Here is a 227706-nt window from a genome sequence, read left to right on the forward strand (position 1 = left end):
CGATCCGCACGCCCGCGGGCAGCACGTAGTCGACCATCCGGGGGAACTTGTCCACGCCGTACACGGTCACCGGGCCGCGGGCCCGGAGGCGCAGCCGCACCTCCTCGAAGCCCTCCGCGCGGCACGGGCCGTGGTTGGTCCACACGACGTTGGCCAGCAGCCCGAAGATCCCGTCGAGGTTGAGCCCGCGCGGCCGGACCAGACGGTGGGACAGCAGGTGCAGGCGCAGGTACGCGTCGTGCGCGTCGGCCGGCGGAGCCGCCAGGTCGGCGACGCCGGTGCGCACGGCCACGACCTCGACGCCGCGGGCGGGGTCGGGGCCGACGAGCTCCGCCATGCCCTCGCCCAGGTCCTCGTGGGAGATCGGCTCGGTGCCCACGGCCGGGGGCTCGCCCAGCGCCGGGAAGGGGAACCAGGTGTCCAGCACGGTGCCGTCCGCGGCGATCGTGGCCAGGCCGATGCCGTACGCACCAGAGGTGGAGTCGATAGCTGTCATGGGCACCTACGCTACCGGCTCAGGATCCGGGATCTCCGGGGCGGACCAGACCCGACTCGTAGGCGTGCCGTACGGCCTGGGCGCGGTCGCGCAGGCCGAGCTTGGCGAGCAGCCGGTTGATGTGCGTGCTCACCGTCGCCTCGGCGATCGACAGCGCGGCCGCGATCTCGCCGTTCGACAGCCCCCGCGCGACCAGGCGGAGCACCTGCTCCTCGCGGGCCGTCAGCCCCGACTCGCCGGACGGCGTAGTGGCGGGCCGCGCGCGCCGGTAGGCGTCGACGACCCGCTCCGTCACGGCCGGGTCGAGCAGGACCTCTCCGCGCGCCGCGCTGCGGATCGCCGCGAACAGGTGTTCGGGTGGCGAGACCTTGAGCAGGAAGCCGCTCACCCCCGAGCGCAGGGCGTGGTCGAGGTTCTCGTCGGTGTCGTACGTCGTCAGCAGGATCACCCGTGGCGGCCGCGGGGAGGCGAGGATCCGCCGGGCCGCCTCCAGGCCGTCGAGGCGCGGCATCGCGATGTCGAGCAGCACGACGTCGGGCCGCAGGCTCCGGGCCAGCTCGACGGCGTGCTCGCCGTCGGACGCCTCGTCCAGCACGGTGAGGTCCGGCTGCGTCCCGATGACCAGTCGCAGCCCGGCCCGGACCATCGCCTGGTCGTCGGCGATCAGGATCCCGATCGCACCCGTGCCGTCCGGAGCGTCGTTCACGGCGTCGTTCACAGCGGCAGCACCGCCCGGACGCCGAAGCCGCCCGAGGGGAGTGGCGCCGCGGTGAGCGTGCCGCGGAACAGCGCGGCCCGCTCCCGCATGCCGATGAGCCCGTGCCCGCTCCCTCGCGTGCCCGGCCGGGGGCGCCCTTCGCGGGGGCCGTGGTCCACGACGTCGAGGCGCAGCTCCCGAGGGGTGTAGGCGACGGTCACCTCCGCCCGGGTGGCACCGGCGTGCTTGAGCGTGTTGGTCAGCGCCTCCTGCACGATGCGGTAGGCCGACAGGTCGAGCCCGGCGGACAGCGGCACCGGATCGCCCCGCACCTCCAGGGTCACGTCGAGCCCGGCGGCCCTGACCTGGTCCAGCAGGTCCCGCAGCCCGTCGAGGCCGGCCCGCGGCCCCGGGACCTCGGCCGGCGATCCGCGCAGCAGGCCGAGCATCCGGCGCAGCTCGTCCACGGCGCCCCGGCCGGTCTCCTCGACGGAGGTGAGCACCTGCCGCTCGCGTTCCTGGTCCTCGCGCAGCATGAGCCGTACGCCGCCGGTCTGCATGGTCATCACGCTGACGCTGTGGGCGACGATGTCGTGCAGCTCGCGCGCTATCCGGGCGCGCTCCTCCGCCACCGCCTCGCGGGCCAGCAGTTCGCCGCGCTCGGCGGCCTGCTCGGCGAGCGCGCGGTGCCGGCGTACGGCGAGGCCCGCGCCCGCCGCGATCGCGCACATCACCAGCGCGACGGCGACGTCCCCCGGGCCGGACGGCGGTGACGACGCGGCCAGCATGGCGGCCACGAACGCACCGGTCGCGCCGAGGCCGCACACGGCCTTGACGCCGCGCGGCCGGACCTCCGACAGGAGCGTGAACAACAGCACGAGCTGGGTGTAGAACTGCCAGGCCGCCGCCATCCGGGGCGTCAGGACGAGCAACGCGACGTTGGCGGCGGAGTAGACGGCGAGGATCGCGAAGGGGGCGCGACGCCGGAACAGCACGCCGGCGGCGGCGACGAGCCCGGCGGCTGTCCAGAGGAACAGATGGCCGCGTGAGGGGGCTGCCGTGCGCCCGCTGACCTCCTCGGCGACCGCGAACAGGCCCACGGCCACCGCGACGAGCCAGTCGACGGGGGCGGGGAGACGGCGGTGGAGCATGACGCAGACAGTAGTGGTCACTCGGTCAGGTATTCACGCCCATTGCATGACAAAAGGGGCACGCCTCCCGGCAGTGTTGGCGGGGCAATGATTCCGGGGATGCCTCCGCGATCAGCCGTCGAACTCGCCGTTCTTCACGCCCGCGATGAAGGCTCTCCATTCGCTCGGGGTGAAGGCCAGGACCGGGCCCGAGCGGTCCTTGCTGTCCCGTACGGCCACCAGCCCCGGCAGGTTTGTCGCCACCTCGACGCAGTTGTTCCCGCTGCCGCTGAAGCTGCTTTTACGCCAGATCGCCATGGACAGGTCATTCATGAGACAGATTGTCCTTGGCGTCGGAGATCAGCTTCAAGCTCTCTTCCGTCGGCAAGGCTGCATCGCAAATCTGCTCGAAGGCCGACCTGTAGCGGTCCACGTGATCGGTGCTCTCGACATAGACATCACCGGCTGTGCCCTCGACGTAGGCGACGTCTGGATCTTCCTCCTCGGCGAAGGAGAGTACGGTGAACGCGCCCTCCAGGCCCGCGTGCTCCCCGGCGGAGTAGGGCAGGATCCGGATCGTCACATTAGGCCGGCGTGCCGCGTTCAAGAGCGCCTCCAACTGGTCACACATCACGCGGTTGCCGCCGATCGGGCGCCGGATGACGCCCTCGTCCATGACCGCATAGAGTTCCGGGGCGTCGGAGCGGCTCAGAAGCGTGCGACGTGCCATGCGCGCCATGACTCGCCTGTGAACGTTGTCGGGGTCGGGCTTCCCGGGCCTTCCCGCAGTGATCACGCTACGCGCGTAGTCCTCGATCTGGAGCAAGCCGGGTACGAGCTGCACTTCCCACTGGCGGATGAGGGCCGCCTCATCTTCGAGACCGACGTACGAGCCGGTGAACACATCGGCATAGGCCGTCCACCATCCCCGCTGCCGGGCGTCCTTCGCGAGTTGGATCAGCCCGGCGCGTGCTTCGGAGCTGACTCCATAAAGGTCGCAGGTGTCGGCCACATCAGCGGGAGTCGCTCGCGTGCGACCCGTCTCGATGCGGCTGACTTTGCTGCGACTCCAGCCAAGCCGGACGGCTGCGGCCTCGGGACTCAAGCCGCTGTTCTCGCGCAGCCTCCGGAGCTCGCGAGCGAGGCGCCTGAGGCGCACCGTAGGGCTGGCAGGTGACATGAGGTCAGTGTGTCGAAGAAGGGCGTCTTCATGTGGCAGATTGCATGGATCAAAACGAATCTGCACAGTGCATTGACAGGCTGCAATTCGACAATCACCATGACCCATATGCAGAGCGAAGTCGACTCATCACGGAAAGCATCTCCGGGTAGCGGCTGATCTGCGTCATTCAGTAGCGGACCCGTCCGTCGCGGGCACGACCGGACGGGTCCTTGATCAGGAAGCGAGGTTCCTGACCCATGACCCAAGATAGGGCCACTGCGCCCGGTACGGAGTTCGCCGGGTGGCGGATCATGAGGAGCGATGTCGGGCGCTTCTGGGCGAGCCGTGAGCGGCCGTTCCCGTCGGAGGCCGAGCAGGCGGGCGCCTGCCGTACCGTCGACGGAGACGACCTGCGCGAACTGTGTAAGGCCATCGCCGAACAGGAGAGCCTGGCTGAGGTGGCGGTGCCACGGTGATCGAAAACCACATCAAGACGTCCGCCGGAGTCGGCCTCGGCGATCGAAAGGGACAAGGCAGCGGGTCCACGTGGGGCATGCCTTTCAGGCTGGGCCGCATGCTGGTCGAGCGTCCGCGTCGGTCGTGTCCACCCTGGTGCATGGAGGCGCACATCGATGAGCCTCCCGGTGAGCGCATCCACAGCGCCTGGCTGCAGTCCATCGAGCTGAACGCGATTCCCCTGGCCGGGCAGCCGCAGCGGTTGTGGATCGATCTCAGCCTCGGTCCGGGTGACGCCGAGCCCCGTGTTCATCTGCAGATCGAGGACCGCTCCTTCGTGGAGTTGACGATCGATGAGGCGCGGAGCGTCGGAACGCATCTGATCGGTCTGGCCGCTCTCGGCGTGATGGAGATCCCGCCGACGTCACCCGCGTGACACTCGTACGCGACGAGCGTCACCGATGAACTGCCCTGCCGCTCGTTGCCGGCTGCGACCGGCAGGGCCTGGGCGGTCTTCCGTAGGCACCTTCCCCGTCGAGGGAGACCGCCCCCGCCGAACGGCCGGCCTGCCGTACAGCCCTCGTTACGGCAGGCGGCCATGGTGCCCGGCCCAGAGGCCTGACGGCGCTCCTCGGAGCCGTGGCCCTTCCCCTGCGGCAGGACCTCCGCTGGTATCTCAGGCGGCGTTCTCTTCGGGTATGGCCGTCGCCTGGACGGATGCGAGGACCCCGACGAGGGCGTCGACATCGGGGTCGGGGAAGAGGTCCTCGGGGCCGCCAGGGGCCAGCGACGTGAAGGGTGACTCGTAGAGCACGTCAACCTCCATGAAGCCGTTCTTCGCCAGGAAGTCGATCACCAGGGAGACGAAGTGGAGCTGGTTCGCGGTGAGGTTCTTGCCCAACTGGAACTGGTCGAACGCCTTCGCCGCGGCCTCTCGGTCGAGCCCGGTGAGAGACCGGAGGAAGAGGCCGAGCCCGCCGTGCTCGGATTTTGCCCGCTCGATGTCGTCCGCCGTGCCGAATCCGTTCCTGAGGAAGATCAGCTCAAGCTGGTCGAGGTCAGCGGAGGTGATCTGCCGGTTGCGGTGAAGCTTCTGAATCACAAGCTCGTTCTCGTGGCTGCGCAGGTACGTCCGGACCTTGGCTTCGAACTTGGACTTGTCCGTGCCCAGGGACACCCCGTTGATCTGCGTCACGCTCAGGTCGCCAAGCTCGTCTTCGAAGTCGGTGTAGACGATGCCGCGCTTCACCTTGGGAATGAGCTTGACCAGCCCGCGCAGCCGCTTGCGCATGTTCTCCAGCATCGGCAGCGTGACGTCCTCCCACCACTGATCGGTGGTGAGGTCTTCGAGGAACTCCTGCTGCTGCTTGACGTTGGGGATCGTCAGCGTGGTCGGGTCGAGCAGCGCTGAGGCGATCTCCTGCACCTGGTCACGGAGTTTGGAGTAGTCCGCGTCCGCTTGTATCAGGGCGAGTTGCAGTCGCAGCGCGAGCAGGTCGAAGCGCTTGGCTTCATGGCTGTTGTCGTCGTCGCGGAACTCCGTGGGGAGGCCGGCCAGGGTCGAGATGATCTCAGCATGCTTGTCCAGCGTGATGCGCTGCCAGTTCGCAGGTTCGCGGTACGTCTCGACCTCGCGCAGGTGACGGCGCACCTCGACGTTGGCCGTGTTCATGTTGGCCACTTCGGCCTGAAGCCGACTGGCGAGGGACCAGCGCAGATCGACCTCGCTCTTCGTCCCGTCGGGCGTGCCGTCCGGAGACGGAGGCAGGTCGGGGTGCTGCTGGTCGAGCTTGAGCAGCAGGTCCAGCCGCTGCTTGAAAAGCCGCTCGCTGAGCGAGGGCTGCACCCTGCCCTCGGCGGTCGGGAAGTTCTGGTTGAAGAACTCCACGTTCTGGAACAAGTCGAAGACAAGGAAGCCGTTCTTGTCCTGGTTGGGACCGAACAGGTCGGGACAGAGCCGCGTGCCCCGCCCGATCATCTGCCAGAACTTCGTCTTGGACTGCACGAGCTTGGCGAACACCAGATTGACGACCTCGGGCACGTCGATGCCGGTGTCGAGCATGTCAACCGAGATCGCGATGTGCGGAGCCTTGTCCCGGTCGGAAAACTTGTCGATCAATTCTTGGGCGAGCCGCTTCTGATAGGTGATGACCTGCGCGAAGGTGCCCTTGTACTCGGGGAAGAGTTCGTTGAAGCGCTGGACGATGAACTCGGCGTGGTTGTTGTTCCGGGCGAAGACGATGGTCTTGCCTAATCGCTCCCCACCCTCGACCTTCGCGCCGTACGTCATCAGCGTGATGAGTGTCTTGTCGATCGTGTCCGCGTTGAACAGGAACTTGTTGATCTCGTCGGCGCTGATCTCGTCGGGAACGTCGTCGTTCTCCGACCAGTCGAGCGCGTCCCACTTCTCCTTGTCCTCGTCGGAGAGGTCGTCGTACTTGATGCCGCCGCGCTGGAACTTCAGCGGCACGTCCACGGCGGTCGGGGCGACCAGATATCCCTCCGCCACCGCCTCGTCCAAGCCGTAGACGTCGGTGGGCACACCGTCTTCCAGGTGGAAGAGCCGGTAGGTGTTTCGGTCGATCTCGTCCTTCGGGGTGGCGGTCAGCCCGACGAGCAAGGAGTCGAAATAGTCGAAGATCGCGCCGTACTTCTGGTAGACGGACCGGTGCGCCTCATCGATGATGACCAGGTCGAAGTAGCCGGGGCCGAACCTCCGCACACCATCGGTGGTCTCGTTGATGAGGTTCATCATCGTCGGGTAGGTCGAGACGTAGACCCGGCCCTCGTCGTTCTTCTCGTTCAGCAGGTTCACCGTGGGCACGCCCGGCAGGTGCTCCTTGAACGCGTTGGTGGCCTGGGTGACTAGGGCCTTCCGGTCGGCCAGGAACAGCACCCGCTTGACCCAGTTGGCGCGAATCAACTGGTCGACCAGGGCGATGACCGTGCGAGTCTTGCCGGAACCGGTCGCCATCACGAGCAGGGCGTGCCGCAGGCTGTCCTTGTCGAACGTCTCGTCGATGCGGCGGATGGCCCGGCTCTGATAATGGCGGCCGGCGATCTCCTCGTTGATCGGCTCGGTCGTCAGCGGGCGGCGGCTGCTGCGACGATGAATGAGGGTGCGCAGCTCGTCCTTGGTGTAGAAGCCCTGGACCTTTCGGGGCGGATAGTCCAGGTCGTCCCAGATGAAGGTGTCATAGCCGTTGGTGTAGAAGATTACCGGCCGCTGCCCGTACATCTGCTCAAGGCAGTCGGCGTACACCTTGGCCTGGTTCTGGCCGATCGCCGCATCGTGGCTGGTGCGCTTGGCCTCAACCAGGCCGAGAGGCTTGCCGTTGTCGTCCCACAACACGTAATCGACCTTGCCGGTCCCGGTCTGCGTGTCGGGCATGCCGGTGACCGAGAACTCCCGGTCCTCCTTCTTGTCGAGCGGCCAGCCCGCCTCCTTCAGCAGCAGATCGATGAGGAGTTTCCGGGTTTCGGCTTCGTTGTAGTCGTGCGTATCCTGAACGGTCGCGTTGGCCGCCTTGGCCTGCTTGATTTCGGCCCGGAGTTGCGTCAGCTCGGCGTCCAGGTCCTGGTTCTTCCGAAGCTGTTTGGCCAGCTCGGCCTGCTGCTTGGCGAACTCCTCGGCCATCTTCCGGAGTTCGTCCTGCTTCTTCTGCCTGACCTCGGCAGGCATGGGCTTGGGAATCAGCGTCTGATCGAAGGCCAGGCCGGCGGCGGGCAGAGCATTCTGGTTCCGGGCATACCGCCGGGCGAGCCAGTACATGACGTGAAACAGCTCGGCCACGGTCCTGACCGCGTCCTCGGGCGGAACCGGCCCGTGCCGATGCACGGCTGTGTTCCCCTGGCGCCGGATGAGGTCCATCTTGGTGCGGATCACCGGGCCGACCAGTTTCACCATGGTCGGCTCAGTGATCAGCGCCGCGAGGTCATCCCGGTACGGCAGCCGCAGTGTGTCGTCGGCCGTGTAGAGCCAGGTGACCGCCAGTTCGAGCGTGCGCCGGGCGTAGAAGCACGACACCCGTGGATCGGCGATCGCGAGCCGCTCCGCACGACTCGCTTCTTCGTATAAATCAGCCCATTCCGGACGAAGGAACGTGAAGTTGCCCAACGGACGCCCTCCGGGAGAAGTATTCAGTTATCCCGATCGTCCCACAAGTCCCCTCGAAATGCCCGCTGTTGCAACGACGCGAACAGATTGTCGAGTTCCCGGAGTCCGGCATAGTGGGCTTCCTTGAGTCGCTCGATCGAGGAAATTCGTACGGAAAACTGCTGCTGGATTTCGAAAGGAGGAAGCTCGATCGGCAAATCCATCAGGCGCCCCTTGGGGATGTTTGGCATCGATCCAGCACTTCCGCTGGCCAGCTCTTGAACTCTCCGGCGCTTTGACGGGTTAACCAGAAGGCGGTGAAGGTATCGCTTTGTGACTGGCGCGTCAGCTTCAACGTCAAGGCGGAATATAAGATCTGGCATGAGGAGCCTAGGGCGGGTGCTCTCGACCAAGACGCAGGCGGCCACGAGTTCGTGCGTGTTCTTTCGGGAAAACAGGATATCTCCAGCCCGAACTTCATATTCTGGATTAGGGGATACTGAGCTGGGAAGAGCCTTGTTTTCGGCCGCCTTGTACTCGCAGCTAGTGATAGAGCTGAGCTTCAAGATGCCCCATTCATCGTCTTGTGCCGGTCTATCGAGGCACTTCGGACTCTTGCCACTCTCAATCTTGTTTAGTAGGTGACCCAAAGGGACTGTCGGCCATTTGAGTTCGACCGCTTGAGGATCGCCGAACATGTCGAGGAAGATGGACTGGGCAAGGTCGTCGAGGAGGGCGATCGCCTCCTGGCGCTTTACGCGCAACGCATATGCTCGATCCAGGGCCTGTACAATCCGCCGCTGGTTCTCGTAGGAAGGGAGTGGAATCACCATTTCCAGGCAGCGCGCAAGGTTGAGGTTCGAAATATTGGTTGTCTGGCGACCGAAACTTCGAACGGTTGACTGGATTCTGGGTGACGAAAACCAGTGGTATAGATATCTCGGATGGACCTTCGAGGGGTCTGCGCGCAATGCTGAAATAAAGCCGCCGAAAGTTGCTTCCCAGTCGAGTTCGGGAACCCAGCAGCATTTTCCCACCAAATTCCAACTGTTGGCGCTAGAGACTAGTAAATCTCCTGCGCGCAAAAATTGGTTGGGTCGCTTGATAAATCTTGCGTCGACGGCCCATACATCCGAAAGGGTAATATTTTCCTGCACGTTTTTGGTGCGCATGCACCGTATTGCCCCAGGTGTATCGACGGGAACGACGTCTTCAGGCTTGAAGGTGATGCCGCGTATGAATTCGGCGATATCCCCGAGTCTTACTTCTGTCTCGCTCATCCCAGTAGGGCCTTCAGCTCAGACGTGCCCTGCTGGATATCGGATTCAAGGCGCTCCAACTCTTCCAAGATTTCCATTGGGGGGCGATGTTCTGTCTCCTCGTGGACGACTTCCTTGTATCGGTTGAGGCTCAGGTCGTAGCCCTGGGCGACGATGTCGGCTTTGGGGACAAGGAAGCTCTGCTCGGTTCTGGCTCGCTGCTTTTCGCTACCATTCCGAAGTGCCCATCGTGCGAGAACATCTGGGAGGTTGTTCTTGACGTGCTCGGCCTCGTCAAGCTGGGTCGTCGGCGTGGGGCCGAGCTTGTTCTCGCTCAGCAGAGGAGTGCGCTTGTCGTCCAGGCTGAAGCCGTCGGCCGTGACCTCGTAGAACCAGACGTCGTCTGTGCCGCCATTGTTGGTCTTGGTGAAGAATAGGATGGCTGTCGAGACTCCGGCGTACGGCTTGAAGACGCCGCTCGGGAGTTTGACCACCGCGTCGAGCTTATGGTCTTCGACCAGGATGCGGCGGAGATCCTTGTGCGCCTTCGAAGAGCCGAAGAGCACACCCTCGGGAACGATGACGGCGGCACGGCCGCCTGGCTTGAGCAGGCGGAGGAAGAGCGTCAGGAACAGCAGCTCGGTCTTCTTGGTCTTAACGACCTTGAGGAGATCCTTGGCGGTGGTTTCGTAGTCCAGGCTCCCCGCGAAAGGCGGGTTGGCCAGGATCATCGTGTAGCGCTCGGCCTCGCTCGCGGTGCTCTCGGCCAACGAGTCGCGGTAGCGGATGTCTGGCCGCTCGATTTCGTGCTGCAGCATGTTCATGCTGGCAATCCGCAGCATCGTGCTGTCGAAGTCGAAGCCGTGGAACATGCTTTCGTTGAAGTGGCGCCGCTGCGCCAGGTCGAGGAGCGCATCCTTGTGGGTCCGGTTGACGTACTGAGCCGCTGCCACCAGGAAGCCGGCGGTGCCGCAGGCCGGGTCGCAGATCTCGTCCTGCGGGCCGGGGGCCATCATCTCCACGATCAGCTGGATGATGTGGCGCGGGGTGCGGAACTGCCCGTTCTGCCCAGCAGCAGCGATCTTGCTGAGCATGTACTCGTACAGATCGCCCTTGGTGTCCTGCTCGCCCAAGCGAATCTCGTTGAGCATGTCGACGACCTTGGTGAGCAGGTTCGCCGTCGGGATCGTGAACCGGGCGTCCTTCATGTGGTGGGAGTAGGTGGAGTCTTCTCCACCCAGTTCGCGTAGCCAGGGGAAGACCGCGTCCCGCACCACCTGGTGCATGCTCTCCGGGTGCAGTTCGGTGAACTCCGACCACCGAAGGGCGTTGGTCTCTTCGGTGTAGACCGGGTTCTCGATCGGCTTGCCGCTCCGGCTGGCCTTGCGCTCCTTCGCGGTCTGGATGTCCTCCAACCGACGGATGAACATCAGGTAGGTGATCTGCTCGATGACCTCCAGCGGGTTGGAGATTCCACCCGACCAGAAGGCCTCCCAGATCCGATCAATTTTACTCTTCAGCTCGCCCGTTATCACGATGCGTCAGCGTAGTGGAGCGGCCCGACACACCATCGGCTTCCGCCACAGATTGTGACCTACGGCCAAGGGCGGTATCTCCTGACCGGGCGGATGTCGAGGAGGGCGCTCAGGCTCTCGTCAACGTCAGCGAGCCCGCCGCTTGGCCGGGATGTGCACGAGCCTGGGGCTGACACAGGCCGAGGTCGCTGAGCGGATGAATGTGCGCCAGGAACGTGTGTCGGCCATCGAACGCGCGCAACTTATTCGCAGAGCGGCTCCCCGAGCTTGACGGCTTGGCTTGAGCATCATCGGTGATCTGTGTAGCGGTGACTGCCCCCAGCGAGGTTGGCGGGGGATGCGGGGGGGGGGCGCGGAAATCCGCCTGGAGGGGGACCAGGGGTCAAAGAACGCTTTGACGACGGGTCCCGGGCCTGATCCGTACGGTCCACCGCATGCTTACCAACGCGAACTCCTTCCGCCGCGTCGCGGCGGGCGCCAGCCTCGTCCTCGCTCCGCTCTGCCTGCTCCTCGGCATGGCCGCCGACCCGTCGGAGCCGGGGGTCGAGGACCCCCTGGTGTACGCGCACAACCCGGGCGCCGTGGGCGTCAGCGCGACCCTCCTCCACTACGCGTGGATCCTGTGGGTCCCCGGTGTGATCGGCCTCGTCCACCTCGTACGCAGGAAGGGCGTGGTGCTCGCCCACATCGCCGGGGTGATGGCGGTCCTCGGCCTGGTCAACTTCTCGGCGCTCATGATCTCCGACTTCTTCGACATCGTGGCCTACCAGATGCTCCCGGCGGACCAGGCGGAGAAGCTCATGCAGGACGCGGCGCAGCCCGCGGTGATCGCCGCCTGGCAGATGCCCGGCATGATCGGAAGCTTCCTCGGGCTCGTCCTCGTGGCCGTCGCGTACGCCCGGGCGGGCCGGGCGGGATGGTGGTTCCCGGCCGGTGTGCTGGCCGGGATCATCGTCTGGCTGTTCGGCGCGAGCGCCTGGAACCTCGTCCTGGGGCTCGGCGGCCCGGTCATCCTGCTCGTGGTCTTCGGTGTCGTGGGCGTCTCGATGATCCGGATGCGCGACGAGGAGTGGGCCGCGACCTCCGCGTGACCCCTGTTGTCACCCTGTTTCGCGGGGTCTCAGGTTGAAAGAGGCGTTTGCGGGGAAAGTTGACTCGGCACCACCGAGTCGTGTGAGACGGGTCGCGTGAGGCGAGGGGGGCGGATGGCCGACGTGCAGGAGTACGCTCGGAGCTGCTTCCGCGGAGCCGCGTCGAACCGTTTGGGCGTCGAGCTGGAGTTCCTGGTGTTCGACGCGGTGGACCCGGCGAGGCCGGTCCCCGTCGCCAGGATCGCGGACGCGCTCCCGCCGCTCCCGGGCGGCAGCAAGGTGACCTTCGAGCCCGGCGGTCAGCTCGAACTGTCGGCCCCGCCGGACACCCTGCCCGCCGCGATCGCCAAGCTCACCGCCGACGTCGAGGCCGTACGGCTCGCGCTCACCCGGGCCGGGCTGCGGCTGGGCAACCGCGGCCTCGACGTGCTCCGCCCGCCGGCCAGGCAGTTGACCGAGCCGAGGTACGAGGCGATGGACGCCTTCCTGGGCCGTCCGTACGGCCGGACGATGATGTGCTCGACGGCCTCGATCCAGGTCAACCTGGACTTCGGTGACGATCCGCGGAGCCGCTGGGAACGAGCCCACGCGCTCGGCCCGGTGCTCGTGGCCGCCTTCGCCAACTCACCCGCCGGCGGGTGGGTATCCGGGCGCCAGGCTGTGTGGAGCCGCCTCGATCCGACCAGGACCGCTCCCGTCGCACAACGCCTGGACGGGGGAGGCGACCCGGCGGACGACTGGGCGCGCTACCTCCTCGACGCGCGTCTGATGATGGTCCGGGAGGGCGACGACTGCCGGCCCGTCCTCGACGGCTCGGCGTTCCGCGACTTCGCCCGGGTGGCCGGGCGGCCCGCCGGCGAGGCCGACCTCGTCTACCACGCGACCACGCTCTTCCCGCCGGTGCGGCCCCGGGGCTGGCTGGAGGTGCGCTACCTCGACGCGCAGGGTCCCGCCGGATGGCCCGTGTGCGCGGCCGTCGTCCACGCGCTCGTCACCGACGACCAGGCGGCGGCGACCGCCATGGAGGCCGCCCGGCCGCTCGCCGGCAGGTGGACGGACGCCGCCCGCCTCGGGCTCACCGACTCCGCCCTGCGCCGCTGCGCCTCCGTCTGCTTCCGCGCCGCCGCCGAGGCCCTGCCTCGGCTCGGAGCCGGGCCCCGGCTGGTCGGCCGGGTCCGCGCCTTCGCCTCCCGGCACATCGAATCCGGCCGCCCACCGGCCGTCGACCGGATGGAGGAGATGTTCGCATGACCGAACTCGACATCGGCATGCCCGGCCTGAAGGACAGGATCGCGGCCGAACTCGCCGCCGTACGGGAGCGGTCCCTCGTCTACACCGACGCCGACGACGACGTGCTGACGCGCCAGCACTCGCCTCTCATGTCGCCGCTGGTCTGGGACCTCGCCCACGTCGGCAACTACGAGGAGCTGTGGGTGCTGCGGGAGGCGGGCGGCATCGAGCCGCTGCGCCCGGAGATCGACCACCTCTACGACGCGTTCAGGTATCCGCGCGCGGACCGGCCCACGCTGCCGCTGCTCGCCCCGGCCGAGGCCAGGAGGTACATCTCGGGCGTACGCGGCCGGGTGCTCGACGTCCTCGACCGGCTGGACCCGGCCGACCCCGACCCGCTGCGGGCCGGCGGTTTCGTCTTCGGGCTGGTCCTGCAGCACGAGCACCAGCACGACGAGACCATGCTGGCCACGCTGCAGCTGTCCCGGCGGCCGGGACTGGTGCGGGACGGCGAGCTGCCGCCCGGCGCTCCGGCCGCCGATCCCGAGGTCCACATCCCCGCCGGGATCTTCAGCATGGGCACGGACACGGTGGCCTGGGCGTACGACAACGAACGCCCGGCGCACCGGCGGCACCTGCCGGGCTACTGGATCGACCGTCACCCCGTCACCTGCGGGGCGTACCTGCGGTTCGTCGAGGACGGCGGCTACCGCGACCCGCGCTGGTGGCTGCCGCAGGGCTGGGAGTGGGTCGAGCGGAGCGGTGTGGACGCCCCGCTGTTCTGGACGAGGGACGGCGACACCTGGTGGCGGCTCCGCTTCGGCCGGGAGGAGCCGGTGCCGCCGGACGAGCCGGTCCAGCACGTCTCGTGGTACGAGGCCGACGCGTACGCCCGGTGGGCGGGCAAGCGGCTGCCGACCGAGGCCGAGTGGGAGAAGGCGTGCGGTGGCCGCGAGTATCCCTGGGGCGACGCCGGGCCCGGCGACCTCGGCGACCGGGCGAACCTGGGACACCGGGCAGCCCGGCCCGCGCCGGCCGGGGCGTACCCGGCGGGCGCGAGCCCGTACGGCGTCGAGCAACTCGTCGGCGACGTCTGGGAGTGGACGGATTCGTGGTTCCAGCCCTACCCGGGCTTCCGGAGCTTCCCGTACAGGGAGTACAGCGAGGTCTTCTTCGGGGAGACCTACCGGGTGCTGCGCGGCGGGTCGTGGGCCACCCATCCCTCCGCGGTGCGGACGACCTTCCGCAACTGGGACCTCCCGATCCGCAGGCAGATCTTCGCCGGGTTCCGCTGCGCCCGCTCGGAGGACTAGGCGATGTGCCGCCACGCGGCGTGGCTGGGGCCGGCGCGGTCCCTGGCCTCGCTCGTCAGCGACCCGGAGCACGGCCTGCTTCGCCAGTCGTACGCGCCGCGCCTGCAGAGGTACGGCACCGTGAACGCCGACGGGTTCGGGTTCGGGTGGTACGACGCGGCCCTGCCGGAGCCGGTCCGCTACCGCCGGGCGGTGCCGATGTGGGCGGACGCCAACATGCCCGGCCTCGCCGCGGCGGCGCGCTCGTCGTGCCTGCTCGCGGCGGTCCGGTCGGCCACGACCGGCATGCCGGTCGAGGAGACGGCGACGGCGCCGTTCGCCGACGGGCGCTGGCTGCTCAGCCACAACGGCAGGGTCCGGCGCGAGGCGGTCCGGCCCCTGGTGACCGGCGTGGAGGCCGACCCGGAGAGCGCGTGCGACTCGGCGTGGCTCGCCGCGGCGGTGTTCGCCCGCCTCCGCGGCGGCGTGCCGCTCGCCGACGCGCTGCCCCTCGTCGTGCGCGGGGCCGCGGAGGGGGACCGGCACGCGCGGCTCAACCTGCTCGTGACGGGCGGCGCGGAGGTGGCGGCCGTCGCCTGGGGCGACACCCTGTTCACCCACCTGGAGGAGGGAGTGCTCGTGTCCAGCGAGCCGCTGGACGACCGGCCCGGATGGCGGCCGGTGCCCGACCGCAGTCTGCTGCTCGCCTCCCCCGACGGCGTGGCGGTGACACCCATCGACTGAGAGGTGGCCCATGAGCATGATCGATCATCTCGGCGGCGACTACCTGCGCCAGACTCTGGAGGGCGACGTGCGCGCCGGGCTCACCTCCACACCCAAGTGGCTGCCGCCCAAGTGGTTCTACGACGCGGCCGGAGGCGAGCTGTTCGCCCGGATCACCCGGCTGGCCGAGTACTACCCCACCCGGTGCGAGCTGGAGATCCTGCGCCGCCGGGCCGTCGACGTCGCGGCCCTCAGCCGCGCCGACACGCTCGTCGAACTGGGCTCGGGCACCAGCGAGAAGACCGTGCTCCTGCTCGACGCGCTGGCCGCCGCCGGGACGCTCCGGACCTACGTCCCGGTCGACGTGGACGCCGTCACGCTGGAGGCCGCGGCCGAGCGGCTCGCCGTACGCTATCGCGGCCTGGACGTGCGGCCGGTGCGCGCCGACTTCGAGCGGCACCTGGCGCTGCTGCCGAGGACGGGCAGGCGGCTGGTCGCGTTCCTCGGCGGCACGATCGGCAACCTCACGCCCGCCGCCCGGGAGGTGTTCCTCAAGGAACTGCGCGCCACCATGCGGCCGGGGGACACCCTGCTCCTCGGCGCCGACCTGGTGAAGGACCACGCCCGGCTGGTCGCGGCGTACGACGACCCGCGGGGCGTCACGGCCGCCTTCAACCGCAACGTGCTCCGGGTGGTCAACCGCGAGCTGGACGCCGCCTTCGAGCCGGAGGCGTTCGAGCACGTCGCGCTGTACGACGAGGACAACGAGTGGATCGAGATGCGGCTGCGGGCGACCCGGCCGATGGAGGTCCCGATCAGGGCGCTCGGCCTGACGGCCGGCTTCGCCGAGGGGGAGGAGCTGCGCACGGAGATCAGCGCCAAGTTCCGCAGGGAGGGCCTGCTCCGCGAGCTGTCCCGGGCCGGGTTCGCGGTCGCCCGCTGGTACACCGACAGCGGAGGCGACTTCGCGCTGACCCTCGCCGCCGTGCCGATCGTCAACAGTTGAGCCGGCGACCCACGGCGGCCGGGACTGCCGCGGACAGCGGCAGGCGCAGGACGAAGCGGGCGCCGCGCGGGGAGTCCTCGACGCGGAGCGTGCCGTGGTGCGCGTCCGCCGTGACGCGGCAGAGGGCGAGGCCCAGCCCGGTGCCCTTGGGGTCGCGGCGGCGCCCGTCCTTCAGCCGGACGAACGGCTCGAAGACCCGCTCGCGGTCCTCCGGCGCGATGCCGTCACCGTCGTCGAGCACGGTGACGACCGCCTCGTCCCCGGCCCGCTCGACGCTGACCTCCACCTCGCTGTGCGCGTGCCGCTGGGCGTTGACCAGCAGGTTGGTCAGCACGCCGCACAGCTGGACCCGGTTGCCGAGGACGGTCACGTCGTCCCTGATCTCGGCGCGCACCGGCACCCCGTCCGTACGGGCGGCGGCCTCCTCCCGCGCGAGCGTCCCGAGGTCGACCGGCTCGGGCTCGGCCGCCGCGGCCGTGCGGACACGGGCCACCGCGAGCATCTCGTTGATGATCGCCTGGCAGCGCTCGGTGGTGCGCACCGCCGTTCGCAGGGTCTCGTACGGATCGGTGTCGTCGCGGTAGAGCAGGGCCTCCTCCAGCTGCGTCCGCAGCCCGGCGAGGGGGGTCCGCAGCTCGTGGGAGACCATCGAGGCGAAGTGCCGCTGCTGGCGCACCGAGGAGTCGAGGTGTTCGAGCAGGTTGTTGGAGGCCCGGGCCAGCTCGGCGATCTCGTCGCGGCCGCGCGGCTGCGGCACCCGCAGGCTGAGGTCGCACACGGTGATCTCTTCGACCTTCTCGCGGATCTCCCGGACGGGACGCAGAGTGCGCCCCGCCGCGCGCCAGCTCGCCCACGTCCAGCCGGCCGTCATGAGCAACACCCCGATCGCGATGAACAGTTCCAGCCGCCGCGTCGCCAGGAGAGCCGGCTCGGCCCTCCCGGAGTAGACGGCGTGCGGCTCGCCGTTCCAGAAGAGCCGGGTCTGCACCGGCAGCACCCGTACGGCGGTGACCACGACGCACCGCTCCCCGTCCCGGCACTCGATCCGGTACTGCAGGCGGTCCTGGTCGCCGGGCATGGGAGAGGTCAGCGGCGGCCTGCCGGTCGCCCCCCGGCTGGCGGTGATCACCCGGTTCCGCGAGTCGACGAGCTGCACCAGGTTCTCGGGCGCGGCGGGCGGCTCCGGGACGCCGTCGGGGCCCATCGAGGCGATCCACTCGGTGGCCACCCGCTGGGCGTCGATGAACAGGTGCGAGTGGATCCGGTTCCGGACCGCGAGGTCCAGGCCCACTCCGATCACGCTGAGGACCACGAGGGAGAGGACCGCGCTCATCGTGGCGATGCGCGCCTGGATCGAACGCGGGCGTAAAAGGAAAGGAATGCGCCTGCCAGCCATGACCCCTCCCCGAATCCGTGTAATGCAATGCCCGCATAAAAAGATATGAGACGTATCCGAGATCGAAACCCTCAGGACAAAAAGGATCACAAGTCTTACCAGCTCAGGGCCGATGCTTGGCTGTCCCTTTACGCTCGCCTCACGCCCCTTTCCCGGACCGTGGGAACAGCGGTCGCCGAGGTGAAATCGCGCCAGATGTGAAAAGGGTGGCGGCGCCTGCGGCGAGGGCGAGACACGCGGTCACCACCGCCGCGACCGACGGCCAGGGAATCACCAGGGGGGCGGCCGCGCCGGCCTTCTGGGACAGCCCGGCGCGCATCCCGAGCAGCGCGGGCACGGCCACCGCGAACCCCAGCGTGGTGCCGATCCCGGTGACGAGCACCGCCTCGGCCGCGGTCGCCCCGATCACCTGCCGCCGCGTCGCTCCGGACAGGCGCAGGACGGCGAACTCGCGCACGCGCGCCGACGCCGCCATCACCTGCGTATTGACGATCGCCAGGCCGGAGTAGCCGGCCGAGACCCCCACCAGCAGGAGCGTGAACAGCCAGACGAGCCGGTCCTCCTCCGCCTGGTCGGCGGCCGGGTTCCCCATGGCGTACGCCGCGGCGGTCGTCCGCACCATGCCGGTGACGAGCACGGTGAAGCCCACCGTCAGCAGCACCGGGGCCGCCGTGGCGGCGGTGCGCCGTACGGCCGCCAACGCGTTCCGCCCGGCCAGCATGCCCACGGCCGCCCGGGAGATCGGCCACGCGAAGGCGCGGACGAGTGGCGGGAGGGTGACCGGCGCGAGCAGGGTGAGCCCCATGATGAGCGCCATCGCGGCGACCAGGACGGCGTTCACCAGGGAGTCCTCCCGCGCGGAGGCGCTCGCCGCCGCCAGGGCCAGGCCGCCGGCGACCGCCGTGACGCCGGTGATCCACCGCAGGCGCGTCATCGGCGTGCCGCCCGCCGCGTGGTCGCGCAGGGCCTCCAGCGGGCGGACCCGGGCGGCCCGGCCCGACGCGGACCACGCGCCGAGCAGGCCCGCCGCGATCCCGGCCGCGACCGCGCCGGCCACGGGGAGCGGGGTGAGGCGCACGTCGAACGACGCGGGCTCGAACCCCGCCGTGACGAGCACCCGGCCCAGGGCGGGCGCGACGGCGGCGCCCAGCAGGGCCCCGGCCACGGCCGCGACGACGCCCACGGCGAGCGCCTCGCCGTACACGATCAGCCGCACCTGCCGCGGGGTCGCGCCGGCCACCCGCAGCAGGCCGAACTCCCGGCGGCGCTGGACGACCCGGAACGCGAACGTGGAGGCGACCACGAACACCGAAACGAAGCCGCCGAGCAGCGCCATCGCGGTCAGCACCTGCATGCCGATCCAGCGGGTCCGCGCGTCGGCGGCGGGCTCGGCCTCGGCCCGGTCCTCTCCCGCAAGCACCCGCGCCGTGCCGTCCCCGGCGCCGCGTACGGCACGCCCGGCCGCCGCCCGAACGGCGGAGAGATCGGCTCCTGGCTCGGTGCGCAGCCCGATGACGCGGACCCCGTCCCCGGACCGTGTCACCCCGTCCCCGGACCGTGCCGCCTCGTCGTCCGGGACGTACGGCCCGGGGTCACGGTAGGGGACGACCGCCGCGACACCGGGCACGGACGCCAGGGCGCGGACCAGCGCCTCCGTCGTCTCGGGCGACCAGGGCGGGTTCTCGGCGAAGTCGTTCTCCTCCCCGGGCAGGCCGGGGCCGCGCACGAGCAGGGGCACGGCGGCGTACCGGGCGGGCACGCGCGGGCCGGCGGACGTCAGCAGCAGCGCGCTCGCGGTGAGGATCGCGGCGCCGAGGCAGAGCGCGGCGAAGGTGCCCGCCAGGCCGGTCCACCGGCCGCGGAGCAGCGAAAGACTCAGTGGCCGGTTCAGTGGCCGGTCCAGTGGGCGGTTCAGCACGTCTCCTCCAGCAGCGCCACGCGGGCGGCGATCTCGGTGGCGCTCGACCGGTCCAGTTCCCCGGCGAGCCGCCCGTCGGCGAGCAGCACGACCCGGTCGCCGTACGCCGCCGCGGCGGGGTCGTGCGTGACCATGACGACGGTCTGCCCGTGGGCGTCCACGAGCGCGCGCAGGAGTTCCATGACCACCCGGGACGCGGCGCGGTCGAGCGCGCCGGTCGGTTCGTCGGCGAAGAGCACGGCGGGCCGCGTGATCAGCGTGCGGGCGATCGCCACCCGCTGCCGCTCGCCGCCGGAGAGTTCGGCGGGCCGGTGCCCGGCCCGCCGCTCCAGGCCGACCTCGGCGAGCGCCTCGCGCACCTCGTCCCTGCCGGGCCGGCGCCCGGCCAGGCGGAGGGGAAGCGCCACGTTCTCCTCGGCGGTGAGCGAGTCGGCGAGGTTGTACTCCTGGAACACGAAGCCGACCCGTTCCCGGCGCAGCAGGGTGAGCGCCTTCTCGCCGAGCGGGCCGAGGTCGACGCCGCCGATCAGGACGGTCCCGTCCGTCGGCCGGTCGAGCCCGGCGGCGCAGTGCAGCAGCGTCGACTTGCCGGAGCCCGAGGGCCCCATCACGGCCGTGAAGGTCCCCTGGGCGAAGCCGAGGGTCACCCCGTCGAGAGCGTTCACCGCGCCGGGCCCGGTGCCGTACACCATGCGGACCGAGTCGAGCAGGACCGCCTGCGCCGTACCTGTCTGTGCCGTGCCTGTCTGTGTTGTGCCTGTCTGTGTTGTGCCGGATCGCGTCGTGCCTGTTCGTGTCATGGACCCGAGCCAACCGGGGGCGGGCCCGCGAGGCACTGGCGCTGAGGCGAGAACCGGAGGTATCCCCAGCACTACCGACCACGGCGGGCCCGGCGGCTAGCGTCGATGCCGTGGCCGCCTCCTTCCTCGTCCCCGCCGTCGCCCCTCTCACGCCCCGTACCGCGCTGGAGGCGCTCACCGGGCCGCCCCAGCGGTTCCTCGCCTCGGCCTGGCCGTGGCGGTCGCTGGCGTACCTGCTGACCGGGATCGTCCCCGGTTCCGCCTTCGCCGCCGTCCTGACGCCGGTCCGGGCGATGGACGGCCCGGCAGCCGTACCGGTGTCCCTCGTGGTGGCGGCCGTGCTGCTCACGCCCGTGGCCCGGTTCGAGCGGTGGCGGCTGAGGTACGTGGACCGGCAGCCAGTACGCGGGCTGCCGGGCGGGTGGTGGCCGGGATGGCGGGAGGCGGGGCACACCCTCGTGGGGCTGTTCGCGCTCTGGTGGGTCGACCTGCTGGTGGCGGCGGCCGCGATCGGGGGGCCCGCGGTGCTGATCCTCTCCCCGGTCGTGCAGCCGATCGCTCCCGAGGGGGAGGCGACTCTGGCGGAGACCTTCGCCGGCTCGGCCGTCGGACTGCTGCTGGTGCCCGTCGCGGCGTACACGGTCAGCGCCTGGGCGGGCGCCCGGGCCGCGATGGCGCGGGCGATGCTGGTCCCGCAGGAGGCCGAGATGCGGGAGATCGCGCGGTCCCGGGCCCGGCTGGTGGACGCCTTCGAGGCCGAGCGCCGCCGCATCGAGCGCGACTTGCACGACGGCGCGCAGCAGCGGCTGGTCGCGCTTTCGATGAAGCTGGGCCTGGCCGGGCTCGACCTCCCGCCGGGCTCGCCCGCGGCCCTGCGGCTCGACGAGGCGCGCGAGCTGGCCGGGCAGGCGCTGGAGGAACTGCGCGAGCTGATCCGCGGCGTCCATCCGCAGGTGCTCGCCGATCGCGGGCTGCCCGCCGCCGTACGCGACGTCGCCGGGAGGTCGCCCGTGCCCGCGCGGGCGGACATCGCGCTGGACCGGCGGCTCCCCGAGCGGGTGGAGGCGGCGGCCTACTACGTGGCCTGCGAGGCGCTCGCGAACGTGGCCAAGCACAGCGGGGCCGGCTCCTGCACGGTGCGCGGCCGGCTGCGCGGCGCACGGCTCGTGCTGGAGGTCGCCGACGACGGGCGCGGGGGAGCGGACCCGGCGTGCGGCACCGGCCTGACCGGGCTCGCCGACCGGGTGGCGGCCGTCGGGGGCACGCTCACCGTCGACAGCCCGTACGGCGGCCCGACCACGGTGCGGGCGGAGATCCCGTGCGAGAGGTGATCCCGTGCGTGTGGTGATAGCCGAAGACTCGGTGCTGCTCCGGGAGGGCCTCGTGGGCCTGCTGGAACGCTTCGGGCACGAGGTCGTCGCGGCGGTCGGCGACGCCGCCGCGCTGGTCGCCGCCGTCGCCGAGCAGGACCCGGACGTCGTCGTCGCCGACGTGCGCATGCCGCCCGGATTCAGCGACGAGGGGCTGCGGGCGGTGCTGGAACTGCGGGCGGCGCGGCCGTCCCTCGCCGTCCTGGTGCTCAGCCAGTACGTCGAGCAGACCTACGCCGCCGAACTGCTCGACCAGACCCGGTGCCCGGGCGGGGGCGGGGTGGGTTATCTGCTGAAGGACCGCATCGGCGACGTCACGCAGTTCGCCGGGGCGGTGACGACGGTCGCGGGCGGTGGCACGGTCATCGACGCCGAGGTCGTCCGGCAGCTGCTGCGCGGGCGGCGCGACCCGGTGGCCCGGCTCTCACCGCGCGAGCGCGAGGTGCTCGCCCTGGTCGCGGAGGGCAGGTCCAACGCCGCGATCGCCCGCGCACTGTTCGTCACCGAGGCGGCCGTCGCCAAGCACATCGCGAGCATCCTCGCCAAGCTCGACCTGCCTCCGGACGCGGACGACCACCGCCGGGTGCTCGCGGTGCTCGCCTACCTGCGCGCCGGAGTCTGAGCGGGCCTGAGGTCGCGCCGCGCCGGTCGCGTGCGGATGACCGAGCGCCGGTCCCGGCGCCGGTGGGGGCGGGAAGGCGTGCCGGGCGGCTCTGTGCGTGCTCGCCCGGCGAACGCCCCGTCAGCGTCCCGCGCTGGAGATGACCTTCTCGGGAACGACGCGTACGGTGACGCGCTGCTCTCCCGGCTGGCGGTAGGGGTAGGCGTCCACCCCGAGGTACTTCTTCGCCAAGCCGTCGATGACCGCGTCCGCGCCTTCGAGCTCCAGCGTGGCGGTGCCGGAGACACTGACGAAGCGGAAGGCGTTGCCCGGGTCGAGCACGCTGACCGACACCCGGGGGTTGGCGCGCAGATGCCGCTCCTTCGCCCGTCCCACGGCGGTGTTGAAGACGACTTCCTCTCCGTCGATGTCGACCCACACCACAGTGTTGTGCAGCGATCCGTCCGGCCTGACGGTCGTCACCCAGGCGTGGACCGGCTCCTTCAGTAAAGCCACGGCGTTCTCATCGAGCTTGCTCATTCGACTTCTCCTCGGTCGGTCGGCGCTGGCCCAGATCGGCAACACGACAGCGCACGACCACATTCTCTTCCCGAGGACGGGGGACATGATCCTCGCCTCCGGATCAACGTACGGAGACCGGCTCGGGGGCGGGCATGACGGGGCGCCGGACCTCCTCCCGCAGCCGAGGCGCGAGCTCGGTGGTCAGCGGCGCCCTCTCGGTCCGCAGCCGGTTGAGCGCGAGCACGAGCGCGGTGCCCCACAGCAGGTGTCCCGCCAGCAGCGTGGCCTGGCGGCCCGGGCGGTCCTTCGGCAGGGGCGCGTACGCGCCGATGCTCGGAGCGAGGCCCCGGCAGCCGAAGTGCCACACCAGCAGCCCGTACGCCGTGCCGATCGGGACGGGCACCCGCTGACCGGCCGACAGCAGGCCCAGCACGGTGCCGCAGCTCGACCCGAAGGCGTAGTGCGCGATGGTCGAGAGCACGCTCTCGCCCGGTCGGGGACGGCTCCCGCGGCCCGGCAGAGTCATCCGGGCGAACCGCCGCGGCGGCGGCTCCTCCAGCAGACCGGCCCTGTCCGCCGCCATCAGCATCGCGCTGTACACCGCCGTCGCGAGCGCGCCGCCGACGGCGCCGTTCACCAGGTTGCGCATCATGAGGAGCCTTTTCCCACCCCGGCCGGATCACCCGCCCTCGCGGTGCCCCGTTCTCGGTAAACAATCAAGGCGTCGCACGACAGCCGTGGGCGAGTCGCGGAGCTCGTGGTATGCCGGTCGGGTGGCAGGGACGGTCACATGCCGAAGATTCCGCGGAGAAGCCGGCGGATGGAGTTGGAGCGCGGCTCGGCCCGGGTCTCCTGGTCGCTCGGACGGGTGGCGGGCACGGGTCGGGCCTCCTGATCAGGGGCGGCGGTCGCGGAGCGGGGCTTGTTCTCTACGAGCCGGCAGCCCAGCGACAGGTAAGCACGCAACTGGTCGTAGTAGATGCGCCCGGTGACGAACCTGCCGTCTTCCACCGACCACATTCCGCAACCCCTCCAGAAGACGGGGCGGCCGGTGCCGGGGATCACGGTGCCGTCCGGGAGCAGCATTTCCCCCGTCTGGGTTCCCGACGTGACCCATTCGACGGAAACGGTGTCACCGCAGACCGAGATCGTGATGACCCTGGTCGTCAGGTCGGGCACGGTGGAGAAGAACTGGCCGAAATACCACTCGATCTGTTCGTGCCCCTCCACCACGCCGACGGGGGTCACGATAACGGCGTCCGCGTGGAAGCAGTCCAGAAGGCGCCGTTTGTCGTGCGTGCAGAGCGCCTCCGCGAAAGCGTCATGGATCTCCCGAGGATCGGGCATGGCTCCCCCTCGCCCTCACGGAAGCGTACTCCGGTGGTGAGAACGGCCGGTCTCATCGAGGAGTAAGGCCTTGTCCAAGAATGTCAACTCGCGACGATGGAGGTGAGCAGGCGGTCCCAGTCGGCGAGGAAGCGGTCGAGGTTGTAGCGGGCGAGCGCGGCCGAGCGGGCGGCCTTGCCGGCCTGGGCGGCGAGCTCGGGTTCGTTGGCGAACCGGTCGAGGGCCCGCAGCAGCGTGGGGATCTTGGTCGAGACGACCCCCGCCTCCGGCGGCACCGCCTCGACGGCCTCGGTGGTGGCGAGGGCGACGACCGGCATGCCGATCATCATGGCCTCGATCAGCGACAGGCCGAGCGAGGTCCAGCGGTAGGGGTGCAGGTAGACCCGGCGCCTGGCCAGCTCGGCGTGCATGGCGCTCTGCGGTAGGTCCTCGAAGGCCTCCATCGCCCCGTCGAGGCCGAGCTTGGCGGGCAGGTTCCTCACCTGCATGCCGAACACGTCGATCGGGGCACCCGTGGCGAAGGTGGGCAGCAGGTCGGTGCCCGCCACTCGCCAGCGCCTGATCGGCTCGTTGACGACCACCCCCGCGCGGGGCAGTTCACCGCTGTAGAGGTGGCCGGGGTCCACCACGCCGTGCTCGATCACGTGGGTCGGCGCGCGGCCGGAGTCCCAGAAGAGGTCGTTGAAGTGGGTGACGTGGACGAGGGGGATGTCGCCCCGGTCCGCCAGCGGGTGGCGGGTCTTCGGCACGTCTCCCGCGGGGGTGTTGTGCTCGACGTAGACGCCCGGCACGTCGCGGCCCAGCCACTCACGGGCGAGCTCGATCTCGTGCGGCCGCTGGTAGACGATCAGGTCGACGTCCTCGGCGGCCAGCCGGTCGTGGGGCACCTCCCGCACGGTGGCGGGCCAGGGATAGGTCTCCGCCCGGCCCCGCCCGTCCGGGCCGCGGTCGGGCGTGAGCGGCACCAGGTATTCGTGCCCCCCGTGCACGAAGGAGGTGGTCCACGAACCGTGGACGTGCCAGACCATGATCTTCATCGTGTCGCTCCCCGTCCGTCCTTCTGCAGACTCTGGAACACCGTGCCTCCTGTCGCGCCTCCCCGCCGGGCGCGTCACCCCTCTGCCCCGCCCGTACCCGCTTAAGGCTCAGCCGTGAGCGGAATCCTCGGCAGCACCAGATCGACCGCCGCGGCGAGGTCGGGCGCCACCTCGAGGGCCGCGGCCACCTCCTCCGGCAGCGTCACCGGGGTCGGCACGAGGACGCCCCGCGCGCCCGCCGCGCGGGCCGCCTCCACGTCCCGGCCGATGTCGCCGATCACGACGCAGTCGACGGGTGAGACGCCGAGCCGGCGGGCGGCGCTCAGCACGAGGCCGGGCGCGGGCTTGCGGCAGGCGCAGCGGTCGCCGTCGTCGTGCTCGCAGATCTCCCACACGTCGAACGGGCCCAGCAGGGCCTCCACCCGGTCGTTCACGGCCCGCAGGGCCTCCGGCGCGATCAGCCCCTTGGCCACCCCCGACTGGTTGGTGACCACACCGATCGGGACACCGGCCCCGCGGAGCCGGTCCAGCGCCTCCCGCGCCCCCTCCACCGGCGCCACGCGGCCGGGATCGCTGTTGTAGGGAACGTCGTGGACGAGAGTGCCGTCACGGTCGAAGAGCACCGCGGCGGGCTGGTGAGCGGGCTGGGTCACGGGCGGCCTCCTGCGGAATCGCCCGCCGGGCTACCCGGAGGAAATCGGAGCAAACGCGCTGTGACCACGCCCTGACCACGTGCTGACCACCTCCAGGTCAGGGCATTTGGCTACGCAGAGTAGCGATTATTGAGCACATCCCCCACTCACGTCGACTTCTCTACAAAGCAGTGTTTAGCGCCACTTCTCTCGGTAACCAGACCGGCACTGCGCAACGGAGGGAAACCGATGCGGTTCTTGGGGATAAATGCGATATTTCATGATCCAGCCGCCGCGTTGGTGATCGATGGCGAGGTGGTCGCCGCTGCGGAGGAGGAGCGCTTCAGCCGGCGCAAGCACGGCAAGCGGCCGGTGCCGTTCTCCGCCTGGGAACTGCCCGAGCAGGCCGCGGCGTGGTGCCTGGAACAGGCCGGCCTGCGACCCGAGGACCTCGACGGCGTCGCCTACTCCTACGACCCGGAGCTGGTGCTGCCCGGAGGGGAGGGACAGGACGCACGCTGGGAGGAGATGCGCACCACCTACGCGCGCCGGGCCCCCAACTTCCTGGCGACCGCCCTGCCGGGGCTGGACTCCGCCCAGGTGCGCTTCGTTCCCCACCACATCGCGCACGCCGCGTCGGCCGGGCTGGCCGCGCCGTACCGCGAGTCGGCGGTGCTGGTCTGCGACGGCCGGGGCGAGGCCGTGTCGCACCTCGCCGGGCACTACCGGGACGGCGAGCTCACCGTCCTGGCGAGCCAGGCCCTGCCGCACTCCCTCGGACTGATGTACGAGGACCTCACCGCGCACCTCGGCTTCCTGCGGTCGAGCGACGAGTACAAGGTGATGGCCCTCGCCTCCTACGGCGAGCCGCGGTTCCTGCGGGAGATGCGCGAGCTCGTTTACCCCACGGGCGACGGCGGTTTCCGGGTCGAGCCGATCGACTGGAGCGTCTACGCCAAGGCCCTCGGCAAGGGCGAGAAGTGGACCTCCGACCACGCCGACCTCGCGGCCAGCGTGCAGACGCGACTGGAGGAGGTGCTGCTCGACCTCGCCAGGTGGCTGCACGAGCGGACCGGCGCCCGTTATCTGACGATGGCCGGGGGAGTGGCGCTGAACTGCGTGGCCAACACCCGGCTGTTCGCCGAGGGTCCGTTCGAGGACGTCTGGGTGCAGCCCGCGGCGGGCGACTCCGGCACCGCGCTCGGCGGGGCGCTGCACCTCGCGCAGGCCTCCGGCGACCGGGTCGCCCCGATGCCCGGCGCCGACCTCGGCCGCGGCTGGACCGACGAGGAGCTCGGCGCCTGGCTCGACGTGGCCAAGGTGCCGTACGAGCGGCCCGCCGACCTCGCCGCGGCCGTCGCCGCCGAACTGGCCGCCGACCGCGTGGTGGCCTGGTTCCAGGGCCGCGCCGAGTACGGCCCCCGCGCCCTCGGCCGCCGCTCCCTGCTCGCCAACCCCGGCAATCCCCGCAACACCGAGCGGCTCAACGACGTGAAGGGCCGCGAGCAGTTCCGCCCCATCGCCCCGATGGTCCTCGCGGAACGCGCCTCCACGATCTTCGGCAGGGGCCCGATGTCGAGCCCGTACATGCTGTTCGTCCACGACGTGAAGCCCGAGTGGCGCGACCGCGTCCCCGCCGTCGTCCACGTCGACGGCACGGCCCGCATCCAGACGATCGAGCGCGGGCGCGACCCGCTGCTCGCCCGGTTACTCGAGGAGTTCGAGGCCCGCACCGGGGTTCCCGTGGTGGTCAACACGAGCCTCAACACGGCGGGCCGTCCGATGGTGGACGACCCGCGCGACGCGCTGGAGTGCTTCGGCTCGGCGCCCGTGGACGTGCTCGTTCTCGGCCCGTACGTCGTGCGCAGGGGGGCGGTGTTCGCGGGATGACATCGGAGACGACCCGGCAGACGACACAGCAGGCGACACAGCAGGCGACGCAGCAGACCAACCGGCAGAGCGGCCGGAAGCGGAGGAACGCGCCCGCGGACGCCACCCCCCAGGGGCCGGCGGTCACCGTCGTCATCCCGACGATCGGGCGGCCGAGCCTGGCCGCCACGCTCGCCGCCATCGGCCCCCGGGAAGCCGCCGGCCCCCAGGAGGGGGACGGCCCCGAGGTGATCGTGGTGGACGACCGTCCGGGAGAGGACGCCGAGGCCCTGCCGGTCCCCGCCGGCGTACGAGTGCTCAGGTCGGGCGGGCGCGGCCCCGCCGCCGCCCGCAACGTGGGCTGGCGGGCGGCGACGACCCCGTGGGTGGCGTTCCTGGACGACGACGTGGTGCCGGGGTCCGGCTGGGCGCGGGCGCTGGCGGCCGACCTCGCCCGCCTGCCCGCGCACGTGGGCGGCAGCCAGGGACGGCTGGAGGTGCCGCTGCCCGGCTCCGCCGAGGGCCGCCGCCCGACCGACGCCGAGCGCAACACGGCCGGCCTGGCCGGCGCCGACTGGATCACCGCCGACATGGCCTACCGCAGGACCGCCCTGGAGGCGACCGGCGGGTTCGACGAGCGCTTCCCCGGCGCGTACCGGGAGGACGCCGACCTCGCGATACGCGTGGAGCGGGCCGGGTTCTGCCTGGTGAAGGGGGAGCGCCTGACCCGGCATCCGGTGCGCGGCGACGGCTTCTGGTCCAGCGTGCGCTTCCAGCGCGGCAACGCCTCCGACGCGATCATGCGCCAGGCGTACGGCCGCGACTGGCGTCTGTTCATCGGCGGACCGGGCAGGCTCAGGCGGCACGCCCTCACCACCGGCGCGGGCCTGCTCGCGCTCACGCTGGCCGCCGCCGGCGTGCGGACCGGCCGCCGGACGCGTCTCGCCGCGGGCGCCGCCGGGCTCGCCTGGCTCGGCCTCACCGGAGAGTTCGCCTGGGCGCGGATCGCCCCCGGGCCGCGTACGCCCGGGGAGATCTGGCGCATGGCCGTGACCAGCGTGGTGATCCCGCCGGTCGCGTGCGCCCACCGGCTCAGGGGCGAGCTGGCGGTGCGGACGGGGAGGCGTCCGTGATCGGGACCGCACTGGTGGTGCGGCCCGACAACGCGGGAGACGTGCTGCTCGCGGGGCCCGCCGTGCGCGCCGTCGCCGCCGGGGCGCGGGAGGTCGTGATGCTCGCCGGTCCGTACGGCAGGGCGGCGGCCGAACTGCTGCCCGGCGTCGGCCGCGTGCTGGAGTGGCGCGCCCCCTGGATCGACCCCGACCGGATGCCGGTGACCTCCGAGCACGCGGCCCGCCTGGTCGATCAGGTGCGCGCCGTCGGCCCCGACCTGGCCGTGATCTTCACGTCCTTCCACCAGTCGGCGCTGCCGACGGCCCTGCTGCTGCGGCTCGCCGGGGTGCCGCGCATCGCCGCGATCAGCGAGGACTACCCCGGCTCCCTGCTCGACGTGCGTCACGTCGTGGACGAGAGCGTGGACGTCCCCGAGCCGGAGCGGATGCTCGGCCTCGCCCGCGCGGCCGGCTTCGTCCTGCCGCCGGGCGACGACGGGCGGCTCGCCGTACGCGGGCCGCTGCCGGACGTGGAGCGCCTCACCGGCCCGCCGGGTTACGTGGTGGTGCATCCCGGCACGACCGCGCAGGCCAGGGCGTGGCCCGTGGAGCGCTGGGCGGAGGCGGTCGAGGCGCTGCTGGCCGCGGGCGAGCGGGTCGTCGTCACCGGCAGCCCGGGGGAGCGGGCCCTGACCGCGATCGTCTCCGGTCCCGCGGCGGACCTCGGCGGGGCGACCACGTTCGCCGAACTGGCCGCCGTGCTGGCCGGGGCGTCGGTGGTCGTGGCGGCCAACACCGGCCCCGCCCATCTCGCGGCGGCGGTCGGCACGCCGGTGGTCAGCCTGTTCGCGCCGGTCGTGCCCGCCGCCCGCTGGGCGCCGTACGGCGTGCCCTCGGTGCTCCTCGGCGACCAGGACGCCCCCTGCAGGGGGAGCAGGGCGAGGCTCTGCCCCGTCCCCGGCCATCCGTGCCTGTCCGCCGTCAGCGGCGCGCAGGTCGTGGACGCCGTCCGCGGCCTGGCCGCGGCGAAGGAGTCGCTCGGCGGGGTGGTCACGGAGCTCGGCGAGGCGGTCACGGAGGGGGTGCCATGAGGATCGCCCTGGTGTCGGAGCACGCGAGCCCGCTCGCGACCCTCGGCGGCGTGGACGCCGGCGGGCAGAACGTGCACGTGGCGGCGCTGGCCCTGGCCCTGGCGGAGCGGGGCAACGAGGTCGTCGTGCACACGCGGCGCACCTCCCCGGAGCAGCCGGACACCGTGCCCATGGCGCCCGGCGTCGCCGTCGAGCACGTGCCGGCCGGGCCGCCCGAGCCGCTGCCCAAGGACGAGCTGCTGCCGCACATGCCGGAGTTCGGGGCGCACCTCGCCCGCCGGTGGAAGGCCGAGCGGCCCGACGTCGCGCACGCCCACTTCTGGATGAGCGGCCTGGCCACCCTGACGGCGGCCGAGCCGCTCGGCGTCCCGGTCGTGCAGACCTACCACGCGCTCGGCACGGTGAAGCGGCGCTGGCAGGGCGAGGCCGACACCAGCCCGGCGACCCGGATCTCCGCCGAGCGCGACATCGGCCGCCGGGCCGTCGCTGTGGTCGCCACCTGCTCCGACGAGGTGCGGGAACTCGTCGCGCTGGGCGTGCCGCGCGACCGGATCGCGGTCGTGCCGTGCGGCGTCGACCTCGGCCTGTTCCACCCCGGCGGCCCGGCCGCTCCGCGCGGCGACCGGCCCCGGGTGCTGAGCATCGGGCGCATGGTGCCGCGCAAGGGGGTGGACACCGTCGTCCGCGCGCTACGGCACGTGCCCGGCGCCGAACTCGTCATCGCGGGCGGCGACCCGGGCGACGAGGAGGGCACGCGGCTGCGCGCGCTGGCGGACGGCCTCGGCCTCGGCGACCGGGTCCGGCTGATCGGCAGCGTGGGCCGGGCCGAGGTGCCCGCCCTCATGCGCTCCGCCGACGTGCTGGTGACCGTCCCGTGGTACGAGCCGTTCGGCATGGTGCCCCTGGAGGCCCTGGCCTGCGGGGTGCCGGTGATCGCCTCGGCGGTCGGCGGCCACCTCGACACCGTCGCGGGGTGCGGCGTGCTCGTGCCGCCCCGGCGGCCCCGCGCGCTGTCCCGCGCGCTCGGCGACCTGCTCGCCCGGCCCGAGCTGCGGTCGGCGCTGTCGGCCGCGGGGGCCCGGCGGGCGCGCGCCCGCTACGGCTGGCGGAGGATCGCCGAGCAGACCGAGTCCGTGTACCGAAACCTGGCCGGCGGGCGTCTCGGCGCCCTCGCCGCCGCGGGAGGCTGAGCGATGCATCCTCACCTGGCCCGGCTGAGCACCGCACTGACGGCGGTCGACCCGGAGACACCCAAGATCCACGCCTGGGGTTACAAGCTCGCCGCCGTGCTGAGCGGCGGCGGACGGCTGCTCGCGTGCGGCAACGGCGGCTCGGCCGCCGAGGCGCAGCACCTGACCGCCGAGCTGGTCGGGCGCTACCGCGCCGACCGGAGGCCGTACGCCGCGATCCCGTTGCACGGCGACACCTCGTCGCTGACCGCCATCGGCAACGACTTCGGCCTGAAGGAGCTGTACGCGCGGCAGGTGCGGGCGCACGGCCGCCCCGGCGACGTGCTGATCTGCCTGTCCACCAGCGGGACGAGCGCCAACGTGACCGAGGCGGCCGAGGCCGGCCGCGAGTGCGGCCTGACCACCTGGGCGCTGACCGGCCCCGGGCCGAACCCGCTGGCCGACCTGTGCGACGAGGCCCTGACGGTGCCCGCCGACGACACCGCGACCATCCAGGAGGTGCATCTCACGGTGATCCACATGCTGTGTGACGTGATCGAGAAGGCCGTCGCGTGAGCGCACCACTCGTCATCGTCGGAGACTCCCTGCTCGACGTCGACGTCGAGGGCACGGCCGACCGGCTGTGTCCCGACGCGCCCGTCCCCGTGGTCGAGGGGCAGGCGGAGCACCACCGGCCGGGCGGCGCCGGCCTCGCGGCGCTGCTCGCCGCCCGCGACGGCACACCGGTGACCCTGGTCACCGCCGTCGGCGACGACCCCTCCGGCCGCTGCCTGGAGGACCTGCTGTCGCCCACGGTCGAGATCGTACGGCTCCCGCTGCGCGGCACGACCGTGCGCAAGACGCGGGTCCGGGCCCGGGGGCAGACGCTGGTCAGGATCGACACCGGAGACGGCCGGGCCATGGGGCGGCCGGGCCAGGTGGCCTCCGCCTCGGCCTTCGCCCGCGCCGCGGACGCCCTCGCCTCGGCGGGCGCGGTGCTGGTGGCCGACTACGGGCGCGGCGTGGCCGACCTGCTCCGGGAGTTGCTGCGCGGCCTCGACGTGCCGGTCGTCTGGGACCCCCACCCGCGCGGGTCGCTGCCCGTGCCGGGCTGCGCGCTCGTCACGCCCAGCGAGGCGGAGGCCCGGGGCATGTGCGGCGAGCCGTACGTCTCGCCGGAGCGCACGGCCCGCAGGCTCGTGCGCGATCTCGACGCCGAAGCCGTCGCGATCACGCTCGGGGAGCGCGGCGCGATGCTGGCCCGTCGCGGCGGCAGGTTCGGGCCGGTCCCCGCCCCGCACGTCGCCGTCGGCGCGGACGCCTGCGGCGCCGGCGACCGCTTCGCCGCGGCGGCGGCCCTCGCCCTGGCCGACGGCGCGTCCACCGAGGACGCCGTCGCCCGCGCGGTCGGCGAGGCCACCAGGTTCGTGGCGGACGGCGGGGCCGCCGCCCTCCGCCTGCCGCGTCCGGCCGCCGAGGCGCCCGTGCCGTTCCCGTCCGGCGCCTCCGCCTTCGAGGTGGCCGCCGCCGTGCGGGCCTCCGGAGGCCGGCTCATCGCGACCGGCGGATGCTTCGACCTGCTGCACGCCGGCCACGTGAGCCTGCTGCGGCGGGCCAGGGCGCTCGGCGACGCCCTCGTGGTCTGCGTCAACTCCGACGACTCGATCCGGCGGCTCAAGGGCCCGAGCAGGCCGCTGGTGAGCGAGCGCGACCGCGTCGAGGTGCTGCGCGCGCTGGGCTGCGTGGACGCCGTGACGGTCTTCGGCGAGGACACGCCGTCCCAGGTCATCGAGCGGCTGTGCCCCGACGTGTGGGTGAAGGGGGGCGACTACGACGAGCGGTCGATGCCCGAGGCCGAGGCCGTGCGCCGGGCCGGCGGGGAGGTCGTCATCCTGCCGACGGTGCCCGGATATTCCACCACGGGCCTGATCGCCGCCGCCCGGGCCGCATCGTGACCTCCGTCGCGGGTAGCGGTCCTCCAGTCGAAAGGGAAACCCAATGGTGGGAAACGTACTGATCACCGGCGGCGCGTCCGGCCTCGGCCGGGCGACGGCGGCGGCGGTCGCCAAGGCCGGCGGCCGGCCGCTGGTCGTCGATCTCAACGAGCCGGACGGCGGGTTCGACCACGTGCGCGCCGACCTCGCCGACCGGGAGCAGGCCGAGCGGGCCGTACGCGAGCTCGCCGAGCGGGCGGGCGGACTCGACGCCGTGGTCACGGCGGCGGGCGTCGACGCCTGCGGACGGCTGGAGGACGTGGCCGCCGACAGGTGGGAGCGGGTGATCGGGGTCAACCTCCTCGGCACCGCCGCGGTGGTCCGGGCGGCCCTGCCGTTCCTGCGCGAGTCCGGGGGCAGAGTCGTCACCGTCGCCTCCACGCTCGGCGTGCGGGCGCTCAGCGACGCCACGGCCTACTGCGCCTCGAAGTTCGGCGTGGTGGGCTTCACCCGGGCACTGGCGGCCGAACTGGCCGGGCAGGTCGGGGTGACCCTGCTGATCCCCGGCGGCATGCACACGAACTTCTTCGACGACCGGCCCGAGCAGTACAAGCCCGGCCCGGACGCCCGGCTGAACCAGCCGGAGGACGTCGCCTCGGCGATCCTGTTCGCCCTCGGCCAGCCGCGGGGCTGCGAGGTCAGGGAGCTGGTCGTGGCGGCCTCGACGGAGACGTCATGGCCCTAGAGGAACCCGGAAGACCGGTCCTGCTCGCCCTGCGCGGGCTGGGGCTCGGCGACCTGCTGGCCTCGGTGCCCGCGCTGCGGGCGCTGCGGCGGGCGCATCCCGGGCATCACTTCGTGCTCGCCACCCCCGCCTACCTCGGCGGGCTGCTCCCGCTGATCGGCGGCGTCGACGAACTGATCGACGTGTCCGGGCCGGGACCGGTGCCGTACGCGTCGCCGGACGTCGCGGTGAACCTCCACGGCAGCGGCCCGGAGAGCATCCAGGCGCTGCGCCGCACGCGGCCGGGCCGCCTGCTCACCCACACACACCCCGCCGTCCCCGGCTCGGACGGCCCGGAGTGGGACGCGGAGACGCACGAGCGTCAGCGGTGGTGCGCACTGCTGGAGTGGTACGGCATCGCGGCCGACCCCGACGACCTCGCGCTCGGCGACCCGGGGCCGGGGCCGCTGCCCGGCGGCGAGGTGGTCATCCATCCGGGCGCGGCGTTCCGGGCCCGGCAGTGGCCGCCGGACCGCTTCGCCCAGGTGGCCGCCGAGCTCGTCCGGACGGGCCACCGGGTCGTCGTCACGGGCGGGGTGACCGAGATCGCGCTCGCCCGGCACGTCGCGGCCCTCGCCGGGCTGCCGGAGGAGTCGGTGCTGGCCGGCCGTACGAACCTGCCCGAGCTCGCCGCGCTCACGGCGCACGCGGCGCTGGTGGTGTGCGGCGACACCGGCATGTCACACCTGGCCACCGCCGTCGGCACGCCCTCGGTCTTCCTGTACGGCCCGGTCCCGCCCGCGCTGTGGGGGCCGCCGCCGGGCCGCCCGCACATCGCGCTGTGGGCCGGACGCCGGGGAGACCCGCACGGCGACACGCCGTCGGAAGGCCTGCTGGAGATCGGAGTGCCCGAGGTGCTGGACGCGGTCAGAAGGTTACGAGGAGTGGAGGTGCGGTGAAGGGATCCCGTGTCGTGGTCACCGGAGGAGCCGGGTTCCTCGGCTCCTACCTGTGCGAACGCCTGGTCGAGAAGGGCGCGGCGGTCGTGTGCCTGGACAACTTCCTCACCGGCTCCCCGCGCAACGTCGAGCATCTGATCGGCCGCCCGGCGTTCCGGCTGGTGGAGTGCGACCTCACCGGGTTCGTCCACGTGCCCGGCCAGGTGGACCTGGTGCTCCACTTCGCGTCGGCGGCGTCGCCCGCCGACTACCTGCGTCATCCGATCGAGACGCTGAAGGTCGGCAGCATGGGCACGCTGCACGCGCTCGGACTCGCCGCCGAGAAGAGCGCCCGGCTGGTCCTCGCGTCCACCAGCGAGGTGTACGGCGACCCGCTGGAGCACCCGCAGAAGGAGACGTACTGGGGCAACGTCAACCCGGTCGGGCCGCGCAGCGTGTACGACGAGGCCAAACGCTTCGCCGAGGCGCTGACCACGGCCTACCACGACTCGCGGGGCGTCGACACCGCCATCGCGCGGATCTTCAACACCTACGGCCCCCGGATGCGGCCGCACGACGGCCGGGCGATTCCCACCTTCATCCGGCAGGCGCTGCTGGGCGAGCCGATCACCGTGACCGGCGACGGCAGCCAGACGAGGTCGATCTGCTACGTGGACGACACGGTCGACGGCGTGCTCGCGCTCGCCGCGAGCGACTTCGCCGGGCCGGTGAACATCGGCAACCCGGCGGAGATGTCGATGTCGGACCTGGCGGAGACGATCCGGGACCTCGCGGGCTCCTCCTCGCCGGTCCGGTTCATCGACCGGCCGGTGGACGACCCGGCCGTACGCCGCCCCGACACCTCGCTCGCCGAGGAGCGGCTCGGGTGGCGTCCCCGCGTCGACCCCGTCACCGGCCTGCGCCGCACCATCGACTGGTTCGAGAAGGAGCTAAACTCCCCGTACTCCGTCGCCTCCTGATCGCCATCGTCCCGGGCCCCCGCCCCAGGCGGGGGCCTCAGTCCAGGCCCGTTCCCTCCCGCCACGCGTCGTCCGCCGCCCGGTGCCGGTGATCACGGGGGGACATGCCGAAGGCGGCGCGGAAGTTGCGGCTGAAGGTCGCGGCGTCGCTGAAACCCCAGCGGGCGGCGATGGTCTGGATGGGCCGTGCTCGCAGCAGGGGGTCGGCGAGATCGCGGTGGCACCCCTCAAGGCGGCACCGGCGAATCCAGCCCGCCACGCTCATCCCCTGCTCCTGGAAGATCTTGTACAGGTGCCGTACGGAGATCCCGTGCGCCGCAGCGATCATCTCCGCGTTCAGGTCCGGATCACCGAGCCGCTGCCGGATGAAATGGTGGATCAGCGACAGCAGAGCCTGGTGTCGCGACTCGGGCGCCAGCGCGCGGGTGGCCTCGCACCGGTGCGCGCAGGCCGCCGCGACCAGGTCGAGGGTGACGGCGCCCAGCGCCTCCGCGTCCTGGCGGGTGAGGTCGCCGGCGTTCTCCGTCAGCTGCCTCAGGTGCGCGGCCAGGACACCGGTGATCCCGGCCCGCGCGGGAAACGGAGCCGCGACGAGCCGCCCGATCATGTCGGACCGAAGGCCCAGCGAGGATCTCGGGAACTGGACGATCAGAGATTCCGCCGGCCCACGGTCGGCCCCTCGCCATCCCTGCCACGGCTGGGACGAGTCGATGAGAAGAAGGTGATTCACCGCGAAGCGCGCCTCCCGGCCCGCCTGCGTCATCGCACCGTCGCCGGCGAGAACGAGGTGGAGCTGGAAGACCTCCGGATCCGTCTGCCGGATGAGCTTCGCGGGCCGGCTCACCTGCAGCCTGCTGTGGCTCATCGCCGACAACGTGACCGCGCCGAGGTCGAACAGCCGCGCCGACGCGTTGAAGTCGGCGGGGCTGTCCGAGGCCGGCCACGTGCTCACGAGTGTCTGCGACAACGTCTGATGCCAGAAAGGAAAACGGTCCCGAGCGGCCAGGTCCCTGGTGCTCCACTCCAGAACTTGCATCCGCACCCCCCGACGCACACAAATCGGCATCAAGTTTACAGAAATCGTCAAGACGTAATTCCGCAATCTCCGGCATACCGACGTCGCATACCGAATTCCGGGTGCACCACATTCGTTAGCGGTGCAGATCTGAAAACAAGCGCCGAAGGCCGGGGCCGCCGAGGTGGAAGCGCCTGGAGTGCGATCGCGCGACCGCCGTCAGGGCGTACGGACCCGAGGGGTCCGGGCCCGCTTCGGGTTTCGGCGCGCCCGTGGGTTTGGTAAGGCTGTAGGCATGATCTTTCCCGCGAGGGCGCTCAACACCGCCGTACTCACCCTTCTGGTCGTCCCGATCACCACGGTCGCCGCCGCTCCCCAGGCGACGGCCGACGCCGGGGGCAGCTCCCACGCGGCGGCGTCGGCCCGCCGTCTCCTGGCCCAGCTGAAGGTCGCCAGGCCGCTGCCGCTCCGCGGATACAGCCATCGGCGGTTCCAGCCCCGGTGGGCGCACCACAAGGGAGCGTGCGACGCGCGGGAGGTGGTCCTCGCCCGCCAGGGGCGGGGGGTGCGCAGGGACGCGCACTGCCGCCCCGTCAAGGGCGCCTGGTACAGCCCGTACGACGGCAGGGTGCTGAAGAGCGTCAAGCAGGTCGACGTGGACCACCTGGTGCCCCTGGCGTACGCCTGGCGCTCCGGCGCCGCCCGATGGAGCCAGGCGCGTCGCCGGGCTTTCGCCAACGACCTCACCCGGCCCGAGCTGGTCGTGGTGAGCCATTCGGTGAACATGGCCAAGGGAGGCCGGGGCCCGCAGAGCTGGCGTCCGCCGCGCCGGAGCCACTGGTGCCGCTACGCCACGGCGTGGATCGCCGTCAAGCACCACCACCGGCTCTCCGTGACCGGGAAGGAGAGGACGGCCCTGCTCAACATGCTCCGCACCTGCCGGCGCTGACCCCCCGCCCGCCGCTCCCGGACCGCCTTCACGGCCGGGAGACGGCGTCGGCGGCGGTGCGCACGATGGCGGACAGCGTGTCGCCGTGGGCACCGTGCCAGTAGACGCGGCCGCAGGCGAGGCAGCGGGCGAACGCGTCGTAGCTGCGCCGGGTGCCGGGCTCCAGCGCGTCCTCCACCTCTGCCTTGCCGACCGGCGTGAGCGTTCCGTTGCAGGCGGTGCAGCGGGTCCACGGCGCCAGCGGCGGCCGGAACCGGTCGAGCACGTCGAGGAACTGGTCGTCCGGCCGTGCGCCGCGCACGTACGCGCCGTGCCGCAGCGACCGGCGGCGCAGGATGCCGCGGTCCTGCGTGAGCAGCACCCGTTCCTCGGCGCCCGCCTGCTCGATGAGGGCGTCGTCGTCCATGTCGTTGTGGTAGGCGGTGTCCAGGCCGACCAGGCGGAGACGGCGGGCCAGCGTGCCGAGATGGACGTCGAGGAGGAACCGGATGCCCGGGATGACCTGCGGCCTGCATACCGGCCGGACGTCCACGACCTCACCCGGGCGCGGCCGGTACGACGGGCCGGCCGGGCGCTCCGCCGCGGTCAGCCCGCCGACCTCGGTCAGCGGCACCCCGGCCGACTCGATCACGTGCCCGAGCGAGGAGGTCCCGTCGTAGGGCAGGAACACCTCGGGCCGCCGGTTGCGCGGCGCGAGGAAGAGCCACAGATCAGGCGAGAAGCGTACGGACAGGTCCATGCTCCCAGCATGCCCCTCGGCATGCGGGCCGCCGGGCCGCGGACGAAGGCCCCGCTGCCGCCGCCGGGGGGAGGGCGGCAGCGGGGCCGTACAGAGGGTGGGCAGGGGCTCAGGCGGCGACGGTCGTCCGGCCGCGGACCTGGAGGACGGTCAGCAGGCCGACGACGACGGTGACGGCGCCGGTGATCCAGGCGGTCCACGCCGAGGCGGCGTCGCCGTCGAAACCGAACGCCCAGGGCGAGACGAACAGCAGGGCGCCGAACGCCGCGGTCACCCAGGAACTCGCGCCGCCCGCGCCCAGGATGGACCACAGGGCGGAGACGACGAGGAGCGCGCCGAGGACGAGCAGGGGTTGCGTCGCGGCCTGGGCGTCGGCCCAGAAGAACGGCGCGACCACCGCGACCAGTCCGGCGAGGAGGGCGACGACGTCGGACAACGATCTCGTGAGATCCATCCGTGCCTCCGTACGGGAGAGATTGGCTGTGCTCCGACACTCCGTCTGATTGACCGCCCGGTCAACAACCCGTTACGTCAGGATTTCCTAACCCTGAGTGACAACGCACTGAACGCGCGGGTCGCGGACTCCGCGCCGAAACCTCCCCCTGTACGGCGATGGCCGCCCGCCCGGGAAAGTCCCGGCGCCGGCGGCCACCTTCACGAACCGGTCAGCGCCTGCCCCTGACCTTGACGGTCTCCTTGTTGTAGTTGTCGCCGGCGCCGTCCGGCTTGTAGTTCTTCTCGACGTTGCCGGCGATGTCGACGGCGAACCAGTGGACCTCCGTGGTCTGGTTCACCGTGATCCTCTGCGCGCCCTCGCGCATGCCGGCCGCGGCCAGCTTGGGCGAGTTCAGCGTCGGGCGGCCGCCGTCGAGCGTGTAGTAGACGTTCGCCGGCTCGTCGGTCGTGAACGTGAACGTCACCGAGGTGTCGTCCTTCGCGAGCTCCTTGAGCCGGGAGTCCGGCCGGTGGTGGTCCTCCCCGTACTCCCGCGCCACCTCCAGGATGGCGATCTGGCCGCCCGCGAACTCCATCGCCTCCTCGTGGCCCTCCTCGAAGGGCGGCTGGAAGCCGACCGCGCGGTACTGCTTGGTGGCCTGGTCGTAGACGTCCGCGCCGACCTCGAAGTCCCAGCCGATGATGCCGCGGTTGTACCAGTGCTCGTCGGCGCTGTTGCCCGCCGCCGAGTAGAGCACGTCGACCACCGGGCCGGTGCGCCCCGGCCAGATCGCCGTTCCGCGCCAGTCCTGCACGGCCGACAGGATGTGACCGGACGCGTTCCAGAAGAAGCTCTCGGTGCCGAAGTCGGCCCGCGGCAGCGTCTCACGCCCGGCGGTCTTGTAGGCCCCCGGAGGCCACATGAAGTAGCCGCCGTAGGAGTGCGTGTTCATGGCGAACCTGATGTTCGGGAACGTGTCGACGAGCCACACCTGGTTGCGCGTCTCGGGCTCCGAGAGCTCCGACGGCCCGCCGAACGTGTCGCTGGTGCAGGTCGTGGAGGCGCCGTTGAACCCGTCGAACACCGAGCCGACGGTGAAGTTGCGGTTGAGGTCGACACCCCAGGAGTTGCGGCGCCCCGGGTCGCCGTTGGCGACCGGGCAGTGGTCGGTCATGTTGCGCCGCTGCATGTTGAAGTCGTACATCGAGTAGTGGCCGCCGTCGGGGTTGGCCGTCGGCATCACGAAGATGTCGAGGTCGTCGACGAGCCTGCGGGTGGCCGGGTCCTCGTTGTAGTTGCGCAGCAGCCGCTCGGCGGTCTCCACGCAGGTCACGGGGGTCACCCACTCGCGGGCGTGCTCCTGGCAGTAGAGGAAGACCCCGACCTTCGAGCCGTCCCGGTGCCTGCCGATCCGCAGGGCCTTCATCTGGAACGGCCGGCGCGAGACCGTCGCCGGAGCCAGCAGGCCGTCGGTCAGCCGGGTCGCGGGGGCCTCCGCCACCAGGCCGTTCCCGGCGTTGCCCCGGTAGGTGGCGGCGGTGAGCAGCGCGGAGGCGGCGGCGTCGCCGTTGAGGGCGGCCACCACCTGCGCGGCCGTGCTGCCGATCGCCCCGGAGGCGTCGGTGGCGAGGGTGACCGCCACGTTCCCGCCGGTGACCGCGACCGACAGCGGGGTTCCGGTGGTGGCCGGCCTCACCAGCGCGACGCTCACGTCGTTGCCGCCCTCGCTGCCGTACGCCTTGGAACTCACGTAGAAGGTGCTCGCGGCGGCGGCGCCGGTCCCGCTGCCGAACTGCGCCTGGGCCGCCCGCCGGTAGCCGTTCGTCCGGTACGGCAGGTCGACGATCTCCGCGATCTTCGGGAACTGCTCGGCGAGCCCGGTGATGCGGCCGGTGACCTCGGTCGGGTCCATGTAGTGGTCGACGAAGTCCGACACGTAGTGCTTGCTCGGGGGCTTGCGCCTCTCGCCGAGCCACTTGGTCACCGGCACCGTGACCGAGCCGCCCCGGCTGCTGGTCACCGTGACCTTCGTGGGGACCTGCGCCACGGGGACGGGCGCGCTGAACCGGTGGTACATGTACTGCCCGGCGTCGGTGAAGCGGGACATGGTCGTCGTGCCGCCGGAGCCGGGGGCCGTGCCGGGACCGCTGTCCCAGGTGGCGGTCAGCACGGTCTGCGCGTCGGCCGCGCTCGACTTCACCTCGGCCGACAGGAAGCTCTGGCCGTCCAGGCTGGTGAACCACTCGGCGCGCAGCGGGGTGAGCATGTCGGTCTCCGCGGCGTCGGCGGCGGCGGAGGCGAGGGCCTGCCGCCGCTCGGCGAGGTTCGCGGCGTAGTCGCCCTGGTCGGATATCGCGTCGCGGACGTCGAAGCCCTGGTCGCGCAGGCCCTGCGCCTCGCCGGGGCTGAGCACGGCGTGCACCTCGACGCCGCCGTCGACCGGCTTGGTGTACTCGGCCAGGTCGACGCCCAGCGAGACCAGCCTGTCCACCGCCGCCTGGTCGGCGACGACGACCCGCATCAGCGCGACGCCGTTCTGCGCGGTGCCGGACACGCGGTCGGGCGGCACCGGCTGGGGTGAGGGATCGGCGAGCACCGGGAGGGCGTTCAGGGTGAGCGCCAGAGGGAGCGCGAGCACGGCCGCGTAACGCCGCGTTCGGCGGGGGGAGCTCCTCATCGGGTTTTCCTCCATCTGGCGTGCCCCTCCAGGCAGGGGGGTCGGCCGGACCGGGGCACGCAGGTCGAAGGAAGTCTTCGTCGGTGTAGGAACTTCGTCAAGGAGCTCCAACTCTCCGATTTCGGGATTTTTCCGTAATGGGACGCATTAGTGCCGAATTCAGGGTTGTGGTACACGCGCCTCATTGGTAACGGCCGTGCCGATAGCCGGAACTCTATCCGCAACCGCTGGTCTGGGGTTACTTAATGTGCTAGTCATGTTACCTAAAGTAATCGTCAAACTGCTGGAGGTGTCATGCTCGCGGGCGTACTCGCCGCCGTGGCGGCCGTCGGCCTGGTGGCCCTGTCCGTCATCCTCTTCCGCACACTGGGCCGGGGCACCGACGACCGCGATCCGGGTGGCACCTCCGCCGGCCACGCCGGGTCGATGCTCTCCTCGCTCTTCCTGCTCGTGTTCGCCATCGCGATCGTCGTGCCGTGGACCTCGGCCGACGCGGCGCGGCAGAACACCTATCTGGAGACGCAGGCCCTCGTCGAGACCTACTGGGCCGCCGCGCCCCTGCCCGTCCCCGACGCCGGCCAGTTACGCGAAGGGCTGAGGGAGTACGCGCGGTACGTCGTCGACGACGAGTGGCCGCTGATGGCCGCCGGGCGGCTCGGTCCGGAGGGGACGGACCGGCTGGAGTCCCTGCGCGCCTACGTGGCGGGACTGCCGGTGACGACGGACGAGGCCCGCGACGCGAAGAGCGCGGTGCTGGACCGGATGGCGGACCTGTTCGCCGCCCGGCGGCAGCGCGCGGCGGACGCGGGGACGGCGCCGCCGCCGGGAGTCCTCCTGCTGACGGTCGTCACGGGCGTCCTCGTCGTCGTCTTCCCGTTCCTGGCCGGGGCGAGACCCCGGGGCTTCGCGCTCATCCCGGTCACGGCCATGGCGATCCTGCTCGGCGTGGGCGTCTACCTGGCCTGGAACATCGCCCATCCCTTCAGCGGGGGCCTGGCGGTCAAGCCGGACGCCTTCGTGAGCGCCCTGCACGAGTTCCAGCGGATCCCCGAGGGCCGCTGACATGGGCCGGACGGCGGGCCTGCGCATGGCCGTCGCGGCCGTCTCCGCCTGCGCCGCGCTGTCAGCCGCGTTCCCCGGGCAGGCGCGGGCCGAGCGCCACACGCTCGCCGCGGCCGGGGCGGCGGCATTGGGGCGGCCGGAGACCGGGGGGACGGTGCGGGCGGCGGAAATCACGGCGACGGCCGTCGGCCCCGGAATCGCGCCCGGAGTTGTGGGCGGCGTGGCGGGTGCGTCCCGCACGGCTGCCGACCCGCACCGGCCGGGGGCGCGGATCGGCCTCTGCGTCGACGTGGACGTGATCGTCGGCCTGCACGTGGAGGTGGGCGTCGGAGGCCCGGCCCGCTGCATGCCGCCGACACCCGTGCCGCCGCCTCCGCCTGCCCCGCAACCCGCGCCTCCCAGCCCGCAACCACCGCCACCGCCACCGCCACCGCCACCGCCACCGGCGTCGCCGGCGCCGGCGAAGCCCAGGCCGGCCCCGCCGAAGGCGCCGCGCCCCTCCCCGCGTCCGGCCGTGCCCCGGCCGCCGGTCGTCGTGGCGCCGTCACCCCGTCCTCATGCGACTCGTCCCCATGCGACCCCGCGGCCCGTGGCCACGCCGTCGGCGTCCCCCGTCCACCGGGTGCCGGCCAGGCATGCCGCGACGCCCGTACGGCGCCGCGACCCTCTGGGGTCGCTCACGGTCGTCGTGGTCCTGTGCGTGGCGATCGCCGCCGCCGCGGCCGCCGCGTTCCGGGTGCGGTAGCCGTACGCCGTCAGCGCCGGGCCATGCCGGGAGAGGGATCGGCGAGCGCGGCGCCGAACACCCACGACGAGGTCTGGGCGATGAAGTCCCCGGGGAACCCGAGCGTGAACTCGGTGGCCTGTTCCAGCCGCTCGCGGATCTCGGGAGGGAGGGCGAGACCGGCCGAGGCGAGATTGTCCCGGAGCTGGTCGGCGGAACGCGCCCCGACGATCGGGTGGACGGCGGGGGAGCGGCTCATCGTCCACGCGATCGCCACCTGGGACGGGGTCGCCCCGAGTTCGCCGGCGGCATCCCGCACGGCCCGGGCCACGGCGTGGTCGCGGTCCGAAAGGGACTGTGCGGCCAGCCGTCCGGCGGGCGCGGGTCCGTCCGCACCGGTGTACTTGCCGGACAGCACGCCGCCCCCGAGCGGGCTCCACGCCGTGACGCCGAGCCCGAGAGACTCGGCCATGGGCAGCAGCTCCCTCTCGATGTCGCGCTGCAGCAGGCTGTACGGCACCTGCAGGCCGATGAAGGGACTCCACCCGCGCCACTCGGCGAGGGTGTTGGCACGGGCCACGACCCAGGCGGGGGCGTCGGAGATCCCCACGTACAGCACCTTGCCGGCCTGGACGGCGTCGTCCAGGGCGCGCATCGTCTCCTCGATCGGGGTGTCTCGGTCCCACATGTGCACCCAGTAGAGATCGAGGTAGTCCGTACGCAACCGGCGCAGGCTGGTCTCCAGCGAGGCCCTCAGGTTCTTGCGGTGGTTCCCCGCGGCGTTCGGGTCGGCGCGGTCCCGCGAGACGGTGTACTTCGTGCCGAGGACGAACGACTCGCGCCGGCCTTCGAGCAGCTCGCCGAGGATCTCCTCGCTGGCTCCGTCGCGGTAGTTGACGGCGGTGTCGATCGTGTTGCCGCCCGCCTCGGCGTACAGGTCGAGCATCCGGCGGCACTCCTGCGGCGGCGCGCCGACCCCGCCCTGCTCGCCGAAGGTCATCGCGCCGAGGATCAGATCGGACACGCGCAGGCCGCTCGCGCCCAGGGTTCGGTATCTCATGCCGTGGCCGATCCCCGGACGTCCTGGTCCAGTGCCCAGCGGTGCCCGCACGGATCGAGCGGCTGACCGGATAACTGTGTCATAGGCAGGACTATACACGTTGTATGGACAACGTGTCTGCCTCCCATGGCCGCTCACGGCGTGCCGACGCCACTGGCCGTCCGGTCGCTCGGGGTCCCGTGGTCCTGCACCGGCTTCGCGGCCGCTTCGTGCCTCGCCGGCCTGTCGGCCGGGAGAGCGACGGCGGGGACGACCGCGGCGGCGGTGATGCCGATCGCCCACCAGAACGCGCTCTGGAAGGCGCCGGTGGCGCCGTGGCCGAGGAGCGACTGCAGCGCGACGGCCACGATCGCGGTGCCGAACGAGGCGCCCACCTGCTGGACGATGCGGGTGTTCATGGTGGCGTGCGGGATGCCCGCCGGTTGGATGTCCCGGTAGGCGACGGACATCGGCGGGATCAGCACCGCCCCGATCCCCAGACCGCGAACCAGCAGCACGGCTCCCAGCCACCACGGGCTCGTGTCCGGCCCGGCGAGCGCGAACGGGACGGTGGCGACGGCGGCGAGCAGGAAGGCGGCGATCGTCACGGCCCGCGCCCCGAACCGGCCGACCAGCCTGCCGATCACGAAGCGCGAGACGAGCGCCCCGGCACCCTGCGGGATCATCAGCAGTCCGGCGTCCAGCACGCTGTCGCCGCGTAGCTGCTGGTAGTAGAGCGGAAGCAGGAACATTCCGGCGTACATCGCCGCGCCCGCGGCGAACAGGGCCGCGGAGGCGCTGCCGAGCGAGCGCACGCGCAGCAGCCGTACGTCGACGATCGGCTCCCGCTCGCCGGGCCGCGACGCCCAGGCGACGAACGCGGCCAGCAGGACGAGCCCGGCCGGCAGCGGCACCAGCACTCCGGCGTGGGCGATCCCGCCGTTCTCGGACAGTTGCGAGAGGCCGAGCAGGATTCCCGCCAGCGCCGGCGCGAGCAGCACCAGGCCGATCCAGTCCAGGCGCCCGCGCCCGTCCGAGGGGCCGGGGCGGCCGGCGGGCAGGAAGCGCCACGCCAGCAGCAGCCCGGCGGCGATCACCGGCACGTTGACGAGGAACAGCCAGCGCCAGCTCAGCCAGTTGAGGATCACGCCGCCGATCACCGGGCCGAGGATCGGGCCGAGCGCGACCGGCAGGCTGACGGCCGCCATCAGCCGGCTGCTGACCCGCCCGCCCGCGGCTCTCACCGCGAGCGTCTGCATCAGCGGGAAGATCAGCCCGGCGGCGAAGCCCTGCAGCACCCGGAAGCCGATCAGGGCGGCGTCGTTCCACGCCACCGCGCACAGCACCGAGGCGAGCGCGAACAGCACCAGCGCGGCCATCCAGACCCGCCTGCCGCCCCAGCGGCGCTCCGCCCACCCGGTGGCCGGGATCGCGACGGCCATCGCCAGCAGGAAGCCGGTGGTGACCCACTGGATCGTGCCGGTGGTCGAGTGCAGCTTCACGACCAGCGTGTGGATCGCCAGCGTCACCATCGTCGAGTCGAGGATCGCCGCGATCCCGCCCACGACCAGCGCGATCAGCGCGTGCTTCACCTGTGGCGACAGCTTCGCCTCGGTGGTCTCCGTCATCGTCTCGTCCCTGAGATAAGAGTGGAATCCATCTCTTAAGAGACTAGGGCGCGTTGTTAAGAAATGTAAACCTCTCTTATGATGGAGTCGTGACATCTGCCGCCGCGTCCTCTCGTCAGCGCCGGCGCGGGCCCGAGCTCGAGGCCGCGCTGCTGGACGCGGCGTGGGACGAGCTGCTCGAGGCCGGCTTCGCGAAGCTGACCATGGAGTCCGTGGCCTCCCGCGCCGGCACCGGCGTCGCCGTGCTGTACCGCCGCTGGGCCAACAAGAACCAGCTCGTGCTCGCCGCGCTCGAGCACTACCGGAACAGCCATCCGGTCGATCTCCCCGACACCGGCACCCTGCGCGGCGACCTCCTCGCCGCACTCACCGGCATGGGCGAGGCCCGCGCCGCCTTCTCCGCCATCGCCGCGGCCGCGGCCTTCTCGGGGCTGCTGGCCGATACCGGGCTCACCCCCGCTCAGGTACGCGAACGGATCCTGGGCGACCAGCCGCTCTCGCGCGTCCGGGTCATCTACCAGCGCGCCCACGACCGCGGCGAGATCGACCTGGAACGGATCCCTCCCGCGGTGCTCGCCATGCCGTTCGACCTGGTGCGCCACGACCTGCTCATGGACCTCAAGTCCCTGAAGCCCGCACGCGTGACGTCGATCGTCGACGAGATCTTCCTCCCTCTCGTCCACAGCTATCACGACGGGCCGGGGCCGGCGGGAACCGTCTCACCCGCCCCGGCCTGAGCGCCGTGGAGTCCTTGCAGCTCGTCGTATTCTGAGGGGCATGCCTTCGAAGCGCGGCGCGGAGTCGGCCCGCAGATCGGTCGCGGAGCCGGCGTCCACCGGGCTGCGGGAGCGCATCCTGTCCGCGACCCGCGAACTGCTCCGGGAGCGCCGGTTCGACACCCTCAGCGTCGCCGACATCCTCACCGCCGCGGAGGTCTCCCGGGCGAGCTTCTACTTCTACTTCCCGAGCAGGCAGGCGGTGCTCGGCGAACTGGTGCGCGACGCCGTGGCGCAGGGGCAGCAGGCCGCGCGCCCCTGGGTCGATGGGCTGCAGGACCCCGTCGCCGCCATGCGCGCGGGGGTACGGGACGGCGCCCGGCTGTGGCGCGACAACGCCGGCGTCCTCATGGCCATCGTGGAGAACCAGGGCTCGGACGAGGGCCTGCGAGCCCTCTGGCTGGAGCAGATGAACCTGTTCACCGACGCCGCCGCGGCCCGTATCGAGTCCGACCCGCAGGTTCGCGGGCGGCTCGGTGACCTGGACGTGCGCGCCGTCGCCGCGTCGCTCACCTGGATGGGCGAACGGCTCTACTACCTCGCCGCGGCCGGGGTTCCCCCGTTCCACGACGAGGAGGTGCTCGTCGACGTCCTCACCAACGCCTGGACGTCCATCCTCTACGGCCGGCCGGTCACCCCACTGGTGGAGCACCCGGCGGGGTGACCACTCCGCGCCGAGTCCGATCGGTGCGCGCCGGCGCCGCCCGGGAAGGCGGCGCCGGCTCCGTTGCAGACCTGAGGGCCGGCCCTCAGGACCGGCCGCGGGCCCGGGTGACGACCTCCTCGCCCGTGAGCGGGCTGCTGGGGTGGTGGCTCAGGCACAGCGGGGTACGCACCTTGGTGAACGACCCGCCCTCGACCGCCGCGTAGAACTGGCCGGACCGCAGCCGGGACACGTCCGGGACGTCGCCGCCCTTGGCCTTGGCCAGCTCGCGCGCCGCCGTGATCTGCGCCGGCGCGTTGAGCAGGCCGAAGAACTGCGTGGCCGCGTTGCCCGTGATCTGGTTGTGCAGCCCCTTCGGCGCCTGGGTGGCGAACACCAGCCCGAGGCCGTACTTGCGCGCCTGGGCGGCGAGGGCGAGCGTGCTCTGGGTGCAGGCGGTGGCAGCCCCGGACGGCGCGAAGGTCTGCGCCTCGTCCATCACGAACAACCCGCCGAGCGGCCGGTCTCCGGCAGGGTGCCGCTTGATCCAGGAGAACAGCGCCATCTGCAGCTGGTTGACGAAGCTCTGCCGCTGGGCGTCGGAGGTCAGGCCGGTGAGGCTGATCACCGAGACGCGGGCTCGCTTCCCCTCCGCCGGGGTCAGCAGGAGGCCGGGGTCGACCGGAACCCCCTTCCCCGCGAACAGGGGATCGCTGATCATCTCGGCCCGCAGGTGCTGGGCCATCTCGGTCGCGAGCCTGGCCGCGCCCTCGAGGCGGCTCACGCCGTCCGGCAGGTCGTCGAGCAGGGCGACGAGCCCGTTGAGCGCCGTGCCACCCTGCCGTCCGTAATGGACGACGGCCTCGCGCAGCACCGCCCGGCCCAGGTGCGCCCTCGCCGTCCTCCCGTCGACCTTGGCCCGCGGCACCAGCGCGGCGAGGGCGGCGTCCACGGCCTCCCCGAACTCGTCGGGGTCGTCGAGCACGCTGGCGAAGTCCGGCAGCGGCTGGAAGCTCAGCGGGCGTCCCTGCTCCTTGCGGGGGGTCCAGACGACCACATCGGTGTTCGCCAGATAGTCGGCGGCCCTGGCCGCGTCGTCCTCGCCCCACGCGCCGGGCGGCTCGGGCCACGCGTCGCCGAGCCGCGCCAGGTCGTTGTTCGGGTCGAGGACGACCGAAGAGACCCCCTGCAGAGCGCACTCCTCCACCAGCCGCCGGATCAGGACGGTCTTCCCCGACCCCGAACCGGCGAAGATCGCCACATGCTTCCGCAGGGCGTCCAGTGCGATCCGCACCGGCCGGTCGTCCGAGCTCGCCGCTCCGATCGTCAGGTACGGAATCGTCAGTGCATCAATGGGCGACAGTGGCCTGCGAGGGCGAGGAACCACCGGTTCCTCCGCAGGAGTCTGCTCCGCAGTCGGCACCTCGGCCGGTGGTGCCTCGGCAAAGGACGGCGGCGGCCCGAACCGCTGATCGGAAGCAGCCGGGCCGTTGCCCACGTCGCTGAGCAGCACATCATCGGTAGGGGCCGATCCGGGCGCGGCGCCGGAGACCGGGGACGGCACGTCGGACACCGGCTGGCGCGTCGGGCCGGGCACGGTCTCCTGCTGGTGCAGCCGCGCCCGCCGGTCGGGGTTGGCGACAGGCCGGGGCTGGTCCGGCCGCGTGGCCGCCCGCGAGGACCTCGCGCGCCCGGAGCCGTCGACGGCTCCGGCCCCGGACAGGCCCGGCACCGCCGCGTCGCTCAGCGCCTCGGCGAACAGCTTCACCTCGCTGGTCGGTCTGCGGGCGACCAGCCAGGCCTGAAGGTGCGGCGGGTTCTCGGCCAGCAGGGTGCGCAGCGCGGCGAAGATCCCCAGGTCGTCGTCCACGACCTGGAGGATCCGCCCACCCGCCTGCTCGAAGGCGGCCAGCGCCTCCTGGGTGACCGGCCCTTTCGCCCAGCCCTGGTTCCTGAGCACGAACAGCTTCCGCTGGGGGATCCGGTCGTTGAGCCCCGCCGCCGTCGACGCATTGAGCAGGCGGGTCAGCGCCGCGGTGTGATGGGTCGCGGAGATGGCCCGGAAGCACCAATGGGCCTCGTTCTCGGTCGCCTCGTCCAGGGTGCGCCGCAGGCGCGCGTGCAGGGGCGGCTTGGAACTCGGCGACGGGTCCTGGCTGAACACACGTCCCGCCTCACCCTGCTCGGCGATCCAGGCCTGCAGCCCGGCCGACAGCAGCCCGGGCATCACGGCGTCCTCCGTCACCGGGTCCAGCGCCCCCCCCACGTCCGCCCGCTCCCTCAGCTCTGCGAACCGCCTGTCGAGCGCGCCTAGCTCCGGCCGGGGTTTCGGGTCCACAACGATCGGGTCGATCCGCGTGTGCTCGTTGAGGCGTTCCAGCTCTGTGACCCGCCCGTTCGTCAGGCACGACTGAACGTGCTTGTCGATGCGGATGAGCAGCTGACGAGGGGTGTACTCGTGGGCCTGCCCAAACGCCTCCGGCCGCACCGGCCAGGTCGGATAGGGAGGCGTGAACCCCACCGCGCCGTACTGCGCGGCGAACCGCTTCTCCACCAGGGCGCGTCCGGTCTCCGCGTCGGGGATCGTCTTGAGCAAAGGCGTCAACCGGAACCTGTCCTGCACGGTGTCGGTGGCGTACTTCTGGATCTTCACCCAGGTGGGAGGGATAGCGGACAACACGGTCAGGGTGCGGCGCGTCACCTCGCGCAGGGTCATGAGCCCGCCGGCGATCGGCTCGACGGCCCTTCTGTACTCCGCGCTCTCCTCGCCGCCGTGGCCCATGGCGGTCGTGGACTGGGCGATCAGTGTGTCGATCTGATCCACTGCGATGACCGAGGGACCGGTCAGGGCGAGCAGCCGGGACAGGCTCCTGACGACCTCCTGCGGGGACCTGTCCTTCGTCCGGAACCCCCAGCCGCCACGCTCGCCCGGGTCGGCCTCCGGGAGGCAGGCCAGATAGGCCTCACCGATGTCCTGAGCGGTCAGGTCGCGGGACGCGCACAGCGCGAGGGCGCGTGCGATGTCCTGGGCGTCACGGCCGGCGTCCTGGTTGTACACGCGCAGGGCCCGGATGAAGACGTCCAGGTCGTCCCTCGTGAGAGGAGTGTCACCGATCACCGCGTGACGTACCGGTTGCGGCACGTCGGCCAGCAGGCACAGCCTCCAGAGCAGCTCGGTCAGCTGACTCGCCGAGTTCGCCATGGGGCGGGACAGGCTGTCGAGCATTGAGAGGAGCGTGCTCTCCCAGAAGGTCCGCGCGTCCAGGAGTCCGACGAGGAAGAAGTAGCCATCCTCCTCCTGCACCTTCTGCCGGATCCAGCCGAGCAGGTGCGTCTTGCCCGCGCCTCGCTGGCCCTGGACGACGACCCCGATCGGGCTCGCGTCCGGGCTCTCCTCCGCCTCGATGAATCCGTCGAGGATGGTCCGCACGGTCTGCCGGTGCAGGCTCTCGACATGGAACGGCGAGGGCCGCCACACGTCGTCGGCCACCCGGACGTAGTTGAATCGCAGCGCAGAGAGGGCCCGCAGCTCCTCGCTCGTCATCATGCTCCAATCAGGATCAGGTGCTTGGCCTGGTCCCCGATGGTCACCGCGGCCCGCCTGTCGTCGTCGCTCAGCGCCTTCTGGTTCGACTCGGGGATGAGGTGCACGTCGGGCTGGGCGATCATCCGGCGGAGGGCGGCGTCGACCAGTTCTCGCGGGGCCTCGCCCAGCAGCGGGCGCAGCCGGGTCAGGCTCACCCAGGCGTTCGGCCCGTCGGCGAGCTGCGCGTACGCCTTCCGGATCGACGTCTCGACGTCATCGGAGAGGAAGGTGGCCACGCTCGCGTCCGAGGCCCTCGAAACCGTCTTCTCCTGGGTGTTGATCGTCTCCTCGACTCCCATGGGGGGCGTCGTTGCGGGGTCCTGCCGGCCGAAGACGTCGGCGAGGCTGCTCTCGCTGCGGCTGACGTGCCGCTGGACGCCCGCCACAAGCGCCCTGACCGCAGCGGCGGCGAAACCGGTGCCCGGGGCGCCGACGCCGGCCCGGAAGAGCTCCGACGCGTGGTGCCAGCCCTTGTCGGTCAGCACGTGGCTGTAGGAGCGCCCCTGCTTCCGGCTGTCCACGTATCCGCCGGCGTTGAGGGCGGTCCGCTCCTTGCCGGTGATGGTGACGCCGTACTTCTCCTTGAGCTCGGGATTGGAGAGCTCCCGATCCTCGGCCATGAGGACCAGGAGGGCGCAGGTCGCGGAGAAGGACAGGGGTTTGTCAGGCATGGGGGGATCCTTCGAACGTTCCATTGCGGCGGGTGTGGAGGAAATGCTCGATCTCGGCCAGGACGGTGCCGATGTGGCCGAGGACCTGGTCGTTGGTGAAGCGGCGTACGGCGTAGCCCTCCTGCTGGAGGCGCAGATCGCGGCGCAGGTCGGCGGTGCGGCGGTGCGGGCCGAGGTGCTCGGGGCCGTCGATCTCGACGACGCAACGTTCCGCGCGGAACAGCAGGTCGACCCTGATGGGAGTGGTGAGCGGGCCCGACCGGTACGTCTGGTTCCAGGCCCGTCCCGCCGCCCATGCGCAGGAGGTCAGCGCGGTCTCCAGGCTCTTCTCGGCGGCGCTGCCGGGGTGTGGCAGCCCGGCGATGGGCGGATAGGCGAGCACCGGCAGCGGTTGGTCGTCCGCCGGACCATCGGAAAAACCGGGGCCGGCCAGTTCACGGGCGAGGGCCGCCACCTCGTCGGGGATCGGGGCGGTCACGCTCTCGACGCGATCGACCGCCCGCAGGGGCGGCCCGGTGAGCCAGACGCCGAACCGGCCGTGCTGGGCGAGCCATTCGCACCCCGTCACCAGCACCTCCTCCGCGGCGGGGGAGAGCCCGGAGGACGGCCGTACGAGGATCGCCGCCTCCGGACGCCGGTAGCCGTCGCGGAGCACCCGGGCCAGCCCCGCGGCGCGGACCTCGGGCGGGAAGGGCCCGGTCCTGCCCGCCGTACGGTTACCGGCCGCGACCCCGCTCGCGCCGGCCCGGTCACGCAGGGCCCGCTCGGCGAGGTGGGCGAGGAAGGGGGCGAAGTGCCGGGTGGTCGAGGCCGTGCGCAGGGCGAGGGCCCGTACGGCGGGGACGGCCGCGCCACCGGCCCCGGTGATGCCGTCCGCGTCCGGCAGCCAGGCGGGAAACATCGCCACCGCCGCGGTCTCCAGCTCGCCCAGCACGTCGGCGACGAGGTCCGCGGGGGTCCGGGCGGGGCGGGGAGCGTAGGCGACCAGCGCGGGCGCGTCGTCGGGGAGGGGTTCCAGCGCGAGGGCGACCGCCCCGGCGTCCTCGCCGACGTGCACGACCCGGCCGACGGGAAGATCGCTCCACGACCGCGCCATCACGCCGTCCCCACCTGCTTGGTTGAAGATCCGACAATCTTGACCCGGCAGAGGGTATCCGGCGGCGGCAGGGTCGTGCATGAGATCCGAAATTTCCCGATAAAGGCCGAGGCCGGTACGGCGGATCAGGCGGTCTCGGACCTGATCAGGCGGAGGAACGCCTTGATGCCCGACAGGACCTCCTGGTTGTCGGTGAGACGGCTGAGGGAGTCCTCGAACTTCCTGCCCACCGCGTCGAGGCGGCGATCGAGGTCGTCGGCGCGGGCCGTGGCCGCGTGCAACCCGGCGCGCGTCTCAGGGACGAGGGCGTCGAGACGCTCGGCCAGTTCGGTGGCCCGGGCCTCCAGCGCCGTGACGCGCTCGGCCAGCGCGACGGCGTCCTCGCGGGGGTAGCGGACCTCCTCCAGCATCGTGGTCATCCGGCCGCGCAGGTGGGCGAACCAGGCACCCGCCGGCCGGAGGAACGTGGCGAGCAGGTAGAAGACCGCGAAGTAGTAGCCGACCATCTCACCGGAGAAGTACGTGATCAACGCGAGGAGGGCGGCCGACACCAGGTGAGCGGCGACGGCGGCCCGGCGCATGCGGACCGCGATGCGGCGGGCCTCGGCCTCCCGTTCCGGTGGGATCGTCATCCCGCGCTCGCGGCTGACCCGGATCTCGTGGATCAGCGCGTGGGCCTGGAAGTACACGTTCCACGGAAGCGTCAGGAGCACGATCAGCCAGATCAGGCACAGCGCCCCGAATCCGAGGGAGACGACCACCGGCAGCGGGACGTCCACCACGTAGACCAGGACGATCCCGGCGATCGTCGAAATGATCGTCAGAAAGACGATTCCGCTTCTGCTCACGACGGCCCTTTCCTCAGGTGTTCCGGGCACCAGTGTCGCCGCCGGACCGCGGCCCGGGCATGAGCATGATCACCCGGATCGTCTGAGTAGGACCGCTCAGTGAGGAAGGGGTGACCCGCGAGGACGCGGGCCACCCCTGACGGGAAGGAAGGGTCAGAAGACCGGGACCCCGTCGCGGACGAGCTTCCAGTTCGCCTCGGCGAAGGTCGCCGGGTCGATGGTGCCGGTCCCCGCGGCGTACTCGATCAGCGCCTGGCGGATCTCCACCTGGGCGTTGTACACCACAGGGGCCGTGCTGACGTGCGGGAACCCGCCGCCGCCCGACTGGCGGTAGTTGTTGATCGCCACGATGAACTGCTGGTCGGCGGCGACGGGCCTGCCCTGGTAGGACAGGCCGGCGATGCGCTGGCCGACCGGCTTGGCGATGTCGATGTCGTACGTCACGCCGGACAGCTGGTCGTAGTTGTAGTCGGGCGTGCCGCCGGCGTTGGTGAGCGTGGCGAGGTCGATCGGCGCGCCCGGAGCGACCTGGGCGAAGTACTTCGCCGAGTACTCCAGGAAGTCCTTGATCTGGGCGCCCGTCATCTTGATGCCGAGCAGTGTGTTGTCGTAGACGTACAGCCCGGCCATGTCACGCACGCTGACGGGGCCGGCCGGGAACACGGCGCTGCGGCTGAACGGCGCGGCGATGGACAGCACGGGCAGCGAGGCGTCGGCGGTGCCCGCGACGCCCTTGCTCACGAGCTCGGTCTGCACCTTCTGGATGTAGTCGAGGATCGGCGTGTCCTTGTACGGCGACTCGGCCGCGGACAGCTGCTCCTTCGACTGCGCGATCACCTGGTTGACGTAGCCGACGGTCTTGTCGTGCTGCTTCTTCATCAGCGCGACGATCTTCGGGTCCTCGGCCACGCCGTTGGTGTTCAGCGTGGTGGACGACTTGCCGGTGACGGTCCACTTCCCGCGCTCCTTGGCGAGGGTGAAGTCGACGACGCTGAGGCGCTGGCCCCACTTACCGGGCTCGGTGAGCAGCACCTGCCGCCCGGTGGCCTTGTTGGTGACGAACCGCTGCGGCACGTCGTTGTGGGCGTGCCCGAACAGCACGGCGTCGACGCCGGGCACCTCCTCGGCGACCATGGCGGCGGCGTTCTCCACCGGCAGGTCCGAGCCGTACGACGACAGGCCGTTGTCGCCCGCGTGGGCGGTGACCAGGACGACGTCGGCGCCGAGGCCGCGGATGACCGGCACCCACTTCTTGGCGGTCGTGACGAGGTCGAGGAACTTCAGCTTTCCGTCGACGTTCGCCTTGTCCCAGATCGCGACGCCGGGGTTGGTGAGGCCGAGCACCCCGACCTTGATCGGCTTCTCGCCCTTGACGTTCATCGTCTTGATGACGAACGGCCGGTAGGCCGGGAGGCCGGTTCCGGCGGAGACGGCGTTCGCGCCGAGGACCGGCGCCTTCATCTGCTTCACCCACGCGCCGAGCAGCGGCAGGCCGTAGTTGAACTCGTGGTTGCCGAGCGTCACGGCGTCGTACCCGATGGCGTTCATGGCCTTCGCCATGGGGTGGGTCTCGCCGGTCGAGGTGATCGGCTCGATCTTGGCGTAGTAGTAGTCCAGCGGTGTGCCCTGGAGGGTGTCGCCGGAGTCGAAGAGCAGGGTGTGGCCGGCGCCGCGGTCGGCCCTGATCTGCGAGACCATCGTCGAGATCTTGGCCAGGCCCACGTCGTTGTGCGCGCTGTCGTCGTACTCCGCGTTCTTGTAGTAGTCCCAGTTGAGCGCGTTTCCGTGGATGTCGGAACTGGCCATGACGGTGATCTTCACCGTCTTGGCGGGTGCCGCCGAGGCGGCGGCGCCGGGCAGGAGGAGACCAAGGGCCACGGTGGTGGCGCCCGCGGTCAGCCTGATCGCTGAACTCATGGTGGGTGACGATAGTGTCACGCAATTACCAAGTGGTCACGAAGTTCTTAACCGGACATGTCGCTACAAGGTGACACGCTTCTCACCCGGGCCGGGGTAGGACCGATGAGGTGACCGACAAACTCGAGACGTACCGGGCGAAACGCGACCCTGCGCGCACCGGCGAGCCCATGCCCGCCGACGGCCCGTCGCCTCGGGGTGAGGACGACACGTTCGTGATCCAGGAGCACCACGCCCGGTCCCTGCACTGGGACCTGCGCCTGGAGCGGGGCGGTGTGCTGGTCTCGTGGGCGATCCCCAAGGGCCTGCCGCCCGACCCCGCGACCAACCACCTCGCCGTCCACACCGAGGACCACCCCATGGAGTATGCCCGCTTCGAGGGCGAGATCCCCAGGGGCGAGTACGGCGGCGGCACGATGACGATCTGGGACCGCGGCCACTACGCGACCGAGAAGTGGAGCGACCGCGAGGTGAAGGTCGTGCTGAGCGGTTCCCGGGTGGCCGGGCGCTACGTGCTCTTCCGGACCCGCGGCCGCAACTGGGTGATCCACCGGATGGACCCGCCCGGCGGCGGGTGGGAGCCCCCACCGGCCCGGCCGGCGCCCATGACCCCGGCGAGCCGGACCCGCGTCCCCCGCGACCCCGAGCGGTACGCCTGGGAGTTCTGGTGGGGCGGGCGGCGGGCGCTGGCGCACGTGGAGGGCGGCAGGCTCACCCTGCGCGACGCGGACGGCGCCGACGTCACCGCGGAGCACCGCTGGCTGCGCCCGCTGGCCGAGTCGCTCGGCAGCCGGGCCGTGATCCTCGACGGCGAGGTGGCGGCCCTCGGGGCGACCCTCGTCTACGTCTGCTACGACCTGCTCTACGACGACGGGCGGTCGCTGCTGGACGAGCCGTTCGAGCGCCGCCGTACGCGCCTGGAGGCGCTCGCGGTGAACGGGCCGCGCTGGCAGACCGCGCCGTCCTGGCCCGGGGAGGTCCACGCGGTACGGCGGGCGGCGGCCGAGCAGGGCCTGCCGGGCGTGGTGGGCAAACGGCTCGACTCGGCGTACGCGCCGGGGGAGGAGTCCGCGGCCTGGGTGCGCCTGCCGGGTAAGGGGGACGGCGCGGGGTAGTTGCCGGACAGGGGAGGTGCGGCCATGAGCGGTCCCAGTGGAAGCGGGGGAGCGGCCGGGCGGCGGCATCCGGTCACCGGCGAGCACAAGTACGAGCAGGCGATCACCTCGGCGGACGAGCACGAGGAGCGGCCAGGACGGAGCCTGGTCACGACCGACCACGAGGTGATCAGGCGATGGGCGGGGGACCGGGACGCCACTCCCGCCACCGTCCCCGGCACCGAGCACGAGGGCCGTCCGGGGGTTCTCCGCTTCGACTTCCCGGGCTACGGCGGCGAGGACCTGAAGCACATCTCCTGGGACGAGTGGTTCAGGACGTTCGAGGAGCGCCGGCTCGACTTCGTCTACCAGGAACATCGCAAGGACGGCAGCCCGAGCAACTTCTTCCGCCTGGAGAACCCCGGCCGGGAGGACGCCTAGCCGGTCCTCCACGTGGGGGTCAGCCGGAATACGCCAGAAAGGGGCCGCGGGTGTGCGGGCAGATGTGCTCAGGGCCGGGGCGGCGTGCGGGGACGGGTCCGGCTAGGGCAGGTCAGTCCCTGGTTGGCAGGGCGGCGCGGGCGATGACGTCACGTTTGGCCGCTTCGTGTTCGGCGGCCTCGTGTTCGGCGGCGGTGCGCCTGTCGTAGGCGGCGCGGGCCGCGGCGATGGCGTTCTGGTGTTCCTCGGTCCAGTGGACCAGGGCGCGGATGGTGCTGTGCAGGGTCGCGCCCATCTGCGTCAGTTCGTAGTCCACGCGTGGCGGGACGGTCGGGTGCACCGTTCGGCTCACCAGCCCGTCGCGTTCCAGGTGCCGCAGGGTGCGGGTCAGCATCCGCTGGCTGACCCCGTCGATCGCGCGGCGCAGCTCGGTGAAGCGCAGGCTGCGCTTGTCGAGCAGCGCGATCACCAGGAGCGACCACTTGTCGGCGATGCGGTCGAGGATCTGCCGCACCTCGCAGTCGGCGCGCTGGTCCCATTGGAGAACGTCGTCGTCGACGCCGGTATCCGCGCAGTAACCGAGGGACTCGAAAGTGCCGTCTTCCATGGTCACCGATGGTGCCTAACGATGCTGTCGATTACAAGAGGGAACCGGCAGGCACTCGGGGAACCACCCGGGACCGGTTCCCGATCGAGAGGAAGTCGGGAACCGATGTCCGATTCCGTCACCAGATCCGCTGATAGGCCCGCCCGCATGTCGGGGCGCGCGTGGGGCGTGCTGCTGGTGCTGTGCGGCGCGATCTTCCTGGAGGGGATCGACGTGGCGATGCTGAACGTGGCGCTGCCGGCGATCCGCGCCGATCTGGGCCTGTCCACCGGGATGCTCAGCGGGGTCGTCAGCGCCTACGTGCTGGGCTACGGCGGGTTCATGTTGCTGGGCGGACGCGCCGCCGACCTGCTGGGCCACCGCCGGATGTTCGTGTCGTGGCTGGCGGTGTTCCTGGTCTTCTCCGGGCTCGGCGGGTTCGCCACCGAGGGCTGGATGCTGCTGGTCGCAAGGTTCGTCACAGGGGTCGCGGCCGCGTTCATGGCACCCGCCGGGCTGGCGCTGGTCACGTCCAGCTTTCCGGAGGGGCCCGCGCGCACCAAAGCGCTCGGCGTGTACGCGGGGACGGCGGCGGGCGGGTTCTCGCTCGGCGTGGTCGCGGGCGGCGCGCTCGCCTCGGTCGGCTGGCGATGGGTGTTCTTCGCGCCGGTCGGCCTGTCAGCGCTGATCCTGGTGGCGGCCCTGGCCCTCGTCCGCGGCACCGGCGGCGAGCGGCCCTCGGGCGGCTTCGACCTGGCGGGGGCCTTCGCCATCACCGCAGCGATGCTGCTGATGTCCTACGGGGTGGTCCGGCTGGAGCATCCCGGTGACGGCCCCGGCCTGACCGCCGGCGTGTTCGTCGCGGGCCTGACGCTACTGGGGCTGTTCACCGCAGTCGAGCGGCGCTCTTCGTCCCCGCTGGTGCGGCTGGGGATTCTGCACTCGGCGCCGCTGGTGCGCGTCAACGTGGCCGCGCTGTTGTTCCTGGCCGCGTTCGCGGGCTTCCAGTTCCTGGCCACCTTGTACCTCCAGGAACTGCGCGGCTGGAGCACGATGCAGGCCGGTCTGGCCATGCTGGTGATCGGCATCGACACCGTCCTCGCGCCCGTCCTGACGCCGCGCCTGGTGAACCGTTTCGGCAACACCCGCGTGTTGTTCGGCGGCCTCGTCCTCGCGGCGGCCGCGTACGCGCTGTTCCTGCCCGTCAGGATGGACTGGACCTATGCCGCCATGCTTCCGGCGCTGCTCCTGCTCGGTTCGGCCTTCTCCCTGGCGTACGGCCCGCTCACCATGGCCGCCACCGACGGCGTCGCCGAGGACGAGCACGGCTTGGCGGGCGGCCTGCTCTACACCTCCATCCAGTTCGGAACGGCGCTCGGACTGTCGGCCGTCACCGCCGTCAGCGTCGCCGCCGGCACGGGCCTGGACGCCCTGCGCACAGCGCTGATCGTCCCCGTGACGGCGGCCGCACTCGGCGCCATCGTCATCGCCTTCGGCCTCCGCGCCCCCGCCACCCCCAATGGTCCAGCCCAACCGGCACCAGCCGAGGCCGCGACCACCGTCTGAGCAAGGGCCACCAAGAGGAAGGAACGAGCGTCGGCCGTGACATCGTTCGCCGAGATCAACAGCCGGTTCGACGCCTTGTCAGGTGGTCCTCGCGGAGCGGACGAACCCGAGCTCGGCGGCGTAGTCCTCCAGCTTCGCCCGCAGTTGGCGGCGTCCCCGGTGCAGGCGCGACATCACCGTGCCGATGGGGACGTCCATGATCTCCGCGATCTCCTTGTAGGCGAAGCCCTCCACGTCGGCGAGGTAGACGGCCATCCGGAAGTCCTCCTGCAGTTCCTGGAGCGCCTGCTTCACCCTGGAGTCGGGCAGGCTCTCCAGCGCCTCCACCTCGGCGGATTTCAGACCCGTCGAGGTGTGCGAGGCCGCCTCGGCGAGCTGCCAGTCCTCCACGTCCTCCGTCACGGCCCGCTGCGGCTGGCGCTGCTGGCGCCGGTAGGTGTTGATGTAGGTGTTCGTCAGGATGCGGTACAGCCAGGCCCGGAGGTTCGTGCCCTCGCGGAACTGGTGGAAGTTGCTGAACGCCCGCATGTAGACGTCCTGCACGAGGTCCTCGGCGTCGGTGGGGTTGCGGGCGAGCCGTAGGGCCCCGGCGTAGATCTGGCCGATGTACGGCAGCGCGTCCCGCTCGAACCGCAGCCGCCGCCGTTCGACCGCCGTGTCGTCGACGATCGTCATTTCCCCACCTCCTTGAGGGACTGCCTTATAGTTACGACCGCTTTGTCCGATCCGGTCGCACGGGTCGCCTACCCCTGGTCTCCGTTTCAACACGGCTTGCCACCGGCTTTCCGGTTCGGGCCGGCGCGGCCACCCTGACCCACGCCTCGACGCGGTCGGGCAGGGCGGCCGGAGAAGAACCCCTGGCGGCCGGTTCTCAGGCCGCGTCGCGGCGGCCGGCGGACCGGATCGTGCCGCTGGAGGAGGGGCCACCGGAGGTGGGACCGCCCGCGGGCGGTCCCTCGGGAGCGTGCGGGGCGAGGTCGGCGCCGCGCGGGGTCCGGTACGGCTCGCGCGCCCGCAGGTCCACGGTCTGGATGGTCCGGCTGATGTCGCTGGGCGTCACCAGGCCGACGATCCGGCCGTCGTCCAGCACCACCGCCCGGCCGTCGGCGGAGCCGCTCATCCGCTGGAGCAGTTCGGTGAGGAGGTCGTCCGGCCGGGCCGACGGCACGTCCGGCGGCGGGCAGGCGATCTCCCGGAGCGGCGTGACCTCCCTGCGGCCGGGGTCGACGGCCCGGACGCGGCCCAGCGTCACCAGGCCCGCGAACCGGCCGTCGTCGTCGACGAGCGGATAGGTGGACAGGTGATGACGGAGCACGAGCCGGTCGATCAGCCCGGCCACCGTCTCGCCCGGATGGGCCGTGATGGGGTGCCGGGACATGACCTCCGCCACCTTGATCCCGTGCAGCGCGGCGTCGATCTGCGTCTGCTGCTCCTCCGCGCTGGCGGCGTTGACCAGGAAGAGGCCGATGAGGGCCAGCCAGAGCCCCTGGAAGCCGAGCCCGGAGACGAGGTTGAGGAACCCCAGAACGATCAGCGTGTAGCCGAACATCCGGCCCGCCCGGGCGGCGGCGACGGCGGCCCGGAGGCGGTCGCCCCAGCGCGCCCACAGGAAGGCGCGGAGCACCCGGCCGCCGTCCAGCGGCGCGGCGGGGATCAGGTTGAACACCGCCAGCAGCACGTTCACCGCGGCGAGGTAGCCGAACATCCCGCTGACCAGCGCGGGCCCGCCAACGGCGGAGACCCCCCACGTCACGAGGACGAAGAGGCCGCCGAGCACGACGCTGGTGAGCGGGCCGACCCCGGCGATCCTGAGGTCCGCGCCGGGGGAGCGGGGCTCGCCGCGGAGCTGGGCCACACCGCCGAGCAGCCAGAGCGTGATGCCGGTGACCTCCACGTCGTGCCGGCGCGCGACGATGGCGTGGGCGAGCTCGTGCGCGAGCAGCGAGGCCAGGAAGAGCACGGCCGACACCAGCGCGGCCAGCACGTACGCCGCGGTCGGCAGGCCGGGGAAGGCGATCGGGAACCGCCCGAAGGCCAGCCCGACGACCAGGATCACGACGATCACGAGAACGCTGACGTTGAGCCCGACCGGGACCCCGCCGATGCGGCCGAGACTGATCGACGATCGCATCCTGCCTCCCCTCGTCCCTGTGACAGGGCCTACCCACAAAGGCACAGGTCACGCGGTGGCGGAGGGCCTGGAGGCCGCGACGCACGGTCAGCGGGACGCCGCGGGGACCGCTGTGCGTATATCGCGCGAACCGTGTGGGAATCAGAACCCGCTCGTGGTGCTCCGCCGACCTGATCGAAAGCGGCGCTTGACCGGCCTCTGGCTAAGGTTGGTGGCCAGCGTTGCGTACCGACCGTCGAGGGACAGTCGTCATGTCCGACCCATGGGCTGTGAAGCGCCAGCTAACCGTCGCGCTCAACGAACATGATCTGGAGGGCGTGCTCGAGATCTTCAGCCCGGACGCCGTCCTCGTCTCGCCCTTCGGTGTGGCGGAGGGACTCGAGCAGATCAGGTGGATGTACGAGCAGATCTTCAAGAGCTTCCCCGACTTCCACCTCTTCGCGTGGTACGAAGCCGTCACCTGCGAGGCGCCCCTGATAGTGGAGTGGACGGCCACGGGCACGCACCTCGGGCCCATCCTGCTGCCGAACGGGTGCGAACTGCAGGGGACCGGTCGCCCGGTCACCTTCCGCGGCACCTGCGCGTCCTTCGTCGAGGACGGCAAGATCAAGAGCCATCGGGAGTATTTCGACCAGTTGGAGCTGTACGCCCAGCTCGGTCTGTGCCTGACGGTCCCGGGCTGAGCGCCGGCGCGCTCGGCGCGGCGCCGGCCGCGGACCTCGTCAGGTGGGTCCGCGGCCGCCGCCGGTGGATCACCTCAGATAGATGTTCGGCCTGGCGGGGGTCGCCATGCCATCGCCGAGGAAGAAGCCCGGGTGGGGCGGCTGGTTGTAGGCGGTGTTCTGCCAGGCGATCGCCAGCCGGTACGTCGGGTCGTGCATGAGGGTGTGGATCTGCCGGGTGGTCGCGGTGGTCGTGCTGTAGATCCGCAGGGCGGTGTTGTCGCTCGTCGGCCAGACGACCTCCTCGCGCCAGTCGCCGAACAGGTCGGCCGACAGCGACGGGGTCGACTTGGTGCCGTTGTTGGAGTGGACCCCGCTCGCCGTCAGCAGCCGGGTGTCGCCACCGGTGCCGTACTTGTCGATGTGGGTGGCGTCGAGCAGCTCGCGCACCGGGTCGGCGTCCCACCACACGAGGAAGTTCGTCGAGCCGGGCTTGCGGCCGACGTTCTGTCCCCTGGTGTTGTAGACGCCGGAGACGGCGGACGACCACGACTCGGCGCCCGGGCTGCCGGACCAGATGTCGCCGGAGACGCCGCGCCCGTTGTCGCAGCCGCAGGAGCCGTTGGTCCAGATGATCGATCCGGTGCGGGCGTCGGCCATCCACGCCGCGGGCTTGCTGGTGTCCTCGTCGACCTTGAACACCTCCAGCCCGGCCCGCGACGGGTCGAGGTCGCCGACGTGCAGCGCGTCGCCGTGCCCGTTGCCCGTGTTCCACAGCGGCGCGCCGTTGTCGTTGACCGCCATCGCGCCGAAGACGATCTCGTCCCTGCCGTCGCCGTCCACGTCGGCCACCGCCAGGTTGTGGTTGCCCTGGCCGGTGTACTGGCTGCCGCTGGAGTTGGAGTCGAACGTCCACCGCTTGGTCAGGGAGCCGTTGCGGAAGTCCCACGCCGCGATGACCGTACGGGTGTAGTAGCCGCGCGACATGATCAGCGACGGGCGGGCGCCGTCGAGGTAGGCGGTGGCGGCGAGGAAGCGGTCCACCCGGTTGCCGTAGGAGTCGCCCCAGGAGGAGACCGTCCCGCGCGGCGGGTCGTAGTTCACGGTGGACAGGGCGGCGCCGGTCTGGCCGTTGAACATCGTCAGGTACTCCGGCCCGGACAGGACGTAGCCGGAGGAGTTGCGGTAGTCGGCCGAGGAACTGCCGATGACCCTCCCGGTGCCGTCCTTGGTGCCGTCGGCGGTCTTCATCGCCACCTCGGCCCTGCCGTCGCCGTCGTAGTCGTACACCTGGAACTGCGTGTAGTGCGCGCCCGCGCGGATGTTGCGGCCGAGGTCGATCCGCCACAGGCGGGAGCCGTTGAGCCGGTACGCGTCGACGAAGACGTTGCCGGTGTACCCGGACTGGGAGTTGTCCTTGGCGTTGGACGGGTCCCACTTCAGCACGATCTCGTACTGGCCGTCGCCGTCGAGGTCGCCCACGCTCGCGTCGTTGGCGCTGTAGGTGTAGGAGACCCCGTCGGGCGTCGTGCCGCCGGACGGCGGCTGGATGGGCACGTCGAGGTGGTCACCGCCGGTGAAGCGCAGCGACGTTTCCGACGACGCCTGCTCGGCGCCGTTCACCACGGCCCGCACCGTGTACGACGCGTCGGCGGCGGCGCCTGAGTCGAGGTAGTTCGTGGAGTTGGTGATCGGTGAGGAGTTCAGCCTGGTCGATCCCCGGTAGACGTTGAACCCCGTGCCGACGTTCTCGGTGCCGAGCAGCCGCCAGGAGACCAGGTTGCCGCTGCCGGACCGCACACTGATCAGGCCGCGGTTGAGGTTCTCCATCTGCCGCGCCCCGGCCGGGATGGTCGTGGGGCTCGCCGACGGGCTCGGGGACGGGCTGGGCGACGCGCTGGGCGACCGCGTCGGGCTGGCGCTGGGGCTGGGCGAGGTGCTGGGGCTGGGTGACGCGCTGGGACTCGCGCTGGGGCTGCTCGTGACCCCGCCGGTGCAGGTGGTGTCGTTGAGCGAGAAGCTCGCGGGCACGGGGTTGGCGGAGTCGTTCCACGAGCCGTTGAAGCCGAACGACGCCGTCCCGCCGGTGGGGATCGACCCGTTGTAGCCGGCGTCCTTCGCGGTCACCTGCGCGCCGCTCTGGGTGACCGTCGCGTTCCACGCCTGCGTCACCGTCTGTCCCGCGGTGTACGTCCAGGTGAGCGTCCAGCCGTTGACGGCGTCGCCGAGGTTGGTGATCGTCACGGAGGTGCCGAACCCGCCCTGCCACTGGTTCGTCACCTGATAGTCGACCCGGCAGCCCGCCGCCGCCGACGCGGGGAGGGCGGGCAGCGCCCCGGCTCCCGCGAGGGCGGCGGCCGAGGCCACGGCGGCGATCGACGCGAATCTTCGTCGTGTGGTCATCCAAACTCCAGACGAGGGTGCCGGTGGTGCCGGCAGGGCCGCGACGGCGTCCGGGACGCACCGCCGACGCGACGGCGCCATGCCGGGTGCCGCGTCATCACAACGCGAAACGGGCGCAGTGGTCAAACACCCCCGATTCACCCATGTGGACGCAGCCGCCCGCCACGTTCCCGGACGGCCGCCCGAGCAGGTGAGAGCGCTCGCGGCCGGGCCCGCGCCGGTCGTCCCCGCCACGCCGGCCGGTGATGATCACTGAAAATTTCACCTCCGGGGCACGGCCGCGCTGGGAACGTGCACAGACCCGACCGGCCGCCGGCTGCATCCGCGGCCTCCGCCGGGCTCGAATACCGATGCGTAGACGTACGGCACGTCACGGCAAGAGGAGGAGCGGTCCATGCCACAGCCTGCCACGGTGATCGTCGTCGGCGCGGGACTCGCGGGTCTGGCCTGTGCCGTCCATCTGCACAGGGCGGGGGTGGCGGTCCGGGTCCTGGAGGCCTCGGACGGCGTGGGCGGCCGGATCCGCACCGACATCGTGGACGGCTTCCGGCTCGACCGCGGGTTCCAGGTCTTCAACACCGGCTATCCGGAGGCCGCCCGGGTCCTCGACATCCCGGCGCTGCGCCTGCGTCCGTTCACCTCGGGGGTGATCGTCTTCCGGGACGGGCGGCACGAGCGGGTGACGCTGCCGTGGCGGCATCCGCGCCAGGCGCTCAGCGGTCTGTTCGCCCGGGTGGGCACACCGGTGGACAAGGCCGTGCTCGCCGCGGTGACCACCCGCGACCTGCTGCTGCCCGGCTCCCTCGTACGGAGGCGGGGCGGTGCCGAGCGCCGCACCACCGAGGAGGAACTGCGGCACTGGGGCGCGTCCCCGGAGGTCGTCGAGAACCTGTTCCGGCCCTTCCTGTCGAGGGTGGTCCTGGAGCGGGAGCTGGAGACCTCCGGCCGGATCTTCCACCTGCTCTGGCGGTCCTTCGTGCGGGGCGTCATCGGCCTGCCGGCCCTCGGCATGGGGCGGATCCCCGAGCAGCTCGCCGGCCGCCTCCCGCCGGACGCGGTCCGCCTGGAGACCCCCGTCGGCGCGCTGACCCCCACCGGCGTCGCCCTCGGCGGCGGGGGCGAGATGGAGGCGTCCGCCGTCGTGGTCGCGGCCGACCCGGCCACGGCGGGACGGCTCCTGCCCGGCCTGCCGGTGCCCGCGATGCGGTCGGTGACGACCTTCTACCACGCCGCTCCCGCGTCGCCGCTCTGGGAGCCGACGCAGATCGTGGACGCGGAAGGCGTGATCACCGACACGATCGTGGTCACCGACGCCGCCCCCGAGTACTCGTCCGACGGCCGCGCGCTGATCTCCACCTCGGTCCTCGGCGTGCACGGCGACCGGGACGAGCCCCGGGTGCGGGACCGGCTGGCGCGGATCTACGGCGACACCTCGTCGTGGGAGCACGTCGCCACCTACGCGATCGAGGCGGCCCTGCCCGCGATGCCGCCCCCGATGCCGCTGCGCCGCCCGGTGCGGGTGCCGGCCGAGGGTCCGGGGGCGCGGCGAGTCTGCGGCGACCACCGCGACACCGGGTCCATCCAGAGCGCCCTGGTCTCCGGACGGCGGGCCGCCCGGGCGGTGCTGGAGGACCTGCGCACGCGCCCGGTGGCGGCCCGGCAGGGCCGGACCGCCCGCGACCGCGCCGGTCAGGCCTGAGCGCCGGAGCCGGAGCCGTCGCCGGTACCGTCGCCGGAACTGCTACCGGAGCCGCTGCCGGGGTCCTCGCCGGAATCCGCGCGGGCGCCGTTGCCGGGCAGGTCCAGCCAGTGCTGCATGCAGACGATGAGCTCCTCGGCGTCGACGGGCTTGGTGACGTAGTCGCTCGCGCCCGACGACAACGTCTTCTCCCGGTCGCCGTGCATCGCCTTGGCGGTCACCGCGATGATCGGCAGCTTGGCGAAGCGTGGCATGGACCGGATGGCGGCGGTGGCGGCGTAGCCGTCCATCTCCGGCATCATGATGTCCATCAGCACCAGGTCCACGTCGTCGTTGCGCATCAGCACGTCGATGCCCTTGCGGCCGTTCTCCGCGTACAGCACCTGCATGCCGTGCAGTTCGAGGATCGTGGTGAGGGCGAAGACGTTGCGCACGTCGTCGTCCACCACCAGGACCTTGCGGCCGACCAGCGCGCTGTCGACCTTCCCGGTCTCGTGCGCGCCCTCCTCGGCGGGCGGCTGCTGCACGAGCGGCAGCACGTCGCCGGGCTCGTTCGCCGACAGGTGCAGCGTGATCCGCTCACGCAGCTCGTCCAGGCTGGGCAGGCGCTCCAGCGGCTGGTTGCGGGAGCGCACCTGGAGCAGGTCCTCCTGCGGACGCGACAGCTTGCGCGAGTGGTGCGCGAGCACCGGCAGCGTCCGCAGGGAGGCGTCGCGGTCCAGGCCCCTCAGGAAGTCCGCCACGATGTCGTGAGGCATGCCGAGGTCGAGGACGATGCAGTGCACGCTCTCCCGGAGCAGCAGCGACAGCGCCGAGTCCGGGTCGTTCGCGGTCGACACCTGTACGGATCCGTGGGTGTCGCGCAGGTCCGCCGCGACGCTCTGCGCCAGCATCGACAGCAGGCCGCCCGGCCTGGCCTCGACGACCAGTAGACGGCGGCGCGCCCCGCCGTCGCTCCTGCCGTCCCCGTTCTCGCCTGCCTTCTCGCCGTTCCTGCGGTCGGGTCCGGCGCCCAGGACGGCCGCGACGGCGCCGGCCGTCGTCACCGGGGAGACCTGAGTCCGCTCCGGTTCCGGCACGCCGGCCTCCGGCTCGTCCCGGTCCGCCAGGTTCTGGGCGGCGAAGTGGGTCAGCGGGAGATAGAGGGTGAACGTGCTGCCCTCGCCCAGCGCGCTCGTCGCGTGGATCTCGCCGCCGAGCAGGGTGGCGATCTCCCGGCTGATCGACAGGCCGAGGCCGGTGCCGCCGTACTTGCGGCTGGTCGTGCCGTCGGCCTGCTGGAAGGCGTCGAAGATCTGCGAGAGGTTCTCCGGGGCGATGCCGATGCCGGTGTCCACCACGTGGAAGGCGAGGACCTCCTGCCCGGCGGCGCCCGGCAGGTCCGCGCCGGGCGCGCGTTCGATGCGGAGCTCGACCGAGCCCGCCTCGGTGAACTTGACCGCGTTCGACAGCAGGTTGCGCAGCACCTGCCGCAGCCGCTGCTCGTCGGTCATCAGGCGGGCCGGGACGCCGGAGGCGACGGTGACGCCGAAGCGCAGGCCCTTCTGGGTGGTCAGCGGCCGGAAGTTGGCCTCCACGTAGTCGAGGAGCTGACGCAGGCTGACCGGCTCCGGCGTGATGTCCATCTTGCCGGCCTCGATCTTCGACAGATCGAGGATGTCGTTGATGAGCTGCAGCAGGTCGGTGCCGGCCGAGTGGATGACGTTCGCGTACTCCACCTGCTTGGGCGTGAGGTTGCGGGTGGGGTTCTGCGCGAGGAGCTGGGCCAGGATGAGCAGCGAGTTGAGCGGGGTGCGCAGCTCGTGGCTCATGTTGGCGAGGAACTCGCTCTTGTACTTCGAGGCCAGCGCGAGCTGCTGGGCGCGGTCCTCCAGCTCCTGACGGGCCTGCTCGATCTCGGTGTTCTTGGTCTCGATGTCGCGGTTCTGCTGGGCCAGCAGCTCCGCCTTCTCCTCCAGTTCGGCGTTCGAGCGCTGCAGCTCCTCCTGCCGCACCTGCAGCTCGGTGGCGAGCCGCTGCGACTCGGCGAGCAGCGCGTCGGTGCGGGCGTTGGCCACGATCGTGTTGACGTTGACGCCGATCGTCTCGACGAGCTGCTCCAGGAAGTCGCGGTGGGCCGTGGAGAACCGGCCCAGGCTGGCCAGCTCGATCACGCCGAGAACCTGGTCCTCCACCACGATCGGCAGCACGACGAGGCTGGCCGGACCGGCCTGCCCGAGGCTGGACGAGACCGTCAGGTAGGCCGGCGGGACCTCTTCCACCAGGATCGTCCGCCTGGCCTGCGCGGCCTGGCCGACGAGGGACTCCCCGAACGCGTGGCGGCGGGAGATCTCACGGTGGCCGTAGCAGCCGACCACCCCCAGCTCCGCGCCCGCCGGGGTCTCCTCCGCCAGCAGGAACGTGCCGTGCTGCGCGTTGACCAGCGGCGCCAGCTCGTTCATGACCAGCTCGGCCACCGCCGACAGGTCGCGGTGGCCCTGCATGAGCCCGGAGATGCGGGCCAGGTTGGTCTTGAGCCAGTCCTGCTCCTGGTTGGCCCGGGTCGACTCGCGCAGCGACTCCACCATGGAGTTGACGTTGTCCTTGAGGTCGGCGAGCTCGCCCTCCGCGTCCACCGTGATGGACCGGGTGAGGTCGCCGGAGGTCACGGCGCTGGTGACCTCGGCGATCGCGCGCACCTGGCGGGTGAGGTTGCCGGCCAGCTCGTTGACGTTCTCGGTCAGCCGCTTCCAGGTGCCCGACACGCCCTCGACCTCGGCCTGGCCGCCCAGCCGTCCCTCGCTGCCCACCTCGCGGGCGACGCGGGTGACCTCGGCGGCGAAGGACGAGAGCTGGTCGACCATCGTGTTGATGGTCGTCTTGAGCTCCAGGATCTCGCCCCGGGCGTCGACGTCGATCTTCTTGGTCAGGTCGCCCTGGGCGACCGCCGTCGTGACCTGGGCGATGGACCGCACCTGGTTGGTCAGGTTGTCGGCCATCGAGTTCACGTTGTCGGTGAGGTCCTTCCAGGTGCCCGCCACGTTGGGCACCCGGGCCTGGCCGCCGAGCTGGCCTTCGGTGCCGACCTCGCGGGCGACGCGGGTGACCTCGTCGGCGAAGGCGCTGAGGGTGTCGACCATGGTGTTGATGGTCTGGGCGAGCGCGGCGACCTCGCCCTTGGCCTCGACGGTGATCTTCTGGGAGAGGTCGCCCTTGGCGACGGCGGTGGCGACCTGGGCGATGGACCGCACCTGGCTGGTGAGGTTGGACGCCATGACGTTCACCGAGTCGGTGAGGTCCTTCCAGGTGCCCGACACCCCGCGTACGGTCGCCTGGCCGCCCAGGCGGCCTTCGGTGCCGACCTCCCGGGACACCCGGGTGACCTCGTCGGCGAAGGACGAGAGCTGGTCGACCATCGTGTTGATGGTCTCCTTGAGCTCCAGGATCTCGCCCCGGGCGTCCACGCGGATCTTCTGCGACAGGTCGCCGCGGGCGACCGCCGTGGTGACCTGGGCGATGGACCGCACCTGGTCGGTGAGGTTGTCGGCCATGACGTTCACCGACTCGGTCAGCGCCTTCCAGGTGCCGGAGACGCCCTTCACGTCGGCCTGGCCGCCGAGGCGGCCTTCGGTGCCGACCTCGCGGGCGACGCGGGTGACCTCGTCGGCGAAGGCGCTGAGGGTGTCGACCATGGTGTTGATGGTCTGGGCGAGCGCGGCGACCTCGCCCTTGGCCTCGACGGTGATCTTCTGGGAGAGGTCGCCCTTGGCGACGGCGGTGGCGACCTGGGAGATGTTGCGGACCTGGCTGGTGAGGTTGCCGGCCATGAAGTTCACGGAGTCGGTGAGGTCGCGCCAGGTGCCGGAGACGCCCTTCACGTCGGCCTGGCCGCCGAGCTGGCCTTCGGTGCCGACCTCGCGGGCGACGCGGGTGACCTCGTCGGCGAAGGACGAGAGCTGGTCGACCATGGTGTTGACGGTGTTCTTGAGTTCGAGGATCTCGCCGCGGGCGTCGACGGTGATCTTCTGGGAGAGGTCGCCCTTGGCGACGGCGGTGGTGACCTCGGCGATGGAGCGGACCTGGCTGGTGAGGTTGCCGGCCATGAAGTTCACCGAGTCGGTGAGGTCGCGCCAGGTCCCGGCCACGCCGGGGACCTGCGCCTGGCCGCCGAGCTGGCCCTCGGTGCCGACCTCGCGGGCGACGCGGGTGACCTCGTCGGCGAAGGACGAGAGCTGGTCGACCATGGTGTTGACGGTGTTCTTGAGTTCGAGGATCTCGCCGCGGGCGTCGACGGTGATCTTCTGGGAGAGGTCGCCCTTGGCGACGGCGGTGGTGACCTCGGCGATGGAGCGGACCTGGCTGGTGAGGTTGCCCGCCATCGCGTTCACCGAGTCGGTGAGGTCCTTCCAGGTGCCGGAGACCGCCGGCACCTCGGCCTGGCCGCCAAGTTGGCCCTCGGTGCCGACCTCCCGCGCCACCCGGGTCACCTCGGAGGTGAAGAGGGAGAGCTGGTCGACCATGCCGTTGAAGACGGTCGCTATCTCCTGCAGCAGCCCGTCGCCGTCCTCCGGCAGCCGGGTGCCGAAGTCTCCGTCCCGTACGGCGGTCAGGCCCGCCAGGAGTTCCCGCAGATCCAGTTCCGGATCGCCGCCGGCGGCGCGGGATGTTCTCGCGCGCTTGACGGTGCCAGCTCTCTCGACCATGTCCACCCTCGCGATCCCGTCTGACCAGGAAAAGAAAGCATATAAAGCACCGCCGGGCGCGTCGCCCCGCGGCCGCGCGAATGGTACATCTCGCAGGGTGCGAACGCCGTATCCCCCCCCGGGAGACCAGGGAAGACGCGGGACGGCCGGAAGGGGCCCGGAGAGATCTGGCGCGGAGGGGCTCAGCCCGTGGAGTCGCGGCCGGCGTCGAACGCCCTCTCGTAGTGTTCGCGGGCCTGCTCGATCACCGCGTCGTCGATCCACGCCACCGGCTCGACGTGGTCGATGAGCGGCTCGTGGTCGGGGCCCCGCCCCGCCACCCGGCCGGTCAGCACCCACGCGTGCCGCTCCACGTCCTGCTCGGCCAGATGTGTGTACTTGCACATCTGGCGGGCCAGCCAGTCGTGCGTCGATCTCGTCCACCAGTGCTCGGCGTCGAGCACGGTCACCGACAGCCCGGGCAGCTCCAGGCCGCTCTCGTAGTCGACGCTGGGCTTGCCCTCGTCGGCGTCCGGCCCCTTCGAGTACCGCAGGTAGAGGCCGGGCCGGCGTTCGACCAGCTCGGTCAGCTCGTCCAGGCTCTTGATCGTCGGTAGTCCGCTCACCTCGCCCCTCCCGTGGCCGCGTCTCCTTCCCCCCGCATGAACAGGGCAAACCCGTCTCATTCCGCCGGTGCCGAGCGGAACACCGACTGCGGCGGCTTCTTCGCCTGGTAGAGCCACGCGTCGAAGAAGGGGCCGAGCTTCTGCCCGCTCAGCCTCTCCGCGAGGGCGACGAAGTCGGCCGTGGTCACCGTGCCGTACCTGTGCTCCTGCGCCCAGGTCTTCAGCAGGGCGAAGAACACCTTGTCGCCGATCTTCTCCCGGAGGGCGTGCACCGTCATCGCGCCGCGCAGGTAGATCGCGTTCTCGTCGAACATGTGCGCCTGGCCGGGGTCACCGGTCTTCAGGCGCCAGAAGGCGCCGTCCTTCCGGTAGAGCCGGTCGAAGGTGTCCCTGGCGGACGGCCCGTCGTGCTGCTCCTCGTAGAGCCATTCCGTGTACTTCGCGAAGCCCTCGTTGAGCCAGATGTCCCGCCAGCTCCGCACCCCGACGCTGTCGCCGAACCACTGGTGGGCCAGCTCGTGCACGATCTCGGAGTCGTCGGTCGGGCCGCCGCTGTAGACGGGCCGGCCCTGCGTCTCCAGCGCCGTCACGGAGCCGCGGCCGTCCGCGACCCCGCCGGTGGAGGAGAACGGGTAGGGGCCGAAGAGCGACGACTCCCACCTGACCGCCTCCGCCGTGAGATCGTGCAGGCGCTTCGACTTCTCCGCCAGCGCCGGGTCGTACGCCGTCACGTTCGGTATGCCGTCGACGGTTCCCTCACTGACCTCGAAACGGCCGATGGCGAGCATGGCGAGGTAGGGCGCCATCGGCTGCCGCATCTCCCACCGCACGGTCCGGTAGCCGTCGGAGCCGGCCGCCTCGTCCGCGCTCGCGCGCTCGCCGTTGGCCAGGACGGTCAGCTCCTCGGGCGCGGACACCCGGAAGCTGAAGGTGGCCTTGTCCGCCGGGCTGTCGTTGGCCGGGAACCAGCTGCGCGCGCCGTCCGGCTGGGACGCTACGAACGCGCCGTCCTTGGTGTTGATCCACCCCTGCTGGCCGGTGTCGTCCGAGACCGCCGTGAGCTTCCCGGCGTAGGAGACCGCGACCGTGAAGGTGTTCCCGGCCTTCAGCCCGGCGGCCGGAGTGATCACCAGTTCCTGGCCGTCGCGGCGGAAGCCGGCGCGGGCGCCGTCCACCGTCACGCTCTTGACCTCCGGTCCCGAGAAGTCGAGGTCGAACCGGGACAGGTTGTGGGTGGCGGTCGCGGTGATCGTCGCGGTGGCGTCCGCGGTGCGGTCGCCGGGGTCGAACCGGAGCCGCAGATCGTAGTGGCCGACGTCGTAGCCGCCGTTTCCCTGCAGGGGATAGTACGGATCGCCGATCCCCGGCGCGCCGGGAAGGAACGCGCCCGGCTCCGCGGCGGCGGGAGCGGCCGGGGACGCGATCATCATGACACTGGCGGCCAGGGCGGCTAATTTACGCACCATGTCCCCATAATGGGGATTTTCCGGAAAAAGCGGTAATTCATCACATTCTTCACATAAGACGCGAAAGTACCTCAGGTGTCGGCCATCACCTCGTTCACCAGATCGAGGCCGAGGTCCTGCGCCCGCCGCACCGGCAGATCGGCGTCGGCGAACCAGTCGTCGGTCGCCTCCGGGTGCGGGCCGACGACGGCGACCCTGCCCTCGCCGTACGGGGTGACGAGGGCGGCGACGGCGCCGTTGGGATAGGTGGCCAGGACGGTGGCCCGGTTGCCCGGCTCCAGCAGGAAGCAGGGGCCGTCCTGGAAGAAGACGCTGCGCTCCCGGCCGCGCCATCGCACGTCGACGAGGGTGTCCTCCTCGTCGTCCACGGTGGCGCCCGGCGTGGCGATGTACTGGTCGGTGTCGCCCGGCAGCAGGGCGAAACCGGGAGTGGCGCCGGCGAGATAGCCGCCCAGGCAGAAGCCGAGGTACCGGCCGCCTCCGGCGACGTAGTCGCGCAGCGCGCCGCGGTGCCGTTTGAGGTGCCGGTAACCCCGGGACAGGTCTCCGCCGCCCGGCTGGGCGTACACCGCGGCCAGGGACAGCGACTCCGCCGTGAGCGGCACCTTCTCGTGCGGGCCCGTGTAGCGCACGTCGAAGCCCCAGCGGCTCGCCTCAAGCAGCCCGGCGACCGCCTCGGAGCACCCGGGAACCGAGGCCGGGCCCCGGTAGACGAGCGCGAGCGGCTGTCCGGAAGGCCGCAGCGGGGCCGGCTCGGAGCGGAAGGCGCGCCGTACGGCGCCGAGAATGCCGTCGAATCCCATCAGACCCTCACCCGATCCACTGTCGCTCGCCCATCGCGCTCACGTGTCCCCGGCGGCGGCCTGCGCCGGGATGCCGCGCCAGCTCGTCCCGGGGGTGAGCCGCTCGCCCTTCATCAGCAACGACAGGGCGCCGAGCGAGACGTCCTCGCCCACCACCGAGTCGTAGAGCACCACGGAACGGGCGCCGACGCTGGAGCCGGACCGGACCGTGACGGCCGACATCTTCATGACCCGGTCCTCGAACAGGTGGGTCTGCAGCGACACCCCCGGCCCGATCGCGACGTCGTCGCCCACCTCCACCAGGTCGAACTCGGTCAGATAGGTGGTCGCGATCCAGGCGCGCCTGCCGATGCGGGCCCCGAACCACCGCAGCACGGCCGGCAGGAAGGGGGTTCCGGCCAGGAGGGCGACCCCGGCGGGCACCGCGGCGGCCTCCCACAGCCCGGTGACGAACTCGGTGCGCCGGACGAACCTGCTCCACAACGGCTCCACTCTCGGCCGGTACGCGCCGATGAGGCGGCGTTTGAACGCGACGCAGCAACCGATCACGCCCAGCGACGCGGCGCCGGCGACGAGCGGTGCCGCGGCCGCCACCATGGGCAGGGGCAGGAGGCGGGCGAGCGCGTGCACGCCCAGGAGGTGGAGGTAGAGCGCGGCGCCGAACAGCATCGCCGGGAGCGTGGCGCGGAAGAACTCGACGCCCAGGCGGTGCAGCACCAGCAGGCGCGGCGGCCGGAACGTCTGGTCTTCCGGAAACGCGCCGCTGTCCTGCCGTACGGGAAGGTGCATCGCGGGCGAGCCCAGCCACGAGGTGCCCTCCGGCACGCCGTCCGGCGGCGGGACGGTGCTGACGCCCACCAGCGAGCCCGGCCCCATCCGCGTCCCGGCCGGGACGACCGCGGCGTTGCCGACGAACGCGCGCCTGCCGACCTCGGTGGGACGCAGGGCGATCCGGCCACGGGCGAAGCTGGCCGCGCCGACGCCCGCCATGTCGGCGACGAAGCTCTCCTCGCGCAGCGTGAGGAGATCGGGGTCGAGCTGCGCGGCAGTCGACACCTCGGCCCGGCGGCCGACCCGCGCGCCGAGCAGCCGCAGCCACGGCGAGGTGTACAGCGTGCCATACAGCGAGTTGGTCAGCGTCAGGCTGGACTCCAGGAGCTTGTCCACGGCCCACTTGCGCACGCCGAGGCAGGAATGCGCCGGATGGATGCCGGCCGGCGCCTTCGGCAGCACGAGCCGTTTGCCGGCGGCCACCACCGCGCAGACGACGGCCACGAACAGCGGGCCCGCAAGGAGGACGGCGACCGGAGCGGCCGGCGGGCCCCAGGCGGCCACGACCGTCCAGATGACCAGGACGCTCGGCATGATCGTGGCCAGCAGGATCGCCTCGATGCAGACGAGGCCGGCCACGGCGGCGGCCACGTGGCGGGCCTTCCAGCTCCCTGCGCCGGCGGGGGCGCGCAGCATCGCCTCGACGGCCGGCCCCACGGACTCCACGGGATTCGGCGGCGATCCGGCCCAGCGCCCTCCCCGTGGCACCGTCTCGCCGTGCGCCAGGGCCGACTGGTCGCCGAGCGCGGCGTGGCCGGCGACCCGTGCGCCCGGCCCGAGCACGGCGCCGTTCCCGACGAACGCGTGCGGCCCGACCTCCACCGGGGCGACGACCACCCACCCGTCCTCCACCAGCCAGGCGTGCAGCGAGGCGCGGTAGCCGATTGAGGCGCCCTCGCCGATCCGCAGCATCGCCGGGAGGTTGACGTCGGCGGTCGCGACGGCGGTTGCGGGCCCGACCTTCGCGCCGAGCAGCCGCAGGTAGGGGGCCATCATGGGCGAGCCGCTCAGCGTCCGCAGCGGAGACAGGGACAGCAGCAGGTTCGTCGCCCACAGCCGCAGGTAGGTCGCGCCCCACAGCGGGTGACGACCCGGCCGGACGCCGCCCGACAGCGGCCGCACCAGCAGCACGGGCAGCAGCCAGCGCACCCAGAGGTACGCGGCCGCCGCGGCCAGCGCCAGCGCGCCGACCAGGTCGGTCCCCGTTCCGGGGAGGAGCAGCCAGCCCTCCTGCGTCCTGCGGCCGCCGGGGAGCGGGCCGCCGTGGGGCGTGGTCCAGGCGTACAGCGTGACGGAGACCGGCAACGTGACCATGAGGAGCAGCAGGTAGACGACCACGCTCTGCGCCGCCCCGGCGGCCGCGACCGCCCGGCCGCCGTGCCGCAGCGGCCTCGGGCGGGGACGGGAGGCCGGCGCGCGTCCGCCCCCGCGGCCTCCGTTCGCGGAGAGGTGCGCGGCGAGGCGGCGTACGGTCGGGTTCGCGTAGAGGTCGCGCACCGCGAGCCCCGCGCCGATCTCGCTCGTCCGCAGGAGCGACACGATGCGTGCGGCCAGCAGGGAGTGGCCGCCGAGGTCGGTGAAGAAGTCCGCCTCGACCGACAGCGACTCGGGGTCGAGCCCGAACTCCTCCGCCCACGCGGCGCGCAGCCGTGTCTCCAGTGCGCCCTCGGCGGGCGCCACCGGCCCGGAGCCGACCAGACGGCGGCCGCTCGGCCGCGGCAGCCGCCCGCGGTCCACCTTGCCGCTCGGCATGGTGGGCAGGGCGGCCACGACGTCCAGGAACGACGGCACCATGTAGGCCGGCAGGCGGCGGCTCAGGCGATCGCGCAGCCTCCCGGTGAGCGCGTCGTCGTGGCCGTTCGCGGGCACGACGTAGGCGGCCAGTTCCCCGTCCGGTCCGTCCACGCCCGGCGCGGGCATCAGGGCGGCCACGGCCTCGGCGACGCCGGCGTCCTCCAGCAGCACGTTCTCGATCTCGCCCAGGTCCACCCGGTGCCCGCGGATCTTCACCTCGGCGTCGGAGCGGCCGAGGTATTCGAGCTCCCCGGTCGCGGTCACCCGGCCGAGGTCCCCCGTGCGGTACAACCTGCCGCCGGGGGGCGCCAGCGGGTGCTCGACGAAGCGGTCGGCGGTCAGGGCGGGACGGCCGACGTAGCCGCGGGCGACGCCGGGACCGCCGATGCAGATCTCGCCGACCTCGCCGTCCGGCACCGGCTCGCGCCGTTCGTCGAGCAGCACGACGGTGTAGGTGGGCAACGGCCTGCCGATGGTGACCGGCCGTCCCGGCAGCAGTTCGGCGCAGGTCGCGGTGACCGTCGCCTCGGTCGGCCCGTACGTGTTGAGCATCCGTCGCCCCGGCCGGCTCCACCGCTCCACCAGCGGCGCCGGGCAGGGCTCGCCCCCGACGAGGATGGTGCGCAGGGACGGCACGTCACGCGGGATCGTCGCGAGCAGCGTCGGGACGCAGTACAGGATCGTGATTCCGTGCTGGTCCAGGAAGTCCGCCAGTTCCGCGCCGAGCTGCCGGGAGCCGGCCGGTCCCGCGACGAGGGCCGCGCCGGCCGACCAGGTCGGCCAGATCTCCTCGACGGAGAAGTCGAAGGAGATGGACATCCCCTGGTAGACGCGGTCGTCCGGCCGCACGCCGTACAGCTCCGGCACCACTCGGAGGAAGTTGCAGATGCTCGACTGGGCCACCTCGACGCCCTTCGGGCGCCCGCTAGACCCGGAGGTGTACATGACGTACGCGGCCGGGTCGTCGTCCGCCGCGCCGTTGAGCGGTCCGGGGCACGGACGGGTGGCGGGCGCCGACGCGATCAGGTCCGCGGAGGCGTCGAGGGCGAGCACGCGGCGGCCCGGCGCCCTGACCTCCGGAGCCCGCCCGGACGTGGTGAGCACGAGGTCGACGCCGGCGTCGCCGAGGATGTAGCCGGTTCGGTCCGGGGGCGACTGCGGGTCGAGCGGCACGAACGCCGCCCCCGCCTTGCCCACCGCGAGCAGCGCCAGGTAGGTGTCCGGCGACCGCGGCAGCAGGAGCGCCACCCGGGAACCGCGTCCGGCCCCCATGTCGCGCAGGAGGTGCGCGAGCCGGTTCGCCCGCGCGTCGAGCGCGGCGTAGGTCCAGCTCAGCCGCCCGCACTCCAGGGCCGTCGCCGACGGCGTCAGGTCGCAACGGGATTCGAAGACGTGGTGCAGGCGTCCGGGCGACCTCCCGGGCAGGGCCCGCGAGGCGTCGGCCTGCGCTGTTCGAGATAAGTAACCCGGCATGATCACCCTTTGGCCGATCGCGTACGGACGGGTGGGCGTGATCGTCGGTGGCCCCGCGTACGCTCGGGTGCGACCCTTCGCGGGACACGGACGCGCGGGGACGCCCGTCGCGACGCTGTCGACGAACCGCCGCACCGCGGTCGCTCTCCAGGGTGTGCCCCTGCCGCCGCCGCTCCTTGGTAGGAGCTCCGCACAATCACAGCAAAGAAGCGTCATCCGGGTGCGGCGCGCGCGAACCCCGTTGACCCCTTCCGTCCCTCTATCAACGCATCGGTTCCGGTAGCGTGCCGTACGGCAGTGATCTGGAGGAATGGAGGCGCGGTGAGCTGGGCGGACTTCCAGTACGAGATCTACCTCAACGGCATGGCGGGCGTCGTGCCGCGCCTGCCCACGGATCTGAACCGGCTGGAGGAGATGGCCGAGCGGCGCCTGGGTCCCGGGCCGGTGGGTTACGTGGCCGGCAGCGCGGGCGGCGGGCGCACCGAGCGGGCCAACCGCGAGGCGCTGGACCGCTGGCGCATCGTGCCGCGGATGCTGCGCGACGTGCGCGGGCGCGACCTGTCGGTGACCGTGCTCGGCCGGAGACTGCCCGCGCCGCTGGCGCTCGCGCCGATCGGCGTACTGTCGATCATGCACCCGGACGCCGAACCGGCCGCCGCCCGCGCCGCGGCGGCGCTGGGCGTGCCCTTCGTGCTGTCGTCGGCCTCCAGCACGCCGATGGAGGAGGTCGCCGCGGCCATGGGGGACGGCGAGCGGTGGTTCCAGCTCTACTGGGGCCGCGACCGCGAGGTCACCCTCAGCTTCCTCGCCCGGGCCAAGGCGTCGGGGTTCAGCGTGCTCGTCGTCACCCTCGACACGCCGCTGCTGGCCTGGCGCCCGCGCGATCTCGACCAGGCGTACCTGCCGTTCCTGCGCGGCGTCGGCACCGCCAACTACTTCACCGACCCGGCGTTCCAGGCCGGGCTCGCGCGGCCGGTGCACGAGGACCCGGAGGCCGCCGTCCTGCACTTCGTGGGACTGTTCGGCGACCCCGGCAAGACGTGGCCGGACCTCGCCCTGCTGCGCGAGCACTGGGACGGTCCGATCGTGCTGAAGGGCATCCTCCATCCCGACGACGCCCGGCTGGCCGCCGACGCGGGGATGGACGGGGTGGTCGTGTCCAACCACGGCGGGCGCCAGGTCAACGGCTCGATCGGGGCGGCCGACGCGCTGCCGGCCGTCGCCGACGCGGTCGCCGACCGGCTCACGGTGCTCTTCGACGGCGGCGTCCGCGGCGGGGACGACGTCGTCAAGGCCCTCGCGCTCGGCGCCAGGACCGTGCTGCTGGGCCGGCCGTACGCGTACGGGCTGGGCCTGGACGGCCAGGCGGGCGTGGAGCACGTGCTCCGCTGCGTGCTGGCGGAGACCGATCTCACCCTGGCCCTGTCCGGCTGCGCCGGGCCCGCCGCGCTCACCCCGGCCCTGGTCGCCCGGTTCTGACCCGGCGGGCTCAGGTGGCCGAGCCGAGATCCTCGGCCAGGGCCGACTCCTCCAGCCTCTCCCGCCGGGCGGTGGCGGGGCCGGCCGCGGCGAGCTCCGCGGCCTGGGCGCGCTCGGCCTCGCCGAGCTGCCGGTGCGCGGCGGTGAGGATCACCGCGCCGAGGAGCACGGCGGCGGCCCCCAGGTAGAACGGCGCGTGCTGACTGTCGAAGTGCTCGGCGAGCCGGCCCGCGACGAAGGGCGCGAGACCGCCGCCGATGAAGCGGATGAACCCGTAGGAGGCGGAGGCGATCGGCCGCTCCACCGGCGAGACGGTCATGACCGCCTGCGTGGTGACCGTGTTGTTGACGCCGATGAAGACGCCCGCGACGATCACCCCGCAGATCACCACGACCCGGTTCGAGGTGAACAGCGCGATCACCAGGATGTCGAGGCTGAACAGCACGAGGTTGGCGTAGAGCGTGCGGGCGATGCCGAACCGCGCCTGCAGGCGCGGCGCCCCGAAGACGGAGAAGACGGCGACCAGGATCCCCCAGCCGGTGAAGACGAGGCCGAGCTGGTGCTCGTTCAGCTCCATCGGGTACGGCGCGTAGCCCAGGACGGTGAAGAAGCCCCAGTTGTAGCAGAGGGCGGTCAGCCCCAGGATGAGCAGGCCGCGGTGGCGCAGCGCCTTCAGCGGCTCGGCCACGCCGGTCTTCCGCGCGGGGGCGGGGGTGCGTTGCACCAGGGTGACGGTGGCGACCAGGGCGATCGCCATCAGCACCGCGACGCCGTAGAACGGGCCGCGCCAGCTGATGCCGCCCAGGGTCCCGCCGAGCAGCGGGCCGACCGCGATGCCGACGCCGAGCGCGGTCTCGTACAGGATGATCGCCCCGGCGAAGCCGCCGCTGCCGGAGGCGACGATGACCGCGAGGGAGGTGGCGATGAACAGCGCGTTGCCGAGGCCCCAGCCGGCCCGGAAGCCGACGATGCCGCCGATGCTCCCGGACGCGCCGGCGAGCGCGGCGAACACCACGATCAGGGCAAGACCGGCGATGAGCGTGCGCTTGGCGCCGATCCGGCTGGAGACCCATCCGGTGATCAGCATGGCCACCGCGGTCACCACCAGATAGCTGGTGAACAGCAGCGAGACCTGGCTGGGCGTGGCGTGCAGCTTCGAGCTGAGGGCGGGCAGGATCGGGTCCACCAGCCCGATCCCCATGAACGAGATCACGCAGGCGAAGGCGACGGCCCAGACCGCCTTCGGCTGCTTGAAGGGGCTGGCGACGGTGGCATGCGCTACGGGGGCATGAGTTACGGGGGCATGAGCAGAGCTCACCGGACCTCCTGGGAGTAGCGAGGGGGAGCGCCCTGGTCCCTACTCGCCGGCCTCGCTCTGGAGCAGGCGGCGGAGCAGGGGGAGGAACTCGCCGGCGATCCGCGTCAGGTCGCGCAGCTCACCGGGGGAGAGCGTGCCGAGCAGCTCGGTGAGCCGCTCCCGGCGCAGGCGGCGCCGCTCGGCGAGCAGCGCGCGGCCGGCGTCGGTGACGGCGACCCGCACCGCGCGGCCGTCGAGGTCGTCGGCCGCCCGGTGCACCAGCCCTTCGCGCTCCAGGCGCCGCACGAGCTGGGTCATCGACGGCTGGGTGACGGACTGCCGCGAGGCGAGGACGCTCAGCCGCTCGGGGCCGTTGCGGTCCAGGTACGACAGGGTGGCCGCGGCCGTGAGGCTGAGGTCGCCCTGCGCGGACAGCCGCCGTACGGCGAGCACCGCGAGGTCGTCCAGCACGGCGGCGACCGCGGGGAAGTCCTCGCCGGGACCGGCGTTCGGGACGGTGGACACGGGGTTCCTCCAGGGACCGGAAATTACATAGGAAGCTTATACAACTGTCCGGAATGCTCCCTCACGTGGGGTCCGGTGCGGGGTCCGGGACGAAAAGAGCCGCCCGCGTACCGGCCAGGAATCGGTACGCGGGCGGCCCGCCACTGCCGTGGCGCTCAGCGGGCGAGCGGGTACGACGGCCCAGGGACGTCCGGGACGGGCACCCCGCCGCGCACGGCTCCGTACGCGAACAGGCCGATCGGGCCGGGCCCGCCGCCGGCGGCCGCGGTGGAGGTGACGGCCAGGGCGAGCGTGTTGTGACCGTGCTCGCGCAGCAGTCCGGCGGGCAGCACGAACTCCTTCTGCGGCCCGATGTCGCCGCCGTACTGGCCGACGTTCCAGCCGTTGAGGTAGATCAGCGTCCGGGAGGCCGCCGGGACGGCGCCGCCGAAGCGCAGGCCCACGGAGACGTCCTGGCCCTCGGGGAGGTCGAGCCGGAAGCCGGTGCGGTACCACGTGACGCCGGGCGCGAGCGGCCGTCCGGCCGGGGCGGCGATCTCCTTCCAGGCGCGGTCGGGGTAGCCGGGCAGGTGCCAGCCGGAGCGCTCGCCGTACAGGCCGCCGGTGTTGAGCGGCCCGCGCACCGGGTCGGCGAGGTCCTCGCCGCCGCGGGCGCCCTGGATCTTCCAGGCGATCGCCGCCGCCCCCTCCACCGCGGCGGCGACCAGGCCGCGCGGCTGCTTGAACCGGTTGTCGTCGGCCGTCCAGTCGTCGTTGTGGCCCATGTTCTGCACCAGGACCGCCAGCGTGGCGGTGCGCCCGGGCTTCAGCAGGCCCGCGGGGACCGCGAAGCGGCCCGGCCCCGGCTCGGGGTTCGCCGCGTCGACGTCGGCCTGGGTGCCGCCCGCGGCCGAGCCGAGGTAGCGCCCGTCGAGCCAGACGAGGTAGCGCCCGCGCCTCCCGGTGATCGCGTTCAACGCCACGGAGGTCTCCGCGCCCGTCGCGGTGAAGCGGCCGCGATACCAGACGTCGCCGTAGTGGAAGCCGTAGTCGTCGGCGTACAGCACGGGCCCGGCCTTCGGCTTCATCGGGCTCTCGGTCGTGGTCTTGTCGGCCGTCGGCCAGGACGAGTCGTCGAACCCGGGCGCGGCCTCCGGCGCCTCGTCGTGGACGCGCCACCCGGTGAGCGCGGGCAGGCGCGCGGCCTCGCGGGGTCCGGGCACCCGGCCGAGCAGCGATCCGCTCGGCGTCCGGGTGACGCGCACGTCCGTGTCGCCCGGGTCACCGGCCAGGCGCAGCCGGGAGGCCCGCGCGTCGGCGAACACCTCCACTTCGCCCTCCCGGGCGGTGTCGGCGGTGAGCCGTACGGCACCGCCCTCGACGGCGGCGGCCCGGACGAGGGACGTGCCCCGCACCAGCACCGGTGCGGCGTCGGTGTCCGCCCGCCAGAACGTCGCGGCGGTCTCGTCGGTGCCCAGCAGGAGCAGCAGCGGCCGCCGCCCGCCGCCCGAGACCAGCACGCGGGCGAGGCCCTGATGCGTGTAGTCCAGGCGGAGGTCGCCGCCGTCGAACGCCCAGCGGACGTCGCCCTCCAGCACCTTCACCTGCGGCCTGGTGGAGTAACGCAGGATCGTCGCGCCCGGGGAGCCGGCCGTGCCGTACAGCACCGCGACGTCCCGGCCGCCGGCGAAGGCGTGGGTCATGATCTCCGAGCTGGACGCCGCCAGGCGCTGGCCGCCCAGGTCGTACGCGCCGACCAGGACGTGCGCGTCGCGGCCCCTGACCTGCACGGGCAGGGCGTACGTGCCGTCCGGGACGGTCCACGAGAGCGTGGCCGCGTCGGTGGTCGTGGCGGCGCGGTCGGCGTGCCGGACGAGCGCGAACCGGGTGCCGGTGTCCGGGTTCGCCCGGGCGACGATCCCGATGGCCGGGTTGTCGGTCCCGGGAGCCGCCGCGGGGTCCGTCTTCGCCAGCGGGGCGACGGCCTGCAGGAAGTAGCCCTGCCGCTTGAACTCGTCGTACTTCGCCGTCGGCTGCCGGGCCTCGTTCACGGCCGCGCCGTAGTCGTACGACGTGTAGACGTCGTTGGGCTGGGCGAGGAAGCCCCAGTTGGTGCCGCCGAATCCCATGTAGTAGTTGAACAGCGTCGCGCCGCTCACCAGCAGGTTGGACTTGTAGAAGAACTTCATGTACGCCGGGCCGGTCAGGTCCCGGCACCGGTCGTAGCCCGCGTTGTTCAGGTCGATGGCCCCCGCCTGGTACTCGGCGGCGAACACCGGGGCGTCGTCGCGGAGCCTCTCGGTGACCCCCTCGCCCCACGGGCCCCACACCGTCTCGGCGTTGGCGCAGTCGAAGGACTGCGGATAGTCGTCCACGCCGGGGATCTGCACGGCGCCCGGCCCCTCGGCCCAGGTGGAGCTCCAGTCGGCGGCGTCGCAGCAGTCGTTCGTGGTGATCGGCACGTCGATGCCGTCCGCCCGCGCCTGGTCCTGGATGTCCTGCATGTAGGCCGCGTCGGTGTTGGCGGCGTACTCGTTCTCCGCATTGTAGAGGATCACCGACCCGCCGCGGCCCACCTGGTGCCTCGCGATGATCGGGTTGATGTGGTGGAGCCAGTCGCGGTACGCCTGGGTGAACCCGGCGTCGCTGCTGCGGCCCCGGCCGGGCACGTTCTTCAGCCATCCGGGGAACCCGCCGCCGGTGGTCTCCGCGTTGATGTACGGCCCGGGGCGGGCGACGACGTACAGGCCCGCCCGCTCGGCCGTGCGCAGGAAGCGGTCGACGTCGCGCACGCCGGTGAAGTCGTACACGCCCGGCTTGGGGGAGTGGTAGGCCCAGTCGAAGTAGACGGAGACGGCGTTGAACCCGCCGGCCCTGATCTTCTCCAGCACGTCCCGCCACAGGCCGGGGCTCGGCAGCCGGAAGTAGTGGATCTCGGCGGCCTGCACGACGACCCTCCGGCCGTCGATCATGAGCGAGTAGTGGTCGTAGGTGACCCGGGGCGCCGCCGGGGCGGCCGCGGCCGGGCCCTGGAGCGGCACCGGCAGGAGGACGAGCAGTGCCGCGAGCACGGCCAGGACCTTGCGCACCATTACCGGCCTTCCGATCGTCGGGGCGGGGGTGTCTCCTCGTGCGATCTTCCGGGATTAGTTTGACTAGCGCCCCAACAAACGTCAACGGTTACGGAGCGGCGGAAGGGCGCGGGCTCACGTCACGGCAACGCGCGCGGCACGGGGCTGATACACGGCGAGCCGCCGGGCGAAACATCGCTTGTCTAACCTCCGCACATGGCGGACATCTTTGACTCGTACGCACTGGCCGACGCCTGGGACGAGATGTTCGAGCGGCCGGGCGTGCCCCGGCCGGCGTACCAGGCGCTGTTCGCGGCCCTGCAGCCCCTCGGGGCCGAGGAACTCCGCTACCGGGCCGACCAGCTCGCCCGGGTGTTCACCGACCGCGGGGTGACCTTCGACTACGCGGGGGAGGAGCGGCCGTTCCCGCTCGACCTGATCCCCCGGGTGCTCGACGCGGCCGAGTGGGACCTCATCGCCAGGGCCGTACGGCAGCGCGTGCGGACTCTGGAGGCGTTCCTCGACGACGTGTACGGCGAGCGCCGGGCGTTCCACGACGGCGTGGTGCCCTGGCGGCTGCTGCACTCCTCGCCGCACTTCCACCGGGCGGCCGACGGCATCGCGGCGCGCGTCCGCGTGCACGTCGCCGGGATCGACATCGTCAGGGACGAGGACGGCGGCTTCCGGGTGCTGGAGGACAACGTCCGCACGCCCAGCGGGGTCAGCTACGTCCTGGAGAACCGGCTGGCGATGAGCCGCACGCTGCCGGCGCTGTTCGCCGAGCAGCGGGTGCGGCCGGTCGAGGAGTATCCCGCCCGCCTGCTCGCCGCGCTGCGGAGGGCCGCTCCCGAGCACGTGACCGACCCGGCCGTCGTGATCCTCACGCCGGGCGTCCACAACGCGGCCTACTTCGAGCACGCCCTGCTCGCCCGCCTCATGGGCGTCGAGCTGGTCGAGGGCCGCGACCTGGTCTGCGAGGACAACCGGGTCCACATGCGCACCACGAACGGCAGGCGCCCGGTCCACGTGATCTACCGGAGGGTGGACGACGACTACCTCGATCCCCTCCACTTCCGCTGGGACTCCACCCTCGGCTGCCCGGGGCTGCTCAACGCCGCCAGGGCCGGGCACGTGACGATCGCCAACGCCGTCGGCAACGGGGTCGCCGACGACAAGCTCGTCTACACGTACGTGCCGGACCTCATGCGCTACTACCTGGGCGAGGAACCGCTGATCGGCAACGTCGAGTCCTACCGCCTGGAGGACCCGGAGACGCTGGAGTGGGTGCTGTCGCGCATCGGCGACCTGGTGCTCAAGCCGGTGGACGGCGCCGGCGGCAAGGGCATCGTGATCGGCCCCCGGGCGTCGGAGGAGACGTTGCGGGAGCTGTCGGAGACCGTGCGGGCCGACCCGCGGGGCTGGGTGGCGCAGCGGCCGGTCGCGCTGTCGACCGCCCCCAGCCTGATCGGCGACCTGCCGCGTCCCCGGCACATCGACCTGCGGCCGTTCGCGGTCAACGACGGCGACGACGTCTGGCTGCTGCCCGGCGGGCTCACCCGGGTCGCGCTGCCCGAGGGAGAGCTCGTGGTCAACTCCAGCCAGGGCGGCGGCTCCAAGGACACCTGGGTGCTGCCCGCCGAGGGTGGTCCCGGGCCCGGTGCGGTGCCGGGTCCGGCTCCCACCGCGGTGGCCGGGCCGCCGCCGTGGTGGGAGCCGAGCCGCGGCGCCGCCTGGGACGCCGGGCAGCAGTGATCGGCGGCACTATCACCCACAGAAGGGAGAGGGCAGTGGCGAGAGACCTGCTGAGCCGGATCGCCGAGACCCTGTACTGGATCGGGCGCTACGTCGAACGCGCCGACGACATCGCCCGGATCCTCGACGTCTCGCTGCGCCGCGCCCTGGCGGGCGAGGACGACGCGACGGCGGTCTTCGCGATCCTCGGCCACCCGCTGCCCGTCCCGGACGCCGGCCCGCCGACGGCCGCGACGATGGTGCGCCGGCTCGCCTACGACCCGGCCGATCCCGGCTCGATCGCCGGCTGCCTGCGCGCGGCCCGGGAGAACGCCCGGGGCGTCCGCGAGATCATCTCCACCGAGGTGTGGGAGTGCCTGAACGTCACCTGGAACGCCCTGCCGGAGACGCGGGCCGCCGCCGAACGGCTCGGGCCGCACGTGTACCTGCGGTACGTCAGGGAGCGGGCGGCGCTGCTGGCCGGACTGGCCGACGCCACGATGAGCAGGGACGACGGGTGGCGGTTCCTGGTGCTCGGGCGCAGCCTCGAACGCGCCGACATGACCTCGCGCCTGATCGCCGTGCAGACCGGTCTCCTCGCCGATCCGGCGGCCTGGCGGATGCTGCTGGAGGCGTGCGGCGCCGACGAGTCGTTCACCCGCACGCACCGGGGCGACAGCACGAAGGTGCTGGAGTTCCTGCTGCTCGACCGGTTGTTCCCCCGGTCGGTCGTGCACGCCCTCGCCACCGCCGAGCGGTGCCTGGCCGAACTCGCCCCGAACCAGGGCCGCGCGGGCACGGCCGACGCCGCGCGGGCCGCGATCGGCCGGGTCCGGATGACGCTGGAGTACGCCGACACGGCCGCGCTGCCCGCCCGGCTTCCCCGGCTGCTCGACGAGATCCGGGAGGCGGGCGCGGCGGCCATGCTCGCGATCGGCGACCGGTTCTTCCCCGGCGCCGCCCCGGCGGGCTGGGTGAGGGGAGGCTCCTCGTGGGCTGGCGCGTGAAGATCAGTCATGTCACCCGGTTCGACTACGACGGCTCGGCCTCCGCGTCGTACAACGAGGTCAGGATGACCCCGCTGAGCGACCGCGGCCAGACCACGCTGGAGCGGCGGCTGGTCGTGCGTCCCTCGGCGCCCGTCTGGACCTACACCGACCACTGGGGGACGATCGTCGGCGTCTTCGACCTGACCGCGCCGCACCGGTCGCTGACCATCGAGTCGTACGCCCGGGTGGACACCTCCGCCGCGCCGCCGCTCGGCGTGCCGCCGGCCCGGGACGACCTGCGCACGGCCGGCGGGCCCGTGGGCGAACTGCTCCGGCCGACCCCGCAGACCGGGATCTCGCCCGGACTGGCGGCGGACGCCCGGGAGCGTGCGGCGGGGCTGGACGCGCACGAGGCGGCCGAGGCGCTCGCGTGGCACGTCAACGAGCGGATCGCGTACGTGCCGGGCGCGACGGGCGTGCGCACCAGCGCGCAGGAGGTCTGGGAGCACGGCAAGGGCGTCTGCCAGGACATGGCGCATCTCACGGTGGCGCTGCTGCGCGCCGCGGACATCCCGGCGAGGTACGTCTCGGGATATCTGCACCCCCGGCCCGAGGCGGAGATCGGCGAGGCGGTCGCCGGGCAGAGCCACGCGTGGATCGAGTACTGGACGGGAGAGTGGAACGCCCTCGACCCGACCAACCGCACGAGAGGCGGTGAGGCCCACGTCGTCGTCGGCAGGGGCAGGGACTACACGGACGTGCCGCCCATCAAGGGCGTCTACCAGGGCATGGCCTCCGGACGCCAGGAGGTCGTGGTCGAGGTCGTCCGCCTGGCCTGAGCGGACCTGAGTCGCCTGGGTGAACGTGAGCGGGTCCTGAGCGGGCCTGGGCGCGGATGGTTCGCGCGTTTTCTGCCGCTTTTTTCGGTGCTTTTTCGGCGCGGCCCACGCGGCGTGTGACCTGCGTCATCGCCGGGAAGGGCGGTCGCCGTGCGTGCGGGGGCGGACACCGGCCGCGAATGAGACGCCGGTCACCGGGTAGCTGCCGCCCTCGTAGGTCCCCGCCCCCGGCGGTGGAAGGCTCTGAACAGGAGGACTTATGGCCGCTCCGGTCGACTGGGGAAGAGGAGTGGCCGACGCCTGGTCGTCGGTCGTCACCTTCGTCCCCAAGTTCCTCGCATTCGTCGTCGTCCTGGTGGTGGGCTGGCTGGTCGCCAAGGCCCTGCGCAAGGTGGTGGACGCCGTACTCGAACGCGTCGGGTTCGACCGCTGGGTCGAACGCGGCGGCGTGGGACGGGTGCTCGCGCGCAGCAAGTACGACGCGTCCGACCTGCTCGCGAAACTGGTGTACTACGCGATCCTGCTGGTGACGCTGCAGATCGCCTTCTCCGTCTTCGGCCCCAACCCGGTCAGCGCCCTGCTCACCGGCGTCGTGGCCTGGCTGCCCAAGGCCGCCGTGGCGATCGTGATCATCGTGGTCGCCACCGCCATCGCCAGGGCCGTCAAGGACATCGTCAGCGCGGCGCTGGGCTCCCTGTCGTACGGCAGGACGCTCGCCACGATCGCGTCGGTCTTCATCATCGGCCTCGGCGTCATCGCGGCGCTCAACCAGATCGAGGTCGCGACCACCGTCACCACGCCGGTCCTGATCGCCTTCCTGGCGGCCGTCGCCGGAGTCGTCATCGTGGGCGTCGGCGGCGGGCTGGTGCGGCCCATGCAGCAGCGCTGGGAGCACTGGCTGAACCGTGCGGAGGTGGAGACCGAGACCATCCGCGCCCAGGCGGCCGCCTACAGCCAGGGCCGCTCCGACGCGATGGAGACCGTCCACGTGCCGCAGGAGGCCATGCCGCGGGAGACCTACCCGCGCCAGACGGCCGGCGCCTTCGCCCAGCCGGCGCGCACGGCCTACCCGCAGACCGCCGGTTCCCCGCAGGCGCCGGTGTCTCCGCAGCCGATGTCCCCGGAGGGCCCGACCACGGGGTACCCGCAGGAGGGCGCGTACCCGCAGGAGGGCGCGCCGGCCGCTCCGGGCGCGGCGACCACCCCGATCAGCCCGGCGGACCCGCGCGGCCGGTCGGCGCGCAGTGAACCGAATCCCGGTCAGGCGGCTCCGGGTGAGGCGGGTCCCGCCTCGTGGCCCACGCCGCCGGAGGAGCCTCCGCCGGTCCGCTGACCGCCGTCTCCTCCGTCGCGTTTCGCGGGGCGTCCCGTCCAGGGGCGCCCCGCACCCGTGTCAACCGGGCGGGGCGGGCGTCAGGCGGGTTCGGCGGCGGTGTCGAGCAGCAGGCAGACCGCGGTCATGCGCAGGACGGCGAAGTCGAGCGGCTGGTCCGGCCCGGGCGTCCGCCAGCCCTTCTCCTGGGCCCCGTCCCAGAAACCGATCAGATAGGCGAGCAGCGAGGACGGCCCGACCCGCTCGCCGAGGCCCGAGATGGCCTGCCGGACGGCGGCCATGTGCTGGTCCAGCGAGGCGAGGACGCCCGGGTGCTGGTGCCGCAGGTCCAGCACACGCTGCGCGAACTCGGCGCGGATGCGGACAGGCCAGGAGTGCTCGGACACGTGGATCTCCGGGGGTGAGGCACAGGGATGCCCCATCACGATAAGCGGCTCCGGCGGCGAATTCGCCCGAAACCGCTCTTTTCGCCGGGGAACCGTCCCGCCGCGGCGGCCGTCAGATCGCGCGCGTGCTGGAGCCCCGTACGACGAGTGTCGTGGGCAGGATCCGGGCCGGCGGGGCGTCGGCGCCGTTGATCATGGAGACCAGGGCCTCCGCGGCGGCCGCGCCGAAACCGTCCTTGTCCTGGGCGATCGTCGTCAGGCCGGGGGGCACGAGGGCCGCGACCTCTATGTCGTCGAACCCGACCACCGCGATGTCCTCGGGCACCTTCAGTCCGGCCTCGGCGATCGCGCGCAGCGCGCCGACGGCCATCTCGTCGCCCGCGACGAACACCGCGTCGGGCCGTTCGTCCGTCTCCAGCAGCCGCCGCATCGCCGCCTCCCCACCGGTGACGTAGAAGTCGCCCTCGGACACGTGTTCGGGCCGGTACGGCAGGCGCAGCAGGGCCAGCTCCTCCTGGTAGCCCTGCAGGCGCTCCGCGCCCGGCCGGGTGTGCGCGGGCCCGGTGATCGTGGCGATGGCCTGCCGGCCCTGCTCGTGCAGGTGCCGTACGGCCTGGCGGGCGCCGCCCACGTTGTCGGAGGTCACGTACGTGGCCTTGGGGCCCTGCACGGGACGGTCGAGGCTGACACAGGGCACCCCCGACTCGGCGAGGTGCCGCAGCGACGGATCCCAGGTGCCGCTGTCGATCATCACCACGCCGTCCAGGTTGTGCCTGCGGGCGGCCCGCACGTACGCGTCGTCGGTGTGCTCACCGCTGGTGGCGAGCATGAGCAGGTGGTAACCGCGCCCGCTGAGCGCCGTCTTCAGGCCGATCAGGATCTCCTGGAAGAACGGATGGCGCCAGCCGGGCCGGCGGTGGTCGGTGTCCCACAGCAGGCCGACCATGAAGGACTTCTTGGTGGCCAGCGTGCGCGCCGACTCGTTGGGCAGGTAGCCGATCTGGCGGGCCGTCCGCAGGACCTGCTCCCTGGTTTTCGCGTTGACTACCTCGGGATTGTTGAACACTCGGGAGACGGTCGCCGGGGACACGCCGCACAGGCGCGCCAGCTCTCTGATCGTTGCCACGGACCAAACGCTATCGCATCTCGCTGTAACCGGTTTCATGGACCGTTCTCACAAAGTACGTACTTCCTGGGCCGCTCGCAACCCGTAATCGAAATTTCCCACAGTTATGTTTCTGTGACTTGACACATTCCCTTCTTCTTAGGTGTGATGTCGGGCATCGGCCGACGCTGCTTCGTTGCCACGGGCTCGGCCGCTGTCGCCATCTCGCAGCCGCATCCCTTCTCCTGTGAAGGAGTCCAGGTGTCCGCTGCGAAACTCCGCCTGCCCGCGCGTCCGGTCGTCGTCCCGTACGGCGATACCCGCGGCTTACGGAGGAACGGATCCATCGCCCGCACGGCCGGTCTCGGCGCGTGGGCCGATCACTCGTGCGCGGGCGCCGAGTCTGGAGCGATCACAGGATGACGGCGATCGAACACCGCCCCGCCGGGCCGCGGGCCTTCCCGGTCGGCTTCGTCTGGGGTACGGCCACCGCGGCGTACCAGATCGAGGGGGCCGTCGACGTCGACGGCCGGGGGCGCTCGATCTGGGACACCTTCTGCAGGATGCCCGGCGCGGTGGCGCGGGGCGAGTCAGGTGAGATCGCCTGCGACCACTATCACCGCTGGCAAGAGGATGTCGATCTCATGAAGGAGCTGGGGGCGGCCGCCTACCGATTCTCCGTGGCCTGGCCGCGCGTCCTGCCGGACGGGCGCGGGCCGGTGAACCGGCGCGGCCTCGACTTCTACCGACGCCTCGTCGACGCCCTGCGCGAGGGCGGCATCGAGCCGTACGTCACGCTGTACCACTGGGACCTGCCCCAGGCGATCGAGGACCGCGGGGGCTGGCGGGTCCGCGAGACGGCGGAGCGTTTCGCCGACTACGCGGAGGTGATGTACGACGCGCTCGGCGACTCGGTGTCGAACTGGATCACGCTCAACGAGCCGTACTGCTCGTCGATCGTGGGGTACGGCGAGGGCCGGCACGCGCCGGGCGCGACGGAGGGGCACGGCGCACTGGCCGCCGCCCATCACCTGCTGCTCGGTCACGGCCTCGCCGTCGCGCGCCTGCGGGCGCTGGCCCGGCCCGACCAGCGGGTCGGGGTGACGCTCAACATGTCGCCCACGGTGCCGGCGACCAACTCGCCGGAGGACGTCGCGGCCGCGCGGCGGATGGACCTGCTGGTCAACCGGCAGTTCACCGAGCCGCTCTTCGGCGGCTCCTACGCCGCCGACATGGCCGAGACGTTCGGCCGGATCACCGACTTCTCGTTCCGGCGGGACGGCGATCTGGAGACCATCGGGACGCCGGTGGACTTCCTCGGGGTGAACTACTACTACCGGCTGCACGTGGAGGCCGCGCCCTACGAGGAGGCCGACCCGGGCCGCCGTACGGCGTTCGACCTCGGCGTGCGCACCGTCACGCCGGAGGACGCGCGCACCAGCGGGCTGGGCTGGGTGGTGGAGCCCGAGGGGCTGTACGAGACGCTGGTCGGCCTGACCACCCGTTATCCGGACCTGCCGCCGGTCTACATCACCGAGAACGGCTACGGCGACGACGGTGTGCTGGAGGACGCCGGGCGCGTCGACTACCTGCGCGACCATCTGGCCGCGACCCACGACGCGATGACGGCGGGCGCCGACGTGCGGGGCTACTTCGCCTGGTCGCTGATGGACAACTTCGAGTGGGCCCGGGGGTACTCGGCGAGGTTCGGGCTCGTGCACGTGGACTACGAGACCCAGGAGCGCACGCCGAAGTCCAGCTTCCGCTGGATGCGCGAGTTCATCGCCGATCCCGTGATCGACGGCCCCCTGGCCCCCGAGCCGCTGTTCATCGATCCCGTGATGACCGACCCCGTGATCGCCGGGCCCGTCATCGGCGACCCGGGCGTGGTCGGCTACGGCACGGGCGGCTACGGCAGGGCTCACTACGGCTACGGCCCCGACGACTTCGACGTCGCCGATCCCGTCGCCTCCGGTCCGCCCGTCGACGTCCTGGTGGCGGGCACTCCCCGGGGCGACCGTTCGGGGGGCGACCTGGGCTGACCGACGGCCGAGGCCCCGCTCGACAGCGGTCAAGCATGTCGGTCAATTCCCATTTTGGTGCGCCGAATCCCGATTTGTCGGCTACTTTGGTGATCAAAGTACGGCACGGCATCAGGGGCAGCACGATGAACTTGGAGCAGGGGCCGCCGGGGATCGACGTCACGGTCCCCAGCGTCGCCCGGATCTACGACTACCTCCTCGGCGGCAAGGACAACTTCGCCGTCGACCGGGCGGCGGCCGAGAAGCTCATCGAGCTGACTCCGAACGCGCGCGAAGGGGTCCGGAGCAACAGGCGCTTCATCCGCCGTGCCGTGACCCTCATGGCCGAGAAGGGCATCCGCCAGTTCCTCGACATCGGCGCCGGGCTGCCGACGCAGGAGAATGTCCACGAGGTCGCGCTGCGCGCCGCCCCCGGCTCGCGGGTGGTCTACGTCGACAACGACCCGATCGTGCTGACCCACGGCCGGGCCCTGCTCGCCGACAACGCCACGACGATCGTGGTCGACGGCGACCTGCGCGACCCCGAGGGCATCCTCGGCGATCCCCGGATCAACGAGCACCTCGACCTCAGCCGGCCCGTGGGGCTGCTCATGGTCGCGGTGCTGCACTTCATCCCCGACGCCGAAGGCATCGTCGCCACGCTGCGCGACCGCCTCGCCCCCGGCAGCGCGATGGCCCTCAGCCACCTGTCGTACGGCGACCTCGACGAGGAGAAGATCCGCGAGGGGCGCGAGCTGTACAAGAGCACCTCCGCCGCCGGCGTCACCCCCCGGACCCACGCCGAGCTCCTGCGGTTCTTCGACGGGTTCGACCTGGTGGAGCCGGGCCTGGTGGTGACCGAGGACTGGCGTCCCGAGCCCGACGAGCCCAGGCTGCCGAGGATCCCCGGCGTGGACGGCTACGCGGGCGTCGGCCTCCTGCGCTGAACCTCCCGGCGGGACCGGATCAGTCCCCGGCGATCCACAGGTCGGGGCCGAAGACCTCGTAGCGGATGTCGGAGGCGGACACGCCGCGCGCCGTCAGCTGCGCGCGTACGGCCCGCATGAACGGCAGCGGCCCGCACAGGCAGGCGGTGACGCCCGCGGGCAGGTCGACCGCCGACAGGTCGGCCCGGCCGGCCGACGGAGCCGGACCGCTCAGGTCCTGTTCCGGCAGGTCCTCGTACCACCGGTGCAGGGTGGCCCCGGGCAGGGCCGCGACCAGGTCCGCCAGTTCCTCCCGGTGGACGTGGGAACCGGGGGAGCGGTCGGCGTGGACGACCACCACCCGCCGGCCCGACCCGGTGGCGACGAGGTGATCGAGCATCGACAGCACGGGGGTGACCCCGATGCCCGCCGAGGCGAGCAGCAGTGCGCCGTCGCCCTCCGGCAGGGTCAGATCGCCGAAGGGCGCGGAGACGTCGAGCACGTCACCGGCCCGGACGTGCTCGTGCAGCCAGGTCGAGACCTCTCCCTCGGGCGCGCTCTCGCCGCGCACCCGCTTCACCGTGATCCGCCAGTCGCCGCGCTCGGGGGCGTTCGACAGGCTGTACTGCCGGATCTGCCGCGCGCCGTCGGGCAGCGTGACCCGGACGCTCACGTACTGGCCCGGCAGGAACGGCAGCGGGACGCCCGGGCGCAGGAGGAAGGAGGCGGCGTCCGCCGTCTCGTCGCGCCGCTCGGTCACCGTGGCCCGCGTCCAGCCCCGGCCCGCCTCGCGGTAGAGGTCGCGCTCCAGGCCGATCAGCGTCTCGGCCATGAGCCAGTAGACCTCGTCCCACGCCTGGGCGACCTCGGGCGTGACGGCGTCGCCCAGCACCTCACCGATGGCGCCGAACAGGTACTTGTGCACCACGGCGTACTGCTCCTCGGTGACGCCGAGGGAGGCGTGCTTGTTGGCGATCCTGGACAGCATCGTGCCGGGAAGCCCGCCCGGGTGGTCCACCAGCGCGGTCGCGAACGCGGCGATCGAGCCCGCCAGCGCGACGCGCTGCTCGCCGTTGGCCTGGTTGCCCCGGTTGAACAGGTCGCGCAGCAGCTCGGGGTTGTCGGCGAACAACGTGTCGTAGAAGCGGGCGGTGATGCTCTGGATCGCGCCCGCGATCACGGGCAGGGTGGCGCGGACGGTCGCGGCCGACTCCGGGGACAGCATGATTCCTCCAAATTGGTATCTAATATGCGTATTAAAAGCCGTGGATCTGCCGGACTCTTCCCGCGTACGCGGGTCAGGAGAGGCCGAGCAGCACCGGCCCCGACGGCGAGGAGACCAACTGGTCGACCGTGACCGGATCGAGGGAGGCGTAGAAGGCGTGCTGCGCCGCGCGCAGCGCGCCGCGCAGGCGGCAGGCGGCCCGGAGCGGGCAGGGGACCTCCCCTTCGCAGGTGACGACCTCCTCCTCTCCCTCCAGTTCGCGGACCAGCCAGCCGATCGACGCCGTACGGCCGAACCGGGTCAGTTCCAGCCCGCCCCCGCGTCCCCGGCGGGCCTCCACGACGCCGAGGTGCTGCAGGCGGGCGATGGCCTTGGCGGTGTGGTTGTAGGGAATCGCCATCGCCTCGGCCACCTGGCGGGTGGTGAGCGACGTGCCCTCCTCCAGGACCGCCAGGCGCATGGTCACGCGCAGGGCCAGGTCCGTGAACTTCGTCAACCGCACGTCTCGACCCTAGCAAATCGGTATTTCACACTCCAATTTGGGTGGGCCGGACGTTCCGGTCCGGCGGAAATGTCGGTGGCCGGTCCTAGGGTTGGGCGGCGACAGGATCCGTGACGAAAGACGGGAACACCCATGACGACCCTGGCCGAACGCCCGAACACCGCGCTGCTCGTCATCGACGTCCAGAAGGGGGTGGTGGCGGGCGCGCACGACCGCGACGCCGTGATCGCGAACATCGACACCCTGATCGGCAAGGCCCGTGCGCAGGACGTGCCGGTGATCTGGGTGCAGCACTCCGACGGGCGTGAGTTGCAGCGGGAGAGCGAGGCCTGGGAGTACGTGCCGGAGCTGGTGCGGCGTGACGACGAGCCGCTCGTCCACAAGATCTACGGCGACTCGTTCGAGGACACCGATCTGGAGGCGCGGCTCGCCGAGCGCGGGGTGGGCCGGGTCGTCGTCACCGGCGCCCAGACCGACGCGTGCATCCGCTCGACCCTCCACGGGGCCTTCGTCCGGGGCTACGACGTGACGCTGGTCGGCGACGCGCACACCACCGAGGACCTCACCGCCTACGGCGCGCCGGCTCCGGCGCAGGTGATCGCGCACACGAACCTCTACTGGCAGTTCCAGACCGCGCCCGGCCGCGGCGCGGCGACCGTTCCCACGGCTGAGGTCGACTTCGGCACCCCCTGAGCCGCCCGGACATCCCGAGCCGTTCGGACGGGCCGAGCCGGTGGCGCGGTTCCGGGGCCGCTCAGGGGGCATCACCGGGGGAGAGCGGGCCGCTGGAGGGGGAGGCGCGCTCGGCGTCGAACGTGAGCGTGGTGGACGTGACCGCAGCCGCCTGTCCCGAAGACCTCGTCCGGGCCGTCCGGGCGGTGGGGGTCCGTGACGAGCGCCTGCTCCGGGCGGTGCGTTCGACTCCGCGGGCGGGATTCGTCCCGCCCGCGCACGTCGCGCACGCGTACGAGGACGCGCCGATCCCGATCGCGCACGGGCAGGTGACGACCCAGCCGTCCCTGTCGGCGACGATGATCGAGGGACTGGCGCTCACCGGCGTGGAGCACGTGCTGGAGGTCGGCTCCGGCCTCGGATACCAGACCGCGCTGCTCGCCCGCATGGCCGGCGACGTGGTCGGCGTCGACCTGTGGCCCGACCTCGTGCGGGCGGCGCGGCGCAACCTCGCCCGGCAGGGCATCCGCAACGCGGAGGTGCGGGTCGGCGACGGCGGCCAAGGCGTGCGTGAGCACGCTCCCTACGACGCCGTCATCGTCTCGGCGGCGTTTCCCACGGTCCCCGCGCCGCTGGTCGAGCAGTTGCGGCCCGGCGGGCGGCTGGTGCAGCCCATCGGCACCGGCGGCCGGGAGGAGGTCGTGCTCTTCGAGCGCACCGTCATCGGCCTCGAACCCCGTCAGGTCCTCACGCTGGCCAGCTTCGTCCGCCTGCACGGCCGCTTCGGCTACCCCTCCTGACCGGTGCGGTGGCGGGCGGACGGGCGGTCAGGCCTCCGGTTCGCCCTCGTGCACGTGGTAGGTCCTGGTCCACGAGGCTCCGCAGCGGCAGCGGGTCAGCTCCAGCAACCGGCCGTCCTCGGTCACGGCCAGGCCGTCGTCGAGGCGGACGTGAACATGCACGCTCATGGTTGTGCCTTTGCTGTCGACGAGCCCCGGCGACGAACCCGGGACCTCTCGTGCGGTTTATCCCAATATAGGTTGACGTGTTCGTAAACCATCCGCATTTGGGTAGATACGTCCGGATGTGAGGAGGATCTTCGGATGGCGGGCTTGATACGGGACCCGCAGGATAGGGGACACGTCTCTGTCTCTTCTCGCAAGGAGGATCCTTCATGCGGACTCGCCGCATCGGTGATCTCGGGGTCGGCGCGATCGGTCTCGGCGGCATGCCGATGTCGATCGAGGGGCGGCCCGACGAGCAGCGCTCCATCGCGACCATCCACGCGGCGCTGGACGCCGGAGTGACGCTGATCGACACGGCCGACGCCTATCACCTGCACGCGGACGAGGTGGGCCACAACGAATCGCTGATCGCCCGCGCTCTGGCAGGCTACGGCGGCGACACCTCGGACGTGCTGGTCGCGACCAAGGGCGGCCACCTGCGCCCGGGCGACGGCTCCTGGACGAAGGACGGCTCGCCCGAGCACCTGAAGCAGGCGTGCGACGCCTCCCTCAAGCGGCTGGGGGTCGAGGCGATCGGCCTCTATCAGTTCCATCGGCCCGACCCGCGGGTGCCGTACGAGGAGTCGATCGGGGCGCTCCGCGACCTGCTCGACGCGGGCAAGATCCGCTACGCCGGGATCTCGAACGCGAACCCCGACCAGATCCGCCAGGCCGGCGACATCCTCGGCGGTCGCCTCGTGAGCGTGCAGAACCAGTTCTCGCCCGCGTTCCGCTCCAGCGAGGCCGAGCTCGAACTCTGCGCGCAAATGGGCATCGCCTTCCTGCCGTGGAGCCCGCTGGGCGGCATCTCCAAGGCCGGCGAGCTGGGGTCGCGCTTCGCCCCGTTCGCGGAGGTCGCGAAGGCCCACGAGGTGAGCCCGCAGCAGGTGTGCCTGGCCTGGATGCTGGCCAAGGCGCCGGTGGTGATCCCGATCCCCGGCTCGTCGCGGCCGGAGACGATTCTCGACTCGGTCAAGGCGGTGGACCTGGAGCTCACTCCCGAGGAGCTGGGCCGCCTCGACGCCGCCGGCTGAGCGCCGTCTCACTCGCCGGGCCAGTCGTCGGCCCACTGACGGTGCCGGGCCGCCGCCGCGAGCGCGGCGGCCCGCGCCGCCTCCGTCGGCGTGAACGGCAGGTCGCGTCTCGTCACCACCAGGGCGGCGCCGGGATTCACCGGAACCGTCATCACGGTGTTCGGCGTCCTGTCCGGAGCCGGCTCACCGGGCTCCCGCCACCGGACGTCCGCCGTACGCAGCAGTTCCGTCATGGCCGGGAGCAGCTCGCCCGGATCGTCCCGTACGCGCTGACCCAGCAGCAGCGCCTGGATGCCGGGGTCGATGAGGTCCTTCACCTGGGCGGGAACGATGACGGCGTCGGCGCCGCCGGCCCCGTCGACGGCGCGCCACAGGTCCTGCGGAGTGAGCGAGGCCGGGGCCTCGACGACGAACTCGTCCAGGGCGTCGCAGCCTCCCCGCGTCATCGCCGCGCTGCCGGCCGGGGCGATCTGCAGGGAGAGGATGTTGCAGCCCAGCCGGGCGAAGGCCCCGGCGAGCGCGGCGAGGCGGCCGGGGCGCTCGGCGACCCTGGCCCGCACCCGCCACAGGCTGGTCGCGTGATCCGTGCCCGGGCGGACGCGCCCGCGCACGGCCCCCGGGACCGACAGTCTCTTGTGCACGGCCGAGCCGACGATCAACGCCAGCCCGACGCCGACGAGCACCACCGGGCCGGGGTCGCGGTGGCCGAGCAGGGTGGCGAGCACGTGGGCGAGCCCGACGGCGAGGAAGAGCGCGGCCAGTTCCGCGATCTCCCGCCGCCAGGATCGGACGCCGTGATGCCGGTGAAGCGGGCCGGGAGTCGGATGGCCGCCCTCGCCGGCGGCGTTTCTCGGTTCGCTCATGCCCAGAAGTCTGACCCGGCGCTGTTACGCGATCACCGTGCGTGGAATGTCGTCCGCATTAATCCGCTCTCACCGGGCCGCCGCCCGCATCACCGGATCATCACGGTTCCGGTGTGGAGGCGTCCGTCCTGACCCAAAGGCAGAACGGATGCCCCGCGGGGTCGAGGAGGACCCGCACGTCGTCCTGGGGCTGGTGGCCGGCGAGCGTCGCCCCGGCGCCGGTCGCGTGCGCCACGGCCGTCTCCAGGTCGTCCACCTCGATGTCCAGGTGCAGCATCATCCGCTGGTCTCCCGGACCGGCGGGCCAGACCGGCCGGACGTACTCCTTCTCGGTCTGGAACGACAACCCGGCGCCGCCTCCGGGCGGGTGCATCGTCACCCAGCCGGGTTCGTCGGAGTCGATCGTCCAGCCCAGCAGCCGCTGGTAGAAGGCCGCGAGCTCCCGCGCGTCCGGCGCGTCGAGCACCGTCGCGGACAGGGTCATGCGTGGCGTCACGCGTCCTCCCGAATTCGTCCCGAGATCGTCGTCCGGTCGCTGCCCCGCGCGCCTTTCCTCAATCCCGGAGCGATGACCCGAGGGTGATGATCTTCCGTCGGCTCCTCGCCTACAATGCATGAAAGCGGTTCCACAGGCGAGGGGCAGACGCTTGGACGATTCGAGACGGGCACCGGAGGGCGTCGATCCCACCGTCCCGAACATCGCCCGGATGTACGACTACTACCTGGGCGGCAAGGACAACTTCGCCGCCGACCGCGAGGCCGCCGAGAAGATGCTCGCCATCGGGCGGCAGATGGGCAACGACGGACGGGAGGTCGCCAGGGAGAACCGCGGCTTCCTGCAGCGTGCCGTGCGGCACCTGGCCGAGTCGGGGATCACGCAGTTCGTCGACATCGGCGCGGGCCTGCCGACGCAGGAGAACGTCCATCAGGTCGCGCGGCGGCACGCCCCCGGAGCGCGGGTGGTGTACGTGGACATCGACCCGGTGGTCCTCACGCACGCGCGGGCGCTGCTGGCCGACAATCCCGAGACGATCGCGGTGGCCGGGGACGTGCGGGACCCGGACGCCGTGTTCGACGACCCGGAGGTGCGGGCCCACATCGACTTCGCCCGGCCGTTCGCGGTGCTGCTGGTCTCGGTGCTGCACTTCGTCACGGACGACGAGGACGCCGACCGGATCGTCGCCCGGATCCGCGAGCGGATGGTCCCGGGGTGTCACCTGGTGCTGTCGCACATCCTGACGACCGACGAGGTGGCCGAGGAGGTCGTCGCGGAGAGCAAGAAGGTGTACGCGGCCACCTCCTCCGGCGGGCTCGTGGGCAGACCCTTCAAGCGGATCGAGGCGTTCTTCGACGGCCTGGAGATCCTGGAACCCGGCCTCGTGCCCGTGCAGGCGTGGCGGCCCGACGTCCCCTGGGAGGTGCAGGCCGACGACAGGACCGGCATCTTCGGGGCGGTCGGCGGCATGCCCTGACCAGCCGTCCCCGCCCGTCCCCTCTCGTCCCCCCTCGTCCCCGGGCGTCCCCCTCCGTCCCTGGGCGAACGGCCCCGGCGGCGACGGGCTCAGCAGTGGCGGGTCAGCACAGAGCCCGGGTCAGCACAGAGCCCGGGTCAGCACAGAGCCCGGGTCAGCACAGGGCCCGGGTGAGCACGTCGAGAGTGAGTTCGACGATCTTCTCCGGAGGCTCCGCTCCGGGGCCTTCGGCGGGCGGCGTCCCGTGCCCGGCGAGGTCCGGTTTGAGACGGCGGGCCCCCGCGCGGACCACGCCCCAGGCCAGGTCGGCCCGCAGCGCGGGATGGTCCATCCCGGCCTCGCGCAGCGCGTCGGCGAGCGGCGCGGTCAGCTCGCCGTGCAGTTCCTCCACCCTGATCCGGCACTCCTGCGGCAGCCCGATCGCCTGCAGCGCCGGGATCAGCGCGTAGTCGGGGCTGCCGACGAAGTCGAGCGCCGCTCTGCCGTACGCGCGGATCCGGTCGGGCAGCGGGCCGCCGGCGGGCGCGACGGCGGCGCGCAGACGCGCTGACCAGCGGGGAAAGGCGTCCTCCACGAGCTGGGCGAGGATGTCGGCGGTGGAGGCGAAGTAGCGGTAGACGCTGGAGCGGGCCAGGCCGATCCGGGCGCCGACGGCCGCCGGGGAGAGCGCGTGCACGCCCTCGGCGGCCAGGATCTCCCGCGCCGCGTCGAGCAGGGCGGCGTGCTGGTTGGCCCGGTGGTCCGCGACGGTCGCCGCGCTGATCCTCGGCATCTCCCCCTCCAGGGCTGCTACGTCTTCGGGTCGCGCCCTCCAGTATCGGGCCCCGCCGCCGCCACCGGTTCCCCCGGCTCGTCCGGCTCGTCCGGGGAGGCCGGCGTACGGGGGAGGAGAAGCGTGGCGCCGACCCCGGCCAGCAGCGCCAGCGCCGTGATCAGCGCGACCCTGCGGGTCGCCTCGGCGGCGCCCTCGACCGCCGCCGCGTGGATCGCGGGATCGCGGATCGAGGGGATGGCGGCGCCGGCGCTCTCCTCGACGACGCGCGCCACGCCCGCCCGCAGCTGCTCGGGCCGGTCGGCCAGCCCGCGCTCGACGGCCGAGCCGAGCCCGGCCACCAGCACTCCGCCCAGGACGGCGACCCCCAGGGCCGCGCCGAGCTGGCGGATCGTGCTCTGCAGGGCCGAGGCCCCGCCGGAGAGGCGGGCCGGCACGTCGGCGAGGAGCACGCCGGTGAGCTGGGCCGTCGCGAAACCGATGCCCGCGCCGTAGAGCAGCAGCCACGGCACGAGCCGCCAGGGGCCCATGCCGGGGGTGAGGGACAGGCCGATCCCGGCCGCGCCGACGGCCTCCATGCCGAGGCCCGCCCGCACGATCGCGCGCGGCGACCACCGCTTCGACAACGCCGGGACCAGGCCGCCCGCGAGGAAGGTCCCGAGGGCGAGCACCGCGATGACCAGCCCGGCGCGGAACGCGGTGTAGCCGAGCGCGGACTGCAGGAAGAGCGGCAGCACGAGGATCATGCCGAACTCGCCCAGCGCCACGATCACCGCGGCCATCGAGCCGTACCGGAAACTCGGCAGCTCGAACAGCGTCAGGTCGACCAGGACGGGCCGCCCGGCGCGCTCGCGCCGCCGTTCGAGCACGACGAGGGTGGCCAGCGCGACGACGCCGGCGCCGAACGCGAACGGCACGGGCGAGACGCTCTCGAAGCGCAGGCCGAACAGGTCCGCGGTCCGGCGCGGCGCCAGCCAGCCGTACTTCTGGCCCTCGATCAGCGCGAAGACGACACCGGTCGTGCCGGTCACGGCGAGGACCAGGCCCGCGAGGTCGGCGCCCGCCGCGTGCCCGGCCCGCGACTCGGGCACCCGCAGCGAGCCGAGCAGGAGCAGCGCGGCGATCGGCAGATTGATCCAGAACGCGGCGCGCCAGCCGTACTCGGTGACGAGCCAGCCTCCCGCCAGCGGGCCTGCGGCGGCCATGCCGCCGATGATGGAGCCCCAGACGGCGAAGGCGATCACCCGTTGCCGTCCCATGTAGATCTGGTTGATGATCGCGAGGGTCATCGGGACGGCCATCGCGGCCCCCACGCCCTGGACCGCGCGTACGGCGATCAGCATGGGCCCGTTCACCGACAGCGCCGCCAGCATGCTGGCCAGCAGGAAGACCGCGACGCCCAGGGCGAACAGGCGGCGCCTGCCGTGGAGATCGCCCATCCGCCCGAACGGGATGAGCAGCGCCGCGAACATCAGGGAGTAGACGGAGTTGATCCATTCCACGTCGGTCGCGCCGAGGCGCAGGTCGGCGAGGATCGCGGGCACCGCCACGTTCACGATCGTGGCGTCGATGACCACCATCGACACCCCGGTCGCGAGCACGACGAGGGGAAGCCAGCTTTGACGCGAGTTTGGCGACGGCATGTCGCGAATATAGCAACAACCTGTCGCCAACTGACCCGCCGAGCCCGCCGGGCCCGCCGAGCCGGGTGCCGGCGGCCCGCGAACCGTCCGGGCCGGCTATCCGCGGCGGGCGCGGGCGCGGCGCCTGCCCTCGTGCATGGCCTGCACCCGGGCGACCGGGATCGTGTGGCCCTCCTCGACGAGGTCGCGGGGGAGTCGCTGGGGCTCCGGCATCAGGTCGGCCCAGGGATCGGCGTCGCGTAGCAGGCGCGCCGCCGTGCGCACGGTGAAGTCGCCGGGCGTGATCCGGTCCAGGTCGTCCCAGGCGACCGGGAAGGAGACGGGGACGCCGGGCCGCACACGGGGGCTGTAGGCCGCGACGACGGTCGCCCCGCCGGACCGGGTCGAGTCGACGAACACCCGGTCTCCCCGGTCCTCCCGGATGAACGCCGTCGTGGCGAGGGCGGGATCGAGGCGTTCGGCCCGGACGCCGAGCGCGCGGGTGGCGGCGGCCACGTCCTCCGTCGTCTCGCCCTCCAGCGGCACGAACACGTGCAGGCCCTTGGCCCCGCTGGTCTTCACCGCGCCCGACAGCCCGGCGTCGGCGAGCGCCCGGGCGACCAGGCGGGCGGCGCCGACGGCCCGGGGGAACGCCTCGGCCGACGGCGGGTCGATGTCCAGCACGAGGTGGGTGGGCCGGTCCCAGTGACCCGCGTGGACGAGAGCGGGGTGATACTCCACCGCCCGCTGGTTCGCGAGCCACAGCAGGGTCCGCCGGTCGTCGCACAGCGCGTACGACACCCGCCGCTGGGAGGACTCGGCCCACATCGTGACCGTCCGCACCCAGTCCGGGGCGTACGAGGGCACGTTCTTCTGCATGAACGGCGCCTGGCCCTCTCTCACCCGCACGACGGACAGCGGCCGGTCGCGCAGCACCGGGACGATCCGGTCGCGTACGGCGTCCAGGTAGTCGACCAGGTCGCGCTTGGCCGCGCCCGCGCCGTCGAACAACGGCCGGTCGAGGTTGGTCAGCGTGACTCCGTCGCGAACCTCATCGCTGGTCATGCGATCACCATGCCCGCGCCCGGCGCCGGAAATCAACGCGGCCCCGGCGTCTCTCCATGCCGTCTCTGAATATGAGACATAATTGCTCAAATGACGAGACGCCTGGAATAGTGACGGCATGGCACACGAAACGGCCGTCTACACACACGGTCACCATGAGTCCGTCCTGCGTTCCCACCGCTGGCGCACCGCCGCCAACTCCGCGGCGTACCTGCTGGGCGCGCTGAAGCCCCACATGCGCGTCCTGGACGTCGGGTGCGGGCCCGGCACGATCACCGCCGACCTGGCCGGGCACGTGCCGCAGGGCGAGGTGGTCGGCCTCGACAACGCGCCCGGCGTGCTGGAGCAGGCCCGGGAGGAGGCGGCGCGGCGCGGCGTCGCCAACGTGAGCTTCACGACCGGCGACGTGCACGCGCTCGGCGCTCCCGACGCCTCATTCTGCGTCGTGCACGCCCACCAGGTGCTCCAGCACGTCGGCGACCCGGTGGGCGCGCTGCGCGAGATGCGGCGCGTGACGAAGCCGGGCGGCATCGTCGCGGCGCGCGACTCCGACTACGCCGGCATGATCTGGTATCCGCTGGTCCCCGCGCTGGACGACTGGCTGGACCTCTACCGCCGGGTCGCCCGGGCCAACGGCGGCGAGCCCGACGCCGGTCGGCGCCTGCGCTCCTGGGCCGGGGAAGCCGGCTTCACCGAGATCACCTCGTCGTCGTCCACCTGGTGTTTCGCCACCCCCGAGGACCGGGCGTGGTGGAGCGGCCTGTGGGCCGACCGCACCCTCCAGTCCGCCTACGCGAGCCGGGTGATCGAGGGCGGCCACGCCACCCAGGACGACCTGCGGCGGATCTCCGACGGCTGGCGGGAGTGGGGCGCGAGCGCGGACGGCTGGTTCAGCGTCGTGCACGGCGAGATCCTCTGCCGGGTGGGCTGACCACCCCTCCCCGCCGTGGTGGCGCGGCCGGTTACGGGGGAGGATCGGGGTGTGACCTGCGGAAGACGGAGCCCTGCCGCGGAGCGTGCGGGCCACGCCGACGGCACGTGGCACGCCGCGCCGCCGTCGCCGTCACGGCCGCCGGGGGGCTGACATGCGGCCGGCGGCGGGAGACCCGGTCACCCTGTTCCTGTGCGGGGACGTCATGCTCGGGCGCGGCGTCGACCAGATCCTCCCGCATCCCGGCGATCCCGCCCTGCGGGAGCCGCACCTCCGGGACGCCGGGGCGTACGTCGAGCTGGCGGAGGCGGCGAACGGCCCGATCCCGCGCCCGGCCGGATACTCCTGGCCCTGGGGCGACGCGCTGGAGGCGCTGGACGAGGCCGGTCCCGACGTCCGGGTGCTCAACCTGGAGACGAGCGTCACCCGGTCCGGCGACTTCGCGCCGGACAAGGCCGTGCACTACCGGATGAACCCCGCCAACCTTCCCGCGCTGGCCGTGGCCCGCCCGGACGTCTGCGTGCTGGCCAACAACCACGTGCTCGACTTCGGCGTACGCGGGCTCACCGAGACGCTCGGCGCGCTGGCGGCGGCGGGGCTCCGCCAGGCCGGGGCGGGGCGTGACGAGGACGAGGCGCGGCGGCCCGCGGCCGTGCCGCTTCCCGGCGGTGGACGCGTGCTGGTGTTCGCGGCCGCGATGCCGTCCAGCGGCGTCCCGGGCGGGTGGGCGGCCCGGCGGGACCGGCCCGGCGTGGCCTTCCTCCCGGCGCCGTCCCCCGCCGCCGCGGCCGAGATGATCCAGCGCGTACGGCGGGTCAGGCGGCCGGGGGACGTCGTGGTCGTCTCCGTCCACTGGGGGTCGAACTGGGGCTACGAGGTCGGCGACGACCAGAGCGGGTTCGCGCACGCGCTGGTCGACGGGGGCGTCGACCTCGTCCACGGCCACTCCTCGCACCACCCCCGCCCCGCCGAGGTGTACCGGGACCGGCTGATCCTCTACGGCTGCGGCGACTTCATCGACGACTACGAGGGCATCACCGGCTATGAGGAGTACCGCGACGACCTGCGGCTGCTGTACTTCGCGACGGTGGAGGCCGCGTCGGGGCGGCTGCGCGAACTGCGGATGGCGCCGATGCGGGCCGTACGCATGCGGCTGCGTCGCGCCGGTGACGAGGACCGCGAGTGGCTGCGCGGGACGCTCGACCGGATCGGCCGGAGGTTCGGCGCGCGGACCGGGCCGGCGCCCGGCGGGACGCTCGTCCTCGCGCCGGCCGGGTAGGAGGTGATCACGATGCTGGTCTGCGAGATCATGACGGCGCCGGTGGTGACGGTGCGGCGCACGGCGACGATCAGGCAGGCCGTCCGCCTGCTGTACGAGCAGGACATCACGGCCGCGCCGGTGGTCGAACGGCCGGGACGGATGGTCGGCATCGTCAGCGAGATGGATTTGCTGCGCGGCGAGTTCGAGAGCGAACCCCGGGCCTTCCTGCGCCCCGAGGCCCTGCCCACCGGCAGGCCGCCCGCGCTCGTCGAGGAGGTCATGACGCCGCGCGTCGCCACCGTGGGCGACACGGCCGACGTCATGGACCTCCTGGACCTGATGATCACGACCGGGGTGAAGAGCGTCCCGGTGGTGCGCGACGACGACCTCGTCGGCATCGTCAGCCGGCGCGACCTGATGGGACTGCTGGTCCAGGGCGACGAGCGGATCCGCGACGACGTGCTCGCGGCGCTGCGCGACTGCGCCGACACGGCGCACTTCGGCGCGGCGGTGCGCAACGGCGTCGTCGAGTTGTACGGCCCGGGCGACGAGCGGTCGGCCCGCATCGCCGAGATGGTCGTCAGGACCGTCCCCGGCGTCGCCGGCGTCGTCTTCCCCGAGGGCCTGATCAGCTGAGTCCGTCGCCGGGGCCGGGGCGGGGGTCGTCGTCGGGGCTGTTGTCGTCGAGGCGGGCGAGCACGTCGGTGGCCAGCCGTTCGAGCGCGGCGACCTGCTCGGGGGTGAGCCCGTCGAAGAACAGGCGGCGCACGGTCGCCACGTGCCCAGGAGCCGCGGCGGCGATGGCCCGGCGGCCCTCCTCGCTGATCACGACGAACGCGCCCCGGCCGTCCTCCTCGCACTCCTCCCGCCGGACGAGACCGCGCCGCTGCATCCGGGTGAGGTGGTGGGACAGGCGGCTCTGCTCCCACTGGAGGCCGCGCTCCAGCTCGAACGGCCGCAGCCTTTCGTCGGCGTTGTCGGTGAGGTGCACGAGGACCTCGTAGTCCGCCAGGGAGAGGGCGGAACCGGCCTGCAACTCCCGGTTGAGCCGGGCCGTGAGACGCCCCTGCATGCGCAGGTAGGCCCGCCAGGCGCGCTGTTCGTCCGCGTCGAGCCAGCGTGGGCTGTTCATGCCGCCCAGGGTATCCGGAATCAATGACTCGTCATCTATGTTGTGGGGCACCAGTAGATGATGCATCATCTACATGGCGACGAGGAAAGGGTTCCGATGACCACGACCAGGCTGACCCCCCGTGTGGACGTCCGCAGGGCGGCCGAGCGCTTCACCACCCGCATCTCCTGGCTCGATTCCAAGCACTCGTTCTCGTTCGGCGGCCACCACGACCCCGGCAACACCCACCACGGCCTGCTGCTGGTGAACAACGACGACACCGTGCATCCGGGCACCGGCTTCGAGACGCACCCGCACCGGGACATGGAGATCGTCACCTGGGTGCTCCGGGGCTCGCTGGTCCACCAGGACTCCGAGGGGCACTCCGGCGTCATCTACCCGGGGCTCGCCCAGCGCATGAGCGCGGGCACCGGCATCCTCCACTCGGAGAAGAACGACTCCTGGCGGCTGACCGGCGGCGGCGCCCACGACGAGCCCGTCCACTTCGTCCAGATGTGGGTGGTCCCTGACGAGCCCGGCATCACCCCCGGGTACGAGCAGCTGGAGATCGAGGGCGACCTGCTGGCCGGCGGCCTGGTGCCGGTCGCCTCCGGCATGGACAAGCACGACGGCGCCGCGGCCATCCGGATCAAGAACCGGTACGCCGCGCTGCACGCCGCCCGCCTGGAGCCCGGCCAGTCCGTGGAGCTGCCGGAGGCGCCGTTCCTGCACCTTTTCGTGCCCCGGGGCGCCGTCACCCTGGAGGGTGCGGGCATGCTGGAGACCGGCGACGCCGTACGGTTCACCGCCACCGGCGGGCAGAAGGTCACCGCGACCGAGCCCGCCGAGATCCTCGTGTGGGAGATGCACGCGACCATCGCCGCGTGACGATCTGGGAAGGACGGACAACCGATGGAGCAGACAGACCCGAAGGTCGCCGACAATCCGGAGGCGCGCCGCTTCGAGATCACCGTCGACGGCGTCCTCGCCGGCTTCGCCGACTACGGGCTCGACGGGCAGACGATCTCCTTCACCCACACCGAGATCGACTCCTCGTTCGAGGGCCGCGGTCTCGGCTCGGTGCTGGTCCGCGCCGCGCTCGACGCCGCGCGCGACGCCGGGCTGTCGGTCCTGCCGTACTGCCCGTTCGTACGGCGGTACATCGCGCGGCACCCGGAGTACCTCGATCTGGTGCCGGCCGACCGGCGGGCCCGGTTCTCGCTCGACGGCGACGAGGCGGCCGGGTGACCGCCGGGCCGCTGAGCCCAGGGGAGCCCGCGCTCTACGGCTGTACGGTCGCCGCCGAGCCGATGCCGGAGAGCGTGCTCCTGCCCGGCCACGACGTGCCGCTCGGCCGGTACACGACGGTGCGCCGGCTGCTCCCGCAGCGCCCGCGCCGGATGGTCGGCGCGTGGTGCTTCGTCGACCACTTCGGCCCGGACGACGTGCGCGACCGGCCGGGCATGCGGGTGCCGCCGCATCCCCACACGGGACTGCAGACGGTCACCTGGCTCGCCGAGGGGGAGATCCTGCACCGCGACAGTCTCGGCAACGTCCAGGCGATCGTGCCGGGACAGCTCAACCTGATGACCGCGGCCCACGGGATCGCCCACTCCGAGCAGTCGCCGCCGGACCACCCTCCGGGGATGCACGGGTTGCAACTGTGGGTCGCGCTGCCGGAGGACGCCCGGCACGGCGAGGCGAGGTTCGAGCACCACGCCGCGCTGCCCGTGCTGACCGACGGGAACGTCACGGTGACCGTCGTGGTGGGGGAGGTGGGAGCGGCCCGGTCGCCCGCGCTGGCGCACACCCCGCTGCTCGGGGTCGAGGTGCTCTTCGGCGGCGCCGGACGACACCGGCTGCCGGTCGACCCGGCCTTCGAGACGGCGGTGCTGGCCATGTCCGGTACGGCGGAGGTGGCCGGGGTGACGCTGTCGCCGGGGTCGCTGCTCTACCTCGGGCAGGGCCGTGAGGGCGTGCCGCTGGAGACCACCGGGCCCGCGCGGCTGTTCGTGCTGGGCGGGACGCCGTTCGAGGAACCCCTGGTGATGTGGTGGAACTTCGTCGGCCGTTCGCACGAGGAGATCGCCGCGGCCCGCGACGACTGGGCGCGCGGCGCCCGCTTCGGCGTCGTCCCCGGCGGGCAGGAGCGGTTGCCCGCGCCCGAGATGCCCACCGTACGGCTGAAGGCCCGCGACCGGCACGGCCGGCGCCTGGGCTGACCCTGCGCGCCGGCAGGTCTCAGTTCCGCGTCCAGAGCCATCCCTGGCTGTCCTCGTCGTACGAGGGGTTGCCGCCGGCCGCGAACACCCGTTCCTCTCCGGGAACCCTGGCGGAGACGCGGGCGTAGCCGATGCGGATCTCTGCGCGGTGGGCGGGGAAGGCGGCCAGCGGGTCGGCGGGCAGGTCCAAGGCGTTGGTAACACCCGCCCTCCTTTCAACGAACGCTCTTCGAGCGTTGTTGAAAGGCACAGGTTATAGAAGGAGTTTTTGAAGGGTTTTCCGGCCCTTCGCGAGCCCTTCCGATGGGCCTTCAAGAAACGATCGTTGAATGAAGCCGACCTTCGCTTCCACTTCACGATGAGGGGTACTTCCCCCGCCTCGGGGGTACTCGCCTCCGCCCTCCAGCGCCACGATGAGTGGCCGCGGCAGCCGCCTCAAGATTTCTCCGCACGGTACGAGTGGTTGGATGGTCGGCACCGAGCACCCCCTCGCAGTCGGCCAGCGTGGCCTCGTACAGCGGGATGGCCCGGCCCAGGTCCCCCGCCGTCTCGTAGGCGCCGGCAAGGTTGTTGCGGGAGGTCAGGGTGTGGGGGTGGTCGCCGCCGAGCACCCGCTCGCAGTCTGCCAGCGTGCTCTCGTACAGCGGGATGGCCCGGCGTAGATCGCCCGCCGCGTGGTAGGCGTGGGCGAGGTTGTTGCGGGAGGTCAGGGTGTCGGGGTGGTCGGCGTCCAGCACCCGCTCGCGGTCGGCCACCGTGCTCTCGTACAGGGGGATGGCCCGGCGTAGATCGCCCGCCGCGTGGTAGGCGTGGGCGAGGTTGTTGCGGGAGGTCAGGGTGTCGGGGTGGTCGGCGTCCAGCACCCGCTCGCGGTCGGCCAGCGTGGCCTCGTACAGGGGGATGGCCCGGCGTAGATCGCCCGCCGCGTGGTAGGCGTGGGCGAGGTTGTTGCGGGAGGTCAGGGTGTCGGGGTGGTCGCCGCCGAGCACCCGCTCGCGGTCGGCCAGCGTCGCCTCGTACAGGGGGATGGCCCGGCCCAGGTCCCCCGCCGTCTCGTAGGCGTGGGCGAGGTTGATGCGGGATTGCAGCGTGTGGGGGTGGTCGCCGCCCAGCACCCGCTCGCAGTCTGCCAGCGTCGCCTCCAGCAGCGGAATGGCCCGGCGTAGATCACCCGCCGCACAGTAGGCGGTGGCGAGGTTGATGCGGGAGATCAGCGTGTGGGGGTGGTCGCCGCCCAGCACCCGCTCGCAGTCTGCCAGCGTCGCCTCGTACAGGGGGATGGCCCGGCCCAGGTCCCCCGCCGCCTGATAGGCGTGGGCGAGGTCGTTACGGATGGTCAGCGCGCCGGGGTGGTCGCCGCCCAGCACCCGCTCCCGCCCGGCGAGGGTGGCCTCGTACAGGGGGATGGCCCGGCCCAGATTGCCCGCCGCCCGATAGGTGCCGGCGAGGTTGCCGCGGGAGGTCAGCGTGTCGGGGTGGTCGGCGCCCAGCACCCGCTCATGGCCGGCCAAGGCTGCCTCGAACAGCGAAATGGCCCGGCCCAGATTCCCCGCCTCCCGGTAGACGCCGGCGAGGTTGTTGCGGGAGGCCAGGGTGGAGGGGTGATCGGCGCCCAGCACCCGCTCATGGTCGGCCAGCGTCGCCTCGAACAAGGGGATAGCGCGGGTGAGGTCGGCCAGGTCGTACAGGTACCGGCCGCACCAGCCGCGTAGAGCCAGCAGCTCGGTGGGCAGGTCGCCACCGGCGAGGGCCCAGTGATAGACGGTGTTGGTCTGGTCGATCAGCGTTTCGACCTGGGCGCGGGCCGCCCAGCTGCCGGCACCGTAGGGCAGGGTGGCGTTGAAAGCCTGGAGCAGGCCGACGGCCCGGGCGAGGGCGGCAGACAGGTGGCCGTGGTGGGTGGCTCGTTCGCGCAGCACGCGTTGCACCAGGCGGTGCATCAGGACGGTGGCGCCGTCCTCACTGAAGGAGATCAAGCAGTTATCGGCCAGGGCGGCGAGCGTTTCCCGCAGGTGCACCGGGTGGCTACCGGCCTTGCTCCCGGCCGACAGCACCGTCAGGGGGATGCCCGCCGGCGACAGCACCGAGAGCATCGCCAGCAGGTGCGGGGCCGAGGGCAGGGACGCCTCCGCCTGGGTGATCGACAGCATGATGGCCTGGGCGGTGCCGGCCGGGTAGGCGTCGCCGTCGTGGGCGGGCAGATAGTCGCCGATGGGGAAGGCGTGCAGCAGGTCCAGGTAGCTGGGGTAGTCCAGATGCAGGCGGGCGATCACGGAGGCGGCCTGGGCCAGCGCCAGCGGCAGGTGTCCCAGCTCCGTGGCGAGTTCGGCGGCGCCGCCAGGGTCGTCCAGGCCGGTACGCCGGTGCAGGAAAGCCTGCGCCTGGTCGAGGGTGAACACGCCGACCTCGAGTGGCTGATAGGAGCGCAGGAAGGCACGGTTGCGGGTAGTGATGAGCGCGCGGGTGGCGCCGGTGGCCGGGCACCAGCGGCGCACCACGGCGACGTCGGCGGCGTTGTCGAAGACCAGCAGCGCGGGCCGGGTGGTGGCGGCCAGCCAGGATCTGGCCCGGGCCGCGGCCGTGGCGGCGTCGTCGTCGGGCCGACGTTGGCCAAGCCGCTCGGCCAGGGCGGCCAGCCCGGTCACGATCTGGTCGGTGCTCTCGGCGGCGATCCAGGCGACCACCGGCCAGCCCGCCGCCTGGCAGGCCCAGGCGTAGGAGGCGGCCAGCATCGTCTTGCCCACACCCGGGGTGCCCGCCACCGCGCAGATCGCCACCGCCCCGCCGTTGCCGGCGTCCGCGTGCTTCGCGGGGGGCCCATCGTCCAGCAGGACGGCCAGGCGGCGCAGCAGCTGCTCGCGCGGCTGGAACCCAGGCGGGCGTTGCGGGATGTCTCCCTCGACGATCTGACCCGGCGCCCGCTCCGGTGGGGGCGGGTAGTGGTGATGGTGTTCGACGCCGACGGCCTTTTCGATGAGGTTGTGGTGGAACTCGATGTGGTCCCCGGCGGTGCCGCTGGGCGGCTCATCCCCGGTCATCGCTATCCCCGTCCACGAAGGTGGGCGTCGGGGGCGTGGGCCCGGTCACCTGCTTGCCCACGACTGTGCCGCCGAAGGCGTTGCCGTGGAACTCAATGTGGTCGCCGCCATAGCTGTGCCGCTCACCGCCGGACACGGTCCGCTGTACGGGTGATCCCGCCGGTGGCGTCTGCGGGACGCCCGGCACGGCAGGCGCTGCTGCGGCCGGCTGGGAGGCCGCCTGCCTCACGTCAGCGCGCACCTGCAGCAGCAGGGCCACCACCGCCACGACCAGACCGGCGGAGCCGATGAACATGCTCACCACGCTCGCGCGCTGATCCAGCACCTCCAGCACCTGTGGCGGCAGATGCAACGGATCGGCGAAGAACCCGACCAGCCCCACCACCAGCAGACCCGCCAGCACCACGATCGCCGCGATCGCCATCCCCCGCCCCATCCGTGACCGGGGCGCCGGTGCTGAACCATCCCTCGCCTGCGCCATGTCTCCAGACTGCTGCCCAGCCCGAGAAGTGTCGCCCGGAGTGACGAACGTGTTACCTCTCCTCGTTCTTTAATGAATTGGTGGTTTTCGGAACTGCCCGGGTGATCAAGCCGTGCGGGCCGCCCCGAGAAGGGCGGGCCCGCGCGGTGCTGGGCCCCGACCGCCCCGACACCCTCACCTCCCGAGACACCCTCGCCAGCGCCTACCACTCCGCGATCGGCCGGGCGGCTCGGCGCCGCTCCGCGGAGCCGGTTTTCGCGTGATGTGACGGATCACGGGGTGAACCGGGGAGAAGTTCCGACTATCGGAACGCGTGGTTCTACTTTGCGTGCTCATTAAGTAACTTTCCGCAGGGAGACCGGCGCGCCGACGAGGAGGCCGACCATGACGGCGGAGATCGTGGACACGTCCATCACCGGCATCACCGGCCGGGTCCGGCGGCGGGTCGACGAACTGCTGTCCGACTTCCTCGACGCGCGGCGCCCTCCGGTCGGCGACCACGACGTGGCCGAGGGATACCGCCTGCTGCGTGAATTCGTGATCGAGGGTGGCAAGCGGGTCCGGCCTCTGCTGTGTTACTGGGGCTGGCGGGGCGCCGGCGGTGAGGAGCTTCGCGAGGCGGCGGTTGTCGCCACCGGCGCGGCGCTGGAGCTCTACCACGCCGGTCTTCTCATCCACGACGACCTCATGGACGGCAGCGAGCTGCGCCGGGGACGTCCGACGATCCACCGGGGGCTCGCGCGGCCGGGGCGGTTCGGGGCGGCAGAGGCGTTCGGCCAGTCCGCGGCGATCCTCCTGGGCGTGCTCGCCCAGGCCTGGGCCGAGGAACTGCTCGCGGATGCCGCGCCCGCCGACGTGCGGGCCCGCGCGGCCCGCGACCTCTTCAACCGCATGCGCACCGAGGTCGTCACCGGTCAGTACCTCGACCTGCTGGCGCACGCCCGGGGTGACGACGGGGTCGAGCAGGCGCTCACGGTGATCCGGTACAAGACGGCGCGCTACACAGTGGAGCGCCCGCTGCAGATCGGCGCGGCGCTCGCCGGGGCCCCGCAGAGCCTGCTGGAGGCCTACTCCCGCTTCGGCCTGCCGTTGGGGGAGGCGTTCCAGCTGCGCGACGACGTCCTCGGCGTCTTCGGCGATCCCTCGGTCACCGGCAAACCCGTCCTCGACGACCTGCGCGAGGGAAAGCGGACCGTGCTCATGGCGTACGCCTCCGCGCGGGCCCGCGGACCGGAACGGGACCTGCTGCGCACCTGGCACGGCGATCCCGCACTGGACGAGGCGCGGGCGGCGGAGCTGCGGCGGATCATCGTGGACACCGGCGCGCTCGACCGGGTCGAGGAGCTGATCGTCCAGCGGACCGGCCAGGCGCTCGCGGCGCTGCGCGACTGCCCGATCACGCCGGAGGCGGCCGAGGCGCTGGCGGTGCTCACCGAGCGGCTCACGCGTCGCGTCCGGTGAGGCGCGCGAACGGCACGCCCGCGTCATCGGCGGCTTCCCGCGTCCCTCGCCCCAACCGCCCGACCCGCGCCTTTCGCGCCGGGGCCGGTCCGGCGGCGCGGGACCCTCCGGGCGGCGCCCCTCCGATGCCTTCCCCTCCACCGCTCGGCGACGAGCACGACCTGTTAGCGGACAACCGGCCGCCGGCCGATCAGAAGATGGGTGATGTGCTGTGACCGAAACGACCCCGCAGACCAGCGCGCCGAACGACAGCAGGCTCAGCCTGAGCACCAGGGCCGCGCGCAACCTGGCCACGACGACCAAGACCCCGCCGCAGATGCAGGAGATCACCTCCCGGCACCTGCTGCGCGTGCTGCCCTGGATCGAGGCCGTCGGCGGCGTCTACCGGGTCAACCGCCGGCTGACCTACCAGGTGGCCGACGGGCGCGTGACGTTCGTCTCGACCGGAGCGGAGGTGCGGGTCATCTCCGCCGAGCTGTGTGAGCTGCCGGCGCTGCGGGGTTTCGGCGACGCCGACGTGCTGGCGTCGCTGGCCGATCTGTTCACGCAGCGGGAGTACGAGGCGGGGCAGGTCATCGCGGCGGCGGGGACTCCGATGGAGGAGGTCGTGCTGCTGGCCCACGGCAAGGTGGACAAGATCGGTGAGGGGGCGTACGGCAACGAGACGCTGCTCGGGGTGCTGGCCGACGGGGAGTACGTCGGCGAGCAGATGCTGGTGCACCCCGAGGCGCGGTGGGAGTGGACGGTGCGGACGGTGACGCCGTGCACCGTACTCGCCCTGACCAGGGACGCCTTCGAGCGTCTGCTGGCGTTGTCGGAGAGCCTGCGCGAGCACGTGTCGGCGTACCGGGAGGACCCGGACGGCCCGGTGAACCGGTACGGGGAGGCGGAGATCGCGCTGGCGGCGGGGCATGTGGGTGAGGCGACGCTGCCGGGGACGTTCGTGGATTACGAGCTGGGGCCGCGGGAGTATGAGCTGAGTGTGGCGCAGACGATTCTGCGGGTGCATTCGCGGGTGGCGGATCTGTACAACGAGCCGATGAACCAGACCGAGCAGCAGTTGCGGTTGACGGTCGAGGCGTTGCGGGAGCGGCAGGAGCACGAGCTGGTCAACAACCGTGATTTCGGGTTGTTGCACAACGCCGATCTCAAGCAGCGCATCCACACCCGGTCGGGCCCGCCCACCCCCGACGACCTCGACGAACTGCTGACCACGGTCTGGAAGAACCCGACCGTCATGTTCGCCCACCCCAAGGCGATCGCGGCCTTCGCCCGGCAGTGCAACAGCCGGGGCATCTATCCGCAGACCGTCGAGTTCAACGGCCAGAAGGCGCCCGCCTGGCGCGGGGTCCCGCTGCTGCCGTGCAACAAGATCCCCGTCAACGACCAGGGCGTCAGCTCGATCATGGTCATGCGCCTGGGGGAGAAGGACCAGGGCGTCGTCGGCCTGCGCCGCACCGGCCTGGTGGACGAGTACGAGCCGGGTCTGTCCGTGCGCTTCATGGGCATCGACGACAAGGCGATCATCTCCTACCTCGTGACGACCTACTACTCGGCGGCCGTGCTGGTCCCCGACGCCCTCGGCATCCTGGAGAGCGTCGAGGTCCTGTGATGTCGTCCTACCGGCTGCCGGACTTCTATCTCCCGTATCCGCCGAGGCTCAACCCGCACGTCGAGACCGCCCGTGCGCACACCCGCGGCTGGGCGGAGCGGATGGGGATGCTGGACGATCCGGACATCTGGACCGTGGAGTCGCTCGACGCGATGGACTACGGCCTGATGTGCGCCTACACCCATCCCGACTGCTCCGCCCCGGAGCTGGACCTGGTCACGGACTGGTACGTCTGGGTCTTCTACTTCGACGACCACTTCCTGGAGACCTTCAAGCGCAGCAGGGATCTCGACGGCGCCCAGGAGTACCTGGACCGGCTCGACGCGTTCATGGCGGACGACCCGCCCGAGCCGGTCAACCCCGTGGAACGGGGACTGGCCGACCTGTGGCTCCGCACCGTGCCCGCCATGTCGGCGGCGTGGCGGCGGCGGTTCGTCCGGGTCACCCGGGATCTGCTCCAGGAGTCGATGTGGGAGTTGTTCCACATCGAACGGGACGCCGTCTCCAACCCCATCGAGTACATCGAGGAACGCCGGAAGGTCGGCGGCGCCCCGTGGTCGGCGGCGCTGGTCGAGCACGCGGCGGGTGCGGAGCTTCCGGCCCGGCTGGCCGGCAGCCGGCCGATCCGGGTGCTGACGGAGTCGTTCGCCGACTCCGTGCACCTGCGCAACGACCTGTTCTCCTACGAGCGGGAGGTGCGGGAGGAAGGCGAGCTGTCCAACTGCGTGCTGGTCTGCGAGCGTTTCTTCGGCTGTGACACCGCCCGGGCCGTGGAGATCACCAACGACCTGCTCACGTCGCGGCTGCACCAGTTCGAGCACACCGCGCTGACCGAACTGCCGGCGCTCTTCGCCGACGAGGCGGTCTCGCCGCCCGAGCAGGGGCTCGTCCTCCGGTACGCCAAGGGGCTGCAGGACTGGCAGGCGGGAGGCCACGCCTGGCACTCGGCCTCCAGCCGCTACACGAAGAACGGCGGGCAGGCGGGGGCCTTCGGGATGAACGTCTCGCGCGCCCACCTCACGGGCGCGGGCGGCCTGCGCAACCACACCCACAGGCCCTTCGCGGCGGCCGGTGTACGGCTGCCCGAGCCGTACATGCCGTTCCAGGTGCGCGACAACCCGCACCTGGACGCGGCGCGCGCGGCCGACCTGGAGTGGTGCGCGGCGATGGGGTTCTTCGACGGGGTTCCCGGCATCCCCGCGACCGCCGTGTGGGACGAACGGCGGCTCGCCGGATTCGACCTGGCTCTCTGCGCGTCCGGCATCACCCCGGACGCCACCGCCGACGAGCTGGTCCTGGCCACCAACTGGCTGGCCTGGGGGACGTACGGCGACGACTACTATCCACGCGTCTTCGGCGCGGCGCGTGACCTGGTCGGCGCGAAGCTCCTGAACCGGCGGCTCAAGGAGCTCATGCCGCTGGATCTCGTCCCGCGGCTGACCCCGTCGACGGGGCTGGAACGAGGGCTCGCCGACCTGTGGCCGCGCACCGCGGGGCCGCTGCCGACCGGCTCCCGCGAGATCTTCCGCACGTCGGTGGAGGAGATGATCGACAGCTGGGTGTGGGAGCTGGCCAACCAGGCCCAGAACCGGGTGCCCGACCCCGTCGACTACCTGGAGATGCGGCGCAGGACCTTCGGCTCGCACATGACGATGTGCCTCGCCAGGCTCGCCCCCGACCGGGTCATCCCCGTGGAGATTCACCTGACCCGCGAGTTCCTCGGCATGACCGACGCCGCGCAGGACTACGCGTGCCTGCTCAACGACCTGTTCTCCTACCGCAAGGAGATCCAGTACGAGGGCGAACTGCACAACGCGGTCCTGGTGATGTCCACCTTCCTCGACTGCCCGCCGCAGGAGGGCGTGACGGTGGTGGACGGGCTCATGACGAGCCGGATGAGGCAGTTCGAGCACATCACCACCATCGACCTGCCGGCCCTGCTCGACCGGATCGACGCGGGTGAGGCCGTACGGGAGTCGGTCGCGGCGTACGTGACCGATCTGCGGAACTGGATGGCCGCCATCCTGCGCTGGCATCAACGGTGCCGGCGTTATCTCGACGAGGAACTGCGCGCGGGTCCGGTGGCCCGGTGGACCCAGGGCCCGACCGGCCTCGGCACCGCCACCGCCAGGATCGGCTCCCTCGCTCGCGCGTACGGCGCGACCACGTACGGCGCGCCCGCTGGGGACGGCGCCGCGCACCCGCCCGTGCTCCACCTCACGGCGGGTGCCTCATGAGCGCGCCGATCGGGCCCGACGGCGCGTCGCGGCTGGCCCTGGGCACCAGGGCCGCGCGCACCCTCGCGACCACCACCAAGACCCCGCCGCAGATGCGGGAGATCACCCCTCGCCACCTGCTGCGGGTGCTCCCGTGGATCGACGTGCAGGGCGGGGTCTACCGGGTCAACCGGCGGCTGACCTACACCCCGGGAGACGGGCGGGTGACGTTCGTCTCGACCGGGGCCGAGGTCAGGGTGATCCCGGCCGAGCTGTGCGAACTGCCGTCGCTGCACGGGTACGCCGACGCGGAGGTGCTGGCCGCGCTGGCGGACCGGTTCGTGCAGCACGAACTGGACCAGGACGAACCGGTGCCCGCCGGGCAGGTGGTCCTGGTCGCCCACGGCAAGATCGCCTGCGTCGGCGTCGGCGAGTACGGCGGCGAGACGCTGCTCCGGGTCGTGGCCGACGGGGATCACCTCGGTGATCTCACCGGCCCGGCGGCGCCCCCCGCCAGGGCGCTCACCCGCTGCGTCGTGCTCGTGCTCGAACGGCCGGTGGCCGACGAGCTGACCGAGCGCTCGGACAGCCTGCGGGAGCAGCTGAACCGCCCGGCGGCCGGACGTCCGGCCAACCGGTACGGGGAGGCGGAGATCGCGCTGGCGGCGGGGCATGTGGGTGAGGCGACGCTGCCGGGGACGTTCGTGGATTACGAGCTGGGGCCGCGGGAGTATGAGCTGAGTGTGGCGCAGACGATTCTGCGGGTGCATTCGCGGGTGGCGGATCTGTACAACGAGCCGATGAACCAGACCGAGCAGCAGTTGCGGCTGACGGTCGAGGCGTTGCGGGAGCGGCAGGAGCACGAGCTGGTCAACAACCGCGACTTCGGGTTGTTGCACAACGCCGATCTCAAGCAGCGCATCCACACCCGGTCGGGCCCGCCCACCCCCGACGACCTCGACGAACTACTGGCCCGTCGGCGCAGCTCGCACTACTTCCTGGCCCACCCCCGGGCCATCGCCGCCTTCGGCCGCCAGTGCACCGCCCGGAGCCTGTATCCGGACGTCACCGAGTCCGGCGGCGCGAAGGTGATGGCGTGGCGGGGGGTCCCGATACTGCCCTGCGACAAGATCCCCGTCACCGACCGCGGGCTCACCTCGATCCTGGTGATGCGCACCGGAACCGAGAAACAGGGAGTCGTCGGCCTGCGCCGCACCGGCCTGGCGGACGAGTACGAGCCGGGTCTGTCGGTGCGCTTCACCGGCATCGACGACAAGGCGGTCATCTCCTACCTCGTGACCACCTATCACTCCGCGGCCGTGCTGGTGCCCGACGCTCTCGGCGTCCTGGACAGCGTGGAGGTCGGCTGAACGCCGCCGCCCTGGCCGTACGCCGGCCGCCCTCGCCGGAAACCGCCGCACGTGCGCGGCGCTCCGGTTAGGGTGGCCGCTGGCCGATCACAAGGTGCTCTTCGGAATGCTCTTCGGAATGCGATGACGGAGGTCTGCGATCGTGCTGATGGAACGGTCCGGCAGGGCGGAGACGGCGTCGGCCCTGGGCAGCCTGGAGCGCGGGATCGCGATCCTCTTCTGCCTGGCGGTCGGCATGAGGCCGATGAACCTCACCCAGGTGCACCGTTCGACCGGGTTCTCGAAGACGACCACGCACCGCCTGCTCGGGGTCCTGCAGGGACGCGGCCTGGTCACCCGCAGGGGCGGCGACTACACGGTCGACGGGCGCTTCGCCGAACTGCTGTCGCCACGCGGCTGGCCCGTGCAGGGCCGCCGGGTGCCGGACTGCCGCCGGGCGGTCCTGCCCTACCTGCTCCAGCTGTACGAGGCCACCCGCCAGACCGTCAACCTCGCCGTGCCCGACCGCGGCGAGGTCGCGTACGTCGAACGGCTGTATGGGCACAACCGGGTCAGGTCGCCGTCGGACGGCGTCGACCGCGCGCCGCTCCACTGCACGGCCGCGGGCAAGGCGCTGCTCGCCCATGACGCCGGACTGCGGAAGGCCTTCTACGCCGGTCCCGCCCCCCGGCGGATGACGGGCCGTACGGTGACCGGCCCGGCCACGCTGGAACGCGAGCTCGCGGCCGTCCGCGGCGAGGGCGTGAGCTACGCGCGGGAGGAGTACGCCGAAGGGGTCTGCTGCGCCGCCGCGCCCGTCTTCGCGCCGGACGGCCGGGTGTGCATGGTCGTCTCCGTCGCGGCCCCGGCGGGCGCCGCGGCGCTGCCGCGCCTGGGCCCGGCCGTCCGTAGAACCGCCCACCAGATCACCGGAGCCCTGAGCACCGTCCTGGCGCCGGGACCGGAGCGCACCGGACCGGTGTTCGGCAGGGCACCGGCGGACGCCGGGAACGGCAGCAGGGCGCCGGCGTCCACCGGCGGCCCCGGCAGGGCGGCCGTACGGCCCTAGACGGCGAACCGCGCGGACCCGGCCGGTTGGGCTGGCCGATGCGTGGGGAGAGTCTTCGATGGCGGTGTGACCTGCGAAGACAGTCGTGAGGTGCGGCCGCCGGCGTATTCGGGGGCGCGACGGGGAGCGGGTGTCATGCGGGTTGCATCGGGGGCGTGCGTCCTCGCCGGGCGGATCGGTCTCGTCGCCGTGCCGGTGGCCGTGCTGCTGACGGCGTGCGGAGCCCCGGAGCCGCCGACGCGGTCACGGCCCGCGGCCACACCCGCCGCCGTGTCCACCACGGACCCGGCCCCCCTGACCACGCCCGCCCCGCCGCCCGCCTCGCCGGCGGTACGGGCCGCCGCCGATCCGGAGGCGTGCCGGAACGCCGACTGCGAGGTCGAGGTCCGGCAGGGAGACCGGCTGCGGCTCGACGCCGCCACCGGCCTCGACGCGCTCACGGTGGCCGCCCTCGACCAGGGCGTGGTGCGCCTGCGTTTCGAGGGCTCCTCCGGCGGCTACCGCGTCGAGGGCATGAACGTCGGGGTCAGCCAGGACTGCGTCAACGGCCGCTGCCGGACCAGGGGAGCGTTGACGCTGACGATGGACCGGCCCGCCCGCATCGGCGACATCCACCTCCGGCTGACGAGCGTGCGGCCCGACGAGGCGGTCCTGGCGATCTCCCCCTCATAGCGCGCCGTCGGCCCCGGCTGTCGCCGATCCAGGAGAGCGACCGCCTCCTCCGCGCGCCGGTGTTCGTGCTCTCCCCGGTCAGGTCCGGTTCCACGCTCTTCCGGGTGCTGCTGAACAGCCATTCCAGGATCCACGCGCCACACGAACTGCACGTCCGGCGGATCGCCGTGACCCTCACCACCGAGCCCGTACGGCAGGCCATGGAGGCGGCCGGGCACCGTACGAGCGACATCGAGCACATCCTGTGGGACCGTCTGCTGCACCGGGAGCTGGTCAGGAGCGGCAAGGAGATCGTCGTCGACAAGACGCCGAGCAACGTGTTCGCCCACCGCCGCATCACGACGTGCTGGCCGGACGTCCGCTTCGTCTACCTGCTGCGCCACCCCGCCTCGATCGTCCGGTCCTGGCACGAAGCCGATCCGCAGGCGCGGCCCGTCGAGGAGGCCGTACGGCACACGCTGCAGTACATGCGTCACCTGGAGGAGTCCAGGCGCAGGCGCGAGGGGCTCGTCGTCCGGTACGAGAGGCTCGTCGACGACACGGAAGGCGAGTTGCGCCGGGTCTGCGCCTGGCTCGGCGTCGAGTACGAGCCCGAGATGATCCGCTACGGCGACAAGGACCACGGCGAGTTCGTCAAAGGCATCGGGGACTGGCGCGACAAGATCCGCAGCGGGCGGGTGCAGCGCGGCCGCCCGCTGCCCGCTCCCGAAGAGGTGGCCGAGCCGCTGCGGGAGATCGCGGCGGCCTGGCGTTATCTCTGACCTGGGCCTGGGGACATGGCGTGGCTCGTCCCGCATGCCTCCGGAGCGTGAGCGCACCCGATCTGACCGGTGGCGTCAGCAAGGGTGAACGTTTCAGCAAGAGGCGCCCCGCCTGCGGTACGGCTGGGGACGCCGGATGAGGTGGTGAAACGGGTCGTTCGCGGAGGGTCCTTCCGGGGAGTGGCCCGGCCGCGTCCTTGACGCGCCGCTCCCCGTCGTATTGGCTCCGCTGCTGCGCCACCATCGGCCCAGGAGCGGAGAGACCCACGAATGTTAGCGCTAACAATGACACGCTCTGTGCTGGCGAGTGCGCACGTTCGCAGTTCGGGATCAGATCTCTCTGGAGGGCTGACATGAAACCGCCCACTACCGGGACGGAACGGCATCGGACTCGCGCGCGGGGGCCGGCCACGGCCCTCGCGGTCATCGCCGCCGGCGCCGTCGCGCTCGGGCTCGCGATCCCCGCTCACGCGGCCTCGACGTTGAAGGCCGCGGCGGAGGCCAGGGGAAGGTACTTCGGCACCGCGCTGACACGGGGAGACCTCGGTATCAGCGCCGAGGTCAACCTCGCCGCGGCCCAGTTCGACATGGTGACCCCCGGCAACGAGATGAAGTGGGACGCCACCGAGCCGTCCAAGGGCTCGTTCAACTTCGGGTCGGGCGACCAGATCGTCTCCTTCGCCCAGTCGCACGGCATGCGGGTACGCGGGCACAACCTGGTGTGGCACGCCCAGCTGCCCGCCTGGGTCGGCAGCCTGCCGCTCAACCAGGTCCAGGGCGTGATGGAGAACCACATCACCACCGAGGCCACCCACTACAAGGGGAAGGTCTACGCCTGGGACGTCATCAACGAGCCGTACAACGAGGACGGCACCCTGCGCCAGGACGTGTTCTACAGGGCGATGGGCTCCGGCTACATCGCCGCCGCACTGCGGGCCGCGCACGCCGCCGACCCGAACGCCAAGCTGTACATCAACGACTACAACATCGAGGGCATCAACGCGAAGAGCAACGGGCTCTACTCGCTCGCGCAGTCGCTGCTGGCCCAGGGCGTCCCGTTGCACGGCATCGGGCTGGAGAGCCACTTCATCGTCGGCCAGGTGCCGTCGTCCCTGCAGGCGAACATGGAGCGCTTCGCCGCCCTGGGCCTGGACGTCGCGATCACCGAGCTCGACGACCGCATCCAGATGCCGGCGGACAGTTCCGAGCTGCAGCAGCAGGGCACCGACTACGGCAGGGTCGTGAACGCCTGCCTGGCCGTTCCTCGCTGCGTGGGTGTGTCGCAGTGGGGCGTGGACGACGGCCACACCTGGATTCCCGGGACGTTCCCCGGCTACGGCGCTCCCATGATGTGGGACTCCGGCTACCAGCCCAAGCCCGCCTACCAGGCGGCCCTGAGCGCGCTCAACAGCGGCACCTCCTCGCCGTCACAGTCGCCGTCCCAGTCGCCGTCACAGTCACCCACGTCGTCGCCGTCGGTGTCGCCGTCCCGGTCGCCCAGCGCCTCGCCGAGCCCGTCTTCGTCTCCCATCGGGGGTGCGTGCTCGGCGACGATCAAGACGATCAACAGCTGGGGCGGCGGGTTCCAGTCCGAGGTGACGGTGCGGGCGGGCAGTGCGCCGGTGAACGGCTGGACCGTGAAGTGGAGCTGGCCGGGCGGCCAGAGCATCAGCAGCCTGTGGAACGGTCGGCAGAGTGTGTCCGGTTCCTCGGTGACCGTGACCAACGAGTCCTACAACGGCTCGATCGCGGCGGGCGCGTCCACGACGTTCGGCTTCACCGCCAACGGCAGCGCGGCCACCCCCACCGCCACCTGCACCAGCCCCTGACCCTGTCCCGGAGCGAGACGTGTGCCGGGCCGGCACCCCAGGCCCGGCACTTCAGGCCCGGCACTCCGGCCCGGTACGGCGGGAACGACGGCGTACGGCGTGCCGGGTTGTCGGTCCGCGTCCGTACGATGTCCCGCATGACCGGGCATGAATTCACGCTCACCGCCACGGGCCCGTTCGACTTCGACGCGACGCTCCGGTTCGTCGAGGACTGGCCGGCCACCAGCGGGCTGCCCTCCGACGGCAGGACGCTTCGCTTCGCCTACTGCGCCGAGGCCGACTGGCTGCCGATCGGCGTGACGGTGACCGCCGCGCCGGGCGGGGTAGCGGTGCGGACGACCAGGCCCGCGGGGCCGGCGATCCGGGGTGAGGTGGCCCGCATCCTGTCCCTGGACGTCGACGGCTCGGGCTTCGCCGAGATCGGCGAGTCCGACCCGGTGCTCGGGGAGTTGCAGCGCCGCAGCCCCGGCCTGCGGCCGCTGTGCTTCTGGAGCCCGTGGGAGGCCGCCTGCTGGGCGGTGATCGTGCAGCGTTCGTCGATGCTCATCGCGTCCCGGCTCAAACAGCGCATCGCGGAGCGGTACGGCGCCATGGTCGAGCTGGACGGCCGGGCGTACACCGCATTCCCGCCGCCCGTGTCGCTGGTGAACGCCGACGGACTCGGCCTGCCCGAGCAGAAGGAGGAGTGGCTGCGTGGCCTGGCCCGCGCTGCGCTCGACGGCGTGCTGACCACCGAGCACCTGCGCGCGCTCGACCCGCCGGAGGCGCTGGCCGAGCTTCGCGCCCTGCCCGGTGTGGGGCCGTTCTCCGCGGGCCTGATCCTGATCAGGGGCGCGGGGGCGCCCGACGCGTTCCCGGGCGACGAACCGCGCCTGTTCGCGATCCTCCGCGAGGCGTACGGGCTGCCGCAGGACGCCACGGCGAGCGCGTACCGGAAGGTCGCCGACGCCTGGCGGCCCTACCGCTCGTGGGCCTCGTTCCTCTTCCGGTCGACGGCGTACGGAGTCGGGGAGGACCGGCGGGCGGGCTCTGCCGCCGGCCAGACGGGGGAGGACGTCAGAGCCAGCCTTTCTCCTGGGCGGCGCGGATCGCGGTGATCCGGTTGGGCGCGCCGAGCTTCGTGACGGCGCTGGACAGGTAGTTGCGCACGGTCCCCTCGGTCAGGTGCAGCGCCGTGGCGATCTGCCGCACCGACGCGCCCTCGGCCGCCAGCGACAGCGCGCCGCGCTCGCGGTCGGTCAGCGGGCTGTCGCCCGCCATCATCGCCGACGCCGCCATCTCCGGGTCGAGGTAACGCCCTCCGGCGTGCACCTTGCGGATGGCCGTGGCCAGCTCGTCGGCCGAGGCGTCCTTCGGAATGAAGCCGCGCACCCCGGCGGCAAGCGCCCGCCGCAGATGTCCCGGCCGCCCGAAGCTGCTCAAGATGATCATCGCTTGGCCCGGCAGTCCCTCGGCGGCGGTGAGGCCGTCCATCCCGGGCATCTCGATGTCCAGCACCACGACGTCGGGCCGGTGCTCCCGCACGGCGGGTGCCACCTCGTCGCCCCGGCTCACCTGGGCGACGACCTCCAGGTCGGGCTCCAGCCCGAGCAGGGTGGCGATCGCGCCGCGGATGAGGTGCTCGTCGTCGGCGAGCAGGATGCGGATCATCGGGTCGGTCATCGGGCCACCGCCTCGGTGAGGACGTGCGCGCGGTCGGTGGTCGGCACGACGGCCCGCAGGACGAACTCGCCCGAACCGGTCGGCCGGGCGGTCAGGCTGCCGCCGGCGGCGGTCAGCCGCTCGCTCAGCCCGATGAGACCGGTGCCGCCGTCGTCGGTGCTCTGGCCGCCGACCCCGTCGTTGACCATCTCCAGCACCGCCGTCGCGCCGGTCAGCCTCAGCGTGACGCGGGACCGGGTCGCGGCGCTGTGCCGCAGCGTGTTGGTGGCGCCCTCCCTGACCACCCACGCGAGCAGCGTGGCCGCCTCGCCCTGCGGTGTCCGCTCCGGCAGTTCGAGGGTGCACCGGATGTTCGCCGCCTCCAGCACGGCACGCACGCTGCCCAGCTCGGCGGACAGGTCGATGGCGCGGTAGCCCCGCACGGCCTCCCGGATCTCCCGCAGGGTGTCCTTGGCCAGTCCGCGTACCGCAGTCATCTCCTCGGTCGCCTGGTCGGGGGCCACGCGGGCGAGCTTGACCGCGAGCTCGCTCTTGACCGCGATGGCGGAGAGGCTGTGGCCGACCAGATCGTGCAGGTCCCGGGCGAACCGGAGGCGCTCCTCCGTCACGGCGAGCTCGGCCTGCGCCTTCCTGCCCTCGTGGGCCTGGATGACCATGCGGTAGATCCACAGCCAGAGCCGGTTGCTGTAGGGCAGCAGCGCCAGCATCGGCAGATAGAGGAAGAGCTCGGCGCGCTGCTCGCCGAAGCCGGGAAGCAACAGGAAGTCGAGCGCGACGTAGACGCCCGCGGCGCCCGCCGTCAGCGCCACGGCGGCCCGGGCGCTCACGCCGAGCACCGCCACCCCGGTCCACGTCGTGGTCAGCGTGCTCCAGGAGAACGGCAGCATCGCGGAGGCGACCCCGGGAACATCAGCCACGAGGACCGCCCCAAGGACGATCATCACCAGGGCGAGCGCGCCGGAGGCGACGACCTCGCGTACGGCGTACCGGCCGTCGACGGCGGCGCGGACGATGCGGAGGAACAGCCAGCTGAAGATCGGAAGACCCCCGGCCACGAGGACGAGGCGGCTCCAGCCGACCCCGCCCTCGGTTCTGCTCACCACGATCTGGATCACCGGGCCGAGCCATGCGAACACCAACTCGAGGGCCAGGGTCCAGAAGGTGATGTGACGCGCCCGCTTGATCCCGGCGTTCATGGCCCAACCTTACCCATCAGCCCCGGCGTGGATCCCAGCGGAAGAACGCCCGGGCCAGCAGGGCGGCGACCGCGATCCACACGGCGAGGAGGCCCAGGGAGGGCAGGGCGGCGCCCCAGCGCTCCAGGGGGCCGAGCGGCTCGTGACCGGCGCCGATGTAGTCCAGCCCCAGGTAGGCGGTCCGCATGGTCTCCACGATGGGCGTCATCGGCAGGAACTCGATCGCGGTGCGCAGTGCCGGCGGCAGCATCTCCGGTGGCAGCATCACCGGCGAGCCGCCGACCAGGAGCAGCACGACCGGCAGGGTCGCGATCTGCGCCATCTCCCCGGTGGAGGACAGGCCGGAGACGGCCATGGCGAGCAGGGAGAAGAAGGCCGCGCCGAGAAGCGCGGCGAGCAGCAGCAGCAGGATGTCGGCCGGGGCACTGGTACCCATTGCGGCGGACATGAGCACACAGAGGATGATCACCTGGCCGAGATACACGGCGGTCGCGCCGAGGGCGCTGCCGCCGAGGACGGCCGTCCTGGTGGCCGGCCCGCCGAGCAGGCGCTTCAGCACCATCTCCTCACGGCGGGAGGTGTAGAAGCCGGCGAGGTTCATGAACGTCGCGAAGACCAGGATGAAGGCCATCATCCCGGTCATCACGTACTGCGTCCCCGGGATGCCGGCGGTTCCTTCGCCGACGCCGTTGGACGCCAGCGCGCCGGCGATCAGCAGCGGCAGCAGGACGGCGTTCACGAACGCCGTACGGTTGCGGAAGACAAGGGTGAGGTCGACGCGGGCCAGCCGCACCGCCTGCGCCACGTCGTTCATGCGGTCTCCTTCACCACGGAGTGGAAGACGTCCTCAAGTGAGGCGGTCCGGACGGCGAGCCGTTCGAGCGCGACGCCGCGCTCCGCGGCCCAGGCGAACAGCGGCACCAGCGCCTCGTGGGCCCGCGTGGCCTGGTCGCCGCCGGTGATCGTGTACGTGACGACGGGCGTCCCGCCCGCCAGGGCGACGCCGGGGGTGTGGCCGCCGATCAGCGGAAGGGCGTCCATGGGGATCTCCGGCGGCAGCCGGAAGGAGACGCGGTCGCCGTGCCTGCCGACGACCTCCTCCAGCGTCCCCTCGACCCGGATCTCGCCCTCGTGCATGACGGCGAGCCGGCTCGCGAGATGCTCGGCCTCCTCCAGGTAGTGCGTGGTGAGCAGGATGGTCGTGCCGTCCGTCACCAGGTCGCGGATCAGGCCCCAGGTGGTCCGGCGCGCCTCGGGGTCCATACCGGTCGTGGGCTCGTCCAGGAACACCACCTCGGGACGGCCGATGATCGACAGCACCAGGTCGAGCCTGCGCTTCTGGCCGCCGGACAACTGCCGTACCCTGACCCGCGCCTTGTCCGTCAGCCCGGCCAGCTCCAGCGACTCGTCCAGAGGACGGGGGTTCGCGTGCAGGTCACGCCACAGCCCGATGGTCTCGGCCACCGTCAGGTCGGAGAGGAAGCCGTTCTCCTGCAGCATGATCCCGACCCGCGGGCTGAGCGCCCGGCGCCTGCGGTACGGATCGATCCCCAGCACCTCCACGACGCCGGAGGTGGCGGGGCGGTAGCCCTCCAGGACCTCCATCGTCGTGGTCTTCCCGGCGCCGTTGGTGCCGAGCAGGGCGAACAGCTCGCCCCTGCGGACCGTCAGCGAAACGCCCCTGACCGCTTCGAACTCGCCGTACCTCTGCCTGAGCTCGGTCGCCGCGATCGCCACGTCCAGGGCGACCGCCGTTTCCCGCACGTCCGTCGTCATGGCTCAAGGGTGGGTTCTGCGCCGCTTCCCGCTGTAGTCGCCGATGCCACCGGATCGACATGGGCCTCGCGGATCACCGCGATGACAAATGCCAAAAGGACGCCGTCGGCGGTCCCCACCGCGCCGGCGGAGTGTTCTCCACTTGATCGCCCACTACGGTCGCAGCTGTGCGAATTCTCATCGTGGGCGGCAGCGGCCTTCTCGGCGGCGAACTCGTACGGCAGGCCACGACGGCCGGTCAGATCGTGGCCGCCACATACCTGACTCGGCCGGGAGCGGTGCCGGGAGCCGAGTGGCTGCCGCTCGACGTCCGTGACCGTAAGGCCGTATTCGGCTTGATCGGCGCGATCGGCCCCGACGTCGTCGTCAACGCGGCCTTCCGCCAGCCGGACTGGGAGACGACCGCAGTCGATCCCAGGGCGGTGATCGTGCGCACTTCTCTGATAATCGGTGACGGCGGCTCCGCACACGAAGACATGGTGCATGCACTTGCCGCGGGCGACACGGATGGGGTGTTGTTCACCGACGACGTGCGCTGCCCGGTGCATGTGAGTGATCTGGCGGCGGCCCTTCTGGAACTCGCGGGATCCGATCGCGCGGGAACTCACCACGCAGCAGGGGCCGACGCGATGAGTCGATATGAGCTCGGGCGCCTGATAGCGCGGCGGGACGGACTCGATCCGTCTCGGCTCCCATCCGGCCGGCGTGCCGGCACCGACGTGCCCGGGCCGCTCGATGTCCGGTTGGACTGCCGTCTCACTCAGCGGCATCTGACGACCAGGCTGCGCGGCGCGCGGGAGTTCCTGAGACAGCCACGCTCGAACGGGTCGCTGTCGTAGTCGACGAGTCGGGCCGGCACCGCTCGGTCTTCCTGTCACGCCTTGCCGAGTTGTCCTGTCAAAGGAGGTGGACAGCGGCGACGCAGTCGTCGTGGCGCCTTCGACCGCGTGAACGTCGTCGCCCAGACGACCGCCGACGACCACCAGCCCGGCTGGTCCGAAGAATGAGGAGTACCGGCAGGTGAAAGTCGAGATCCCCTGATGCAGGCTCTCCTCCACACGGTGGGGGTGTCGGCCGGCTGCGTACTGGCCCTCGCCCCGGCCCTGCTACCCGCCGCACGTCCCAGCAGGAGGTGGCCGCACATCGTCATGGCGTTCGGCATGGTGGCCGGGCATCTGGGCGGCTGGTTCCTCTCCGCCGGGGTGCTGGCGCTGCTCACCGCCGGCTGGCTCTGCGGCTCCCCATCCCGCCGCACGCAGATTGGTCATCACATCCAGGACTTCGCGGGCATGTCCATCCTCTTGGTGCTGACGGCGTTCGGTGCGCCCGCTCTTGCCGGCGCTTCGTACGGACACTCGCATGGAGGCGGTTCGCCGGCTGCGGTGGCCCTGGTTGTCGGTCTGACCTGGACCTGCGCTCGGCTCACCCGCGTTCTGCACGTGAGGAGGGCGGACCGAAGGGTGCTCACCCAGGACGCGTGCTCGGCCGGCATGGCGGCCGGCATGACCTTCATGGCCGCGTTGGCTCTCTGATGCCGTCGCGTCCAGGTGTCCGGCGCGCGAAGATCCGGCGGATGTCCGGCCCATATGCCGGGCGAACTGGTTTCTGGCAGGCGCACCGGTCAGGGCGTTGTCACGCATCGGGGTGCTGTCCGGTCTGAGCTGGTACACGGCCGGATCGAGCCGGCCACCGTCCAGCAAGGAAGCCTGATGAGCACCGATCACGCTCACGCTCACCACCTCGAGAACCCCGACAAGAGCGGGCCGCCGCCGAAGCTCGACGTGGTCGCCACCGTGCCGGGAGCGCCGCCCGCGCCGGAGGGGGCCGAGGCGATGACGATCCTGGTCACGTTGCCGCCGAACAGCCCCGGTGCGCCACCTCACCGGCACTCCGGGCCCGCGTACGGGTACGTGGTCAAGGGGGCCATCAACTTCGAGCTTGAAGGAGAGCCCGTACGGGTCGTCCGTGCCGGTGAGGCGTTCTGGGAGCCCGGTGGGGACGTGATCCACTACCAGGACGGCAACCATCTGGCAGACGAGGAGTCGGCGTTCGTGGTGACGATGTTCTGCGCACCCGGGCAGCCGATGCTGACCGTGGTCAGCCCGGAAGAGCTGGAGGCGCGGCGAGACCGTCGCGCGCCGCAGTCATGACCAAGGTTTCGCTGACCGCGCTCGTCCGCAACCTGCTCGAACTCGCCCGTGAGGCGCACAGCGGTCGCAGCGCCGCCACCGTCCACGGTGGGCACGATCGTTCGTTGCGGCAGACCGTCATGGCCTTGCGGCAGGGCGAGCACATGCACGAACACGAGCATCCCGGTGAGGTCACGATGCACGTGCTGCACGGGCGAGTCCGGCTTGTCGCCGGGCCCGACTCGTGGGACGGGCTGCCTGGCGACCTGCTGGTCATGCCCGAACGCCGCCACCGCGTGGAGGCCGTGCAGGACTGCGCCTTCCTGTTCACCACCGCACGCTGAAGGTGTGGAAGGCGGGAGCCGCATCCGGCTCTCGCCTTCCTGATGTCCGTCGGGGCTGCTCGTGATGGCTAACGTTCGTCGGCGGGGTAGTCGGCCGAGCGGCTCACGTCGGCCCATTTCTCGGTCTCCGCGGCGCGGATCTCGGCGGCTTTCCGGGCGGAGGCGAGGGCGTCGCTGCCGAGGAGGAGCCGTCGGGGTGGGTCGTCGTCGCGGACGACATCGATGATGATCTTGGCGGCGCGCGCCGGGTCGCCGGGCTGGGTGCCGTCGGTGTCGCGCCGGTAGCGGTGGATGGCGCCCACGGTCTGCTCGTACTCGGGCCCGACGGGGTGGATCTCCATGGAGGAGCCTTGCCAGTCGGTGCGGAACGCACCCGGCTCGATGATGACGACCTTGATGCCGAAGGGCGCGACCTCGCTGGCGAGGACTTCGGAGAAGCCTTCCACGGCGAATTTCGCGGTCTGGTAGGCGCCCATTCCGGGGGTGCCGCCGACGCGTCCTCCGATGGAGGAGAACTGTACGAAGACTCCCGATCGCTGGGTGCGCAGGACGGGCAGGGCGGCCCGTGTGACGTTCACGACGCCGAAGAGGTTGGTCTCGATCTGGGCGCGGAAGTCGTCTTCGTCCATCTCTTCGATCGGTGCGCTGTTGCCGTAGCCGGCGTTGTTGACCACCACGTCGAGGCTGCCGAAGGTGTCGGTGGCCTCCTTGACCGCCCGGGAGGCCGCGGCGGCGTCGGTGACGTCGAGTGCGACCGCGCGTATCCGGTCGCCGTGGCGGGTCACCAGATCGTCGAGTTGCTTGGGGCTGCGCGCGGTGGCGATGACCTGGTCGCCCGCTTCGAGGACGGCCTCGGTGAGGCGACGTCCGAGGCCGCGTGACGCGCCGGTGATGAGCCATGTCCTGGCCATGGGTGTTTCCTCTGCGGTCGAGCTAACTGTCTCAACAATGTAGCACTTGTATGGGCAGTGTCCACGCCGATGGGGCATGACCCTCTTCATGTGCTACAGAGACGCAGGCAGCATCGATCCGGCACTCTAAGTGCCTCAGAGATGTAACACTTAGGCGGGTGAGAGCAGACGCGACACGTAACCTGGAACGGGTCCTGAGCACGGGCGCCCGCATGCTCGCCGACGACCCGTCGGCGACCATCGCCGCCATCGCGGCTGCGGCAGGAGTGGACCGCCGTACCGTCTACCGCCGCTTCGCCTCCCGCGAGGACCTCATGGCCGCCGTCTACGGGGCACGTTACGACGCGGTCGAGAAGGCCATCGAGGCCGCAAGGCTACGCGAGGCCCCGGTCGCGGTCGCGCTGCATCGCTACGTCGAGGGCATCATCGCCGCCAACCGCAAGTGGCCCGTGGAAACGAGCCGCATGCTCCGCGACGTGACGATTCGCGAGCGCCGCCGCCGCCTGATCGACGAGGTCGACGCCTTCCTGCGGCGCGCCGCCGACGAGGGCCTGCTGCGCTCCGACCTGCCGCCCGGCTGGGTGGCCGCGGTCCTGCCGCCGCTGCTGGAACAGGCCGCCGAGGAGCTGTCCGAGTTGAGCGCCGCGCAGGCCGCCGACGTCGTGGTCGACACGCTGCTGCGAGGCGTCGGCACCCCACAGGCGCGCTGACCCTGCGCGGCGGTGGCGTGCAGGCCCGTGACAGGCGGTCGTGACGGCAGCCGGCAGTCCAGGAGCGGCCTGCCGATCCTTCATGGCCCCGATCCCGCTCCTGGTTCCGGCCGCGGTGAGGCGGCGGTAGCGGGCGTCACCAGCACCTGAAAGAGCGATTCGATCCACCGGGCAAGCGTCTCCGGCTGCCCCTGGGTCAGGGCCGGCGTGCCCAGAACGCTGCGCATGAGCCACACCCCCGCCTGTAGGGAGAGCATCAGTTCCGCCCGGACGCCGGTGGCGGTACCGGACAGCTCCTCGTCGAGGTGCCGCCCGGCATGCCGCCCGATCGCCTCGCGCATGATCTGCGCGGCTCTGGGATTGGCCGCCGACCTCAGCATGAGCAGGAACGGCCCGAGTTCCTCCGCCTCCGGCGCTGTCCGCGCCACCAGCGCCCGCGCCGTCTTTCCGGCCAGTTCCACGCCGGTGCCCGCGATCACCGTGCGCGGCGCGAAGGCCACGTCGACGGCCTCGGCGAACAGCCGTTCCTTCGATCCGAAGTAGCGATTGATGAGCATCGCGGTCACGCCTGCGCTCTCCGCGATGTCGCGGACGCCCACTCCGTCGTAGCCGTACCGGGTGAAGGCGGGGACCGCCGCGTCGAGGATGGCCTGCCGGGTGGCGGCGGCGTCGCGCCTGCGTCTGCCCGGGGTGGGGCCCTGCGGCTCTGATCGGCTCAGGGGAGAGGTGGGCCCGGCGGTGTCACTCATATCTACGACTGTATACTTTGGAGCAAGTCTACGAGTGTAGACATCGGGTGTGATGCGTCTCGCCGCCCGAACCACGATGCGAGGATGAGATGGATCTTCAACTGAGGGGCAAGCGTGCCCTGGTCACCGGCTCCAGTTCCGGCCTCGGCGAAGCCATCGCCAGAGCCCTGGCCGCCGAAGGCGCCGAGGTCGTCGTGCACGGCCGTGACCGCCTGCGCACCGAAACCGTCGCCGCCGCCATCCGGACAGCCGGCGGGCGGGCTCACACCGCGGTCGGAGACCTGGCCACCGACGACGGCGCCGACGTCGTGGCCAAGGCCGCGCTGGCCGGCGGCTCGATAGACATCCTGGTCAACAACGCCGGCGCCTACCCCCACCGCTCATGGAAGGAGGCCACCGCCGGAGACTGGAGCCACACCTACGAGGTCAACGTGATCTCCGGAGTCCGGATGATCCTGCGCCTGGTTCCCCGCATGCACGAGCGCGGCTGGGGTCGCGTCATCCAGATCGGCGGCGGGCTCGGTCTGCAGCCGAGCGCGGACCTGCCCCACTACACCGCCACGCTGGCCGCCCGCCACAACCTCGTGGTCTCGCTGGCCCGCGAGCTGAAGGGGACCGGAATCACGGCCAACACCGTCGCTCCCGGCGCCATCCTGGTCGACAGCGTCCAGCGGTTCCTCACCGACCTTGCTCCGGCCCGCGGTTGGGGCGAGATGTGGGAGGACATCGAACGCAACGCCATCGAGGAACTGGTGCCCAACGACGTCGGCCGGATGGGCCGTCCCGAGGAAATCGCCGCCGCGGTCCTCTATCTCAGCGGCCCGCTCTCCGACTACGTCACGGGCACCACCCTGCGGGTGGACGGCGGCACCATCCGCGGTGTCCACTGATCGCCCGTCGCTTCAACGATCGGCGGTGCCGCGTCTCGCTCATCGGGCAAGATCTCGTTGGTCATGGCGTCATCGCGCGGAAGCCGAAGGAGGGATCGGCTGCCGTCCGCCGGCGTCTGCCTACCGAGCGGGGGAGAGACTCCCGCTCGGTTGCCCGGGCGCCCACGAGGTGAGGATGCGCAGCGCGTCGTCCGATGGCGAACCGGGTTCGGCGGTGAGAACCATGAGGCGCTGTCCCGAGCCGTCGGGACTGCTCCACGTGTCGCAATCGAGGGTGAGGTCGCCGACCAGCCGATGCCGGTAGCGCTTGGTGCCGTAGGCGGCATCGTTGACGCGGTGCTCCGCCCACCAGGTACGGAAGTCGGCGTCTCGCACGGACAGCTCGCCGACGAGCCGGGCAAGCTCTGGCTCGGAGGAATCGGCTGCCGACTCCATGCGCAGGGCGGCGACGGCGTCGCGGGCGTCGTGCTCCCACTCCAGGTGCATGCTCCGGATGATCGGGTCGGTGAACAACAGATACAGGTAGTTGCGCCGATCCTCAGGAAGCTGCGAGAAGTCGGTGTACAAGGCGGCGGCGCCGGCGTTCCACTCGAGGATGTCCAGCCGTTTGCCCAGGACGATGGCGGGGGTCGCGGTGAGCTGGTCGAGCAGGCGTCGCATGGCCGGGCGCACGCGTTGCGCGGGCCGGCGCCTGCGAGGCCGCGCGTCGGTCTTGCCGGCCAGTTGGTACAGGTACCGCTGCTGGTCGTCGTCGAGGCGCAGCGCGCGGGCCAGTGTGGCGAGCACCGAGGCGGACGCCCGGACACGGCCCTGCTCCAGCCGTATGTAGTAGTCGACGCTGATCGCGGCGAGTTGGGCGACCTCCTCACGACGGAGCCCCGCGACCCTACGCCGGGAGTCCGGCTCGGGCAGGCCGACATCCTGCGGGGCCAGTTGCGCCCGGCGGGCCTTGAGGAAGGCGCCGAGTTCGCCGGGGCCGGATGTGCTGGTCATGTCCTCCATTGTGCGGACCTGGGTGGCGAAGGTGAGGGGGCAGGTCTTTTCCCAGGCAAGAACTCGCCGCTTCTGCCGGTCCAGGGTTGCGACGACTGTGGACACGTGCCCGGCATCGTGCCGGGGCCGACCACTGGACGGAGAACCCCATGGCGAAGATCGACGTCACCTTCCGCAGCAACGGTATCCCGCTCGCCGGCCATCTCCACCTTCCCGGCACCCCGGCCACAGGGCCGCGTCCGGCGATCGTCGTCGGGCACCCCGGAACCGGTGTGAAGGAGCAGGCCGCCGGCCTCTACGCCCGCCGCCTGGCCGAAAGGGGGTTCGTCGCACTCGCCTACGACGCGGCCTATCAGGGCGAGAGCGGCGGCGAACCTCGCGGCCTGGAGGACCCCGCGCAGCGCGTCGAGGACCTCAAGGCCGCCGTCTCCTTCCTGACCGGCCGCGGTGAGGTCGATCCGGACCGCATCGGCGTGCTCGGCATCTGCGCTTCCGGCGGCTACGCCCTCTCGGCCACCGCGGGTGACCGCCGCGTCAAGGCCGTCGCCACCGTCAGCGCCGTCGACGTCGCCCGCCAGTTCCGCCTGGGGGCCGACGGCGCCCAGGACCCGGCCGTGTTCGTCGGCATGCTGGACGCCGCGGCCCACGCCCGCACCGTTGAGGCCCGGGGCGAGGAACCGCCGGTGCTGACCCTTTTCCCCGACACCGTCGAGAAGGCCTATGCGCTCGGCGGGGAGCACGGTGCCGAGGGCTTCGAGTACTACCGCACCGAACGTGGCCGGCACCCCCGCTCAGCGGGCTTTCTCACCTGGAGCAGCATCGACAGGATGGCGGCCTTCGACGCCTTCGCGCCGATCCCGCTGATCGGGCGCCGGCCGCTGCTCATGATCGTCGGCACCCGCGCCGTCACGTCCTGGATGAGCATCGAAGCCTTCCAGCGCGCCACCGGCCCCAAGGAGATCTTCTGGATCGACGGCGCCAGCCACGTCGACCTCTATGACAAGGAGAAGTACGTGGATCCCGCAGTAGAAAAGATCGCCGGGTTCTTCGGGGAGAACCTGAACCGGTAGAGGCTGCGTGCTCCGCGCGTTCCGGCGGAGTGGTGGAAATGCCTTCATCGCGGACCATGGGCCGGAATGATGGAAAGGCTCCGCAGATGAGGGTGTACGTTCCGTCAAGCCGGGAGAACGCGCGTGACCGAGGGCCGGATGCTTCTGGCGGAGTACTTCCTGACCGAGAGCCAGACGGTCATCATGATCGCCAATCCGGACGATCCGGATCCCGAGCTGGTGGCGGTGCCGCACACGCTGCGCGACGTACGGGCGCACGTGGCCGAGTTGACCGGGATGCTGGAGTCGGCGCCCCGGCGGCCGGAGGCGCTGGGCCGGGTGACGGAGCTGCTGTCGGATCCGCTCCTCACCGATCTGGTCGAACCGGTCGCCAACCGGCTGGGGCCGGGTGACCGGGTGTGGCTGATTCCGCATGACGCGCTGCACCGGGTTCCGCTGCACGCCGTCGGCCCTGAGCTGGCAGCGCACTCCGTCGCCTACGCGCCGAGCGCGTCGGTGTTGCGGTACTGCCGGGGCAACAGGGGTGGCCGCCGGCAGCGGGCCCTCGTCGTCGCCGACCCGCCGGGAGGGGCCGAGCTGATGTTGGGGCCCGCCCAGGCGGAACTGCTCACCGGCCTGTTCAAGACCGAGACCCTTGCCGGCGAGGGCGCGGTCAGCGGCGAACTGGTTCGCAGGGTCGGTGGGGCCGACATCCTGCATGTGTGCGCGCACGGTGTCTTCGACGCGGCGGCTCCGATGCGTTCGGGCGTCGTACTCGCCGACGGCCTGTTCACCGCCGAGCGGTTTCTCAGGCTCAAACTGTCCAGGACGCTGGTCGTGCTGGCGGCGTGCCGGACCGGCGTCGCCGCGGCCCGGCCTGGCGACGAACTGCTCAGCCTGGTCCGCTCGGTGCTGCACGCGGGCGCGCCCGCCGTGCTGGTCAGCCTGTGGACCGTCGACGAGCTGGCGACCACGATGCTCTTCCGGCATTTCTACGAGCGGCTGGTCGCGGGCGAGCACGCCATCGACGCGCTCCGTGCCGCCCAGGAACGGCTGCGCGTGACGACCGCGGGCGACGTGCTGGCCTATCTCGAATCGGTCGCGCCGCTGCTGCCGGCTCCGGCCGCGGCCCGGCTCCTGATCGCCGAGGCCCGGATCCGGCTGATGGCCGCCGACTTCGGCAGGGCGGTCGCGGCCTGCGACGCGGCTCTCGAAACGGTCGGTGAGCCCGCCGTACGGAGGAGTGCTCAGACGATCAGGCAGCGGGCGTTGCTGCACGAGGGCTCGGAGCCACCGAATCTGGGCCGCGCCGTCTACGCGCATCCGTACTATTGGGCGGCTTTCGTGCTCATCGGCGACTGGTACTAGGAAGGGGCGGCATGCGGACGGCGGCTGAGCTCATGGCCACCGGCTACACGACCACGGTGGAGGAGGCGCCCGAGCGTGCCGACGGCACGCTCGTCGTGCTCGACGACACGGGACGGCCCCGCTGGGTGGTGGGCCCGGCCGGACGCGGGCTCGCGGTGGAGATCGGCCCGGACGCGCCGGTCAGCGGGCTCTCGGCGCTGCCCGGCGTACTTGAACTGATCAACAACGGTCTGCCGGCCGTGCTCGTCGTCGAGGACGGCCGCCTGATCGGGCTGCTGGACGCCGCGCTGATCAGGACGGAACTGCGCAGGGCCCTGGAGGAGGACGGGGACGCCATCGGCACCGTCCTGGACGGCGACTGGGAGCTGTACAGCATGCCCGAGGCGCGGATAGGGCTGGTCAGGGTCAGGTGCCAGGTCTGCGGAACCGTGGCGGAAGTGGACGAGTACCCGATAGCCGAGATTCCGTGCCCCGGCGGCCAGGGGCATCGGCTCGTCGACTCCGGGACGGAATGACGGGTGAACGGGCTGTTCGACGGCGCCGTCGCCTTCCTCGACCGGCGGCAGCTCACCTCGGTCTGGATGCCGCTGACGGCGTTCCTCGCGGCGCTGGTCACGGTGGCCGCGTCGGGGGCGGGCTGGGGGAGGACGCTGACCTGGTGGAACGGCCTCGCCGGAGAGACCCGGATCCTGCTCGTGCTCGGAGCGGTGCTGGTCACCGTACTCGCCGGGCAGCTTCTCGCGGTCGCCCGCCCGGGCCTGGTCCGCTGGTACGAAGGCCACTGGCCGGATTCGCCCCCGCTCCGTCCGCTGCGGAAAGCGCTGCGGGCCCGGCATCTGGCCGCGCAGAGCGTGCGGCGCGCGGCCGACGCCGACCTCTTCCTCGGATATCCGCGTACGGCACAGCGGACCCTGCCGACCCGGCTCGGCAACGTGCTGCGTGCCGCCGAGGAACACGGCGACCGGTACGGGATGGACGCGACGACCGTCTGGCCCCGGCTCTACACCGTCCTGCCGGACCCGTTCCTCGCGTCGTTCGCCCAGGCCGCCGCGGCCATGGAGACGGCGGTGATGATCAGCTTCCTGGGCGGAGCCTTCGCCGTCGTGGGCGGGACACTCGCCGTGCTGATCCTGCCGGGCGCCGGGGCCGTGTGCTGCGTCTGGGGCGGGGCTCTCGTCGCGATCCTCGGCTACCGCGGGGCCGTCCGGGCCGCCCGGCCGTACGCCCAGCTGATCCGTTCGGCGTTCGACGTGCACCGGTTCCTGCTGCTTGAGGCGATGCGGCTCCGCCTGCCGGAAAGCCCCGCCCAGGAACGCGCCCAATGGGAACAACTCGGCAAGCTCTGGTATCGGGGCGCCCCCGACTACGACCGGATCCCGGCCCTCCGCTATCCGGCGTCTTCTGCGCCTTCCCCCGAACCGGCAAGGCTGGTGACCTCGGGTGACCCGGTGCCTGTGAAGGCCCTCCCCGTAGCGGCCGCCCCGGTGCGTACGGGACGGGCGTTTCCGGTCCGGTCGTCGCTCGCGGGCGTGGTCGTGCTCGCCGGAGTGGGCGCGGCCGTCACGGCACCGGCGCTGGGCCCCGACGGGGAGATCCGCGCGACGCGGGACCTTCCGGCGTTCCACGTTCTGGTGCCGGCCGACCTGGAAGGCGAGGGGGCGGGCCGGCTCAGCGGGCGCTACACGGTGACGCCGGTGGCGAAGGGCGGGGCGCCGTCCGACCTCGGCCCTCCACTGGGTGCGGCCCTGACGGGCAGGGTCGCGACGACCGTGCCGGTCGGCGCCGTACGGGTCCAGCGTGGCCAGGTGGTGAGCCTCCGTACGGCGAAGGGGATGTTCGGCGGCCTGCTCGCACTGGACGTCCCGGACAAGGACACCCTTGTCGTCGCCGTGCCCGCCGCCGATCTCGACGCGTTGTCACGCGGCCTCGACGCGGGGCCGGTCCGCCTGGTCCTGCCGGTCGGCTGACAGCACGCGGAGACCGTCGCGGACCCTTTCGTCCAGCAGAGCCCAGCCGGGCTCGGGAGCGTCGGAGGGGATGCGCGCCCGCTCGCGCAGGGCGTCCTCGGCACGCCCCAGCCAGTCCAGCACGTCGGCCGTACCGGCACGGCAGGCGGCCTCCTCGGCGCGCAGGCCGAGCGACCGGTACCGGACGGCGGCCTCGCGCCATTCGCGCAGCGCGTCGTTCCACTCCAGGCCGAAGGTCAGCACGAGGGCCTTCGTGAGAACCAGTTCCGCCTCGATCGTCGACCGGGCCCGGGTCAGCGGTTCCCGCAGCTCCACCGGGACGCGCGGGGTGACCTCCTCGTCCACCAGCCAGAGCGCCTGCGTGGCCAGAGCGATCCAGCGCAGGCCGTCCACCGGCTGCTTGAGCTCGGGATCCCTGTTCACGATCGTGCTCTGACCCGCGACGAACCCACCGAGCGAGGCGTGTACGGCCATGCCGAGATACCGCCTGACCAGCCCGAAGTCGGCGGTGCCTGGCTCGCGCAGGAAACCGTCGTACAGCCACGGGCCGAGCACGTTCATCCGGTTCTCCGGCTTCAGCTGGATCATGAAAGCCGCGTAACGGTCGGTCACCCTCGCGGCCACGGGGCGGTCGGCGACGGCCGCGACGCACGTCTCGGCGAGCAACAGCGGCGCCAGCGCGGACACCGCGCCGGGTGTGGGGTGGAACACCGCCACCGCCCAGAACGGGAACAACCAGTGCGCGGTCATCACCCGCAGCCGCCCCGGCCAGACGAACCTGATCGCGAACACGGCCGCGCAGATCAGCGCGCCGCCGAGCCAGCCGGTGAGGAACCCGGCCTCCGACCACCGCGCGGCGAACCAGCCGCCCACCGGTCCCGCCGCCACCAGCATCGCCACCGCGTTGCCGGACGCCATGACGAACCGGTGGACCCGGATGCTCACGCGGTGCTCGTGCCGTACCGCCCTGTCGAGCAGGCCCATCTGCGCGGCGAGCGCCGACGCGCACGCCGGCAGCGCCCAGTCCCACCAGGTTTGCACGGCGGACGCCACCATCGGCGCCACGGTCGTGAGCATCATGGCGATGGACCAGAACCGGTCGATCGGCAGCGGCGGCCGGATGAATGGGCCGAACTGGGAGATCTGGGCGAGCCGCCGCTCCGGAGGCCGCCACCGCTCCGGCAGGAAGTGCGCCAGGCGTGTCCCGTACCCCGCCAGTAGGGGCAGGGTGGCCCAGACCAGCGGCTCGTGCCCGAGCCTCAGGAGCACGACCGCGACGGCCGCGCCGCACGCCGCCTCCGGCCAGCCCGCCAGCCCCATGGCCAGGCCGAACACGGCCAGGGCGGGGCCGGGCAGGTGGAGTGAGACGAGCACGGCCCCGGCGAAGGCGTGCAGCAGGGACAGGAGGGCCCGCCACGCGTCGAGGCGGCCGGGGACCTCGGCGATCTCCTCGAACACCGCCCGCCAGTCACCGCGTCTGCGCAGCCGGATGCGCCGCTCCACCCGGTAGCAGGCGAATCCGAGCACGGCGATTCCGAGGCCGAGCTGGCCCGGCGACAACAGCACCCGCACAGTCTGACCGGGTAGGCGCCTGGCCACAGTCAGTTGACGAAATTCGCCACACCTCGCCCGGCATTCCCCAATGATGTCCCGCATGGGTCTGCTGCGCCTGCCGCTCGTGATCTACCCCTGGTTCGCCTGGCTTGCCGTACTGCTGGGGTTCAAGGCGGCGGACAGCGGCTCGGCCGTCCCCACCGTGATCCTGATCGGCCCGGCGGTGCTGATCGGGTTGACGATCCGGCTCGACGTCTGGTCGGCGCGCGTGCTGAGCCCGCGGGAACGGGCCCGCAAGCTGCTGAGCGACGGCACGGGCATCGTCTACGCCCTGGTCTTCGTCTGGTACGCCTACGCGGCCGGCTTCCTGCCGTCGATCGTCGACTTCTGGCACCGGCACTCGTCGCTCGGCAGGTACGAGATCGTCCTGGCGCTGTTCCTGGCCTGGCACAGTCACCTGCCCGCCGTCGCCGCCGTCACCCGGGTCCCGATACTGGGGCCGATCCACGCCGTCTTCGAATGGTTCGCCGTACGCAAAGGGTGGACGGCGTTTCTCGTCGGGATCGTCTCAGGGGACCGCGGGATCGCGGAGTTCGCCGCCTGGCTGGTGTTCTTCGAACTGCTCGCGCAGCTCCATCATCTGTTCGTCAGCAAGCACCCGCCACTCTGGCGCTTCCGCAGGATCGAGGCACACCACTACTTCGGCGGCACGCCCGCCTACCGGCGCATCGTGGCGGAACTGTGGATCGAGGAGGACGTGCGCGGGAAGACGTGCCCCGGTCTCGGCCTCGTGCACACGCTCTGCGACGAGGCCATGGTCGCGGCCCAGGACAAGGATCCGCATCCCGAGATGGCCCGCTTCCTGAAAGCCGAGAAACGGCCGGGCCAGGCGGCCAAGGCCTGGTTGGACGCGGCCTCGGAGCTGCTGGCGCAGGCGACGCGCGCGCTACCCGACCCCGGGCCCGCCCAGCGGCGTGAGCTGGACCTCGCCGAGGCCCACCTCGTCAGGTTCCGCGCCCACCTCGAAGGCAGCCTCGGTCAGCGGGAACGGGCGCTGGCGAGCCAGCGCAGGGTCCGTGAGCTGTGGACCAAGCACGACCTGCACAACCTCAGCGCCAACAACCTGTGCGTGGAACTCATCGGCGCCCGCGCCGAGGAAACCCAGCCGGTGGTGCCGGAACGCGCCCTGGCGGAGCTGCACCGGCATCTCGGCCGGCCGGACCTGGTGCCGTACGTGCGCTGCTCGCTGCTCCTGCTGGCCGCCGAGTACGCCACCCTGACCGGCGACTTCGAAAGCGCCGCGTCGATGCGGACCCTCCGGCACCAGTACGTCATCGGCCGGACGGACTTCCACGTCCTCAACCGTGAGCAGCGAGCGGCGGGCATGCCCACCTTCCCCGCCCGCCAGTACCGCATGACCCTCGCCTCCCTGGAGGTGCTGGACGCCCGTACCCGAGGGCACACTGTCACGGTGGACGACGGCACCCGCCCGCCGAGGATCATCCTGTCCAACCTGCCCGGCGGCCGGGCCGGCGCCCAGGCCGAGGCGGGGATGCGGCTGTGGTTGCTCGGCCGGACCACCGAGGCCGCCGCCATGCTGAGTGAGGCCGCGGACCTGCTCCAACGTGGCGGCTTCAACGCGGAGGCGTTCACCGTGCTCTACGAACTCGGCACCGCCCAGCGAGTCACCGACCCCGCCGCCGCCTACGCGACCCTCACCCAGGCCCTTCACCTCCAGCAGCGCCTGCGCGCGGGCCTGGCCGACACCGGCCTCCGCCTCGCCACCGGCAGCGCCACCGAACACCTCGCCCGTACGCTGACCGACCTCCTGCTCCGCACCCTTCCCGCCCCCGCCCCGCCGGCCCTCACCATCTTCGACCTGGCCGAGCTCTCCCGCTCCCGCGTCCTCCTCGACCAACTGGGCACCCGCCCGACCCGGCCCATCACCTACCCTGCGCTCCGCGCCCTCCTGGCCGAGGCCGGCTAGAGGTAGGGCCGCGAGAGGCCGGTGGTGTACGGCCGGAAATTCCCCGAAGGAGGCACATGCTCCCGATCGTGCGTCGAATCGCGGTAACGGTAGTGGCCGCACTGCTGATGGCCGGCTGCGCATCTGAGCCGGAGCAACCGAAACCACCTCCTGCGGTCGTGTTCACGCCGGAGATGGCGGAATCAGTCCTTCAGGAAGTCGTCGCCGGAGTCGGCAAGAGCGGCGTCGCCGGCTTCTGCTCCAAGTTCGCGCGCAGCGTCGGGACATGTGAGGCTCTTCTGAAGAACGCCCTGGGGCAGTGCCTCCTGCCCGGAGACAGGCCGACCGTGAAGCGCTCGGTGCATCTACCCGCCACCGGCACGTACGAAGAAACGTGGCAGCTGGTGGTCGAGGGGAGAACACTCGATGGTCAGAAGTACGTCTCGGACTTTCCGATCGTCCTGTCGGCGGGGGCGCCGAAGGCTGTAATAGGGATCTACTGGACCGGCCAGGGGTACGGCAGGAACATGGACGACCCCCCGAAGTACACGGTCTCCCCACAGAACGCCTGCCCTCGACCGTCGAATCAGAAGTAGATGTCCCGCATGCCGAGGTGCCACGATGACCGATGATCCCTTCGGCTTCCTGCAGCGGTGGTATGCCGCTCAGTGCGACGACGAATGGGAGCACGCCTATGGCGTCACGATCGATACGCTCGACAACCCTGGGTGGCGGATAGCGGTGGATCTCGTCGGCACCGAGCTTGAGGGCCACGCCTTCGACTGGCGATCCCTCGACCGGACTGAGGACGACTGGATCCACATCAGAAGCGACGGCAGGCTGTTCCAGGGCGCATGTGGTCCCGCGAACCTGGCCGAGATGGTCGGTGAGTTCGAGAAGTTCGCGACGACTCCAGCCAGTATCGGCTCCATCTGATCGGACTGTAAGGGAGTCCGCGCTGTCAGCTTGGGCTTCGCATAGATCACGACCGTTGGGGGCATCGACCTGGGCGTTGGGCCGGTCACGAGAGACCGTGGTTGCCCCTCGTTTTCCAGCCTGATTGCACGCTAACTGCACGACGGCAGGAGCAGGGGAGCAGTTAGGGCTCATGTTCGACCGCGTGATGGGCTCGGCTCCATTCCATGCGCGGAGTGTGCCATACGCGTTCCGGCGGCCATAGTCGCTGGTGGCCGTGCCTCCAGCCGCATGCTGGCCGCCCGAGGGGGTGAATGAACGCAGGGGTCTCGGCTCACATCGGGACCCTGCGCCATGTCCTGGCTCGATCAGAGTTCAGAAATCCGGAAATACCACCATGCACCGGGTTGTCGTGGGAGCACGTGCGGGTGCGGCTCTGGGATGGTTCGGCGGCGGAATTCCTGATCCAGCCTCGTCACGAGCCGTGCTAGCTCTGTGCGTTCAAGAGCCGGCAGGCGTCGGAGCGTGTACTCCAGAGTGTCTCGGGCGTTTTTCGGATCGCAGCATGGACATCCCGCGTTGGGAAGGTAGAGATGTCGGCCGGGTTGCCGGACGAAACGTTCGTACTAGGCGAACGCGCCGACGATGGCGCCGGGCCAGAGACGCTGTTGCTCTATGCGAGCGATGGCGGCACAGGTCCGACTCGTCAATTTCGGGATCTTGGGGGCTGGGCGGTAGCGCCGCCGATTGACCCAGAGTCGCGCACGCAGTGCGCTTGGCCGTCTACGCGGCATCAGCCTTTCGGGTGGTCATGGACGCATGGTGTCACGTCCCCGGCCTGGGAACCAGGCGCGGTTTGGCGGGCTCCAAATCCTTTCGGCAGCTCGTGGAATCCATGAGCCGACCTGTGGAGACGCGTCCGACATCATCCCGCGTATATCCCGCGGCTATCAGGGCGTACGGCTGGATGCGTGATCGAGCGCGTGCCGGTTCGGAGGCCGAATGGGCCGGGAGAGGAGCGCGCCCTGAGGGATTCGAACCCCCGACCGTCGGATTAGAAGTCCGATGCTCTATCCAGCTGAGCTAAGGGCGCCAGTTTTTTGGGGATGACCTGCAAGGTTGGTTACCTTGGCCTAAGGTAGCATAGCCGCACACCGATGAAACAGCATCGGATTTGGAGCTTTCCCCATGGGTAGATCCCCACTCCTGCGAGACCTGGTCCCGTCGTGGCAGCTGGCACTCGAAGGTGAGAAGCTCGCACCCGGCACGATCACGAGCTACCTCCACTCAGCGCGTCTCCTGATCGAGTACCTGGACAAGCATGACATGCCCGGGCAGCTGGAAAAGATCCGTGCTCAGCACGTGCGGGCCTTCTTCTCCGCCCGCCTGCACGGCTGCTGGCTCGACGACGGGCAGACCCGGCCGTGTCCCTGTGGCGAGACGCGGTCACGTAGCGCCGGTGACGCCCACAAGCACTTCCGCAACCTCCGTGTCCTGTTCAAGTGGCTGGTCGACGAGGACGAGCTCGACGCCTCGCCGATGGCCGGAGTCGCCGCGCCGGCCGTCGTGACCCGGCCGGTCGAGCCCCTCACCGAGGACGAACTCCGGCTCATGCTCAAGACGTGCTCGGGCACGGCTTTCAAGGATCGACGCGATACGGCGATCATGCGGGTGCTGCTCGACAACGGCATGCGCGGATCCGGACTGGCCGGGCTGCGGTACCACCCCGACGACCCCGAACTGTCCGACGTGTTCCTGTCCCAGCATGTCCTGCGCATCCGCCTCAAGGGCGGGCGGACGCACCTGGCTCCCATCGGCCGGAAGACCGCCGCGGCGATCGACCGCTATCTCCGTGCGCGGGCGCGGCACGGTCACGCCGGCAGCCCGTGGCTGTGGCTGCCCGAGCGTGGCCGTACGGCGGCCGGCGGGGACCGGCGGCTCACGACGACCGGCATTCTGCAGATGCTGAAGCGCCGGGCCGACGAGGCCGGCATCCCCGGTGTCCACACGCACCGCTTCCGTACGACGATGGCGACGTCCTTCCTGGACGCGGGCGGCGATCCACTCGATCTGATGCGCGTGGGGGGCTGGAACTCCCTGGCGATGGTCCAGCGGTACACCGCGGCCACGGCGGAGCGCCGGGCACGCGAGGCGCACGCCCGGCTCTCGCCGGGCGACCGGATCTGACAGAGGAGCGGGCGAACCGCCCGGGGCACACGCGGCCCTTGACGCCCGGTTGGGAGAACACGGAGGTCGCCGCGTCGTTCGTGGTGGTGACATGACGTTCACTCGATCGGCCGCTGTTCGACCCGTGGGTACCGTGAAGACGCTGCCCTGCGGAAGTGGAGGTGTGATGTCTACCTTCTGGGACCTCAAGCACCGGCTGGCCGAAGCGATCAACGCTCACGACATACCGGGAATCCTTTCCTGCTACAGCCCGGACGCCGTATACGTGGCACCGTCGGGTATGGCCGAGGGACATGACCAGATCGCGTGGATATATGAGCAGTTCTTCACGGGGTTCCCGGACTTTCACGCGATGGCCTGGTTCGAGCTCGGCGACTGCGACAACCCGGCCGTCACCGAGTGGACCTATACCGGCACTCACACGGGACCTCTCCTCCTGCCCGACGGGCAGGAGATAGGCGGCACGGGCCACCGCGTCACGCTCCGCGCCACCTGCTCGTCCTTCGTCGAGCGCGACAAGATCCAGACGCATCGTGAGTACTTCGATCAGCTGGAGCTCTACAGCCAGCTCGGCTTCGGGTTGACGAGGCTCCGACCCGACGCGCGCGACCATTCCGCTGAGAAGCACGGGCCGCCACGGACGGAAGAAATCCGGCGGCTTTCCCCTCGCAACGGAAATGTGGTGGTTAAACTGCGTCGGCATGGCCGTACGTGAGATCCCACTCGTCGGAGACGTCTCCGAGGGGCTCGTACGGGTAGGGGCGACGGTACGGCGGCCGATGCGGCCCTCGTCGCCGTCCGTCCACGCGCTGTTGCGGCATCTGGAGGCCGCCGGGTTCGACCGGGCGCCCCGGTTCCTCGGGATCGACGAGCGGGGCAGGGCGATCCTCACCTACATCGAGGGCATGGTGCCCGCGCGCCCGCTTCCGGCGTACGCGGTGAGCGAGGCGGCGCTGACCGCGCTGGCCCTGCTGCTGCGGCGCCTGCACGATGCGGCGGCGTCGTTCGGCCCGCCTCCCGGCGCGACCTGGGAGGACGGCTCGGAGCCCGAGGGCTCGCCCGAACTCGTGGGCCACTGCGACGTGACCCCGGCCAACGTGGTCTTCCGTGACCGGCCCGGCGCGGGGCCCGTGCCGTACGCGCTGATCGACTTCGACATGGCCAGGCCGACGACGCGGTTGTTCGACGTGGTGACGACGCTGCGGCACTGGGCTCCGCTCGCCGACCCGGTCGACCGGGACCCCGCGCAGCGGTCCCTGGACGCCGCGGCCCGGGTGCGGCTGTTCTGCGACGCGTACGGCCTGCCGGCGCACGACCGGCTGAGGCTGGTGGAGACGGCGCGGACGCGGTTCGGCCGGTCGTACGCGCTGATGCGGGACCGGGCCCGCACGCGGGGCGGCGGCTGGGCGCGCATGTGGGCCGACGGCGCGGGCGGCCGGATCAGGCGCGCTGCCGCCTGGCTGGACGCCAACGAGGAGGCGCTCCAGGACCACCTCCTCGGCGACGCGGAGATCCCGGGTCCGGCCGCCGAACCAGCGTCCTGAGCGCACCCCGCACACTCGCGTCCTGACCGCCCCAGATGCCCGCGTCCTGAACGCGCCCCACACGCCCGTGTACTGATCGCCCCAGATGCCCGCGTCCTGAACGCGCCCCACACGCCCGCGTCCTGACCGCCCCAGATGCCCGCGTCCTGAAGGCCCCGCACGACGAGGCCCGCCACCCGGCCGCGCGACCCATCACAGATCACCCCGGAAGCACGCCGGCCCTGACCCCGCGCCCCGGCGGGGGCGGAGCGCGAGGGCTGCGGAAGAATGCGTGCGTGATCCGGATCATGGACGGTGCCACGGCGGCGGGGCTGCTGGCCGGGGCGGCGATCGACGCCCTCCTCGGCGACCCCCGGCGGGGTCACCCGGTGGCGGTGTTCGGCAGCCGGGCCGCCGCCCTCGAAAAGCTCATATATCGGGATTCGCGGGTGGCGGGGGTCGCTTACACGACCATCTGCGTCGGGGCCGCGACGGCCATCGGAGTGATCGCGGACCGGGCGACCCGGACGAGCCCGGTCGCGCGGGCCGCCGTCACCGCCGCCGCCACCTGGGCGGTCCTGGGCGGCACGACCCTCGCGAAGGAGGGCGCGCTGATGGCCCGCTCGCTGGAGGACGGCGACCTGGCCGCCGCCCGCGCCCGCCTTCCGCACCTGTGCGGGCGCGACTCGTCCGGTCTCGACGCCGCCGAACTGGCGCGGGGCACCGTCGAGTCGATCGCGGAGAACACCTCGGACGCCGTCGTCGCGCCGCTCGTGTGGGGCGCCGTCCTCGGCGTGCCCGGGCTGCTCGGCTACCGCGCGGTGAACACGCTCGACGCGATGGTGGGCCACCGGTCGCCGCGCTACGCGCGGTTCGGCTGGGCCTCGGCCCGGCTGGACGACGTGGCCAACTACCTGCCCGCCCGGCTGACCGCGCTGCTCACCACCGGTCTCGCCGGTCTGGTGGGAGGCTCCCCGCGCCGCGCGGCCGCTGTGCTCCGACGGGACGGGCACCGCCACCCCAGCCCCAACTCCGGGCACTGCGAGGCCGCCTTCGCCGGCGCCCTCGGCGTACGGCTCGGCGGGGCGAACGACTACGGTGGCAGGGTGGAGCACCGCCCGGAACTGGGCGACGGTCCCCGCCCGGCCGTCGCCGACATCCCCCGATCTGTACGGCTGGCGCGCGCGGTGTCGTACGCCTCGGCAGGCCTGGCCGTCGCCGCGCGCCTGGCCCGCGCACGGGCCGGTCGAAGGGGCCGGCGATGACGCTGCTCGTCCTGCTGCTGGTCTTCGCGGTCGTCTTCAGCGTCGCGGTCGCGGTGATCGTGGTCGCCGTGCTGGCGGTGCGCGCGTCGCGGCGGCCCGCGCCGCCGCCACCACGCGACCGGAATGATCCGTCCCAGGATTGGTAGGTTCGATCGCATGGGCGGAGAAAGCGGAGACAACCGCATCCTGCTGGTCTTCGACGGCGACTGCGCCTTCTGCCAGAGGTGTGTGAACGCCGGGCACCGGTTCCTGCCCTACATGCCCGCCGTACGGGCGTGGCAGGGTCTCGACCTCGGCGCGGCGGGGCTGACCCGCGAGGAGGTCATGACGTCGGTGCAGCTCATCGGCCCGGGAGGGCTGCGTGCGCACGGTGCCCGGGCCATCGGGGTGATGCTCGCGGTGCAGCCGCACCCCGCCTGGCGCGCGCTCGGCCGCGTGCTGCTCGCGCCTCCGGTGAGCTGGGCGGCCGAGGCGGGCTACCAGCTGGTGTCGCGCTACCGCCACCTCCTGCCCGGCTCCACGACCTGTGGCGTGCCGCCCGTCTGACCGGCCTCTGATCGGCGTCGTTGCCGAAGCCGGGAAGGGACGAGATCGCCAGGTGTCCGGAAGAGGGCATACCCCGGCGCCGGGCCGGAGGTCCACCATTGCGGCATGACAGCAGTGGTGGAAACCGAAGGACTGACGAAGTTCTACGGTACGAGACGGGGCCTGGAGGATCTCACCCTCGACATCCGTCCGGGTGAGGTGTTCGGCTACCTGGGCCCGAACGGCGCCGGGAAGACGACGACGATCCGGCTGCTCCTGGACGTGATCCGGCCGACGTCGGGCCGGGCCACGGTCTTCGGCGCGAGCACCAGGGACCCGCGGGTCCGCGCCCGGATCGGTTACCTGCCCGGCGAGCTGGCGCTGGAGGGCGGGGAACGGGCCCGCGACTACCTGCGGTTCCTCGCGGGCGTACGCGGAGGGGTGAGCCGGGGCAGGATCGACGACCTGGCCGAACGGCTGGACGCCGACCTGTCGGTCAGGATGGGCCGGCTCTCCAAGGGCAACAAGCAGAAGGTCGGGCTCATCCAGGCGTTCATGCACGAGCCCGAGCTGCTCATCCTGGACGAGCCGACGAGCGGCCTCGACCCGCTGGTGCAGCAGGAGTTCCTGGCGATGGTCCGGGAGGCGCGGACGGCGGGCCGCACGATCCTCATGTCGTCGCACGTGCTCGCCGAGGTGGAGCACGTCGCCGACCGGGTGGGCATCGTCCGCGCCGGGCGCCTCGTCGCGGTCGAGGACATCGCCGCGCTGCGCGAGCGGGCCGTACGGCACGTGGAGCTCCACTTCGACGCGCCGGTCCCCAGGGAGGACTTCGAGGGGCTCCCCGGCGTACGGGACGTGACCGTGCAGGGCGCGAGCCTGCGGTGCACGATCGACGGCCGGCCCGACGCGCTGGTCAAGGCGGCGGCCCGCCACACGGTCGTCCACCTGGTCAGCGCGGAGCCGGACCTGGAGGAGATCTTCCTGACCTACTACAGCGAGGAGGAGGCCCGGCATGCCCACGCTGGTGCGTAAGACCCTGGGGGAGTACCGCCGCGCCCTCATCGGGTGGACGGTCGGGCTGTGCGCGTTCCTCGGGATGTACATCTCGATCTACGCGAGCATGATGAAGGACCCCGACACGTTCACCAAGCAGGCGATCGCCAAGTATCCCGGCGCGCTCCGGGACCTGATGGGCGGCTTGTCCGACATCGCGACCGGCACCGGCTACCTGCAGGCGATCGCCTACCAGTTGCTGGGCCCGCTGCTGTTCACCATGTGCGCCGTGATCCTCGGCAACCGGGCCCTGGCCGGCCCCGAGGAGGCCAAGACGCTGGAGCTCACGCTGACGCTGCCGATCGACCGCCGGCGGCTGCTCCTGGAGCGCTGGTCGGCCCTGGCGCTCGGCCTGCTCGGCGTGGCGCTGGTGACGCTGGTGGTCGCCGCCGGGGCCTCGTCCGCCGCCGGCATGGGCGTGCCGTTCGGCCGCATACTCGCCGCCCACACGGGACTGTTCCTGCTCGTGCTGTTCTTCGGGACGCTCACCCTGTGCGTCGGAGCGGCGTTCGGCCGCAAGCAGGTCGCGCTCGCCGTGGCCGGGGTCTGGGGCGTCGCCGGGTACATCGTGGAGACCATGGGCCGGAGCGTCGACGCCCTCGCCTGGCTGCGCTGGCTCACGCCCGTCCACTACTACCTCGATGGACGCCCCCTTTACCAGGGCTGGCCGTACGGGGACTACCTTGTCCTGCTGGGCGCGACGGCCGTGCTGCTCATGACGGCGCTGCTCGCCTTCGAACGGCGCGACGTAGGGGTCTGATGGACAGCGTTCTCGCTCGCGTGAGCGAGGCGACCGGGGTGCCCGCCGACCTGCTCGGCGGGTTCCTGTCGGTCCTGGCGGCGTCGGCCGCCACCGGCAGGCTGCCCGGCCGCGCCGACATGGACGACCTGCGCGAGTGCGGCGCCCTCGCCGCCGAGCGCGGCATCCCCCTGCGCGTGCTCGCCGACGCCTGCCTGCACGCCGCCGAGATGACCTCCGGTGGCGCCTTCGGCGCCGTACGACGGGGCATTTCCGCCTACATCGACGGATACGAGGAGGCGCAGCGTGCCGCCGTACGGCGGGAGGAGGATGCGCGCCGCCTGTTCATCGACGACCTGCTGCAGGGCCGGGCCGACGCGGAACGCGCCGAGCACTTCGGCCTGCGTCTGGCCGGCGCGTACGCCGTGAGCGTGGCCAAGCCGGGCACGCCGCTGGAGGCGGGCGACCCGCTGGCCGGGAAGATCGAGCAGGCGCTCGTCGCCAGGTTCGGCTCGCACAACATCCTGGTCGCCGCCCGCGACGGCCTGCTGGTGTGCGCCTTCCCGGCCGGGCTGACCGCGGCGAGCGGGGAGTTCACCCACCACGTGCGGTCCGCGCTCACGACGTGGCGGGTGGGGATCGGCCGCCCGCACCAGGGGCCGGGCGGGATCGTCACCTCCTACCGGGAGGCGGCGGGCGCGATCGACCTCGGCGAGCGGCTCGGCCTGCGGGCCCAGGTGCTGAAGGCGGCCGACCTGCTGGTCTTCCCGGTGCTGCTGCGGGACAGGGACGCGATCGTGGACCTGGTCTCCACCGTGCTCGGCCCGCTGACCTCCGCCCGGGGCGGGCCGGAGCCGCTGCTGGAGACGCTGGAGGCGGTCTTCGCGGCACAGGGCAACCACACCGCCGCGGCGCGCAGGCTCGGCGTCAGCACGCGGGCGATCACCTATCGGCTGGAGCGGATCCGGAGGCTGACCGGCTTCTCGCCCAGCGACCCCACGCAGCGCTTCACCCTGGAGACGGCCGTGCTCGGCGCCCGCCTCCTGGAGTGGCCCGCCCACCCGCTGAGCTGATCGGAGCGGACGGCCGGAGGCCGCCACTTTCAACGTATAGGGCATGGGGGGACTTGCGGCAAGACCCCCGTGACGGCGCAGAATCGGGGGCCGTGAGCCGGGCCGGTCCAGGCCCGACGCCGTCCGTAAGCGTGGACGCGCTCACGTTCGCTGTGCGGCCGCCCGGCCGTCACCCATGCCCTCACAGAGCCGTCACAGGGGAGTGCCATGCGCGTGCTTCTGTCCACCATCGGAACCCGCGGGGACGTCCAGCCCATGGTGGCGCTGGCCCTGGCGTTGCGGGACCTCGGGCAGGAGGCGCGCCTGTGCGTGCCGCCCGACTTCCGCGAGTGGATCGAGGGGCTCGGCTTCCCCGTCGTGCCGATCGGTCCCGAGTTGCGGCAGACCGCGTCGGCTGCCCCTCGTGTTCAGGCCCCGCCCACGCCCGAGCAGCGCCGGCGGATGCTCGACGGCACGGTCGCCGTCCAGTTCGCCACGATCCCGGCGGCGGCCGAGGGCTGCGACGTCGTCGTGGCGGGCGGAGCCCTGTCGATCGCCGCGCACTCGGTGGCGGAGCGGATGGGGCTCGGCTACGTCTACGCGAGCTACTGCCCGGTCACCCTGCCGTCCCCGCACCACGCGCCGGTGCCCGTCTGGGGGCAGGCGCCACCGGACGGAACGGCGGGCAACGCCGCGCTCTGGGACGAGGACGCGCGGCGCTGGAACGACAACGTCGGCGCCGCGCTGAACTCCCACCGGGCCTCGATGGGCCTGGCTCCGGTCGCCGACGCGCGACGGCACATGTTCACCGACCGGCCCTGGCTGGCCGCCGACCCGGCGCTCGGGCCCTGGCCCGATCCCGCCGGACAAGAAGTGGTGCAGACGGGCGCCTGGGTCCTGCCGGACCGGCGCCCGCTGCCTCCGGAACTGGAGAAGTTCCTCGACGACGGCGAACCGCCCGTCTGCGTCGGCTTCGGCAGCATCCGGGCTCCCCAGGGCGTCGCCCAGGCGGCCGTCGACGCGGCCCGCGCGCTCGGACGCCGCGTGATCGTGATGCGCGGCTGGGCCGGCCTGTCCCCGGAGGACGACGGTCCCGACTGCCTCTCGATCGGCGAGGTCAACCAGCGGGCGCTCTTTCCCCGGGTCGCGGCCGTCGTCCACCACGGCGGCGCGGGCACCACGACCACCGCGGCGCTCGCCGGGGCGCCACAGGTCGTCGTGCCGCAGCAGTACGACCAGCACTACTGGGCGCGGCGCGTCGGCGATCTCGGCATCGGGGCGGCGCACCCGCCCGCCGCGCCTACCGCCGGGTCGCTGACGGCGGCTCTCGGCGAGGTCCTCCGGCCCGGCGTGCGGGACCGGGCCGAAGCCGTCGCGGGCGAGGTGCGCGACGACGGTGCCATGGTCGCCGCGCGACGTCTGATCGGCACACCGGCCGGAGAAGCGCCGCCGCGGTAGAGGAGCGCCCCCCGGGGTCAGGGGACCAGCAGCAGCTTGCCGGTCGTACGGCGGCCTTCGAGGTCGTCGTGCGCCCGGCGGGCCTCGGCCAGCGGGTAGCGCTCGGAGACGCGCACCTTCAGTGCGCCGGAGGCGACCCAGCCGAGCACGTCGTCCGCCCGGGACAGCAACTCCTCCCGGGTGGCCGTGTAGTGCCCGAGCGTGGGCCGGGTGAGGAACAGCGAACCGCCCGCGTTGAGCCGCTGGGGGTCGAAGGACGGGACCGGCCCGCTGGCCGCGCCGTACAGCGCCATCATGCCGCGCGGGCGGAGCGACGCGAGTGACCCCTCGAAGGTGGCGGCCCCCACCCCGTCGTATACGACGTGCACGCCCGAGCCGGTGATCTCCCTGACGGCCTCCGGGAAGTCCTCGTAGCCGATGACGTCGTCGGCGCCGGCCTGCCGGGCGAGCTTCTCCTTCTCGGCGCTGGAGACCGTGCCGATCACGCGGGCGCCGCGCAGCTTGGCCATCTGCACCAGCAGCAGGCCCATGCCGCCCGCCGCGGCGTGGACGAGCACGTCGTCACCCGTGCGGACCGCGTACGTGGAGTGGGTCAGGTAGTGCGCGGTGAGCCCCTGGAGCAGCACCGCCGCCGCGAGGTCGGGGGCCAGCCCGTCGGGCAGCCGGACCACCTTGTCCGCCGGGATGATGGCCTTCGTCGCGTACGCGCCGACCACGCTGGCCGAGACGACGCGGTCGCCGGGCACGACGTCGGTGACGTCCGGGCCCACGGCCGTGACCGTCCCGGCCGCCTCGGATCCGGGGACCAGCGGGAGCGGCAGCGGGTAGCGCCCCTCACGGTGGTAGACGTCGATGAAGTTGACCCCGGTCGCCGCCACCTCGATCAGCACCTCACCCGGGCCGGGCACCGGGTCGGGCCGCTCGGCGTACTCCAGCACCGAGGAATCACCGTACGCGGAGACGACGATGGCACGCATGCGCAACTCCTGTCTGAGGCCTCTTCTGATCTTCCTCAACCCGCCGGCCCCCGCCCGTTGTTCCCGGTCCGGTACGGCGGGCCTCAGAAGCCCGTCAAAGTGATCTTGCCGATCGCGGTGCCCGATTCGAGGATCCGGTGGGCCTCGCGCAGGTTGGCGGCGTTCACCGGGCCGAGGTCCCGGTTGGCGGTGGTGGTGAGGACCCCCGCGTCGACGAGCCGCGCGACCCGGTCGAGGATGCGGTGCTGGTTCACCTGGTCCCGGGTCTGGAACAGCGAGTGGGTGAACATCAGCTCCCAGTGGAACGCGATGCTCTTCGGCTTGAGCACGCCGATGTCGAGGGAGTCGTGGTCGTCGATGGCGACGATCCGGCCGAAGGGGGTGAGTGCCTCGGCGTAGGCCGCGAGGTTGCGGTCGGTGCCGGTCGTGCTGAAGACGTGGGTCACGCCGTCCGGCGCGACCTCGGCCAGTTGCTTCGCCAGCGGCCCGCGGTGGTCCACGACGTGGTGGGCGCCCATCCGGCGGGCGAACTCCACCGTCTCGGGCCGGGAGGCCGTGCCGATCACGGTCAGCCCGGTCAGGGCGCGCGCGAGCTGCACGACGACGGAGCCGACGCCGCCCGCGGCCGCGGTCACCAGCAGCGTCCCGGTCTGATCGAGCGCGTCGCCGCGCAGGCCCAGGCGCTCGAACAGGCCCTCCCAGGCCGTGAGGGAGGTCAGCGGCAGTGCGGCGGCCTCGGTGAAGGAGAGCGTGGCGGGCTTGTGCCCCACGATGCGCTCGTCGACGACGTGGAAGAGGGAGTTCGCGCCGGGCCGGTCGATCGCGCCGGCGTAGTAGACCTCGTCGCCGGCCTCGAACAGCTCCACCTCGCCGCCCACGGCGACCACGGTGCCGGCGGCGTCCCAGCCGAGCACCTTGGGCTCGCCGCCCGGATCGCTGTTCCGCCGCACCTTGTAGTCCACCGGGTTCACGGCGACGGCCTCGACCCGGACCAGCAGGTCGCGCGGGCCGGGTTCGGGCACCGGCAGCTCGACGTCCAGGAGGCTTTCGGGGTCGTCGACGGGAAGGCTGCGCCGGTAGGCGACGGCGGGCATGGTCCCGTTCCGGTTCTCGGTCATGTCTGTCCCCTCGCTCATGATGGAGATTCCGCCGGTCGCACGGCCCGGCGGCGTGACCGGCACGGTATCCGCCGGTGCCTGGTTACCCGCAAGGGACACGAGTATCCATCGGGAAACCGTCGAGGTGAGAGCAGCCTATGCCCCTGGAGGAACCCGCCCCGAGACCAGGCGGCGCAGCATCGGCAGGTCGACGCTCTCCAGCGTCGGCACGGCCGGCACGCCGTCCGGCGGCGCCGGACCGACCGCGATGACGGCGCACCCGGCCGACCGGGCCGAGGCGACGCCGGCCGGGCTGTCCTCGATCACCACGCACGCTGCCGGGTCGGCCCCGAGCCGCGCGGCGGCGGCCAGGTACGGATCGGGCGCGGGCTTGTTCCTGGCGCCGTCTCCGGCGGCCACCGACAGCCGGAAGCGATGCCTGCCGACGGTCTCGAGCACCAGGTCCACGACCGGCCGGGGGGACGCGCTGACCAGCCCGGCCGGGATCCCGGCCGCCCGCAGCGCCTCCAGCAGCGCGGCCGCGCCGGGGAGCATGGTCACCCCGCCCTCGATCCGCCGGATGAAGGCGCCGGTCAGCATGGCCTCGACGGCGCTCCGCCCCGGACCGCCGTCCACCCGGCCGAGGACGTGCGCCGCGGCGTCCTCGACCGGCAGGCCGAACAGCGCCTCCCGGTCGGCCTCCCCGAGAGGGGAGCCCAGACCGTCCGCGACCTCCGTACAGGCGTCCCACCACAGGCCCTCGGTGTCCACGAGCGTGCCGTCCATGTCGAACAGCACCGCCGCCAGATGGTCACCGGACGACATCGGGTTCGGGGACCGCCGCCGTGACTCCGATCTCCGTACGGGCCGACACGAGCACGGGCCGCTCGACCAGGCGGACCCGTACGGTGGTGCCGGGCGCCAGGCGCGCGGAGTCGTGGCCGGGGACGTCGGCGAGCACCTCGACGCCGTCGCCCAGCCGGACCCGCAGGCGGGCGGTGGAACCGCGGAAGGAGGAGACCGTCACCACCCCCTCCCCTTCGCCGTCGGGGGTGACCAGCACGGCCTCGGGCCGGACGAGCACGTCGGCCTCGGGCCCGGCGGGCCGGGGGCCCTCCACCGGCAGCGTCTGGCCGAGCACCGTCACCCGGTCGCCCGACAGCAGGCCGGGCAGGTGGTTCATCGCGCCGACGAACTCGGCGACGAACGGGGTCGCCGGCCGGTCGTACAGGACGGCGGGGGCGGCGACCTGCTCCAGGCGGCCGTCGCGCAGCACGGCGACCCGGTCGGCCATCGAGAGCGCCTCCTCCTGGTCGTGCGTCACGAAGATCGTCGTGATGCCGAGAGAGAGCTGGAGGCGGCGGATCTCCTCGCGCAGCGTGACGCGCACCTTGGCGTCGAGCGCCGACAGCGGCTCGTCCAGCAGCAGCACCCGGGGTTCGAGCGCGAGCGCGCGGGCCAGCGCCACCCGCTGCTGCTGGCCGCCGGACAGCTGGTGGGGATACCGGCCGCCCACGTCGGGGAGGCCGACCAGCTCCAGCAGTTCCTGCGCGCGGGCGTGCCGCCGGGCGGCCGGCGCCTTGCGCACCCGCATGCCGAAGCCGACGTTGTCGCGGGCGTTGAGGTTGGGGAACAGCGAGTAGGACTGGAAGACCATCCCGGCGTCGCGGCGGTTGGCCGGCACCCGGGTGATGTCGGCGCCGTCCACCAGCACCTCGCCCTCGTCGGGCCGCTCGAAGCCGGCCAGGCAGCGCAGCGCGGTGGTCTTGCCGCACCCGGACGGGCCGAGCAACGCGATCAGCTCGCCGGGCTCCACCGTCAGGTCGAGCCCGTCCAGCGCCACCGTGCCGCCGAACCTCCGGCGCAGCCCGCGGAACTCCACCCGGGCGCCGTTCATGATCCGCTCCTTTGCCGTGCGCCGGCTGACGACAGGGCGAGCAGCAGCAGCCAGGTGATCAGCAGGCTGAACACGGAGACGGCCACCGACACCTGGGCGTGCGCGCCGGAGATCGTGTAGATCCAGACGGGGAAGGTCTGGAAGGAGAGCAGCCGGGCGATGGTGAACTCCCCGAGCACCAGCGCCAGCGTGAGGAAGGACGCGCCGGCCATCGCCGACCGCATGTTGGGGATGATCACCCGCAGCAGCACGTGGGGCCACGACGCGCCGAGGTTCCTGGCCGCCTCCGACAGCGTGCGCACGTCGATCGCCCCGAGGCCCGCGTCGAGCGAGCGGTAGGCGAACGGCAGCGCCAGCACGACGTAGGCGAGCACCAGCACGACCGGGAAGCCGGGGTCCTGCACCGCGATGATCGTCTGGTAGAAGGGCGTGCTCGCGAGGTAGTCGGGCCCCCATCGCAGCACCGTGCTGATCCCGGCCACGAACGTGATCGGGGGCACGACCAGCGGCAGTGTGCAGACCACCTCCAGCACCGGCCGCCACCGCGGCGCGCCGAGCCGTACGGCCACGACGGCGGGCAGCGTCAGGAGCAGCACGATCACGATCGTCGCCGCCCCCAGCCCGAGCGACAGCAGCAGGCTCCCGGCGAAGCCCTCGGCCGAGAAGATCTCCCCGTACGCGTCGAGCGAGAAGCCCTGGTCCGGCACCTTCACCGTGAAGACGAACGACGCGATCAGCGGGACGAGGAAGTACACGGCGGCGAGGAGGAGGACCACTCCGCGCCAGAGCCGGGGACGGCGCGGACGGCCGCCGCGGCCGGGCGCCGCTCCGAGGGCGGCGGGCGTGGTGACCTGGGGAGTCAGCGGAGCCATCGGGCGCTCCTTCGCCGCAGTGGGAGGTAGACGGCCATCACCAGGCCCGCGACCACGATCATGTCGAGGCTGAGGGCCAGCGCGACGTTCTCGTGCCCGATGAGGACGTTGCCGGTGAGGGCATCGGCGATCTTGAGGGTGACCAGCGGGACGCTGGAGCCCACCATGGCCTGGGCCGTCGCGTAGGCCGCGAACGCGCCGCCGAACAGCAGCACGACCCCGCCGAGCAGCGCCGGGGTCAGCACCGGGACGCCGACGTACCGCCAGAACTGCCAGGTGCTCGCGCCGTTGTTCTGCGCGGCCTCGCGCCACTGCGGGCGCAGCCCGTCGAGGGCGGGCACGACCGTGAGCACCATGAGCGGGATGGAGAAGTAGAGGTAGACCAGGGTGAGGCCCCAGAAGTTGTACAGGCTCCACCCGTGGTCGCCGAGGCCCAGGGTCGTGGTCACGACGCCCGAGTTGCCGAGCGTGGCGATCCAGGCGAAGGCCAGCGGCACGCCGCCGAAGTTGGCCAGCACGCCGGAGGCGGTCAGCACCCCCTCCCGCAGGGCCCGGAACCGGGAGGTCACCACGGCCTGGGCGAGGAACGTGCCGAGCACCCCGCCCAGCACCGCCACGAGCGCCGAGATCTCCACGCTCCCGATCAGCGAGGTGAGGTACGCCCCCTGGAGCGACTCGGTGAGGTTGGCGGCACTGGGCGTGCCCTCCCTGGTGAACGTGCCGCCGAGGAGGACCAGCATCGGCACGCCGAAGACGATGACGACGAAGACCAGCAGCGGCAGGACCGCCCACCCGCTCTTCGACCCCGTACGGCTGTCGCCCACGACGTCAGCCGGAGACCGCCGCGCCCCACCCGCTCGCCAGGACCTCCTTGGCCTTGTTGACCTGGTCCGGCGTGGGGAAGGCGGGGGTGCCCTCGACCTTGGGAAGCTGGGCGACCAGGGCCGCGTCCGCGCTGCCGTCCTGCTGCATGGAGGGCAGCAGCACCGGCCGGGCGTAGCCCTTCAGCCACAGGTTCTGACCCTCGGCGCTGTAGAGGAACTCCTGCCACAGGCGGGCGGCGGCGGGGTGCGGCGCCCACTTGTTGATCGCCTGGGCGTAGAAGTTCGCGTACCGGCCGTCGGAGGGGATGGCGATCTTCCAGTCCACGCCCTTGGACGCGAACTCCTTGGCGTAGCTCGCCTGCAGGTAGTCCCAGTCGATGGTGATCGGGGTTTCGCCCTTCTCGACGGTGGCGGGAGTGGCCTCGACGGGGGTGAAGTTGCCGTTCTGCTTGAGCTTCTTGAAGAAGTCGATGCCGGGCTGGATGTCGTCGAAGGAGCCCTGGTTGGCCAGCGAGGCGGCGTACACGCCGGCGAACGCCGCGCCGGCGTTGGTCGGGTCGCCGTTCAGCGCGACCTTGCCCTTGTACTCGGGCTTGAGCAGGTCGGCGAACGTCTCCGGGCAGGTCTTGACCCGCTTGGCGTCGCAGCCGATGGAGATGTAGCCGCCGTAGTCGTAGGACCAGGCGCCGCCGGGCTCCTTCTGCCCGTCGGGGATCTTGTCCCAGCTCTGCACCTTGTACGGCGCGAACAGGCCCTCCTGCGCGCCGCTCAGCGCGAAGGCGCTGCCGAGGTCGAGCACGTCGGGGGCGCGGCCCTGGCCCTTCAGGGTCTTGACCGCGTTGATCTCGTCCTGGCTGGAGCCGTCCGGGTTGTCGTTGGTGACCTTGATGCCGTACTTCGCCTCGAACGCCTTGATGATCTCGCCGTAGTTCGCCCAGTCGGGCGGCAGCGCGATGGTGTTGAGCTGCCCCTCCTTCTTGGCGGCGTCGACGAGCTTGTCCAGGCCGCCGAGGTCCTGGGCCGAGGTTGCGGAGGCGGCCTTGGAGTCACCGGACCCCGAAGCGCCGCCGGCGGTCGTGGGGGCGGCCCCGCAGGCCGCGATCACCGATGTGGTCATTGCGAGCGCGGCCACGAGACCGGCGGTGCGTGCGGACAAGAGTCCCTCCCATAGGGTTCGTGCAACGAACGTAGGCGAACTTGTACAAACAAGCCAGACCAAGTACGTCGCACATCGATGTCGGTCGCGTGAACGGGAGGGCTCGGCACGATGGCCCGTTATGAACAGATCGCCGGTGACCTGCGGGACGCCATCGTGCGGGGGGATTATCCGATCGGCGGCCGGCTCCCCTCGGAGGCCGACCTGGCCCTGCGCCACTCCGCCTCGCGGGGGACCGTACGCCAGGCGGTCGCCCTGCTTGCCGCCGAAGGGCTGGTCGGATCCCGGCAGGGCGCCCGGCGCATCGTGCTGGGCAGCGAGCGCAGCCAGAGCTTCACCGAACTGCACAGCTTCGCCCAGTGGGCGCGGTCCATGGGTTACCGCGCCAGCGGGAGCGTGCTGTCCTCCCGCCGCCGCCCGTGCGCGCCCGACGAGGCCGTACGGCTGTCGGTGGAGCCGGGGGAGGAGGTGCTCGACGTGCGGCGGCTGCGCCACCTCGACGGCGAGCCCGTGCTGGTCGAGCACACCGTCTACGCGGGCTGGATCGCCCCCGCCGTCGAGAGGCTCGACCCGGAGTGCGAGTCGGTGACCCAGGAGCTGTACGACTCGGTCGGCCTGGTCTTCGCGTACGGCGAGCACCTGATCGACGCGGTGGCGGCCGGGGCCGGGGAAGCCCGGCTGCTCGGCGTCCGCCGCGGCAGCCCCCTGTTGCGCCAGCGCCGGACCACCACCAGCCAGGAGGGCCGGCCCGTCGAATGCTCCGACGACCGCTACCGCGCCGGCAGCGTCACTTTCAGCATCCGCAACTCCACCGCCGCCAACCCCCTCGGCCGCCGCGCCGGCGAGCCCGGCTGACGGCCGTCACGAAGCGGCTGTCACGAAGCGGCCGTCACGAGGCGGCCGCGAGGCGCCGGTTCCGCGTCTCGTAGGCGAGGGCGCCGGCGACCACGAGGGCGACCACGACGCCGTAGACCAGCGACGTTCCCCGCAGGCCCTGAGTGGTGATGGCCAGCCCGGCGACCAGAGCCGGGATGCTGAAGGCCAGGTAGCTGACCACGTAGATCGCCGAGATCAGCGCGGCCCGCTCATGCGGCGCCGCGAGCTGGCTGACCATCCGGAAGGCGCCCAGGTAGGCCGGCCCCCATCCGACGCCGGCGACGACCGCGGCCGCGACGAAGACGCTCAGCGAGGACGACGCCACGGCGACCACCAGCAGGGTCGTGCCGAGGAGGAGCAGCAGCGTGCCCTCCCGCTGCATGCGCTCCGGGGTGTGCCGCCTGAGCAGCACGGACGCCAGCGCCGAGGATGCGGCGAGCGCACCGAGCGTGACGCCGATCGCCGCGTGGTTGCGCTCGGCGAAGACCGTGGCGAGCAGCGAGCCCCCGACGGAGAAGATCAGCCCGCCGAGCATCCAGGTGGAGATCAGGACGGGGGCCGCGCGCAGGAACGCGCGCCTGGCCGGCGCGGGGACGGACACCTTCGGGAGCAGCGCGGCCACGGCGCCGGGCGTCCGCGTGACCGTCTCCGGAAGCACCGCCGTCGCGGCGACGAGGACGGCGAACGCCGCGGTCAGGACCACGAAGATCAGCCGGGTCGGGTGCGGGGCGTACTGGATCAGGACGCCGCTCCCGATCGTGCCGAGGCCGAGACCTCCGGTGGCCGCCGCGCCGTTGACGAGCGAGCCCAGCCGCGAGCCGTCGTCCGGCTGCAGGTCGAGCAGGTACGCGCCGACCACGCCGACGGCCGCGCCGGTCGCCAGGCCCTGGACGACACGGGCGGCGAAGAGGGCGGCGACGCCGTGCGCGCCGAGGAAGACGGCCATCGCGGCCGCCTCGACGACCAGCGCCGCGGCGAGGACCGGGCGGCGGCCGAGGAAGTCGGAGAGCCGTCCCACGGTGAGCAGGCTGACCAGCAGCGCCAGCACGTAGACGGAGAAGATCGCCGTCAGTGTGAGGGCGTTGAAGCCGAACTCGGCCTGGTACACGGGGTAGAGGGGGCTCGGCGCGCTCGACGCGGCCAGCAGGATGGCGGTGGTGCCCGCCACCAGCCAGAAGGCCGCGGCGCGCGGCAGCACCGGAAAGCGGCGGCGTTCCGGCGCCGGGCTGTCGAGGGAGGACCGTGATCCGTGCAGCAGACTTGTCATCGTGGGCTCCAACCTGCCTACTGTTCGATTTCTATCGAACCGTTGGAACCACACCGTCACGCCGATAGTTCCAAGAAGGTCGAACTGTGAGCAACGCCACAACGCGCCGGCTCCCGCATCCCGAGCTGAAGGACGTCGAGCTTCCCGCCGTCCTGTTCGCGCTCAGCGACCCGGCCCGGCTCGACCTCGTACGGCAGCTCGCGGCGCAGGGGCCGCTGACGGTGGCGCAGTGCCAGGCGACGGAGCCCGGCGTGCCCAAGTCGACCTTCTCCCACCACCTGAAGACGCTGCGCGAGGCCGGGCTGATCCGCAACGATCCGGCCGGCCGGCAGCGGATCGTCACGCTACGCAAGGCGGAGGTCGACGCGCGCTTCCCGGCGCTGCTGGACGCCGTCCTGTCGTCGGCCCCCGCACACCGCCCCGCGTAGGTCAGGTGGTCCCTCCGCCCGGCGCCGCGAGGTGCGGAACGCGAGGGTGGAACTAACGCGACAGCTCGAAGAACTCCGCGACCAGGTCGGCGGTGTTCACGTCCTGGCTGGTCCTGCCGAGAACGGCCGGCGCTCTGCGGGGGCCGGGGATGGTGTGCCCGCCGCCGTGCACCGTGAGCAGCGTCACCGGCGGCCGGCCCTGCTGCCGGTAGTCGGTGCGCTCGGCGGACGTCCCGTCGGCCGAGCCCGCCCGCTTCGGCAGCGTCCTGCTGACCGGCCCGCCGGTGATGCCGTTGCGGGCCGCGAAGTAGGCCGCGGTCTCCGGTATCGACAGGCTCCGCCCGCCGATCTTGAACAGCTTCCGCGCCCACCAGCTCAGCTCGCCGCCCGCGTAGCCGATGATCGGGTCCTTCGTGCCGTGGACCAGCAGCACCGGCATCGGCACGGAAGGCGCGCCGGCCACCAGGAAGTTCTCCGGCGCCGGCATCGTCGCCGCGAGCACCGCCGCCCCCGCGATCAGCTCCGGCGTCTCGTGGGCCAGGCGCATCACCATCTGCCCGCCGTTGGAGTAACCGATCGCGAACACCCGTCCCGGGTCGATCCGGTGACTCGCCACCAGCTTCTCTATCACCGCGCGGGTGAAGCCGACGTCGTCGATGTTCTCCCTGCGGGCCGGGAACCGGCTCTCCCGGCGCCCGTCGTTCCAGTTCCCCTTGTGACCGTCCAGGTACACGACCACCGCCGCGCCGCCGTCCGCCAGCGCGTCGAACGCCTTCCCGGTGAACCTCCGGTGCTTCGCCCCGGTCTGCCGTGACCCGTGGAAGACGAGAACCAGAGCACGCGAAGGACTGCCGTCCACCGGTCCCACCACCGTGTACGTACGCGGCCTGCCGCCCACCTCGACGCTGTCCCGCATCACCGTCTGTCCCTTCCCGTTCATCCGAAGAAGCCGATGAGGGTGCGGGCGGTCCACTCCGGGGCCTCCTCGGGCAGGAAGTGTCCCGCGCCGGGCGCGACCACCCCGGTCACGTCGGCGGCGACCTTCCGCATGACCTGCTCGACCGCCTCGCCCGAGGCCCGCTCGCCGCCCGCGGCCAGCACCGGGATGGTCAGCGGCCCGGCCGCCGCCCACGCGGCGATCTGCGCCGCTCCCTCTCCCGCCCGGTAGAACTCGAAGCTCGCGTGCAGCGCCGCCGGATCGCGCAGCGCCTCGACGTACACCTCCACCGCGTGCGGCGGGATCGCGTCAGGCGTGGCGGCCTTCGAGGCGAACTGGTGTCCGAAGTAGATCTCCTCCCGCCCGGCCACCATCCGCTCGTTGACGTCCCGGAGCCGGTTGAAGGCGAAGTGCCAGAGGTACTCGTTCAGCGCCGGTTCCATCAGCAGTGGCGGCATCGGGGAGAGCCCCGGCAGGATCGCCTCCGCGACGGCGAGCCGGGTGACCCGGTCGCGATGGCTGGCGGCGAGCGCGTACCCGACGATCATGCCGAGGTCGTGGCCGGCCACGGCGAAGCGCTCATGGCCGAGGCCGGTCATCAAGGCGGCCATGTCCCCGGCGAGCGTGGCCGTGTCGTAGCCGGTGGCGGGCTTGTCGCTGGCCCCGACCCCGCGTACGTCGGCGGCGACGACCGTGAAGTGCTCGGCGAGGGCGGGCATCACCAGGCGCCAGCCGTACCAGAACTGCGGCCACGCGGGGAGCAGCAGCAGCGCCGGGCCGTTCCCGCCGGTCACGGCGTGCAGGGCGAGCCCGTCCACGTCGACGGTACGGCTGGTGAAGGTGCCGGTGAAGCCGTCCGGCAGGTGTGGAACGTCGGTCACGGTGAAAGGCACAGAGATCTCCCAGGGGGAATGGTCGCAAAAGCGGATGACTCATCCGTTTCACTGTAACATAATCCGGATGAGTCATCCGGTTATGCTTGGGGGCATGTCCACCGCCCCGCTCCGCAAGGACGCCGCCCGCAACTGGCAACGCATCGTCGAGGTGGGCCGCCGGCTCGTGGACGAGGGAACGCCGATCCAGCTCAACGACGTGGCGCGGGCCGCCTCGGTCGGGGTGGCCACGGTCTACCGGCACTTCCCCACACCGGAGGCGCTGCTCGAAACCGTCGCCACCCCCGGGCTCGAAGCCCTGGCCGCGCACGCTGAGCGGGCGCTCTCCGGCGGCGACCCCTGGGCGGCGCTGCGCGACTTCCTGTTCGCGGCCGCCGACGCCCAGATCACCGACGCGTCGATCTCCCCGGTGTTCGCCGCGCCGGTGAACGTCCTCCCGCATGTCGGCGACCTGAAGGAACGGCTCGCCGTACTGTTCGGGAGGCTTCTCGAAAGGGCACACGCGGCCGGGGTGATCGACCCGGGCGTGACCCAGGCCGACATGCTGCCGCTGATGTGCGGGGTGGCCTTCGCGGCGACCGTCCACCCGGCCACCGACACCGAGGACCGCGGGGCGACGGCCCGCCGCTACCTCACCTTCCTCCTCGAAGGCCTCCGCACCCGCGCATGATCCGCCCTGTCCAGATCATCCGAGGAGGAGCAGGGGGCCGACGCGCCCGGTGTCTTCCACGGGGATCTGGCAGAGGAACGGGTTTACGACGAGGCGCGGTGGCGCACGTGGACCGAGGACGGTGTCAAGGTGGCCGCGTTCGACGCCGGCGTGCCGGTCGGTGTCGCCGCGGGACGTACCCCGGCAGAACGGACCGGGGCCGTGGAACTCTTCGGCATGTGGGTGCGTCCCGAGGCCAGAGGCGGCCGGATCGCCGAGCGCCTCGCACTGGAAGTGGTCGCCTGGGCCCGGGAGGCAGGGCGCTCCCGGGTGGAGCTGTGGGTCGTCTGCGGCAACGATTCCGCCGAACGGGTGTACCGGCGGCTCGGATTCGAGCGCACGGGCGCGTACGAAGTCCATCCGCACGACCCGGGCCTGCGCAAGTACGTCATGACTAGAGGAACCGGCGAACGGTAAAGCCTGATCCGACCCGTGGCACGCATGGGACGGTGGCGACGTCGGCAATGCTGCCTTTGGCGTGTCGTGAGGCGATCATCATGAGCAAGCAGACCGCGATCGGAACGAAGGTCCAGCCGCGCTTCCAGTGCCGCTTGGCGCCCTCCTATTCCGAGCGGGCCGCACGCCGGAGGCGACGCGATGAATTATCAGAAGAATCCGTACAAGTGATCCGTCGAGCCGGTGAGGCTGGGTCGGGCGTACTGAGTCCTGGAAAGGTCGACTCCGGTGGCTCGTGAAGCCAGGGCGAGGGCGCTTGGGACGAGGTCGCCGCTTGCATCGAAGAGATCGAGTGCGCGCACGTCGTCAAGGAACCGGTCGGGGTCGTCGCCCTCGCGGAAGCGGTAACTGAAAAGACTGAAGGTGGTGATCAGCCTGTTGTTCACCTCGAATGTGAACTCCGCATCCTTGATGTCCACCTGCACGGTGGCCGCCTTCGTGCGCGCTGACAAAGGGTCGTGCTGCCTGCCGTTTCCGGTTGCCCATCCGGTTTCGGCGAGGACGGTGCCTCCCGTGGCCTCGTACGCCGCGATGGTGAACTCGCCGGACGTGTCAGGGGTCACGCCGAACCGTCGCAGGGCCTCATCGGGGGAGAGGCTGGCGACGAAGTTGATACACAAGGTGGTGGTGCCGACTCCGTCGGTCCATCGGTCACGCAGCCAGGCGTAGTCGGCTGCGGTCGCACCGCCCATCTTCCCTCCCTTGATCCGACCGGTCGCCGCACTCTAATGGATCTTGCGCGGTGCGGGTGAGGAGCTGAGGTCCGGGCGGTTCAGGCCGTCCGCGGGGCGGCCGCCGGGCCGAAGAGATGGTCGAGGTGGTAGTCGATGATCGCGGCGGCGGCCTCGTGGCTGCGCTGCCGGCTGAGGACGCTGGAGGTCAGGCCGTTGGCGAGCGCCAGAAGGGCGGCGACCTCGGTGCGCGGGTCGCGGTCGGAGGTGATCTCCCCGGCCTGCTGCGCGGTGGTGAGCCGGGTGGTGAGGAAGTCTTCCAGCGCGTTGGGGAGCGTGAGCCCGGCCGCGGCGAGCGCGGGGTCGGTGAGGGCGGCGGTGTAGTAGGCGGTCCAGGCCAGGGCGTCCAGCCGGCTCTGCTCGTCGGAGGGAAGGATCGCGCCGAGGACGGCGGCGAAGAGACCTCGAGTGGACAGCTCGCCCGTGGCGACGGCGGCCCGCTGCCGGACTCGGCGGTCCATGCGGGCGCCCAGTTCGGTGAGGCCGGAGTCGAGCAGGGCCTGCTTGTTCGTGAAGTAGTACTGGACGACGCGTAGCGAGACCCCGGCCTCGGCGGCGATCTCACGCATCGACACGGCCCGCAGGCCGCGGGTGCCGGCGATGCGTAGCAGCGCCTCGGTCAACCGGCGCCGCCGCTCGTCATGGTCCACCTGTTTCGGCATGCCGGTTTCCTAGTCGCGGTCCGTGCTGTGCTTCGGTGGTGAGCTCTCGGCCCGGGCTCGGCCGGGGAAGGTGAGGATCCGCTCGACGACCAGGTCCGGAGCCTCGACGGGCAGCGCGTGTCCGGCACCGGGCACGATCTCCACGCGCCAGGACGGCGCGATGCCGGTCAGCCGCGCGGCCACCGCCTCCGCGTCGAGCAGCGCGCTGCGGGCGCCCAGCAGCACCTGCACGGGTACGGACACCTCGCGTATCTGCTCGTCGGTGTAGGCGGGCGGGACGGGCATACGCCGGCGGAAGGACCAGCCGGCCCGCATCAGCTCCACCAGCCCATCCTCGCGCAGCACCCCGTTGTCGACCACGCCGGCCATGCGGTGTCGCAACGTACGAGGAAGCGCGGAGGCGACGGCTCCGGCAAGGGCCCACCGGATGAACCGCCTGGGCAACGGCGCGAAGCCGCCCGGGTCCACCAGCGTCAGCGCGGCCACCCGGCCGCCCCCGCCACGCTGCTGTTCCATCGCGGTCCAGCCGCCGTACGAGGACCCCACCACATGCGCGCGCTCGGCACCGGTCGCGGCCAGGACGTCGGTGAGCCAGCCGCCTACCTCGGCGCCGGTCGTGAGCGGCCGCGTCTGGACCGAGCGGCCTGGCTCGCCGAGCGGATCGACGGCGAGGACCGGGCGCGTGCGCGCCAGCGGCTCCATGTAGCGGTACCAGGCCAGCGCGTTTCCCCCGGCACCGGCCAGGAGGACCACGGGATCTGCCGTGGTGGGCCCGGCCCGGAGGATCCGCACACGGCCGGCGCGGGTCTCGACGTCGGCGGCGTCCACCGGCGCCGGCCACAACTCGCCGAGCACTCGGTCATAGGCGGCGTGGTACCTGTCACGCGCGGAGTCGCCGGTGAAAGCCGACGGCCGGTCAGGTGTACGCATGGCGTGCCCCGTCCCCTCTGAATGGATACAGTCGTATCCTAACGCCGCGGGACTCGGCAGAACCGGATGCCGGATGGGGGCGTCCTATGGGGTGTGCGGACGCGGATGAGGTGCGTGACGGCGGCGCTGGCCGCGATGGTGCTGACGGCGTGCGGGTCGACCCTGCCGCGCGATCTCGAGACCTGGAACGAGGCCGACGCCCGGGGCGACACGCCCGCCGAGCGCCCGTCGCCCCCCTGCCTGACCGGTTCGCCGACGCCTCGGTCCGGCCCGGGCGAAGACGGCGGGCGGGCCGGAGAGTGGCGGGGCGCGTACTACGACTACCGCGACCGCCTCATGGGCCTGGCCGTCACCCGGGAGAAGACCGTGTGGGCGGCCGGCACCCGGGTGCCCCACGCCTGTGGGCCCGAGACGAGTGCACCGCTGCTGCTGCGCGGAGACGGCGGACGGTGGCGGGAGGTCGCGGCTCCGCCGGTGACCGAGCCGCGTGCCGTGGCCGCCGCCTCCGACCGCGACGTGTGGCTGTTCGGGGAGATGACCGCCGCGCGCTGGGACGGGCGGAGGTGGACCACGGCGCCCGGCCCGGGTGGGAAACCGGATCGGGTGCACGCGGCGGCTCCCGGCGACGTGTGGGCCGTCGTGAACGCCAACTTCCTGGACGGAGCCGGGGGAGCCGAGGGGCCCTGGGGCTCCCGAGCCGATCTGCGGCGCTGGGACGGCAGGGCCTGGCGCACGGCACGGCCGCCGCTGGTCGCGAAAGACGTGGACGGCCTGCCCGGCGGTGAGGTCTGGGTGGCCGGTTCGAGCCGCGGCCGGGCGGCCGTCGCCCGGTGGAACGGCTGGTCCTGGAGCACGGTCCCGCTCCCCGCGGTTCCCGCGCTGCACCGGAACCAGCTCTCCGAGCTCGTGGACCTCGCGGTGGACGAGTCGGGCCGGGTGGCGGCCGTCGGCTGGGTCGCGTGGGTCTGCGGCACCGAGGAGGAGGACGTGACCTTCTGCGGCCGCACACTTCTTCTCCGGCGGGAGAACGGACGGTGGGGCTACAGCCTGGTCCCCGAGCCCGAGCTCGACCCCCACCTGCGGCTGGAGGCCGACGGCCGGGGCGGGTTCTGGCTGTTCTACGCGAAGAACGAGTGGAACACGGCGGTCGGTCACCTGTCGGGCGGCGAGTGGACGCACGGGACGTTTCCGGCGGGTCCGCTCGGGCACACCGGGGTGGGGTCCGTCGTCAGGGAGCCGGGGACGGCGCGCGTCTGGGCGGTGGCGGCGGACGGCACCGAGCGTGAGGAGCCGCCGTACCGGGGGAGCGGGATCTGGGTGGCCGGATGACCGGCCGGTGACCGCTGCTCGGGCGTGAGACGCGGGTGTGGCGAACACCTCCCGAAACGGACAGCCGAAGGCGCCGCGCCGACTTGCGCTCGGCCCTCTGTGAACGTATGTTCGAAGTAGCGGCGATTCTGCCCGAATCATCCGCCCGTCTTCCCCCGGGTGGCCACGAAGCCACAGGGAGAAGGAGTCTTGAGCAGACTTTACGGCGATCCGATCGAGGTGTGGGTGCGGGACGGGCAGCCTGTGCAGTTCGTCTGGCGTGACCGGCTCTACACCGTCCGCGAAATCCAGGATCACTGGGTGGTCGCCCGTGAATGGTGGAAGACCTCGGACGCCGATCCCGGGGAGCGGCGCTTCTGGCGGGTGGGGGCGGCAGCCGGCAGGGAGGTGGGGACCTATGAGCTGCGCTTCGACACCGCGAGCGACGGCTGGCTCCTCCTGAGGGCCTGGGACTGATGGGCCTGGGATCGATGGGAACGCTCCAGGAGCGGCCCTTCGCTCACCTGCACGTGGCGTCGGCCTTCTCCCTGAGGTACGGCACCGCGTTCCCGGACGCCCTCGTCCGGCGGGCCGCCGAGCAGGGCACGGACACGCTGGCGCTGACCGACCGAGACGGCCTCTACGGCGCGATCAAGCACGTCAGGGCGTGTCACGAGCGGGGCGTCCGCCCGATCGCCGGAGTGGACCTCGCTCTCGGCGCGGGCCCGCCGGCGGCGGGCGGCTCCGCCCCGCTCGCCGCCGAAGGCCCGCTCGCCGCCGAAGGCCCGTTCGCGGCCGAAGGGTCGTTCCCGGGCGGAGGGTCGTTCCCAAGTGAAGGGCTGTTCCCGGCGCCGGGCCGGCGGGCCGTACGGAGGACACCGGGCGAGCCGGCGCGGGTCGTCGTGCTCGCGCGCACCGACGGCTGGGCCTCGCTGTGCCGTCTCGTCACCGCCGCGCACGGGGCGGGGGAGCGCGGCGAGCCGTACGTCACGCCGGGGATGATCGCCGAGCACGCGACCGGCCCGGACGGCGGGCCGCGCCTGACCGTGCTGCTCGGGCCCCGCTCCGGCTTCGGCCGCGCGGTGGCCGAACGGCGCGACGACCAGGCCCGCGCCCTGCTGACCGCCTGGCGCGCGGTGCTCCCCGATCTGGTCGTCGAGGTCTCCGACCTGTACGGCTACCGCGACGCGAACGTCGCCGCCCGCATGATCGGGCTGGCCGACTCGATGGGCGTGCCGGTCGTGCTGACCAACGCGGTCCGCTACCTGGACGCCGCCGATCACCAGGTCGGCAACGTGCTCGACGCGGCGCGCAAGCTCGTGCCCCTCGACGGGCGGCACATCGACGACCCCACGGCCCACGCGTACCTGAAGGACGGCGCGGAGATGGCGCGGGTGGCCGCGCGGATCTGCGGCGGCGACCCCGGCCGGGCCGGGCGGCTGCTGGCCGAGACGCGACGGGTGGCCGAGCGGTGCGTGCTCGACCCCGTCGAGATCGTGCCCATGCTCGAACCCGAACGGCCCCGGCTGCACCTGCCGGAGGTCGGCGAGGACCCGGTCCCCCTGCTGCGCCGCCGGTGCGAGGAGGGGCTGGCCCGGCGGGGCCTGGACCGCTCGGCGGAGGCCCGCGACCGCCTGGCGGCCGAGCTGGGGATCATCGAGCGGAAGCGGCTGTCGGGATACTTCACCGCGGTCGTCGGCATCACCGACATGATCCGGGCGATGGGCGTGCGGTGCGCGATCCGCGGTTCGGGGGCCGGCAGCCTGGTCAACTACCTGATCGGCGTCGGCGAGGTGAACCCGCTCGAACACGGCCTGCTGATGGAGCGCTTCCTCTCCGAGGGCCGTCCGGGCCTGCCCGACATCGACCTCGACGTGGAGTCCGCCCGCCGCCTCGACTGCTACCGGGCGATCCTCGGCCGGTACGGCGAGGACCGGGTGGCCTGCGTGTCGATGATGGAGACCTACCGCGCCCGCAGCGCGATCAGGGACGTCGGGGCGGCCATGGGCCTGCCGCCGCACGAGATCGACGTTATCGCCAAGGCGTTCCCGCAGGTGCGGGCCAGGCAGATCAGGGCCGCGCTGTCCGACCTGCCCGAGTTGCGGGACAGCGGGCTGAACGACCGGTCGCTCCAGGCCGTGTTCCGGCTGGCCGAGCGGCTCGACGGGCTGCCCCGGCACATCGCACTGCACCCCTGCGGCGTGCTGATCGGCAACTCCACGCTGCGCGACCGCACCCCGGTCGAGCGCAGCCTGCTGGAGTTCCCCATGTCGCAGTTCGACAAGGACGACGTCGAGGACGCGGGCCTGCTCAAGCTCGACGTGCTCGGCGTGCGCATGCAGTCGGCGCTCGCCTACGCCCTCCAGGAGGTCGAGCGGGTGGAGGGCCGGCGGATCGACCTGGAGGCCGTTCCCCGCGACGACCGCGACACCTACGACATGATCCGCCTCAGCCGTACGATCGGGTGCTTCCAGATCGAGTCGCCGGGGCAGCGCGAGCTGGTCGCCAAGCTGGAGCCGCGCACCATGCACGACCTGATCGTGGACATCTCGCTGTTCCGCCCGGGACCGGTCAACTCCGACATGGTCACGCCGTACCTGGAGACCCGGCACGGTTTCCGGGAGGCGCGTTATCCGCACGAGTCGCTGCGCGAGGCGCTCCGGGAGACCAACGGGGTGGTCGTCTTCCACGAGCAGGTCATGAAGGTCATCGACGTCATGACCGGGGCGGGGCTGGCCGAGGCGGACCGGGCCCGCCGCGCCCTCGGGACGCCGGAGGGCCGCGAGGCCGTGCGGGCGTGGTTCGTGCCGCTCGCCCGGGAGAGGGGGTACGCCCCCGACGTCGTCGAGCGGGCGTGGAGGGTGCTCGACGCGTTCGGCGGGTTCGGGTTCTGCAAGGCGCACGCGGCGGCGTTCGCGCTGCCCACCTACCAGTCGGCCTGGCTCAAGCGGCACCACACCGCCGCGTTCCTCGCGGGCGTGCTCACCCACGACCCCGGCATGTACCCGAGCCGGGTGATCCTCGACGAGGCCCGCCAGTGCGGTGTGGACGTCCTGCCCCTCGACGTCAACCACTCCGGGAAGACCTGGCTGGTCGAGCGTACGGGTCCGGCGGAGGACGGGCCCGGGGGGTTCGGCCGCGGGTACGGCCTGCGGGTGCCGTTCTCGGCCGTACGGGGGGTGAGCGAGGCCGAGGTGGACCGCATGGTCGCCGGCCGGCCGTACACCTCGCTCGCGGACTTCTGGGAGCGGGCCCGGCCCTCACGGCCGGTCGCCGAGCGGATCGTGGAGGTCGGCGGGTTCGACGCGCTGCACGGCCTGCGGCCGGGGGAGCCGCGCTGGCGTCCCGGACGGCTGACCAGGCGCGACCTGATCGCCCAGGTCGGCGCGCTCGACCGCGGCGCCGCCGGCGCGGCGGGGCAGCTGCCGATGGGGTTCACCGAGCGGGTCGCGCCCGGCGAGCTGCCGGAGATGACCGAGGCCGAGGCCGTCGAGGCCGAGCTGGCGATCCTCGGCATGGACGTCAGCCACCACGTCATGGACTTCTACCACGACCTGCTCGACGCGCTCGGCGTGACGAGGTCCGCCGACCTGCTGCGGCAGCGCAACGGCGCGGAGATCCTGGTCGCGGGGGTCAAGGTCGCCACCCAGACGCCCGCGGTGCGCTCGGGGCAGCGGGTCATCTTCACCACCCTGGACGACTCCACCGGCCCGATCGACCTGACCTTCTTCGAGTCGGTGCAGGCGCACACGGCCGCGACGGTGTTCGGTTCGTGGCTGCTGGCCGCCCGGGGAGTGGTGCGGCGCACCGGGATCAGGGCCGTCTCGCTGCGCGCCGTGCACTGCTGGAACCTCGCCGACCTCGACCACGTGTGGCGCACCCGGGGGCTCGACGCCGTACGCGCCGTACTCGGCGAGGTGCCCGTGCCGGGCGCCGGAGTGGGCGGGCGGCCCATCGAGTACGGCAACGGCTTCCGGGTGTCGCCCTACTCCGACAACGGGGCCCCGCCCGCCGCGCGGGAGGGACGGCTCCCCGGCCATCCGGGAGAGCCCCAGCGGCGGCTCTGGCACGCCAGCTCCGGCAGTTCGGGGCCCCCGCCCGGCCGCTGACGGGCCGTGCCGTCACCTGCTGCGGCGCGCCGCGCGCCGGCGCCCTCCATCGCGCCCTCCATGGCACTGTCCATGGCGCCGTCCGCCGCGATGCGCACCGGGCCGCTCGGCGTGCCGGTCGCTCCGCCGGGCGCTTCGAAGAGCGCTCCGGTCTGCTGCTTGAGGCGGGCCGGCGGGCGGGCGGCGCCCCGCCTGTCGCGCCCGCGGTCGGCCACGCCCGCGTGCCGGTCGGTGACCTCGCGGACGGCGGCGCCGCAGAGGATCGCCGCGACGGTCACCGCGGCGACCTGCGGCAGGCCGAGGCCGGTCAGCCCGTCCCGCGCCGGGCCGGCGAACACCAGGCCGAGCGCGGCCAGCCAGCTCAGCCACCAGCAGGCGAGCGTCGCCCGCCACCGGACGCGGCCGGGCCCGTCGCCCGGAGCGCCGGGCGCCCCGGTCTCCGGAGTCGCGCCGTAGGCGGGATCGCGGTCGTCCCCGTCGGCGCGCCGCGCGCGTCCCGGACCCCTGCGCCCGGGCGCCGGCGTCTCACGCCACGCCAGGTCGGCCAGGATCGGCGGCATCACCAGGTTGATCCCGGGCACGAGGCAGGCCACCGCGAGCACCGCGGGCGGGGTGGCCGGCCGTACGAGACGCAGCCAGGCCAGATAGGCGAACGCGGCCGCCACGGTGGCGGTCAGCAGCACCAGGACGAGCACGGCGAACGCCGTCGCCGCGCCGCTGACGGCCCGTGCGGCGGGGGAGGCGGGGTCGCCGCCGAAGGCCGCGATCTGGGCGGCCAGCCGCCTGCCCCTGGCCTGCTCGAACACCGCCAGCGCGGCCAGCGAGACGACCTGGGCGGCGAGGCCCGCGTACACGCCCGCGGCCGCCCGGCTCACCGGTGACGACGTGGACCGCATCTAGGTTCTCCCCTCGGCGCCGCTGTGACCTTCCTCACTCTTATCCCGTCCGCGACGCCGCTAATCAGGCCCCGCCCCGCTCGCCGATAAGGGAGGGTTACGTCGTTTGCGGTTCCGGGGGCGGAACATCCCTGGCCGGGGTCGACGGGAGCGTTCTGAGGCGGAGACCGTAGGCCTTCTCCAGCGACGTGTGCCGCCGGACCCGCCACACGAAATCCTCGAAGACACTGGCATAGCGGTCGCTCGACTCCCGGATTTCCCGTTCCCTCCTGATGAACGGCTCCAGCGCGTCCCACGCCCTGCTCGCCCGATAACCGAGAAGCGGGACGACCAGCCCCTCGTCCGCCATCTTCCGCGCCATGAAGGCGCCGCATCCGCTGTAGAAGCCGACGACCTTCGTGACGGCGAGAAAGGCCTCCTCGGGCAGCAGCATGCAGCCCGTTCCCGGATCGTGCTCGTCCCGCAGCCGCTGGACGACGTACCGCTCGGCGAGCTGGAACTCCGATGACCGGAATTCTTGAAACAGTTCGACCAGAACGGGGAGCTGGTTCGTGTGGTGCATTATCCGTATCTGCCGCAGCGCCGTCGCGACGGACACGGCGAGCGCGAGCAGAGAGACCGCCAAAGTGGCGGCGCCGAGCAGATCCATCCATTCCCTCGCAGCATCGATCCGCCTGTTTTCCGGGAAAACGACCGAGTTCGGGGAATCGTTCACGAGGAGAATCGGGCGGTCCTCGCGGTTTCGGGCCTCAGGCCGCGGCCACCACGACGTTCTCGCAGGAACCGTAGACGGATCGGGTGAAGACGCCCTCGTTTCCCTCGGTCAGGAACCGGGCCCAGAGCCCGCCGGGACGGTCGCCGAAAAGGAAGGGGCCGAGGACGGGGTAGGTCTCGACGACGCCGGCGTCGTTGTCGCTCCAGCTCAGGTCGACCTCGCAGGCGACGGGCTCGACGTACTCCTGCGCGACGCTGTCGCCGAGCCGTACGGCCTCGTCCAGGGCGCGCCGCCAGGTCGCGGCGGTGCATCCCCGGCCCACGAGGACGGCCTCGCCCTTCATGCCGATGCCGCGCTTCAGCACCATCGCCCGCTGGCCGGCCTCCAGGTGCTTGACCAGGTCTACCCGCTCGCCACGCCAGTCGACGGCCCGGTCGGCCACGATCCGGGTCCACGGCACGTAGCGCTCGACGAAGGCGCGTTCGGCCGCGCTCATCCAGGGCTGCCCCTCGGAGAGGAGGCCGAGCGCCTTCTTGTTGTCGAGCAGCCCGCACGTCTGCGTGGGCAGCAGCAGGCAGCCGGCGTCCAGAGCCTGGCGCACCGGCTCGATGTCGATGCCGAGTTCCCGCCACTCCGGCACCGTGAAGCAGCGGACACCGATCGGGAACGCCAGGCGGTCGCCGTCCATCAGCCCGTGCGGCAGGTCCTCGGGGGTGAACAGTTCGGCGGAGATCCCCCGGTGGTGCAGGCGTTCGAGTTCGAGGTGGAAGTACTTGACCGCGATCCGGCTCGGCAGATCCCGCATGCTGGTCACCCAGGCGGCCCTCGGCTCCACGCCGAGACGGTCGCAGGCGTCGGCGACGAAGTCCGCCCGGGCGTGCACGGGGTCGGAACTGCGGAAGGGCGCCGTGCCGTACCGGTGGTAGGCGGCCCGCCAGGCCCTCAGCCAGGAATGGGTCTCGATGACGCCGCCGGGGGTGCCGCAGGGGTTGAACTCGATGAAGCGCGGCCCGTCGGCGCCGATGATGACGTCCGGCCTCGCCATGGCGGCGGCGAACTCCTCTTCGACGAACGGGTCGCCGACCACGAGGGGATAGTCCGCGGCGCTCGTGCCGAGCCCGTCGAGCCTGCCCCGCAGCGTCGGCGCGAGCCCGAGAACGGTGCGGCGCAGGAGGTCGAGCAGCACGCGGCCGGCGCGGAAGACCTCGGCGTAGGAGCGGCGCGGGATGACGATGGGCGAGAGGGGCAGCACCGAGGTCGGCATGAGGTGCGTGTCCGCCATGTAGTAGCGGACCAGGTCGCGGATCTGCCGGGGGCGCAGGCCCCGCGGGCGGATCGTCTGTCGGTCGCCGAACCAGTCGTGCGGCCGCGTCCGCTCCGCCGATCCGTTCGTGGTGTTCACGAGCCGCCCACCGGTCCTCCCTGTGACGCGAGGGCATGGCCGGACGCCCCCTTGCAAACCGAACCCGAACCCGCATTCCGCGACTCGGAAACGAACGGGGCGAACACCTGTGGTTCCGGGTTCGCCATGCCGACGCTAGGAGCGCCGCGGCCGCCTGGCAATGAGATTCGGCGGTGGGGAAAAGTCCCTGATGGTCGGCCCGCCTCTGCCGCTATTCGCGCACAGGCGAATCTTCGGACTTGTTATGAGGGGATTGGCCGGGCGATTTCCGGGAAACGGCTCTGGGTATCCGCGAGGCTCCGGCGTCGCGCGAGAGTGGAGGAGAGTTGGGCGGCATCACCCTCAGCGAGACCGATCTTTCCCGGATAAGTGTGGCGTCCATGCCGTCGCTGGCGCTCGAAGTGTCGCTCAGCCTCCAGATCCTCGACAGGCGTTCCGCCGGCTCGTACGCGAGGTGGCGGTCGCGGACCCGCGCCCGGCTGAGGCTCGGCCACGGCGGCGGCAGGGCCGTCGGACACGGGACGACGGAACACGGCGCGATCGGACACGGCGCGTTCGAACACGGCGCGCTGAGGATCGTACGGCGCGTGATCGGCGGCGCGGGCACCCTGGCCGACCAGGTGCGCGTGGTCTCGTGGGCGGTCGGAAAGCACGATCCCCTCACGCACCGCGCCGAGGCCGGCGCGGACGCCGGTGCCGAGGCCGGCGCCGGGGTCTCCGGCCACGGAACCCGCCGGCCGGCGGCACCGCCTGAGTCCGTTCCCGCACAACCCGTGGTGTCCGCGCTGCTCTGGTACTGCGAGACGGTGATCGCGCCGTACTGGAACCGCTTCAGGGCGGCCGTCGAGTCGGAGCGGGCCGTCCACGCGCGGGCGCTGCTCAGCGGCGGCCCGGACGAACTGCTGCGGTCCCTGGGGCACGGCCTCGCGTGGAGACGGCCGAGGCTGTGGGTCGAGGGTGACGGGGAGGCCGGTCCGCGGCTCCGGGACGGCGGCGGCCTCGTCGTGGTCCCGTCCGTCTTCTGCGAGCGCAGCGAGATCCTGTTGCCGGACGCCGACCGGCCCCTCCTGGTGCATCCCATGGGGACGTCCGCACGTGATCTGGCGCTGGGCCTGCGCAGCGGGCCGGGCGAGGGCGTGAACGGCCGGCGGGCCCTCGGGAACCTTCTCGGCGGCACCCGCGCGGCGATCCTCGCCGAACTCCGCAGTCCGTACACGACCACGGAGGTCGCCCGCCGCCACGACCTGGCGCCCGGCACGGTCAGCAGGCACCTGTCGGTCCTCCGCGACGCCGGCCTGGTGGGCAGCCGCCGCCGGGCCAACGAGGTGCTGTACGTCGCCACGCCGCTGGGCCGCGCCCTCGTCGACTCCGTGTCGGGCGCCGGGTGAGGCTCCCCGATGCGCGCGTCCCGCAGCCTGAACCCGGCGGACCACTCAGACCGCCGGGTTGAGATCCGGTACGGCGCCGCCCCGGGCGGCGCGCCAGCGTGGCCCGACGTGCGCGATCAGGGCGAGCGTCAGCACCAGGGAACCGGCGCCGGCCAGGGCCATGGCGGTGCCCGTGCTCGTGAGCTCGGCCGCCGTCCCCGTCAGGGACGCGGCGACCGCCTGCATCGTCATCATGCCGCTCATGGCCAGGCCGAGGCCCTGCCCGCACAGCCGCTCGGGCATGGCCAGCACGAGCCGTTCCTGAACGCCGAGCGTGGAGCCGAACCCGAACGACGCCACGGCGACCGCGACCAGGGCGCCCGGCCCGGGAGGGATCACGAGGAACGCCAGATAGGGCACCGCGAGCAGAAGGGACAGGGGCAGGATCAGCCGGCCTCTGAGCTCCGGCGTGAGACGCCCGACGACGACGTCGCCGAGGAGCATGCCGGCCCCCGCCGCCACGAACAGCGCGCCGGCCATGTCCCCGGCGTACGGCACGTAGAGCGCCTCGGCGCCGACGACGAGACCGTTGGGCAGCCAGTGCGCCAGGAGCAGGCCGCGGGTGCGCCGGTCCGCGAAGAGCGTCCGGTTGCCCGCCCACGTGGCTCGCACGGCGCCTCCGGCGGGGCCGCGCGAGGGCCTCGGCCGCAGCCCGGACCAGCTCACCGCGGCGGCGCCCAGCGCGGCGAGGGCCGCGACCCAGAGAGCTCCCGAGACACCGACGGAGGTGACCAGGATGCCGCCGGCGGCGAATCCGAGTATCTGCATCACGCCGACGACGACGTTCAGCAGCGCCCGGCCCGGCACGTACTGCTCCCGGCCGAGGACGTCGGTGAGGAGGGCCTGCCGGACGGCGACGGCGACGGCGTCGCCGGAGCCGAGGAGCAGGATTGTCAGCAGCACGGCCCAGACCGGGAGCACGCCGAAGGCCAGGCCGCACAGCGTCACCGCCCTGACGGCCTCCCAGACCGTGAGGGCGAGGCGAGGCGGAAGCCGGTCGGCCAGGGACATCACCGTCAGGGCGACGATCGCCTGCGGCAACAACCCGGCCAGAAAGGCGACCGCCGACAGGAGAGGCGAGCGGGTCGCCGCGAAGACGAGCGACGCCAGAGCCAGCTGCTGCATGGTCTTTCCGGCGATCGTCAGGCTGTGCCCGCAGAAAAGCGCCCGGAATTCGGGCACCTTCAGCACGTCACCATAACTCACCACGTCGACATCATGCGGCAGGCCTGATTATGCGGGCCATCTTTACGCCTGGAGGCGAAACATGGTCGTGCTCCGCGTCTCGGCGGACGATCTGGTGGGAATTCGATTCGCGCTGTCGCCGATCGGCGAGACCATCGCGGCGCTGCAGATTCTCGCGGGCCGCAGGCGCCCGGTGGAACTGCGTCCCTGGCGCGAGTACGGCCGCGCCGTCTACGCCGGTCTCTGCCGCCGCGATCCCACCGTCGCCGCCATAGCCGAGCTCGTGGCGACCACCTCCTGGCTGCCCGACTTCATCTGCGCACCGCCGCCGGACCTGCGGACGACCGTCACCCGGGAACTGACCCGCATCGCCGAGACCCCGGACGCGCGGGCCCGGCACGACCTGGAGGTGAGCAGCGGCGGCCGTCCACTGGGTGAGGGCCTCGCCGGCTCGGGAGTCGCGGAGCGCGTCGCCGGCAGCCTGCTCTCCGTCTGGAGCGAACTGGTCGAGCCGATGTGGCCCCGCCTCCAGGCGATCGCCGAGCAGGACGTGCTCTACCGTACGGGCCTGCTGACCACGCACGGCTGGTCGGGAGCCCTGTCCGGGATGAACCTCGGGGTCCGCTGGCTCACCAGCGACCGCCTCGAGATCGCCGGTATCAGCGGACCCGACCTTGCGCTCGACGGCGCGGGCCTGACCCTGGTGCCCTGCACACTCGGCGGACGATGGCTGGCCACGGCTCCTCCGGAGGCCTGTGCGCTGATCTACCCGGCCCGCGGCGCCGGGCGGCTCTGGGGCGGCGGCCGGGTCGCGACGGACGGCGCCGACCGCCTGATCGGCCAGACCCGGGCCGCCCTCCTCCGCGCCCTCGACCAGCCGTCCACGACCACGCTGCTCTCCCGCAGGCTCGGCCTCAGCACGGGCGGGGTGGGCGATCACCTGGCGGTCCTGTACGACGCCGGCGCGGTGACGAAAACCCGCGACGGCCGGAGCGTCCTGTATCGGAGGACACCCCTGGGAGACGCTCTCGTCGAGCCCGGAGCCGCGGAATAGGAAATCACCCGGACCGGCCTGGCCGGCCATTTTCCGGGGGTTTTCGTCGCAGCGGAGAACCGCCTGGCCGCCCCTTTTCCGAGGGCAAAATAGAAGTGCGATTCAGGTGGCGCGTGCTGTCTGCCCTGCCCTGCCTTCGGCAAACAGACTACTTTGGGTCACGTCCTCCGCCGGGGTCCGGGCGTCGATACGCAGGCATTGTCACGTATGGTCGGCCCGATTAACCCGGCCGGTTCGTCACTTTAAGTGAATTGTTGCGAGCGCTTGACAATGCCGAAAGTTCATTTGTTATGGTGGAAAACGTTCGATGATCCACGGAAGTAGATCCCAGTGGATCTTTTATTACGGCATCTCGCCCGCGCGATCTCCGGCACCCTCGAATTGTGTGGTTCGAATCATGCCGTCATGTCCGGCAAAAGCCCAGGAGGAGTAATGTCGCATTCTCCGATCAGCATCCTTTCGCAGGTCGACTTCAACGGGCAACCGCTGGCCGAGGAACTGCTGATGAGAACGTTCCGCCAGCTCATGGACGAGCACGGATACGTCCTCATGTGCAACGTCCCCGACCGGTTCGACCCCGTGCGGTTCTGCCGCGCGCAGGGGACGTTCGTGCCGAACTACACCGGAGCAGTGGTCGGGGACGTCCGGCCGGAGCCCGGCATGGACGACGTCTACCACGCCGGCAACACGCGGCCCCTCACCCCGCACACCGAGGGCTACGACTTCGCGATCGCGCCGCCGCGCTACATCGCCCTGTGGTGTGTGACGCCGGCCGGCGGTCCGGGCGGGGAGACCACGCTCGCGGACACGCGTCCCTGGGTCGACGCGCTGTCGGAGGAGGAGCGCAAGATGCTCGAAGCCACCGACTACGACTGGAAGACCACCGAAGGGGTGCAGCGCCTCGGCCTGGACCTCAAGACGCGTCACCCGATCCTCGAGGACACCGAGGACGGACTGATCGTCCGATTCAGCTGCAACAACCTCCTGCGGGACGACCACGACCCGGTCGTCGAGATCCAGGAACGCTGGAAGGCCGCGTTCGACGACGACCACGTGGCGATCCACTACCACAGGAACGACATGCTCGTGTGGGACAACTGGCGGCTCCTGCACGCGCGCAACGCCTTCAGCGACCGCAGCCGCCACCTGCGTCGAATCCAGATCGCCGCCTGATCCCCCCACCCGACGAAGGGCCCTCACGTGTACCGGACCATGCTGCACAGCAAAATCCACCGCGCCACCGTGACCCAGGCCGACCTGCACTACGTCGGCTCCCTGACACTCGACCGGGACCTGCTCGACGCCGCCGACCTCCTGCCGGGCGAGAAGGTGGACATCGTCGACATCGACAACGGCAACCGCCTGAGCACCTACGTCATCGAGGGCGAGCGGGGCAGCGGGATCATCGGGATCAACGGCGCGGCGGCCAGGCTCATCTCGCCGGGCGACCTGGTGATCATCATCGCCTACAAGACCGTGGGCGAGGAGGCCGCGCGTCTCCTGCAGCCGAGGATCGTGTTCGTCGACCGGGACAACAGGCCTGTCGACGTCGGCCCCGACCCGGCCCGGGTGCCCGCGACGGCCGCGGCGGCCGGAATGTCCCGGCTCGTCCGGGGCGACCTGCTCGCGAAGGGATCCCCCCGATGACCGTCACCGCCGCCGCCCCGGTCGCGTCCGCGAGCGCGCCCGCCGCGGCCCGTCCCGCACTGGTCCGCTACTACGACGAACTGTCGCGGATCCTCGCGCACGCCGAGACCCGCGCGCGGTCCGGGGCGCCGGACGGCGGCGCGTTCACCCCCGGCTGGAGCCTTCCCCCGCTCACGCCCGAACTCGAGGCGTTCTTCGCGCCCAGCCTGATCACCGCGCACGAGCTGGAGCCGTACAGGGACACCCGGCTGACTCTGCTGAACCTGATGCACAACCCCCGGACGCGTACGACCAAGACCTTCGCGTCCCTGATGATCGTCGCCCGGGCGGTCGCGCACATCCGGCGCACCGGCGAAGCAGTCATGATCATCACTCCGTCCAGCGCGAACAAGGCCACCGCGCTCCGGGACGCGGTCCAGCGGGCGCACGAGACCGGGCTGGCCGGCGCGGACGAACTCGGCATCGTCTGCGTCGTGCCCTCGGCGTCCCGCCACAAGCTGTGGCGTTCCGCCCTCGTCGAGGATCCTCAATCGCGCCGCCGCAACCCCCTCGCCGTCCTCGACTCCGGCGAGGCGGGACAGGTCAAGACGCTGGCGCGCGCGGTCGCCGACGAGGAGGCGCACACCGTCTTCGACCGTCACGGCGTACGGCTCTGGCACTCGCTCGACCTGGCCAACTACGCGGTGGCGGACGCCGCCCGCGCTCTGTTCGAACGCGACCGCCTGCCGGCCGCGGCCCGGGTGCACGCGCACTCCGTGTCGAGCGCTTTCGGCCTGCTGGGCCACTTCTACGGCCAGCAGTGGCACACCGGCCGGGAGTGGCCCGGGACCGGCGCGCGATACTTCCTCGTCCAGCACCTGGGCACGCCCGACATGGTCGCCAGCCTCTACCACGGCACGTTCGGCTACCGGCCCGAGTGGACGTCACACGACGGGCTGCTCACGCAGCACGCCGACCCGCACTTCCCGCGCGTCGCCTACGCCTCCGACGAGGACCTCGACCCCACGTTCTACACCCGTACGCCGGTCACCTCGCCCCGCATGAACGAGATCATCAAGACCCAGGGCGGGGGCGGGATCGTCGTGTCGCTGGCCGAGTGCCTCGACCGCTACCCGTCGATCCGGCGCCTGCTGGAACCCGCGGGCGTCGACCTGCCGGCCGATCCGCGACAGGTCCGCGAATGGTCGCTGATCATGGCGGTCACCGGCGTCCTGAACGCGGCCGACCGCGGGCTGCTGGACCTGCGGGACGTCCTCGTCCACGGCTCGGGCTCCTACCACACCGGCGACTACCGGCCGCCCGAGGCCCACCACCTGTCCTCGATCGGCTCCCTCGGCGACCTGCGGGACGTCGTCCACGCGGCGGCCGCCCGGTAACGGCCCGGTCCTCCCAGGAGACACCCATGCCCGTCCACATCACCGATGCCGCACCCGCCTCCGTACCCCCGGAGCCCACCCCGAGCCCGCCCGGGGCGCCGGGCCTGACGCCCGCGCTCGCCCGGCTCGCCTACACGTGGAACAACACGCCCCGGCCGGTGTGGCGGGCCGCCCGCCGTCTGACCGACACCCTGGCCTCCTCCGTGCCGGTCGTCCTCTCCCACGCCGTAGGCGACGGCCCCTGCATCGCCTACGCCGGCCTGCCCGTCGGGCAGACGAACATCCTGCAACTCATGGAGCACCAGCGCGCCCAGCTGGGCTGGAAGACGGCGGGCCGGGACACCGGTTCGACCGGCTGGCGGGACGTCGCGGCGGGCCGCTGGCCGGACGCCGACCTGGTCGTCATCGGCGCGGAGGAACAGCGGATGAGCACACTGCCCTCGCTCGGCGGTCTGACGGCGCCCTTCCGCATCCACCTCGTGGTCGACATCCCGGACGGCGAGGAGGAACTCCAGCAGCGGATATCCCGGCGTGAACGGTGGCAGTTCCGCCGCAACCAGCGGGAACACGACTGGAGGCTGGAGGAGGACTCCTCACCCGGGGCGCTCGACTTCTTCTACCACCGGATGCATGTGCCGACCATGGGTCACCGGCACGGCGACCGCAGCCGTACGGAGCGGCTCGCCGTCGCCCGGCACGCGATCCTCCCGCGTGGCACGCTCTTCTTCGTCGCCGACCGCGCGGGGACCCGCGTCGCCGGCGTCCTGTGCCAGTGGTCCGCGGACAGACGGACCCTGACCACCCGCCTCCTCGGCGTCCTGGACGGCCGGGACGAGCACTACCAGAGTGGTGCCTTCAAGGCCGTCTATCACCTGCTCCTGCTGTGGGCCTGCGCCCACCGTGTGCCACGGGTCGACTTCTTCGGCACCGAGGCCTTCGTCAGCAAGGGCATCTTCCAGTGGAAACGCAAGTTCGCGCCCCGCCTGGAACTGCCGCCGAACCACTTCTCCACGAAACGGATGCGGATCTACGTACGCCGCGACACCCCCGCGGTCAGGGACTTCCTCGTCGCCAACCCGTTGCTGCGGATCGACGACCGGCAGATCCTCACCCCGGTGTACTTCACCGACGCGCGGCGGCCACCGCGGCTGGATGTCAGCGCGCGGTGCCCGGGAGTCCCGGAACCCGAGATCGTCGACCTGGACGCGTTCCTGGGGTCCTGCCCGACGCCGCCGGGAAGCACGGCACCATGACCGGCACCACGACCGGCGCAGTGACCGGCGCCCGCGGCGTGGTCGTCATGGGCACCGGCGCCTTCGCCGGTGCCCTGGTGCGGTCGTTCGCCCACCTGGCGTCCGGCCCGGCCACCGTCCACGTCGTCAGCCGCGACCTGGGCCGGGCCCGTGACCTCTGCGCCGTCGCCGGCGCCCACGCGGCACTCGCGGGAACCGCCGTCGGGTTCTCGCCCCACGCCCTCGACGTGCCGGGGGGAGACGACCTCCGTCCTCTCCTCGCCCGGGTCCGGCCCGCGGCCCTCGTGCTCTGCGCCTCGGACCAGTCCCCCGCGGAGATGCGGTCCACACCCTCGGCCTGGACGGACCTGGTACGCGCCGCCGGGTTCGGCGTCACCCTGCCGCTCCAGGCGGCCGTGGTCCTGCGCTGCGCGCGGGCGAGCGCGGAGGCCGGCGGGGACACGGCCGTGATCAACGCCTGCTTCCCCGACGCGGTCAACGGCATGGTGTGCGCCGCGGGCGTGCCCGTGCTGTGCGGCCTGGGCAACGTGTCCAGCCTCGCCATGGCGCTCCGCGCCCATCTGGGCGTACGCGAGGCGTCACGGCTCAGGCTCCTCGCCCACCACGCACATCTCCACCCCCCGCCGAGCCCCGCCGAGGAGGCGCTCGCCTGGCTCGACGACCGGCCCCTCGGCGACGTCGCCGACATTCTCGGCCGGATCCGGGCACGGCCCCGCGAACATCTCAACGAGATGGGAGCCGCGGAGGGCGCTGCGGTGCTGGACGCCGTCCTCGACGAGGAGCGCGGCTACGCCGGGCACGTGCCCGGGCCCCGGGGGCTGCCCGGCGGTTACCCGGTCACGATCACCGGCCGCGACGTGAGTCTCCGTCTCCCCCCGGAGACGGCGGAAGGAGAGGCCGTCGCGTGGAACACCGCCCGCGCGGAACTCGACGGCCTCGTGGTGGACCGGCACGGCACCGCCCGTCCGACTCCCCGCGCGCTGCGGGCGCTCCGGCGGCACTGGCCCGACGCCCCCGCCGCCTTCGGCCCGCGAGACCTCGACGACCTCCGTGCCGAGCAGTTGCGGCTGCGTCGCCGGCTGCGCGGCCTCCCGTCCCACCACTCCGGTGAAGGGCCGGACGCTGCGGCCCGCTGATCAGTTCGCTCACCCCAGGAAGGAAACCCGATGTGCGGCATAGTGGGATGGATCGACTTCACGCGTGATCTGCGGCAGGAGACGCCGGCGCTGCGGCGCATGACCCGGACCATGTCCCTGCGCGGGCCCGACGCCGAAGGCATGTGGACGGGCCCGCACACGGCGCTCGGTCACCGCCGGCTGTCGATCATCGACCTCGAGGGCGGCACCCAGCCGGCCATCGCCCGCCACGGGCCGTACGACGAACCGGTCGTGCTCGTCTACAGCGGCGAGGTCTACAACTTCCAGGAGCTCCGCGGCACGCTCATGGCCCGCGGCCACCGCTTCACGACGCGCTCGGACACGGAGGTGGTCCTGCGCGCCTACCTCGAATGGGGCGCGAGCTGCGTCGAGCGCTTCAACGGCATGTTCGCCTTCGCGATCTGGGACGCCTCCCGGGAGGAGCTTCTCCTCGCCCGCGACCGCATCGGCGTCAAGCCGCTCTACTACCACGCCTATCCGGGCGGCCTGCTGTTCGCCTCCGAGCCCAAGGGCATCATGGCCTCCCCGCTCTTCACCCCCGTCGTGGGCGAGGAGAGCCTCCCGATCCTCTTCAACGCCCGCCTCTCGCTGCCCGGCGAGACCCCGCTGCGGGGACTGCGAGAGGTGCGCCCGGGACACCTCGTCCGGTTCTCGCGCGCCGGCGCCAGCGAGTTCCCCTACTGGCGCCTGGTCAGCCGGGAGCACCGCGACGACCTGAAGACGACCGTGGGAACCGTGCGGGAGCTCTTCGAAGACGTCGTCGACCGGCAGCTCGTCGCGGACGTGCCGCGCTCCGCCATGCTCTCCGGCGGGCTGGACTCGACCATCATGTCCGCCCTGGCCCACCGCAGCCTCACCAAGGCCGGCGAGGGACCTCTCAACACCTTCTCGGTCGAGTTCGCGGGCGACGACAGCGACTTCAGGCCCACGGAGCTGCGGCCCGAACCCGACGGCCCGTACGCCCGGCTGGCCGCCCGTCACCTCGGCACCCGGCACCATGACATCGTCCTGGAGACCGCGGACGTCATCGGCGCCCTTCCCGCGGCGCGCCGCGCCCGTGACCTGCCGTCGCTGGGACAGTTCGACACGTCCATGTACCTGCTGTTCAAGGAGATCCGGCGGCACTCCACCGTGGCCCTTTCGGGGGAGGCCGCCGACGAGGTGTTCGGCGGATACCCGTGGTTCCACGACGAGCGCCTGGTCCGGCGGGACCGCTTCCCCTGGATCGGGGACGCCCCGCGCCTGGCCGACTGCTTCGCGCCGGACCTGCACCGCCGCGTCCGGCCGGCGGACGCGGAGCACGACCGTTACCTGACGCTGAAGGCGGAGGTTCCGCGCCTTCCCGGCGAGACGGGCCTGAACGCGCGTATGCGCGAGGTCATGTACTTCAGCCTGAAGGGCCCGCTCACCTATCTCCTCGACCGGAAGGACCGGATGAGCATGGCGGTCGGCCTGGAGGTCCGGGTGCCGTACTGCGACCACCGGCTGATCGAGTACGTCTGGAACGTGCCCTGGGAGATGAAGAACGCGGACGGCCACTGGAAGAGTCTGCTGCGGCTCGCCTTCGCCGACATCCTGCCTCAGGCGACGCTGGACCGCGCGAAGAGCGGATATCCCGGGACGCACGACCCCGCCTACGAGGCCGAGGTCATGCGGTCGATCGACAAGATCCTCACCGATCGGAGCTCCCCACTGTTCGGCGTGTTCGATCCCCAGCGGGTGGAGGACCTCACCCGGGCCGGGTCCAAGACCATGACCTGGCTCAACGCCAGCCACCTGCTGCTGCCGATCCTCGAGGTGGACGCCTGGATGCGGGCGTACGGCGTGACGCTGGCCTGAGCGGGGCGGCCTCCGCCGCCCGTGGCGTCCGCGTGGCGCAGCGCCCGGTTCCGCATGCCGGAACATCCCGGCCATCGTGTGTGCCGAGCCCGCCGGAAGGAAGTAAGCACGGTATGTTCGATGGATTCACGCTTGATCGAGTCGACCTGACCGAGGTGACGCTGCGGGTCCGGCACGGCGGCTCGGGGCCGCCGGTGCTTCTCGTCCACGGGCACCCCCGGACGCACATGACCTGGCACCGCGTGGCCCCGCTGCTCGCCGCCGACTACACGCTCGTCTGCCCCGACCTGCGGGGGTACGGCCAGTCGTCGAAGCCGGCGACCACCCCCGACCACTCGTCCTATTCCAAGCGCAGCATGGCGAACGACTGCCTGGAGCTGATGCGCGCGCTGGGGCACGACACCTTCCACGTCGTCGGACACGACCGCGGGGGCTACGTCGCGACCCGGCTCGCCCTCGACCATCCGCACGCGGTGACGCACCTGACCGCGCTCGACGTCGTGCCGATCGGCGCGGCGCTCGCGCGGTGCGACGCGAACTTCGCCACCCGCTGGTGGCACTGGTTCTTCCGCGCCCAGCCCAGCCCGGAACCGGAGACCGTCATCGGGTCGAACCTGAGCCTCTGGTACCAGGAAGGGCCCGAACAAATGGGGCAGGAGTCCTGGGAGGACCTGCAGGAGTCGCTGAGCGACCCCGAGAGGATCCACGCGATGTGCGAGGACTACCGGGCCGGGCTAGGCGTGGACCGGCGGCACGACGACGCGGACATGGAGGCGGGCCGCCGCGTCAAGTGCCCGACCCTCGTCCTCTGGGGAACGCGCGACGACCTGCCCGTTCTCTACGACGACATCATCGGTGTCTGGCAGGAGTGGGTGGAGCCCGAGGTCGTCGGCAGGGGAGTCGACAGCGGTCACCACATCGCCGAGGACGCTCCGGAACGCCTGAGCCGGGAGCTGCGCGCCGCGTGGCGGGAGGTCTCCGGCTGAGACGGCGGACCGGGACGGGCGCCTGAGGCGGCCGGACCGTCCGGCTGGTCCCCCGGCCGCCCCCGGGCGGCCGGATACGGACCAGGAGGTATGGTCTGACCGTATCCGGTCCGAACCCGGTCCGGCCGTACACGCCGGGAGGGCACGTGCGGGTCGCCCTGTTCGTCACCTGCGTCAACGACACGCTCTTCCCGGGCACCGGGCGGGCGGTCGTGACGCTGCTGCGCAGGCTCGGCGTCGACGTCGAGTTCCCGCGCGGCCAGACCTGCTGCGGCCAGATGCACGCCAACACCGGCTACCGGGACGAGGCGGTACGGCTGGCCCGGCGCAGCGTGGCGGTCCTGCGCGGCTACGACGCGGTGGTCGTGCCCTCCGGCTCGTGCGCGGCGATGATCCGCGAGCAGTACCCGAAGCTGGCCGGGCCTTCCGGGCCCTTCGCCGACGCGGTGGATCGGGTCGTGGCCGTGACGTACGAACTGACCGAGTTCCTCGTCGACGTGCTGGGCGTGACCGACGTGGGGGCGAGCTTCCCGCACCGGGTCACCTACCACCCGACCTGTCACTCGCTGCGCGGCATCCACCTCGGCGACCGGCCGCTGACCCTGTTACGCCAGGTGAAGGGGCTGGACCTGGTGCCGCTGCCGGGGGCGGAGGAGTGCTGCGGCTTCGGCGGCACCTTCGCGCTGAAGAACGCCGACGTGTCGGCGGCGATGTGCGCCGACAAGGTGCGGGCGGTCCTCGACACCGGCGCCGAGGTGCTGTGCGCGGCCGACAACTCGTGCCTCATGCACATCGGCGGCATGCTCGCCCGGCAGAAGTCGGGCGTACGGGTGATGCATCTGGCCGAGATCCTCGGCGCGGCCGAGCCGGCGGGGGCCGCCGGGCGTCCGGTGGGCGTCCCGTGAGCGCCGGTGAGCGTCCGATGAGCGCGGTGAGCGTCACCTTCCTCGGGATGCCGGCGACCCGGCCCTTTCCCCGGAACGCCGCGAGAGCCGTACGCGACTCGCAGTTGCGGTTCAACCTCCGCAAGGCGACCCGGACGATCAGGGCCAGGCGGGCGAGCGTGGTCGCGGAGGTGCCCGACTGGGCCGCGCTGCGCGACGCCGGGCGGGCGATCAAGGAGCACACCCTCCGCAACCTCGACCGGTATCTGCTTCAGTTGGAGGAGGCCGTCACGGCGGCCGGGGGCCACGTGCACTGGGCCGCCGACGCGGCCGAGGCCAACGAGATCGTCGCGGGCCTGGTGAAGGCCACGGGCGAGACCGAGGTCGTGAAGGTCAAGTCGATGGCCACCCAGGAGATCGGCCTCAACGAGGCGCTGCTCGAACACGGCATCACGGCGTACGAGACCGACCTGGCCGAGCTCATCGTGCAACTCGGCGACGACCGGCCCTCGCACATCCTCGTCCCGGCGATCCACCGCAACCGCGCGGAGATCCGGGAGATCTTCGCCGGGCGCATGGCGGGCTGGGGCCGCCCCGCCCCGGAGGACCTGACCGACGACCCCGCGGCCCTTGCCGAGGCGGCCCGGCTGCACCTGCGCGAGCGCTTCCTCAAGACGAAGGTGGCGATCTCGGGGGCCAACTTCGCGGTCGCCGAGACCGGCACCCTGGTCGTGCTGGAGTCGGAGGGCAACGGGCGGATGTGTCTCACCCTGCCGACCACCCTGATCAGCGTGGTCGGCATCGAGAAGGTGCTGCCGTCCTGGCGCGACCTGGAGGTCTTCCTGCAGCTCCTGCCCCGCAGCTCGACCGGCGAGCGGATGAACCCGTACACCTCGATGTGGACGGGCGCGACGGAGGGCCAGGAGTTCCATCTCGTGCTGCTCGACAACGGCCGCACCCGCGTCCTCGCCGACGAGGTGGGACGCCAGGCGCTGCGCTGCATCCGCTGCTCGGCCTGCCTGAACGTCTGCCCGGTGTACGAGCGGACGGGCGGCCACGCGTACGGGTCGGTCTACCCGGGGCCGATCGGGGCGATCCTCACGCCGCAGCTGCGCGGCATGAGCTCCGAGCTGGACCGCTCGCTGCCGTACGCCTCCTCGCTGTGCGGCGCCTGTTACGACGTCTGCCCGGTGGCCATCGACATCCCGTCGGTGCTGGTCGACCTGCGCGCCCGGAGCCCGCATCCCTGGCCGGAACGCGCCGGGATGGCCGCCGCCAGCTGGGTGCTCCGGCGGTCGGGACGGCTGGCGCGGATGCAGCGGATCGGGGGACGGCTGCGGAACCTGGCGCCCCGGCGGCTCCCCGGGCCGCTGGCGGCCTGGACGGACACCAGGGACCTGCCCGAGATCCCCCGGGAGTCCTTCCGCGACTGGTGGGACCGCACGGACGGAGGCCGCCGATGAGCCGCTCCCGCGACCTGATCCTCGCCCGGGTGCGCGGCGCCCTCGCGGGCGTGCCCGACGTCGAGATCCCGCGGGCCTATCGCGGCCCGTCCGCGACGCCGGGTGAGACCCCGCCCGCGACCCCGTCCGAGACGCCGGGTGAGATCCGGCTGTTCGAGGAACGGCTCCGCGACTATCGCGCCGTCGTGCACGTCGTGGCCGAGGCGGCCGTGCCGGAGCGGGTCGCGCGGTCCCTCGCCGAACGCGGGGCGCGGCGGGTCGCCGTGCCCGGGGGGTTCCCCGCGGCGTGGCCGGCCGCCGCCCAAGCCGAGCTCGTGGCCGACGAGCCGCCGCTGACCGCCGCCGATCTCGACGCGCTGGACGGCGTGCTGACCACGTGCGCGGTGGCCGTGGCGGATACCGGCACGATCGTGCTGGACGCCGGGCCCGGCCAGGGGCGGCGGGCGCTGTCGCTGGTGCCCGACTATCACCTGTGCGTGGTGCGGGCGGACCAGATCGTCGCCGGGGTGCCGGACGCGGTCGCCAGGCTGGACCCCGTCCGGCCCCTGACGTGGATCAGCGGCCCCTCCGCCACCAGCGACATCGAGCTGAACCGGGTGGAGGGCGTGCACGGCCCCCGTACGCTAGAAGTGCTGATCGTCACCTGACGCGGGCCGTCAGAAGCGGAGCAGGGCGCCGATGCCGTCCGGCGAGTCGATGTGATCGACGAACCACAACTCCGCGTCCGTCGCGGCCACCGCCCGCGCGAGGGCGGCGTCGGCCCGTTCCCGCACCGGCTCCTCGACTCCCCACGCGGCCAGTTCGGCCGGGTCGGTGGACAGGTGGGTGGGCTCGGGCCCGATCCACATCGTCGCGGTGGAGGACGGGTCGTCGCGCACCAGCACGGTGCTCACCCGCCGGTCGCGCAGCGCGCGGGCCGTCTCCTGCAGGCCGGCCACGGCCGGTCCGGCCGCGAACGCCCCCAGCAGCTCCGCGCACCGGCGGTCGACCCAGGCCCGGCAGGCGGCGTCGGTCTCCTGCCGGAAATGGTGCAGGTCGGCGCCGGGAGCGCGGCTGCCGTGCTCGGCCACCGTCAGCCGCCGTACGACGTCCTTGGCGAGGTGGTCGGTCACCAGGGCCCTCGCCTTGGGATCCCCGGCCAGGACGACGACCTCGGCGCCGATGCCGTGCGCCTCCTTCTCCACGACCTCCGCGACGGCCACGGCGTTGCGGCGCCAGGTCTCCTCGACCTCCCGCTCGAAGTTCCGCTGCGACCAGCCGCCCGCTCCGGTCTTCTGGATCGGCCCTTCCGCGACCTCCACGGTCAGCTCGCGCCGCTGTCCGTCGGCCACGACGGCGACGTCGCCTCCGGCCCGGTCGGCCAGCACCTCGATGTGCGGGACGTGCTCGCCGCGCTGCGCCAGCAGCGGCACGACGTGCGGGAGCGGCGACCACCGCGCGGTCTGCCGGCGAGGGCGGCAGGCGAGCGGCTCGGTGAGCACGACCTCGCCCCGACGCGCGAAGACCGCGCGGCCGGGCGCCGCCCAGACGGGATCGAGCATCAGCTCCCCGATGGGATCGAGGGCCTCCGGCGGCGCTCCCTCCGCGGCCAGAAGCTCGCGAAGGTGGGCCCATCGCCGCTGGACGACGTTGGCCGCTCCCTCGGACGACCGGTCGGTGTCCAGGTAGACCGAGGCGTACGGCCCGCCCGGCTCGTACAGTCCGCGAATGAAGTCGAGTCTCACCGGGTCTCCCCAAGGTCGTGTCTGATAAATCAAGCCCTGCTGCGCGTGGCCCAGGCGGCGCCTCGCTGCGTTGCCCCACCCGCGGAGATTCCTCGCAGGCTCGGAATCTCCGCGGGGCCCGGAGTCGTCGCCGATAACGCTGTTATCGGCTCCTCCTCCGCCTTGCGATGCATCCACCTGGATCCACGCTCGCGACGGGCAGCATTTATCAGGCACTCCCTACCAGCGCTGGCGTTCCACTCCGAGCCCGAGTGCCTCCGCCACCTCCCCGATGTTGTGGAACTTCATCTCGGGCAGCCGCCGTACGGCGTCGATCACGGCGTCGGGGGCGTTCTTGCGCTCGGCGTGGCCGAGCAGCTTGGCGGGGTCGGCGGGGAAGCCCGCGTCGCTGAGCCAGGTGGCGAGGTGGCTGCGGCGCTCCACATCCGCGGGGGTGATGCCGAGCGGCGTCCCCGGCTCGCGGCCGGGCGGCTGGCGGCGCGGTGGCGACATGTCCTGTTCGGGCTGCTGCGTCGGCTCGGTCTCCCGCCATTCCTCGGCCCGGCTGGTCCCGGAGCCCTGTACGAGGCCCTGCGTCTCGTGCTTCTGCTGTTCGTCGAGGCGGCGGCCGTGCTTGTCGCTGCCGCGTTGGATACTCATGACCTCACCTCCCGATTAGGGTCACTGTCGTGCCTCGTACCCGAACCGCCTGCCCCAAACATCGTGAGCGGTGAGGACATGCCCTACTTAACCGGCGACGGGCGAAAAATCCCTGTATGTGATGGAGTGATGCGTTGTTCGACGAACGGCTGACGATCAACACCGAGCGGCTGATCCTGCGGCCGTTCGGCCCGGGTGACGCGGGCCAGGTTCGGGCGATCATCGAGGACGGCGCCCACACCACCGCGCTGCCGCCCGGCGCGCCGGGGCACGCCTCCGGGATCGGCCAGTGGCTGACACAGGGCGTGCACGAGCTGTGGCGCTCGGGACAGGGCATCCACCTGGCGATGCACGCCAGGGACGGGGTGGTCGGATCGATCAGCATGTTCAAGGCCCAGTGGGGCGCGGGCATCGCCGAGGTGGGGTACGGCGTGCACCCCGCGTACCGCCGCCGGGGATACGCGACCGAGGCGGTGCGGGGGCTCGCCGGCCGCCTGCTGGGGTCGGGGGTGCTGCGCCGCGTCGAACTCCGGGCCAACGCCGACAACCTGGCGTCGATCCGGGTCGCAGAGAAGGCCGGTTTCGTCCGTGAGGGCCTGCTGCGCGGCGCCGGGTTCGAGGACGACGGCCCGCACGACCTGGTGGTCTTCGGCAGGCTCCGCGGGGACGAGCGGCAGGCGCCACGCCGCCGGATCGAGAGCGAGCGGCTGGTCCTGCGGCCCTTCGTCCGGCAGGACGCCTTCGACATGGTCGACGCGGTCAGAGGCGACACGGAGATCGCCCGCTGGATGCCGTGGGCCGAGGGCTACACGCTGGAGCGCGCCCTGGAGTGGTGCACCCGCCTCGCGCACGCGCCGGGCCCCGGCTATGGTGGCAACTTCGCGATACAGCCGCGGGACGGGGGACGGCTGGCCGGCGCCGTCGGCGTGCAGCGCGAGGACCACGAGCGCGGCGACGCGGAGCTGGGGTACTGGATCGCGCCGTGGGCCAGGCGCCAGGGGTACGCCGTGGAGGCGGCCCGCATGGCCACCGCGCACCTGTTCGACCTGGGGTTCCACCGGGTTCACCTGCTGGTGGCGACGGGCAACCGGGCCAGTCAGGGGGTCGCGAGGAAGGCCGGGTTCATCGAGGAGGGGATCATGCGGCAGGCGCTGCCCGTGCCGGGGGGCTGGGCCGACGCCGTCCTCTTCAGCATCCTTAACGGGGAAATTTCATGGCAATAGGTAAAGAATCGCTCTAGACCCTGGGCCCTCCGGTCAAGAGACCTCCATGATTGGGGCCGAAAGGTTATTCTCGCCTGCCAGAGCGTCCCGCCGGCCGGCGGGAGGCGACGGAGCGGCCCGGCCGGGTCGCCGGCCGTCCGGAGCGGACCGGCAGTGACTGGAGGCGAGAAGCGAGCGACTCCACACGACGAGGACTCCACACGACGAGGAAGCGCCTGCCGTCACGCGCGCGCCCGGCACCCCGCCCACGGCACGCCCGGCACGACCGGCCGGCGCGCGGGCGCTCCGGTGGGAGCGGAGGATTGTGAACGACACGCAGGTCAACGCAGGGGAGATCAGCTAAATGAAACCGCCGCTGCTGCTCATCGGCCATGGCACCCACGATGAGACCGGCGTGGCCGAGTTCGGCAGGTTCGTCCATCGGCTCCGCTGCCGCCTCGACGGGCTTCCCGCCGAAGTGAGCGGCGGCTTCATCACGAACGCGCGCCCCCAGCTCGGCCAGTCCATCGCCTCCCTGGTGGCCCGGGGCCACCACCACCTGGTCGCCGTGCCGCTCAGCCTGACCGGCGACCGGCGCGCGCTCGGGGACATCCCCGGCACCATGGCCCTGGAGCAGGAACGGCATCCGACGCTTGAGTACGACCTCGGCCGTCCGCTCGGGCCCGATCCCCGCGTGCTCAGGCTGCTCGCGGAGCGACTCGCCGACGCCCGCGCCGAGATGCCCCGGTTCGTCACCGAGGAGCCGCCCGCCGAGATCACGCCTGGCGAGACCGCGGTCGTCCTCGTCGGGCACGGCTCCACCGATCCCGCCGTGAACGCCGAGGTCCATCGGGTCTCGCGACTGTTCTGGGAGACCCACGCCGCCGACCTGCTGACCGTGGAGACCGCCTACGTCTCGCACACCCGTCCCGGTGTGCCCGGCGGCCTGGAGCGCTGCCGCAGGCTCGGCGCGAAGCGCGTGATCGTCCTCCCGTACGTCCTGTTCGCGGGTGCCGTCCTCGAACGCATCTGGGCGCAGGCGCTCGCCTACGGCGCGAACCACGAGGGGCTCGACATCCGCTGCGCCGAGGTGATCGGCGACTGCGAGGGCCTCGCCGACGTGGTCATCGACCGGTACGAGGAGGCGCTCGCGGGAGCCGGGCACTCCCCGGTGCCGGTCACCGTCCCCGCCGCGACGCGGCCGGCCCCGGCGGCCCCGGGCCGTCCGTCCGTCGTGCCGGTCGCCGTGCCCGCGATCGGGACGGCGGGGCCGGACATGCCGGTGATCGAGACGCTGGACGCCGCAGCCCTCGACGTGGACGCCCTCGACGTGGAGTTCGACGTCGACGCTCTCGAAGTGGAGACGTTCGAGGCGGAGGTGCTCTCGCCGGAGGTCTTCGACGCCGACGCCTTCGACTCCGAGGCATTCGACGCTGAGGCGTTCGGTGCCGAGGCGTTCGACGGGAGGACGGAGGCCGCCGCCGAGACCGATACCATGATCGGCGCGACCGGCCACGCCGAGGCCGTCACGGAGATCCGCGGCGGTTCACCGGACGGGCCGCTCGCCCAGCCAGGAGTGGCCAGCGCGGTGTAGCCCGGCCTCGTCCGGCACGGTGATCCCGCACGGTGATCCCGCGCGGCGATCGGCCGCGTGATCGGTCGCGGCGGGAGCCACGCGCGGGCGCGGGCGGGTGTGACGAGTGGGTGCGGCGGGCCGGACCGGAGTGCCGGGCCGGGATCGCTGGCCGACTCGGCTGACCGGCTCGGCAGGCTGACGTGGCGGGCCGGCTCGGTGAGCCGGCCCAGCGGGCTGACACGGCGGAACCGTGACGAAGGAGAGAGCATGACGTCCCTCGGCGAGACGCTCGGCGCGGTCCGGCCGGTCGAGCCCGGCCCGATGGCGGAGGCCCGGGCGCACCAGGACCGGCTCACGAAGCCGAGCGGCTCTCTGGGAGTCCTGGAGGACGTCGCGGCCCGGCTGGCCGGCATCGCGGGCGCCTGCCCGCCGCCGCTCCCGGCCCCGGCCGCCCTGGCGATCTTCGCGGCGGACCACGGCGTGCACGCGCAGGGGGTGAGCCCCTGGCCGCAGGAGGTCACCGCGCAGATGGTGGCCAACTTCGCCGCCGGGGGAGCGGTCGCCAACGCCTTCGCCGCGCAGGTCGGCGCGTCGGTGACGGTGGTGGACGTGGGTGTTGCGGCCGACCTGCCTCCCGCCGACGGACTGCTCGTCCGCAAGGTCGCGTACGGCACGGCCGACCTGTCCCAGGGCCCGGCGATGACGCGGGAGCAGGCGACCGCGGCCCTGACGGCCGGGGTCGAGGTCGCCCGGGATCTCGTCGCCGCCGGTGCGCGCTGCCTGGTGACCGGAGACATGGGCATCGCGAACACCACCGCCTCGGCCGCCCTGATCTGCGCCTTCACGGGCAGGGAGGCCGCCGGGGTCACCGGGCGGGGCACCGGCGTCGACGACGCCATGTATCAGCACAAGATCGAGATTGTCCGGCGCGGCCTGCGGGCCAACGGGATCGCCGAGGCGGAGGCCGTACCGGGCGGCCCGGACTCCGCGCTGCGCGTGCTCGCGGCGGTCGGCGGGCTGGAGCACGCGGCGATCGCGGGTTTCGTGATCGGCGCCGCCGCGGCCCGGGTGCCGGTGATCCTCGACGGAGTGATCGCCGGAGCCGCGGCCCTGGCCGCGAGCGCGCTCGCCCCGGACACCGTCGGATACTGCCTGGCCGGGCACCGGTCGGCGGAGCCCGGACACGCGGTGGCGCTGACGCATCTGGGCCTGGAGCCCCTCGTCGACCTGCGGCTCCGTCTCGGGGAGGGCACCGGCGGCCTGCTCGCCCACCCTCTGGTGAGCGCCGCCGCGCGGGTGATGCACGAGGTCGCCACCTTCGACTCCGCCGGCGTGACGGACAAGGGCGATTGAGACGGTGGGACACCCGCCCGCGGCCGTCCGGTCTCGTCGGGTGAATGCGGCCGGAGCCCAGCGGGTAGGTTTGCCTCCTAACTATGCACCCTTGACGCAACAGGGAGACTGAGGTCATGGCGCCCTACCTGCTCGGCCTGCGCCTCGACGGGCGGCGTGTGCTCGTGGTCGGCGGCGGACGCGTCGCCCAGCGGCGGATCCCCGCGCTGCTCGACGCGGGAGCCTCCGTCACTCTGATCTCGCCCAGCGTGACCCCCGCGCTGGACGATCTCATCGCCACCGGGCGGGTGACCTGGGAACAGCGTCCGTACCAGGTCGGCGACTGCGACGGCGCGTGGCTCGTGCATGTCTGCACCGACCACCGCGAGGTCAACACCGCGGTCGCCGCCGAGGCCGAGGCCAAGCGCATCTGGTGTGTCAGGGCGGACGACAAGGACGCCTCCGCCGCCTGGACCCCCGCGCACGGCCGGGTGGACGAGATCGGCGTGGCGGTCACCGCGGGCGGAGACCCCCGGCGTGCGGCGGGGATCCGGGACGCCATCGTCGGCGCGCTCAGGGACGGGACCGTCGACGCCCGGCGGCACCGCACCAGGCCGGTCGGGGTGGCCCTGGTCGGCGGCGGCCCCGGCGACCCCGGCCTGATCACGGTGCGCGGCCGCCAGCTTCTGGCCCAGGCCGACGTGGTGGTGGCCGACCGCCTGGCGCCGCGAGCCCTCCTGGACGAGCTGTCCCCGGACGTCGAGCTGATCGACGCCGCGAAGGTCCCGTACGGCCGGTCGCTGTCCCAGGAGAAGATCAACGAACTGCTCGTCGAGCACGCCCGGATGGGCAAGTTCGTCGTACGGCTGAAGGGCGGCGACCCCTTCGTCTTCGGGCGGGGCGGCGAGGAGATGATCGCCTGCGCCCGCGCGGGGATCCCGGTGACCGTGGTGCCCGGCATCACCAGCGCGGTCGCGGTCCCCAGCGCGGCCGGCGTCCCGGTCACCCATCGCGGTGTGAGCCAGGAGTTCCACGTCGTCTCGGTGCACGTCGCGCCCGGCGACCCGAGGTCCACCGTCGACTGGCCGGGACTGGCGAGATCAGCGGGAACCCTGATACTTCTGATGGCGGTCGAAAGGATCAAGGAGATCGCCGAGGCCCTGCTTCGAGACGGACGTTCGCCGGAAACTCCCGTGATGGTGGTACAGGACGGTACTCTTCCGACCCAGCGAGCCGTTTCCGCCACCCTGTCGACGGTGGCGGAACGGGTGACCGCGGCCGGAGTTCGGCCTCCGGCGATCGTGATCGTCGGCGAGGTCGTCAAGGTCGGCCAGGAGATCGAAATGGTGCGAGCGGAGCGGGTCCCGTGAGATCGGCAGCCAGGAAGACGCCCGACCACGGGACCGGTGCGGGTTCGGGCGAGGCCGTCACCGACGAGCCGGACGCCGGGGATCCGCCGCCCGAGTCGCCGGGGGAGCGGACGGTCGCGTTTCCCCAGATCCGCGACGACGTTCCCGTCCTGCGGCCCGGCGCCCCGGAGCCCACGGCCCACGACGACGTCCTGCCCGAGAACTCCGGCCCCGAGGCCGGGGCCGGTTCCGTGGCCGTACCCGGGACGGACGAGGCAGTGCCCGGCGCGGCGGACGACGGGACCGTCCCGGGCCAGGACGGGCCGGACGGCGCGCCCGGAGACGTACGCGACGACGGCCGGGACGATGCCGGGGACGATGCCGGGGATGATGCGGAGAACGACGCCGGGGACGAGGCGGACGCGGCCGGCGAGGCGGACGGAACGGACCCGGCGGGCGCGGCCGAAGAGGCGGCGGCGGTAGACGCCGCCGGCGCGGAGGACCCGGCGGACCCTGTGGAGGCGGAGGGCGACTCCGGCGAGGCAGACCCGGTGGACGCGGAGGACGACTCCGGCGAGGCGGATCCGGCGGACGCGGAGGATCCGGAAGCCGGGGCGGACGCGGCAGTCGCGGAGGACGGCGAGAACGCGGAGGACGGGGAGGACGCGCCGGGCGAGGACCGGATGCGCGAGATCCCGATGCCGGAGCCGGTCTCCGCCGCGCTGACGGAGGCGCTCAACCAGCTTCGCACGGCGGTCAAGGACCTGCACTTCGGCCTCGACGTGCCGGGGGCGGAGGAGGCGCGCAAGGCGCAGGCGGCCGTGCTGGCCCAGCTCGACGACTACGTCATCCCGCGTATCCACCTGAGCACGGCGCCCGCGATGATCGTCGTGGCGGGGTCCACGGGGGCCGGCAAGTCCACCATCGTCAACTCGCTCGCGGGCCGCCGGGTCACGGCCACGGGAGTGCGCCGCCCGACCACGGGCACGCCTGTGCTCGCCGTCCACCCCGGCGACCTCGAGTGGTACGCGCGGGGCGATCTCCTCGGCGGCCTGGAGAGGCTCGACGAGCCCCCGGCGGAGGCCGCGCCCGGCGGCGTCGTCCTGGTGCCGAGCCCGTCGATGCCCGCGGGGGTGGCCCTGCTCGACACGCCCGACATCGACTCGGTCGTGGAGGAGCACCACGAGATCGCGCACCGCATGCTGGACGCCGCCGACCTCTGGGTGTTCGTCACCACGGCGTCCCGGTACGCCGACGCGCCGTCCTGGGGCCTGCTGCGGCGGGCCAAGGAGCGCAGGGCGCGCCTGGTCATCGTGCTGTCCCGGGTGCCGCCCCGGTCCCGCGACGTCATCATGAAGCACTTCGGCCGGATGCTGAAGGAGTACGGCCTCGGCGACGTCGAGCGCTTCGTCATCAACGAGACGACCGTCCAGGAAGGGCGGCTGCCCGAGATCGAGATCGCCGAGCTGCGGATGTGGCTGACCGGGCTGTCCGTCGACGACGAACGGCGGGAGGAGGCCGTACGGGCGACCCTGAACGGCGTGCTCAACAGCTTCCGCACCCGCCTGCCCGCGCTCGCCCGGCACCTGGAGACCCAGGTCGCGCTGCGCGCCGACCTGCGCTCGGACGTGGACGCGGCGTACATGGGGGCGCTCACGGAGATCGACGAGGCGACCCGGGACGGCTCGCTGCTGCGGGGCGAGGTGCTCGCGCGGTGGCAGGACTTCGCCGGCTCCGGCGACCTCATGCGCACGCTGCACCTGCGCCGCGGCGCCAAGGGCCACCACCAGGGTCCCGAGCGGGTCCGCGGGCTGAAGGCGGCGATCCGCGCCGGCCTCGAATCCCTGGTCACCTCGGCCGTCGAGCGGGCCGCCGAGGAGGTCGTGACCCGGTGGCGGCAGCGCGCGGGCGCGGGCGACCGGCTCGCCGCCACTCCGGGGCTCGGCCGTCCGCCGGAGGACATCGCCCGCAGGACCGCGAGGACGGTCGCCGCCTGGCAGGAGCACGTCACCGAACTGATCCGCACCGAGGGCGTGACCAAGCGCTCGGTGGCCAAGCTGGTCTCGTTCGACGTGGAGTCGCTGTCGCTGATCTTCATGATCGGCCTGCTCGGCTACGGCGCCACGGATCCGCAGGCCGCCACCGGCGCCGGGGCGCTGCCCCAGCGGCTGCTGCGCGGCCTGCTCGGGGCCGAGTCGCTGCGCAGCATCAGCGCCAAGGCCCGCAGCGACCTGCGGGCCAGAATCGGCCTGCTCTTCGACGAGGAGACCCTCAGGTACGTCGACGCCCTCGACAGCGCGGGCATACCGGACGAGGCCGCGGCGACGCGGCTGTACCAGGCGACGTACAACCTCGAGGTCGCACGATGACGGAGCCCATCCGGCCCGGGACGCCCCGGGCACCGACGGTGAGGGATCGATGACGACTGTCAGCACCGCCGAAACGCAGCACGGGCTGGGGTCCAGGCTCGCCGCCCTGGCCAAGATCGTCGAGTTGGGTCAGGGGCGGGTCGACCCCGCGCTGATCACGGAGGCGGCCCAGCTCCTGCTGCGCGCGGGCGACCGGCTCAAGCTGTCGTCCGCCCACACCGTCGTCGCGCTCGCCGGGGGCACCGGAAGCGGCAAGTCCTCCCTCTTCAACGCCATCTCCGGGCTGGAGCTCTCACCCACCGGGGCGCGCCGGCCGACCACCGCGCGCACGCACGCCTGCGTGTGGGGCATCGACGGGGCGAGCCCGCTGCTCGACTGGCTGCAGATCCAGTGGCGGCACAGGTTCGCCCGCGCCAGCGCCCTGGACCGGGGCGAGAGCCAGTTGCACGGGCTGATCCTGCTGGACCTGCCCGACCACGACTCGATCCGCGCGCTCACCGATCCCGAGGCCCATCGGCTCATCCAGCTGGCCGACCTCGTCGTGTGGGTGCTCGACCCGCAGAAGTACGCCGACGCCTCCGTCCATCGGCGTTACGTCGCCGAGCTGACCGGGCACGACGCGGTGACGGTGTTCGTGCTGAACCAGGCCGACCGGCTCACCTCCGAGGAGCGGGCCGAGTGCGCGGGCGATCTGGAGGACCTCCTCCGGCGTGAGGGGGTCGCCCACCCCCGGGTGGTGACCACCTCCGCCACCACCGGCGAGGGCGTCGACGGCCTGAAGGCCGTCCTGGCCGAGTCCGTCGCCGCCCGGCGAGCGGCCTACCAGCGCCTCGAAGCCGACCTCGACCGCCTGGTGGTGCGTCTGGTGAAGGACCTCCCCGAGATGCTGCGGGTCGAACCGGCGGTGGACGCCGCGCGGCGTGCCGCGCTCGTCGACGCCCTGTGCGACGCGATCGGCGTCTCCGCGCTCGGCGAGGCCATGGAGAACGTGTACGGCGTCCGCTCCATCTCCTGGGTCGGATGGCCGTACGCGCGCTGGGCCGCCCGCGTGCGGCCCGATCCGATCAAGAGCCTCCGCCTCGGGGCCGTGAAGGACGACATCCGCGGCCTGGTCGGCAGCTCGGTCACGGCGCAGCCCGCCGAGGTGGACAACGCCGTGACGGCGCTCTCCGACGGGCTCACCGCCGGCATGCCGGAACAGTGGCGGGACGGCGTGCGCCAGGCCGCCCGGTCCCGGTCCGGTGAGCTGCCCGGGGCGCTGTCCGCCGAACTGTCGGAGGTGGCCCCGCCGCTCGACCGGGTGCCCGGCTGGTGGTGGCTGCTGAAGATCTGGCAGTACCTCCTGGTGATCATGTTGGCCGCGGGCCTGGCCTGGGCCGGGGCGATCCTGGCGTACGGCGTGTTCGGAGCGGGCCGGCCGCCGGCCGAGGCCCTCGGCGACGTGGCCCTGCTGCCCTGGGTGGGGCTGATGATGATCAGCGTCCTTGGGCTCGGCCTCTTCTCCGCCATGGCGAGCAGGAACTTCGTGGTCCTGGGCGCGGGCAGGGAACGCGACCGCCTGGAACGCGACATGAGGCGCCGCGTGGACCTCCTCGCGCAGGACATGGTCATCCAGCCGGTCGAACGCGAACTGAACCGCTACAACGAGTTCTTCGGCGCGATGGCGGCCACCCGCCGCTGACCCCACCGGGTTGTCCACAGGTGTCCGGCCGTCCACAGAACGCGTTTCCGGCCCGTGCGGGGACGGCCGCCCCGGCGAGGGTGGCATCCGAGCCCGGCGGGTGACCGGGCCGGAGAGGCACTTCCATGAGCGACATCTACGTCACGCTGAGCGGGAACGTCACCGACGACCCCAGGCAGTACCGGTTCCGCGACGGCTCGCACGTCACGTCGATGCGGATGGCCGTCAACCGGCGCGTGCTCGACCAGCAGACGAACACCTGGCAGACCAGGGACACCACCTACTACGTGGTCCGCTGCTACCGGGGACTGGCCGACAACGTCCAGCAGTCGATCCGCAAGGGCCATCCGGTCGTCGTGTACGGCAAGCTGCGCATCAAGCAGTTCGAGCGGGAGGGCGAGCAGCGGTTCTGGGCCGAGATCGAGGCGAGTTCCGTGGGACACGACCTCAAGTGGGGCATCACCACCTACGAGAAGCCGATCCGCGCCTACTCCGCCGGAGCGGTCAGCGAGGACGACCGCCAGGCGATGGAGGACGCCACGAGGGAGTGGGAACTGACCGGACGCACCGCCGCCGGCGCCCGTCCCGCCGACGGCGGTGAGACCGACGAGGCCTTCGACGCCCTCGTCGGCGGCCGGAGCGCGACCGCGGCGGAGCGCCCCGCCCTCGGCGCCCCCGACGGGGAGCGCGGCGGCGCGACGGCGGACGCGGATCCTGTCGCCGAGCCCGATGCCGAGCCGGATGCCGAGGGAGACGCGGGCGTGGTCACGGGCATGGAGCCCGGCGCACAGGAGAACGCGGACCACTTCCTGCTCCCACGCACTCTGGCAGCCTGAGCCCGCTGTGCTTGGGAGTGCGCCGGCGGGGCGGGACGACGCGAGCGGCTCCCTGCTCCCACGCACTCTGGCGGTCTGAGCCCGCCGGTCGCGGGAGTGCGGTGTCGCCGGGCTCGGGCCCCGGGCAAATCGCCGCAGACACCCCCGCAGCCCATCGGATGCAGATGGCCCGCGTGAAGGGAGCGGTTCCCGTCGCGCGTCGCACACTCCGCAACTATTGTGTTACACATAGTGAGATGCTGATTTGGCGTCGTTGGGGGGCGGGATGACGGCAACCGGTCAGAGCTCGGCGAGGACGCGCGGCACGATCTGCTCCCGGAGCCGCTGGCCGTTGCTGACCCAGCCGCCCGCCCTCGTGTCCTACGTCTGCGCGATCCTGGCGTTCTACACCGTCCTGGTCGCGGTGCTGGCCAGGGCGACCGTCTTCCACACCTGCGACCTCGCCATGTTCGGGGCGCTCACGCTGTGCGGCGCCGTCTGCATCGAGGCCACCCGCCGCCTCGGCATGCCCGCCGGCGTGTCCCGCGACCTGCTGTCGGCCTGGTGGCTCCCGGCGGCGTTCCTGCTGCCGCCGGTCTACGCCCTGCTGGCGCCCGTCCCGATGCAGATCCTGCTCCAGCTCAGGGTGCGGGCGACCGTGCTCTACCGGCGGGTGTTCAGCGCGGGGGCGATCGGGCTCGCGGCGGGCGCCGCGTCCACCGCCTTCCATCACTGGGTGGCCGGACCGGCGCGGCTGTCCTCGGGGCAGGGCGGGCCGATCGTGGTCGCCGCGGCCTGCGCGGTGCTGTTCACCGTGCTCAACACGGCGCTGATCGCGGTCGCGGCGCACGCGTCCGATCCCGAGGGCCGCTGGGGCGAGGTTCTCTGGGACCGCGAGCGCGTCCTTCTCGACGCGGTCGAGCTCTGCCTCGGTGTGCTCGTCGCCGTCGTCTGCGGGATCAACCTCACGCTGCTGCTGCTCGTGCTGCCGCCCGTCGTGCTGCTCCAGCGGAGCCTGATGCACGCGCAGCTCCAGGCTGCCGCCCGGACGGACGCGAAGACCGGCCTGCTGAACGCCGCCGCCTGGCAGCGGGAGGCGGACACCGAGATCGTCAGGGCGCAGCGGACCGGGAACCCCCTCGCGCTGGTGCTGGTCGACATCGACCACTTCAAGAAGGTCAACGACACGTACGGTCATCTGGTCGGCGACCAGGTGCTCGCCGAGGTGGCCGCCACCCTCCGCACGCAGTTGCGCGAGTACGACGTGGTGGGCCGGTTCGGCGGCGAGGAGTTCGTCGTGCTGCTCCCGGGCGCCGACGTGCACGAGGCGCGGCGGGTGGCCGAGCGGCTGCGCGTCCGGGTGGGCCGCATGGCGGTGCCCACCGAGCAGGCGGCGGTCACGGTCACGGTCTCCGCCGGGGTCGCGATCCTCAACATCCACGGCGAGGATCTGCTGGAGCTGCTCGCCGCTGCGGACCTCGCCCTCTACCGCGCCAAGGAACTCGGCAGGGACAGAATCTGCCTCCCCGCCGCCCCACTGGCCCCTCCTCCCCGCAGCGCGGACGGCGCTGCCGGTGCGATCCCCTAGGCTTGAAGGCATGCCGGAGTACATCTACACGTTGCAGCGCGTGCGCAAGGCGCACGGCGACAAAGTGGTCCTCGACGACGTCACGCTGTCGTTCCTGCCGGGGGCCAAGATCGGCGTCCTGGGCCCGAACGGCACGGGCAAGTCCACGCTGCTCAAGATGATGGCGGGGCTGGAGCAGCCGTCCAACGGCGAGGCCCGGCTGATGCCCGGCTTCACGGTCGGCATCCTCCAGCAGGAGCCGCCGCTCAACGACGCCAAGACGGTGCTCGGCAACGTCGAGGAGGGCGTGGCCGAGACCAAGGCGATGCTCGACCGGTTCAACGAGATCGCCGAGCAGATGGCCACCGACTACAGCGACGCGTTGCTGGAGGAGATGGGCCGCCTGCAGGACGCCCTCGACCACCGGAACGCGTGGGACCTCGACAGCCAGCTCGAACAGGCCATGGACGCGCTGCGCTGCCCGCCGCCCGACGCCGACGTCACCCAGCTCAGCGGTGGCGAGCGCCGCCGGGTCGCGCTGTGCAAGCTGCTGCTCGAACAGCCCGACCTGCTGCTGCTCGACGAGCCCACCAACCACCTCGACGCCGAGAGCGTGCAGTGGCTGGAGCAGCACCTGGAGAAGTACCCCGGCACCGTCCTGGCCGTCACCCACGACCGCTACTTCCTCGACAACGTCGCGAACTGGATCCTGGAGCTGGACCGCGGCCGCTGCTTCCCCTACGAGGGCAACTACTCCACCTACCTGGAGGCCAAGGCCGCGCGTCTGAAGGTCGAGGGGCAGAAGGACGTCAAGCGCAAGAAGCGCCTGGAGGAGGAGCTGCAGTGGGTGCGGTCGAACGCCCGCGCCCGGCAGACCAAGAGCCGCGCCCGTCTCCAGCGCTACGAGGAGATGGCCGCCGAGGCCGACAAGTACCGCAAGCTCGACTTCGAGGAGATCCAGATCCCGCCGGGCCCGCGCCTCGGCACGACGGTCATCCGGTCCGAGAAGCTGAGCAAGGGCTTCGCCGACCGCCTGCTCATGGACGAGCTCTCCTTCGACCTGCCCCGCAACGGCATCGTCGGCATCATCGGCCCGAACGGCGTCGGCAAGACCACGCTGTTCCGGATGATCACCGGCGCCGAGACCCCCGACAGCGGCGCGATCACCATCGGTGAGACCGTCAAGATCTCCTACGTGGACCAGAGCAGGGCCGGCATCGACCCCGCCAAGAACGTCTGGCAGGTCGTCTCCGACGGGCTCGACCACATCAAGGTCGGCAACGTCGAGATGCCGTCCCGGGCGTACGTCGCGGCGTTCGGGTTCAAGGGTCCCGACCAGCAGAAGCTCGCGGGCATCCTGTCCGGCGGCGAGCGCAACCGGCTCAACCTCGCGCTCACGCTCAAGCAGGGCGGCAACGTGCTGCTGCTCGACGAGCCCACCAACGACCTCGACACCGAGACCCTCTCCAGCCTGGAGAACGCGCTGCTCGACTTCCCGGGCTGCGCCGTGATCACGTCCCACGACCGGTGGTTCCTCGACCGGATCGCGACCCACATCCTCGCGTGGGAAGAGGGCTCGAACTGGTTCTGGTTCGAGGGCAACTACGCCGACTACGAGAAGAATAAGATCGAGCGGCTGGGCGCGGAGGCGGCCCGCCCGCACCGCGTCACCTACCGCAAGCTCACCCGCGACTGATCAGGGCTCTCGTCCCGTCCCCCGCCGTGCCCGGCGGGGGACCTCGCGGCCACCTTCGCGGACACCGCCCCGTCCGGGCGAACCTCGGTGGTCGCGGCACTAGGTTGGAGCGGTGACCGAGCCGATCCTCGCCGGCCCTGCCGAGCACGCCCACCGTTACGTCTTCGAGCGCAAGGTGCGCTTCGCCGACATCGACAGCTACGGCCACGTCAACAACGTCAGATTCTTCGACTACCTCGAAGACGCGCGGGTGTCCATGCTGTGGGAGCGCCCGCGTGACAGCGATGGAAACCGGCTCGACCTGGTGGTGGCCCGGCAGGAGATCGACTACCGGCGGCCGCTGAACTTCCGCCCCGACCCCGTGCGCGTCGAGGTGTGGGTGACCGAGATCTCCAGGTCGCGGTTCACCCTGGCGTACGAGATCCGTGACGACGCGACCCTCTACGCCGAGGCGCGCACGATCCTGGTCGCCTACGACTCCGCCGCGGGGTGGCCACGCAGGCTCGGCGAGGATGAGGTCGCCTTCCTCCGCCGGTTCTCCGCCCCCGCCTGAGCCCACCCTGGGTCGCCCACCCTGAGTCGCCCCGCCCGGCGGCCCTCCGACGACCCCTGAGCCCCACCTGGGACCGGCCGCGGAGGAACGGCGGCCGGTCGCACGTGGCGGGGAGCGAGGGAGATCGGGGAGCGGGACGGCGGAGACGCGCGCCGCCCTCCAGGTCAGGCGGTGAGCAGCCAGGCCGCGGTGTCGCGCGGGAGGTCGGTGCCGTCGAGCGGGCTGCTGGTGATCAGCACCTGGTCGTGCGGCGGCAGCGGGACCGCGCCCTCGCCGCAGTTGACGACGCAGAGCAGCCGTCCCCGCTGGAAGAACAGCGTCTCCTCGGGCGAGTCCAGCCACGTGATCGCGTCCGGCAGCGTGCCGCGCAGTTCCCGCCGCGTCCGCAGCGCCTGCCGGTAGAACCACAGCGTCGACGCGGGGTCGGCGGCCTGCCGTTCGGCCGTGAGGCCGGCCCAGTCCGCGGGCTGCGGCAGCCACGACCCGCCCGGCCCGAAGCCGTACGGCGGCTCGGTGCCCGACCACGGCAGCGGCACCCGGCAGCCGTCCCGGCCCGGCACCTCGCCGTTCGAGCGCGCGAAGATCGGGTCCTGACGCGACTCCGGCGGCAGGTCGGTCACCTCGGGAAGCCCGAGTTCCTCACCCTGGTACAGGTACGCGGAGCCGGGGAGGGCGAGCATGGCCAGCAGGGCCGCACGCCCCCGCGCGAGGCCGGCCCCGGGGTCGAGCGACCCCTGCCCGTACCGGGTGACGTGCCGTACGACGTCGTGGTTGGACAGTACCCAGGTCGGCGAGGCGACCGCGACGAGGGTGTCGTCGATGACCTTGCGGAACGCCGTGGCCGACCAGGGGGCCTCCAGCCAGGCGAAGTTGAAGCTCTGGTGCAGTTCGTCCGGCCGCACGTACAGCGCGAGGTCCTCGGCGGAGTCGGTCCAGACCTCGCCGACGGCGACGCGGGTGCCGGGATAGGAGTCGAGCACCCGCCGCCAGTCGCGGTAGACGTCGTGCACCTCGGGCCGGCTCCAGATGGGCGACTTGGCGGTGAACCCCGGATCGGTGTCGGGCAGTCCCTCCGCCTTGATGAGCCCCATCGCCACGTCGATGCGGAAGCCGTCCACGCCGCGGTCCAGCCAGAACCGCAGGATGTCGAGGAACTCCTCGCGTACCTCGGGGTTACGCCAGTTGAAGTCGGGCTGCTCCGGCGCGAAGAGGTGGAGGTACCACTGCCCGTCGGGCACCTGTGTCCAGGCCGGGCCGCCGAAGGTGGACATCCAGTTGTTCGGCTCGCCGTGGCCGCCGCCGGTGCCCTCGGGGCCGCCCTCCCGGAACATGTACCGCTCGCGCTCCTGCGAGCCCCTGGGCGCCGCCAGCGCCTTCTGGAACCACGGGTGGGCCGAGGAGCTGTGGTTGGGCACGATGTCCACCATCAGCCGCAGGCCGTGCGCGTGCGCGTCGGCGACCAGGTCGTCGAAGTCGGCCAGCGTCCCGAACAACGCGTCGACGTCGCGGTAGTCGGCCACGTCGTAGCCGCCGTCGGCCATGGGGGAGGGGTAGAAGGGGGTCAGCCAGATCGCGTCGACGCCGAGTTCGGCGAGGTACGGCAGGCGGTCCCGGATTCCCGCCAGGTCGCCCGTACCGTCGCCGGAGGCGTCGGCGAAGCTGCGGACGTAGATCTCGTAGACAACGGCATCACGCCACCAGGGGGTTTTTTCCATGAGAGATGGGCTGCCCGCTGCTCGCGTTACTTATGCGTTGACCAGGCTGTGGGCGGCGTAGACGAGATAGTCCCACAACTGACTCTCCCGCTCCGGCGGCAGTTCCAGGGAGCGTACGGCGTCGCCCATGTGGCGCAGCCAGGCGTCCCGCTCGGCCTCGCCGATCACGAACGGCATGTGCCGCATCCGCAGCCGGGGATGGCCGCGCTGCTCGCTGTAGGTCTTCGGACCTCCCCAGTACTGGATGAGGAACAGGCGCAGCCGCTCCTCGGCCCCGGTGAGGTCCTCCTCCGGGTAGAGCGGACGCAGCAGGGGGTCCTCGGCCACACCCTCGTAGAACCGGTGCACGAGCCGCCGGAAGGCGTCCTCGCCGCCGACCACCTCGTAGAAGGACAGGGTCTGCTCGCTGGTCACGCTTTCAGCCTAAGCCAGTTACCGATCGGTAAGGTCAGGCGGCGAAGGCGATGCCCTTCTCGTCGAAGGCCTTCTTCACCCGCAGCCGCAGCTCACGGGCGACCTCCAGGTGCCGGGCCGGTACCGTCTTCACACTGACCCGGAAGATGACGGACGTGCCGGACACCGACTCCAGCCCGAAGACCTGAGGTTCCTCGACGATCACCAGATCCCGGTACTCCGGGTCGTCCCACATGTCGTCGGCGAGTTTCTTGAGCAGGTCGCGCACCGTCGCGATGTCGGCCGCGTACGGGACGGGCACGTCCACCAGGGCCCTCGACCAGCCCTGCGACTCGTTGCCGACCCGGGTGATCGTGCCGTTGCGGACGTACCAGACCTTGCCGTCGGCGTCGCGCAGCCGGGTGATGCGGAGCGTCACGGCCTCCACGGTGCCGGTGGCCACACCGGTGTCGATCACATCGCCCACGCCGTACTGGTCCTCCAGGAGCATGAACATGCCGGCGATGAAGTCCTTGACCAGCTCCTGCGCGCCGAAGCCGAGCGCCACACCGATGATCCCGACGCTGGTGAGCAGTGGCGTGATCGGTATCCCGAGCTTCGCGAAGATCATCAGCGCCCCGGTGCCCAGGATCACGACGGACGCGAGGCTCCGCAGCACCGAGCCCATGGTCTCGGCGCGCGCCCTGCGGCGCTCGGTCATGATCGCCGCCGCGGCGTCCACGCTCGTCAGCACCGTCTTGCCGCGCAGCCGCTCAGGCAGCACGCCGACGCTCGCCCGCACGGTGAGCCGGGTGATCAGCCGGAGCGCCACGTTCCGGACGATCAGCGTCCCGACGAGGATCAGGGCGATCATCAGGAACACGTCCACGACGCCCGCCACCAGCTGCACCCAGGCGGGGAAGTCCCGATTCGGGAAGGCGCTGTTGAGCACCGTGCAGAAGACGCCCTCGCTCTTCTCGCACGCCGCCGACACCTTGGCCGCGATCACGTCCGGGTCGGGCAGGCTCGGGCTCGGCTCTGGGCTGGGTGTCGCGGGCGACAGCGGCAACACGAGGTGGATCCCCCCACGGATCAGATCGACGACAGCTTCTCGAACGTAGTCAATACTGCCGACAGATCCGGCCTCCGTCACATCGCCGGGGGGACGGGAACGCGTCCGGCGCCGCGAGGGCGGACGGCACGCTCCGGTGACGGCACGGCAGGGCGCGGGCGCGCACCCGGAAGCGCGTCCGGCGCCGTTCTCCAGGAGGGGATCCCCTCGATGACCGCCCGGTCCCGCCCGCTCGGCGGAACCGGACGGTGGTCGGTGCGGCTACTCGCTCACGGCGGCGAGCACGCGGGCGACCTTCGACGCCGCTCCGGCGGGGTCGTCCGCCCGGTGCATCCGCTCGCCCCAGGACCACCAGTAGTCCGCCGCCTGGCAGACGACGTTCTCCGTGAGGCTCGTCGCGGCGGGGTTGATGACCCGCACGTAGGCGCGGCCCGAAGGGGTGTGTACGACTCGCGCGAGCAGGCCCCGCGCGTCGAGTTCGGCCACCAGACGCTCCAGGCGCAGGAAATCCTCGGTCCCCACCGCCGGTCCTCCTTCATTTCCGTTCCCGGCTGATTGTGTACTTTGCGTTTTCGCTCGATCACTCTGGTGCGCCCAAGATGGCTCACTGACACGCCCGGGTCAACGCCGGGTCAAGATGACCGGTGGAGGAAAACCCCTGTCGGGTGAAAGAAAACCCTCACCGGGAGACGATCCTTAGTCAATCTCCTCAAGTTGGGGACTTGGCCTCGCAAAGGGTGTTCCATCATTATGGTGTGGGCGGAGTGCGACGGGCGAGTCACCCTCCGTGACTGATTCCGTGATCGGTCAAACACGCGGCTGCGAGTGCGGCCGGCCACGAGAGAGGGGCCGGGATGTCCGGCAGGCAACACAGGGAGACGGAGATCGCGCGCCAGGTCCGGGCGCGCGGCCTGGCCGCGGGGTACACCCTGGCCCAGATCGCCGCGCAGATCTACGAGGCCTGCGCGCAGCGCTTCGGCACGACGCGGATCAAGGCTCACCGCCTCTCGCACGGCGTGGCGCTGGCCGACGTCATCGAACAGGTACGCGCTCTCTTCGAGCGGGACGGCAAGCCGGTGCCCGGCATCGGCGAGACGCTACTGTCCGCGTACGAGTCGGGCATGAAGCGGCCCGGCCCGGAATACCTCCACTATCTGTGCTCGGTCTACCGCGTAGAACCCCTAGCTCTGGGCTACGACGGCCCGTGCATCTGCGGACACGGACACGAGGTTCTCGTGGACGCCGCGTTCGAAGACGCCAGACCACACATTTCACCCGCTCCGTGGGCAGGCCCGGCGTCGCCGGCCTCGCCGGACAACTGCACCCCTTCGTTGGACGGGGGCGAGGAGGACGAGAACGTGCTTAGGAGGACGCTGTTGAGGCTCCTTGCCGGCGGCACCGTGAGCGCGGCCGGCCTGAACGAGCTCAACGAGGAGGTGCTCGGCGCCGTGGAGAACCTCAGACGGCGGATGGACGAGACCATGGTGAGGGCCACCGTCTCCCCGGCGATGCTCGACCAGTGGGAGCAGGCCACCTCGGGGTTCGGCCGGCAGTACATGAACACGCCGCCGGTGCGGCTGCTCTGCGACGTGATGCTGGAGTTCGCCGCCGTGCGCAAGGCGCTGAACCACCGCCAGCCCGTCGACGTGCAGGAGCGGCTGTGCCGGATGTCCGCCCAGCTCGCCGGACTGTCCGGAATGCTCATGATCGATCTGGGTGACCAGCGGCTGGCCCGCTCGTTCTTCCGGACCGGCCGGATGGCGGCCGACGAGACCGGCGACCGCGCCCTGCGCGCCTGGGTGACCGCCCGGGAGTCGCTGGTCCCGCTGTACTACGGCGACCCCCGTGAGGCGCTGACGCTCGCCAAGAAGAGCCGCGACCTGGCCGGTACGACTCCGTGTGCGGCGCGCACCATGGCGCCGGTGGTCGAGGCGAGGGCGCTGGCGAAGATCGCCGGCCTCGGCGGGTCGCGGCACGACGTGGTGGAGCAGGCCAAGCGAGCGCTGCACCGGGCCAGGACGGCCTTCGCGCAGATGAACGACAGCGACCGGGAGAACCCGGCCTTCGGCTACACCGAGCGGCAGCTCTACTTCTACCAGGGCGACGTCCTGGTGCGGCTGGGGCAGACCGTGGAGGCCGACGTGGTCCTGGAGAAGGCGCTCTCCCAGTATTCGGACGACGATCTGCTCGACCAGACCCTGATCCGGTTCGACCAGGCGCTGTGCCGGCTGATCGAAGGCGACGTCGAGGCCGCGCTCCAGCTGGGCCGCGCCGCGATCGAGATGGTCGACAAGGACCACCGGACCGACCTCCTGCTCAAGCCCGGATACGACCTGGAGAAGGCGGTACGGGCCAAGCACGGTGACTCGCCCGAGCTCAAGGAGTTCCGGGAGATGCTCGCGGAGAGCCGGGTGGGCATCCCCAAGGGCCTGATAAAGGACGTCGGGTGAGGAGGATGAGTGGCAGAAGACGCGCCGGCGGGTGACCTGGAGTGCGACGCCCTAAGGGAAGGCGGTGAGAGCGAGGCCGCGCCTCTCCGGATCCGGCGGTACCGGTGGTCGGACCTCGACACCGTGTGGTCCCTCCACCAGATCGGCCTCGCCCAGGTGGGTGTCGTGCCGGGTGACGGCGTCTACTACGACGACGACTTCCCCCGGATCACCGAGGTCTACCTGGCCGCCGGGGGCGATTTCCTCGTCGGAGAGGTGGCCGGGGCGGGACTCGTCGCCATGGGGGGCCTGCGGCGTATCGACGACCACACGGCCGAGATGTGCCGGCTCCGGGTCCACCCCGACCACCAGCGGCGTGGTTACGGCGCGCGGATGACGGAGGAGCTCGAGGAGCGCGCCCGCCGCCTCGGCTACTCCCGGCTGCTCGGCGACACCACGCTGCGGCAGGTCGCCGCGCTGGAGCTCTACCGTAAATCCGGATGGCGGGAGTTACGGCGCGAAGCCCGAGGCGACAATGTAGTGATTTATATAGAGAAGCAGCTGGGCGGCGTTGTTTCCCAGCTTTTCCCGCGATAGATAATGCTTACATCCCTTGGCGGATAGCTGATCACTGCGAATACTTGTGCCTTGTCCACAAGAGTGGGGAAAGAGGCATGATGAAGAAGATCATTATCCGCAAACCGGGAACGACGAAGCTCAGCGGCACGTCGAGCGTCATTCACAAGGGGTGAGGCGCCGCCCGAACCACATCTGGGTCCGGGGAGACCTCGCCCGGGACCGCGTGGCGGCGCTCCGCGCACTGGAGACGCCTCCCCCTCTGGAGCCCGTCGTGAACGGGCACCGCCGGCTACGCGGTCCGTACACGATCGGCGGTGCGCTCCTGCGCGCCATCGTTCCGGCCGCCTTGGAGCGTTCCCCGGACCTGGTGGCGGACCACGACATCGAGATCCGCGCGGTCGCGCCCAGCCTGCGCCCGCTGGTGCCGGCCCGCCGCCAGACCATCGAGGCCCGCCTTCCCGAGGACGAGCGGATCCTCGTCCCCGCGCCGCGTCGCACGCTCAGGATCGCCAACGGGATCGCGGAGTTCGTCCGCGACCATCTCGCGGAGCCGCGCACGCTGCTGGCGGACAACCTGCACGAAGCCGATCCGGCGGACCGGGAACTGCTGGGTGTCCTCGCCCGCCGGGTGCCTGATCTCACCCTGGCGCTGGGCTCCGCCGAGCCGGCGTGGGAGGGCATGCGGCCGGTGGAGGCGCTGCCCCTGGACGGGCCGCCGGACGACTACCTGGCCTCGGACTGTACCTCCGACGACCCCCGCGCCTACCGGGCGTATCTGGCGCTGGCGCCGGAGGAGCGGGCGCGACGGCACGTCCTGCGGGCGGCCGAGCTCAGCGCCGGCGCCGAGTCGGCGGAGAGCGCCCTCGGCGCGGTGCCGTACCACCTGGAGCACGGCGGCGACCCGGACGCCGCCGCGCGGGCGCTGTGGGCGGCGGTGGACCACTGCGTCGCCGAGGGCTTCCTGCACGCGGTCGTGGAGCTGGGCTCGCGCGGGCTGCGGCTCTGCGAGCCGGGGTCCGGCCTGTGGTGGCGTTTCGCGCACCGCACCGCGACCGCCCTGGCCGGGCTCGGACGGCGTGCGCAGGCGCAGGAGCTGTACGACCAGGCGCGGAGGGGCAGCGTCGATCCGGTCGTCCACGCCGCCGCGGCGTACGGCACGGCGATGCTGGACGCCCGGGACCGCGACCCGGAGCGACGCGACCTGACGAGGGCCAGGGCGTGGATCAACGAGGCGATCGCGATCTCGACGCTGCTGCCCGACCGGCGGGAGCGGGCGTTCAAGCTCGGCTTCGACCAGAACGGCCGGGCGCTCGTCGAACTGCGCGAGGGGCGGCTCCGCGAGGCGCTCGGCCTGGTCGAGTCGGCCCTCGACCTGGCCGGGCGCGACCTCCCCCCGGACGTCCATCCCCAGCACCGGATGGTGCTGCACGCCAACCGCGCGCAGCTCCTCGCGCGCCTGGGCCGCCGGCGGGAGGCGCTGGCCGACCTCGACGTGGCCATCGGGATCGACCCGGTCTTCCCCGACCACTACCTGGACCGGGGAAACCTGCTGCTGGAGATGGGGCGGACCGAGGCGGCGCTGGCCGACTACGAGACCGCGATGCGGGTCAGCCCGCCGCTGCCCGAGGCGTACTACAACCGGGCGGAGCTGCGTCTCGCCGCCGGGGATCTGGAGGGCGCGCGGGCCGACCTCGGCCACGTGCTCGACCTCGACCCCGGCTGTCTCGACGCGTACGTCAACCGGGCCGGGATCCTGGAGATGCTCGGGGAGCACGAGGCCGCCAGGCGGGACGTGGAGGCGGGGCTGGCCCTGGACCCCGGCAACGCGCACCTGCACGGCGTGCTGGGGCAGCTCGAGACGGCGGCCGGACGTTACGCCGAGGCGCGGCTGGCGTTCGACGCGGCGCTGGCCACGGACGCCCGCCTGGCCTCGGCCTGGGCCAACCGGGCGACCCTGCGCTTCGAGACCGGCGACGCCCCGGGAGCGGTCGAGGACCTGACCCGGGCGATCGAGCTGGGGGAGGACGCCGCCCTCTACTTCAACCGCGCGACGGCCCTGGACGCGCTCGGCCGCCGCGGTGAGGCGCTGCTCGACCTCCGCCGCGCGCTGGCCCTCGCCCCCGGCGACCCCGACGTACGCGCGGCGCTGGAGCGCCACGAGAAGGAGCGCTGACCGGTCAGAGCGCGACGGCGAGCAGGCGGTCGATGATCCCGGGCAGCTCCAGCGGATCGAGCGGCTCGGGCAGCGCGGAGAGGGCGGCGATCTCGTGCCAGGCCAGTCCCAGGAGGGCGCCGCTCTCCTCCTCGGTCAGCGCGGCCGAGGCCACCGGCGGCGCCGTGCCGAACCGGGCGAGGTAGAAGCGCTCGGTCTTCACGTAGTGCCTGCCGAGCCAGTGGAAGTCCCGGTGGACCGGCACCCACCGGTCCAGTACGGCGTCGCCGGGCAGGCCGGTCTCCTCCCACAGCTCCCGGCGGGCCGCCTGGAGCGGCGACTCGCCGGGCTCGATGCCGCCGCCCGGGGGCTCCCAGAACGTCCGGCCGGCGAGCGGGTCGTGCCAGCGCATCAGCAGCACCCGCGAGCGGTCGTCCACGCACACCACCCGCGCGGCCGGCCGGTCGTCCGTCATCGCCGTGTCCACGCGCCCGCACCCTCCGGGTGAGTGCCCCTACCCTGGAACCCGGTACCGACTTCCCTCTGAGGATCTGACTGAGCATGAGCGCTGATTACGTGCTGACCCTGTCCTGCCCGGACCGGCCCGGAGTGGTCGCGGCCGTGTCGGGGCTGCTGGCCCGCCGGGGCTGCAACATCATCGAGAGCCAGCAGTTCGGCGACCCCGTCGCGGAGCGGTTCTTCATGCGGGTGCAGTTCGCCGGCGAGCCCGCGATCGACGAGCTGCGGGCGGAGTTCGCCGCGCTCGCCCCCGAGTTCGCCATGGACTTCCAGCTCTTCGACCTCGCGGCGCGGACGCGGGCGCTGGTGCTGGTCAGCCGGTTCGACCACTGCCTCAACGACCTGCTCTACCGGGTGCGCTCGGGCCTGCTGCCGATCGAGATCGTGGGAGTCGCGTCGAACCATCCCGACCTGCGCCCGCTCACCCAGTCGTACGGGGTGGACTACCACCACCTGCCGGTCACGCCGGAGACCAAGCCGCGGCAGGAGGCGGAGATCCTCACCCTCGTCGACCACTACCAGGCCGACGTGGTCGTGCTGGCGCGTTACATGCAGGTGCTCTCCGAGGAGATGTGCGCCAAGCTGGCCGGCCGGATGATCAACATCCACCACTCGTTCCTCCCGTCGTTCAAGGGTGCCAAGCCGTACCACCAGGCGTACTCGCGCGGGGTGAAGCTGATCGGCGCCACGGCGCACTACGTGACGCCCGTCCTGGACGAGGGACCGATCATCGAGCAGGAGGTCGCGCGGGTGAACCACACCCACTCCCCGGAGGACCTCGCCGCGATCGGCCGCGACCTCGAATGCCAGGCGCTGGCCCGGGCCGTCCGCTGGCACGCCGAGCACCGCGTGCTGCTGGACGGCCACAAGACCGTCATCTTCCCGCGTTAGGACACCTTCAGGCCGGTGTGCCGGGCCAGGAACGCGAGCTGGTCGGCCACGAGCTCGACCGACCTGCTCACCGCCCTGGCGCCGTGCCCGACCTCGGTCTCGTTGCGCAGCAGGATCGGCCGGTCGCCCGCCTGGGCGTGCTGCAGGGCCGCGGCCGTCTTCCACGCGTGCAGGGGGTGGACCCGGGTGTCGGAGCCGAACACCGCGAACAGCGTGGCCGGGTACGACACCCCCTCCCGCACGTGGTGGTACGGCGAGTAGCTCCACAGCCAGGCGAACTCCTCCGGCACGTCGGCCGAGCCGTACTCGACGTTCCAGGTCGCCCCGAGGCCGAACTTCTCGTAGCGGATCATGTCGAGCAGGGGGGCCGAGCAGACGACGGCCGCGTACAGGTCGGGGCGCTGGGTGAGCGCCGCTCCGACGAGCAGGCCGCCGTTGGAGCCGCCGGAGATGGCGAGCCGGTCCTTGCTGGTCACGCCGGTGGCGATGAGGTGCTCGGCCGCGGCGTGCAGGTCGTCGAAGACGTTCTGCTTCTTGCCCAGCATCCCGTCCCGGTGCCACTGCTCGCCCTCCTCGCCGCCGCCGCGCAGCTGGGCGACGGCGTACACGCCGCCCGCCTCGACCCAGGCGAGGGTGGTGGCCGAGAAGCCGGGGTTCATCGGCACGCCGAAGCCGCCGTAGCCGTACAGGATCGTGGGACGGGGCCCGGAGCCGGGCCGCGAGGTGACCAGCATGCGCACCTCGGTGCCGTCCTTGGACCGGTAGACGACCTGTTCGGTCGTCGCCTCGGGCACCTCCACCGAGCCCGGGGGCGCCTCCCAGAGCGTCGTCTCGCCGGTGAGCGCGTCGTACCGGAAGACCGCGGTGGGGGTGATGTCGTCGGTGTAGCTGAACCAGGCCTCGTGGCCGCCCTCGGGACGTTCCAGGATCCCGCCGACGGACCCCAGGCCCGGCAGCGGGACGTCACCGATCCGCTCGCCGGTCTCCAGGGCGTGGAGGGAGATCTCGCCGATCGCGTGCCGCGTCCACCCGACGAGCAGGACGGGCTCCGGCATGCCGTCGAGGATGGCGAAGTCGGACAGCACCGCCTCGGGGTCCTCGGGGATGAGGTCGCGCCAGTGCTCCGGGCCCGGCGTCTCGGGGGAGGTGACGCAGACGCGCCCGCGCGAGGCGCCGAGGTCGGTGAAGACGTAGAGCCGGCCGTCGCGGCCGAAGTGGACCCCGGTCTGGGCGTCGACGTCCTGCTGGACGACGACCAGTTCCGGCGCCTCCGGCGAGGAGGCGGCGAGGTCGGCCACCCACAGGTCGTTGCGCGGCGCGGTGCCGCGCGAGGCGGAGATCGACAGCCGGCGGCCGTCGAGGGAGACCGACACCCCGTAGTAGTTGGTCTTCTCCAGGCCCTCGCCGAAGATCATCACATCGTCGTCGGGGGACGAGCCGACGCGGTGCAGGTAGATGCGCCGGTGGAACTGCTCCTCACCGGCCGGGACCTCCGACGGCGCGAGCCTGCGCACGTAGTAGTACGCCTCGCCGCCGGGAATCCAGGCGACGGGGGAGTAGCGGCAGCGGTCGATCGGCCCCTCGACCGGTTCTCCGGTCGCCACGTCGACGACGTACAGGCGCGACTCCTCGTCGCCGCCCACGGAGATCTGGTACGCGAGCCGGTCGCCCTCCTTGCTCGGCTGGTAGGAGTCGAGGGTGGTCAGCCCCGAGGGGTCGAGGACCGTGGGGTCGAGCAGGACGCGCTCGCCGGCCTCGTCCGCGACGTACAGGACCGGGTGCTCCTGCTCCGGGGAGCGGCGGGTGAAGAAGCGGCGCTCGCCGCGCCAGGACGGCGTGCCGACCGATCCCGACCGCAGCAGCTCGGCCACCCGCCCGCGGAAGTGGTCGCGTCCCTCCAGCTCGGCGGAGCGGAACAGGGTCTCCTGCGCGTCCAGCCACTCCTTGACCTCCGGGTCGTCCGGATCCTCCAGCCAGCGGTAGGGATCGGGAACCGGCGTTCCGTGGAGGTCGTCGACGATGTCGTCACGGCGGGCGGACGGGTACTGCGGTCGGCTCATGCTGGCACTTTAAATCAGGTGAGGGACTGGGGCGGTACATCGGCCGTACCCGGCCAAGACTGGAGTAAAGGGATGATCGGCTGGGCATAGAAGCAGCAGGCGTTCCCGCCGTTCACTTCATGGACCCCGGTTATGGGGTGGCGGAGGGGCCGTCGAGAAGGCCACACTTTGGTGAAGGGCGGTGCCGTGGTGACGATCCGCTGGGCCGTCCGGCGGAGGTCCCTGTGACGGAAGCATCCGGGTCCCAACCAGCGGGGCCACAACCCAGGCGCACAGCCGAGGCTGCTGCGGAGGTCGGCTGATGCGCCAAGTCCTGCTTTTGAACGCCACGTACGAGCCGCTGACCACACTCTCCCTGCACCGGGCGGTCATCCTGGTGCTGAGAGAGAAGGCGGACGTCATCCACCGGGACGGCCGGGGAGCGGTGCTCCGCTCGGCCACCCGGACGCTCGACGTCCCCTCGGTGATCCGGCTGCGGCGCTACGTCCGCATCCCGTACCGGACGCGTATCCCGCTCACCCGGGCCGCGCTGATGCGCCGGGACAACTTCCGCTGCGCCTACTGCGGCCAGCGGGCCGAGACGATCGACCACGTGATCCCGCGCTCCAAGGGAGGCCCCCACACCTGGGAGAACTGCGTCGCCTCGTGCATGCCGTGCAACCACCGCAAGGCCGACCGGCTGCTGGAGGAGCTGGGGTGGGCGCTGCGCGTGGCCCCGGCGGTGCCGCACGGCGCGCACTGGCGGCTCATCGGCGCGCAACTCGACGGAGACCCGCAGTGGGCGCCCTACCTGGTGGAGACGGCGGCGTAACCGCGTCATGACGTGGACGATCACCTCCGGGGTGGAGGAGTACGCCGCGGCGGCCGAGCCCTGGCTGTTGCGCGATCCCGTCCGCAACACGGTCGTGCTGACCGTGCTGCGCGGGATCCGCACCGGCCAGTTCGCCGAGGACCTCCTCATGGGCTGGCTGACCGGCGAGGAGGGCGCGGTCGCCGGCGCCTTCTGTCACACGCCGCCTCGGCCGCTGCTGCTCGGGGACGTGCCGCCCGGCGCGCTCCCCGCGCTGGCGGCCGCGCTCATCGAGCGGGACCGGGAGATCGCGGGCGTGACGGGTCCGGTCGTCGCCGCGGAGACCTTCGCCGGGGCGTGGTGGCGCCCGGCGACCGGCCGTACGTCCCAGCGCCTCTACCGGCTCGGCGCGCTGCGCCCCCCTTCCGCGAAGGGGAAGGCCAGGATCGCCGGGCAGGACGACCTGCCCCTCGCCGTACGGTTCTTCCGGGAGTTCCAGGAGGAGGCGCACGTCGATCGCGGCGCCGATCCCACGCCGGTCGTCGCCGTCCGCCTCAACCGGGACGAACTGCTGTGGTGGGAGGACGAGGACAGGCCGGTGTCGATCGCCGGGGTCTCCGCCCCGATCGCCGGCATGTCCCGGATCGGGCCCGTCTACACCCCGCCCGGCCTGCGCGGCCGCGGGTACGGCAGCGCCGTCACCCACGCGGCCACCAGGAAGGCCCTCGACGAGGGGGCCACCGAGGTGCTGCTGTTCACCGACCTGGGCAACCCGACGTCGAACTCCATCTACCAGCGGCTCGGCTACCGGCCCGTCGCGGACTACGTCACCGTCCACTTCGAGTGAGGCGCCCGCCTCCTCGGATCGGCCGTACTCTGGACGCATGCCTCGCTATGACTACCGTTGCCGCGCGTGCGGATCGACGTTCGAGCTCAACCGCCCCATGGCCGAGGCCGGCGACCCGGCGGTCTGCCCCTCCGGCCACGACGACACCGTGAAGCTGCTGTCCACCATCGCCGTCACCGGCAAGGCGTCCGGTGCTCCCGCCGCGCGCCCCGCGGGCGGCGGCTGCTGTGGTGGAGGGTGCTGCGGGGGATGACCCCCGAGCCGGACCCGCTTCGGATCGGGTCCCGGCGGTACGGACGGCCCGCGGGCGTGTGGAAGACACGCCCGCGGGCCGTCCGCGTTCCACGGCTGAGCGGTGAGCGGGCTCTGCCGTGAACTCCGCTTTGTCCATGCTGAGACGAACTTTTGACTCTCAAACATAAAGTCTGTGTTAATCAAGACTATCTTTCGACTTTCGTGGAAGTTAGTCTCTGCCTCAGAGACACCCCCGGCGCGGGCGCTCCGCCCGCGCAGCCTCTCTCTCAGCGAGGTGACGTTCTTGCCTGCTCTCCTTCCTCCTCTTCGGAACGTCCGCAGAAGCCTGATCGCGCTGGGCCTGGCCGGCGCGCTGACCATCCCCCTCTGCGCTCCGGCGAGCGCGACAGGTCCCGGCGGGACGCCCGGCGGACCACCTGGCGGACCACTCGCGGGCGGCCCCGCCGCGCCCCGCCCGTCCACGGCGACCGGCGAGAGCGTCGCGAACCCGGTGCTCACGGGGCCGATCGCGAACACCTCCCCGGTCGGTAGTCCCCAGCACGGGTATCCGTTCCTCGCCACCGACGTCGACCTCAGGTCGGCGGGCTACGTCGAGCAGGAGTTCTTCGTCTCCGGCACGGCGACGAGCTACGCGACACGCGGTACCGGCACCGCGACCGTGGTCAGCACCGGCAACCCGTACCGCACCCGCATCGTCGTGCGCCGCCCGGCCGACGCCCGCGCGTTCAACGGCGTCGTGATCGCCGAGTGGTACAACGTCAGCAACCAGTGGGACCAGGAGGTCGACTGGTTCCAGTCCCACGAGCACCTGATCCGGGAGGGGTACGCCTGGGTCGGCGTCTCCGCGCAGCGCGCCGGAGTGCACTCCGTGACCGGGCTCAAGGCGTGGAGCCCGGACCGTTACGGAACGCTGGACGTGACCGCGGGCGGGACGGTCGGCGACGACAGCCTGTCCTACGACATCTTCAGCCAGGCCGTGAAGGCGGTCCGCAGCCCCACGGGCAAGAAGGGCCCGCTCGGCGAGCTTCCCCGGCCGCGATACGTGATCGCGACCGGCCACTCGCAGTCGGCCGGCCGTCTGGCGAACTACTACAACGCCGTCCAGCCGCTCGCGAACGTCCTCGACGCGGTCGTGCTGCACGGAGGCGGGGGCGTGCTGCGCACCGACCTGCCGACGCCGGTGTTCCGCGTCAACTCCGAGGGCGACGTGAGCGGCGGCATCCTGCCGGCGGCCGCCCGCGCCCAGGCCGACTCGGCGATCCTGCGCAGCTGGGAGGTGGCCGGGGCGTCGCACGGCGACTGGAAGCTCATCCGGGACTACGGCCCGCTGCGCAAGCGGGACATCGGCAGCTATCCCGGTGGTTACCCGGGCGAGCCGCAGACGTGCGCGCTGCCCTCGCTGTCCCGCATCCCCCAGCACATGGTGCAGAACGCCGTGTACGACCACACCCTCGCCTGGATCGCCTACGGCGTGCAGCCTCCGGCGGCACCCAAGATCCAGATGACGGACACGGCTCCGCCGGCGATCGCACGGGACTCCCTCGGCCTCGCGCTCGGCGGCATCCGCCTCGCACAGCAGGAGGCGCCGCTGCGGATCAACACCGGCACCAACACCGGCCCGGGCTTCTGCTTCCTCGACGGCAGCTCCCTGCCGCTGACCGGCGCGCAACTCGCGCAGCTCTACCCGGCCACGCGGTCGTACGCCGACAAGGTGGTGGCGACCACGCTCGCCGATGTCGCAGCCGGGTACATCTCGCGGTCGTTCACCCGCGATCCCGCCTGGTACTCCGAGATCCGCGACCTCGTCGGCGAGTACGTCGCCTCCGGCGCCATCACCGAGGCGGTCGGGGCGAGCCTGGAGGACCGTCTCCGGCACGCCGAGCGGGCCGGCCTCGCGGGCGACGAGCCCCCCGCGATCGCGCACCTGCGGCAGCTCGCCGATCGGGCGGGCAAGCAGATCAAGGACGCCGCGGCGCGGGACGGCGTGCTGCGGGTGACCCAGGCGCTCGCCGACCTCCTCACCGAGGCCCGGAAGCTGGACCAGCGGCACTAGGTCGCAGGCTCCTGCCGCAGCGGCCCGGAGACATGAAACCGGGGCACGGTGCAAGACGAGTAGCCGGACGGGCCCGCAGGCGTGCCGCCCACGCCTGCGGACCCGCCCGCTACGGCATCGGTCCGCTACCGCATCGGGGGAATGAGCGGGTCAGGCGGCCGTCGGGCGCCTCACCCGCGGCCGGCGTTGGAACGGCAGGTAACGCTGCGGCAGGTGCGCGCGGGCCGGCAGGTCGGTCGGCTCGACCGCCAGGATCCGGTCGAAGCGGAACGCCCTGATCGACCGCCTGAGGCGGCACCAGCCGACCAGGTACCAGAACTCGCCGTGGACCATGCAGGTCACCGGCTCGACGTCGCGGACCGACAGCCGGCCGCCGGCGTCGTGGTACTGGATGCGGATCACCAGGCGTGCGGTGATCGCGTTGGCCACCGCCCGCACCCGGCGGGCGACGTCGGTGGGGAGCGGGGTCGTCAGTGTGGTGAGGGTCGTGGCGATGACGTCGTCGTCCAGTTCGAGGTGCTGGAACGCGTGGCGCAGGCCGCGCCGGGCGGTGACCGACTGGGGGCCGGCTCCGAGGTGAGCGAGGGAAAGGGCGAGGGCGGCGAGTTCCTCGGCGGTCAGCGTGTGCCGAATGACGTTGGCCATGCTTCGACAATAATCATCAGGACTGACATTTTCCCGAACGGGTGCTCGGAACAGCGGACAGGTTCACCTGACCGCGCGGCCACCTTCTCCTGACCCTGTCGCATGCCGCCACGACCGCCTTAATCGCTTTCCGGTCCGGGCCGCCGACTGTAGTTTCTCCGTCGTGCATCCTCCGATCGAGCCCTACGACCACGGGCACCTGGACACCGGCGACGGTCACCTCGTCTACTGGGAGGTCTGCGGGAACCCCGAGGGCAAGCCCGCGCTCGTCGTCCACGGCGGGCCCGGCTCGGGCTGCACGCCCCGCCAGCGGCGGGCCTTCGACCCCGGGCGCTACCGGATCGTTCTCTTCGACCAGCGCAACTGCGGCCGGAGCCTGCCCCACGCGAGCGACCCGGCGACCGACCTCACGACGAACACCACCCACCACCTCGTCGCCGACATGGAGCGGCTGCGCGAGCACCTCGGCGTCGACCGGTGGCTGCTCTACGGCGGGTCGTGGGGTTCCACGCTCATCCTCGCCTACGCCGAGGCCCATCCGGAGCGGGTGTCGGAGATCGTCCTCGCCGGTGTCACCATGACCCGCCGCTCCGAGATCGACTGGTTGTACCGGGGCGTCCGCCGCTTCCTCCCCGAGCAGTGGCAGCGCTTCCGGTGCGGCGTCCCCGAGGACCGGCGCGACGGCGACCTGCTTGCCGCCTACGCGCGGCTGTTGTCCGATCCCGACCCGGACGTACGGGCCAGGGCGGCGCACGCCTGGACGGCGTGGGAGGACGCGGTGATCGCGCACGAGGTCAACGGCGCGCCGAACGCCTACAGCGACCGGCCTTCCCCCGCTCTGCAGGCGTTCGCCAGGATCTGCGCGCACTACTTCTCGAACGCCGCCTGGCTGGAGGAGGGTGTCCTGCTCCGCGACGCGCACCGGCTGGCGGGCATCCCCGGAGTGCTCGTCCACGGCCGCCTCGACCTCGGCGGTCCGCTGGAGACCGCCTGGCAACTCGCCCGGGCCTGGCCGGACGCGCGTCTCGTCGTGGTGGACGACTCGGGCCACACCGGCAGCGACGCGATGCGCCGGGAGATCGGGGCGGCGCTGGACCGGTTCGGAGCCGCGCCGCCCGGCTGACGACCGGCGCCGAACCCGGTGACGGTGTCGGTGCGGCAACGGGGTCAGGTCGCGGGCCCCAGCGGCGTCTCCACCGCGCGGGCCGCCGTGCCGGCGTCCGGCGCCGGGGCGGGCTCCTTGAGCTCCACGAACAGGGAGTGGGTCGTGGTGTCGCCGATGTTCTCGCCGGAGTGCTCCTGCGCGTCGAGCCACCGCACCTGGCCGGCCTCCAGGGCGAGATCCACCTGGCGGCCGCCGGCCGTGAGCCTGCGCCTGAACGAGGTGAGGGTGATCATCACGCTGTCCGGATGACGGTTCGGTGCGGTCCTGTCGCCGGGCCGGTCCCGATACTGCAGGACGCGGACCCGCTACGCAGCACCCACCCGTGGCTCGACGTCCGCGGGCTGGCCGTGGCGATCCGGTCCGCGACGGGGATCGAGTCGCTGATCTGGCTCACCGACATCGCCGGGTTCACCCGCGAGCAGGCGGTGCTGACCATGCGTCAGTCGGCCTGGGCGCTGCTCGCGGCGGCGCTGCCCGGACACCCCGGAGAGCCGCTGACGGCGAAGGGCGCCGCGGAGGAACCGGACGCCTGAGACGAAGGAGAGCCGTCTCCCGCAGAGGCCCGCGCGACCCCGCCGTACGGCACGCGGGCCCGGTGACGGTGTCGCGGTCAGCGCGACAACTGGGTCAGGTCGCGGGACGCGCCGGTCGAGGCGGAGGTGGTGAGCGCCGCGTACGCCTGCAGCGCGGCCGAGACCGTCCGCTGCCGGTCGCGCGGCCGGTAGCCGCCGAGGTCGGCCAGCAGCCGCTCGCGGCGGGCGGCCAGCACGTCCTCGGCCACCTTGAGCTCGATCGAGCGGCCCGGGATGTCGATCTCGATGACGTCGCCGTCCTCGACCAGGGCCATCGTGCCGCCCTCGGCCGCCTCGGGGGAGGCGTGGCCGATGGACAGGCCGGACGTGCCGCCGGAGAAGCGGCCGTCGGTGACCAGGGCACACGCCTTGCCCAGGCCGCGGCCCTTGAGGAAGCTCGTCGGGTAGAGCATCTCCTGCATCCCGGGGCCGCCCTTGGGGCCCTCGTAGCGGATGACGACCACGTCACCGGGCTTCACCCGGTTGCCGAGGATGCCCTCGACGGCGTCCTCCTGCGACTCGAACACGACGGCGGGGCCGGAGAAGCGCCAGATCGACTCGTCGACTCCGGCCGTCTTGACGACGCAGCCGTCCTGGGCGAGGTTCCCGTACAGCACGGCGAGCCCGCCGTCCCGGGTGTAGGCGTGGTCGAGGTCGCGGATGCAGCCCTCGGCGCGGTCGAGGTCGAGGGAGTCCCAGCGGGCGTCCTGGGAGTAGGCCTTGACGGTCCGCACGTTGCCGGGCGCCGCGTGCCACAGCTCCATGGCCTCCTCGGTGACCTCCGGAGACTTCGGGTCCCACTTGGCGATGTACTCGGCCATGGAGGAGGAGGACACGGTCGGCAGGTCGCGGTGGATCAGGCCGGCCCGGTCCAGCTCCCCGAGGATGCCGGGGATGCCGCCCGCCCGGTGCACGTCCTCGACGTGGTACTTGGCCGTCGCGGGGGCGACCTTGCACAGGCACGGCACCCGCAGCGACAGCTCGTTGATCTCCTTGAGCCCGAAGTCGACGCCCGCCTCACGCGCGGCGGCCAGGATGTGGAGGATCGTGTTGGTCGATCCGCCCATGGCGACGTCGAGCGCCATCGCGTTCTCGAACGCCTCGCGGGTGGCGATGCTGCGGGGGAGGACCGACTCGTCGTCCTCCTCGTAGTAGCGCCGGGCGAGGTCGACGATCCCCCGGCCGGCGTTCTCGAACAGGGTCTTGCGGGCCGTGTGGGTCGCCAGCGTGGTGCCGTTGCCGGGCAGGGCCAGGCCGATCGCCTCGGCGAGGCAGTTCATCGAGTTGGCGGTGAACATGCCGCTGCAGGACCCGCAGGTCGGGCAGGCGTTCTCCTCCATCTCCAGCAGGTCGGCGTCCGACACGCTCGTGTCGGCGGAGGCGATCATCGGGTCGATCAGGTCGAGCTTGCGGCCCGGGACCTTCCCGGCCTCCATCGGGCCGCCGGACACGAAGATCGTGGGGATGTTGAGCCGGAAGGCGGCGAGCAGCATCCCAGGAGTGATCTTGTCGCAGTTGGAGACGCAGACCAGCGCGTCGGCGCAGTGGGCGTTGACCATGTACTCCACCGCGTCGGCGATGAGCTCGCGGGACGGCAGCGAGTAGAGCATGCCGCCGTGGCCCATCGCGATGCCGTCGTCCACGGCGATCGTGTTGAACTCGCGCGGGATCGCGCCCGCCTCGCGGACCGCGCCCGCCACCACCTCGGCGACCTCGCGCAGGTGCACGTGGCCGGGCACGAACTGGGTGAAGCTGTTGGCGACGGCGACGATCGGCTTGCCGAGGTCGCTGCCCGCTACGCCCGTGGCCCTGAGCAGCGCGCGGGCGCCGGCCATGTTCCTGCCGTGGGTGACAGTGCGGGACCTGAGAGCGGGCATCGAGGGACCCCCATCCGGAGACGTCTGAGTCTTCAAATGGTACGGCCAGTGCCCGGCTGCCGAGACCCGGTGTCCACCTCCCGGGACGGCGCGCCGTCCTACTCCGGGTAACGCGCGGGCAGCACGCGCTCGGCGGCGCGGTAGATCGCGTCGATCTCGGCGGTGGTGAGCGACCTCTCCCGCTTGGTGATCCACTTGCGGACCAGGCCGCC

206 protein-coding genes and 1 tRNA gene (2 of these 207 only partly in view) are annotated in these 227706 nt (G+C 72.0%); 117 read left to right on the forward strand and 90 right to left on the reverse strand.

Features of this window, described 5'->3' with window-relative positions; all coding sequences use genetic code 11:
- From dapD to HHX40_RS18040, 5 genes are all read right to left on the reverse strand, one after another.
- Window positions 1-496 carry the 5' portion of a 2,3,4,5-tetrahydropyridine-2,6-dicarboxylate N-succinyltransferase gene (gene dapD / locus HHX40_RS18020; protein ID WP_182873854.1) on the reverse strand. The gene continues 470 nt to the left of window position 1, outside the view, so only the first 496 of its 966 coding nucleotides appear in the window; it begins with the start codon at window positions 494-496; its stop codon lies beyond the left edge, outside the window.
- Between the two features lie 19 nt (window positions 497-515).
- A complete protein-coding gene (locus HHX40_RS18025; protein ID WP_310738169.1) occupies window positions 516-1214 on the reverse strand; it encodes a response regulator transcription factor in 699 nt (232 codons plus the stop codon).
- Window positions 1211-2344: a sensor histidine kinase gene (locus HHX40_RS18030; protein ID WP_182881485.1), complete on the reverse strand. Its 1134-nt coding sequence runs from the start codon at window positions 2342-2344 to the stop codon at window positions 1211-1213. Before HHX40_RS18030 ends, HHX40_RS18025 begins: the two co-directional genes overlap by 4 nt.
- 111 nt (window positions 2345-2455) lie before the next feature.
- On the reverse strand, window positions 2456-2656 hold the full coding sequence (locus HHX40_RS18035; RefSeq protein ID WP_182873852.1) for a DUF397 domain-containing protein: 201 nt from the start codon (window positions 2654-2656) through the stop codon (window positions 2456-2458).
- On the reverse strand, window positions 2649-3503 hold the full coding sequence (locus HHX40_RS18040; protein ID WP_182873851.1) for a helix-turn-helix domain-containing protein: 855 nt from the start codon (window positions 3501-3503) through the stop codon (window positions 2649-2651). The genes HHX40_RS18035 and HHX40_RS18040 overlap by 8 nt, the downstream gene beginning before the upstream one ends.
- Window positions 3504-3796: 293 nt before the next feature.
- Between HHX40_RS18040 and HHX40_RS18045 the strand changes: the two genes are divergently transcribed.
- Window positions 3797-3961: a hypothetical protein gene (locus tag HHX40_RS18045; RefSeq protein WP_259402221.1), complete on the forward strand. Its 165-nt coding sequence runs from the start codon at window positions 3797-3799 to the stop codon at window positions 3959-3961.
- A 98-nt stretch (window positions 3962-4059) separates the two neighbouring features.
- Window positions 4060-4377, forward strand: a complete 318-nt coding sequence (locus HHX40_RS18050; RefSeq protein ID WP_182881486.1) for a hypothetical protein — start codon at window positions 4060-4062, stop codon at window positions 4375-4377.
- A 240-nt stretch (window positions 4378-4617) separates the two neighbouring features.
- Here the strand turns inward: HHX40_RS18050 and HHX40_RS18055 are convergent, their stop codons facing one another.
- The 3 genes from HHX40_RS18055 to HHX40_RS18065 are packed head-to-tail and all read right to left on the reverse strand — an operon-like array spanning window position 4618 to window position 10831.
- Window positions 4618-8058, reverse strand: coding sequence for a DEAD/DEAH box helicase family protein (locus HHX40_RS18055; RefSeq protein ID WP_182881487.1), 3441 nt, complete (start codon window positions 8056-8058; stop codon window positions 4618-4620).
- A gap of 23 nt (window positions 8059-8081) precedes the next feature.
- The gene (locus HHX40_RS18060; RefSeq protein ID WP_182881488.1) at window positions 8082-9317 is read right to left on the reverse strand and encodes a restriction endonuclease subunit S; all 1236 of its coding nucleotides are present in this window, start codon (window positions 9315-9317) and stop codon (window positions 8082-8084) included.
- Window positions 9314-10831 carry a type I restriction-modification system subunit M gene (locus HHX40_RS18065; protein WP_182881489.1) on the reverse strand — a complete coding sequence of 506 codons (1518 nt, stop codon included), beginning with the start codon at window positions 10829-10831 and terminating at the stop codon, window positions 9314-9316. The genes HHX40_RS18060 and HHX40_RS18065 overlap by 4 nt, the downstream gene beginning before the upstream one ends.
- A gap of 151 nt (window positions 10832-10982) precedes the next feature.
- Between HHX40_RS18065 and HHX40_RS35785 the strand changes: the two genes are divergently transcribed.
- The 6 genes from HHX40_RS35785 (at window position 10983) to egtD (ending at window position 16173) form a co-directional block, all read left to right on the forward strand.
- Complete coding sequence (locus HHX40_RS35785) at window positions 10983-11102, forward strand: helix-turn-helix domain-containing protein (RefSeq protein ID WP_220499244.1); 120 nt, start codon at window positions 10983-10985, stop codon at window positions 11100-11102.
- 163 nt (window positions 11103-11265) lie between these two features.
- A complete protein-coding gene (locus HHX40_RS18075; protein WP_182881490.1) occupies window positions 11266-11922 on the forward strand; it encodes a hypothetical protein in 657 nt (218 codons plus the stop codon).
- A gap of 114 nt (window positions 11923-12036) precedes the next feature.
- The gene (gene egtA / locus HHX40_RS18080) at window positions 12037-13173 is read left to right on the forward strand and encodes an ergothioneine biosynthesis glutamate--cysteine ligase EgtA (protein WP_182881491.1); all 1137 of its coding nucleotides are present in this window, start codon (window positions 12037-12039) and stop codon (window positions 13171-13173) included.
- Window positions 13170-14465 (forward strand): ergothioneine biosynthesis protein EgtB, encoded by a 1296-nt coding sequence (gene egtB, locus HHX40_RS18085; RefSeq protein ID WP_259403694.1) that lies wholly within the window; start codon window positions 13170-13172, stop codon window positions 14463-14465. The genes egtA and egtB overlap by 4 nt, the downstream gene beginning before the upstream one ends.
- Window positions 14466-14468: 3 nt before the next feature.
- Window positions 14469-15188: an ergothioneine biosynthesis protein EgtC gene (gene egtC, locus HHX40_RS18090; RefSeq protein ID WP_182873844.1), complete on the forward strand. Its 720-nt coding sequence runs from the start codon at window positions 14469-14471 to the stop codon at window positions 15186-15188.
- Between the two features lie 16 nt (window positions 15189-15204).
- Window positions 15205-16173 carry an L-histidine N(alpha)-methyltransferase gene (egtD, locus tag HHX40_RS18095; RefSeq protein WP_396788066.1) on the forward strand — a complete coding sequence of 323 codons (969 nt, stop codon included), beginning with the start codon at window positions 15205-15207 and terminating at the stop codon, window positions 16171-16173.
- Here the strand turns inward: egtD and HHX40_RS18100 are convergent.
- From HHX40_RS18100 to HHX40_RS18110, 3 genes are all read right to left on the reverse strand, one after another.
- Window positions 16163-17506, reverse strand: coding sequence for a sensor histidine kinase (locus tag HHX40_RS18100; RefSeq protein WP_182881493.1), 1344 nt, complete (start codon window positions 17504-17506; stop codon window positions 16163-16165). The two genes, egtD and HHX40_RS18100, sit on opposite strands and share 11 nt — an antisense overlap.
- A 202-nt stretch (window positions 17507-17708) precedes the next feature.
- The gene (locus HHX40_RS18105) at window positions 17709-19487 is read right to left on the reverse strand and encodes an FtsX-like permease family protein (RefSeq protein ID WP_220499245.1); all 1779 of its coding nucleotides are present in this window, start codon (window positions 19485-19487) and stop codon (window positions 17709-17711) included.
- On the reverse strand, window positions 19481-20179 hold the full coding sequence (locus HHX40_RS18110) for an ABC transporter ATP-binding protein (protein ID WP_220499246.1): 699 nt from the start codon (window positions 20177-20179) through the stop codon (window positions 19481-19483). The genes HHX40_RS18105 and HHX40_RS18110 overlap by 7 nt, the downstream gene beginning before the upstream one ends.
- A gap of 218 nt (window positions 20180-20397) precedes the next feature.
- Here HHX40_RS18110 and HHX40_RS18115 point away from each other — a divergent pair, with 218 nt between their 5' ends.
- Both HHX40_RS18115 and HHX40_RS18120 read left to right on the forward strand, forming a co-directional pair.
- Entirely contained in the window at window positions 20398-21618 is a 1221-nt protein-coding gene (locus HHX40_RS18115) for a sensor histidine kinase (RefSeq protein WP_182881495.1), read from the forward strand.
- A 4-nt stretch (window positions 21619-21622) separates the two neighbouring features.
- Window positions 21623-22279, forward strand: a complete 657-nt coding sequence (locus HHX40_RS18120) for a response regulator transcription factor (protein ID WP_182881496.1) — start codon at window positions 21623-21625, stop codon at window positions 22277-22279.
- A 120-nt stretch (window positions 22280-22399) separates the two neighbouring features.
- Here HHX40_RS18120 and HHX40_RS18125 read toward each other — a convergent pair whose 3' ends face one another.
- The 5 genes from HHX40_RS18125 to HHX40_RS18145 all read right to left on the reverse strand — a co-directional run bounded on the left by HHX40_RS18125 (window position 22400) and on the right by HHX40_RS18145 (window position 25817).
- Window positions 22400-22798, reverse strand: a complete 399-nt coding sequence (locus HHX40_RS18125; RefSeq protein ID WP_182881497.1) for a PPOX class F420-dependent oxidoreductase — start codon at window positions 22796-22798, stop codon at window positions 22400-22402.
- 103 nt (window positions 22799-22901) lie between these two features.
- The gene (locus tag HHX40_RS18130; RefSeq protein WP_182881498.1) at window positions 22902-23432 is read right to left on the reverse strand and encodes a hypothetical protein; all 531 of its coding nucleotides are present in this window, start codon (window positions 23430-23432) and stop codon (window positions 22902-22904) included.
- A gap of 134 nt (window positions 23433-23566) precedes the next feature.
- Window positions 23567-24127, reverse strand: coding sequence for a nuclear transport factor 2 family protein (locus HHX40_RS18135; RefSeq protein WP_182881499.1), 561 nt, complete (start codon window positions 24125-24127; stop codon window positions 23567-23569).
- An 83-nt stretch (window positions 24128-24210) separates the two neighbouring features.
- Window positions 24211-25164 (reverse strand): glycosyltransferase, encoded by a 954-nt coding sequence (locus HHX40_RS18140; RefSeq protein ID WP_182881500.1) that lies wholly within the window; start codon window positions 25162-25164, stop codon window positions 24211-24213.
- A 101-nt stretch (window positions 25165-25265) separates the two neighbouring features.
- Window positions 25266-25817, reverse strand: coding sequence for an HAD family hydrolase (locus HHX40_RS18145; RefSeq protein ID WP_310738170.1), 552 nt, complete (start codon window positions 25815-25817; stop codon window positions 25266-25268).
- A 228-nt stretch (window positions 25818-26045) separates the two neighbouring features.
- Between HHX40_RS18145 and HHX40_RS18150 the strand changes: the two genes are divergently transcribed.
- From HHX40_RS18150 to HHX40_RS18190, 9 genes are read left to right on the forward strand one after another with little or no spacing between them, the layout of a single operon-like run.
- On the forward strand, window positions 26046-27686 hold the full coding sequence (locus HHX40_RS18150; protein ID WP_182881501.1) for a carbamoyltransferase: 1641 nt from the start codon (window positions 26046-26048) through the stop codon (window positions 27684-27686).
- On the forward strand, window positions 27683-28798 hold the full coding sequence (locus HHX40_RS18155) for a glycosyltransferase family 2 protein (RefSeq protein WP_182881502.1): 1116 nt from the start codon (window positions 27683-27685) through the stop codon (window positions 28796-28798). The genes HHX40_RS18150 and HHX40_RS18155 overlap by 4 nt, the downstream gene beginning before the upstream one ends.
- The gene (locus HHX40_RS18160; protein WP_182881503.1) at window positions 28795-29868 is read left to right on the forward strand and encodes a glycosyltransferase family 9 protein; all 1074 of its coding nucleotides are present in this window, start codon (window positions 28795-28797) and stop codon (window positions 29866-29868) included. The genes HHX40_RS18155 and HHX40_RS18160 overlap by 4 nt, the downstream gene beginning before the upstream one ends.
- Window positions 29865-31058, forward strand: coding sequence for a glycosyltransferase (locus tag HHX40_RS18165; RefSeq protein WP_182881504.1), 1194 nt, complete (start codon window positions 29865-29867; stop codon window positions 31056-31058). Before HHX40_RS18160 ends, HHX40_RS18165 begins: the two co-directional genes overlap by 4 nt.
- A 3-nt stretch (window positions 31059-31061) precedes the next feature.
- Window positions 31062-31613 carry a D-sedoheptulose-7-phosphate isomerase gene (locus HHX40_RS18170; protein ID WP_182873835.1) on the forward strand — a complete coding sequence of 184 codons (552 nt, stop codon included), beginning with the start codon at window positions 31062-31064 and terminating at the stop codon, window positions 31611-31613.
- Entirely contained in the window at window positions 31610-32992 is a 1383-nt protein-coding gene (gene rfaE2 / locus HHX40_RS18175; protein ID WP_182881505.1) for a D-glycero-beta-D-manno-heptose 1-phosphate adenylyltransferase, read from the forward strand. Before HHX40_RS18170 ends, rfaE2 begins: the two co-directional genes overlap by 4 nt.
- 43 nt (window positions 32993-33035) lie before the next feature.
- Window positions 33036-33716, forward strand: a complete 681-nt coding sequence (locus HHX40_RS18180) for an SDR family oxidoreductase (RefSeq protein WP_182881506.1) — start codon at window positions 33036-33038, stop codon at window positions 33714-33716.
- Entirely contained in the window at window positions 33707-34654 is a 948-nt protein-coding gene (locus HHX40_RS18185; RefSeq protein ID WP_182881507.1) for a glycosyltransferase family 9 protein, read from the forward strand. Before HHX40_RS18180 ends, HHX40_RS18185 begins: the two co-directional genes overlap by 10 nt.
- Window positions 34651-35613 (forward strand): UDP-glucuronic acid decarboxylase family protein, encoded by a 963-nt coding sequence (locus tag HHX40_RS18190; protein ID WP_182881508.1) that lies wholly within the window; start codon window positions 34651-34653, stop codon window positions 35611-35613. The genes HHX40_RS18185 and HHX40_RS18190 overlap by 4 nt, the downstream gene beginning before the upstream one ends.
- Before the next feature lie 37 nt (window positions 35614-35650).
- On the opposite strand, the gene HHX40_RS18195 is transcribed toward HHX40_RS18190, so the two are convergent.
- Window positions 35651-36580, reverse strand: coding sequence for a helix-turn-helix domain-containing protein (locus HHX40_RS18195; protein ID WP_182881509.1), 930 nt, complete (start codon window positions 36578-36580; stop codon window positions 35651-35653).
- Window positions 36581-36923: 343 nt separating this feature from the next.
- Here HHX40_RS18195 and HHX40_RS18200 point away from each other — a divergent pair, with 343 nt between their 5' ends.
- The gene (locus HHX40_RS18200) at window positions 36924-37577 is read left to right on the forward strand and encodes an HNH endonuclease family protein (protein WP_182881510.1); all 654 of its coding nucleotides are present in this window, start codon (window positions 36924-36926) and stop codon (window positions 37575-37577) included.
- A 28-nt stretch (window positions 37578-37605) separates the two neighbouring features.
- Here the strand turns inward: HHX40_RS18200 and HHX40_RS18205 are convergent, their stop codons facing one another.
- From HHX40_RS18205 to HHX40_RS18215, 3 genes are all read right to left on the reverse strand, one after another.
- A complete protein-coding gene (locus HHX40_RS18205; RefSeq protein WP_182881511.1) occupies window positions 37606-38316 on the reverse strand; it encodes a Mut7-C RNAse domain-containing protein in 711 nt (236 codons plus the stop codon).
- A 109-nt stretch (window positions 38317-38425) separates the two neighbouring features.
- Window positions 38426-38770 (reverse strand): SPW repeat domain-containing protein, encoded by a 345-nt coding sequence (locus HHX40_RS18210; RefSeq protein WP_111697282.1) that lies wholly within the window; start codon window positions 38768-38770, stop codon window positions 38426-38428.
- Between the two features lie 211 nt (window positions 38771-38981).
- The gene (locus tag HHX40_RS18215; RefSeq protein WP_182881512.1) at window positions 38982-41429 is read right to left on the reverse strand and encodes a M14 family zinc carboxypeptidase; all 2448 of its coding nucleotides are present in this window, start codon (window positions 41427-41429) and stop codon (window positions 38982-38984) included.
- A gap of 294 nt (window positions 41430-41723) precedes the next feature.
- On the opposite strand from HHX40_RS18215, the gene HHX40_RS18220 reads away from it, so the two are divergent.
- Together HHX40_RS18220 and HHX40_RS18225 are read left to right on the forward strand one after the other, a co-directional pair.
- Window positions 41724-42491 carry a DUF4239 domain-containing protein gene (locus tag HHX40_RS18220; protein ID WP_111697284.1) on the forward strand — a complete coding sequence of 256 codons (768 nt, stop codon included), beginning with the start codon at window positions 41724-41726 and terminating at the stop codon, window positions 42489-42491.
- A gap of 1 nt (window position 42492) precedes the next feature.
- On the forward strand, window positions 42493-43236 hold the full coding sequence (locus HHX40_RS18225; RefSeq protein ID WP_182881513.1) for a hypothetical protein: 744 nt from the start codon (window positions 42493-42495) through the stop codon (window positions 43234-43236).
- A 10-nt stretch (window positions 43237-43246) separates the two neighbouring features.
- On the opposite strand, the gene HHX40_RS18230 is transcribed toward HHX40_RS18225, so the two are convergent.
- Together HHX40_RS18230 and HHX40_RS18235 are read right to left on the reverse strand one after the other, a co-directional pair.
- Window positions 43247-44275, reverse strand: coding sequence for an aldo/keto reductase (locus tag HHX40_RS18230; RefSeq protein ID WP_182881514.1), 1029 nt, complete (start codon window positions 44273-44275; stop codon window positions 43247-43249).
- Window positions 44276-44409: 134 nt separating this feature from the next.
- A complete protein-coding gene (locus HHX40_RS18235) occupies window positions 44410-45882 on the reverse strand; it encodes an MDR family MFS transporter (protein WP_182881515.1) in 1473 nt (490 codons plus the stop codon).
- A gap of 89 nt (window positions 45883-45971) precedes the next feature.
- Between HHX40_RS18235 and HHX40_RS18240 the strand changes: the two genes are divergently transcribed.
- The gene (locus HHX40_RS18240; RefSeq protein WP_182881516.1) at window positions 45972-46619 is read left to right on the forward strand and encodes a TetR/AcrR family transcriptional regulator; all 648 of its coding nucleotides are present in this window, start codon (window positions 45972-45974) and stop codon (window positions 46617-46619) included.
- A gap of 40 nt (window positions 46620-46659) precedes the next feature.
- Window positions 46660-47322 carry a TetR/AcrR family transcriptional regulator gene (locus tag HHX40_RS18245; protein ID WP_182881517.1) on the forward strand — a complete coding sequence of 221 codons (663 nt, stop codon included), beginning with the start codon at window positions 46660-46662 and terminating at the stop codon, window positions 47320-47322.
- 85 nt (window positions 47323-47407) lie between these two features.
- On the opposite strand, the gene HHX40_RS18250 is transcribed toward HHX40_RS18245, so the two are convergent.
- The 5 genes from HHX40_RS18250 to HHX40_RS18270 form a co-directional block, all read right to left on the reverse strand.
- The gene (locus HHX40_RS18250; protein ID WP_259403696.1) at window positions 47408-50848 is read right to left on the reverse strand and encodes an ATP-binding protein; all 3441 of its coding nucleotides are present in this window, start codon (window positions 50846-50848) and stop codon (window positions 47408-47410) included.
- Window positions 50845-51558, reverse strand: a complete 714-nt coding sequence (locus tag HHX40_RS18255; protein ID WP_182881518.1) for a hypothetical protein — start codon at window positions 51556-51558, stop codon at window positions 50845-50847. The genes HHX40_RS18250 and HHX40_RS18255 overlap by 4 nt, the downstream gene beginning before the upstream one ends.
- The gene (locus HHX40_RS18260) at window positions 51551-52654 is read right to left on the reverse strand and encodes a DUF559 domain-containing protein (protein ID WP_182881519.1); all 1104 of its coding nucleotides are present in this window, start codon (window positions 52652-52654) and stop codon (window positions 51551-51553) included. Before HHX40_RS18260 ends, HHX40_RS18255 begins: the two co-directional genes overlap by 8 nt.
- Window positions 52655-52779: 125 nt before the next feature.
- A complete protein-coding gene (locus HHX40_RS18265; RefSeq protein ID WP_182881520.1) occupies window positions 52780-53502 on the reverse strand; it encodes a hypothetical protein in 723 nt (240 codons plus the stop codon).
- 153 nt (window positions 53503-53655) lie between these two features.
- Entirely contained in the window at window positions 53656-55419 is a 1764-nt protein-coding gene (locus tag HHX40_RS18270; RefSeq protein ID WP_182881521.1) for a bifunctional metallophosphatase/5'-nucleotidase, read from the reverse strand.
- A gap of 110 nt (window positions 55420-55529) precedes the next feature.
- Between HHX40_RS18270 and HHX40_RS18275 the strand changes: the two genes are divergently transcribed.
- Together HHX40_RS18275 and HHX40_RS18280 are read left to right on the forward strand one after the other, a co-directional pair.
- A complete protein-coding gene (locus HHX40_RS18275; protein ID WP_182881522.1) occupies window positions 55530-56534 on the forward strand; it encodes a DNA polymerase ligase N-terminal domain-containing protein in 1005 nt (334 codons plus the stop codon).
- A 24-nt stretch (window positions 56535-56558) separates the two neighbouring features.
- Window positions 56559-56954 (forward strand): hypothetical protein, encoded by a 396-nt coding sequence (locus tag HHX40_RS18280; RefSeq protein ID WP_182881523.1) that lies wholly within the window; start codon window positions 56559-56561, stop codon window positions 56952-56954.
- A 112-nt stretch (window positions 56955-57066) separates the two neighbouring features.
- Here the strand turns inward: HHX40_RS18280 and HHX40_RS18285 are convergent, their stop codons facing one another.
- A complete protein-coding gene (locus HHX40_RS18285; protein ID WP_182881524.1) occupies window positions 57067-57561 on the reverse strand; it encodes a winged helix-turn-helix transcriptional regulator in 495 nt (164 codons plus the stop codon).
- 147 nt (window positions 57562-57708) lie between these two features.
- On the opposite strand from HHX40_RS18285, the gene HHX40_RS18290 reads away from it, so the two are divergent.
- On the forward strand, window positions 57709-59106 hold the full coding sequence (locus HHX40_RS18290; protein WP_182881525.1) for an MFS transporter: 1398 nt from the start codon (window positions 57709-57711) through the stop codon (window positions 59104-59106).
- Window positions 59107-59184: 78 nt separating this feature from the next.
- On the opposite strand, the gene HHX40_RS18295 is transcribed toward HHX40_RS18290, so the two are convergent.
- Together HHX40_RS18295 and HHX40_RS18300 are read right to left on the reverse strand one after the other, a co-directional pair.
- Window positions 59185-59781, reverse strand: coding sequence for a sigma-70 family RNA polymerase sigma factor (locus HHX40_RS18295; protein ID WP_111697297.1), 597 nt, complete (start codon window positions 59779-59781; stop codon window positions 59185-59187).
- Between the two features lie 196 nt (window positions 59782-59977).
- Entirely contained in the window at window positions 59978-61237 is a 1260-nt protein-coding gene (locus HHX40_RS18300; protein WP_182881526.1) for a site-2 protease family protein, read from the reverse strand.
- A gap of 251 nt (window positions 61238-61488) precedes the next feature.
- Between HHX40_RS18300 and HHX40_RS18305 the strand changes: the two genes are divergently transcribed.
- Window positions 61489-61920, forward strand: coding sequence for an ester cyclase (locus HHX40_RS18305; protein ID WP_182881527.1), 432 nt, complete (start codon window positions 61489-61491; stop codon window positions 61918-61920).
- 69 nt (window positions 61921-61989) lie between these two features.
- On the opposite strand, the gene HHX40_RS18310 is transcribed toward HHX40_RS18305, so the two are convergent.
- Window positions 61990-64302: a cellulose binding domain-containing protein gene (locus HHX40_RS18310; protein ID WP_182881528.1), complete on the reverse strand. Its 2313-nt coding sequence runs from the start codon at window positions 64300-64302 to the stop codon at window positions 61990-61992.
- Between the two features lie 394 nt (window positions 64303-64696).
- Here HHX40_RS18310 and HHX40_RS18315 point away from each other — a divergent pair, with 394 nt between their 5' ends.
- A complete protein-coding gene (locus HHX40_RS18315) occupies window positions 64697-66001 on the forward strand; it encodes an NAD(P)/FAD-dependent oxidoreductase (protein ID WP_182881529.1) in 1305 nt (434 codons plus the stop codon).
- Here HHX40_RS18315 and HHX40_RS18320 read toward each other — a convergent pair.
- The 5 genes from HHX40_RS18320 to HHX40_RS18340 form a co-directional block, all read right to left on the reverse strand.
- Window positions 65992-70683, reverse strand: a complete 4692-nt coding sequence (locus tag HHX40_RS18320) for a HAMP domain-containing protein (RefSeq protein WP_220499247.1) — start codon at window positions 70681-70683, stop codon at window positions 65992-65994. The two genes, HHX40_RS18315 and HHX40_RS18320, sit on opposite strands and share 10 nt — an antisense overlap.
- Window positions 70684-70865: 182 nt before the next feature.
- Window positions 70866-71288 (reverse strand): DUF6098 family protein, encoded by a 423-nt coding sequence (locus tag HHX40_RS18325; RefSeq protein ID WP_182881530.1) that lies wholly within the window; start codon window positions 71286-71288, stop codon window positions 70866-70868.
- Between the two features lie 56 nt (window positions 71289-71344).
- On the reverse strand, window positions 71345-72754 hold the full coding sequence (locus HHX40_RS18330) for a M1 family metallopeptidase (protein ID WP_182881531.1): 1410 nt from the start codon (window positions 72752-72754) through the stop codon (window positions 71345-71347).
- 71 nt (window positions 72755-72825) lie between these two features.
- The gene (locus HHX40_RS18335) at window positions 72826-73557 is read right to left on the reverse strand and encodes a BPL-N domain-containing protein (RefSeq protein WP_182881532.1); all 732 of its coding nucleotides are present in this window, start codon (window positions 73555-73557) and stop codon (window positions 72826-72828) included.
- Between the two features lie 39 nt (window positions 73558-73596).
- Complete coding sequence (locus HHX40_RS18340) at window positions 73597-77655, reverse strand: Pls/PosA family non-ribosomal peptide synthetase (protein ID WP_182881533.1); 4059 nt, start codon at window positions 77653-77655, stop codon at window positions 73597-73599.
- A gap of 321 nt (window positions 77656-77976) precedes the next feature.
- Between HHX40_RS18340 and HHX40_RS18345 the strand changes: the two genes are divergently transcribed.
- A complete protein-coding gene (locus HHX40_RS18345) occupies window positions 77977-79134 on the forward strand; it encodes a lactate 2-monooxygenase (RefSeq protein ID WP_310738171.1) in 1158 nt (385 codons plus the stop codon).
- A 10-nt stretch (window positions 79135-79144) separates the two neighbouring features.
- Here the strand turns inward: HHX40_RS18345 and HHX40_RS18350 are convergent, their stop codons facing one another.
- The 3 genes from HHX40_RS18350 to HHX40_RS18360 all read right to left on the reverse strand — a co-directional run bounded on the left by HHX40_RS18350 (window position 79145) and on the right by HHX40_RS18360 (window position 84027).
- The gene (locus HHX40_RS18350; protein WP_310738172.1) at window positions 79145-80452 is read right to left on the reverse strand and encodes an MFS transporter; all 1308 of its coding nucleotides are present in this window, start codon (window positions 80450-80452) and stop codon (window positions 79145-79147) included.
- Between the two features lie 39 nt (window positions 80453-80491).
- Complete coding sequence (locus HHX40_RS18355; protein ID WP_182881534.1) at window positions 80492-80956, reverse strand: MarR family winged helix-turn-helix transcriptional regulator; 465 nt, start codon at window positions 80954-80956, stop codon at window positions 80492-80494.
- Between the two features lie 155 nt (window positions 80957-81111).
- The gene (locus HHX40_RS18360; protein WP_182881535.1) at window positions 81112-84027 is read right to left on the reverse strand and encodes a beta-galactosidase; all 2916 of its coding nucleotides are present in this window, start codon (window positions 84025-84027) and stop codon (window positions 81112-81114) included.
- A gap of 195 nt (window positions 84028-84222) precedes the next feature.
- Here HHX40_RS18360 and HHX40_RS18365 point away from each other — a divergent pair, with 195 nt between their 5' ends.
- The 4 genes from HHX40_RS18365 (at window position 84223) to HHX40_RS18380 (ending at window position 88898) form a co-directional block, all read left to right on the forward strand.
- Window positions 84223-85758: a circularly permuted type 2 ATP-grasp protein gene (locus HHX40_RS18365; RefSeq protein WP_182881536.1), complete on the forward strand. Its 1536-nt coding sequence runs from the start codon at window positions 84223-84225 to the stop codon at window positions 85756-85758.
- A 35-nt stretch (window positions 85759-85793) separates the two neighbouring features.
- Window positions 85794-86744: an alpha-E domain-containing protein gene (locus tag HHX40_RS18370; RefSeq protein ID WP_111700922.1), complete on the forward strand. Its 951-nt coding sequence runs from the start codon at window positions 85794-85796 to the stop codon at window positions 86742-86744.
- A complete protein-coding gene (locus tag HHX40_RS18375; RefSeq protein ID WP_182881537.1) occupies window positions 86729-87565 on the forward strand; it encodes a transglutaminase family protein in 837 nt (278 codons plus the stop codon). Before HHX40_RS18370 ends, HHX40_RS18375 begins: the two co-directional genes overlap by 16 nt.
- A gap of 259 nt (window positions 87566-87824) precedes the next feature.
- The gene (locus HHX40_RS18380; protein ID WP_182881538.1) at window positions 87825-88898 is read left to right on the forward strand and encodes a mechanosensitive ion channel family protein; all 1074 of its coding nucleotides are present in this window, start codon (window positions 87825-87827) and stop codon (window positions 88896-88898) included.
- Window positions 88899-88978: 80 nt separating this feature from the next.
- On the opposite strand, the gene HHX40_RS18385 is transcribed toward HHX40_RS18380, so the two are convergent.
- Together HHX40_RS18385 and HHX40_RS18390 are read right to left on the reverse strand one after the other, a co-directional pair.
- On the reverse strand, window positions 88979-89284 hold the full coding sequence (locus HHX40_RS18385; protein ID WP_111700919.1) for a DUF6401 family natural product biosynthesis protein: 306 nt from the start codon (window positions 89282-89284) through the stop codon (window positions 88979-88981).
- A 112-nt stretch (window positions 89285-89396) separates the two neighbouring features.
- Complete coding sequence (locus HHX40_RS18390) at window positions 89397-90410, reverse strand: LacI family DNA-binding transcriptional regulator (protein ID WP_220499249.1); 1014 nt, start codon at window positions 90408-90410, stop codon at window positions 89397-89399.
- A 398-nt stretch (window positions 90411-90808) separates the two neighbouring features.
- Here HHX40_RS18390 and HHX40_RS18395 point away from each other — a divergent pair, with 398 nt between their 5' ends.
- Window positions 90809-92431 carry a GH1 family beta-glucosidase gene (locus HHX40_RS18395; RefSeq protein ID WP_182881540.1) on the forward strand — a complete coding sequence of 541 codons (1623 nt, stop codon included), beginning with the start codon at window positions 90809-90811 and terminating at the stop codon, window positions 92429-92431.
- Window positions 92432-92520: 89 nt separating this feature from the next.
- Window positions 92521-93357, forward strand: a complete 837-nt coding sequence (locus tag HHX40_RS18400) for an SAM-dependent methyltransferase (protein ID WP_310738173.1) — start codon at window positions 92521-92523, stop codon at window positions 93355-93357.
- Window positions 93358-93376: 19 nt separating this feature from the next.
- On the opposite strand, the gene HHX40_RS18405 is transcribed toward HHX40_RS18400, so the two are convergent.
- Together HHX40_RS18405 and HHX40_RS18410 are read right to left on the reverse strand one after the other, a co-directional pair.
- Window positions 93377-94561, reverse strand: a complete 1185-nt coding sequence (locus HHX40_RS18405; protein ID WP_182881541.1) for a globin domain-containing protein — start codon at window positions 94559-94561, stop codon at window positions 93377-93379.
- A gap of 73 nt (window positions 94562-94634) precedes the next feature.
- Window positions 94635-95063: an RrF2 family transcriptional regulator gene (locus tag HHX40_RS18410; protein ID WP_111700916.1), complete on the reverse strand. Its 429-nt coding sequence runs from the start codon at window positions 95061-95063 to the stop codon at window positions 94635-94637.
- 132 nt (window positions 95064-95195) lie between these two features.
- Here HHX40_RS18410 and HHX40_RS18415 point away from each other — a divergent pair, with 132 nt between their 5' ends.
- On the forward strand, window positions 95196-95756 hold the full coding sequence (locus HHX40_RS18415; protein ID WP_182873797.1) for a cysteine hydrolase family protein: 561 nt from the start codon (window positions 95196-95198) through the stop codon (window positions 95754-95756).
- 131 nt (window positions 95757-95887) lie between these two features.
- Window positions 95888-96535 carry a protein-L-isoaspartate(D-aspartate) O-methyltransferase gene (locus HHX40_RS18420; protein WP_310738174.1) on the forward strand — a complete coding sequence of 216 codons (648 nt, stop codon included), beginning with the start codon at window positions 95888-95890 and terminating at the stop codon, window positions 96533-96535.
- 27 nt (window positions 96536-96562) lie between these two features.
- Here the strand turns inward: HHX40_RS18420 and HHX40_RS18425 are convergent, their stop codons facing one another.
- Complete coding sequence (locus tag HHX40_RS18425) at window positions 96563-96703, reverse strand: hypothetical protein (RefSeq protein WP_165900687.1); 141 nt, start codon at window positions 96701-96703, stop codon at window positions 96563-96565.
- A gap of 206 nt (window positions 96704-96909) precedes the next feature.
- On the opposite strand from HHX40_RS18425, the gene HHX40_RS18430 reads away from it, so the two are divergent.
- Complete coding sequence (locus tag HHX40_RS18430; RefSeq protein ID WP_182881542.1) at window positions 96910-97773, forward strand: aldo/keto reductase; 864 nt, start codon at window positions 96910-96912, stop codon at window positions 97771-97773.
- 8 nt (window positions 97774-97781) lie between these two features.
- On the opposite strand, the gene HHX40_RS18435 is transcribed toward HHX40_RS18430, so the two are convergent.
- Together HHX40_RS18435 and HHX40_RS18440 are read right to left on the reverse strand one after the other, a co-directional pair.
- Window positions 97782-98636, reverse strand: coding sequence for an ACT domain-containing protein (locus HHX40_RS18435; RefSeq protein ID WP_182881543.1), 855 nt, complete (start codon window positions 98634-98636; stop codon window positions 97782-97784).
- Window positions 98637-98736: 100 nt separating this feature from the next.
- Entirely contained in the window at window positions 98737-99132 is a 396-nt protein-coding gene (locus tag HHX40_RS18440) for a VOC family protein (RefSeq protein ID WP_220499250.1), read from the reverse strand.
- 151 nt (window positions 99133-99283) lie between these two features.
- Here HHX40_RS18440 and HHX40_RS18445 point away from each other — a divergent pair, with 151 nt between their 5' ends.
- Complete coding sequence (locus HHX40_RS18445; RefSeq protein WP_259403698.1) at window positions 99284-100108, forward strand: SAM-dependent methyltransferase; 825 nt, start codon at window positions 99284-99286, stop codon at window positions 100106-100108.
- A gap of 154 nt (window positions 100109-100262) precedes the next feature.
- On the opposite strand, the gene HHX40_RS18450 is transcribed toward HHX40_RS18445, so the two are convergent.
- The 3 genes from HHX40_RS18450 to HHX40_RS18460 form a co-directional block, all read right to left on the reverse strand.
- Complete coding sequence (locus HHX40_RS18450) at window positions 100263-100880, reverse strand: TetR/AcrR family transcriptional regulator (RefSeq protein WP_182881545.1); 618 nt, start codon at window positions 100878-100880, stop codon at window positions 100263-100265.
- A 17-nt stretch (window positions 100881-100897) separates the two neighbouring features.
- On the reverse strand, window positions 100898-102523 hold the full coding sequence (locus tag HHX40_RS18455; RefSeq protein ID WP_182881546.1) for an MFS transporter: 1626 nt from the start codon (window positions 102521-102523) through the stop codon (window positions 100898-100900).
- A 96-nt stretch (window positions 102524-102619) separates the two neighbouring features.
- Window positions 102620-103567, reverse strand: a complete 948-nt coding sequence (locus HHX40_RS18460; protein WP_182881547.1) for a DNA polymerase domain-containing protein — start codon at window positions 103565-103567, stop codon at window positions 102620-102622.
- Window positions 103568-103685: 118 nt separating this feature from the next.
- Between HHX40_RS18460 and HHX40_RS18465 the strand changes: the two genes are divergently transcribed.
- The 3 genes from HHX40_RS18465 (at window position 103686) to HHX40_RS18475 (ending at window position 106395) form a co-directional block, all read left to right on the forward strand.
- Window positions 103686-104498, forward strand: coding sequence for a class I SAM-dependent methyltransferase (locus HHX40_RS18465; RefSeq protein ID WP_111700907.1), 813 nt, complete (start codon window positions 103686-103688; stop codon window positions 104496-104498).
- Window positions 104499-104652: 154 nt separating this feature from the next.
- A complete protein-coding gene (locus HHX40_RS18470; RefSeq protein WP_182881548.1) occupies window positions 104653-105777 on the forward strand; it encodes a CapA family protein in 1125 nt (374 codons plus the stop codon).
- A 12-nt stretch (window positions 105778-105789) separates the two neighbouring features.
- The gene (locus tag HHX40_RS18475; protein ID WP_259403733.1) at window positions 105790-106395 is read left to right on the forward strand and encodes a CBS domain-containing protein; all 606 of its coding nucleotides are present in this window, start codon (window positions 105790-105792) and stop codon (window positions 106393-106395) included.
- On the opposite strand, the gene HHX40_RS18480 is transcribed toward HHX40_RS18475, so the two are convergent.
- Entirely contained in the window at window positions 106388-106891 is a 504-nt protein-coding gene (locus HHX40_RS18480; protein WP_182881550.1) for a MarR family winged helix-turn-helix transcriptional regulator, read from the reverse strand. The genes HHX40_RS18475 and HHX40_RS18480 overlap by 8 nt on opposite strands.
- A 96-nt stretch (window positions 106892-106987) precedes the next feature.
- On the opposite strand from HHX40_RS18480, the gene HHX40_RS18485 reads away from it, so the two are divergent.
- From HHX40_RS18485 to HHX40_RS18495, 3 genes are read left to right on the forward strand one after another with little or no spacing between them, the layout of a single operon-like run.
- Window positions 106988-107758 (forward strand): pirin family protein, encoded by a 771-nt coding sequence (locus HHX40_RS18485; protein WP_182881551.1) that lies wholly within the window; start codon window positions 106988-106990, stop codon window positions 107756-107758.
- A 24-nt stretch (window positions 107759-107782) separates the two neighbouring features.
- On the forward strand, window positions 107783-108118 hold the full coding sequence (locus tag HHX40_RS18490) for a GNAT family N-acetyltransferase (protein ID WP_182881552.1): 336 nt from the start codon (window positions 107783-107785) through the stop codon (window positions 108116-108118).
- Window positions 108115-109092, forward strand: a complete 978-nt coding sequence (locus tag HHX40_RS18495) for a pirin family protein (protein ID WP_310738175.1) — start codon at window positions 108115-108117, stop codon at window positions 109090-109092. Before HHX40_RS18490 ends, HHX40_RS18495 begins: the two co-directional genes overlap by 4 nt.
- A 19-nt stretch (window positions 109093-109111) precedes the next feature.
- On the opposite strand, the gene HHX40_RS18500 is transcribed toward HHX40_RS18495, so the two are convergent.
- The 3 genes from HHX40_RS18500 to HHX40_RS18510 form a co-directional block, all read right to left on the reverse strand.
- On the reverse strand, window positions 109112-109282 hold the full coding sequence (locus HHX40_RS18500) for a hypothetical protein (protein WP_182881553.1): 171 nt from the start codon (window positions 109280-109282) through the stop codon (window positions 109112-109114).
- A gap of 163 nt (window positions 109283-109445) precedes the next feature.
- Window positions 109446-112130 (reverse strand): tetratricopeptide repeat-containing protein, encoded by a 2685-nt coding sequence (locus HHX40_RS18505; RefSeq protein ID WP_182881554.1) that lies wholly within the window; start codon window positions 112128-112130, stop codon window positions 109446-109448.
- On the reverse strand, window positions 112117-112554 hold the full coding sequence (locus HHX40_RS18510) for a hypothetical protein (RefSeq protein WP_182881555.1): 438 nt from the start codon (window positions 112552-112554) through the stop codon (window positions 112117-112119). The genes HHX40_RS18505 and HHX40_RS18510 overlap by 14 nt, the downstream gene beginning before the upstream one ends.
- A 441-nt stretch (window positions 112555-112995) precedes the next feature.
- Between HHX40_RS18510 and HHX40_RS18520 the strand changes: the two genes are divergently transcribed.
- The 9 genes from HHX40_RS18520 (at window position 112996) to HHX40_RS18555 (ending at window position 124677) form a co-directional block, all read left to right on the forward strand.
- The gene (locus tag HHX40_RS18520; RefSeq protein ID WP_182881557.1) at window positions 112996-114072 is read left to right on the forward strand and encodes a polyprenyl synthetase family protein; all 1077 of its coding nucleotides are present in this window, start codon (window positions 112996-112998) and stop codon (window positions 114070-114072) included.
- A 211-nt stretch (window positions 114073-114283) separates the two neighbouring features.
- Window positions 114284-115684 carry a family 2B encapsulin nanocompartment shell protein gene (locus HHX40_RS18525; RefSeq protein WP_310738176.1) on the forward strand — a complete coding sequence of 467 codons (1401 nt, stop codon included), beginning with the start codon at window positions 114284-114286 and terminating at the stop codon, window positions 115682-115684.
- On the forward strand, window positions 115684-117921 hold the full coding sequence (locus tag HHX40_RS18530) for a terpene synthase family protein (RefSeq protein WP_182881558.1): 2238 nt from the start codon (window positions 115684-115686) through the stop codon (window positions 117919-117921). The genes HHX40_RS18525 and HHX40_RS18530 overlap by 1 nt, the downstream gene beginning before the upstream one ends.
- On the forward strand, window positions 117918-119270 hold the full coding sequence (locus tag HHX40_RS18535) for a family 2B encapsulin nanocompartment shell protein (RefSeq protein WP_182881559.1): 1353 nt from the start codon (window positions 117918-117920) through the stop codon (window positions 119268-119270). Before HHX40_RS18530 ends, HHX40_RS18535 begins: the two co-directional genes overlap by 4 nt.
- Before the next feature lie 148 nt (window positions 119271-119418).
- Window positions 119419-120318 (forward strand): IclR family transcriptional regulator, encoded by a 900-nt coding sequence (locus HHX40_RS18540; protein ID WP_259403735.1) that lies wholly within the window; start codon window positions 119419-119421, stop codon window positions 120316-120318.
- A gap of 135 nt (window positions 120319-120453) precedes the next feature.
- Window positions 120454-120990: a hypothetical protein gene (locus tag HHX40_RS36805; RefSeq protein WP_259403699.1), complete on the forward strand. Its 537-nt coding sequence runs from the start codon at window positions 120454-120456 to the stop codon at window positions 120988-120990.
- 65 nt (window positions 120991-121055) lie between these two features.
- Window positions 121056-121751 (forward strand): sulfotransferase, encoded by a 696-nt coding sequence (locus HHX40_RS18545; RefSeq protein ID WP_310738189.1) that lies wholly within the window; start codon window positions 121056-121058, stop codon window positions 121749-121751.
- Window positions 121752-122104: 353 nt separating this feature from the next.
- The gene (locus tag HHX40_RS18550; RefSeq protein ID WP_182881561.1) at window positions 122105-123580 is read left to right on the forward strand and encodes an endo-1,4-beta-xylanase; all 1476 of its coding nucleotides are present in this window, start codon (window positions 122105-122107) and stop codon (window positions 123578-123580) included.
- 137 nt (window positions 123581-123717) lie between these two features.
- Window positions 123718-124677 carry a DNA-3-methyladenine glycosylase family protein gene (locus HHX40_RS18555; protein WP_182881562.1) on the forward strand — a complete coding sequence of 320 codons (960 nt, stop codon included), beginning with the start codon at window positions 123718-123720 and terminating at the stop codon, window positions 124675-124677.
- Here HHX40_RS18555 and HHX40_RS18560 read toward each other — a convergent pair.
- Genes HHX40_RS18560 through HHX40_RS18575 form a run of 4 tightly spaced genes read right to left on the reverse strand, consistent with a single transcriptional unit; the run spans window position 124637 to window position 128214 of the window.
- A complete protein-coding gene (locus HHX40_RS18560) occupies window positions 124637-125230 on the reverse strand; it encodes a response regulator transcription factor (RefSeq protein WP_182881715.1) in 594 nt (197 codons plus the stop codon). The two genes, HHX40_RS18555 and HHX40_RS18560, sit on opposite strands and share 41 nt — an antisense overlap.
- 8 nt (window positions 125231-125238) lie before the next feature.
- Window positions 125239-126438 carry a sensor histidine kinase gene (locus HHX40_RS18565; protein ID WP_182881563.1) on the reverse strand — a complete coding sequence of 400 codons (1200 nt, stop codon included), beginning with the start codon at window positions 126436-126438 and terminating at the stop codon, window positions 125239-125241.
- A 16-nt stretch (window positions 126439-126454) separates the two neighbouring features.
- Window positions 126455-127252, reverse strand: coding sequence for an ABC transporter permease (locus tag HHX40_RS18570; protein WP_182881564.1), 798 nt, complete (start codon window positions 127250-127252; stop codon window positions 126455-126457).
- On the reverse strand, window positions 127249-128214 hold the full coding sequence (locus tag HHX40_RS18575; protein WP_182881565.1) for an ABC transporter ATP-binding protein: 966 nt from the start codon (window positions 128212-128214) through the stop codon (window positions 127249-127251). The genes HHX40_RS18570 and HHX40_RS18575 overlap by 4 nt, the downstream gene beginning before the upstream one ends.
- 167 nt (window positions 128215-128381) lie before the next feature.
- Between HHX40_RS18575 and HHX40_RS18580 the strand changes: the two genes are divergently transcribed.
- The 4 genes from HHX40_RS18580 to HHX40_RS18595 all read left to right on the forward strand — a co-directional run bounded on the left by HHX40_RS18580 (window position 128382) and on the right by HHX40_RS18595 (window position 130687).
- A complete protein-coding gene (locus HHX40_RS18580; protein WP_182881566.1) occupies window positions 128382-129053 on the forward strand; it encodes a sugar nucleotide-binding protein in 672 nt (223 codons plus the stop codon).
- 309 nt (window positions 129054-129362) lie between these two features.
- On the forward strand, window positions 129363-129746 hold the full coding sequence (locus tag HHX40_RS18585; protein WP_182881567.1) for a hypothetical protein: 384 nt from the start codon (window positions 129363-129365) through the stop codon (window positions 129744-129746).
- Between the two features lie 177 nt (window positions 129747-129923).
- Window positions 129924-130364: a cupin domain-containing protein gene (locus HHX40_RS18590; protein WP_182881568.1), complete on the forward strand. Its 441-nt coding sequence runs from the start codon at window positions 129924-129926 to the stop codon at window positions 130362-130364.
- Complete coding sequence (locus HHX40_RS18595; protein ID WP_182881569.1) at window positions 130361-130687, forward strand: LuxR family transcriptional regulator; 327 nt, start codon at window positions 130361-130363, stop codon at window positions 130685-130687. Before HHX40_RS18590 ends, HHX40_RS18595 begins: the two co-directional genes overlap by 4 nt.
- Before the next feature lie 68 nt (window positions 130688-130755).
- On the opposite strand, the gene HHX40_RS18600 is transcribed toward HHX40_RS18595, so the two are convergent.
- Complete coding sequence (locus tag HHX40_RS18600) at window positions 130756-131598, reverse strand: oxidoreductase (RefSeq protein WP_182881570.1); 843 nt, start codon at window positions 131596-131598, stop codon at window positions 130756-130758.
- 158 nt (window positions 131599-131756) lie between these two features.
- Here HHX40_RS18600 and HHX40_RS18605 point away from each other — a divergent pair, with 158 nt between their 5' ends.
- On the forward strand, window positions 131757-132308 hold the full coding sequence (locus HHX40_RS18605) for a TetR/AcrR family transcriptional regulator (RefSeq protein WP_182873767.1): 552 nt from the start codon (window positions 131757-131759) through the stop codon (window positions 132306-132308).
- An 80-nt stretch (window positions 132309-132388) separates the two neighbouring features.
- Here HHX40_RS18605 and HHX40_RS18610 read toward each other — a convergent pair whose 3' ends face one another.
- Window positions 132389-133057 carry a TetR/AcrR family transcriptional regulator gene (locus tag HHX40_RS18610; RefSeq protein ID WP_182873766.1) on the reverse strand — a complete coding sequence of 223 codons (669 nt, stop codon included), beginning with the start codon at window positions 133055-133057 and terminating at the stop codon, window positions 132389-132391.
- A gap of 89 nt (window positions 133058-133146) precedes the next feature.
- On the opposite strand from HHX40_RS18610, the gene HHX40_RS18615 reads away from it, so the two are divergent.
- Complete coding sequence (locus tag HHX40_RS18615; protein ID WP_182881571.1) at window positions 133147-133947, forward strand: SDR family NAD(P)-dependent oxidoreductase; 801 nt, start codon at window positions 133147-133149, stop codon at window positions 133945-133947.
- 120 nt (window positions 133948-134067) lie between these two features.
- Here the strand turns inward: HHX40_RS18615 and HHX40_RS18620 are convergent, their stop codons facing one another.
- On the reverse strand, window positions 134068-134940 hold the full coding sequence (locus HHX40_RS18620; protein ID WP_182881572.1) for a helix-turn-helix domain-containing protein: 873 nt from the start codon (window positions 134938-134940) through the stop codon (window positions 134068-134070).
- Window positions 134941-135089: 149 nt separating this feature from the next.
- On the opposite strand from HHX40_RS18620, the gene HHX40_RS18625 reads away from it, so the two are divergent.
- The 4 genes from HHX40_RS18625 to HHX40_RS18640 all read left to right on the forward strand — a co-directional run bounded on the left by HHX40_RS18625 (window position 135090) and on the right by HHX40_RS18640 (window position 139324).
- A complete protein-coding gene (locus HHX40_RS18625) occupies window positions 135090-136010 on the forward strand; it encodes an alpha/beta hydrolase (RefSeq protein ID WP_182881573.1) in 921 nt (306 codons plus the stop codon).
- 123 nt (window positions 136011-136133) lie between these two features.
- Window positions 136134-137357, forward strand: a complete 1224-nt coding sequence (locus HHX40_RS18630; RefSeq protein ID WP_182881574.1) for a CHAT domain-containing protein — start codon at window positions 136134-136136, stop codon at window positions 137355-137357.
- Window positions 137358-137368: 11 nt separating this feature from the next.
- A complete protein-coding gene (locus HHX40_RS18635) occupies window positions 137369-137872 on the forward strand; it encodes a hypothetical protein (protein WP_182881575.1) in 504 nt (167 codons plus the stop codon).
- Window positions 137873-137875: 3 nt separating this feature from the next.
- On the forward strand, window positions 137876-139324 hold the full coding sequence (locus tag HHX40_RS18640; protein WP_182881576.1) for a hypothetical protein: 1449 nt from the start codon (window positions 137876-137878) through the stop codon (window positions 139322-139324).
- Here the strand turns inward: HHX40_RS18640 and HHX40_RS18645 are convergent.
- Window positions 139274-140890: a hypothetical protein gene (locus tag HHX40_RS18645; protein WP_182881577.1), complete on the reverse strand. Its 1617-nt coding sequence runs from the start codon at window positions 140888-140890 to the stop codon at window positions 139274-139276. The two genes, HHX40_RS18640 and HHX40_RS18645, sit on opposite strands and share 51 nt — an antisense overlap.
- Window positions 140891-140978: 88 nt before the next feature.
- On the opposite strand from HHX40_RS18645, the gene HHX40_RS18650 reads away from it, so the two are divergent.
- From HHX40_RS18650 to HHX40_RS18660, 3 genes are read left to right on the forward strand one after another with little or no spacing between them, the layout of a single operon-like run.
- A complete protein-coding gene (locus HHX40_RS18650; RefSeq protein ID WP_182881578.1) occupies window positions 140979-142865 on the forward strand; it encodes a hypothetical protein in 1887 nt (628 codons plus the stop codon).
- A gap of 56 nt (window positions 142866-142921) precedes the next feature.
- Window positions 142922-143440, forward strand: coding sequence for a hypothetical protein (locus HHX40_RS18655; protein WP_182881579.1), 519 nt, complete (start codon window positions 142922-142924; stop codon window positions 143438-143440).
- 25 nt (window positions 143441-143465) lie between these two features.
- The gene (locus HHX40_RS18660; protein ID WP_182881580.1) at window positions 143466-143780 is read left to right on the forward strand and encodes an immunity 53 family protein; all 315 of its coding nucleotides are present in this window, start codon (window positions 143466-143468) and stop codon (window positions 143778-143780) included.
- A gap of 998 nt (window positions 143781-144778) precedes the next feature.
- Here HHX40_RS18660 and HHX40_RS18665 read toward each other — a convergent pair.
- Window positions 144779-144852 (reverse strand) — tRNA-Arg (locus HHX40_RS18665).
- Window positions 144853-144947: 95 nt separating this feature from the next.
- On the opposite strand from HHX40_RS18665, the gene HHX40_RS18670 reads away from it, so the two are divergent.
- The 10 genes from HHX40_RS18670 to HHX40_RS18715 all read left to right on the forward strand — a co-directional run bounded on the left by HHX40_RS18670 (window position 144948) and on the right by HHX40_RS18715 (window position 153564).
- The gene (locus HHX40_RS18670) at window positions 144948-145946 is read left to right on the forward strand and encodes a tyrosine-type recombinase/integrase (RefSeq protein ID WP_182881581.1); all 999 of its coding nucleotides are present in this window, start codon (window positions 144948-144950) and stop codon (window positions 145944-145946) included.
- 166 nt (window positions 145947-146112) lie between these two features.
- On the forward strand, window positions 146113-146661 hold the full coding sequence (locus tag HHX40_RS18675; RefSeq protein ID WP_182881582.1) for an ester cyclase: 549 nt from the start codon (window positions 146113-146115) through the stop codon (window positions 146659-146661).
- Window positions 146648-147490: a phosphotransferase gene (locus tag HHX40_RS18680; protein WP_182881583.1), complete on the forward strand. Its 843-nt coding sequence runs from the start codon at window positions 146648-146650 to the stop codon at window positions 147488-147490. Before HHX40_RS18675 ends, HHX40_RS18680 begins: the two co-directional genes overlap by 14 nt.
- A 287-nt stretch (window positions 147491-147777) precedes the next feature.
- Complete coding sequence (locus HHX40_RS18685; RefSeq protein WP_182881716.1) at window positions 147778-148734, forward strand: cobalamin biosynthesis protein; 957 nt, start codon at window positions 147778-147780, stop codon at window positions 148732-148734.
- Window positions 148731-148880: a hypothetical protein gene (locus HHX40_RS18690; RefSeq protein ID WP_165900685.1), complete on the forward strand. Its 150-nt coding sequence runs from the start codon at window positions 148731-148733 to the stop codon at window positions 148878-148880. Before HHX40_RS18685 ends, HHX40_RS18690 begins: the two co-directional genes overlap by 4 nt.
- A gap of 10 nt (window positions 148881-148890) precedes the next feature.
- Complete coding sequence (locus HHX40_RS18695) at window positions 148891-149280, forward strand: thiol-disulfide oxidoreductase DCC family protein (protein ID WP_182881584.1); 390 nt, start codon at window positions 148891-148893, stop codon at window positions 149278-149280.
- Window positions 149281-149385: 105 nt separating this feature from the next.
- The gene (locus HHX40_RS18700; protein WP_111700868.1) at window positions 149386-150294 is read left to right on the forward strand and encodes an ABC transporter ATP-binding protein; all 909 of its coding nucleotides are present in this window, start codon (window positions 149386-149388) and stop codon (window positions 150292-150294) included.
- Window positions 150275-151075: an ABC transporter permease subunit gene (locus HHX40_RS18705; protein ID WP_182881585.1), complete on the forward strand. Its 801-nt coding sequence runs from the start codon at window positions 150275-150277 to the stop codon at window positions 151073-151075. The genes HHX40_RS18700 and HHX40_RS18705 overlap by 20 nt, the downstream gene beginning before the upstream one ends.
- Entirely contained in the window at window positions 151075-152127 is a 1053-nt protein-coding gene (locus HHX40_RS18710; RefSeq protein WP_182881586.1) for a PucR family transcriptional regulator, read from the forward strand. The genes HHX40_RS18705 and HHX40_RS18710 overlap by 1 nt, the downstream gene beginning before the upstream one ends.
- 207 nt (window positions 152128-152334) lie before the next feature.
- A complete protein-coding gene (locus HHX40_RS18715; protein WP_182881587.1) occupies window positions 152335-153564 on the forward strand; it encodes a glycosyltransferase in 1230 nt (409 codons plus the stop codon).
- A gap of 17 nt (window positions 153565-153581) precedes the next feature.
- Here HHX40_RS18715 and HHX40_RS18720 read toward each other — a convergent pair whose 3' ends face one another.
- From HHX40_RS18720 to HHX40_RS18750, 7 genes are all read right to left on the reverse strand, one after another.
- Window positions 153582-154541, reverse strand: a complete 960-nt coding sequence (locus HHX40_RS18720; RefSeq protein ID WP_182881588.1) for a quinone oxidoreductase family protein — start codon at window positions 154539-154541, stop codon at window positions 153582-153584.
- Window positions 154542-154624: 83 nt separating this feature from the next.
- Window positions 154625-155659 carry a zinc-binding alcohol dehydrogenase family protein gene (locus tag HHX40_RS18725; protein ID WP_220499251.1) on the reverse strand — a complete coding sequence of 345 codons (1035 nt, stop codon included), beginning with the start codon at window positions 155657-155659 and terminating at the stop codon, window positions 154625-154627.
- 135 nt (window positions 155660-155794) lie between these two features.
- Window positions 155795-156463, reverse strand: coding sequence for an HAD family hydrolase (locus HHX40_RS18730; RefSeq protein WP_182881589.1), 669 nt, complete (start codon window positions 156461-156463; stop codon window positions 155795-155797).
- Entirely contained in the window at window positions 156450-157535 is a 1086-nt protein-coding gene (locus HHX40_RS18735) for an ABC transporter ATP-binding protein (RefSeq protein WP_182881590.1), read from the reverse strand. The genes HHX40_RS18730 and HHX40_RS18735 overlap by 14 nt, the downstream gene beginning before the upstream one ends.
- Window positions 157532-158407 carry an ABC transporter permease gene (locus tag HHX40_RS18740; RefSeq protein ID WP_220499252.1) on the reverse strand — a complete coding sequence of 292 codons (876 nt, stop codon included), beginning with the start codon at window positions 158405-158407 and terminating at the stop codon, window positions 157532-157534. The genes HHX40_RS18735 and HHX40_RS18740 overlap by 4 nt, the downstream gene beginning before the upstream one ends.
- The gene (locus HHX40_RS18745) at window positions 158395-159231 is read right to left on the reverse strand and encodes an ABC transporter permease (RefSeq protein ID WP_182873743.1); all 837 of its coding nucleotides are present in this window, start codon (window positions 159229-159231) and stop codon (window positions 158395-158397) included. Before HHX40_RS18745 ends, HHX40_RS18740 begins: the two co-directional genes overlap by 13 nt.
- 4 nt (window positions 159232-159235) lie before the next feature.
- Window positions 159236-160387, reverse strand: a complete 1152-nt coding sequence (locus tag HHX40_RS18750; protein ID WP_259403700.1) for an ABC transporter substrate-binding protein — start codon at window positions 160385-160387, stop codon at window positions 159236-159238.
- Between the two features lie 111 nt (window positions 160388-160498).
- On the opposite strand from HHX40_RS18750, the gene HHX40_RS18755 reads away from it, so the two are divergent.
- Window positions 160499-161242 carry a GntR family transcriptional regulator gene (locus HHX40_RS18755; RefSeq protein ID WP_182881591.1) on the forward strand — a complete coding sequence of 248 codons (744 nt, stop codon included), beginning with the start codon at window positions 160499-160501 and terminating at the stop codon, window positions 161240-161242.
- Between the two features lie 34 nt (window positions 161243-161276).
- Here HHX40_RS18755 and HHX40_RS18760 read toward each other — a convergent pair whose 3' ends face one another.
- Window positions 161277-162530, reverse strand: coding sequence for an MFS transporter (locus HHX40_RS18760; protein WP_220499253.1), 1254 nt, complete (start codon window positions 162528-162530; stop codon window positions 161277-161279).
- Between the two features lie 86 nt (window positions 162531-162616).
- On the opposite strand from HHX40_RS18760, the gene HHX40_RS18765 reads away from it, so the two are divergent.
- The gene (locus HHX40_RS18765; RefSeq protein ID WP_182881593.1) at window positions 162617-162958 is read left to right on the forward strand and encodes an ArsR/SmtB family transcription factor; all 342 of its coding nucleotides are present in this window, start codon (window positions 162617-162619) and stop codon (window positions 162956-162958) included.
- Between the two features lie 52 nt (window positions 162959-163010).
- Here HHX40_RS18765 and HHX40_RS18770 read toward each other — a convergent pair whose 3' ends face one another.
- Both HHX40_RS18770 and HHX40_RS18775 read right to left on the reverse strand, forming a co-directional pair.
- Window positions 163011-163898: an alpha/beta hydrolase family esterase gene (locus HHX40_RS18770; RefSeq protein WP_220499254.1), complete on the reverse strand. Its 888-nt coding sequence runs from the start codon at window positions 163896-163898 to the stop codon at window positions 163011-163013.
- A complete protein-coding gene (locus tag HHX40_RS18775; protein ID WP_310738177.1) occupies window positions 163895-164776 on the reverse strand; it encodes an alpha/beta hydrolase in 882 nt (293 codons plus the stop codon). Before HHX40_RS18775 ends, HHX40_RS18770 begins: the two co-directional genes overlap by 4 nt.
- Before the next feature lie 106 nt (window positions 164777-164882).
- Here HHX40_RS18775 and HHX40_RS18780 point away from each other — a divergent pair, with 106 nt between their 5' ends.
- Together HHX40_RS18780 and HHX40_RS18785 are read left to right on the forward strand one after the other, a co-directional pair.
- Entirely contained in the window at window positions 164883-165458 is a 576-nt protein-coding gene (locus HHX40_RS18780; RefSeq protein ID WP_182881595.1) for a TetR/AcrR family transcriptional regulator, read from the forward strand.
- Between the two features lie 66 nt (window positions 165459-165524).
- Window positions 165525-165914 carry a GNAT family N-acetyltransferase gene (locus tag HHX40_RS18785; protein WP_396788069.1) on the forward strand — a complete coding sequence of 130 codons (390 nt, stop codon included), beginning with the start codon at window positions 165525-165527 and terminating at the stop codon, window positions 165912-165914.
- A gap of 188 nt (window positions 165915-166102) precedes the next feature.
- On the opposite strand, the gene HHX40_RS18790 is transcribed toward HHX40_RS18785, so the two are convergent.
- The 3 genes from HHX40_RS18790 to HHX40_RS18800 all read right to left on the reverse strand — a co-directional run bounded on the left by HHX40_RS18790 (window position 166103) and on the right by HHX40_RS18800 (window position 168276).
- On the reverse strand, window positions 166103-166645 hold the full coding sequence (locus tag HHX40_RS18790) for a DUF6461 domain-containing protein (protein ID WP_182881596.1): 543 nt from the start codon (window positions 166643-166645) through the stop codon (window positions 166103-166105).
- A gap of 80 nt (window positions 166646-166725) precedes the next feature.
- Complete coding sequence (locus tag HHX40_RS18795; RefSeq protein WP_182881597.1) at window positions 166726-167346, reverse strand: TetR/AcrR family transcriptional regulator; 621 nt, start codon at window positions 167344-167346, stop codon at window positions 166726-166728.
- A 9-nt stretch (window positions 167347-167355) separates the two neighbouring features.
- Window positions 167356-168276, reverse strand: a complete 921-nt coding sequence (locus tag HHX40_RS18800) for an alpha/beta fold hydrolase (protein ID WP_182881598.1) — start codon at window positions 168274-168276, stop codon at window positions 167356-167358.
- Between the two features lie 114 nt (window positions 168277-168390).
- Here HHX40_RS18800 and HHX40_RS18805 point away from each other — a divergent pair, with 114 nt between their 5' ends.
- From HHX40_RS18805 to HHX40_RS18815, 3 genes are all read left to right on the forward strand, one after another.
- A complete protein-coding gene (locus HHX40_RS18805; RefSeq protein ID WP_182881599.1) occupies window positions 168391-169605 on the forward strand; it encodes a hypothetical protein in 1215 nt (404 codons plus the stop codon).
- Window positions 169606-169794: 189 nt separating this feature from the next.
- Complete coding sequence (locus tag HHX40_RS18810) at window positions 169795-170061, forward strand: DUF6504 family protein (RefSeq protein WP_138462006.1); 267 nt, start codon at window positions 169795-169797, stop codon at window positions 170059-170061.
- A gap of 14 nt (window positions 170062-170075) precedes the next feature.
- Complete coding sequence (locus HHX40_RS18815) at window positions 170076-173693, forward strand: DNA polymerase III subunit alpha (RefSeq protein WP_182881600.1); 3618 nt, start codon at window positions 170076-170078, stop codon at window positions 173691-173693.
- A gap of 993 nt (window positions 173694-174686) precedes the next feature.
- On the opposite strand, the gene HHX40_RS18820 is transcribed toward HHX40_RS18815, so the two are convergent.
- Window positions 174687-175304, reverse strand: coding sequence for a hypothetical protein (locus HHX40_RS18820; protein WP_182881601.1), 618 nt, complete (start codon window positions 175302-175304; stop codon window positions 174687-174689).
- A gap of 34 nt (window positions 175305-175338) precedes the next feature.
- Window positions 175339-176706, reverse strand: coding sequence for a hypothetical protein (locus HHX40_RS18825; RefSeq protein ID WP_182881602.1), 1368 nt, complete (start codon window positions 176704-176706; stop codon window positions 175339-175341).
- A gap of 326 nt (window positions 176707-177032) precedes the next feature.
- On the opposite strand from HHX40_RS18825, the gene HHX40_RS18830 reads away from it, so the two are divergent.
- Window positions 177033-178094, forward strand: a complete 1062-nt coding sequence (locus HHX40_RS18830; RefSeq protein ID WP_182881603.1) for an ArsR/SmtB family transcription factor — start codon at window positions 177033-177035, stop codon at window positions 178092-178094.
- Between the two features lie 45 nt (window positions 178095-178139).
- Here HHX40_RS18830 and HHX40_RS18835 read toward each other — a convergent pair whose 3' ends face one another.
- Window positions 178140-179342: an MFS transporter gene (locus HHX40_RS18835; protein WP_182881604.1), complete on the reverse strand. Its 1203-nt coding sequence runs from the start codon at window positions 179340-179342 to the stop codon at window positions 178140-178142.
- A gap of 58 nt (window positions 179343-179400) precedes the next feature.
- Between HHX40_RS18835 and HHX40_RS18840 the strand changes: the two genes are divergently transcribed.
- From HHX40_RS18840 to HHX40_RS18890, 11 genes are all read left to right on the forward strand, one after another.
- Complete coding sequence (locus HHX40_RS18840; protein ID WP_182881605.1) at window positions 179401-180372, forward strand: ArsR/SmtB family transcription factor; 972 nt, start codon at window positions 179401-179403, stop codon at window positions 180370-180372.
- Window positions 180373-180804: 432 nt separating this feature from the next.
- Window positions 180805-181545, forward strand: a complete 741-nt coding sequence (locus HHX40_RS18845) for a TauD/TfdA dioxygenase family protein (RefSeq protein WP_138462000.1) — start codon at window positions 180805-180807, stop codon at window positions 181543-181545.
- 27 nt (window positions 181546-181572) lie between these two features.
- Window positions 181573-182019 (forward strand): aspartate 1-decarboxylase, encoded by a 447-nt coding sequence (gene panD, locus HHX40_RS18850; RefSeq protein WP_138461999.1) that lies wholly within the window; start codon window positions 181573-181575, stop codon window positions 182017-182019.
- The gene (locus HHX40_RS18855) at window positions 182016-183395 is read left to right on the forward strand and encodes a DUF6002 family protein (protein ID WP_182881606.1); all 1380 of its coding nucleotides are present in this window, start codon (window positions 182016-182018) and stop codon (window positions 183393-183395) included. The genes panD and HHX40_RS18855 overlap by 4 nt, the downstream gene beginning before the upstream one ends.
- A gap of 26 nt (window positions 183396-183421) precedes the next feature.
- Window positions 183422-184648, forward strand: coding sequence for a hypothetical protein (locus tag HHX40_RS18860; RefSeq protein ID WP_182881607.1), 1227 nt, complete (start codon window positions 183422-183424; stop codon window positions 184646-184648).
- Complete coding sequence (locus tag HHX40_RS18865) at window positions 184645-185784, forward strand: potassium transporter TrkA (protein ID WP_182881608.1); 1140 nt, start codon at window positions 184645-184647, stop codon at window positions 185782-185784. Before HHX40_RS18860 ends, HHX40_RS18865 begins: the two co-directional genes overlap by 4 nt.
- 30 nt (window positions 185785-185814) lie before the next feature.
- Complete coding sequence (gene asnB / locus HHX40_RS18870; protein WP_182873726.1) at window positions 185815-187644, forward strand: asparagine synthase (glutamine-hydrolyzing); 1830 nt, start codon at window positions 185815-185817, stop codon at window positions 187642-187644.
- Window positions 187645-187757: 113 nt separating this feature from the next.
- A complete protein-coding gene (locus HHX40_RS18875; RefSeq protein ID WP_182881609.1) occupies window positions 187758-188630 on the forward strand; it encodes an alpha/beta fold hydrolase in 873 nt (290 codons plus the stop codon).
- Window positions 188631-188776: 146 nt separating this feature from the next.
- On the forward strand, window positions 188777-189535 hold the full coding sequence (locus tag HHX40_RS18880; protein WP_182881610.1) for a (Fe-S)-binding protein: 759 nt from the start codon (window positions 188777-188779) through the stop codon (window positions 189533-189535).
- Window positions 189536-189561: 26 nt separating this feature from the next.
- Window positions 189562-190977 (forward strand): lactate utilization protein B, encoded by a 1416-nt coding sequence (locus HHX40_RS18885; RefSeq protein ID WP_310738190.1) that lies wholly within the window; start codon window positions 189562-189564, stop codon window positions 190975-190977.
- A complete protein-coding gene (locus HHX40_RS18890) occupies window positions 190974-191624 on the forward strand; it encodes a LutC/YkgG family protein (protein WP_182881612.1) in 651 nt (216 codons plus the stop codon). The genes HHX40_RS18885 and HHX40_RS18890 overlap by 4 nt, the downstream gene beginning before the upstream one ends.
- 9 nt (window positions 191625-191633) lie before the next feature.
- Here HHX40_RS18890 and HHX40_RS18895 read toward each other — a convergent pair whose 3' ends face one another.
- The gene (locus HHX40_RS18895; protein WP_182881613.1) at window positions 191634-192701 is read right to left on the reverse strand and encodes a Vms1/Ankzf1 family peptidyl-tRNA hydrolase; all 1068 of its coding nucleotides are present in this window, start codon (window positions 192699-192701) and stop codon (window positions 191634-191636) included.
- 219 nt (window positions 192702-192920) lie between these two features.
- A complete protein-coding gene (locus HHX40_RS18900) occupies window positions 192921-193340 on the reverse strand; it encodes a DUF2795 domain-containing protein (protein WP_111700858.1) in 420 nt (139 codons plus the stop codon).
- Window positions 193341-193474: 134 nt separating this feature from the next.
- Here HHX40_RS18900 and HHX40_RS18905 point away from each other — a divergent pair, with 134 nt between their 5' ends.
- The 10 genes from HHX40_RS18905 (at window position 193475) to HHX40_RS18950 (ending at window position 207480) form a co-directional block, all read left to right on the forward strand.
- A complete protein-coding gene (locus HHX40_RS18905) occupies window positions 193475-194563 on the forward strand; it encodes a GNAT family N-acetyltransferase (RefSeq protein WP_182873721.1) in 1089 nt (362 codons plus the stop codon).
- Between the two features lie 343 nt (window positions 194564-194906).
- The gene (locus HHX40_RS36810; protein WP_259403702.1) at window positions 194907-196136 is read left to right on the forward strand and encodes a sirohydrochlorin chelatase; all 1230 of its coding nucleotides are present in this window, start codon (window positions 194907-194909) and stop codon (window positions 196134-196136) included.
- Window positions 196137-196385: 249 nt separating this feature from the next.
- Complete coding sequence (gene cobT / locus HHX40_RS18915; protein WP_182881614.1) at window positions 196386-197471, forward strand: nicotinate-nucleotide--dimethylbenzimidazole phosphoribosyltransferase; 1086 nt, start codon at window positions 196386-196388, stop codon at window positions 197469-197471.
- Window positions 197472-197587: 116 nt separating this feature from the next.
- Window positions 197588-198820: a uroporphyrinogen-III C-methyltransferase gene (gene cobA, locus HHX40_RS18920; protein ID WP_111700855.1), complete on the forward strand. Its 1233-nt coding sequence runs from the start codon at window positions 197588-197590 to the stop codon at window positions 198818-198820.
- Window positions 198817-201168 carry a GTPase gene (locus tag HHX40_RS18925; protein WP_310738178.1) on the forward strand — a complete coding sequence of 784 codons (2352 nt, stop codon included), beginning with the start codon at window positions 198817-198819 and terminating at the stop codon, window positions 201166-201168. Before cobA ends, HHX40_RS18925 begins: the two co-directional genes overlap by 4 nt.
- A gap of 49 nt (window positions 201169-201217) precedes the next feature.
- Window positions 201218-202849: a GTPase gene (locus HHX40_RS18930; RefSeq protein WP_182881615.1), complete on the forward strand. Its 1632-nt coding sequence runs from the start codon at window positions 201218-201220 to the stop codon at window positions 202847-202849.
- A gap of 125 nt (window positions 202850-202974) precedes the next feature.
- Entirely contained in the window at window positions 202975-203685 is a 711-nt protein-coding gene (locus HHX40_RS18935; RefSeq protein WP_182881616.1) for a single-stranded DNA-binding protein, read from the forward strand.
- A gap of 265 nt (window positions 203686-203950) precedes the next feature.
- Window positions 203951-205252 (forward strand): GGDEF domain-containing protein, encoded by a 1302-nt coding sequence (locus tag HHX40_RS18940; protein WP_182881617.1) that lies wholly within the window; start codon window positions 203951-203953, stop codon window positions 205250-205252.
- A 10-nt stretch (window positions 205253-205262) separates the two neighbouring features.
- Window positions 205263-206927, forward strand: a complete 1665-nt coding sequence (gene ettA, locus HHX40_RS18945) for an energy-dependent translational throttle protein EttA (protein WP_182881618.1) — start codon at window positions 205263-205265, stop codon at window positions 206925-206927.
- A 112-nt stretch (window positions 206928-207039) separates the two neighbouring features.
- Entirely contained in the window at window positions 207040-207480 is a 441-nt protein-coding gene (locus tag HHX40_RS18950) for a thioesterase family protein (protein WP_310738179.1), read from the forward strand.
- A gap of 164 nt (window positions 207481-207644) precedes the next feature.
- Here the strand turns inward: HHX40_RS18950 and HHX40_RS18955 are convergent, their stop codons facing one another.
- From HHX40_RS18955 to HHX40_RS18970, 4 genes are all read right to left on the reverse strand, one after another.
- Entirely contained in the window at window positions 207645-209195 is a 1551-nt protein-coding gene (locus tag HHX40_RS18955) for a glycoside hydrolase family 13 protein (RefSeq protein WP_182881619.1), read from the reverse strand.
- A gap of 30 nt (window positions 209196-209225) precedes the next feature.
- Complete coding sequence (locus HHX40_RS18960) at window positions 209226-209609, reverse strand: globin (RefSeq protein WP_310738180.1); 384 nt, start codon at window positions 209607-209609, stop codon at window positions 209226-209228.
- A 34-nt stretch (window positions 209610-209643) separates the two neighbouring features.
- Window positions 209644-210660, reverse strand: coding sequence for a mechanosensitive ion channel family protein (locus HHX40_RS18965; protein WP_310738181.1), 1017 nt, complete (start codon window positions 210658-210660; stop codon window positions 209644-209646).
- Between the two features lie 261 nt (window positions 210661-210921).
- Window positions 210922-211182: a hypothetical protein gene (locus tag HHX40_RS18970; protein WP_182881620.1), complete on the reverse strand. Its 261-nt coding sequence runs from the start codon at window positions 211180-211182 to the stop codon at window positions 210922-210924.
- Between the two features lie 332 nt (window positions 211183-211514).
- On the opposite strand from HHX40_RS18970, the gene HHX40_RS18975 reads away from it, so the two are divergent.
- The 3 genes from HHX40_RS18975 to HHX40_RS18985 all read left to right on the forward strand — a co-directional run bounded on the left by HHX40_RS18975 (window position 211515) and on the right by HHX40_RS18985 (window position 215841).
- Window positions 211515-213110, forward strand: coding sequence for a helix-turn-helix transcriptional regulator (locus tag HHX40_RS18975; protein ID WP_182881621.1), 1596 nt, complete (start codon window positions 211515-211517; stop codon window positions 213108-213110).
- 9 nt (window positions 213111-213119) lie between these two features.
- On the forward strand, window positions 213120-213686 hold the full coding sequence (locus tag HHX40_RS18980; protein WP_310738182.1) for a GNAT family N-acetyltransferase: 567 nt from the start codon (window positions 213120-213122) through the stop codon (window positions 213684-213686).
- Between the two features lie 151 nt (window positions 213687-213837).
- Window positions 213838-215841 carry a tetratricopeptide repeat protein gene (locus tag HHX40_RS18985; protein WP_182881622.1) on the forward strand — a complete coding sequence of 668 codons (2004 nt, stop codon included), beginning with the start codon at window positions 213838-213840 and terminating at the stop codon, window positions 215839-215841.
- 4 nt (window positions 215842-215845) lie between these two features.
- Here the strand turns inward: HHX40_RS18985 and HHX40_RS18990 are convergent, their stop codons facing one another.
- Entirely contained in the window at window positions 215846-216307 is a 462-nt protein-coding gene (locus HHX40_RS18990; protein ID WP_310738183.1) for an NUDIX hydrolase, read from the reverse strand.
- Between the two features lie 74 nt (window positions 216308-216381).
- Between HHX40_RS18990 and purU the strand changes: the two genes are divergently transcribed.
- Window positions 216382-217230 carry a formyltetrahydrofolate deformylase gene (gene purU / locus HHX40_RS18995; RefSeq protein ID WP_182873712.1) on the forward strand — a complete coding sequence of 283 codons (849 nt, stop codon included), beginning with the start codon at window positions 216382-216384 and terminating at the stop codon, window positions 217228-217230.
- Here the strand turns inward: purU and HHX40_RS19000 are convergent.
- A complete protein-coding gene (locus HHX40_RS19000) occupies window positions 217227-219290 on the reverse strand; it encodes a prolyl oligopeptidase family serine peptidase (protein WP_182881623.1) in 2064 nt (687 codons plus the stop codon). The two genes, purU and HHX40_RS19000, sit on opposite strands and share 4 nt — an antisense overlap.
- Before the next feature lie 301 nt (window positions 219291-219591).
- Here HHX40_RS19000 and HHX40_RS19005 point away from each other — a divergent pair, with 301 nt between their 5' ends.
- The 4 genes from HHX40_RS19005 (at window position 219592) to HHX40_RS19020 (ending at window position 223235) form a co-directional block, all read left to right on the forward strand.
- On the forward strand, window positions 219592-220101 hold the full coding sequence (locus HHX40_RS19005; protein WP_111700845.1) for an HNH endonuclease: 510 nt from the start codon (window positions 219592-219594) through the stop codon (window positions 220099-220101).
- A gap of 7 nt (window positions 220102-220108) precedes the next feature.
- A complete protein-coding gene (locus HHX40_RS19010; protein WP_182881624.1) occupies window positions 220109-220927 on the forward strand; it encodes a GNAT family N-acetyltransferase in 819 nt (272 codons plus the stop codon).
- A gap of 37 nt (window positions 220928-220964) precedes the next feature.
- Complete coding sequence (locus tag HHX40_RS19015) at window positions 220965-221180, forward strand: FmdB family zinc ribbon protein (protein ID WP_111700843.1); 216 nt, start codon at window positions 220965-220967, stop codon at window positions 221178-221180.
- Between the two features lie 285 nt (window positions 221181-221465).
- Window positions 221466-223235, forward strand: a complete 1770-nt coding sequence (locus HHX40_RS19020) for an alpha/beta hydrolase domain-containing protein (RefSeq protein WP_182881625.1) — start codon at window positions 221466-221468, stop codon at window positions 223233-223235.
- Between the two features lie 150 nt (window positions 223236-223385).
- Here HHX40_RS19020 and HHX40_RS19025 read toward each other — a convergent pair whose 3' ends face one another.
- Window positions 223386-223880 (reverse strand): helix-turn-helix transcriptional regulator, encoded by a 495-nt coding sequence (locus HHX40_RS19025; RefSeq protein ID WP_182873708.1) that lies wholly within the window; start codon window positions 223878-223880, stop codon window positions 223386-223388.
- A 163-nt stretch (window positions 223881-224043) separates the two neighbouring features.
- Between HHX40_RS19025 and pip the strand changes: the two genes are divergently transcribed.
- The gene (pip, locus tag HHX40_RS19030) at window positions 224044-225003 is read left to right on the forward strand and encodes a prolyl aminopeptidase (RefSeq protein ID WP_182881626.1); all 960 of its coding nucleotides are present in this window, start codon (window positions 224044-224046) and stop codon (window positions 225001-225003) included.
- Window positions 225004-225047: 44 nt separating this feature from the next.
- Here the strand turns inward: pip and HHX40_RS19035 are convergent, their stop codons facing one another.
- Window positions 225048-225278 (reverse strand): hypothetical protein, encoded by a 231-nt coding sequence (locus HHX40_RS19035; RefSeq protein ID WP_220499256.1) that lies wholly within the window; start codon window positions 225276-225278, stop codon window positions 225048-225050.
- A 12-nt stretch (window positions 225279-225290) separates the two neighbouring features.
- On the opposite strand from HHX40_RS19035, the gene HHX40_RS19040 reads away from it, so the two are divergent.
- Complete coding sequence (locus HHX40_RS19040) at window positions 225291-225578, forward strand: hypothetical protein (RefSeq protein ID WP_182881627.1); 288 nt, start codon at window positions 225291-225293, stop codon at window positions 225576-225578.
- Between the two features lie 77 nt (window positions 225579-225655).
- On the opposite strand, the gene ilvD is transcribed toward HHX40_RS19040, so the two are convergent.
- On the reverse strand, window positions 225656-227494 hold the full coding sequence (ilvD, locus tag HHX40_RS19045) for a dihydroxy-acid dehydratase (RefSeq protein WP_182881628.1): 1839 nt from the start codon (window positions 227492-227494) through the stop codon (window positions 225656-225658).
- A 98-nt stretch (window positions 227495-227592) separates the two neighbouring features.
- Window positions 227593-227706: the final stretch of a nuclease-related domain-containing protein gene (locus HHX40_RS19050; RefSeq protein WP_244302161.1), read on the reverse strand. The gene runs 588 nt beyond the window's last position; 114 of the gene's 702 nt are visible here — the last part of the coding sequence; its start codon lies off the right edge, out of view — the gene reads right to left on this strand; the stop codon is at window positions 227593-227595.

This window comes from Microbispora sp. H10949, from assembly GCF_014161435.1.
Lineage (GTDB): Bacteria > Actinomycetota > Actinomycetes > Streptosporangiales > Streptosporangiaceae > Microbispora > Microbispora triticiradicis.

Bases quoted from the DNA above. Each gene is read 5' to 3' on its own strand.
- HHX40_RS18695 (WP_182881584.1), top strand. From the start codon at position 148,891: ATGGGCGGAGAAAGCGGAGACAACCGCATCCTGCTGGTCTTCGACGGC.
- HHX40_RS19000 (WP_182881623.1), bottom strand. From the start codon at position 219,290: ATGAGCCGACCGCAGTACCCGTCCGCCCGCCGTGACGACATCGTCGAC.
- HHX40_RS18680 (WP_182881583.1), top strand. From the start codon at position 146,648: ATGGCCGTACGTGAGATCCCACTCGTCGGAGACGTCTCCGAGGGGCTC.
- HHX40_RS18690 (WP_165900685.1), top strand. From the start codon at position 148,731: ATGACGCTGCTCGTCCTGCTGCTGGTCTTCGCGGTCGTCTTCAGCGTC.
- HHX40_RS18860 (WP_182881607.1), top strand. From the start codon at position 183,422: ATGCCCGTCCACATCACCGATGCCGCACCCGCCTCCGTACCCCCGGAG.
- HHX40_RS18300 (WP_182881526.1), bottom strand. From the start codon at position 61,237: ATGCGATCGTCGATCAGTCTCGGCCGCATCGGCGGGGTCCCGGTCGGG.
- HHX40_RS18150 (WP_182881501.1), top strand. From the start codon at position 26,046: ATGCGGTTCTTGGGGATAAATGCGATATTTCATGATCCAGCCGCCGCG.
- asnB (WP_182873726.1), top strand. From the start codon at position 185,815: ATGTGCGGCATAGTGGGATGGATCGACTTCACGCGTGATCTGCGGCAG.
- HHX40_RS18460 (WP_182881547.1), bottom strand. From the start codon at position 103,567: ATGACCAGCGATGAGGTTCGCGACGGAGTCACGCTGACCAACCTCGAC.
- HHX40_RS18590 (WP_182881568.1), top strand. From the start codon at position 129,924: ATGAGCACCGATCACGCTCACGCTCACCACCTCGAGAACCCCGACAAG.
- HHX40_RS18875 (WP_182881609.1), top strand. From the start codon at position 187,758: ATGTTCGATGGATTCACGCTTGATCGAGTCGACCTGACCGAGGTGACG.
- HHX40_RS19005 (WP_111700845.1), top strand. From the start codon at position 219,592: ATGCGCCAAGTCCTGCTTTTGAACGCCACGTACGAGCCGCTGACCACA.
- HHX40_RS18035 (WP_182873852.1), bottom strand. From the start codon at position 2,656: ATGAATGACCTGTCCATGGCGATCTGGCGTAAAAGCAGCTTCAGCGGC.
- HHX40_RS18260 (WP_182881519.1), bottom strand. From the start codon at position 52,654: ATGGCGCGGTCGTGGAGCGATCTTCCCGTCGGCCGGGTCGTGCACGTC.
- HHX40_RS18225 (WP_182881513.1), top strand. From the start codon at position 42,493: ATGGGCCGGACGGCGGGCCTGCGCATGGCCGTCGCGGCCGTCTCCGCC.
- HHX40_RS18220 (WP_111697284.1), top strand. From the start codon at position 41,724: ATGCTCGCGGGCGTACTCGCCGCCGTGGCGGCCGTCGGCCTGGTGGCC.
- HHX40_RS18555 (WP_182881562.1), top strand. From the start codon at position 123,718: ATGACCGGGCATGAATTCACGCTCACCGCCACGGGCCCGTTCGACTTC.
- egtD (WP_396788066.1), top strand. From the start codon at position 15,205: ATGATCGATCATCTCGGCGGCGACTACCTGCGCCAGACTCTGGAGGGC.
- cobA (WP_111700855.1), top strand. From the start codon at position 197,588: ATGGCGCCCTACCTGCTCGGCCTGCGCCTCGACGGGCGGCGTGTGCTC.
- HHX40_RS19040 (WP_182881627.1), top strand. From the start codon at position 225,291: ATGACGGTTCGGTGCGGTCCTGTCGCCGGGCCGGTCCCGATACTGCAG.
- HHX40_RS19035 (WP_220499256.1), bottom strand. From the start codon at position 225,278: ATGATCACCCTCACCTCGTTCAGGCGCAGGCTCACGGCCGGCGGCCGC.
- HHX40_RS18670 (WP_182881581.1), top strand. From the start codon at position 144,948: ATGGGTAGATCCCCACTCCTGCGAGACCTGGTCCCGTCGTGGCAGCTG.
- HHX40_RS18315 (WP_182881529.1), top strand. From the start codon at position 64,697: ATGCCACAGCCTGCCACGGTGATCGTCGTCGGCGCGGGACTCGCGGGT.
- HHX40_RS18075 (WP_182881490.1), top strand. From the start codon at position 11,266: ATGCTTACCAACGCGAACTCCTTCCGCCGCGTCGCGGCGGGCGCCAGC.
- HHX40_RS19010 (WP_182881624.1), top strand. From the start codon at position 220,109: ATGACGTGGACGATCACCTCCGGGGTGGAGGAGTACGCCGCGGCGGCC.
- HHX40_RS18735 (WP_182881590.1), bottom strand. From the start codon at position 157,535: ATGAACGGCGCCCGGGTGGAGTTCCGCGGGCTGCGCCGGAGGTTCGGC.
- HHX40_RS18310 (WP_182881528.1), bottom strand. From the start codon at position 64,302: ATGACCACACGACGAAGATTCGCGTCGATCGCCGCCGTGGCCTCGGCC.
- HHX40_RS18600 (WP_182881570.1), bottom strand. From the start codon at position 131,598: ATGGCCAGGACATGGCTCATCACCGGCGCGTCACGCGGCCTCGGACGT.
- HHX40_RS18040 (WP_182873851.1), bottom strand. From the start codon at position 3,503: ATGTCACCTGCCAGCCCTACGGTGCGCCTCAGGCGCCTCGCTCGCGAG.
- HHX40_RS18450 (WP_182881545.1), bottom strand. From the start codon at position 100,880: ATGCCGAGGATCAGCGCGGCGACCGTCGCGGACCACCGGGCCAACCAG.
- HHX40_RS18285 (WP_182881524.1), bottom strand. From the start codon at position 57,561: ATGGAAGACGGCACTTTCGAGTCCCTCGGTTACTGCGCGGATACCGGC.
- HHX40_RS18530 (WP_182881558.1), top strand. From the start codon at position 115,684: ATGTCGTCCTACCGGCTGCCGGACTTCTATCTCCCGTATCCGCCGAGG.
- HHX40_RS18250 (WP_259403696.1), bottom strand. From the start codon at position 50,848: ATGATGACGAGCGAGGAGCTGCGGGCCCTCTCTGCGCTGCGATTCAAC.
- HHX40_RS18210 (WP_111697282.1), bottom strand. From the start codon at position 38,770: ATGGATCTCACGAGATCGTTGTCCGACGTCGTCGCCCTCCTCGCCGGA.
- ilvD (WP_182881628.1), bottom strand. From the start codon at position 227,494: ATGCCCGCTCTCAGGTCCCGCACTGTCACCCACGGCAGGAACATGGCC.
- HHX40_RS18790 (WP_182881596.1), bottom strand. From the start codon at position 166,645: ATGGGCGGTGCGACCGCAGCCGACTACGCCTGGCTGCGTGACCGATGG.
- HHX40_RS36810 (WP_259403702.1), top strand. From the start codon at position 194,907: ATGAAACCGCCGCTGCTGCTCATCGGCCATGGCACCCACGATGAGACC.
- cobT (WP_182881614.1), top strand. From the start codon at position 196,386: ATGACGTCCCTCGGCGAGACGCTCGGCGCGGTCCGGCCGGTCGAGCCC.
- HHX40_RS18155 (WP_182881502.1), top strand. From the start codon at position 27,683: ATGACATCGGAGACGACCCGGCAGACGACACAGCAGGCGACACAGCAG.
- HHX40_RS18475 (WP_259403733.1), top strand. From the start codon at position 105,790: ATGCTGGTCTGCGAGATCATGACGGCGCCGGTGGTGACGGTGCGGCGC.
- HHX40_RS18170 (WP_182873835.1), top strand. From the start codon at position 31,062: ATGCATCCTCACCTGGCCCGGCTGAGCACCGCACTGACGGCGGTCGAC.
- HHX40_RS18650 (WP_182881578.1), top strand. From the start codon at position 140,979: ATGGGTCTGCTGCGCCTGCCGCTCGTGATCTACCCCTGGTTCGCCTGG.
- HHX40_RS18430 (WP_182881542.1), top strand. From the start codon at position 96,910: ATGCGGACTCGCCGCATCGGTGATCTCGGGGTCGGCGCGATCGGTCTC.
- HHX40_RS18535 (WP_182881559.1), top strand. From the start codon at position 117,918: ATGAGCGCGCCGATCGGGCCCGACGGCGCGTCGCGGCTGGCCCTGGGC.
- HHX40_RS18840 (WP_182881605.1), top strand. From the start codon at position 179,401: ATGGTCGTGCTCCGCGTCTCGGCGGACGATCTGGTGGGAATTCGATTC.
- HHX40_RS18780 (WP_182881595.1), top strand. From the start codon at position 164,883: ATGTCCACCGCCCCGCTCCGCAAGGACGCCGCCCGCAACTGGCAACGC.
- egtC (WP_182873844.1), top strand. From the start codon at position 14,469: ATGTGCCGCCACGCGGCGTGGCTGGGGCCGGCGCGGTCCCTGGCCTCG.
- HHX40_RS18405 (WP_182881541.1), bottom strand. From the start codon at position 94,561: ATGCTGTCCCCGGAGTCGGCCGCGACCGTCCGCGCCACCCTGCCCGTG.
- HHX40_RS18575 (WP_182881565.1), bottom strand. From the start codon at position 128,214: ATGACGACGGACGTGCGGGAAACGGCGGTCGCCCTGGACGTGGCGATC.
- HHX40_RS18480 (WP_182881550.1), bottom strand. From the start codon at position 106,891: ATGAACAGCCCACGCTGGCTCGACGCGGACGAACAGCGCGCCTGGCGG.
- HHX40_RS18060 (WP_182881488.1), bottom strand. From the start codon at position 9,317: ATGAGCGAGACAGAAGTAAGACTCGGGGATATCGCCGAATTCATACGC.
- HHX40_RS18245 (WP_182881517.1), top strand. From the start codon at position 46,660: ATGCCTTCGAAGCGCGGCGCGGAGTCGGCCCGCAGATCGGTCGCGGAG.
- HHX40_RS18470 (WP_182881548.1), top strand. From the start codon at position 104,653: ATGCGGCCGGCGGCGGGAGACCCGGTCACCCTGTTCCTGTGCGGGGAC.
- HHX40_RS18140 (WP_182881500.1), bottom strand. From the start codon at position 25,164: ATGAAGATCATGGTCTGGCACGTCCACGGTTCGTGGACCACCTCCTTC.
- HHX40_RS18510 (WP_182881555.1), bottom strand. From the start codon at position 112,554: ATGGCGATCGCGGCGATCGTGGTGCTGGCGGGTCTGCTGGTGGTGGGG.
- HHX40_RS18395 (WP_182881540.1), top strand. From the start codon at position 90,809: ATGACGGCGATCGAACACCGCCCCGCCGGGCCGCGGGCCTTCCCGGTC.
- HHX40_RS18185 (WP_182881507.1), top strand. From the start codon at position 33,707: ATGGCCCTAGAGGAACCCGGAAGACCGGTCCTGCTCGCCCTGCGCGGG.
- HHX40_RS18940 (WP_182881617.1), top strand. From the start codon at position 203,951: ATGACGGCAACCGGTCAGAGCTCGGCGAGGACGCGCGGCACGATCTGC.
- HHX40_RS18740 (WP_220499252.1), bottom strand. From the start codon at position 158,407: ATGGCTCCGCTGACTCCCCAGGTCACCACGCCCGCCGCCCTCGGAGCG.
- purU (WP_182873712.1), top strand. From the start codon at position 216,382: ATGAGCGCTGATTACGTGCTGACCCTGTCCTGCCCGGACCGGCCCGGA.
- HHX40_RS18585 (WP_182881567.1), top strand. From the start codon at position 129,363: ATGGCGTTCGGCATGGTGGCCGGGCATCTGGGCGGCTGGTTCCTCTCC.
- HHX40_RS36805 (WP_259403699.1), top strand. From the start codon at position 120,454: ATGCGGGTTGCATCGGGGGCGTGCGTCCTCGCCGGGCGGATCGGTCTC.
- HHX40_RS18365 (WP_182881536.1), top strand. From the start codon at position 84,223: ATGGCGGACATCTTTGACTCGTACGCACTGGCCGACGCCTGGGACGAG.
- HHX40_RS18425 (WP_165900687.1), bottom strand. From the start codon at position 96,703: ATGAGCGTGCATGTTCACGTCCGCCTCGACGACGGCCTGGCCGTGACC.
- HHX40_RS18930 (WP_182881615.1), top strand. From the start codon at position 201,218: ATGACGACTGTCAGCACCGCCGAAACGCAGCACGGGCTGGGGTCCAGG.
- HHX40_RS18415 (WP_182873797.1), top strand. From the start codon at position 95,196: ATGACGACCCTGGCCGAACGCCCGAACACCGCGCTGCTCGTCATCGAC.
- HHX40_RS18760 (WP_220499253.1), bottom strand. From the start codon at position 162,530: ATGACAAGTCTGCTGCACGGATCACGGTCCTCCCTCGACAGCCCGGCG.
- HHX40_RS18200 (WP_182881510.1), top strand. From the start codon at position 36,924: ATGATCTTTCCCGCGAGGGCGCTCAACACCGCCGTACTCACCCTTCTG.
- HHX40_RS18615 (WP_182881571.1), top strand. From the start codon at position 133,147: ATGGATCTTCAACTGAGGGGCAAGCGTGCCCTGGTCACCGGCTCCAGT.
- HHX40_RS18955 (WP_182881619.1), bottom strand. From the start codon at position 209,195: ATGGAAAAAACCCCCTGGTGGCGTGATGCCGTTGTCTACGAGATCTAC.
- HHX40_RS18610 (WP_182873766.1), bottom strand. From the start codon at position 133,057: ATGAGTGACACCGCCGGGCCCACCTCTCCCCTGAGCCGATCAGAGCCG.
- HHX40_RS18565 (WP_182881563.1), bottom strand. From the start codon at position 126,438: ATGAACGCCGGGATCAAGCGGGCGCGTCACATCACCTTCTGGACCCTG.
- HHX40_RS18180 (WP_182881506.1), top strand. From the start codon at position 33,036: ATGGTGGGAAACGTACTGATCACCGGCGGCGCGTCCGGCCTCGGCCGG.
- HHX40_RS18505 (WP_182881554.1), bottom strand. From the start codon at position 112,130: ATGACCGGGGATGAGCCGCCCAGCGGCACCGCCGGGGACCACATCGAG.
- HHX40_RS18455 (WP_182881546.1), bottom strand. From the start codon at position 102,523: ATGCCGTCGCCAAACTCGCGTCAAAGCTGGCTTCCCCTCGTCGTGCTC.
- HHX40_RS18705 (WP_182881585.1), top strand. From the start codon at position 150,275: ATGCCCACGCTGGTGCGTAAGACCCTGGGGGAGTACCGCCGCGCCCTC.
- HHX40_RS18845 (WP_138462000.1), top strand. From the start codon at position 180,805: ATGTCGCATTCTCCGATCAGCATCCTTTCGCAGGTCGACTTCAACGGG.
- HHX40_RS18560 (WP_182881715.1), bottom strand. From the start codon at position 125,230: ATGATCCGCATCCTGCTCGCCGACGACGAGCACCTCATCCGCGGCGCG.
- HHX40_RS18125 (WP_182881497.1), bottom strand. From the start codon at position 22,798: ATGAGCAAGCTCGATGAGAACGCCGTGGCTTTACTGAAGGAGCCGGTC.
- HHX40_RS18205 (WP_182881511.1), bottom strand. From the start codon at position 38,316: ATGGACCTGTCCGTACGCTTCTCGCCTGATCTGTGGCTCTTCCTCGCG.
- HHX40_RS19025 (WP_182873708.1), bottom strand. From the start codon at position 223,880: ATGGCCAACGTCATTCGGCACACGCTGACCGCCGAGGAACTCGCCGCC.
- HHX40_RS18330 (WP_182881531.1), bottom strand. From the start codon at position 72,754: ATGGTGCGTAAATTAGCCGCCCTGGCCGCCAGTGTCATGATGATCGCG.
- HHX40_RS18485 (WP_182881551.1), top strand. From the start codon at position 106,988: ATGACCACGACCAGGCTGACCCCCCGTGTGGACGTCCGCAGGGCGGCC.
- HHX40_RS18465 (WP_111700907.1), top strand. From the start codon at position 103,686: ATGGCACACGAAACGGCCGTCTACACACACGGTCACCATGAGTCCGTC.
- HHX40_RS18675 (WP_182881582.1), top strand. From the start codon at position 146,113: ATGTCTACCTTCTGGGACCTCAAGCACCGGCTGGCCGAAGCGATCAAC.
- HHX40_RS18100 (WP_182881493.1), bottom strand. From the start codon at position 17,506: ATGAGCGCGGTCCTCTCCCTCGTGGTCCTCAGCGTGATCGGAGTGGGC.
- HHX40_RS18815 (WP_182881600.1), top strand. From the start codon at position 170,076: ATGGGAACGCTCCAGGAGCGGCCCTTCGCTCACCTGCACGTGGCGTCG.
- HHX40_RS18165 (WP_182881504.1), top strand. From the start codon at position 29,865: ATGAGGATCGCCCTGGTGTCGGAGCACGCGAGCCCGCTCGCGACCCTC.
- HHX40_RS18700 (WP_111700868.1), top strand. From the start codon at position 149,386: ATGACAGCAGTGGTGGAAACCGAAGGACTGACGAAGTTCTACGGTACG.
- HHX40_RS18030 (WP_182881485.1), bottom strand. From the start codon at position 2,344: ATGCTCCACCGCCGTCTCCCCGCCCCCGTCGACTGGCTCGTCGCGGTG.
- HHX40_RS18710 (WP_182881586.1), top strand. From the start codon at position 151,075: ATGGACAGCGTTCTCGCTCGCGTGAGCGAGGCGACCGGGGTGCCCGCC.
- HHX40_RS18890 (WP_182881612.1), top strand. From the start codon at position 190,974: ATGAGCCGCTCCCGCGACCTGATCCTCGCCCGGGTGCGCGGCGCCCTC.
- HHX40_RS35785 (WP_220499244.1), top strand. From the start codon at position 10,983: ATGTGCACGAGCCTGGGGCTGACACAGGCCGAGGTCGCTGAGCGGATG.
- HHX40_RS18770 (WP_220499254.1), bottom strand. From the start codon at position 163,898: ATGAACGGGAAGGGACAGACGGTGATGCGGGACAGCGTCGAGGTGGGC.
- ettA (WP_182881618.1), top strand. From the start codon at position 205,263: ATGCCGGAGTACATCTACACGTTGCAGCGCGTGCGCAAGGCGCACGGC.
- HHX40_RS18635 (WP_182881575.1), top strand. From the start codon at position 137,369: ATGCGGACGGCGGCTGAGCTCATGGCCACCGGCTACACGACCACGGTG.
- HHX40_RS18900 (WP_111700858.1), bottom strand. From the start codon at position 193,340: ATGAGTATCCAACGCGGCAGCGACAAGCACGGCCGCCGCCTCGACGAA.
- HHX40_RS18685 (WP_182881716.1), top strand. From the start codon at position 147,778: ATGGACGGTGCCACGGCGGCGGGGCTGCTGGCCGGGGCGGCGATCGAC.
- HHX40_RS18360 (WP_182881535.1), bottom strand. From the start codon at position 84,027: ATGGTGCGCAAGGTCCTGGCCGTGCTCGCGGCACTGCTCGTCCTCCTG.
- HHX40_RS18230 (WP_182881514.1), bottom strand. From the start codon at position 44,275: ATGAGATACCGAACCCTGGGCGCGAGCGGCCTGCGCGTGTCCGATCTG.
- HHX40_RS18620 (WP_182881572.1), bottom strand. From the start codon at position 134,940: ATGACCAGCACATCCGGCCCCGGCGAACTCGGCGCCTTCCTCAAGGCC.
- HHX40_RS18135 (WP_182881499.1), bottom strand. From the start codon at position 24,127: ATGCCCGATCCTCGGGAGATCCATGACGCTTTCGCGGAGGCGCTCTGC.
- HHX40_RS18660 (WP_182881580.1), top strand. From the start codon at position 143,466: ATGACCGATGATCCCTTCGGCTTCCTGCAGCGGTGGTATGCCGCTCAG.
- HHX40_RS18045 (WP_259402221.1), top strand. From the start codon at position 3,797: ATGAGGAGCGATGTCGGGCGCTTCTGGGCGAGCCGTGAGCGGCCGTTC.
- HHX40_RS18320 (WP_220499247.1), bottom strand. From the start codon at position 70,683: ATGGTCGAGAGAGCTGGCACCGTCAAGCGCGCGAGAACATCCCGCGCC.
- HHX40_RS18755 (WP_182881591.1), top strand. From the start codon at position 160,499: ATGGCCCGTTATGAACAGATCGCCGGTGACCTGCGGGACGCCATCGTG.
- HHX40_RS18215 (WP_182881512.1), bottom strand. From the start codon at position 41,429: ATGAGGAGCTCCCCCCGCCGAACGCGGCGTTACGCGGCCGTGCTCGCG.
- HHX40_RS18725 (WP_220499251.1), bottom strand. From the start codon at position 155,659: ATGACCGAGAACCGGAACGGGACCATGCCCGCCGTCGCCTACCGGCGC.
- HHX40_RS18340 (WP_182881533.1), bottom strand. From the start codon at position 77,655: ATGCCGGGTTACTTATCTCGAACAGCGCAGGCCGACGCCTCGCGGGCC.
- HHX40_RS18290 (WP_182881525.1), top strand. From the start codon at position 57,709: ATGTCGGGGCGCGCGTGGGGCGTGCTGCTGGTGCTGTGCGGCGCGATC.
- HHX40_RS18520 (WP_182881557.1), top strand. From the start codon at position 112,996: ATGACGGCGGAGATCGTGGACACGTCCATCACCGGCATCACCGGCCGG.
- HHX40_RS18295 (WP_111697297.1), bottom strand. From the start codon at position 59,781: ATGACGATCGTCGACGACACGGCGGTCGAACGGCGGCGGCTGCGGTTC.
- HHX40_RS18435 (WP_182881543.1), bottom strand. From the start codon at position 98,636: ATGAGCGAACCGAGAAACGCCGCCGGCGAGGGCGGCCATCCGACTCCC.
- HHX40_RS18305 (WP_182881527.1), top strand. From the start codon at position 61,489: ATGTCCGACCCATGGGCTGTGAAGCGCCAGCTAACCGTCGCGCTCAAC.
- HHX40_RS18130 (WP_182881498.1), bottom strand. From the start codon at position 23,432: ATGATGCGCAACCTGGTGAACGGCGCCGTCGGCGGCGCGCTCGCGACG.
- HHX40_RS18855 (WP_182881606.1), top strand. From the start codon at position 182,016: ATGACCGTCACCGCCGCCGCCCCGGTCGCGTCCGCGAGCGCGCCCGCC.
- HHX40_RS18935 (WP_182881616.1), top strand. From the start codon at position 202,975: ATGAGCGACATCTACGTCACGCTGAGCGGGAACGTCACCGACGACCCC.
- HHX40_RS18800 (WP_182881598.1), bottom strand. From the start codon at position 168,276: ATGCGTACACCTGACCGGCCGTCGGCTTTCACCGGCGACTCCGCGCGT.
- egtA (WP_182881491.1), top strand. From the start codon at position 12,037: ATGGCCGACGTGCAGGAGTACGCTCGGAGCTGCTTCCGCGGAGCCGCG.
- HHX40_RS18795 (WP_182881597.1), bottom strand. From the start codon at position 167,346: ATGCCGAAACAGGTGGACCATGACGAGCGGCGGCGCCGGTTGACCGAG.
- HHX40_RS18595 (WP_182881569.1), top strand. From the start codon at position 130,361: ATGACCAAGGTTTCGCTGACCGCGCTCGTCCGCAACCTGCTCGAACTC.
- HHX40_RS18715 (WP_182881587.1), top strand. From the start codon at position 152,335: ATGCGCGTGCTTCTGTCCACCATCGGAACCCGCGGGGACGTCCAGCCC.
- HHX40_RS18270 (WP_182881521.1), bottom strand. From the start codon at position 55,419: ATGAGTTCAGCGATCAGGCTGACCGCGGGCGCCACCACCGTGGCCCTT.
- HHX40_RS18280 (WP_182881523.1), top strand. From the start codon at position 56,559: ATGAGCGGTCCCAGTGGAAGCGGGGGAGCGGCCGGGCGGCGGCATCCG.
- egtB (WP_259403694.1), top strand. From the start codon at position 13,170: ATGACCGAACTCGACATCGGCATGCCCGGCCTGAAGGACAGGATCGCG.
- HHX40_RS18625 (WP_182881573.1), top strand. From the start codon at position 135,090: ATGGCGAAGATCGACGTCACCTTCCGCAGCAACGGTATCCCGCTCGCC.
- HHX40_RS18255 (WP_182881518.1), bottom strand. From the start codon at position 51,558: ATGCCTGACAAACCCCTGTCCTTCTCCGCGACCTGCGCCCTCCTGGTC.
- HHX40_RS18975 (WP_182881621.1), top strand. From the start codon at position 211,515: ATGTCCGGCAGGCAACACAGGGAGACGGAGATCGCGCGCCAGGTCCGG.
- HHX40_RS18550 (WP_182881561.1), top strand. From the start codon at position 122,105: ATGAAACCGCCCACTACCGGGACGGAACGGCATCGGACTCGCGCGCGG.
- HHX40_RS18050 (WP_182881486.1), top strand. From the start codon at position 4,060: ATGCTGGTCGAGCGTCCGCGTCGGTCGTGTCCACCCTGGTGCATGGAG.
- HHX40_RS18720 (WP_182881588.1), bottom strand. From the start codon at position 154,541: ATGCGTGCCATCGTCGTCTCCGCGTACGGTGATTCCTCGGTGCTGGAG.
- HHX40_RS18655 (WP_182881579.1), top strand. From the start codon at position 142,922: ATGCTCCCGATCGTGCGTCGAATCGCGGTAACGGTAGTGGCCGCACTG.
- HHX40_RS18540 (WP_259403735.1), top strand. From the start codon at position 119,419: ATGGAACGGTCCGGCAGGGCGGAGACGGCGTCGGCCCTGGGCAGCCTG.
- HHX40_RS18235 (WP_182881515.1), bottom strand. From the start codon at position 45,882: ATGACGGAGACCACCGAGGCGAAGCTGTCGCCACAGGTGAAGCACGCG.
- HHX40_RS19015 (WP_111700843.1), top strand. From the start codon at position 220,965: ATGCCTCGCTATGACTACCGTTGCCGCGCGTGCGGATCGACGTTCGAG.
- HHX40_RS18335 (WP_182881532.1), bottom strand. From the start codon at position 73,557: ATGGGATTCGACGGCATTCTCGGCGCCGTACGGCGCGCCTTCCGCTCC.
- HHX40_RS18730 (WP_182881589.1), bottom strand. From the start codon at position 156,463: ATGTCGTCCGGTGACCATCTGGCGGCGGTGCTGTTCGACATGGACGGC.
- HHX40_RS18865 (WP_182881608.1), top strand. From the start codon at position 184,645: ATGACCGGCACCACGACCGGCGCAGTGACCGGCGCCCGCGGCGTGGTC.
- HHX40_RS18570 (WP_182881564.1), bottom strand. From the start codon at position 127,252: ATGAACGACGTGGCGCAGGCGGTGCGGCTGGCCCGCGTCGACCTCACC.
- HHX40_RS18490 (WP_182881552.1), top strand. From the start codon at position 107,783: ATGGAGCAGACAGACCCGAAGGTCGCCGACAATCCGGAGGCGCGCCGC.
- HHX40_RS18110 (WP_220499246.1), bottom strand. From the start codon at position 20,179: ATGGTGTACGGCACCGGGCCCGGCGCGGTGAACGCTCTCGACGGGGTG.
- HHX40_RS18380 (WP_182881538.1), top strand. From the start codon at position 87,825: ATGGCCGCTCCGGTCGACTGGGGAAGAGGAGTGGCCGACGCCTGGTCG.